This window comes from Pseudomonas sp. GB2N2 (genome assembly GCF_054897705.1).
The window spans coordinates 4,011,921-4,242,606 of record NZ_CM142701.1 but is presented as its reverse complement, the minus strand read 5'-3'; the positions used below and the strand labels follow the sequence as shown (position 1 = coordinate 4,242,606).

Sequence of the window (230,686 nt, the reverse complement as noted above, 5' to 3'; positions counted from 1 at the left end):
GTGCATTCAGTCGGTGCACAAAGCCCCAGAAGCATCGCGGGCAACGAGGATGACTGAAAGGCTAATTAACCCTCATCCGCTTCATCATCATCCCCACCATCCACCTTCATCCCCAATTCCTTGATCTTGCGCGTCAGGGTATTACGCCCCCAACCCAGCAACACCGCGGCATCACGACGACGGCCAGCCGTATGTTTCAAAGCCGTTTCGATCATGATCCGCTCAAACGCCGGCACCGCGCTGTCGAGCAGACTCGACTGGCCGCGAGCCAGCGCCTGATCAGCCCATTGACGCAACGCTTGCTCCCAGTTGGTCACCGGGGCCGAATCCTGCGGCAGGCTCAGCAATTCTGGCGGCAGATCGCTGACGTGCACTTCGCGACCTGAAGCCATCACCGTGATCCAGCGGCAGGTGTTCTCCAGCTGACGTACGTTACCGCCCCATGGCAGGTTCTTCAGGTATTCCTCGGTCTCGCTTTTCAGCAGCTTCGGCTCGACCGCCAGTTCTTGCGCGGCGCGGCTGAGGAAGTGCCTGGCGAGGGTCGGGATGTCTTCGCGACGGTCCGACAGGCGTGGAATATGGATGCGGATCACGTTGAGGCGGTGAAACAAGTCTTCACGGAATTTCCCGGCGTGCACCAGGGTTTCCAGATTCTGATGCGTCGCGGCGATGATTCGTACATCGACCTTCACCGGCACATGGCCGCCGACACGGTAGAACTCACCGTCCGCCAGAACGCGCAGCAAGCGGGTTTGAGTATCGGCCGGCATGTCGCCGATTTCATCAAGGAACAACGTGCCGCCGTCAGCCTGTTCGAAACGTCCACGACGCAGGTTGGCCGCGCCGGTGAACGCGCCTTTCTCATGGCCGAACAGCTCGGATTCCATCAAATCTTTTGGAATCGCCGCCATGTTCAGCGCAATGAACGGCGATGCCGCTCGCGGGCTGTGGCGGTGCAGTGCGTGGGCCACCAGTTCTTTACCGGTACCGGATTCGCCGTTGATCAGCACGGTGATGTTGGAGTGGCTCAAGCGTCCGATGGCGCGAAACACTTCCTGCATCGCCGGCGCTTCGCCGATGATTTCCGGGGTGCGGGTCAGCGCCACCGGGACTACCAGGCCTTGCTGTTCCTGAGCGTGCTGGTTGGCACGCTTGACCAGCGACACCGCCTCGTCGACATCGAACGGCTTGGGCAGGTACTCGAACGCGCCGCCCTGATAGGACGCGACAGCGCTGTCCAGATCGGAGTGCGCGGTCATGATAATGACTGGCAGCCGAGGGTGTTGCTCGCGAATCCGTGCCAGAAGGTCGAGGCCGCTGGCACCCGGCATGCGGATGTCAGAGATGATCACGTCGGGCTGCTGACGCGCGAGGCGGCTCATCACACCATCGGCGCTGTCGAAGCTTTGCGTGGTCATGCCTTCCTGCTGCAAGGCTTTTTCCAGGACCCAACGGATAGAACGGTCGTCATCGACGATCCACACGGTTTCACTACGGCTCATGTCGATGTGGCTCCTTGTTCCAGTGGCAGAAAGATCGAGAAGGTGGTGTGGCCTGGGTGGCTGTCACATTCGATCAGGCCCTGGTGCTGGCTGATGATGTTCTGGGTAATGGCCAGGCCGAGTCCGGTACCGTCCGGGCGGCCGCTGACCATTGGAAAGAAGATGGTTTCTTGCAGGTCCGCGGGAATCCCGGGGCCGTTGTCGATGATTTCGATTTTGGTCACCAGGCGATGGCGCACGTGGCCGATGGTGAACTGGCGCATGGCGCGGGTACGCAGGCTTATGCGGCCCAGGCGCAGCTCGTTCTGGCTGCTGATGGCCTGCATCGCGTTGCGCACAATATTCAGGACCGCTTGAATCATCTGCTCGCGGTCGATCAACACGTCGGGAATGCTGGGGTCGTAGTCGCGCACCAATGTAATGCAGCCCTGGCTCTCAGCCTCGACCAGGTGGCAAACGCGCTCGAGCACTTCGTGGACGTTGCACATCGCCAGCGACGGAAGTTTGTTGGACCCGAGCATGCGGTCCACCAGATTGCGCAGGCGGTCGGCCTCTTCAATGATGACGTTGGTGTAATCGCGCAGGCTTTCTTCCGGCAGCTCGCGGGCGAGCAACTGGGCGGCGCCGCGAATACCACCAAGAGGGTTCTTGATCTCGTGAGCGAGGCCGCGCACCAGCATCTTGCTGGTTTCCTGTTTCGACAGTTGCGCCTCTTCCTTGGTGATCCGTAACAAGCGATCACGGGGGTGGACTTCCAGCAGCAGCATCGTGGCGCCGTTGGCCAGGATCGGCGTCACCGCATAGTCGACGGTCAGTGTCTGGCCGGTGAGGGCGGTGAGCATCGCCTCACGTTTGGTGAACGGGTGCGCCTGCTCGACCGCCTGGCGCAGGGAATTCAGCGCTTCGGTGGATTCGGTGAACAGCTCGCTGATGAACTGCCCATGGCTGCGCTGACCGCTGATGGCCAGCAGCATCTCCGCCGCCGGGTTCATGTACTCGAGGCGCAAATCAGCGTCGAGCAGAATGGTGGCGGTGGTCAAGTTGTCGAGTAGCAATCGATGCAGTGCGTCGCTAATGGTCATCAGGACCTCTTTTGGAGCAGGGCGTGCGCGTGAATAACGCGCCAATACGAGGAAAATGCAAAAACCAAACCAAGGCTCCGAAAAGAAGCGCTAAAGGCCTGAAACGGGCGTTTGACGCGCGTTTGCGTGGCGTTCTGCCACCTTTCGCGGGTACTTTCGAACCAAAATGGGCTAAAGAGTGGGTACGGTGCAACCTGTCGCACCAATATAGTGCGCAAAGCTGAACAGCGTTAGAAGAAGCGCAGGAAGGGATTTTTCTCTTCTTCCGGTTTGTCCTTGAGTGGACATTCCGGTCGTTGGCCGTAGTCAGTCAGAGTGCAAGGTTTGACCTGGCGTTTTTGCGCGAGGGAAATGCGCAGCATGTGGAACGGTTGATTGGCCGTGCGTTCGACGATGCGGCTCTGCTCGTCGAGGATTTCAATGGACAGGTTGTGGCTGCCGCGATCGATGTTGCTCAAGGCAAATACCGGGCTCGGGCCAGGCTCAGCCGTTGGCTGCCCATCCAGCAACAAACGGTAGCGATGACCCCGTTGCAGGCCGGGTTCGCTGGTGATGCTGACGATCAGCTCGCCGGCACTGCTGCGGATCGTCGCGTCCGGCTCGGGCACCAGCACCCTGAGCATGTCATAACGGAACAGCGGTTTTGTTTCGGTTTTTTCCTCGGCAATCACTGGCGCTGCGCCGGTGGGATTGGCGGACATGCGATTGCTCGTCGCCAGCGGCACGCGCTTGGCTTTGACGGAGCCAGGTTGGTCGGTGAAGACCCGATTGCCCTGGGCGTCGACGTAAGTGAACACTTGCGCTGATGCGGGCGGGATGGTCAGGCAGGCGATCAACAACCACAGCCTCACGGCGTGTGCACCCGTTGGAGGGTGAAGGTCACTGTCGAACTCTGCTGGATCACGTTTTCCCCATCGATCACCTGGACCGCGAGGCTGTGGGTGCCGCGATCAACGTTGACCAGTTGCAGGATCGGAACATTGCTCGCTTGGCCGTACGGCTGGTCGTCCAGCAACAGCCTGAACAGATGCGCACCTTGCAGGCGCGGCTTGATCAACACGTTGACAGTAAAGGTGCCGTTGTTGGCGCGCAGCGCTTCGGTGGTGGGCAAGTTGGTCAGCTCCAGTACCTCGTAGGCGCTGCGCGGTTGGTCACGGCTGGAGGCTTCGGCCGGTGGAGTCGGAGGCGCCTGACGCTCGACGCTATTGAGCGGCGGCAACTCGACCGGCTGCGCCTTCACGCCATCGGGTGGCTGATTGCTGTAGGCGGTGTTGCCGGCGGCGTCGGTGTATTTGTAGATCTGCGCGGCGGCGGGCAGGGCGATCAGCAGCAGAATGAACAGAAAACCACGACCCATAAAATAGACCAGAAGCGAAAGCGTTGGGTTGCAGCATAGGTCAGGGCTGGGGATTGACCCAAGCGGTAAACATTTGGGCATGGATTACCGGGATATCCTTGGCGAAAAAAATCCCATGTGTGCGAGCAAGCCCGCTCCCACACGGGGCCGTTGGCGCCCGCTGAAATGCGCGCATAAAAAAAGCCTCCCGAAGGAGGCCTCTTTTTGTCACGCCGCTTGTGCAGGCGCTACCGGATCAGCAGCTGTAGTACAGCTCGTATTCCAGTGGGTGTACGAAGGTGCGGACCTTGATTTCTTCTTCGCTTTTCAGAGCGATGTAAGCGTCGATGAAGTCGTCGGAGAACACGCCGCCTTTGGTCAGGAACGCACGACCTTTGTCCAGCTCTTCCAAAGCTTCTTTCAGGCTGCCGCAAACTTGTGGAATCTCTTTCGCCTCTTCAGGCGGCAGGTCATACAGGTTTTTGTCAGCTGCATCGCCAGGGTGGGTCTTGTTCTGGATGCCGTCCAGGCCAGCCATTACCAAGGCAGCGAAGGCCAGGTACGGGTTGGCTGCCGGATCCGGGAAGCGTGCTTCGATACGGCGAGCGCGAGGGCTGGACACGTAAGGAATACGGATCGAGGCGGAACGGTTGCGAGCCGAGTAGGCCAGCATGACCGGAGCTTCGAAACCTGGGACCAGACGCTTGTAGGAGTTGGTCGACGGGTTGGTGAAGCCGTTCAGTGCCTTACCGTGCTTGATGATGCCGCCGATGAAGAACAGGGCGGTGTCGGACAGGCCGGCATAACCTTCACCAGCGAAGGTGTTCTTGCCATCTTTGGCGATGGACAGGTGGACGTGCATACCCGAACCGTTGTCGCCGTACAGAGGCTTAGGCATGAAGGTCGCGGTGCGGCCGTAAGCAACAGCAACGTTGTGTACGCAGTATTTCAGGGTCTGAACTTCGTCAGCCTTGGCTACCAGGGTGTTGAATTTGACGCCGATTTCGTTCTGACCGGCAGTCGCCACTTCGTGGTGGTGAACTTCGATGACCAGGCCCATTTCTTCCATGGCGTTGCACATGGAGGTACGGATTTCGTGGTCGTGGTCAAACGGTGGAACCGGGAAGTAGCCGCCTTTGATACCTGGACGGTGGCCATGGTTGCCGCCTTCGACGTCCTGGTCGGACATCCAGGAACCTTGCTCGGAGAAGATTTTGAACATCGAGCCGGAAATGTCGGACTTGAACTTCACTTGATCGAAGATGAAGAACTCAGGTTCCGGGCCTACGAATACGGTGTCACCGATACCGGTCGACTTCAGGTATTCCTCGGCACGCTTGGCGATCGCACGTGGGTCGCGGTCGTAGCCTTGCATGGTCGACGGCTCGATGACGTCGCACACAATGATCAGCGTTGGGTCTTCGGTGAACGGGTCGAGAACGGCGGTGCTGTCGTCTGGCAGCAGGATCATGTCGGACGCTTCGATGCCTTTCCAGCCTTCGATGGAGGAACCGTCGAACATTTTGCCTTCTTCAAAGAAAGCATCATCCAGTGCGTCGCGAGCCGGCATGGTCACGTGGTGCTGAGTGCCTTTGGTGTCCGTGAAGCGCAGATCAATCCACTTGACGTCATGATCTTTGATGAGTTGAACCGACTTCGACATAGTGTCCTCCGGGTGGCTTCGGGCTTGGGTAGTGGATGGCCCTTGGAATGTGGGTGATGCCGGCGCGAATACTCTGCCAAGGCAACCTGCCTCACAAGGGAGCAAATTGCATGCCAGTGCCCCAGCATGGATTTTCTGCGCCAAAATCACGCTTATGAGGGTGGAATGCGCATTAAGGAAGAAAAACCTGCCCTGCAATGTGGCGCAAAATTTCGCAAACGACCTGTTTTGGTGCGTTAAAAACCTTCTGCACATTAACTGGTTAAACCTTGAGCAATTTCCGCTATAATCCGCGCCCCCCTTTTTCGGCTGGCCCAGCGCGCGCTGTTTTCATGAAACTAATCGTAAAAGTCTTCCCCGAGATCACCATCAAGAGCCGCCCGGTACGGATGCGTTTCATCCGCCAGTTGGCCAAAAACATCCGCACCGTGCTCCGTGATCTGGACCCGGCGGTGGTGGTGAACGGTGTGTGGGACAATCTCGAGCTTGAAACCCGCGTCAGCGAGCCCAAAGTATTGAAGGACATGACCGAGCGCCTGAGCTGCATGCCGGGCATCGCGCATTTCCTGCAGGTCGACGAATACCCTCTGGGTGACTTCGACGATATTGTTGCCAGGTGCAAGCTGCACTTTGGCGATGCGCTGGCAGGGAAGATTTTTTCGGTGCGCTGCAAACGCGCCGGCAAGCATGAATTCACCTCGATGGACGTTGAGAAATACGTCGGCAGCCAACTGCGTCGTCAGTGCGGCGCCGCCGGCATTTCCTTGAAAGAGCCGGAAATCGAAGTTCGACTCGAAATTCGCGACAAACGGTTGTTCGTGATCCACAACCAGCACAACAGCATCGGCGGTTATCCGCTGGGTGCCCTGGAACAGACGCTCGTGCTGATGTCCGGCGGCTTCGACTCCACCGTTGCCGCGTACCAGATCATGCGCCGTGGCCTGATGAGCCACTTCTGCTTCTTCAATCTGGGCGGACGGGCCCATGAATTGGGGGTCATGGAGGTTGCGCACTTCATCTGGAAGAAGTACGGCAGCTCCCAACGCGTGTTATTTGTCAGTGTGCCTTTCGAGGAAGTACTGGGAGAAATTCTCGGGAAAGTCGATAACAGTCATATGGGCGTAGTTTTGAAGCGTATGATGTTGCGCGCTGCTTCCCGTATTGCCGATCGGCTGGAGATCGAAGCGCTGGTCACCGGTGAAGCGATTTCCCAGGTGTCGAGCCAGACGTTGCCGAACCTGTCTGTGATCGACTGCGTGACCGACAAGCTGGTCTTGCGTCCGCTGATTGCCAGTCACAAGCAGGACATCATCGATCTGGCCAACGAAATCGGCACTGCCGACTTCGCCAAGCACATGCCGGAGTACTGTGGGGTCATCTCGGTGAACCCCAAGACCCACGCCAAGCGTCCGCGCGTGGAGCATGAAGAGAAAGAATTCGACATGGCGGTCCTTGAGCGTGCGCTCGAGAACGCCAAACTGGTGCCGATCGATCGCGTGATCGACGAATTGGGCCAGGATTTGCAGATCGAAGAAGTCAGCGAAGCACTGGCGAGCCAGATCATCATCGACATCCGTCACCCGGATGCCGCTGAAGACGAGCCGCTGGAACTTGCTGGCATTGAGGTACAGACGATGCCGTTTTATGCACTGAACGCTCGTTTCAAGGAACTGGACCCTACTCGCCAGTACCTGCTGTATTGCGACAAAGGCGTGATGAGTCGCCTGCATGCCCACCATTTGCTCAGTGAGGGGCATGCCAATGTGCGCGTTTATCGACCGAGCTAAGAGCCCGGGGCTGTTTGCCTGTGGCCTGCGTCACCGGCCCCCCGACTCTGCCGTCAAGCTGTAACGGCAAGGCCTGACTCTACTGTTAATCGCTGCCAAGACTTGTCAGCACACCGAATCCTCTGATCGAGATACACAAGTGATCGAAAATCTACGCAACATCGCCATCATTGCTCACGTTGACCATGGTAAAACCACCCTGGTAGACAAACTCTTGCGTCAATCCGGCACCCTGGAGCGCAACGAGCTCAACGACGAGCGCGTGATGGACTCCAACGACCAGGAGAAAGAACGCGGTATTACCATTCTGGCGAAGAACACCGCCATCAACTGGAACGGCTACCACATCAACATCGTGGACACCCCGGGCCACGCCGACTTCGGCGGCGAAGTTGAACGCGTAATGTCGATGGTCGACTCCGTTCTGCTGCTGGTTGACGCTCAAGACGGCCCTATGCCGCAAACCCGTTTCGTGACCAAGAAGGCTTTCGAAGCCGGCCTGCGTCCAATCGTGGTCATCAACAAGGTCGACCGTCCAGGCGCACGTCCGGACTGGGTTCTGGACCAGATCTTCGACCTGTTCGATAACCTCGGTGCCACCGAAGAACAGCTGGACTTCAAAGTCGTCTACGCCTCGGCCCTGAACGGCATTGCCGGTCTGGAACACACCGACATGGCTGAAGACATGACCCCGCTGTACCAGTCGATCGTCGACAACGTACCAGCGCCGAAAGTCGACCGTGACGGCCCGTTCCAGATGCAAATCTCGGCACTGGACTACAACAGCTTCCTGGGCATCATCGGCGTTGGCCGTATCGCTCGTGGTCGCGTCAAGCCGAACACCCAGGTTGTGGCGATCGATGCCGACGGCAAGCGCCGTAACGGCCGTATCCTGAAGCTGATGGGTCACCACGGTCTGCACCGCATTGACGTTGAAGAAGCAGCTGCCGGCGACATCGTCTGCATCAGCGGCTTCGAGTCGCTGTTCATCTCCGACACGCTGTGCGACCCACAGAACGTTGAAGCGATGAAGCCGCTGACCGTTGATGAACCAACCGTTTCGATGACCTTCCAGGTTAACGACTCGCCGTTCTGCGGCCGTGAAGGCAAGTTCGTCACCAGCCGTAACATCAAAGAACGTCTGGACAAAGAACTGCTCTACAACGTTGCCCTGCGCGTTGAAGAAGGCGACACCGCCGACAAGTTCAAAGTCTCTGGCCGTGGTGAGCTGCACCTTTCGGTACTGATCGAAACCATGCGTCGCGAAGGCTTCGAAATGGGTGTTGGTCGTCCAGAAGTGATCATCCGCATGGTTGACGGCGTCAAGCACGAACCGTACGAAAACGTAACCATCGACCTGCCGGAAGAATCCCAAGGTTCGATCATGGAACAGATCGGTATCCGTAAGGGCGATCTGACCAACATGGTTCCGGATGGCAAGGGCCGTGTTCGTCTTGAATACAACATCCCTGCACGTGGCCTGATCGGTTTCCGTAACGAGTTCCTGACCCTGACTTCGGGTGCTGGCATCCTGACCTCGATCTTCGACCGTTACGACGTGATGAAGTCCGGCGACATGTCCGGCCGTCAGAACGGCGTGCTGGTTTCGGTTGCTACCGGTAAGGCGCTGACTTACTCGCTGGAAACCCTGCAAGCTCGCGGCAAACTGTTCCTCGGCCACGGTGAAGACGTGTACGAAGGTCAAATCGTTGGTATCAACAGCCGCGACAACGACCTGGGCGTCAACCCAACCAAAGGCAAGAAGCTCGACAACATGCGTGCTTCGGGTAAAGACGAAACCATCGCTCTGGTTCCGCCTATCCGTTTCACTCTGGAACAAGCGCTGGAGTTCGTTCAAGAAGACGAATTGTGCGAAGTCACTCCTAAGTCCATCCGTCTTCGCAAGAAGATCCTGGGCGAAAGCGAGCGTACCCGCGCTGCCAAGAAGTCCGGTAACTGAGTCATTTAGTTAGCTGACAAAAAAACGCCCCCGACCGCAAGGTCGGGGGCGTTTTTATTTGTCTGGGGATTGTGCGGTACTTGTGCCAGCGATGAGGCCCGATCAGACAGCGAGATTGCGGATCAGAACTTCTCGAGCGGACGACGACTGCTGCTCGTCTCGCGCGCCACTTCTTTCGGCTTGTAAGCGCAATACCCCGGACGCGGTCCGATTTTCGGGTGATTGCGGCAGGTATCCGGGCGCTTTTCATAAATAGTGCACAGACGGCTCTTACGATCCAGGTACAGGCAATCGTTGTTGCTCATGCGCTGGAGGGTGAAGATCTCGGTCTTCTGGCTGTAACGCTCGACGATCCCTTCCTTCTGCAACCGCTTGGCGATGTTCTTCGCCGGTTCGCCGCGCTCGAACTCGTCGACGATGCCAATGCGGATCAGGTCCTTGATCTTGACCTCGACCGGCAATGTGCAGCAGCTGGATATGCAAGAGCCGCACATCGGCGCAGAGTACTTGGCCCAGGTATCGAGGCGATCAATCTCGGCGGCAGCGATCAGGTTGGGTTTCATCATCGGTTGTTACCAGCGTGTGCATCAGGGCGCGCGATCATACCGGGACTGGTGGATTTTTGAACAACCTTTCGCCAGATTTTTCAAGGGGTGTCCAGTAACCGGTGAATTCCGGCACGGGCCCTGCATTGATTCAGCCATTCGACAAGGTAATGCCGACCTGACAAGTACTAACGGGAAAAACTGCCGAACCAGAGCCTCTACCGCCTGTCAGACCGTCTAGGCTCAGACCATTCAAAGCTCGCTCGAGGTCCTATCGATGACTCAAGAACCACTTGTTCGCGAAGCAGAGGTGGCCGCATTCCGCGACGCCGTCTTGACCAAGCTCACCTACGCGGTGGGCAAAGACCCGGATCACGCCTTCGACCATGACTGGTTCGAAGCCATTGCCTTGGCGGCGCGCGACCACATGGTCGAGCACTGGATGGACCACACCCGGCAGATCTACCGCAAAGGCCAGAAACGCGTTTATTACCTGTCCCTGGAATTTCTCATCGGCCGGCTGCTCTACGACAGCCTGAGCAACCTCGGCCTGCTGGACGTCGCGCGCGAGGCGCTTACCGAGCTCGGTGTCGACCTGGAACGCATTCGCCTGCTGGAGCCCGACGCGGCTCTGGGCAACGGCGGCCTTGGTCGTCTGGCGGCGTGTTTCATGGAAAGCATGTCGACCCTCGGCATCGCCGGCCACGGCTACGGCATTCGTTACGAACACGGCTTGTTCCGTCAGGCGATTGTCGACGGCTGGCAGCAGGAACAGACCGAACACTGGCTGGACTTCGGTAACCCGTGGGAATTCGAGCGGCCAGAGGTCGTTTACCCGATTGGCTTCGGCGGCAGCGTCGAGACCCTGACCGACGCGAACGGCAAGACCAAGCAAGTCTGGACCCCGGGCGAGACCGTGCGCGCCATTGCCTACGACACCCCGGTGGTCGGCTGGCGCGGGGCGAGCGTCAACACGCTGCGTCTATGGCGCGCCCGCGCGGTGGAAGATTTGCACTTGGAACGCTTCAACGCCGGCGACCACTTGGGCGCGGTCGCTGAAGTGGCCCGGGCGGAAAGTATCTCTCGCGTTCTTTACCCGGCCGACAGCACCGAAGCTGGCCAGGAACTGCGCCTGCGTCAGGAATACTTCTTTGTCGCCGCGTCGCTTCAGGATTTGCTGCGACGCCATCGCAACATGCACACCTCGGTGCTGACCCTGGGCGATCATGCGGCGATCCAGCTCAACGACACTCACCCGTCGATTGCCGTGGCCGAGCTGATGCGTCAGCTGGTCGACGTCTACGATGTGGCGTGGGACGCTGCGTGGCAGGTCACCGTCGACACGCTCTCTTACACCAACCACACGCTGTTGCCCGAAGCGCTGGAAACCTGGCCGGTCGGTTTGATGGAACGGATGCTGCCACGGCACATGCAGATCATTTACCTGATCAACGCCCAGCACATCGATTCGCTACGGGCTAAAGGCATTCATGACTTCGACGTGCTACGTGCGGTGTCGCTGATCGAGGAAGACAACGGACGCCGGGTTCGCATGGGTAACCTGGCGTTCCTCGGCTCCCACAGCGTCAACGGCGTGTCCGGGCTGCACACGCAGCTAATGCGCAAAACCGTGTTCTCCGAACTGCACAAGCTTTACCCGGATCGCATCAACAACAAGACCAACGGGATTACCTTCCGCCGCTGGCTCTATCAGGCCAACTCGGAATTGACCTCGATGCTGGTCGATGCCCTCGGCCCGGATTTGCTGGACAACGCTGAAGCGCGCCTGCAGGAACTGGAGCCGTTCGCCGAAAAGCCTGCGTTCCGCAAGGCCTTCGCCGAACAGCGTCTGCACAGCAAAAAGGCCCTGGCGTACATCATTCACGAGCGCCTCGGGGTGGCGGTCAACCCGGCGGCGATGTTCGACGTTCAGGTCAAGCGAATCCACGAGTACAAACGCCAGTTGCTCAACTTGCTGCACACCGTCGCGCTGTATCAGGCTATTCGCGCCGAGCCGGAAATCGACTGGGTGCCACGGGTGAAGATCTTCGCCGGCAAGGCCGCGGCCAGTTATCACCAGGCCAAGCTGATCATCAAACTCACCAACGACATCGCTCGGGTCGTGAACAACGACCCGACCGTGCGCGGCTTGCTCAAAGTGGTGTTCCTGCCCAACTACAACGTCAGCCTGGCGGAGAGCATTATCCCGGCGGCGGATTTGTCCGAGCAGATTTCCACAGCGGGCTTCGAAGCCTCGGGCACCAGCAACATGAAATTCGGTCTCAACGGTGCGCTGACCATCGGCACGCTCGACGGCGCCAACGTGGAAATGTGCGAACGCATCGGCGCCGAGCACATGTTCATTTTCGGCCTCAGCGCGCAGCAGGTTGAAGCGCGCAAGCAGAATCATGAATTCAATGCGACGCCGGACATTGCCGCGTCCCATCGGCTCAATGATGTGCTGCAAGCGATTCGCAGCGGGGTGTTCTCGCCGGACGATCCGTCCCGCTACGCCGGCCTGATCGATTCGTTGATCGACTACGACCGCTTCCTGGTCTGCGCCGATTTCGATTCCTACTGGGACGCGCAGATGCGCGTTGAAGCCCATTGGCACAACTCGAACGAGTGGTGGCGCTCGGCGGTATTGAACACGTCCCGCATGGGCTGGTTCTCCTCCGACCGGACCATTCGCGAGTACGCCACCGAGATTTGGAAGGCGTTGGAGTAACTTTTAGCAATAATTGCGAGCAAGGCCCGACGGTTGTTGGGCCTGATCGATATACTGAGCGCCAGTTTCTGTGAGCGCTGCGCGCTCAATCGCGGGCAGCGCAGACGACGCGGACAACGCAGGCAATAGGCCGCTTAGGGATATCGACCATGCAATGGATTTTCATGCTGATTGGGCTGGTGTTGGGCGGGATACTCGACGAGTCGTTCAGCGATGCGCTATTGGGCGCGTTGCTCGGGTTGGCCTTCGGCCAGGCCATTCGTATCGCCCGATTGGGATCGCAGGCTGACGAACAGCGCGTTCTGCTGGAGCAGGCGCAGGTAGCGCTGAACGCGGTCCAGCAACGCCTTGCGTTGCTGGAGGTGCCTGGCGTCAAGGCGTCGCCCACCCGCGATCCGGTTGACAGCCAAGCGGTTGCTGAGGAACCCGTCCCCGGCGAGCCCGCCCCTTCACCCGTTTTCACGCTCGAAGAAATCCCCGACGAGACCCCGCAAATGGTTTGGGAGCTTCCACCCGAACTCGAACCGATCACCGCGGCGGCCACGCAAACCAGTCGTGCGCTGCCGGACGATGCCTGGAAACCCGCACCGGTCGCCCGCGAACCGCAGCAACCTGAAATTCCCCGCGGCCCGAACGTCATCGAGCGTGCCATCAGCGGTGCGCGTAGCTGGCTGTTCGGCGGCAACACCGTGCTGCGAATCGGCGTGGTGTTGCTGTTCCTAGGCTTGGCATTTCTGCTGCGCTACGCCACCGAAGGCATGGTGGTGCCGGTTGAAATGCGTTATGCCGGGGTGGCAGCGGCTGCTCTAGGCCTGCTCGGTTTGGGCTGGTGGCTGCGTCATCGCAACAACAACTATGCGTTGATGCTGCAAGGCACCGGGATTGCCGTGCTGTACCTGACAGTCTTTGCGGCGATGCGTTTGCATCCGTTGCTCGATCCGACCGCCGCGCTCGGTTTGCTGGTGGCGGTGACGGTGTTCTCGGCGATTCTGGCCATCACCCAGGATTCCCTGGCGCTGGCGTGCGCGGCGGCACTGGGCGGTTTCGCCGCGCCGATTCTTACGTCCACTGGCGCCGGCAACCACATCGCGCTGTTCAGCTACTTCGCTTTGCTCAACGCCGGCATCCTTGCCATCGCCTGGTTCAAGGCCTGGCGCTTGCTCAACCTGATCGGTTTCGTCGGCACTTTCGGCATCGGTTTCGCCTGGGGCCTGCGCTCCTACACGCCGGAACTGTTGTGGAGCACCGAGCCGTTCCTGATTGTGTTTTTCCTCATGTACCTGGCCATCGGCCTGCTGTTCGCCCGGCGCAAGTTGCTGGAAATGAGCGACGCGCCCGAGGACGCCAGCCGCGAGGCCTTGCTGCGCTGGTCGGCGCGCAAAGGTGATTATGTCGACGGCACGATGCTGTTTGGCCCACCGCTGGTGGGCTTCGGTTTGCAATTCGCGCTGATTCAGCACCTGGCGTTTGCCGCCGCCTTCAGCGCCCTCGCGCTGGGCATGATCTACATGGGCCTGGCGCGACTGCTGATGGGTGGACGCGCGCTGTTGCTGGCGGAAACCTGCCTGGCGCTGGGCGTTATCTTCGCCAGCCTGGCAATTCCGCTGGGCCTGGATGCGCGTTGGACTGCGGCGGCCTGGGCCGTGGAAGGCGCGGGAATTTTCTGGCTCGGTTTGCGCCAGCAGCGGCCACTGGCCCGTGCTTTTGCGTTGCTGCTGCAACTGGGCTCGGCGCTGGCGTTTCTCAGCGAATTGCGCCTCGGTGAAAGCAGCCTGCTCGACGGCGCACCGCTGGGCGCGTTGATGCTCGGAGCGGCGTTGCTGTTCAGTTTCTATCAGTTGCGCACTGCGTTACCTGAGCAGGCGTCGGAGTGGGAGCGCAAAGGGTTGCCGGTGTTGGCGAGCCTGGGCCTGACCTTTCTCTATCTGTTGGCGCCGCTGTTCTTTTTCACCCACGGCACGGCGATCGCTTGGGCGCTCGCGGGTCTGGCGACGTTGTTCGTCGGCCTGCGCCTGCAATCGCGGACTTTCCTGTTCACCGCGTTTGCCGTGCAATTGCTCGGTGGAGCGTTGTTCCTGTTGCGACTGCAAGGTTCCAGCGGTGAGTCCGGCGCGGTGTTCGGTGCCGGCTGGAGCGGTTTGCTCAGTGCCTCGCTGATTGGTCTGGCATTGATCGCCGGCATGTTGCTGGCCGCGCGCGACGAGATGGTACGCAGCGACGTTCGGCTGCTGCGCGGTGTGTCGGTGGTGTTGCTGGCCGGTCTGGTGCTGATCAATCTGGCGGTGCTGTTCGTGCTGCCGTGGCAAACCGCGAGTGCGATGTGGGCGGCCAGTGGTTTGTTGATCATCTGGCTGAGCCTGTACTTGAAGCAGCGCGTGAGTTTTGTCTTCGGCCTGCTGTTGCAGGTGATTGGCGGTGCGGCATTCCTGTTTGCCGGGCCGGAGTTTCTCGGGCCGCTGGCCAGCGAAGGGCTCAAGCCGCTGGCGCACAGCGGTTTCTGGACGCCGTGGGTGTTGGGGCTGGCAGCGCTGGTCGGCGCCTGGCGCTTGCAGCTCGGCAACCACGCTTCAGCGTTCGATGTGTTGAGTTTGCAGCGCTTGTCCGAGGTGTTGCTGGTGTGGGGCGCCGGTTGGTGGGCGCTGGCGTGGGTCAGTGAAGTGCTGCGATTTGCGCCGGTGAATCTGCAGGCGACTTTGCTGCTGGCGGTCGCGGCGCTGAGCGTTGCGCTGTGGACCGTGCTGGCGTTGCGCCTGAAATGGCCGTCGCTGGGCCTTCTCTGCACGTTGCTGATTCCGGCGTCCGGCGTGGTGTTGCTCGCCGCTTGGCACTCTCGTTATCACCCGGCGGCGGATTTCGGCTGGCTCGCGTGGGCGGCGGTGTTCGTCGTGCATTTCATCTCGCTGCGGCGGCTGGCGCCGATGCTGCCAACTCGATCCTTGAGCACCGCTCACGTGCTCGGCTGCTGGCTGTTGATCGGTGTGCTGGCGCTGGAGCTGCGCTACGCTTTGTTGCTGCTTTCCGAGCAATACAACGCCTGGCGCTGGTTGGGTTGGGCGATTCTGCCAAGTCTGTATCTGGTGGCGATGGCGGCACCGCGCAGCGGGCCGTGGCCGGTGTCGGCGTACTCACGCGAATACCGGTTGTACGCAGCGGCACCGCTGGCGTTGCTGATGCTCGGCTGGTTCTGGCTGGCTAACATCGTCAGCGACGGTACTGCCGAACCGTTGCCATACGTGCCGCTGATCAATCCGCTGGAATTGGGCCTGCTGTTTGCGCTGTTCGGTGTCTACGTGTGGGCGCGCAGTGCGGTGACGCAACGGGCAATCCGCAAGGACCTCTTCGATCACGCCACGCAACTGATTGCCGGCGTTTCGCTGTTTGCGTTCTTCACCGCGCTGGTGAATCGCACGGCCCACCATTGGGGCCGCGTGCCGTTCGAGCTGGATGTGCTGCTCGCGTCGATGCAGGTGCAGGCCGGTCTGTCGATCGTCTGGACCTTGATGGCGCTGAGTCTGATGATCGGCGGCCATCTGCGTCATCGTCGCGAAGTCTGGCTGATCGGTGCGGCGCTGATCGGGGTGGTGGTCGCCAAACTGTTTTTTGTCGAATTGAGTAACCGTGGCGGGCTGGCGCGGATCGTCTCTTTTATCGGCGTGGGCGTGTTGCTGTTGGTGGTGGGCTATTTCGCCCCGTTACCGCCCAAACGCGCCGAAGCTGCGCGCCAAGGCGCAACGGACCCTGAAGGGCCGGCGCCGCAAACCGAAGGAGTGTCGTCTTGAGTCAGAAGCTGAACCTTGCCTGGTTGGGGGCGGTGGCCATAGGCATAACGCTGTCGGCCAGCGCGCAGGAAAAACCGGCGGATTTCGCCACGCAAGTGCCGTTGACCGTGAGCGGCGAAGGCCCGTGGTATCGCCTGGAGTTGCCCCTGGCGGTGCAATTGAATGCGCGGCAAACCGACCTGAGTGACGTGCGCGTGTTCAACGCGGCGGGTGAGGCTCAGGCCTACGCGCTGGCGCGGGAAACCGCGCAAACCAGCGAAAACCGCACGCTGACTGACGTGAAGTGGTTCCCGCTGTACACCTCGGCGGATTCCACCGAGCGCGCGCCGAGTGTGCGGGTGCAATCGAGCGCCAACGGCGCGCTGGTCGAAGTGCAGCCGTCCAGTCAGCTGGAGGCGGGCGAAGAAGTGCTGCGCGGCTGGTTGCTCGATGCCAGCGGCATCAAGGCGCCGTTGCAGCAGTTGGTCCTCGACTGGACCAGCGAGCGCGACGGCTTCCAGCGTTTCAGCATCGAAGCCAGCGACGACTTGCAGCATTGGCAGTCGTGGGGCGACGGCCAGGTGGCGCGCCTGACCTTCGCCGACGAGCGGGTCGAGCAACATGAAGTTGGCTTGCCGGGGCAATCGGCGCGCTATCTGCGCCTGTTGTGGAGCACGCCGCAATCGGCACCTACGCTGACCTTGGCACAACTGGAAAGCGCCAGTACCCGCAGCTTGCCGCTGCCATTGGTCTGGTCGCAGGCGCTGGCCGGCAACAGCGTGAAGGCAGGGGAATACACCTGGCAGTTGCCGATGGGGCTGAATGTCGAACGCTTGCAGGTCGAGCTCAGTCAGCCGAACAGCCTGGCCCCGGTGACCTTGTCCGGGCGTCGGGACAGCAGCCTGCCTTGGCAGCGGCTGAGCAGCGGTCTGCTCTATCGCCTGACCCAAAACGGCCAGGACGTGGTGCAAAACGAATTGCAGTTGCCGGGGCAAACCGTGCAGCAGTTGAAGCTGACGGTGGATGAGCGCGGCGGCGGACTGGGAGCGGAGGCACCGACTGTAAAATTTGCCGTACGCTCGACGCAACTGGTGTTCCTGGCACGCGGCGCCGGGCCTTATACGCTGGCGCTGGGCAGTGCGACGGTGAAGTCCGCGAACTTGCCGTTGTCGACGCTGATTCCGGATTACAGCGCGGCGAAGTGGGCGGCGCTGGGCAAGGCGACTGTAGCGAGCGGGGCGGTGGTGATACCGACTTCGCCCGTCACTTCGACGGTTGCGGCTGACACCCACTGGAAGAAGCTCGGGCTGTGGGCGGTGCTGTTACTGAGCGTGTTGTTCTTGGCGGCGATGGCGTTCAGCCTCTTGCGTAAACCTCCGGCCAGTTCCTGAGAAGGCGGTTTGTCAGCCGGTAAAAATGCCCATTGCGGACTACGCTAAACCCGGCGCATGAACTCTATTGGGCGTATCACGTCTGATAGGAGGAAATGCGCCCCGACTCGCGTTAAACTGCGCGGGTTTTCAGCCCCCCATTCCACCGGAGCCTTCCATGTCCCGCGTTACCCTGAGTCGCTATTTGATTGAGCAGACCCGTAGCAACAACACCCCTGCCGATCTGCGTTTCCTGATCGAAGTGGTGGCGCGCGCCTGTAAAGAAATCAGCCACGCTGTGTCCAAAGGCGCCTTGGGTGGTGTTCTGGGCAGCATGGGCACCGAAAACGTCCAAGGTGAAGTGCAGAAAAAACTCGACGTGATGTCCAACGACATCCTGCTCGAAGCCAACGAATGGGGCGGTCACCTGGCCGGCATGGCGTCCGAAGAAATGGACAATGCCTACCAGATTCCGGGCAAATACCCGAAAGGCGCGTACCTGCTGGTATTCGACCCGCTGGACGGTTCGTCGAACATCGACATCAACGCGCCGGTCGGTACGATCTTCTCCGTGCTGCGTTGCCCGAACGAATACCTGACCCAGAACGAGCCTTTGAACGAAAAGGCCTTCCTGCAGCCAGGCACTCAGCAGGTTGCCGCCGGTTACGCGATCTACGGTCCACAGACCATGCTGGTGTTGACCCTGGGCAATGGCGTCAAGGGCTTCACCCTCGACCGTGAAATGGGCAGCTTCGTCCTGACCCACGAAGACATCACCATTCCTGAAACCACCCAGGAATTCGCGGTCAACATGTCCAACTCGCGTCACTGGGAAGCGCCGGTACAACGCTACGTCAGCGAATTGCTGGCGGGCGAAGAAGGACCGTTGAAAAAGAACTACAACATGCGCTGGGTCGCGGCGATGGTTGCCGACGTGCACCGCATCCTGACCCGTGGCGGTCTGTTCATGTACCCACGCGACAGCCGCGAGCCGTCGAAGCCGGGCAAACTGCGCCTGATGTACGAAGCCAACCCGATGTCGTTCCTGGTTGAACAGGCTGGCGGCGCATCCACCGATGGCCATCAACGCATCCTCGACATTCAGCCTGAAGGCCTGCACCAGCGCGTAGCGGTGTTCCTCGGCTCGAAAGAAGAAGTCGCCCGCGCCACGGCTTACCACAAGGAATAAACAGGACGGCGCGCCTGGCAGCCCCTGTCTGAAAGGTGGTTCGGAGACTCCGAATCACCGAAAGTGGTGGCTCGCTGCTGGATCTTCATCGCGGCTGATGCCATCTTCGCGAGCAGGCTCGCTCCCACATTGGATGTGTGCACGACACAAATCTAATGTGGGAGCGAGCCTTCTCGCGAAGGGGCCCTCAAATACAGCTTAAATCCTGAAGCTACCGACCAACTGCTTAAGGCGCGATGCCTGCTGTTCAAGGTCCGAACACGCCCGCAACGTCGCCTGCAAGTTCTCCACCCCTTCCTGGTTCAGCGTGTTGATCTCGGTGATGTCGACGTTGATCGACTCCACCACAGCGGTCTGTTCTTCGGTCGCCGTTGCCACGGACTGGTTCATCCCGTCGATCTCGCCGATGCGCTGCGTCACGCTGCCCAACCGTTCGCCGGCCTGGTTGGCGATGCCGACGCTGCTTTCGCTCTGGCGCTGGCTGTCGGTCATGGTGCTCACGGCTTCACGGGCGCCGATTTGCAGTTCCTCGATCATCTTCTGCACTTGCTGCGCCGAATCCTGGGTGCGATGCGCCAGGTTGCGCACTTCATCGGCTACCACGGCAAAACCGCGACCGGCTTCACCGGCACGGGCCGCTTCGATGGCGGCGTTCAACGCCAACAGGTTGGTCTGCTGCGAGATGCTGGTGATCACTTCCAGAATCTGCCCGATGTTGACCGTGTTGCTATTGAGCGTTTCGATGTTGCCACACGAGTCACTGATCTTCGCCGACAGTTGCTGCATCGCCGCGATGGTTTTATCCACCACTTGCTGACCGTCTTCGGCCAAGGCGCGGGCGTCGCTCGAATGCTGCGAGGCGAGGGCGGCGTTCTGGGCGATTTCCTGGGCGGCGGCGCCGAGTTCGTTGATCGCGGCGGCGACGCTGCTGGTTCGCGAGGCTTGCTGGTCGGAGTTGAACATCGACGAGTTGGAGGCGGCAACCACGCGCAGGGCGACTTCGTTGACCTGGCCGGTGGCCGAGGACACTTCGCGGATCGAGGTATGAATACGTTCCACGAAGCGGTTGAACGAGGTGCCCAAGGCGCCGAATTCGTCATTGCCGTGAATGGTCAGGCGTTTGGTCAGGTCACCTTCGCCTTCGGCAATGTCATGCATCGCGCGGCCCATGGTCAGCAATGGCTGCATCAGGAAGCTGATCAGCATGCCCAGCAGCGCGATGATGATCACCACCGCGATAACCATGGCAATCATCGCCGAGGTGCGGAATTCGCTGAGCATCGAGAAGGCCGTTTCCTGATCGAGCACCAGCGCCACATACCAGTCCGCCGACGCCACGCCGTTGACGTGGGTGAAAGAGATGAACTGACGCTTGCCGTCAATCTCGACGTCTTTCATGCCCGGGCTGATTTGCGGTGCGCCGTTCGGGTAGGCTTCAGCGAGGTTCTTCAGCACCAGTTTGCTGTCCGGGTGAATCAGGATCTTGCCGTCGGCGCTGACGATGAAGGCATGGCCATGACCGCCGAAGTTCAGCGAGTTGATGATCGCGCTGACGCTGGACAGGTCGATGTCAGCACCGGCAACGCCGATCATCTGGCCCTGGCGCTGCACCGGCGTGGCGACGGTGATCACCAGTTTGCCGGAGGAGGCGGCGATGTAGGGTTCGGTGACGATGGTCTGTTGCGCGCTGTTGGCAGCCTTGTACCAGCCACGGGCGCGAGGGTCATAGTCGGCGGCGCGATTGCCGGCCGGGACCGAGAACATCACGCCGTCGGTGCCACCGAAGTAGCTCAGCTGGAAATTGCTGGTGTAGGCCGGCAGGTCGATGGCGCGCTTGAGACTGGCCTGTGCGCTGCCGTCCACGGCGATCTGCTGGGACAGCGATTGCAGCAGCTGGATGCGGCTTTCCAGCCAGGTCTGGATGTTGCTGGTGGTCAGGCTGCCGAGTTCCTGCATCGACGAGTCGGTACTGCTGCGCAGCGTCTGGCGCTGGCGGTAGTCGTTGAACAGGATGAAGCAGGCAAAGGCAACGGCCACCACGAGGGCAGCAGCCAACAGGATTTTATGGCTGAACTTCATGTTTCTGGTCATTAAATGCACTACCGCGGAGGGGGCTTGTGTAGGAGCGAGCTTGCTCGCGATGGATTTCAGCCTGAAGTCAGCAAGCACGCGTTATCGTTGACGCCCATCGTCGGAGCGCCGCCCGGAGCAAGCTCGCTCCTACAGTGTCGACTGAGCGGCGCCAAAGATTAGGCGGTTTTCGGCAAAACCGACGAAATGTTCAACAGCACGGGAAAGTCGCTGATTTTTTGGCAAAACGCAGACGAGCGGGCCAATAAATAGGCGTTCCGGCAGGGAACCAGATTGGGGTTTTCTCTTCTAAGCTTCAGCTTGGCAGTCATGCCAATCCCCTTCGCTCCAGGAGCTACTCCATGTCGCTGCGTTCCATCGCCCTGCTTTCGTTCTGCGTGTTGCTGGCCGCATGCGGCAAGATCAATCAGGAAAACTACTCCAAATTGTCGGCAGGCATGGCCAAGGCCGAGGTGGAAAATCTGCTCGGCAAGCCGACCGATTGCTCGGGCGCGCTTGGCATGTCCAGTTGCACCTGGGGCGACAAGAACAGCTTTATCAGCGTGCAGTACGCCGGTGACAAAGTGTTGATGTTTTCCGGCCAAGGCCTGAAATAAACCGGGGCGTTGCGCCCACGGGAGAAAAACAATGAAGCGGTTATTGATCCTCCTTTTTGCCGGCCTGGTATTGGCCGGCTGCGCCACTTCTGGCGTAGATCCGTTGGCGCCGAAAACCGTCAACAGCGTCAATCTGAAGAAGTACCAAGGGACCTGGTACGAGTTGGCGCGTTTGCCGATGTATTTCCAGCGCAATTGTGCGCAATCCGAAGCGCATTACACGCTCAAGCCTGACGGTACCGTGCTGGTGCTTAATCGCTGCCTGACCGCGGATTGGACATGGGAAGAGGCCAAGGGCACGGCTTATCCACAGGTGCCGGGCAAAACGGACAAGTTGTGGGTCGAGTTTGATACGTGGTTTTCCCGCCTGATACCGGGCGTGGCGAAGGGCGAGTATTGGGTGTTGTACGTCAGCGACGACTACAAGACCGCCATCGTCGGCGACCCGAGCCGCAAATATCTATGGCTGCTGTCGCGAACCCCGAGCGTCAACGGTGTGGTGCGTGAAGAGCTGCTGAGCAAGGCGCGTCAGCAAGGTTACGACACGACGCGACTGATCTGGCGTGCGACGGATACGCAGATGGCCAAGACCTCGAACTAACGAACGCCGCGTACAAAAATGTGGGAGCGAGCCTGCTCGCGAAAGGGCCATCAAATCCAACAATCATGTTGGCTGATAATCCGCTTTCGCGAGCAGGCTCCCTCCCACATTTCGTTTGTGTCAACCCAAGAGGTCGCGCAGCACCTGGGTGAACGCGCGGCTGCTTTCTTCTTCCCCAGCATGGTGCCCATCGCGCACAACCCACTGGCCATTGACCAGCACATCGCGCACCTGGCGATCGCCACCGGCGAACAACCAACGATTCAGAATCCCGTCGCCATTGGCCGTCGCCAGGTATGGATCGTTGCCGTCCAGCACCAGCCAATCTGCACGTTTGCCCACTTCCAGCGCACCAATGGGTTGCCCCAGCGCCTGCGCGCCGCCATCCAGCGCAGCGTCGTACAGCGTCCGCCCAACCATTGGCTGATCCGCACCGTACAAGCGGTTACGCCGCTGGTCACGCAAGCGCTGGCCATATTCGAGCCAGCGCAATTCTTCCACCACGCTCAACGACACATGGCTGTCGGAACCGATGCCCATGCGTCCACCCTGGGCGAGGAAATCCACCGCCGGGAAAATCCCGTCGCCGAGGTTGGCTTCGGTGGTCAGGCACAAACCGGCGATGGCGCGACTTTTCGCCATCAGCGTCACTTCTTCCGGGTTGGCGTGAGTCGCGTGGACCAGGCACCAGCGCTGATCGACTTGGGTGTTTTCGTACAGCCATTGCAGTGGACGGCGACCGCTCCAGCTCAGGCAGTCGTCGACTTCCTTCTGCTGTTCGGCAATGTGAATGTGCACCGGGCACTGCTTGTCGCTGGCCGCCAGCACTTCGCTGATCTGCTGCGGTGTTACCGCGCGCAACGAGTGAAAACACAGGCCCAGCGATTGCGCCGGTTGCTGCGCGAGGATCGGCTGCAGGCGTGACTGAAGTTTCAGGTAGTTTTCGGTGCTATTGATGAAACGGCGCTGACCGTCATTCGGCGTCTGGCCGCCGAAACCGGAATGGCTGTAAAGCACTGGCAGCAGCGTCAGCCCAATACCGGCGGAACTGGCTGCCTGGCTGATGCGCAGCGCCAGTTCGGCGGGATCTGCGTAAGGCTGGCCGTTAGTGTCGTGGTGTACGTAATGGAATTCCGCGACCGAGGTGTAGCCAGCCTTGAGCATTTCGATGTACAGCTGACGGGCGATCACGCCGAGCTGATCCGGGCTGATTTTTCCGACGAGGCGGTACATCAAATCGCGCCAGGTCCAGAAACTGTCGTCCGGATTCCCTGCCACCTCCGCCAGCCCGGCCATGGCTCGCTGGAAGGCGTGGGAGTGCAGATTCGGCATTCCCGGTAAAAGCGGACCGCTTAGCCGTTCGGCGCCATCTGCGTGGGAATCGGCCTGGATATGGGTCAAAACGCCGTCGGCGCTAACCTCAAGACGTACATTGTTGGCCCATCCACTAGGCAGCAGCGCGCGTTCGGCAAAGAAGGCGGACATGGTTCAGCACCCCATCGTGTGTTATTTGTATATACATATACAGACGTTTGCCTGCTCGGTAAACTCCGGCAAGCTAGCAACCCATACCAAACGAACAAGGATTTACCGTGCCGACTCCGCCCCCAGTGTCACCGTTGGCCGCACACATGGGCGACAGTCCGGCGCCCTTGTACGCCCGCGTCAAACAGATGATCACCCAGCAAATCGACAGTGGAAACTGGCCGCCGCACTACCGCGTTCCGTCGGAAAGCGAGTTGGTCAGCCAGCTCGGTTTCAGCCGCATGACCATCAACCGCGCACTGCGCGAGATGACCGCCGACGGCCTGTTGGTACGCATGCAGGGCGTCGGCACGTTTGTCGCCGAGCCGAAGAGCCAGTCCGCCTTGTTTGAAGTGCACAACATCGCTGACGAAATCGCCTCCCGTGGCCATCGCCATACGTGCAAGGTGATCACGCTTGAAGAGGAAGCCGCCGGGTCCGAGCGCGCGCTGGCGCTGGACATGCGTGAAGGCCAGAAAGTCTTTCACTCGCTGATCGTGCATTTCGAAAACGATATCCCGGTGCAAATCGAAGACCGTTTCGTCAACGCGCTGGTTGCTCCGGAATACCTCAAGCAGGATTTCACCCTGCAAACGCCTTACGCCTACTTGAACCAGGTGGCGCCGCTGACCGAAGGCGAGCACGTGGTTGAGGCAATTCTGGCCGAGGCTTCAGAATGCAAATTGCTGCAGATTGAAAAGGGCGAGCCGTGCCTGCTGATTCGTCGCCGCACCTGGTCCGGCCGTCAACCGGTGACCGCCGCACGTTTGATCCATCCCGGTTCCCGTCATCGTCTGGAAGGTCGGTTTCATAAATGAGCGACATCAAGGTTTTACGCGCAGTTGATTACCCACGCATGCCGTGGAAAAACGGCGGCGGCAGCACTGAAGAAATCACCCGCGACGCAGGCATCGGCCTCGACGGTTTCGGCTGGCGCCTGTCGATTGCCGATATTGGTGAGTCGGGCGGGTTCTCGACCTTCGCGGGTTACGAGCGGATCATCACCGTACTGCAAGGCGAAGGCATGACCTTGCGCGTTGATGGCCAAGACACGCGGGCGTTGTCACCGCTGGACCCGTTTGCCTTCAGCGGTGAAAGCCACGTGACCTGCACCTTGCTGGGCGGACCGATTCGCGATTTCAACCTGATTTATGCGCCGCAACGTTTCAGTGCGCGGTTGCAGTGGCTTTGCGGCGAGCAGCGGTTTTTCAGCGAGGCTGGGACAGTGTTGGTGTTCAGTCTGAGTGATGCGCTGGAAGTGAATGTAAATGACGTCGCACAGCAACTGGGTCGCCATGACTGCCTGCAACTGATCGGTAACACCGGCTTGCTGGACGTCTCCAGTAACGGCGCTTGCTGCGTGATCGAACTGACCGCACGCTGATCTTCTGTAGGAGCGGGCTTGCTCGCGAAAAACACCTAGGCGCCGCAGGGCATCTGGTTTTTACGCGTTATCGTTCACGACCATCGCGAGCAGGCTCGCTCCTGCAAGTTCCCCCTAAGCACGTTCCCGAAAGCGCACCACTTTGTTACCGAACGCCCCAGCGTGGCGCAAAACCCTTCTCAAGTAACAAGCGGGCTCACCCTCGCAAAATCCCCCAGAAAATTTTCATCCTCCGCAAACCCTTGATCTACAGCTTCTCCAGACCTTCCGACATTTTTCTTGAATACCCATCCCATAAGTTGGCCGCTTGATTGCATATGCTTGTATGTACAAGTAAAGACGTATGCGTATGAGTTGTTCCAGACTCCTCGCAGCGTCCACTGATTCGCTTGTGGCGCTTTGACGCGCACAGGCTGGCTTGCCCACTGCCAGGGTTGGTTTGAATTGATCGCTGAGGAGTCTTTTTCGTGACTGACAATAAGCCCACTAAATACCGTGACGTCGAAATTCGTGCCGCACGCGGCAACAAGCTGACCGCCAAGAGCTGGCTGACTGAAGCGCCGCTGCGCATGTTGATGAACAACCTCGACCCGGAAGTGGCCGAGAACCCTAAAGAACTGGTGGTTTACGGTGGCATCGGTCGTGCGGCGCGTAACTGGGAATGCTACGACAAGATCGTCGAGAGCCTGACCAACTTGAACGACGACGAGACCCTGCTGGTGCAATCCGGCAAGCCGGTCGGCGTGTTCAAGACCCACAGCAACGCCCCGCGCGTATTGATTGCCAACTCCAACCTGGTGCCGCACTGGGCGAGCTGGGAACACTTCAACGAACTGGACGCCAAAGGCCTGGCCATGTACGGCCAGATGACCGCCGGCAGCTGGATCTACATCGGCAGCCAGGGCATCGTTCAGGGCACCTACGAAACCTTCGTCGAAGCCGGTCGCCAACATTACAACGATAACTTGAAAGGTCGTTGGGTCCTGACCGCCGGCCTCGGCGGCATGGGCGGCGCTCAGCCTCTGGCCGCAACATTGGCCGGCGCTTGCTCGCTGAACATTGAATGCCAGCAGGTGAGTATTGATTTCCGCCTGAACAGCCGTTATGTCGACGAGCAGGCCACCGACCTCGACGACGCCTTGGCTCGCATCGACAAATACACCAAGGAAGGCAAGGCGATTTCCATCGCCCTGCTCGGCAACGCGGCTGAAATTCTGCCGGAACTGGTCAAGCGCGGTGTGCGCCCGGACATGGTCACCGACCAGACCAGCGCCCACGACCCGCTCAACGGCTATCTGCCGGCCGGCTGGACCTGGGAAGAGTATCGCGCTCGCGCCAAGACCGAGCCTGCTGCGGTGGTCAAAGCCGCCAAGCAATCGATGGCCGTGCACGTTCAAGCGATGCTCGACTTCCAGAAAATGGGCATCCCGACCTTCGACTACGGCAACAACATCCGTCAAATGGCCCAGGAAGAAGGCGTGGAAAACGCATTCGACTTCCCGGGCTTCGTCCCTGCTTACATCCGTCCGCTGTTCTGCCGTGGCATCGGTCCATTCCGTTGGGCTGCACTGTCGGGGAACGCCGAAGACATCTACAAAACCGACGCTAAAGTAAAAGAGCTGATCCCGGACGACGCGCACCTGCACAACTGGCTGGACATGGCGCGCGAGCGCATCAGCTTCCAGGGTCTGCCGGCACGTATCTGCTGGGTTGGCTTGGGCCTGCGCGCCAAGCTCGGCCTGGCATTCAACGAAATGGTGCGCAGCGGTGAATTGTCGGCGCCAATCGTCATCGGTCGCGACCACCTGGACTCCGGTTCGGTCGCCAGCCCGAACCGCGAAACCGAATCGATGCAGGACGGTTCCGATGCTGTGTCCGACTGGCCACTGCTCAATGCCCTGCTGAACACTGCGAGCGGCGCGACCTGGGTTTCCCTGCACCACGGCGGCGGCGTCGGCATGGGCTTCTCCCAGCATTCGGGCATGGTAATTGTCTGCGACGGTACTGACGAAGCGGCCGAGCGTATTGCTCGCGTTCTGCACAACGACCCGGCCACCGGTGTCATGCGTCACGCCGATGCGGGTTACCAGATCGCGATCGACTGCGCCAAGGAACAAGGCCTGAACCTGCCGATGATTACCGGCAAGTAATGCTTGCCCCTGTAGGAGCGAGCCTGCTCGCGATAGCGATGTATCAGCCAGCGAAGATGTTGAATTTGCCGGCCTCATCGCGAGCAGGCTCGCTCCTACAGGGATTGCGTAAACCCAGAATAACAATCCACAGAGGTTGAACCATGGCTGTTAACCCCGATCGTGCAGGCAGTAAACCGTTGATCGAGAAACGTTCGATCGACTACATCCCGGAAGCGGAAAGACACGGTCGTCTATTCAGTCAGTTCACCCTGTGGATGGGTGCCAACCTGCAAATCACCGCGATTGTCACCGGGGCCCTGGCCGTGGTGCTGGGCGGTGATGTGTTCTGGTCGTTGATCGGTCTGTTGATCGGCCAACTGCTCGGTGGCGGTGTCATGGCGCTGCACGCGGCGCAAGGGCCCAAGCTGGGCTTGCCGCAAATGATCTCCAGCCGCGTGCAGTTCGGCGTTTATGGGGCGGCCATCCCGATCGTGCTGGTGTGCTTGATGTACCTCGGCTTCACTGCCACGGGCACCGTGCTTTCCGGTCAGGCGTTGGGCCAGTTGTTTGGCGTCAGCGACAGCGTCGGTATCCTGATCTTCGCCAGTGTCATCGTGCTGGTCACGGTGCTCGGTTACCGGGTGATCCACTGGATTGGTCGGGTTGCCAGTGTCATTGGTGTGATTGCCTTCGTTTACCTGTTCGCTCGTCTGGTGAGTCAGACAGATGTTGGCGCACTCCTGCAAATCCGCCATTTCAGCTGGAGCAGCTTTTTGCTCGCAGTGTCGCTCGCGGCCTCCTGGCAGATCGCCTTCGGCCCTTACGTGGCTGACTATTCACGCTACCTGCCAAGCAAGACGTCTTCGGTGAAAACCTTTTTCGCCGCTGGCGCGGGTTCGGTCATTGGCGCGCAAGTGGCGATGATCCTCGGCGTGTTCGCCGCTGCCTCGTCCAACGGGCAATTTGCCGGTCACGAAGTGGCCTACATCGTCGGGTTGGGCGGCACCGGTGCCACCGCTGCGCTGCTGTACTTCAGCATCGCATTCGGCAAGGTCACCATCTCCACGCTGAACTCCTACGGCAGCTTCATGTGCATTGCGACCATCATCAGTGGTTTCCGTGGTGAGCTGAAAGTCACGCGCTTGCAGCGTCTGGTGTTCGTACTGGTCATCGTCGGTGCGGCGACCCTGATGGCGTTGCTCGGCCAGCACTCGTTCCTCGGTGCGTTCAAGTCCTTCATCCTGTTCCTGCTGGCGTTCTTCACGCCATGGAGCGCGATCAACCTGGTGGACTACTACTGCATCACCCGCGAGCGTTATGACGTACCCGCGCTGGCCGATCCGAAGGGTCGCTACGGTCGCTGGAACATGCTCGGTATCAGCATCTATGTGTTCGGCGTGCTGGTGCAGCTGCCGTTCATCTCCACCAAGTTCTATACCGGTCCGCTGGTAGCGGTTCTGGGTGATGTGGACATCTCCTGGATCATCGGTCTGGTACTGCCCGCCGCCTTGTATTACCTGTGTGCGAAAAAATGGCACGGCTCGGTACCCGATCATTTGATCCTGCCGGTCGAGCAGGACAACGTTGCATTACCTAATAAAACAAGCGGGGCCGGTCGCGCTGCGGTGCAGGCCTGATTGGACGTGGACAGGGCTGGATGCCTCTTGACTGCCGTAAGCCAATTCATGATTAGGAGCGTCACACAATGAAATCGAACAAGACCCTGCTGACCGCATTGCTTTCCATGGGCCTGCTGGCCAGTGCCGGCGCCACTCAGGCCGCCGGTTGGTGCGAGTCGGGCAAACCGGTGAAATTCGCCGGCCTGAACTGGGAAAGCGCGATGTTGCTGACCGACGTGCTGCAAGTCGTGTTGGAGAAAGGCTACGACTGCAAGACCGACAGCCTGCCCGGCAACTCCATCACCATGGAAAACGCCCTGAGCAGCAACGACATCCAGGTGTTTGCCGAAGAGTGGGTCGGCCGCAGCGAAGTCTGGAACAAGGCCGAGAAGGCCGGCAAAGTCGTCGGTGTCGGCGCTCCCGTTGTCGGTGCAGTTGAAGGCTGGTACGTGCCGCGCTACGTGATCGAAGGCGACGCCAAGCGCAAGCTGGAGCCCAAGGCGCCGGACCTGAAAAACATCGCCGACCTGGCCAAATACTCCTCGGTGTTCAAGGACAACGAAGAGCCGTCCAAGGGCCGTTTCTACAACTGCCCGGCCGGTTGGACCTGCGAACTCGACAACAGCGAGATGCTGAAAACCTACGGCCTGGAAAGCACTTACACCAACTTCCGCCCAGGCACCGGCCCAGCGCTGGATGCGGCGGTGCTGTCGAGCTACAAGCGTGGCGAACCGATCCTGTTCTACTACTGGTCGCCAACCCCGCTGATGGGCCAGGTCGACCTGGTCAAGCTTGAAGAGAAGCCAGGCGTAGACAAGCGCGTGACCATCAAGGTCGGCCTCTCGAAAGCTTTCCACGAGCAAGCACCGGAACTGGTGGCCGTGCTGGAAAAGGTCAACCTGCCGATCGACTTGCTGAACCAGAACCTGGGACGGATGACCAAAGAGCGGATCGAATCGCCAAAACTGGCGAAGATCTTCTTGAAGGAACATCCTGAAGTCTGGCACGCATGGGTGAGCGAAGACGCAGCCAAAAAGATCGACGCGGCCTTGTAGGTTGAGCCTCTCCGACTGTCGGCAACGGCAGTCGGAGGCGCAATCGCAACCCCTTGATTGAGAGTCTCTTATGTTTCCCGAAAGCTTTACCTTTTCTATCGCCGACTGGGTCAATGGTTGGGTCGATTCGCTGGTCACCAACTACGGCGACGTGTTCCGGCAGATCTCCGACACCCTGTTGTGGGCCATCGTCAATCTTGAAGGGCTGCTGCGTGCGGCGCCCTGGTGGCTGATGCTGGCGATCGTGGCAGGCGTGGCTTGGCACGCGACGCGCAAAGTCGTGACTACCGCCGTAATTGTCGGTTTGCTGTTCCTGGTGGGCGCGGTTGGCCTCTGGGACAAGCTGATGCAGACTCTCGCGCTGATGATGGTCGCGACGGTCATTTCGGTACTGATCGGCATCCCGTTGGGCATTCTTTCGGCGCGCAGCAATCGCCTGCGTTCGGTGTTGATGCCGTTGCTGGACATCATGCAGACCATGCCGAGTTTCGTGTACCTGATCCCGGTGCTGATGCTGTTCGGCCTCGGCAAGGTGCCGGCGATTTTCGCCACCGTGATCTACGCCGCGCCGCCGCTGATTCGCCTGACCGACCTGGGTATTCGCCAGGTGGACGGCGAAGTAATGGAAGCGATCAACGCTTTCGGTGCCAACCGCTGGCAACAGCTGTTTGGCGTGCAACTGCCGCTGGCCCTGCCGAGCATCATGGCCGGGATCAACCAGACCACCATGATGGCGCTGTCAATGGTGGTGATTGCCTCGATGATCGGTGCCCGTGGTCTCGGCGAAGATGTGTTGGTGGGGATTCAGACCCTCAACGTCGGACGTGGCCTGGAAGCCGGTCTGGCGATCGTGATTCTGGCAGTGGTCATCGACCGCATTACTCAGGCGTATGGTCGGCCACGGCATGAGGTGAGCAAATGAGCAACGAAGCCATCAGCAAGATCGAAGTCAAAAACGTCTTCAAGATTTTCGGCAACCGTTCCAAGGAAGCGCTGGGCATGATCAGCCAGGGCAAGACCAAGGATCAGGTACTGGCTGAAACCGGCTGCGTGGTCGGCGTGAACGACCTGTCGTTGAGCATCGGCACCGGCGAGATCTTCGTGATCATGGGCCTCTCGGGTTCCGGAAAATCGACGCTGGTTCGCCACTTCAATCGCCTGATCGACCCCACCAGCGGCGCGATCCTGGTGGACGGTGTGGACATCCTGCAATACGACATGGAAGCCCTGCGCGAATTTCGCCGGCACAAGATCAGCATGGTGTTCCAGAGCTTCGGCCTGCTGCCGCACAAGACCGTTGTGGATAACGTCGCCTACGGCCTGAAAGTGCGCGGCGAGAGTAAGCAGATGTGCTCCGAACGTGCGCTGCACTGGATCAACACCGTGGGCCTCAAGGGCTACGAAAACAAATACCCGCATCAGCTTTCCGGCGGCATGCGTCAACGTGTGGGCCTGGCCCGCGCATTGGCGGCGGACACCGACATCATCCTGATGGACGAAGCCTTCAGTGCCCTCGATCCGCTGATCCGCGCCGAGATGCAGGACCAGTTGCTGGAGCTGCAGAAGACCTTGCATAAAACCATCGTCTTCATCACCCACGACCTCGACGAGGCCGTGCGCATCGGCAACCGCATCGCGATCCTCAAGGATGGCCGGCTGATTCAGGTCGGCACGCCACGGGAAATCCTGCATTCGCCGGCGGATGAGTATGTCGACCGGTTCGTACAGCGGCGGGCGGCGGTGGTTTGAGAGATTTGCAGTGTCAGTGGCGGCCTAATCGCGAGCAAGCTCACTCCTACAGTTGGAATGCGCACCCCTGTAGGAGTGAGCCTGCTCGCGATAGCGCCGGTGAAGCTGCATCAATATTCAGGTTGTACGCACGAGGTCAATAATGTCCCAGGCTGAAAAAATCGTCATCGCCGACGCCCTGTTGCGTTGGCAGGATGTGGTCGCGGTAGCCCGTCACGGCGCGCAGCTCGAACTGTCGGCGCAGGCTTGGGCAGGCATCGAAAACGCCCAGGGGATCGTTCAGCGCATCGTCGCCAGCGGCGAGCGTGCCTACGGCGTCAACACCGGCCTGGGCGGGTTGTCCAACGTCTCGCTGCAAGACCAGCAACTCAGCCAACTCTCGCGCAACACCTTGCTCAGCCACGCCTGTGGCGTCGGCGTACCACTGGCCGACGAGCAGACCCGGGCAATCATGTGCGCGGCGATCCGCAACTACAGCCACGGCAAATCCGGCATTCATCGCCGAGTCGTCGAAGCCCTGCTGGCGTTGCTCAATCGCGGCATCACCCCACAAGTACCGTCCCAAGGCTCGGTCGGCTACCTGACCCACATGGCGCACATCGGCATCGCGCTCATGGGCGTCGGCAATGTCAGCTATCGCGGGCAGATCGTTTCTGCACAACAGGCCCTGGCCGAAGAAGGTTTGCAGCCGGTTCAACTCGGCGCCAAAGACGGCTTGTGCCTGGTCAACGGTACGCCCTGCATGACCGGCCTCAGCTGCCTGGCGATCGCCGATGCGACGCGCCTGTTGCAATGGGCCGACGTGATCGGCGCCATGAGCTTCGAGGCCCAGCGTGGCCAGATCGCAGCGTTCGACGCCGAGATCATCGCGCTCAAGCCGCACCCGGGCATGCAGCAGGTCGGCGTCAATCTGCGGGCCTTGCTCGATGGCAGTGAAGTGATTGCGTCGAGCAAGGGCATCCGCACTCAGGATGCGCTGAGCATCCGTTCGATTCCGCAGGTCCACGGCGCGGCGCGGGATCAGCTGGCGCACGCGACAAAACAGATCGAAACCGAACTCAACGGCTGCACCGACAACCCGTTGCTGCTGGGCACGCCGGACAATTTCCGCATCATGTCCCAGGCCAATCCGCACGGTCAGTCGGTGGCGATGGCCGCCGATTTGCTGGCCATCGCCATGGCGGAAATCGGCTCCATCGCCGAGCGTCGCCTCGACCGTTTGATCAACCCGCACGTCAGCGGTCTGCCAGCGTTTCTGGTAGCCAATCCGGGGGTGAATTCCGGGATGATGATCGTGCAGTATGTCGCCGCATCGTTGTGCGCAGAAAACCGTCAACTGGCACAACCGGCCGTGCTCGACAACTACGTGACGTCCGGCCTGCAGGAAGACCATTTGAGCCTGGGCACCAACGCCGCGCTGAAACTGCATCGCGCGCTGGAAAACTGTACGCAGATCCTCGCCATCGAGTATTTGCTGGCGGCCCAGGCGTTTGAGTTCCTCAAAGAACAACGCTTCGGCGCTGGCACCGATGCCGCGTGGCGTCTGCTGCGTGAACGTGTTCCGGCTTACGATCAGGATCGCTGGCTGGCGCCGGATATTGCTGCGGCTGCCAACGTATTGAAAGATCCGGTTTTGCTGCACAAGACGTTACCGAACCTGAACTGATTCCTACATCAAACCAGCGTGCCAAGGCGCCAGCCCCCCAACAGGCGGGAAGCGACGGACAACGGACATCTCCGGAGCGTCTGGTTAGTACTCTTCTTTATAAAAGAAGAAAAACTCACAAAAGGAGAATAAAAGTGACTGCGCTAAACCTGATTCCCGGCCAACTGAGCCTTGCCCAACTGCGTGATATCTATCAGCAGCCGGTCAAAATCACCCTCGACAACAGCGCTTCGGCGCAAATCGAAGCCAGCGTTGCCTGCGTGGAACAAATCCTCGCCGAAAACCGCACCGCCTATGGCATCAACACCGGTTTCGGCCTGCTGGCCTCGACCCGCATTGCCAGCGAAGACCTGGAAAACCTCCAGCGCTCGCTGGTTCTGTCCCACGCGGCCGGTGTCGGCGAGCCGATCAGCGACGCGCTGGTGCGCCTGGTCATGGTGCTCAAGGTCAACAGCCTGAGCCGGGGTTTCTCGGGTATACGACGCGTGGTGATCGACGCGCTGATCGCCCTGATCAACGCCGAGGTTTACCCGCACATTCCATTGAAAGGCTCGGTCGGTGCCTCCGGTGACCTGGCGCCGCTGGCCCACATGTCGCTGGTGCTGTTGGGCGAAGGCAAGGCGCGCTACAAGGGTGAATGGCTGCAGGCCACCGAAGCGCTGAAAGTCGCCGGCCTGACGCCGCTGACCCTGGCCGCAAAAGAAGGCCTGGCGCTGCTCAACGGCACGCAGGTGTCCACCGCTTACGCACTGCGCGGTCTGTTCGAAGGCGAGGATTTGTTTGCCGGTGCCCTGGCACTGGGTGCCTTGACCGTCGAAGCGGTGCTGGGCTCGCGCTCGCCGTTCGATGCGCGCATTCACGCTGCCCGTGGCCAGAAAGGCCAGATCGACGCAGCGTCCGCTTACCGTGATTTGCTCGGCGAGCGCAGTGAAGTTTCCGATTCGCACCAGAACTGCGAAAAGGTTCAGGACCCGTACTCGCTGCGCTGCCAGCCCCAAGTCATGGGCGCGTGCCTGACCCAGTTCCGTCAGGCCGCCGAAGTGCTCGTGGTCGAAGCCAACGCCGTGTCGGATAACCCGCTGGTATTTGCCGCTGAGGGCGACGTGATTTCCGGCGGCAACTTCCACGCCGAGCCGGTGGCCATGGCCGCCGACAATATGGCCCTGGCCATCGCTGAAATCGGTTCGCTGAGCGAACGCCGCATCTCGCTGATGATGGACAAGCACATGTCGCAACTGCCGCCGTTCCTGGTGGCCAATGGCGGCGTGAACTCCGGTTTCATGATTGCTCAGGTGACGGCTGCGGCGCTGGCCAGCGAGAACAAGGCGCTGTCCCATCCGCATTCGGTGGACAGCCTGCCGACCTCGGCAAACCAGGAAGACCACGTGTCGATGGCCCCGGCGGCGGGCAAGCGCCTGTGGGAAATGGCCGAAAACACTCGCGGTGTTCTGGCGGTGGAATGGTTGTCGGCGGCGCAGGGGCTGGATTTGCGCAATGGCCTGAAGACTTCGCCGAAGCTGGAAAAGGCACGCGCCATTCTGCGCAAAGAAGTGCCGTTTTATGAGAAGGACCGGTTCTTTGCGCCGGATATCAATGCGGCGACTGAATTGCTGGCGACGCGGTGCCTGAACGACCTGATCACGGCGAAGATTTTGCCTAGCCTGTAAGGGCGCCATCGCTGGCAAGCCAGCTCCCACAGGGATTTGCTGTGAAGACAAAACTTCAGGAAAACCCCAACTACTGTGGGAGCTGGCTTGCCAGCGATTCGATTTTGAACAAAACGAGGAACTCGGGATGAAAACGCACTGGCAACACTGCCACGTCGCAACCATGGCGCAAGGCGTCTACTCGATCATCGAGGATGCGGCCATTGTGACGTCCGGTGCGCACATTGAGTGGATTGGCCCCCGTGCTGAACTGCCGGCGGGCGAATACCCGGCCGTCAACGATTTGAACGGGGCCTGGGTCACGCCGGGCCTGATCGACTGCCACACCCACACGGTGTTCGGCGGTAACCGCAGCGGTGAATTCGAACAACGTCTGCAAGGCGTCAGCTACGCGGAAATCGCCGCGTCCGGTGGCGGCATCGCCAGCACCGTGCGCGCCACCCGCGCGGCCAGCGAAGATGAACTGTTCGCCAGCGCTGCCAAGCGTCTGAAAAGCCTGATGCGCGACGGCGTCACCAGCATTGAAATCAAGTCCGGCTACGGCCTCGACCTGGCCAACGAGCGCAAGATGCTGCGGGTCGCCCGCCGTCTCGGCGCCGAACTACCGGTCAGCGTGCGCAGCACCTGCCTGGCGGCCCACGCCTTGCCGCCGGAATACAAGGATCGTGCCGACGACTACATCGATCACATCTGCGCTGAAATGCTCCCGGCCCTGGCCGCCGAAGGGCTGGTGGATGCGGTGGATGCGTTCTGCGAGTACCTGGCGTTTTCGCCAGCCCAAGTCGAGCGGGTGTTTATCACCGCTCAGGAACTCGGCTTGCCGGTGAAGCTGCACGCCGAGCAATTGTCGTCGCTGCACGGTTCGAGTCTGGCGGCGCGTTATCACGCCTTGTCCGCCGATCATCTGGAATTCATGACCGAAGAAGACGCCATCGCCATGGCCGCGTCCGGCACCGTCGCCGTGTTGCTGCCCGGCGCGTTCTACTTCCTGCGTGAAACCCAATTGCCGCCGATGGACGCACTGCGCAAACACGGGGTGAAGATCGCCATCGCCAGCGATCTCAACCCAGGCACCTCGCCAGGATTGTCGCTGCGCTTGATGCTGAACATGGCCTGCACCTGTTTCCGCATGACCCCGGAAGAAGCCTTGGCCGGCGCGACGATTCATGCCGCCACCGCGTTAGGCATGGCCAGCACCCACGGTTCGCTGGAAGCCGGCAAGGTTGCGGATTTTGTGGCCTGGCAAATCGATCGTCCCGCCGACCTGTCTTACTGGCTGGGCGGAGTTCTGGAAAAACGCGTCGTGCGTCACGGCGTTGAAACCAGCGTTTAGGAGATGAGTTGTGGATAAGGTTCTGAACTTCAAACAAGGCCGCGTGCCGCTGCTGATCAGCATGCCCCACGCCGGCCTGCGCCTGACCCCGGCGGTCGAAGCCGGGTTGATCCCGGACGCGAAAAGCCTGCCGGATACCGACTGGCACATTCCAACACTTTACGAATTTGCCAACGAGCTGGGCGCCAGCACCTTGGCCGGCGAGTACTCGCGATTTGTCATCGACCTGAACCGGCCCTCCGACGACAAGCCTTTGTACGTCGGCGCCACCACCGGTTTGTACCCGGCCACGCTGTTTGACGGCATTCCGTTGTTCCGCGAGGGCATGGAACCGTCGGCGGCCGAGCGCGCAACCTATCTGGAAAAAATCTGGACGCCGTATCACACCACGTTGCAAAACGAGCTGGCGCGACTCAAGGCCGAGTTCGGCTACGCCCTGCTGTTCGACGCGCACTCGATTCGCTCGATCATTCCGCACCTGTTCGACGGCAAGCTGCCGGACTTCAACCTCGGCACCTTCAACGGTGCCAGTTGTGATCCGCAGTTGGCCACTCAACTGGAAGCGATCTGCGCGCGGCACGAAGATTACAGCCATGTGTTGAACGGTCGCTTCAAGGGCGGCCATATCACCCGGCACTACGGCAACCCGGCGCAAAATATCCATGCGGTGCAACTGGAGTTGGGCCAGTGCACGTACATGGAAGAGTTCGAGCCGTTCCGATACCGCCCGGACCTGGCCGCCCCTACTAAAGTGGTGCTCAAGGAATTGCTGCAGGGGCTGCTGGCCTGGGGCGAAAAACACTACAACCGCTAATTTGCGGCAAAATTCTGTAGGAGCGAGCCTGCTCGCGAAGAACCTGAGAGCGCCATGCCGTGTCAGTTTTCACGCGTTATCGTTGACGACCATCGCGAGCAGGCTCGCTCCCACAGGGATCGTGCTCTATGACGTAATTCGGGTTTATGATGCCGGACGGCAGAATAATAGAAGTCCCCTCAGGGATGACCTCGACCCCTTACGGAGCGCGCAATGCAGACTTTGTACCCGCAGATCAAACCCTACGCCCGGCACGATCTGGCAGTCGATGAAACCCACACGCTGTATGTCGACGAAAGCGGTTCACCGCAAGGTTTGCCGGTGGTGTTCATCCACGGTGGCCCCGGCGCCGGGTGTGATGCACAGAGTCGCTGTTTTTTTGATCCGAACCTGTACCGCATTGTTACCTTCGATCAACGCGGTTGCGGTCGCTCCATCCCTCACGCCAGCCTGGAAAACAACACCACCTGGGATCTGGTCGCCGACCTTGAGCGGATTCGCCAGTACCTGGGCATCGACAAATGGGTGTTGTTTGGCGGCTCCTGGGGCTCAACCCTTGCGCTGGCCTACGCGCAAACCCATCCGGAGCGTGTGCACGGCCTGATTGTGCGCGGGATTTTTCTCTGCCGTCCGCAAGAAATCGAGTGGTTCTACCAGGCCGGCGCCAGCCGTCTGTTCCCGGATTACTGGCAGGATTACGTCGCGCCGATTCCGATGGACGAGCGCGGTGACTTGCTCACGGCATTCCACAAACGCCTGACCGGCAACGATCAAATCGCCCAGATGCACGCGGCCAAGGCCTGGTCCACCTGGGAAGGGCGCACCGCGACGCTGCGTCCGAACCCGCTCGTGGTCGATCGCTTCTCCGAGCCCCAGCGCGCGTTGTCCATCGCCCGCATCGAATGCCATTACTTCACCAACAATGCCTTCCTGGAGCCGAACCAGCTGATCCGCGACATGGGCAAGATCGCTCACCTGCCCGGTGTGATCGTTCACGGTCGCTACGATGTGATCTGCCCGCTGGACAACGCCTGGGAATTGCACCAGAACTGGCCGAACAGTGAATTGCAGGTTATCCGCGACGCCGGGCATGCCGCCTCCGAACCGGGTATTACCGATGCGCTGGTGCGCGCCGCCGATCAGATGGCCCGGCGCTTGCTCGATTTGTCGCCTGCAGAAGCATGAAGGGCTTGTTGCAACGCGTGCGTGGCGCGCGAGTCGAAGTGGCGGGGGAGGTGGTGGGTGCCGTCGATCTGGGTTTGCTGGTACTGGTCGCGGTCGAGCCGGAGGATACTCGGGCCAGTGCCGACAAACTTCTGCATAAGCTGCTTAACTATCGTGTGTTCAGTGACGCCGAGGGCAAGATGAACCTGTCTTTGACGGATATCGGTGGCGGGTTGCTGCTGGTCTCTCAGTTCACGTTGGCCGCCGACACCAAAAGCGGGTTGCGCCCGGGTTTTTCAACGGCTGCCCCTCCGGCACTCGGCGAGGAGCTATTCGACTATCTATTAAGGAAAGCGAAACAGGTGCATGGCACTGTGGCATCAGGTAGATTCGGCGCCGATATGCAGGTGCACCTGGTCAATGATGGCCCGGTAACCTTCCTGTTACAGACCTGAAAGCGCTTGAAACAAGTTTTTAAGGGCTTTTTCACTGAAAACAGGGGTTTTTCGCGATAAATACTTTGTTACCCCTGATGCGTTGTAACGCGCCCTACTAGATAATCGCGCGCTACGGGGATCAGCGTTCGTTGGCCCATTTTGACTTAGGTAGAGACTTGTCCTGGACCTGTTGGGGAATCATTTAGCCCCATAGGAGTCGGAACAATGCTCGCCAACTTGGCAAGAATGGTTTGCAGGGTCGGTTTTTTCATGCCGTACACCCTGCAAATCCTTTAACTGGCCGTTGGTTTTTTGATCTGTTTTCGGCGAGGGTTGCTCGTGATTGTTAGTCCCTGTATTGCACCAAAATTGTCTGCCAAACGGTTACGAAGCGCTCTGGTAGCGGGCTCTGCTCTGCTCTGCCTGCTCAGCGCCGGTCAGCTTTGGGCATTCAGTCTGGATGACGTGTCGGCCAAGGCGAAAGAAATGGCCGGGCAGAAATACGAAGCCCCGCGCAGTAACCTGCCGAACGAATTCCGCGAAATGAAATTCGCGGATTATCAAAAAATTCGTTTCCTGACCGAAAAAGCCGAATGGGCCGATCAGAAAACCCCTTTCAAGCTGTCGTTCTATCACCAGGGCATGCATTTCGATACACCGGTGAAAATCAACGAAATCACAGCGAACACCGTCGAAGAGATCAAATACGACCCTAGTCGTTTCGATTTCGGCGATTTGAAGTTTGATCCCAAGGCCACCGAGCAACTGGGTTATGCCGGTTTCCGTGTGCTGTACCCGATCAACAAGGCCGACAAGCAGGACGAAATCATGACCATGCTCGGCGCGAGTTATTTCCGCGTTGTTGGCAAAGGTCACACCTATGGCTTGTCCGCTCGCGGCATGGCCATTGATACGGCGTTGCCGTCCGGTGAGGAATTTCCGCGGTTCACCGAGTTCTGGATTGAACAGCCGAAACCGGGTGACAAGCATCTGGTGATCTTCGCCCTGCTGGATTCGCCGCGCGCCACCGGTGCGTATCGCCTGACCCTGCGTCCTGGCAGCGACACCATTGTCGACGTCAAGGCCCAGATGTTCCTGCGTGACAAGGTCACCAAGCTTGGCGTTGCGCCGCTGACCAGCATGTTCCTGTTCGGCGCCAACCAGCCTTCCAAAGTGCTGAACTACCGTCGCGAACTGCATGACTCCAGCGGTCTGTCGATCCATGCCGGCAACGGCGAGTGGATCTGGCGCCCTCTGAACAACCCCAAACACCTGTCGGTGAGCAACTTCTCCGTCGAGAACCCGCGCGGGTTCGGTTTGCTGCAACGTGGCCGTGACTTCAGCCACTACGAAGACCTCGATGACCGCTACGACAAACGTCCAAGTGCCTGGATCGAGCCAAAAGGCGACTGGGGCAAAGGTTCTGTAGACCTGGTGGAAATTCCGACCGCCGACGAAACCAACGACAACATCGTTGCGTTCTGGAGCCCGGAAAAACTGCCGGAGCCTGGCCAGCCGCTGGACGTTGCTTATCGCCTGCACTGGACGATGGACGAAGCGGCCATCCATGCCCCGGACAGCGCGTGGGTCAAACAGACTTTGCGCTCCACGGGTGACGTCAAACAGTCCAACCTGATTCGTCAACCGGACGGCAGCGTTGCGTATCTGGTCGACTTCGAAGGCCCGTCTCTCGCGGCATTGCCGGAAGGTTCGGACATTCGCAGCCAGGTCAGCGTCGGCGACAACGCCGAACTGGTCGAAAACAGCGTGCGCTACAACCCTGACACCAACGGCTGGCGCCTGACCCTGCGGATGAAGATCAAGGATCCGGGCAAACCGACCGAGATGCGTGCGGCGCTGGTGCAGAACATTCTGCCCGCCGACCTGGCCAAATCTTCAGTGCCTGCCTCGACGTCTGCCGTGGCCAAGGCCGACAAGGTTGCCGCCCGTCAGCAAGAGAAAGCGGACAAGGAAGCAAAGCCAGCCGATGCCAAGCAGGCCGACGCCAAGCCTGCTGCGGATGCCAAGGACAAGGACAACAAAGACGCCAAGCAGCCTGCCGCTGCGAACGCGGCCCCAGCCACACCGGAATCGGCGGCGACTGAAGAAGTCCTGACCGAGACCTGGAGCTACCAGTTGCCTGCCGATGAGTAACTCTCAAGTACAGCCAGAGACTCTTGCCGAGTATCTGGCGCATCTGCCAATGACCGACGAGCAGCGCGCGGAACTCGCGGGCTGCCAGTCCTTCAGCGAGCTGCACCAGCGTCTGTCGTCCTCGACGTTCGACAACCCGGCCGACGCTGCGCAAGCCTCGGTAGGCCGTCGTCTGACCCTGAACACCGCTGAAGAGCTGGAAGAAGCGGAAATGCTGGTGCTCGACGCCAGCGGTCGGGTTTGCCTCAAGGCTACGCCGCCGATCCGTCGGACCAAAGTCGTGCCTGAACCATGGCGCACCAACATTCTGGTGCGTGGCTGGCGCCGCATGACCGGTCGGACCAATCCGCCGCAACCGCCGAAAGACGAAAACGTGTTGCCGGCGGCTCGCTGGCGCACCGTCGGTTCGATCCGCCGCTACATTCTGCTGGTATTGATGCTCGGTCAGACCATCGTTGCCGGCTGGTACATGAAAGGCATCATGCCGTACCAGGGCTGGTCGTTCGTCGACCTCAACGAAGTCCTGCATCAACCGATCCTGCAAACCGTCACGCAAGTGCTGCCGTATGCGCTGCAAACCAGCATCCTGATTCTGTTCGGGATTCTGTTCTGCTGGGTGTCCGCCGGGTTCTGGACCGCGCTGATGGGCTTCCTCGAGTTGCTCACTGGTCACGACAAATACCGCATTTCCGGTAAAAGTGCCGGCAACGAGCCGATTGCCAAAGACGCGCGCACCGCATTGGTGATGCCGATCTGCAACGAAGACGTGCCGCGGGTGTTCGCCGGCTTGCGCGCCACCTTCGAATCGGTCGCGGCCACGGGTGACCTGGATCGCTTCGACTTTTTCGTCCTCAGCGACAGCAACGATGCCGACATCTGCGTTGCCGAACAGCAGGCATGGCTGGACGTTTGCCGTGAGTCCGGTGGCTTCGGCAAGCTCTTCTATCGCCGCCGTCGCCGTCGGGTCAAACGCAAAAGCGGCAACCTCGACGACTTCTGCCGTCGTTGGGGCGGTGACTACAAGTACATGGTCGTGCTCGACGCCGACTCGGTGATGAGCGGTGAATGCCTGACCAGTCTGGTTCGCTTGATGGAAGCCACGCCGGACGCCGGGATCATCCAGACCGCGCCGCGTGCCTCGGGCATGGACACGCTGTATGCGCGCATGCAGCAGTTCGCGACCCGCGTGTACGGTCCGCTGTTTACCGCCGGCCTGCACTTCTGGCAGTTGGGCGAATCCCACTACTGGGGCCACAACGCGATCATTCGCATGAAACCGTTCATCGAGCACTGCGCACTGGCGCCGTTGCCCGGCAAAGGCGCATTCGCCGGGGCGATCCTGTCCCACGACTTCGTTGAAGCCGCGCTGATGCGCCGTGCGGGTTGGGGCGTGTGGATTGCCTACGACTTGCCGGGCAGCTACGAAGAACTGCCGCCGAACCTGCTGGACGAACTCAAGCGTGACCGTCGCTGGTGCCACGGCAACCTGATGAACTTCCGCCTGTTCCTGGTCAAGGGCATGCACCCGGTTCACCGCGCAGTGTTCCTGACCGGCGTGATGTCTTACCTGTCGGCGCCGTTGTGGTTCTTCTTCCTCGTGCTGTCCACGGCGCTGCTGGCGGTCAACACGCTGATGGAGCCGCAGTACTTCATGGAACCGCGTCAGCTTTATCCGCTGTGGCCACAATGGCACCCGGACAAAGCAGTCGCCCTGTTCTCGACCACGGTCGTGCTGTTGTTCCTGCCGAAGCTATTGAGCATCATCCTGATCTGGGCCAAGGGCGCGAAAGAGTTCGGCGGCAAGTTCAAGGTGACCCTGTCGATGCTGCTGGAGATGCTGTTCTCCATGCTGCTGGCGCCGGTGCGGATGATCTTCCACACCCGCTTCGTGCTCGCCGCATTCCTCGGCTGGGCCGCGACCTGGAACTCGCCGCAACGTGACGACGACTCCACGCCATGGAGTGAAGCGGTCAAGCGTCACGGTCCGCAAACCTTGCTCGGCTTTTTCTGGGCACTGCTGGTGATCTGGCTCAACCCGAGCTTTCTCTGGTGGCTGGTGCCGATCGTCGGTTCGTTGATGCTGTCGATTCCGGTGTCGGTGATCTCCAGCCGCGTGGGTCTGGGCCTGAAGTCCCGTGACGAGAGCCTGTTCCTGATTCCTGAGGAATACAATCCGCCCCAGGCGTTGCTGGCGACTGACCAGTACACCCACGAAAACCGCTACCACGCGCTGAAAGACGGCTTTGTCCGTTCAGTGGTCGATCCACAGCAGAACGCTCTGGCGTGCTCACTGGCGACGTCGCGTCACCGTGAAGCCGAGCCGATCGAATGGCTGCGGGTCGAGCGGGTTCGCCATGCGTTGAAAGTCGGGCCTGACGGCTTGAACAACAATGAGCGTGTGCAACTGCTGAGCGACCCGGTGGCATTGGCTCGCCTGCATGAGCAGATCTGGAGCGAAGGCCACCCCGAGTGGCTGCAAGCCTGGCGTAAATCGGTGCAAGCCGATCCGCATGCGCCGCTGCTGCCGCTTAAACCGCTGAGTGCACAGCCTCAGTTGGCCTGATAAAAAAAACCCGCGAAAGCGGGTTTTTTTTGCGCTGATTCTGCGCGAGGCGGCCTGATTGCCGACCTCGCGCTCTGGTAGTACGCCTTCCCCTGCAGGAGCCTGCTTGCTGGCGATGTCGTCCGTTCAGGTGATGAACATGTCAACTGACACACCGCCATCGCCAGCAAGCAGGTTCCTACAAGGATCGGCGTTGGTCCGGAAGATGAGCACGAGCAAACAAGCGAAGCGCGCCCGCTTGATACCCCGGTCAGCCCATCGCGGCGCAATGCCGGAGTGAGGGCGCCCAAGACCAGACCTACAAGCGAGCCTGCTGCGAAGGGTCACCTCGGTCTCAAACGAACCGAGGCATACGCATCACCTCAAACCTTGAAGCGCCCCACCAGCATCTGCAACTGATTCCCCAGCCGCGCCAGCTCAACGCTGGACGCCGCCGTTTCCTCACTGGCAGCCGAAGTCTGCTCCGACACGTCGCGCACGTTCAACACGCTGCGGTTGATCTCTTCGGCCACTGCCGTTTGCTGCTCGGCAGCGGCGGCGATCTGCTGGTTCATCGACTGGATGGCTGACACGGTGCGGGTGATGCTTTCCAGTGAGCCGCCGGCGCGACGGGTCAGTTCGACGCTGCTGTCGGTCAGTGTGCGGCTGTTGTCCATGATGGTCGCGACTTGCTGGGTGCCGGTTTGCAGGCCGACGATCAGCTCTTCGATTTCTTCGGTGGACTTCTGGGTGCGCTGGGCCAGGCTGCGGACTTCGTCGGCCACCACCGCAAAACCGCGCCCTGCTTCACCGGCACGGGCGGCTTCAATGGCGGCGTTGAGCGCCAGCAGGTTGGTTTGCTGGGCGACGGATTTGATCACGTCGAGCACGCTGCCAATCTTGTCGCTTTCGCGCTTGAGATGGGCCATGGCTGCGGTGGAGTTACCGACTTCGAGCGCCAGGCGTTCGATCTGGGCGATGGCTTCGGCGACCACTTTGTCACCTTCGCGCGCCTGTTGATCGGCAGCGACAGCGGCTTCGGAGGCCTCTTCGGCATTACGCGCGACTTCCTGCACGGTGGCGGTCATTTCGTTCATGGCAGTCGCTACCTGATCAGTCTCGATCTTCTGGCTGTTGACCCCTGCACTGGTTTGCCCGGTGACCGCCGACAATTCTTCGGCGGCGCTGGCGATTTGTCTGACGCCGTCGCTGATACCGCCGATCAATTCGCGCAATCCCAAGGTCATGCTCTGTATGGAACGCTGGAGCTGGCCAAGCTCGTCCTGGCGCTTGGACACGAGGTTGTGAGTCAGGTCGCCGGCGGCAATGCGCTCGGCCACTTTCAACGTCTGGCTCAAGGGAATGACAATCTGCCGGGTGATAGCCCACGCAGCGAAGAGGCCGAACACCATGGCCAAAGCGCTCGCCAGCAACAGCATGTTTTTGGCGTGTGCTGCGTCGTTGTCACGCACGACGGTCTGCGAGACGGTGAGTTTTTTACTGACGTCGCTCAGGATGTCGCCTTGGGTCGCCATGCGTGCCAGGGCGGCAGCAGTTGCCACCTGTGAGTCACGGAACTGGTTGACAGCGGCACGATAGGCTTTTAGCGATTCGCTGGCCTGCTGCAGATTGGCGGTGTGCTGTTGCGGCAATTTCGGTGGCAGGCTTTCAAGGTTGTTCAGGGCATTGGCGATGGCGTCGAGCGCCGGTTGTTCGGCATCGGTTTTGCCGCTGTAGGTGTAACCGCGCACTTGATAGCGGGCTTGCTGCAGCAATTTGCTGACCTCGACCACACTGTTTAAATCGGCAACGCTGTCGCCTTGCAGCAGCGCTTTCTCGACTTCAGTCACGCGCGCAACGGCGTTATCGGCGTTAGCACCGAGTTTGCTGCGGGCATCTTCGCGGTTGGCGCCGGCCTGGGTCATAGCGCTGAACGCTTGTCGGTACTCGCTGACGGCGGCCAGTTGCTGGTCGACCATCGCGGTGTCGGTAGGCTGTTCGATTAGCGAGCGCGCAGTTTTCAGCCCGGTATCGAGTTGGCCGAGCAGGTCGTTAACGGCGCCCGGGCCTTGTTCACCTCGGCGCATTTCGTAATCCAGGCGAGCGAGGCGCAGGTCTTTGGTCAGGTCATTGAGGCTGGCAATAAACCCGAGCTTGTCGCCGCGACTGACCACGTTGCTCAATCCGGACCAGCCGGTGAAGGTGATCAGCAACGTCAACAGCAGCACCAGCCCGAAGCCGACACCCAGTTTGCGATTGACGCTGACATTTCCCAGTTTCTCGGCTAGCCATTGGTACATGCTGCAACTCCCCAGGACCACAAGTTGGTTTTATGGGGACTTTATCGGCTGGCGGACGGGATTCTGTAGGGGTTTCCCTTATCGTTAGACGAATGGAAAACCCGTGGGAGCGCGGTGTATTTAGAAGAGGCGTGCGAGCAGGGCGGTGACAGCGGTTTCGACGCGCAGGATGCGTTCGCCCAGTTGCACCGGTTGCAGGCCGGCCTTGCCCAGCAAATCGATTTCGTAAGGAATCCAGCCACCCTCGGGGCCGATCGCCAGGGTGACCGGTTCGTCGAGGCCGCGCGGGCAGGGTGGATAGTTGCCAGGATGGCCGACCAGTCCGAGCGTGCCTTCAGTGATTGCGGGCAGTCGATCTTCGACGAATGGTTTGAAGCGCTTTTCGATGACAATGTCCGGCAACACGCTGTCGCGTGCCTGTTCGAGGCCAAGGATCAGTTGCGCGCGAATGGCGTCGGGTTCCAGAAACGGTGTTTGCCAGAAGCTCTTCTCGACGCGGTAGCTGTTCACCAGCACGATTCGCGGCACGCCCATGGCCGCCACGGTCTGAAACACCCGACGCAGCATTTTGGGGCGTGGCAGGGCCAATATCAGGGTCAGCGGCAGCTTGGTGGGTGGCAACCGGTCAAGAGTGACGCGCAGTTCGGCTTCATCGGCGTCCAGGCGCAGCACTTCGGCCGAACCCATCAGGCCGCCGATACGCCCGACACGCAGGCTGTCACCCACTTCACAGCGGTGGACTTCCTGCATGTGCGTCAGCCGGCGATCGCGCAGGATCACCCGGTCGGGCGCAATGAAGTCGGCCTCTTCGAGCAGCAGCAGGTTCACACTTGGGTCGCTGGCGGCTGGTCGTTGTGATCGTCGACCGGCTGGTCGTCCGGGTGATCGCCGCGTTTGCTGATCAACCCACCGAACAGGATGCCTATTTCAAACAGCAGCCACATCGGTACAGCCAGCAGCGTCTGCGAGAAGATGTCCGGCGGCGTCAGGATCATGCCGACCACAAAGCAGCCAATGACCACATACGGGCGGATTTTCTTCAGGTATTTGACGTCGACCACGCCGATCCACACCAGCAACACCACGGCCACCGGGATCTCGAACGCCACGCCGAAGGCGAAGAACAGCGTCATGACGAAATCGAGGTAGCTGGTGATGTCGGTCATCATTTCCACGCCGGCCGGGGTGGCGGCGGCGAAGAATTTGAAGATCAGCGGGAACACCAGGTAATAGGCGAACGCCATGCCGGTGTAGAACAGCAGGATGCTCGACATCAGCAACGGTACCGCGATGCGCTTCTCATGCTTGTACAGACCCGGCGCGATGAAGCCCCAGATCTGATGCAGGATCACCGGTATCGCGAGGAACAGCGAGACCATCATGGTCAGCTTCAGTGGCGTCAGGAATGGCGACGACACGTCCGTGGCAATCATCGTCGCGCCCGCCGGCAGATAGGCGCGCAGCGGCGTGGAGACGAAGGTATAGATCTGCTGGGTGAAAGCAAACAACCCGGCAAAAATGATGAAGATCGCCGCTACACAGCGCAGCAGGCGGGTACGCAACTCGGTGAGGTGCGAAACCAGCGGCATGTGCTGGTCGTTTTCTGGGAGATCGCTCATGGGGCTCGCGGCGGCAATGTGGGGTCATGAGGGGCCGGCACAACAGGCGCAGCCGCGGGCGTGGCGGGTTCAACTGGAGATGTTGCGATGACGGGCACGGACTCTGCGGACGCTATGGCCGGTGCAGGCTCGGCAGCAGCAGGAGCAAGAATCGTCTGCTCTGCCACCGGTTCAATCGGCTGAACCGGCGTAGCTTCCTGCTGAATCGGCGAGAAGATCTTCCGCGCCTCCTGTTCCAGCGACAGAATGTGCTCGTTGTGCAGTTGTCGACGAATCTCGTCGGCACCGATTTCACGTTCAACTTCCTGTTTGATCGCGTTGAAGCTGCGCTTCAGGCGACCGACCCACAGGCCGGCGGTACGCGCAGCACCCGGCAGACGCTCGGGGCCCAGCACCAGCAGGGCAACGAGGCCGACGAGCAACAGTTCAGAGAAGCTGATACCAAACATTAGTCAGTGCTCACACGTCTTTGCGGATTGGCTCTTCGACTTTTTGCGCCTGCACGTCGATGGTGTGCGGCTGGTTCACGGACTGCGTGGTGTGTGGCTGAACCGGTGGTACCGGTTGCGCCGGGGTCACAGTCGGGTCGGCCGGTTTTTCGTCGTCGTTCATGGCTTTCTTGAAGCCCTTGATCGATTCGCCGACGTCAGTGCCGAGGTTTTTCAGTTTCTTGGTGCCGAACACCAGAACGACCACTACCAGAATGACGATCCAGTGTTTCCAGTCAAAAATGCCCATGTTGCTGCTCCTCTCTAATATCTAATAGTTATTCAGGCGGACGGACGCGAGGCTTTCTCGGTGTGTCCGGACAGACCGAAACGACGGTCCAGTTCATCGAGTACAGCCTGAGGATGCTGCCCCAGTTGGGCAAGCATGACCATGCTGTGGAACCACAGATCGGCGGTCTCGTAGATCACATCGCTGCAGTCGCCGCTGATGGCGGCGTCCTTGGCGGCAATGATGGTTTCGACCGACTCTTCGCCGACTTTTTCCAGAATCTTGTTCAAGCCCTTGTGGTACAGGCTGGCGACATACGAGCTGTCGGCAGCGGCGCCTTTGCGCGCTTCAAGCACCTCGGCCAGACGGGTCAGGGTGTCACTCATGGGTATGTCCTGCGGAATGTCCTGCGGAATAGATGGTGTGCGGGTCTTTCAGAACCGGGTCGACGGTGGTCCAGTCGCCGTTCTCGTAAACGCGATAGAAGCAGCTCTGCCGGCCGGTATGGCAGGCAATGTCGCCGATCTGCTCGACCATCAGGATGATCACGTCGGCGTCACAGTCCAGGCGCATCTCGTGCAGGGTCTGCACGTGGCCGGACTCTTCGCCCTTGCGCCACAGCTTGCCACGGGAACGCGACCAGTAAATGGCGCGATTCTCGGCGGCGGTCAGTTCCAGTGCCTCGCGGTTCATCCAGGCCATCATCAGGACGCGCCCGGTCTTGTGATCCTGGGCAATCGCCGGCACCAGGCCATCTGCGTCCCACTTGATCTCGTCCAGCCAGTTGGTCATCTTCAGTTCCTGAAGTAGCTCCAAGCTTTAAGCTTCAAGCTGCAAGTAAAAAACAATCTGTGTCGTGCGAACGAAGCGCTTGAAGCTTGGAGCTTATCGCTTGCAGCTCAATCCGGCTATCGGCGAACGACCAGATACAAACCGACGGCCATCATGATTCCGGCCGGCCAGTAAGCCAGATCATTCAACGGCCCGCCAATAGCGAGCACCGCACCACCGGCCAAATGTGCCGTGCCAAGCAGGCGCAGGAACCATTCGTCCCGCCGGCGATGCCAGGGTGGTGGCGGGTCGTAGGCGTGGGGTTGGGACATGCGTTCGAGCAGGTCGCGCGCCATGTTGGCCAGGTGCGGCAGTTGTTCGAACTGGCTCTGCACGTTGCCGAGCAAGGCTTTGGGGCTGACGCGTTCACGCATCCAGCGCTCGAGGAACGGCTGCGCGGTGTTCCACAGATCGAGGTCCGGATAGAGCTGGCGGCCCAGGCCTTCGATGTTCAGCAGGGTTTTTTGCAGCAGTACCAACTGCGGCTGCACTTCCATGTTGAAGCGTCGTGCAGTCTGGAACAGGCGCATCAGCACCTGGCCGAAGGAAATATCTTTTAACGGTTTTTCGAAGATCGGTTCGCACACCGTACGGATCGCCGCTTCGAATTCGTTGAGTTTGGTTTCCGCCGGGACCCAGCCGGAGTCGATGTGCAGTTGCGCCACACGTCGGTAGTCACGCTTGAAGAACGCGAACAGGTTGCGCGCCAGGTAATCCTGGTCTTCAGGCGTCAGGCTGCCGACGATACCGCAGTCGATCGCAATGTACTGCGGGCTCCACGGGTTGACCGTGCTGACGAAGATATTGCCGGGGTGCATGTCGGCGTGGAAGAAACTGTCACGGAACACCTGGGTGAAGAAGATCTCCACGCCGCGTTCGGCGAGCATTTTCATGTCGGTGCGCTGATCGGCGAGGGTCGCCAGGTCGGTGACCTGAATCCCGTAGATACGCTCCATCACCAGCACTTTCGGCCGGCACCAGTCCCAATAGACTTGCGGTACGTACAGCAGCGGCGAACCTTCGAAGTTGCGTTTCAACTGGCTGGCGTTGGCCGCCTCGCGCAGCAGATCGAGTTCGTCGTAGATGGTTTTTTCGTAGTCCAGCACCACGTCCACCGGGTGCAGCAGGCGTGCGTCGGCCGAAAGTTTTTCAGCCGCGCGGGCGAGGATGAACAGCCACGCCAGATCCTGGGCGATGATCGGCTTCAGGCCCGGGCGGATCACTTTGACCACGACTTCTTCGCCAGTTTTCAGCTGCGCGGCATGCACCTGCGCCACCGAGGCAGAGGCCAGCGGTTCGACGTCGAAACGGCTGAACACTTCACTGATCTTTTTGCCGAGCTGTTCTTCAATCAGCTTGATCGACACCTGCGAATCGAACGGCGGCACGCGGTCCTGCAGCTTCATCAGTTCGTCGGCGATGTCTTCCGGCAGCAGGTCGCGGCGGGTGGACAGGATTTGCCCAAACTTGATGAAAATCGGCCCCAGGTCCTGCAACGCCAGGCGCAATCGCGCGCCACGACTGAGGTCCAGCGTCTTGCGCGGGAACCAGCGCCACGGCAAGGCGTAGCGCAGCGCTAGCAGAAACCACGGAAGCGGCAGGGCGAACAGCAGGTCATCGAGGCGGTAGCGAATCACAACGCGCTGGATGCGCAATAAACGGCGGACGGCAAGCAGCTTCATGCGTTATCGCTTGGGTCGAGGGATCGGGAAAGGCGCTCGAAACGCGCCTCGAGACGTTCCAGATCAAGTTTGATCCGGTCCAGTTCACTGAAACGGGCTTCCGCTTCGCGCTGGCCGACGAGGGCGCGCGATTCTTCGGCCAGGTATTCGCCCAGGTTCTGGCCCAGGCTGGCAAATCCTTGCTGATACCAGCGTGCGCGGCTACGCAGATGACCGCCGACCAGTTGCGTGGCCACCGGGCCGAGCCCGCGCGAGAGTTCGTACTCCCAATCCAGCTCGAGGTTCTGAAGGATCGCCACCAGCTCCAGCAACACGCCGCTGTCGCCGTCGAGTTCAACTTCAGGACCGTGCAGGACTGCGGTCTTGTCCTTGCTCAGCGCCAGTTTCAACAGGCTTGAGGCCGGTGCACGCAAGGTGCAGTCGGCGCCGGTTTCCCACTGGGAGGCGAGCATCAGGCCTTCGTCACTGGGCAGGATGAACACTTGCAGGGCCGGGTTGCGGCAATCGATAGCAATCACTCTGCCGCTCAAATGCGCCAGCCGTGGCAGCGCCGTGCTGTCGAGACGCAGCACCCGGTTCAAACCGAGTTCAACGCTGGCGAGCAGGCCGGCCAGCAACATCAGGGTTTGATGCCGCGGTGCAGGGCGACAATGCCGGCCGTCATGTTGTGGTAGGTCACGCGGTCGAAACCGGCCTCGACCATCATTGACTTCAGGGTTTCCTGGTTCGGGTGCATGCGGATCGATTCGGCCAGGTAGCGATAGCTTTCCGAGTCGTTGGTGATCAGCTTGCCCATCAGCGGCATGAAGGCGAACGAGTACGCGTCGTAGGCTTTGGACATCAGCGCGTTGGTTGGCTTGGAAAACTCCAGCACCAGCAAACGGCCGCCCGGCTTGAGCACGCGCAGCATCGAACGCAGGGCGTCTTCCTTATGAGTGACGTTACGCAGGCCGAAAGCGATGGTCACGCAGTCGAAATGGTTGTCCGGGAATGGTAGCTTTTCAGCATCGGCCTGAACGAATTCGACGTTGCCGGCGACACCCAGGTCCAGCAGGCGGTCACGACCGACCTTGAGCATGGATTCGTTAATGTCGGCCAACACCACCTGGCCGGTCCGGCCCACAAGGTGCGAGAATTTCTTGGTCAGGTCGCCGGTGCCGCCGGCAATGTCCAGCACACGGTTGCCGGTGCGAACGCCCGACAGCTCGATTGCGAACCGCTTCCACAGACGGTGCATGCCACCCGACAGGAGGTCGTTCATCAAGTCGTACTTGGCGGCTACCGAGTGGAAAACCTCAGCGACTTTTTCCGCTTTTTGGCTTTCCGGAACGTTTTTGAAACCGAAGTGAGTGGTGGGTTCGGCATCGCTGCCTTTGCGCTGATCATTCATATCGCTGTCACCAGAAGAGAATGCGGGACATTCTAATCCCGGTGGCCTGCTTTGTCTTGGCAAGGCTGAAGGTAAGATAGGCAATCACCGGGACTTTTTGCCGCAGTGGCGGTCAAGATGCTCCAGGAAAGTATTCATCAAACAGGAGTCATTCGATGGCCCGTATAAGTGTTGAACGTGCCCATGGACTGGGCAAGGAAGCGGCTCGCGAGAAGGCCGACAAGTTGGCGCAGAAGCTGTCCGATCAATATGGCCTGGAGCCGCAGTGGTCCGGCGACACCCTGAACCTCAAGCGATCCGGGGTAAAAGGCGCCGTGCACGTCGGCGATGATTCGATCCGGGTCGACGTCGAACTGGGCATGCTGATGTCGGCCATGAGCGGCACGATCAAATCGGAAATCGAAAAGGCGCTGGATAAAGCGTTGGCGTGATCCTGAACAGATTGCAGCCTCGGTTTCATGTCAGTTGTTAGGGTGCCGTTTCTAATTTTTCTCCCTACTTTGTGCATGCGCCCGACACTTTCGCGGGCAGTTCCTCAAACCTTCTGCGCGTGAGGTGCACCATGGCCAAAGTTATTTTGAAGAAAAAAATCGACGCTTCGACATCCACTCTGAGCGACGTTAAATCTTATGCCCGCAAGATCTGGCTGGCAGGCCTGGGTGCCTACGCCAAAGTTGGCCAAGAGGGTAGCGATTACTTCCAAGAGTTGATCGAAGCTGGTCAAACTGTTGAAAAGAAAGGCAAAAAAGTAGTTGCCGAGAAACTTGAAGCGGCTAATGCCGAGATCGATGACGCCAAGAGTGAAGTGAGCACGTTCAAAGGCAAGGTCGAAGTTCAACTCGACAAAGTCGAGAAGGCGTTTGACTCGCGTGTCGCAAGTGCCTTGAATCGTATCGGCATTCCGTCTAAACATGACGTGGAGACACTGTCTGCTAAGCTCGATGAGTTGACGGCATTGCTCGAACGCGTCGCGCGTAAATCTTAAGGAGAACGGGATGGCTGGTAAAAAGAACACCGAAAAAGAAGGCAGCTCGTGGATTGGGAAAGTCGAAGACTACTCCCGCAAAATCTGGCTGGCTGGTTTAGGCGTGTACTCGAAGATCGACACTGACGGCAGCAAGCTCTTCGATACATTGGTTAAAGACGGCGAGAAAGCCGAGAAGCTCACCAAGAGCGCTGTCGGCAAGAAAGTCGATGACGTCAAGGACTCCGCTTCCTCGGCCAAATCGCGCATCACTGGCGTGAAAGATCGTGCACTGGGCAAATGGGATGAGCTGGAAGGGGCTTTCGACAAGCGCTTGAACAGCGCCATTTCGCGCCTGGGTGTCCCGAGCCGTAACGAAGTGAAAGCGCTGCACAGCAAGGTCGATACCCTGACCAAGCAAATCGAACGACTCACCGGTGCCAAGGTTGCGCCTATTGCAGCCAAACCCGCGGCGAAAACCGCGGCGGCCAAACCTGCGGTTAAACCGGCTGCCAAGCCACTGGTCAAGGCAGCTGCCAAAGCCGTTGCCAAGCCAGCCGCTAAAGCCGTTGCCAAAACCACTGCCGCTAAACCGGCCGCCAAGGCAGCCGCCAAGGCAGCCGTCAACGCAGTCGCCAAACCGGTTGCCGCTAAAGCTAAAGCAGCAGCGAAACCTGCAGCTAAAACTGCGGCGGCCAAACCGGTAGCCAAGCCAGCGGCAAAACCTGCCGCCGCGAAAAAGCCTGCAGTGAAAAAACCGGCGGCGCCGAAAGCCGCTGCACCAAAACCAGCAGTGGCCGCCAAACCGGCAACCCCGGCGCCTTCGGTCAGCAGCTCGAACTCTGCTACCGCGCCGACACCTGCTGCAACCCCGACTGCCGTGCCAGCTCCATCGACGCCAACCAGTCAGTCCTGATTTCAGGGCTCAGGAAAACGCCCGGCCTGCAAAGGTCGGGCGTTTTTGTTTGACGGGTTTGATTTTAATGTTCTTCGAGATACTGCATCGCCAACTGCTCAGTTGCCACCTTGATCGGCGGCAGCAGGTGCGGTGCAGCCAGCATCATGATCTGGTACACCACCAACCTCACCTCACCTTCCCGATCCAGAATCCGCTGATAGTCCAGCGAGAACAGCAGCGTCATGGTGATCTGCTCCACCAACTGCCCCAGCGCCTGCGTGTCGCTGACCAACTGCCCCTGAGCCTTCAACCGCGCGAGCAATGACGCCAGTGTGCGCTTCAGCGCATTGAGCAGGTTGCGTATGCCTTTGGCCAGCTTCGGCAAGCGCCCGGCGAGGTTCGACAAGTCCTGGAACAGAAACCGGTAGTGCGCCAGACGCTCAACGATCAGGTGCAGGAACAGCCAATAATCTTCCGGCGCCAGTTCCACATCCGAAGGTGGGTCGAGCAGCGGCGCAAGCTCCGCCTGAAAACGCTCGAACAACCCGAGAATCAGCGGTTCCTTGCCGTGGAAGTGGTAGTAGAGGTTGCCCGGGCTAATCCCCATTTCGTTGGCAACTTCCATGGTGGAGACGTTCGGTTCGCCCTTCTGGTTGAACAACTGCAGGGCACATTCGAGGATCCGGTCGCGGGTTTTCATCCAGTCTTCTTAATGATCAGGTCATGCCACGGCCAATGGTGGCCGTGGTGTGTTGAGCGTCAGCGCACGCGCACGTAAGTACCGGGTGCCGCCTCCATCGGTGGATAATTCTGGTTGCCGAGGGCCATGTGGGTTTCCTTCTGCGCGCCCGAGCGTTCCTGAATCCAGCCCAGCCATTGCGTCCACCAACTGCCGTCGACCTGTTTGGCGTCGTAATACCAGGCCCGTGGATCGCTGCTCAATTTCGCGCTCTCGACGAAGTTGGCTTTCGGGTTGGAAGGCGGGTTGAGGATGCTCTGCACGTGGCCACTGTTGGACAGCACGAAACGGCGCTCGCCACCCAGCAGCAGGGTTGAGCGATACACCGCGTCCCACGGCGTGATGTGGTCGTTGATGCCGGCCACGCTGAAACTGTCGACCGTGACTTTCTGCAAGTCGATCGGCGTGCCGCACACTTCAAGACCGCCCGGATGACTCAGCGGGTTGTGCTTGAAGAAGTCCAGCAGGTCGCCATGCAGCGCCGCCGGCAGCCGCGTGTTGTCGTTGTTCCAGTAGAGAATGTCGAACGCCGGCGGTTCCTTGCCCAACAGGTAGTTGTTGACGAAGTAGCTCCAGATCAAATCGTTGGGACGCATCCAGGCAAAAATCTTGGACATGTCGCGGCCATCCAGTACGCCTTTCTGATACGACCGGCGCTTGGCCGCTTCCAGAGTCTGTTCGTCGGCAAACAGTGTCGCCGGGCTCTCCATCTGACTGTCGAGCAGGCTCACCAGGTAGGTCGCGCTGGAGACCCGGCGCAACTGGCGTTTGGCTTGCAAGTGGCCCTGCAGCGCGGCAATGGTCAGCCCGCCGGCGCAGGCGCCCATCAGGTTGACTTCGCGCGCGCCGGTGATCGCCCGGCACACGTTCATCGCTTCTTCTACGGCTTCGACGTAGGTCGACAGGCCCCATTCGCGATGACGCACATCCGGGTTGCGCCAGCTGATCATGAAGGTTTGCAGGCCGTTTTTCAGGGCGAACTGGACGAAGCTGTTGTTCGGGCTCAGGTCGAAAATGTAGTACTTGTTGATCTGTGGCGGTACCACCAGCAGGGGTTTGGAATACTGCTTTTCGCTCATTGGTTTGTACTGGATGAGCTCCAGCATGTCGTTGCGAAACACCACGGAGCCAGTGGTGGTGGCGACCGTCTTGCCCACTTCGAACGCCTGCTTGGTGACTTGCCGTGGCAGGCCGTCGTTGTGCAGGAAATCATCCACCAGATGACTCAGGCCGCGCACCAGGCTGTTCCCGCCGGAGTTGAAAATTTCCTTGATCGCCAGCGGGTTGAGCAGCGTGTTGGACGGCGCCACGGCGTCGTTGAGCAAGGCGAACGCGAAGTGCGCACGGGCTCGATCGTCCGGGTCCATGGCGCTTTCGTCGATCCAGCTTTTGACCTGCTTCTGCCAACTCAGGTACGCCTGCAGGCTGCGGCGATAAAACGGATTGAGGCTCCAGGCCGGGTCGGCAAAGCGACTGTCCTGCGGGTTGGTCGGGTGCAGGGTTTCGCCCAGCAGCACGCGCCCCAGTTGCCCACCCAGCTTCAACGCATGGCGGGCGCTGTGCACAGGGTTGCGCAAACCATGGGCGGCAACGCTGCGCAGGGTCGACATCAGATCCCGGCCACGCAGGCCGGTAATCGCGCTCTGTGCGTTGATGAACGCGGCGGGAGTGGGTAAAAAATCCCTCGCTGGCTTTTCGCGCATGAATCAACACTCCTTCGTCTTCAGGCCAAAAACAAAACACCGAACCAGATCACCATAGACGCTGTAACGGGTTGTTGCGCGGCGCGGCGTCCTGCCGAGCGACGATGCGTCGGTTAACCGCCCAGTGGCGACGGATGCGGATGCATCACCGCACGCTGCCGCTCTTCCTCGAGGAATTTCATGATGATCGGCGCCACCGCTTCGGCGCGGGTAATCAGGAACAGATGCCCGTCATCGATGATGTGCAGCTGAGCATTGGGAATCCGCCAGGCCAGCACGCGCATGTTGATCAGCGGGATCAGCGGGTCGTCATCGCCTGCCAGCACCAGCGTCGGCTGGTTGATCTTGTGCAGCCAGTGAATGCTGGTCCAGCCAAGGCCGGCGAACAGCTGCCAGTAGTAACCAAGCTTGCCCGCCGAACGGACTTTAGCCGCGTGGCTGGCGGCGAGGGTCGGATCGCGGCGGAACGAGCCGCCGTAGATCATTGGCGCAATGCGGATGACGTGCGACGGCTGGATATAGCGCCGAGGACTGGCCATCATCCACAGCACTTTCGGTTTGCCCGGCACCATCACGGCGCCTGCCGCCGTGGCGGCCAGCACCAGCTTTTTGCAACGCTCGGGATAGTCGTAGGCGAACTGCTGGGCCAGGGCGCCGCCCCAGGACACGCCGATCACGTTGACTTGCCCGTAGTCGAGATAATCGAGCATCCGCGCCGTGAGTTTGGCCAGGCCCGGAAAACGGTACGGCCGGTTCGGCGTCGACGAACCGCCGACACCGGGAACATCGAAGGCGATGACTTCAAGGTCCGGGTCCAATGCCGCGACGAACGGAAACACCAGCTCCAGGTTGGCGCCAATGCCGTTGAAAATCAGCAAGGGCGTCAAGTGAGGCTTGCCGGGGCGTACCGCCGTGCGGAGGGTCTGGCCATCCAGGTCGACGGTACGAAAAATGAACGGTTGCGGCATGTTTCAAACCCTGCGGGTTAGGGAGGAGCAGCTACAAGCCGCAAGCTGCAAGCGAAATGTGTTTCGCTTGCAGTTTGTTGCTTCCGGCTTGCCGCTATCTTTCATGTACATAAGTGCCCGGCGCTGCTTCGCCGGCGGTGTAGGTTTTGTTACCCAGGCTGGTTGGTGACTTCTTCAATTTGCCAGAGCGCTCGGCCTGCCACGCCTGCCAGTGCAGCCACCAGGAATCGGTGTGTTTGGTGGAATTTTCCTGCCAGTCCTCGGCCTTGACCGGCATGTCGCTGCTGGTCATGTAACGTGACTTCGGGTTGCCCGGCGGGTTCAGAATGCTTTGGATATGCCCGCTGCTGGACAGCACGAATTCAACCTTGCCGCCAAACAGCTGCGCCGACTTGTAGCAGGACTTCCACGGCGTGATGTGGTCGTTGGTGCCGGCCAGGGAAAAGATGTCGGCCGTGACCTGTTTCAGGTCGATCGCGGTACCGCACACTTCCAGTGCGTTCGGACGGATCAGCGGGTTGTTTTTAAACATCTCGATCAGGTCGCCGTGGAATGCCGCCGGCAACCGTGTGGTGTCGTTGTTCCAGAACAGGATGTCGAACACCGGCGGCTCGTTGCCCAGCAGATAGTTGTTGACCCAGTAGTTCCAGATCAGATCATTCGGGCGCATCCAGGCGAACACTTTCGCCATGTCGCGACCTTCCAGCACGCCGGCCTGATACGAATGACGCTTGGCGGCTTCGAGGGTTTGCTCGTCGACGAACAGCGCTACGTCGCTGTCCAGGGTGGTGTCAAGCACGCTCACCAGCAGGGTCAGGGCGTGGACCTTGTTCTCGCCGATCGCGGCGTAGTGGCCCAGCAGCGCGGTGCAGGTGATGCCGCCGGAACAGGCGCCGAGCATGTTCACGTCTTTGCTGCCGGTAATTGCGATGACCACGTCGACCGCTTCCTTCAGCGCCTCGATGTAGGTCGACAGACCCCACTCGCGCTGTTCCTTGGTCGGGTTGCGCCAGCTGACGATGAACGTCTGCACGTTATTGCGCAGGCAGAACCGCGCCAGGCTCTTGTCCGGGCTCAGGTCGAATACGTAGAACTTGTTGATCTGCGGCGGGACTACCAGCAATGGACGCTCGTGTACCTGCTCGGTGATGGGCCGGTACTGGATCAACTCCAGCACGTCGTTGCGGAACACCACCGCGCCTTCGGTCACGCCCAGGCTTTTGCCGACTTCGAACGCGCCCATGTTGACCTGGCTCGGCATGCCGCCGTTGTGCACCATGTCTTTCGCCAAGTGCGACAGGCCGTCGAGCAGGCTCTTGCCACCGGTTTCGAAGAAGCGCTTGACCGCCGCCGGGTTGGCCGCACTGTTGGTGGGGGCCATGGCCTCAGTCATGAGGTTGATCACGAAGTGCCCGCGCGCCACATCCTTGGGGGCGAGATTACTGTCGTCGATCCAGTCGTGGAGTTCCTTGCGCCACGCCAGGTAAGTTTGCAGATAACGTTTGTAGAGCGGGTTCTGGCTCCACGCCGGATCGGCGAAGCGACGGTCATCGCTGGTCGGTTGCAGTTCGGATTTGCCGAACAGCACATTCTTGAGTTCAAGACCGAAATGCGCGACATGCTTCGCGCTGTGAATCGGTTGCCTGATGGCCTGCCTGAGCACCATCCGAGCAGAAGCCAGTAGATCCTTTCCACGCAGCCCAACGACAGGATTCAGCCCCAAGGTGTTTTCCGAGGCTTGATACTTCAAGTCATCGTTATTCTTGTTACTCATCTACGACGCTCCATTGTCCTGAGACGAGTACCAGGGTCCAGCTGTGTCAGTACACAGCCAATGCCAGGTACTACTGCTCGGGTGACCGTTAATTCTGCATCGCTGCTTTTTAGTTCAGAGAGGCACTGCAGGGAACTTGCCAGCTCCATTGGTTACCCGAGTTTAATTTTTTTCGCAAGCAGGCCAATGACTGGCCTTACGGCCAAGCATTCAAACAGATGTAATTAGAAAATGCGCTCTAACGCGCAAGAGGCACGGTCTAGAGCATCAGCCTGACAACGGATTCGTTCGGATCACGGGTCTTGCCGGCGGCTTTGAGTTCGGCAAGATAATCGCTCCAGAGATCCTCCTGACGCACACCCAGCTGATACAAATAATCCCAAGTGAACAAGCCGCTGTCGTGGCCATCGTCGAAGGTCAATTTCAGTGCGTACTGACCGGCCGGTTCTACTTTGCTCAGGCCTACGCCGATCTTGCCAAATTGCAGGATAGGTTTGCCGTGCCCCTGGACCTCGGCGGAAGGAGAGTGCACGCGCAGGAACTCGGCGGGCAGGTGATGCTCCTCGCCGGACGCGTATTTCAGCGACAGGGTTTTCGAGGCTTTGTGCAGTTTGATGTCGGTGGGGATCATAGAAAAGGCCTTGGGCGGCAAGCTACAAGCTGCAAGCTTAACCCCATCAGCTTGCAGCTTGCAGCTTACAACTTGGCGCTCTACAGGATGTAGCGCGACAGGTCTTCGTTCTGCGCCAATTCACCCAGGTGGCCGTTGACGTATTCGGCATCTATCTGGATCACCTTGCCGTCGTGGGCGCTGGCCAAATCACCGGCACTGAACGACACCTCTTCCAGCAGACGCTCAAGCAAGGTGTGCAGGCGGCGGGCACCGATGTTCTCGGTTTTCTCGTTGACCTGCCAGGCGATCTCGGCGATGCGCTTGATCCCGTCCGGCAGGAACTCGATGCTCAAGCCTTCGGTTTTCAGCAGCGCGCAATACTGCTCGGTCAGCGATGCGTGCGGTTCACTGAGAATGCGTTCGAAGTCTTCCGGCGTCAGCGCCTTCAGTTCGACACGAATCGGCAGACGACCTTGCAGCTCCGGCACCAGATCGCTCGGCTTGCTCAAGTGGAACGCACCGGAGGCGATGAACAGAATGTGGTCGGTCTTGACCATGCCCAGTTTGGTGTTGACCGTGCAGCCTTCGATCAGCGGCAGCAAGTCGCGCTGTACGCCCTCACGGGACACGTCGACGCCACCGGAATTGCCGCGCTTGGCGACCTTGTCGATTTCGTCGATGAATACGATGCCGTGCTGCTCGACCGCTTCCAGGGCCTTGGCTTTCAATTCTTCATCGTTGACCAGGCGGCTCGCTTCTTCGTCGCGTACCAGCTTCAGCGCTTCCTTGACCTTAAGCTTGCGGCTCTTGCGTTTGCCCTTGCTCATGTTGGCGAACAGGCTCTGCAACTGGTTGGTCATTTCTTCCATGCCCGGCGGCGCGGAGATATCGACGCCCGCCACTTCGGCGATTTCGATTTCGATCTCCTTGTCATCCAGCTGACCTTCACGCAGACGCTTGCGGAACAGTTGGCGGGTGTTGGAATCGGACGCCGGGGCGTCGTCGTTGCTGAAACCCATGCGCGCCGGTGGCAGCAGCGCATCGAGGATGCGCTCTTCGGCAGCGTCTTCGGCGCGGTGGCGAACCTTGGTTATTTCCTGTTCGCGCAGCAATTTGATCGCGGCGTCGGCGAGGTCTCGGATGATCGATTCGACGTCACGGCCGACGTAGCCGACTTCGGTAAATTTGGTCGCTTCGACCTTGATGAACGGCGCGTTGGCCAGTTTGGCCAGGCGACGGGCGATCTCGGTTTTACCGACACCGGTCGGGCCGATCATCAGGATGTTCTTCGGCGTGACTTCAACGCGCAGCTCTTCCGGCAGCTGCATACGGCGCCAGCGGTTACGCAGCGCGATGGCGACGGCGCGCTTGGCATCGTCCTGGCCGATGATGTGGCGATTGAGTTCGTGGACGATTTCACGGGGAGTCATGGACATAGTAATTGGCGGTCCTCAAGCAAAAAGCGAGCCGTGGCGCAAAGGCCAGAACAGGCTTACTCGGCGAGGTCCTGCTCCTCAATGGTGAAGGTGTGGTTGGTGAATACGCAGATGTCGCCGGCGATGCCGAGCGCGGTTTCGACGATTTCGCGGGCCGACAGATCGGTCTTCTTCAGCAGCGCGCTGGCGGCAGCCTGGGCGTAACCGCCACCGGAGCCCATGGCGATCAAGCCTTCTTCAGGCTCCACCACGTCGCCGTTGCCGGTAATGATCAGGGAAGCGTCTTTGTTGGCGACCGCGAGCATGGCTTCGAGGCGGCTGAGGGAGCGGTCGGTGCGCCATTCTTTGGCGAGTTCGACGGCAGCGCGGACCAGGTGACCCTGGTGTTTTTCGAGCTGGCCTTCGAAGCGTTCGAACAGGGTGAAGGCGTCGGCAGTGGCTCCGGCAAAACCGGCGATGACCTGACCGTGGTACAGGCGGCGAACTTTCTTCGCGTTGCCTTTCATCACGGTATTGCCAAGCGAAACCTGGCCGTCACCGCCCATGACGACTTTGCCGTGGCGGCGAACTGAAACGATGGTGGTCAAGGGAGAGTCTCCACGCAGCGGGGCGAAAATGCCTCATGCCAACTCATATGGGGGTGGTGGGGCGTTTTTCAACTGCGGGACGGGAGAGGGGACGAGCGGTGCAAGGTGCGGAGAAGGCGGTGATGCTCATGACGTCATCGCGGGCTTGCCCGCGATGAACGATGACACGGTGACCCTGCTGCGAAATCAGCGGTTCTGGCGTTGTTGTAACAACAGGTTGCTGAAACCCGCGCCGGCCAGCTGTTTCTGCGCGGTCGTCAATTGTTCACGGTTGCTGAACGGCCCGACCAGCACCCGATACCAGGTCTCATCCTTCACCGTGCCGGACTCAACCGCCACTGCCTGACCAAGCAGAATGATCTGCGCCCGAACCTTGTCCGCATCCGCCTCTTTGCGGAATGAACCGGCCTGCAGGAAGAACTTGGTCACCGCAGCGGCCTTGGTCACCGGCGGTGGCGGCGGCGGGGTGATGCCGGCCAATGCGGCTTGAGCGCGGGCGGTGTCGATCTTCGCTGCTTCCGCTGGCGTCACCGGCGTGGTCGGCACAGCCGGCGTCGGCGGGGTTTTCTCCGGCACGGCGTCCGGCGGCACGATCACTTCCGATTCCGGCAACAGGGTGTAGAAGTCGTACTTCGGCTTCACCGGTTGCGTCGGGCTCGGCGGGGTCTTGTTGGCCTCGGCGATCTTGCTGGCTTTCTGCTGCTCGATCTTCTCGCGCTTGACGCTTTCGCTGCCCTTGCCCGGCTCCAGTTTCATCAGGAACACAATGAACGCCCCGACCGTCAGGCCGATGGCCATCCACAGCCAGCCCGGGATCGGTTGCTTCGCAGGAGCTTGGTAACGGCTGGCGCCACGCTTGGGTGCAGGTTTTTTCTTGGCAGCCAACTTACATACGCTCCAGAGTTTCCAGACCCAAGAGTTCCAGGCCTTGCTTGAGAGTGCGGCCGGTCAGCGCGGCGAGGCGCAGGCGGCTTTGCATTTGCGCCGGGGTTTCAGCGCTGAGAATCGGGCAGTTCTCGTAGAAACTGGAGAACAGGCCGGCGACATCGTACAGGTAGGTGCACAGAGTGTGCGGCGTCCCCTTGTCGGAAACGTTGTTCAATACTTCGGCGAACTGCGCGAGCTTCGCCGCCAGTTCAAGTTCGTGTGCGGCTTCAAGAACGATCTGGCCGTGGACTTCGCTGAAGTCCTTGCCCAATTTGCGGAACACACCGGCCACGCGAGTGTAGGCGTACAACAAGTAAGGCGCGGTGTTGCCTTCGAAATTCAGCATCAGGTCGAAGTTGAAGCTGTAGTCGCTGGTGCGATGCTTGGACAGGTCGGCGTATTTGACCGCGCCGATGCCCACCACCTTGGCGATGTTGCGCAGTTCGTCTTCGGCCAGTTCCGGGTTCTTGTCCTTGACCAGGGTGTAGGCGCGTTCCCGGGCTTCGGTCAGCAGGTCGATCAGCTTCACGGTGCCGCCATCACGGGTTTTGAACGGACGGCCATCGGAGCCGTTCATGGTGCCGAAGCCCATGTGTTCCATTTCCATCGGGTGCGTCACGAAGCCGGCCAGGCGTGCAACCTGGAACACTTGCTGGAAGTGCAGGGCCTGACGCTGGTCGACGAAGTAAAGCGCGCGATCAGCCTTCAGCACGCCACTGCGATAACGCACGGCCGCCAGGTCGGTGGTGGCGTAGAGGTAGCCGCCGTCTGCCTTGACGATGATTACCGGCAACGGGTCGCCGTCGGCGTTCTTGAATTCGTCGAGGAACACGCACTGCGCGCCGTTGCTTTCGACCAGCAGGCCAGCGGTCTTGAGGTCGTTGACCACGTTGATCAGGTCGTCGTTGTAGGCGCTTTCGCCCATCACGTCGGCCATGGTCAGCTTGACGTTCAGCAGTTCGTAGATTTTCTGGCAGTGCGACAGCGAGATGTCCTTGAACTTGGTCCACAGCGCCAGGCAGTCCGGGTCGCCGGCTTGTAACTTGACCACCAGGCCACGGGCGCGGTCAGCGAACTCTTCGGAGGCGTCGAAGCGCCCCTTGGCGGCGCGGTAGAAATTTTCCAGGTCCGACAGCTCGTCGCTGGTGATCGGGTTTTCCTGCAGGTACGCCATCAGCATGCCGAACTGGGTGCCCCAGTCGCCGACGTGGTTCTGACGGATCACTTCGTCGCCGAGGAACTCCAGCACGCGTGCCACGCCGTCGCCGATGATGGTCGAGCGCAAGTGGCCGACGTGCATTTCTTTGGCGAGGTTCGGTGCTGACAGATCGACCACGGTGCGTTGCGCCGGGCCGGCCTTGCGCACGCCGATGTGCTCATCGGCCAGTGCGGCGTCGAGGCGCGCGGCCAACGCTTCGGTGTTCTGGAAGAAGTTGAGGAAGCCAGGGCCAGCGATTTCGGTCTTGGTGACGTTTTCGTCGACCGGCAGCGCGGCGATGATTTTTTCCGCCAGATCGCGCGGCTTCATGCCGGCCGGCTTGGCCAGCATCATCGCGATGTTGCTGGCGAAATCGCCGTTTTTCTTGTCGCGGGAATTTTCCACCTGGATCGCCGGCGACAGGCCTTCAGGCAACACACCTTCGTTGACGAGTTGGGTGATGGCTTGTTGGATCAGCTGGCGAATGGTGTCTTTCATGGTCTTCTCTTTCGACCGCAAGCGCGGCGGCGCTTCGATGCGCTGGTGGAAAAACTGGGCATTATCCGTTGCGAAGACGAGCTTGCCAACTATAGCGGGCAGGTTGTGGATATATGGTGATTGTTCGGCCGCTATCGCTGGCAAGCCAGCTCCCACAAGTTTCATGGTGTGGCGCAGAAAATAGGTTCACCGCTCACCCTGTGGGAGCTGGCTTGCCAGCGATGGCGGCCTATTGATCAATACAAATCCACCGGATCAACATCCAGAGACCAACGCACCGCCCGCCCGCTCGGCATCTGCTCCAGCACGAGCAACCAACTCGCCAGCAGCCGGTGCAGCGGCGCGCGCGCTGTCGCCTGCAACAACAGCTGCGCCCGATAGCGCCCGGCCCGACGCTCCATCGGCGCCGGCACCGGCCCGAGCAATTCGATCCCGGTCAGGTGTTGCTCGGCCAGCAAGCGCTCGGCCTCGCTGCACGCTTCATCGAGAAAGCTTTCAGCCTGCCCCGGTTTGTGCGCTTCAGCCCGCAGCAGCGCCAAATGCGCAAACGGCGGCAAGCCGGCCGAACGTCGTTCGCTCAGCGCCTGTTCGGCAAAGGCGAAATAGCCTTGCTCGGTCAGTTGCACCAGCAGCGGGTGGTCCGCCAGATGCGTCTGGATAATCACTTTGCCCGGCTCCTCCGCCCGGCCCGCGCGTCCTGCAACCTGGACAATCAGCTGCGCCATGCGCTCGCTGGCGCGAAAGTCACCGGAAAACAGTCCACCGTCGGCATCGAGAATCGACACCAGGGTCACCCGTGGAAAGTGGTGGCCTTTGGCGAGCATTTGCGTGCCCACCAGAATGCACGGCTGGCCTTTCTGAATGGTCGCGAATAGCTGATTCATCGCGTCTTTGCGCGAGGTGCTGTCGCGATCGACCCGCAGCACCGGAAAGTCCGGGAACAGAATCGACAGACGTTCTTCCGCGCGTTCAGTGCCGGCACCGACGGGCCGCAAATCAACTTTGCCGCACTTCGGGCAGTGCCGCGGTACGCGTTCAACATAGCCGCAATGGTGGCAGCGCAATTCGCCGGAGCGCTGATGCACGGTCATCCGCGCATCACAGCGTTGGCATTCGGACATCCAGCCGCAGTCATGGCACAACAGCGTCGGCGCAAATCCTCGGCGATTGAGAAACACCAATACTTGCTGGCCGGCGGCCAGGGTCTGGCCGATGGCTTGTTGCATCGGCCCGGAAATGCCGCTGTCCAGCGGACGACTCTTCACATCCAGGCGCAGGAATCGCGGCTGTTTGGCACCACCGGCGCGCTCATTCAGGCGCAGGAGGCCGTAACGACCGGTGTAGGCGTTGTGCAGGCTTTCCAGCGAAGGTGTGGCGGAGCCGAGCACAATCGGGATGTTTTCCTGCCGTGCGCGCACCAGTGCCAGGTCGCGGGCGTGATAGCGCAGGCCTTCCTGCTGTTTATAGGAGCCGTCGTGCTCTTCATCGATGATGATCAGGCCGGGATTTTTCATCGGCGTGAACAGCGCCGAGCGAGTGCCGATAATGATGTCGGCCTCTCCATCGCGGGCGGCGAGCCAGGCTTCAAGGCGCTCGCGATCATTCACCGCCGAGTGGATCAGGGCGATGCGTGCATTGAAGCGCTGCTCGAAGCGCGCCAGGGTTTGCGGGCCGAGGTTGATCTCCGGGATCAGCACCAGTGCCTGCTTGCCGGCTTCGAGAGTTTCGCGGATCAGCTGCAAATAGACTTCAGTCTTGCCGCTACCCGTGACGCCGGCCAGTAAGAACGCGTGATAACTGTCGAACCCGGCGCGAATCGCTTCATACGCGGCACGCTGTTCGGGGTTGAGCGGCAACTCCGGTTGCGCCAGCCAATGTTCATGGCGCGCGCCGGGGGCGTGCTTGCGGATCTCGACGTGCACCAGGTCCTTGGCCAGCAGCAGGTCGAGGCTGTCCTTGCTCAGCATCAGTTTGCTCAACAGTTGATGAGCGACGCCGTGGGGATGCTGGGCCAGGGTCGCCAGTGCCTCACGCTGACGCGGGGCCCGGGCGATGCGCGGATCATCAAGCCTGGCGCCCGGCGCGGCGGACCAGAAACGTTCCTGGCGCGCTTCAGCCAGTTCGCCCTGGCGCAACAGCACCGGCAGCGCCCAGCTCAGGGTGTCGCCAAGGCTGTGCTGATAATACTGCGACGTCCACAGGCACAACTTGAACAGCGCGGGCGGCAAGGGGGGCGTGGCGTCGAGCAGGGCCAGGGCCGGTTTGAGTTTGTCTGCCGGGACCTCACTGGTGTGGGTAACCTCCACCAGAATCCCGATCATCTCCCGCCGGCCGAACGGTACCCGCAGGCGCATGCCCGGCTGCAATTGCTCGCGCAGGACCCCGGCCGGGGCGCGGTAATCGAACAGGCGGCGCAGCGGCGAGGGCAGGGCGAGGCGGAGAATGGCGTCAGGCACGCGATGTTTTTCTCGATGATGGAGCGGCGAAGAAGGCCGGGAGCCTAGCAGACGGTCGGTAGAAGGGACAGCTTGCGTGATTGGCAATGTCTGTTAGAATCCGCGGCCTAATTACGTGCGGTATTCAACAATAGTGTTGAGTGGCGGCACGCTAGCCTGAGGAATACATCATGAAAGCCGATATCCATCCAGCATACGAAACCATCGAAGTCACTTGCAGCTGCGGTAACAAGTTCGAAACTCGTTCGAACCTGTGCAAGCCACTGGGTACTGACGTATGCAACGAGTGCCACCCGTTCTACACCGGTAAGCAGAAAACTCTGGATACTGGCGGTCGTGTACAGCGCTTCGCAGACCGTTTCGGCGCTTTCGGCAAGAAAGCTCCTGCTGCTGCAGAGTAAGGCAGAAAAGCCCGATGGGCTTTTACTCGCTGTTAAAAAAGGCGTCCCTCGCGGGCGCCTTTTTTGTGTCCGCGATTTGGCTATCGGCAGCCCATGCCTTCTGCCCGGCGCCGAGTGGCCTGACGCAAATTGCCGTGCAGCGGGTGGTGGATGGCGACACTCTGCGTCTGAGCGATGGCCGCAGTGTGCGCATGATCGGCTTGAACACGCCGGAACTGGGCAAGCAGGGCCGCTCCGACGAGCCGTTCGCCGTGGCGGCGCGCAAACGACTTGAAGCCTTGATAGCCGCCAGCGACGGACGGGTCGGCGTACTTGCGGGTAAAGAGAGCAAGGATCGTTACGGTCGTACCCTTGCGCATCTTTATGGCGCCGGTGGTGCCAACCTCGAAGCGCAAATGCTCGCCGAAGGGCTCGGTTTTCAGGTGGCGGTCGCGCCGAATGTCGATCTGGTCGCCTGTCAACAAGCGGCCGAACGCAGTGCGCGGCAGGCCGGGCTCGGCGTGTGGCGCCAGTCGCCTGTGCTGAAAGCGGAGCAGATCAACACGTCCGGTTTTGCTGTGGTCGGTGGGCGCGTGAGCAAGGTCCAGCGCAATCGCGGCGGGGTTTGGATCGAGTTGCAGGATGCGCTTGTATTGCGCGTTGCACCCAATTTGCTGGGGCAATTCGACGTCGCGGCGCTGGAGCGCCTGAAGGGCAAGCAGATCGAGGCGCGAGGGTGGGTTGTTGACCGGTCACGCCGCGGTGGATTGACGTCAGGTCAAGCGCGCTGGCTCCTGCCATTGACTGATCCAGCGATGTTGCAAGCGGCGCCCTGAGAAAAAATTGTAGACATTTTTTCTTTCGATTGTGGACAGTCAATCCCTTGTGTACCGTGGCTCTTGGCCCAAAGTCGCAGGGCCGGGCGCCTGACAGGGGTGACTGGTCAGTCTTGTGGGGACTTTGCGAGGCGCGTATCCTCGCTGACCAGTCTGTCCAACAGTAAAAGCGGAATGCCCCCATGTCTGATTTGAAAACTGCCGCTCTCGAATACCACGCCCATCCTCGTCCAGGGAAGCTGAGTGTCGAGCTCACCAAGGCCACCGCTACCGCCCGCGACTTGTCGCTGGCCTACAGCCCCGGCGTAGCCGAACCAGTCCGCGAAATCGCCCGCGACCCTGAACTGGCCTACAAATACACCGGTAAAGGCAACCTGGTTGCAGTCATTTCCGATGGCACCGCGATTCTCGGCCTGGGTAACCTCGGCCCATTGGCTTCCAAGCCCGTCATGGAAGGTAAAGGCGTGTTGTTCAAGCGCTTCGCCGGCATCGACGTTTTCGACATCGAAGTCGATTCCGAGAGCCCGCAAGCCTTCATCGACACCGTCAAGCGCATCTCCATTACCTTCGGTGGCATCAACCTCGAAGACATCAAGGCACCTGAGTGCTTTGAGATCGAACGAGCCCTGATCGAGCAGTGCGACATTCCGGTGTTCCACGATGACCAGCACGGCACCGCGATTGTGACGGCGGCCGGCATGATCAACGCCCTGGAAATCGCGGGCAAAACCCTGGCTGACGCCAAGATTGTCTGCCTGGGCGCTGGTGCCGCCGCCATCTCCTGCATGAAGCTGTTGGTGAGCATGGGCGCCAACATCGAAAACATTTTCATGGTTGACCGTACCGGCGTGATCCACTCCGGCCGTGACGACCTGAACCAGTACAAGGCTGTCTTCGCTCACGCGACCGAGAAGCGCACCCTGGCTGACGCCCTGGCCGGTGCAGACGTGTTCGTTGGCCTGTCCGGTCCGAACCTGCTCAGCCCGGAAGGCCTGAAATCCATGGCGGCCAACCCGATCGTGTTCGCGTGCTCGAACCCGGACCCGGAAATCTCCCCGGAACTGGCACACGCCACCCGTGACGACGTGATCATGGCCACCGGCCGTTCGGACTACCCGAACCAGGTCAACAACGTGCTGGGCTTCCCGTTCATCTTCCGTGGTGCCCTGGACGTTCGCGCCAAGCGCATCAACGAAGAAATGAAAGTAGCCGCGGCCAACGCCCTGCGTGAACTGGCCAAACTGCCGGTTCCTCAGGAAGTGTGCGACGCCTACGGCGGCATCAAGCTGGAATTCGGACGTGAGTACATCATTCCGAAACCAATGGATGCACGCCTGATCACCCTGATCTCCGATGCCGTGGCCAAGGCTGCGATCGAGACCGGCGTGGCCACCCTGCCGTACCCGAAAAACTACCCGCTGAAAAGCGTGGATGATGTGTTCAACGGCTAAAAGCAGCGCCCATAAAAAACCCAGCCAAGTGCTGGGTTTTTTTATGGGCCAACGCGGCAAGCTTCAAGCTGCAAGTTAAAAGCAGAGGCACGCCAACAGCTTTCCCTTGTGGCTTGCAGCTTGACGCTTGCAGCTGCCTCTCTAGAACAAATCGATCGGCGCCGCTTCATCCGCTGGCAGCGGGCTGCCCGGTGCAGTGCCGTTGCCCAGTTCATTTACCGATGGTGGCGTGTCTTCGGCCTTGAACAGTTCGAAGTAGGCGCCAGGTGTGCCCGGCGTGGCGGCGCGGCCGCTGATCGGATCTACTCGCAGGCTGAGGATGCCTTCCGGCTCTGGCTGCGTATGTGGCGGCTTGTCCTTGAGCGCGGCACTCATGTAGTTCATCCAGATCGGCAGGGCGACGGTGCCGCCGAATTCGCGCTTGCCGAGGCTTTCCGGTTGGTCGAAACCGGTCCAGACGGTGGTCACGTAATCGGCGTTGTAGCCCGAGAACCAGGCGTCCTTGGATTCGTTGGTAGTGCCGGTTTTGCCCGCAATGTCGGGGCGACCCATGGCCAGGGCGCGGCGGCCGGTGCCCAGCTTGATCACGTCCTCGAGCATGCTGTTGAGAATGAATGTGGTTCGACCGTCGACAATGCGTTCGGCCACGGCCGGTGCCTGAGGTGTTGACTGACCCGCCGCCTCACCCGGCGTCGCGTTGACCGTGAAGGCTTCGGCGCTCGGCGCGGCAATCCCGTTCGTGGCGACATCACCTTTCGGCACGCTCGGGGGATTGGCGACAAACAGCGTGTCGCCATTACGGCTTTCGATCTTGTCGATGATGTATGGGCTGATCTTGAAGCCGCCGTTGGCGAACGTGCTCCAGCCGGTGGCGATTTCCATCGGCGTCAACGTCGCGGTGCCCAAGGCCAGCGACAGGTTGCGCGGCAGGTCCTGCTTGTTGAAACCGAACTTGCTGATGTAGTCGATGGTGCGATCGACGCCCAGCGCCTGTACCAGGCGGATCGATACCAGGTTACGCGACTTGTACAGACCCTCACGCAGACGGATCGGGCCGAGGAAGGTGTTGGTGTCGTTCTTCGGGCGCCAGACTTTGTCCAGGTATTCGTCGACGAACACGATCGGTGCGTCGTTCACCAGGCTGGCGGCGGTGTAACCGTTATCCAGCGCGGCGCTGTAAACAAACGGTTTGAAGCTCGAGCCCGGCTGACGTTTGGCCTGCAAGGCGCGGTTGTAGTTGCTTTGCTCGAAGGCGAAGCCGCCGACCAGCGAGCGAATTGCGCCATTCTGCGGATCAAGCGAGACCAGCGCGCCTTGTGCCTGCGGAATCTGGCTGAACTTCAGCGAGTTGTCTGGCTGGCGCTGCACCCGAATCAGGTCGCCAACCTGAGCCACATCCGCAGGCTGCTTCGGATTGGCGCCCATGCTGTTGGTATTCAGGAACGGTCGCGCCCATTTCATGCTGTCCCAGCCAACGTGTTCGTCGCCGGTACGGGTCATCAGTTGCAGGCCATTTTTGTCGACCTGGGTGACGATGGCCGGTTCAAGGCTGCTGATTGTGCGCTGCTTGGTCAGTTCGGTTGCCCAGGCTTCACGGGTCTTGCCCGGCAGGCGCGATTCAGGGCCGCGATAGCCATGGCGCTGATCGTAATTCATCAGGCCTTCGTGGACCGCCGTGTTGGCCATTTCCTGCAGGTTGCTCGGTACGGTGGTCGTGACGCGGAAACCTTCGGTGTAGGCATCGCTGCCGTAGCGGCCGACCATTTCGGCGCGGGCCATTTCTGCGATATACGGCGCGTTCACTTCCGGCGTCGGCACGTGATAGCTGGCGTTCAGCGGCTCGTTGATTGCAGCGGTGTAGGCGGGTTCGGTGATCTTGCCGAGCTTGTACATCCGCCCCAGAATCCAGTCGCGACGCTCTTTGCTGCGCGCCGGATTAGCCAGCGGGTTGAAGCGCGATGGTGCTTTCGGCAGGCCGGCGATCATCGCCATCTGCGCCAGGCTGACATCACGAATCGATTTACCGTAGTAAACCTGTGCCGCGGCTTCGATACCGTACGCGCGGTTACCCAGATAGATCTTGTTCACGTATAACTCAAGGATCTCGTCCTTGGTCAGTTGCCGTTCGATCTGCAGGGCCAGGAGAATCTCGGTGGTTTTGCGCGAGAAGCTGCGTTCGCTGGTCAGGAAGAAGTTCTTCGCCACCTGCATGGTGATGGTGCTGCCGCCGGACTGAATGTGACCGCTTTTGACCAATTGGGTAGCGGCACGCATCAGGCTGCTTGGATCGACGCCGTAATGGTTGGCGAAATTGTCGTCTTCAGCACTTAGTAACGCATTAATGAAATTGGGGGGAATGTCGGCGAAACGGATTGGCGTGCGGCGCATTTCGCCAAACTCTGCGATTAACTTGTTATCACTGCTATAAACGCGCAATGGAATCTGCAACTGAATGCTTCTCAGCGCCTCCACAGACGGCAATCCAGGGCTAAGGTAAAGATAGGCGCCACTCAGACTCAGGAGCAGTCCGCAGAAAACGGCGACGATGGACCAACCGAAAAATTTCAGCAGACGAATCAAGGCTTTGGGATATCCAGGGCAAAGAATGAATTAGGCATCAGGGCTCTGGGTAAAAGTGCAAAGACCTGCGCTTGCGTAAAAGCGGAAAAAAACGCTGGGCATTATAAGCATTTTTACGTCGGGGGGCGTCATTTGCGCTGCTGTCAAGACGGGTGGATTGAACGCAATGGTCATTACAGAGTCCGTAACTCACGGATAGTCATAGGGAATTGGTAGTGCTAGGACTCTTCAATAAAAAGGCCAATACGCTGTTGGGGATCGACATCAGCTCCACGTCGGTAAAGCTTCTGGAGCTGAGCCGTCAGGGCGACCGCTACCGGGTCGAAGCCTATGCGGTAGAGCCGCTGCCCGCCAGCGCGGTAGTCGAGAAAAACATCGCCGAACTCGAAGGCGTGGGTCAGGCACTCACGCGCGTGTTGCTCAAGGCCAGAACCAGTCTCAGGAACGTTGCCGTGGCCGTGGCCGGTTCGGCGGTGATCACCAAGACCATCGAAATGGACGCCGGCCTGTCCGACGACGAGATGGAAAACCAGCTGAAGATCGAGGCCGATCAATACATCCCTTATCCGCTGGACGAAGTCGCCATCGACTTCGAAGTCCAGGGTGTGTCGGCGCGCAACCCCGAGCGGGTCAATGTGCTGTTGGCCGCCTGCCGCAAGGAAAATGTCGAAGTCCGTGAGGCGGCGCTCGCACTGGCCGGCCTGACCGCTCGTGTGGTCGATGTCGAGGCCTACGCGCTGGAACGCTCCTTCGGTTTGCTGACCGGGCACCTGGCGACCGCTCGCGAGCAACTGACAGTCGCCATTGTCGACATCGGCGCGACCATGACCACCCTGAGCGTGCTGCACAACGGCAAGATCATCTACACCCGCGAACAACTGTTTGGCGGTCGCCAACTGACCGAAGAAATCCAGCGGCGTTATGGCCTGACCCTCGAACAGGCCGGGCTGGCGAAAAAGCAGGGCGGCTTGCCGGACGACTACGTCAGCGAGGTGCTGCAGCCGTTTCGCGATGCCCTGGTACAGCAAGTGTCGCGTTCTCTGCAGTTTTTCTTCGCCTCCGGCCAGTACAACACGGTGGATCATATTCTGCTGGCGGGTGGCACCGCTTCCGTTCCCGGGCTGGACCGCCTGATCGAGCAGCACCTCGGTACGCCGACGCAGGTAGCCAATCCGTTCTCGCACATGGCCCTGAGCAGCAAGGTCAATGCGGGGGCACTGGCCAGCGATGCACCGGCCCTCATGATTGCCTGCGGACTGGCCCTCAGGAGTTTCGACTGATGGCGCGGATCAATCTTTTACCCTGGCGCGAAGAGCTTCGAGACGCACGCCGCAAGCGTTTTTTGCTGACACTGGCCGGTGTTCTGGTGGGGTCGGTAGGGGCATTGCTGGTTGCGGATCAGGCCATCAGTAGCGCCATCGACGGTCAGGTCGCCCGAAACGATTACATCGGTCAACAGATTGCGGTGGTGGACGAGCGGATCAGGCAGATAAGCGACCTGAAAGCCCGCCGCCAGCAACTGGTCGAGCGCATGCGCATCATTCAGGACTTGCAAGGCAATCGTCCGATCAGTGGGCGAATCTTCGATCAGTTGGCGCGTACCTTGCCGGACGGGGTGTATTTCACCGAGGTGAAAATGGAAGGTAAGACCCTGTCCATTCGCGGGGCGGCGCAATCCAATAACCGCGTTTCGGACCTGATGCGTAATCTGGATGCCTCCGACTGGTTCGACGCGCCCACGTTGACAGAGGTAAAAGCAACCACTGCCGGCCAGCTGGATCAGGCCAACGTTTTTCAATTGACCGTACGTCAGACCCAGCCCGCCACTGTGGAGGCCGCCCAATGAGTCCGGCCGAATGGTTTGAAGGCCTGCGCAAGATCGACATCAATGATCTGGACACCAACAACATGGGCTCATGGCCGCCCGCCATCAAGGCGCTGGCCTGCGTGCTGCTGATGATTTTGGTGTTCGCGCTGGGCTACAGCTTTTCAATCAGTGATCTTGAGACTCAGCTGGATCTCAAACGCGAAGAGGAGGCAACGCTCAAGGAACAATTCGCGAGCAAGGTGCACATGGCGGCGAATCTGGAGTTGTACATCCAGCAAATGAAGGAAATGGAGAATTCCTTCGGTGTGCTGTTGCGGCAATTACCCAGCGACACCGAAGTGCCCGGTTTGCTGGAAGACATCACCCGAACCGGTCTGGGCAGTGGCCTGGAGTTCGAAGAGATCAAACTGCTGCCGGAGGTTACTCAGCAGTTTTACATCGAGCTGCCGATCCAGATCACCGTCACCGGCGCCTATCACGACCTCGCGACGTTCGTCAGCGGGGTGGCGGGGTTGCCGCGGATCGTCACCCTGCATGATTTCGATGTCGCGCCGGCCAACCCCGAGGGCGGCCCGAAATTGCGCATGAGCATCCTCGCCAAGACCTACCGCTACAACGACAAGGGGCTGCAAAAATGAGCCCGACTCGTTTATTTTCGATGGTCGCGGTGTCGATCGTCCTGGCCGGTTGTGGCGGCGGTAATGACTTCGGCGACCTGGACGCGTACATGAATGAAATGCGTCTGCGTGCACCGGGGAAGATTGAACCAACGCCGACGTTCCGGTCATACCCAACGTTCACTTACAACGCCGCTAACCTGCGAAGCCCGTTTTCCCGACCGCTCAGAGTTGATCTGGCAGGGCAGAAACACGGCTCGCGCAACGTCAAGCCTGATCCCCAACGGGTCAAGCAATACCTCGAAGGATTCAACATCGAGCAGTTTGAAATGGTCGGCACGATTTCCAATGCGGGTGGCTCCTTCGCGCTGTTGCGCGGAGCGGGCGGCGTGCATCGGTTGAAAGTCGGCGATTACCTGGGACGCAATGATGGCCGGATCGTCGCCATCAGCGGCTCGCAAGTCGATGTGGTCGAAATCGTTCCCGACGGCGAAGGCGCCTGGCTGGAACGGCCGCGGACCATCCCTTTGAAAGAGCACTCATAGTGGAACTCGAACAATGAACAGGATTTTCGCAACCTTCGGAATTTCGCTATGGATAGCGTTGTTGTCACCGATGGTACTGGCGGCCAACCTCAAAGCGCTGGATGTCGCCGCGCTGCCGGGCGACCGCGTCGAGTTGAAGCTGTCATTCGATGGAGCTCCTCCGGAGCCCCACGGCTATACGACGGAGCAACCTGCCCGGATTGCCCTGGATCTGCCCGGCGTTGTCAGCAAACTGGCAAGCAAGACACGCGAACTGGGTGGTGGCAATGCCCGCAGCGCTACCGTGGTGGAAGCCAAGGACCGCACGCGGCTGATCATCAACCTGACGCAATTGACTCCGTACACCGCGCGAGTCGAAGGCAACACGCTGTTCGTGGTGGTCGGGCGTGGGGCCAGTACCGCAGCGTCTGCGCCGGCAGCCAAGCCGTCCCGGGTCGCGACGGCAACTGCGGCGCCGGCCAAGGCCTATGCGCCGGTAAGCAAGGCGATCCGTGGTGTGGATTTCCAGCGCGGCACCCAGGGTGAAGGCAATGTAGTCATCGATCTGTCAGATCCGTCCATCGCCCCGGACATTCAGGAGCGCGATGGCAAGGTCGTCCTCGGCTTCGCCAGAACCCAACTGCCTGAGCCGTTGCGGGTACGACTGGACGTCAAGGACTTCGCCACGCCGGTGCAGTTCGTCAATGCCAGTGCCACCGGCGACCGGGCGACCATCAGCATTGAGCCCGTAGGTGCGTTTGATTATTCGACCTATCAGACAGACAACAAACTGACCGTCAGCATCCGGCCGATGACCGTCGATGACCTGCAGAAGCGCAACGCCGAGCGTTTTGCCTATACCGGTGAAAAGCTTTCGCTGAATTTTCAGGACATCGATGTGCGCTCGGTGCTGCAATTGATCGCCGACTTCACCAACCTCAATCTGGTGGCCAGTGACACGGTGCAGGGCGGCATCACCTTGCGTCTGCAAAACGTACCGTGGGATCAGGCGCTGGACCTGGTGCTGAAAACCAAAGGTCTGGACAAACGCAAGATCGGCAACGTGTTGCTGGTGGCGCCGGCCGATGAGATTGCCGCTCGCGAACGCCAGGAACTGGAGTCGCAGAAGCAAATCGCCGACCTCGCGCCGCTGCGTCGCGAGCTACTCCAGGTCAATTACGCCAAGGCGGCCGATATCGCCAAGCTGTTCACGTCGGTGACCAGTGCCGAGGCAAAAGCCGACGAGCGAGGTTCGATCACCGTTGATGACCGGACCAACAACATCATTGCCTATCAGACCCAGGATCGTCTCGACGAACTCCGCCGTATCGTTGCGCAACTGGATATCCCGGTGCGTCAGGTGATGATCGAGGCGCGGATCGTCGAAGCCAACGTCGATTACGACAAAAGCCTTGGCGTGCGCTGGGGTGGTTCGTTGCAGAACAAGGGCAACTGGAACACGTCCGGGGTCAGCAACGGTTCCAACGCGTCGTCGACGATTGGCACGCCCGGCAGCACCAGCACCAATTCGCCGTTCGTCGACATGGGCACTGCCGGCAACACCTCGGGGCTCGGCATCGCGTTCATTACCGACAACGTGCTGCTCGACCTTGAGCTGACCGCGATGGAGAAAACCGGTAACGGCGAAATCGTCTCGCAGCCCAAGGTGGTCACGTCCGACAAAGAGACCGCGAAAATCCTCAAGGGCACCGAGATTCCCTATCAGGAAGCCAGTTCCAGTGGCGCCACGTCGGTGTCGTTCAAGGAGGCTTCGCTGTCGCTGGAAGTGACCCCGCAGATCACCCCGGACAACCGGATCATCATGGAGGTCAAGGTCACCAAGGATGAGCCTGACTACCTGAACAAGGTGCAGGATGTACCGCCGATCAAGAAAAACGAGGTCAACGCCAAGGTCCTGGTCAATGACGGCGAGACCATCGTCATCGGTGGCGTTTTCTCAAATACTCAGAGCAAGGTTGTAGATAAGGTGCCATTTCTCGGTGATGTGCCGTATCTTGGCCGCCTTTTCCGGCGTGACGTGGTTTCGGAGAAAAAATCCGAGCTGCTGGTATTTCTCACTCCGCGTATCATGAACAACCAGGCGATTGCTGTGAGTCATTGATTCTGTGCGAAATTTGATTCTTGTTGGACCGATGGGGGCTGGAAAAAGCACCATCGGCCGGTTGCTGGCCAAAGAGCTGCGCCTGCCGTTCAAAGATTCCGATAAGGAAATTGAATTGCGCACCGGCGCCAATATCCCGTGGATTTTCGATAAGGAAGGCGAACCGGGCTTCCGTGACCGTGAGCAGGCGATGATTGCCGAGCTGTGCGGCTGCGATGGCGTGGTGCTGGCGACTGGCGGCGGTGCGGTAATGCGCGAAGCCAATCGTAAGGCACTGCGTGCCGGTGGTCGGGTGGTTTATCTGCATGCTTCCGTCGAGCAGCAGGTCGGCCGCACCGCCCGTGACCGCAATCGTCCGCTGTTGCGCACCGCCGATCCGGCCAAGACGCTTCGGGACCTGCTGGAGTTGCGCGATCCGCTTTATCGGGAAATCGCCGACCTGGTGGTGGAAACCGATGAGCGACCGCCGCGAATGGTGGTGCTCGACATCCTTGACCGCTTACAGCTGCTGCCTCCCCGTTAAAGCACAGCGCGAAATGCGCTATCCTCGGCGTCCTGTCATGACCGCTCAAGGTTGTGGCAGATGGCTACCGAGCGGCATCGCAATGATCGATGCCGTGGACACTCGATAACTCAAGGCAGGACGCCTGATTTCATCTTCACTGTGGGGACACATGCAGACACTCAAGGTCGATCTGGGCGAGCGCAGCTACCCGATTCATATTGGCGAAGGTTTGTTGGATCAGCCCGAGCTGCTGGCCCCGCATATTCGCGGACGGCAAGTGGCGATCATCACCAACGAAACCGTTGCGCCGCTCTATCTCGAACGTCTGACCCGCAGCCTCACGCCGTTCTCGGTGATTTCCGTGGTGCTGCCTGACGGCGAAGCCTTCAAGACCTGGGAAACCCTGCAACTGATTTTTGACGGACTGCTGACCGCACGGCATGACCGCCGCACCACCGTCATCGCCCTCGGCGGCGGTGTGGTTGGCGACATGGCCGGTTTTGCGGCGGCCTGTTATCAGCGCGGTGTCGATTTCATCCAGGTGCCGACCACGCTGCTGTCGCAAGTCGATTCGTCAGTCGGTGGCAAGACCGGAATCAATCATCCGCTGGGCAAGAATATGGTCGGCGCCTTCTATCAGCCGAACGTTGTGCTGATCGATACCGCCTCCCTCAATACATTGCCGGCCCGCGAGCTGTCCGCCGGGCTGGCGGAAGTCATCAAGTACGGGCTGATCTGCGACGAGCCGTTTCTCACCTGGCTTGAAGAAAACGTCGATCGCCTGCGCGCGCTGGACCAGGTCGCCCTGACGTACGCCATCGAGCGCTCCTGTGCCGCCAAGGCGGCGGTGGTCGGTGCCGACGAGAAGGAAACCGGAGTTCGTGCCACGTTGAACCTGGGACACACCTTCGGCCACGCCATTGAAACCCACATGGGCTATGGTGTGTGGCTACATGGCGAGGCGGTGGCTGCTGGCACCGTAATGGCACTGGAAATGTCCGCGCGTCTGGGCTGGATCAACGAACAGGAGCGAGATCGCGGTATCCGCCTGTTTCAGCGTGCCGGCCTGCCGGTCATCCCGCCTGAAGAGATGACGCAAGCCGATTTTCTCGAACACATGGCAATTGACAAGAAAGTGATCGACGGTCGTTTACGCCTGGTGCTGCTGCGCCACATGGGCGAAGCGGTGGTGACCGACGATTATCCGAAAGAGGTTCTACAGGCCACGCTGGGAGCGGATTACCGCGCCCTGGCTCAGCTTAAAGGTTAATAAGATCCCGATGACTAGTTTGCACGCCGACGAGGCTTTCCTCGGCCATTACCAGTTAAGTCATGACCCTTTCGCTCCACGGGTGCCTGGCTTCAAATTCTTCCCGGCCCAGCGCAAACCGGTGCTGGGACAACTGCATCACCTGGCTCGCTACAGCCAGTTGCTGCTGGTGGTTACCGGCCCGCAAGGCAGTGGCAAGACGCTGTTGCGTCAGGCGCTGGTGGCCAGTACCAACAAGCAATCGGTGCAGAGCGTGGTGGTTTCCGCCCGTGGTGCCGGTGATGCGGCTGGCGTGCTGCGTCAGGTGGCCCAGGCGTTGAACGTCTCCCAGCCAGAGATTGGCCCGATCCTGGCGCAAGTGGTCCAGCTGGCGCTCACCGGTCAGGAAGTCTATTTGCTGGTGGATGACGCCGAGCAGCTGGACGAATCTGCGCTGGAAGCTTTGATGGAACTCGCTGCCGGTGCGCCGGAAGGTCGACCGCATGTGTTCATGTTTGGCGAGTCGTCGCTGATCGCTCAGCTCGAGGCGTTGAGCCTTGAAGAAGAGCGCTTCCACGTCATCGAGCTGCAGCCTTACACCGAGGAAGAAACCCGCGAGTATCTGGAGCAGCGGCTCGAAGGCGCGGGTCGGGGTATCGAACTTTTCACCGCAGATCAGATCTCTGATATTCACGAAAGCTCCGATGGCTGGCCTGGCAACATCAACCAGGTGGCCCGCGATGCAATGATCGAAGCCATGATAGCCAGCCGCTCTGCGGTCAAGCGTCCAAGTATGGGGTTCAACATGCCGAAGAAACACGTATTGGCGATTTCCGCCGTCGTCGTGGTCGCGGTAGCCGCCGCCTGGCTGATGCCGGGTCGCAGCAAAGCACCGACCACTGGCGCACCCGCTAACGAACAGGCACAACTGCCGCTCGGCCAGGGCACACCGAAACCGAACAGTGGCGGCGCACCCGCCGTCGAGTTCGCCGGTAATTCGCAACCGATGCCATTGCCGCTGGTCGGTAATTCGCAGCCGGTCATGCGCGGTCCATTGGCTGAAGCAGCCGGTGGTATTTCCGAAGGCGACGACGGCGTGCCGGTCGAGGGCTCCAGCGATACACCGCCAACCGTGACCACGACTGCGCCGCCTGCGGGCGTTCCGGCCGGTCCTGCACCGACGCCTGGCGCCAAGCCGGCCCCCGCGCCGGCTCAGATTGCCACGGCCAAACCGGTTCCAACGGCGCCTGCCGTGAAGCCGGCCCCGGCACCTGCCGTTGCCCCTGGCAAACCAGCCGTTGTCGCTACCGCCAAGCCTGCCGAGAAACCCGTCGCACCGGCCGCAGGCGCCAAGGCTGCGGGCGGCACCTGGTACGCCGGTCAGCCTACCGGCAATTACGTGGTGCAAATCCTCGGCACCAGCTCTGAAGCGACCGCACAAAACTTCGTCAAGGAGCAGGGCGGCGAGTACCGTTATTTCAAGAAAGTCCTCAATGGCAAGCCGCTTTACGTCATCACCTACGGCAACTTCGCCAACCGCGATGCAGCCGTTACCGCCATCAAGGCCTTGCCAGCGAAGGTTCAGGCTGGTAAACCTTGGCCTCGCTCTGTCGCCAGCGTCCAACAGGAACTGGCAACAGCTCGCTGAAGATTCGGCGGCCTTACCCAGGCCGCCTCTCCCGGCACCTCAATATTTCTGCAAGCGCATGCCGCCTCTCAAGGCCGCGTGCCTTGTGGTGTCTGCGTCACAGTAGTCTTTGAGTCGTAGCGGTCAGAATTAAAAAAGTTTTGACTAGCACAGCAGATCGCTTTAAACCTTTCACAAATGCGACATAGATTTGCGACAGTTCGTCGTCAAATTTGTGAGCCTGTGTGTCGCTGTGTACAATGACCACCCTTTTGCCCCCGCTAAGCCGGCGCACGTTCGGCGCGGATCGCAAGTGGTTGAATTAAAAAGAAATTTGCCTCGATAAGAGGCAGCCTGGTGAGAAAGTGTCTATGAAAGCAGGTCTGTACCAACCAGATGAATTCAAGGATAACTGCGGTTTCGGCTTGATAGCCCATATGCAGGGCGAGCCCAGTCATACCCTTTTGCAAACGGCCATTGAGGCCCTGACCTGCATGACCCACCGCGGTGGGATCAACGCCGACGGCAAGACCGGTGACGGTTGCGGTCTGCTGATTCAAAAGCCTGATGTGTTCCTGCGAGCGATCGCCCAGGAAGCCTTCGGCGTCGAACTGCCCAAGCAATATGCGGTGGGCATGGTCTTCTTCAACCAGGACCCGGTCAAAGCCGAAGCCGCTCGCGAAAACATGAACCGCGAGATCCTCGCCGAAGGCCTGACCCTGGTCGGCTGGCGCAAAGTGCCCATCGACACCAGCGTCCTCGGCCGCCTGGCCCTCGAGCGCCTGCCGCAGATCGAACAGGTCTACATCGGCGGTGAAGGCCTGAGCGATCAGGACATGGCGATCAAGCTGTTCAGCGCCCGTCGTCGCTCGTCCGTGGCCAATGCCGCCGACGTCGATCACTACATCTGCAGCTTTTCCCACAAGACCATCATTTATAAAGGCCTGATGATGCCGGCGGATTTGACCGCCTTCTATCCAGACCTCAGTGACCAGCGCCTGCAAACCTCGATTTGCGTGTTCCACCAGCGCTTCTCCACCAACACCCTGCCGAAATGGCCGCTGGCCCAGCCATTCCGCTTCCTCGCCCACAACGGCGAGATCAACACCATCACCGGCAACCGCAACTGGGCCCAGGCCCGTCGCACCAAGTTCACCAACGATCTGATGGATCTGGAAGAGCTCGGTCCGCTGGTGAACCGTGTCGGCTCAGACTCCTCCAGCATGGACAACATGCTCGAGCTGATGGTCACCGGTGGCATTGATCTGTTCCGTGGCGTGCGGATGATCATTCCGCCTGCGTGGCAGAACGTCGAAACCATGGACCCGGATCTGCGCGCGTTCTACGAATACAACTCGATGCACATGGAACCGTGGGACGGCCCGGCGGGCGTGGTCATGACCGACGGTCGCTACGCGGTGTGCCTGCTCGACCGTAACGGTCTGCGCCCGGCGCGTTGGGTGACGACCAAAAACGGTTTCATCACCCTGGCGTCGGAAATCGGCGTCTGGAATTACCAGCCTGAAGACGTCATCGCCAAGGGCCGGGTTGGTCCGGGCCAGATCTTTGCCGTGGACACCGAAACCGGTCAGATCCTCGACACCGACGCCATCGACAACCGCTTGAAGTCTCGTCATCCGTACAAACAATGGCTGCGCAAAAACGCTTTGCGCATCCAGGCGACCATGGAAGACAACGACCACGGTTCGGCTTTTTACGACGTCGACCAGCTCAAGCAGTACATGAAGATGTATCAGGTCACGTTCGAAGAGCGCGACCAGGTGCTGCGTCCGCTCGGCGAGCAAGGTTATGAAGCCGTCGGCTCGATGGGCGACGATACGCCGATGGCCGTGCTGTCTCAGCGCGTGCGCACGCCGTACGACTATTTCCGCCAGCAGTTCGCGCAGGTCACCAACCCGCCGATCGACCCGCTGCGTGAAGCTATCGTCATGTCGCTGGAGATTTGCCTCGGTGCCGAGCGCAACATCTTCCAGGAGTCGCCGGAGCACGCCTCGCGCGTGATCCTCAGCTCGCCGGTCATTTCCCCGGCCAAGTGGCGCTCGCTGATGAACCTCGATCGTCCGGGCTTCGAACGCCAGGTCATCGACCTTAATTATGACGAAAGCGTCGGCCTCGAAGCGGCGGTGCGCAATGTCGCCGATCAGGCTGAAGAAGCCGTTCGCGCCGGTCGCACCCAGATCGTCCTGAGTGACCGTCACATCGCGCCGGGCAAGTTGCCGATCCACGCCTCTCTCGCCACCGGCGCGGTGCACCACCGCCTGACCGAAAAAGGCCTGCGTTGCGACTCCAACATCCTGGTTGAAACCGCTACCGCACGCGACCCGCATCACTTTGCGGTGCTGATCGGTTTCGGCGCCTCGGCGGTCTATCCGTTCCTGGCCTACGAGGTGCTCGGCGACCTGATCCGCACCGGTGAAGTCCTGGGCGACCTCTATGAGGTGTTCAAGAACTACCGCAAGGGCATCACCAAAGGCCTGCTGAAAATCCTTTCGAAGATGGGTATCTCGACCATCGCTTCGTACCGTGGTGCGCAGCTGTTCGAAGCCATCGGCCTGTCCGAAGAAGTCTGCGACCTGAGCTTCCGTGGCGTGCCAAGCCGGATCAAAGGTGCGCGTTTCGTTGACATCGAAGCCGAGCAGAAAGCCCTCGCCGCCGAAGCCTGGAGCCCGCGCAAGCCGATCCAGCAGGGCGGCCTGCTGAAGTTCGTCCACGGTGGCGAATATCACGCGTACAACCCGGACGTGGTCAACACCTTGCAAGCCGCTGTGCAGCAGGGCGACTACAGCAAGTTCAAGGAATACACGGCGCTGGTGGATAACCGTCCGGTGTCGATGATCCGCGACCTGTTCAAGGTCAAAACGCTGGCGACGCCGCTGGATATCAGCGAAATCGAACCGCTGGAATCGGTGCTCAAGCGCTTCGACTCCGCGGGCATCTCACTCGGCGCGCTGTCGCCGGAAGCTCACGAAGCCCTCGCCGAAGCCATGAACCGCCTCGGTGCGCGTTCCAACTCCGGCGAAGGTGGCGAAGACCCGGCGCGCTACGGCACGATCAAAAGCTCGAAAATCAAGCAAGTTGCGACCGGCCGTTTCGGGGTGACCCCGGAATACCTGGTCAACGCTGAAGTGCTGCAGATCAAGGTGGCCCAAGGCGCCAAGCCTGGCGAAGGCGGTCAGCTGCCAGGCGGCAAGGTCAACGGTCTGATCGCCAAGCTGCGTTACGCAGTGCCGGGCGTGACCCTGATTTCGCCGCCGCCGCACCACGACATCTATTCCATCGAAGACTTGTCACAGCTGATTTTCGACCTGAAACAAGTCAACCCGAAAGCGCTGGTCTCGGTGAAGCTGGTAGCTGAAGCGGGCGTTGGCACTATCGCTGCCGGTGTGGCCAAGGCCTATGCGGACTTGATCACCATCTCCGGCTACGACGGCGGCACCGGCGCATCGCCGCTGACCTCGATCAAATACGCGGGCGCGCCTTGGGAACTCGGCCTGGCCGAAACCCACCAGACCCTGCGCGGCAACGACCTGCGTGGCAAAGTCCGGGTGCAGACCGACGGCGGCCTGAAAACCGGCCTCGACGTGATCAAGGCAGCCATCCTCGGCGCTGAGAGCTTCGGCTTCGGTACTGCGCCAATGATCGCGCTGGGCTGCAAATACTTGCGCATCTGCCATCTGAACAACTGCGCCACCGGCGTTGCGACGCAGAACGAGAAGCTGCGCAAGGATCACTACATCGGCACCGTCGACATGGTGATCAACTTCTTCACCTACGTTGCCGAAGAAACCCGTGAGTGGCTGGCCAAGTTGGGCGTGCGCTCTCTCGAAGAGCTGATCGGTCGTACCGATCTGCTGGAAATCCTCGAAGGCCAGACCGCCAAGCAGAACCACCTCGACCTGACCCCGTTGCTCGGCAGCGACCACATCCCGGCAGACAAACCACAGTTCTGCCAGGTCGACCGCAACCCGCCGTTCGACAAAGGCCTGCTGGCCGAGAAAATGATCGACATGGCCACCTCGGCCATCAACGACATGAGCGGCGCCGATTTCGCTTTGGATATCTGTAACTGCGACCGTTCGATCGGCGCTCGGGTTTCCGGTGAAATCGCCCGCAAGCACGGCAACCAAGGCATGGCGAACGCGCCGATCACCTTCCGCTTCAAAGGGACGGCCGGTCAGAGCTTCGGTGTGTGGAACGCCGGTGGCCTGAACATGTACCTGGAAGGCGATGCCAACGACTACGTCGGCAAAGGCATGACCGGCGGCAAACTGGTCATCGTTCCGCCGAAAGGCAGCGCGTACAAGACTCAGGACAGTGCCATCATTGGCAATACCTGCCTGTACGGCGCCACCGGTGGCAAGCTGTTCGCCGCCGGCACCGCGGGTGAGCGTTTCGCGGTGCGTAACTCCGGTGCTCACACGGTTGTGGAAGGCACGGGCGATCACTGCTGCGAGTACATGACCGGTGGTTTCGTCTGCGTTCTGGGCAAGACCGGTTACAACTTCGGCTCAGGCATGACCGGCGGTTTCGCCTACGTGCTCGACCAGGACAACAGCTTCGTTGACCGGGTCAATCACGAACTGGTGGAAATCCAGCGGATCAGCGGTGAGGCGATGGAAGCCTATCGCAGCCACCTGCAACGCGTGCTGGACGAATACGTCGCGGAAACCGACAGCGAATGGGGCCGTAACCTCGCTGAAAACCTCGATGACTATTTGCGTCGTTTCTGGCTCGTCAAACCGAAGGCGGCGAGTTTGAAGTCGCTCCTCTCGAGTACGCGGGCAAGTCCGCAGTAAAGCAACCGCAAGCTTCGAGCGGCAAGCTTGAAGCCATGCGCGGTGGACCGGTTGAAAATGATTTTCTTGCAGCTTGAAGCTTGAAGCTTGAGGCTGCGGTAGGAGTTTTAAAGATGGCCGAACGTCTAAACAACGACTTCCAGTTCATCGAGGTCGGGCGCAAAGATCCGAAGAAGAAACTGTTGCGTCAACGCAAGAAAGAGTTCGTGGAGATCTACGAACCCTTCAAACCCCAGCACTCGGCCGATCAGGCCCACCGCTGCCTGGGTTGCGGTAACCCGTATTGCGAATGGAAGTGCCCGGTGCACAACTTCATTCCGAACTGGCTGAAACTGGTGGCCGAGGGCAACATCCTTCAGGCCGCCGAGCTGTCGCACCAGACGAACACCCTGCCGGAAGTCTGCGGCCGGGTGTGTCCGCAGGATCGACTGTGCGAGGGTGCCTGCACCCTGAACGATGGCTTCGGCGCGGTGACCATCGGTTCGGTTGAGAAGTACATCACCGACACCGCGTTTGCCATGGGCTGGCGTCCGGACATGTCCAAGGTCAAGCCGACTGGCAAACGCGTCGCGATCATTGGTGCCGGTCCGGCCGGCCTGGGCTGTGCCGACGTGCTGGTACGCGGCGGCGTGACCCCGGTGGTGTTCGACAAGAACCCGGAAATCGGCGGCTTGCTGACCTTCGGCATCCCCGAGTTCAAGCTCGAAAAGACTGTGTTGAGCAATCGCCGCGAAGTCTTCACCGGCATGGGCATCGAGTTCCGCTTGAACACCGAAGTGGGCAAGGACGTGACCATTGAACACCTGCTTGAGGAATATGATGCCGTGTTCATGGGCATGGGCACCTACACCTACATGAAGGGCGGCTTTGCTGGTGAGGACCTGCCGGGCGTGCATGACGCGCTTGACTTCCTGATCGCCAACGTCAACCGCAACCTGGGCTTTGAAAAGTCGCCGGAAGATTTCGTCGACATGAAAGGCAAGAAGGTCGTGGTGCTGGGCGGTGGTGATACGGCGATGGACTGCAACCGTACGTCGATTCGCCAGGGCGCCAAGTCGGTAACCTGCGCTTATCGTCGCGACGAAGCGAACATGCCGGGCTCGCGTAAAGAGGTGAAGAACGCCAAGGAAGAAGGCGTGAAATTCCTCTACAACCGCCAGCCGATTGCCATTGTCGGTGAAGACAAGGTCGAAGGTGTGAAGGTGGTCGAGACCCGTCTCGGCGAACCGGACGCCCGTGGCCGCCGCAGCCCTGAGCCGATTCCGGGCTCCGAAGAGATCATCCCGGCCGACGCCGTGGTCATCGCTTTCGGCTTCCGTCCAAGCCCGGCGCCGTGGTTCGAGCAGTTCAGCATCCAGACCGACAGCCAGGGCCGCGTCGTAGCCCCGGAACAAGGTCAGTACAAGCACCAGACCAGCAACCCGAAAATCTTCGCCGGTGGCGATATGGTTCGCGGTTCCGACCTGGTGGTGACGGCGATCTTCGAAGGGCGTAATGCCGCTGAAGGGATCCTGGATTACCTGGGCGTCTGACGACGCCAGCGGCAAGTTTCAAGCTACAAGCTGCAAGCTCAAAGCCACGGTGCTTGCGGCTTGCAGCTTGAAACTTGCCGCTGCATCTATGCGACAAATTGACCCGATAGACAAAAGGCACGGCTCTTGCCGTGCCTTTTGCGTCGCGCTCTGAGAAAATGCCCGCACTATTTTTCCGGATGCCGACATGACTGCCCTGAAGAACGACCGTTTCCTTCGCGCCCTGCTCAAGCAACCTGTAGACGTCACGCCTGTCTGGATGATGCGTCAGGCCGGTCGCTACCTGCCGGAATACCGCGCCAGCCGAGCCAAGGCGGGCGACTTCATGAGCCTGTGCATGAACCCGGCGTTCGCCTGCGAAGTCACGATGCAGCCGCTCGACCGTTATCCGCAACTGGACGCGGCGATCCTCTTCTCCGACATCCTCACCATTCCCGACGCCATGGGCCAGGGCCTGTATTTCGAGACCGGCGAGGGGCCGCGCTTCAAGAAAGTGGTCAGCACAATGGCCGACATCGAAGCCCTGCCGATTCCTGATCCGCACAAAGACCTCGGTTACGTGATGGACGCGGTCAGCACCATCCGCCGCGAACTGAACGGCCGTGTGCCGCTGATCGGCTTCTCCGGCAGCCCATGGACCCTGGCCACCTACATGGTCGAAGGCGGCTCGTCGAAAGACTTCCGCAAGACCAAGGCCATGCTCTACGACAACCCGCAAGCCATGCATTTGCTGCTGGACAAGCTCGCGCAGTCCGTCACCTCCTACCTCAACGGCCAGATCATGGCCGGTGCGCAAGCAGTGCAGATTTTCGATACGTGGGGCGGCAACCTCTCGGCAGCGGCGTACCAGGAATTTTCCCTGGCCTACATGCGCAAAATCGTCAGCGGTCTGATTCGCGAACACGAAGGTCGCAAGGTGCCGGTCATTCTGTTCACCAAGAACGGCGGGCTGTGGCTGGAAAGCATTGCCGACGCTGGCGCCGACGCGCTGGGCCTGGACTGGACCTGCGACATCGGCAACGCACGGGCTCGTGTCGGCGATAAGGTCGCGTTGCAAGGCAACATGGACCCGACTGTGCTGTACGCCAAACCGGAAGCCATTCGCACCGAAGTCGGGCGCATCCTCGCCAGCTACGGCAAGGGCAGCGGTCACGTATTCAACCTTGGTCATGGCATCACGCCGGATGTCGATCCGGAGCATGCGGGCGCGTTCATGCGCGCGGTGCACGAGTTGTCGGCGCAGTATCACGAGTAGTGTTTCTGACGATCCACTGAACCTGTCCGGGTTAACCGCCGGACAGGTTTTTTTATGTCTGTTGAACGCATGGCTACCGAATGCGTTTCTTCCTGTAAGAAAGCTTTCTCACATCGTCAGACAAGTGTTTTGAGAGACAAATCCCCAACCAAGTGGCGACTTGTCCTACATAGAAGTTGCCTCCATCCCGGTAACGTTTCAGACCCTCGTTCGGCACCCCAAACCGACCGGGATTACGAACAGCGGCGCCAGCCAGGCGCCTGAATTTTCGATAAGTAGTCTGGAACACAATCATGAAAAAAATCTTCCACAAGGGTGCTGCGTTCACCGCATGCTCCTCTTCGATGATCCTGTTATCGGCAATGTTGGCGGCTCAAACTGTTTCAGCCCATGGCTACCTCGAAGTGCCGCCCTCGCGCGCATTGCTCTGCCAGAAAGGTGTGAACATTAATTGTGGCGGCGCGCAGTACGAACCACAAAGCGTTGGCGAAACGTTCAAAGGTTTTCCAGCCGGCACGGGTGGCGCCCCGTTGCAAGGGCCAGTCGACGGCAAGATCCCAAGTGGCGGCCACGCGTTGTTTTCCGCGTTGGATGCTCAATCTGCCACTCGCTGGCATTTGAATGAGATCAAGGACCGCAACATTGATTTCCAGTGGCACTACACAGCTGTTCACCCCGCGACCAAACATGAGTACTTCATCACTCGCAATGGCTGGAATCCAAACGAGGCGCTGAAGCGCGCGTCCTTTGAAGGCACGCCGTTCTGCACCATCGATGGCGGTAACCAGAAGCCTGAATCGGGTGCCAAGCACAGTTGCACCCTCCCGGCAGACAAATCCGGCCAGCATGTGATTCTCGCCATCTGGACGGTTGGCGACACCGACGCGGCGTTTTACAACCCGACTGACGTGAACATTATTGCCGAAGCAGAGTTGCCCGGTGGCTGGTCTTCCGTTGGCAGTATCGCACCGTCGACTCAATTGCTGATCGGCGACAAGGTCAAGGCTCGCGCCTTCTCTGCTACCGGCGAGCAGTCGAATTTCAGCGTCGAAATTTCCATCGATAGCGTCGAGGACGGCTCGCCAAACAACTGGTCGTTCAAACTGGCAGAAAAAATCAACGGCGCCCAAACACTTATCCGCGCCGGTATCCGTGATGAGGATGGGAACATTAAGCCGGTGCGTGGCGCCAACACCCTCTACGCCCAGAAAGAAAGCGGAATCACCCGTTACGAAGTCCAGCTGGACATGAAGGAAGACACCGCTGCGCGGATGTCTGTCGCTTCTCAGCAAGCCGAATACGTTTTGGTCAAAGGCTTGGCCAAAGTCGATTTCAGCATGGTCTCCAATCGCAAAATGAACGTCGAAGCGACCCTGTTTGATGAGCACAACAAGCCCGTCGCTTCGACCAAGGCTCCAGTGGACAGCGGCACGACCAACCTGGTGATGGACGTTCGCAGCAACCCGGGCAAACACACCCTGACGCTGGTGGGCACCACCCTGGATGGCCGCACCACCCGCCAGGATACCCAACCGACCCACATGATCGGCGAAGGTGCCGGTGTCGAGCATGACTTCGTGTTCCCCGATGGCCTCAGCGAGTACACCGCCGGCACCAAAGTGCTGCAACCGAAGACCAACGAAGTCTTCGAATGCAAGCCGTTCCCGGAGTCCGGTTACTGCAAGCAGTACGCCCCGACCGCCAACGGTTTTGAGCCCGGTGTCGGTGCGCACTGGCACATGGCGTGGGACAAGCTCTAAGCCCGTCGCGTAACACTTCAGGCGATCCGGGACTGGGTCGCCTGAAGGTTCATTCCTTTGTCGGAAAACGTGCGCAAAAATGACGGTGGTTATGATGTCCAGGCGACTTTTACCGTTCGGCCTGCTGGTTGTATCCGTGGGTTACGCCGCGTTTTTGGCGTGGCAAGAATGGGGCTATCGCGAAAGCCTTGTCTCACCGTTGTCATTCGCCACGGCACTGCGGGCACCATCGCCCCACGCTCCTGTCGATAGCACGGCGATTACAACAGTGCTGGGCCTGTCGCCCGAAACGCCGTTGCTGGCTAGCGCCGAGCCGATGACCTTGCAGGCCAGTTTTGTCCTCGGTACAGGGTTGTCCAAAGCCCTGCTGGCAGACGCGCAAGGTGCGCGGATTTATCAGGTGGGCGATCCGTTACCGGGCGGCAGCGTGCTTCGCCGCGTCGAGGCGAACCAGGCGGTGCTGTGGAACAGGGGACGTGAAGAGGTGTTGGCGCTGCAAACGTCTACTGCGAGTTTCCTGCGCCGTTTCGATGGGCAGGCCGAGGCCCAGCCACCGGCCATTTCCACACGTTATCTACGCCCGCACTCCGGGCCGTCTGAGTGATCACTTCCATGAATAGCTTCATCGGCACGCAGCCTCTGCGCACCTTTCTTTTCCTGGCCGTTCTAACGACGGCGCTTGTTCCCCAGACGCTGCACGGCGAGGAAGAAAAATGGCAACTGGCGATGAACAATGCCGAGCTGCGCGACATCGTCGAAGAAATCTCCGGCATCCTCGGAACCACCGTGGTGCTCGACCCCAGAGTGTCCGGGCGCATCACCGTCATGTCTCGTCAGGCCCTCGACCGCGAGGGCGTTCGCCGGCTGTTTTATTCGGTGCTCGACGCCCACAACTTCACGGTCATCGACGAGGGTGACCGTATCCTCATCACACCGGTCACCGAAGCGAAAACCCGTGCCGGGCAGGACTCGGCAAAAACCGCGACGGCGTCGCAATTCGTCACCCAGGTCATCGAGCTGAACACCAGCAGCGCCGCGGATATTGCCGGACTGGTGCGGCCGCTGGTGTCGGCCAATGGTTATGTCGGTCCGTCGGTGTCGGCCAATGCGCTGGTCATCACCGACACAGCCGCCAACGTAGGGCGTATTGCCAAGGTCGTGCGTCAGCTGGATTCGGGGCAGAACAACCTGCATGCCGTGGTGCAACTCAAGCATGCCCAGGCCGCTGATGTGGCCACGATCATTGAATCTTCACTGGGCAAACGCAACGCCGATACAGCGATTCAGGTACTGCCCGACACCCGGACCAACCGCCTGATTGTCATCGGCCCGCCAGCGGTGCGCCAGCGCCTGCTCGACTTGGCCCGTGGCCTCGACACACCCGCCACTGCCTCTCTAGACAACGCTCGGGTCATTCGCTTGCGCCACAGCAATGCCAAGCAATTGGCCGAAGTTCTGGAGGCGATGGGGCAGGGGCGGAAACAGGCATCCCCCGTTAACGGCGTGAAGGACAATTCATCCGGCGCCCCGTTCACGATCAAGGCTGATGAAAGCCAGAACGCGCTGGTGCTGATCGCCGAGCCGGCGCAAATCCGCACGATTGAAAACATCGTGCGCCAGTTGGATCAACCCCGGGCTCAGGTGCTGATTCATGCCGCCATCGTCGAAATTTCCGGGGACATCGCCCAGGCCGTGGGCGTCCAGTGGAGTTTCAGCGGCGGCGACGCGAAGGGCTTTATCAACTTCCCGGGCACCGATATTCCAATTATTGGCGGGCTCAATTTTGACGAGAATAAATCGGCCCCGGAAGGCGCGCTCCTGCAGTTGGGCGGTGACCGTTTCGGCGCGCTGATTTCGGCGCTGGCCAGCAACACCCACAGCAATCTGCTGTCCACGCCCAGCCTGTTGACCCTGGACAATCAGGAGGCGGAAATCATCGTCGGGCAAAACGTGCCGTTCAAGACGGGCTCCTACGCGACCAACAGCAACGGTGCCGACAACCCGTTCACCACCGTCGAGCGCAAGGATGTCGGCATCAGCCTGAAAATCAAACCGTACATCAACGAAGGCTCGACCTTGCGCCTCGAGGTGGAGCAAGAAGTCTCGGACATTGCGCCGTCGGTGTCCGGCATCGATTCTTCCGACCTGATCACTAACAAACGCGCGCTCAAAAGCACCATCCTGGCCGACGATGGCGAGATCATCGTCATCGGTGGGTTGATCCGCGACAGCGTGCGCACCCAGCAAAGCGGCGTGCCGCTGCTGCGCGACATTCCTTACCTGGGCGCACTGTTTCGCTGGACCCGGGACACACAAACCAAAAGCAACCTGATGGTGTTTTTGCGGCCCACTATTGTACGCAGCAAGGAAGACCTCGCCGACGTCAGCCAGCAGCGCTACAACGCGCTGCGACAGTTGAGCCAGCCGGGTGCGCACGGCAACAATTCGTTGCTGCTGCCGGCAGAAGCACGTCAGTTGTTCGAACCGGCCATGGACGCACCGGTGTTCGATTTGCGCAAGCAGATGCCGGTTACGCCATGAGTGAAAAAATCGAGCGGCTGCCTTTCGGTTTTGCCCGGCGTTTCGGCGTTTTGCTGGAGGGCGAGGGCGCAGATTTGCGCCTTGTGCTGCGAGCCGATACGCCATTGAGCGCCCTGTCGGAAGCGCGCCGGGTCTGCGGCCGGAACCTGCCGTTGCGCAGTGTCGATGCCGATGAATTCGCTGTGCGTCTGGCGGCGGCTTACCGTGAGGGTCAGAGTGCGGCGGAGCAGGTTGCCCAAGGGCTGGACGATGAACTCGATCTGCTCAGCCTGGTCGATCAAGTCCCGCAAACCTCTGACCTGCTGGACCAGCAGGGCGATGCGCCAATCATCCGCCTGATCAACGCCCTGCTCAGCGAAGCCGTGCGCGCGCAGGCGTCGGACGTGCACCTTGAGACGTTCGAGCATTCGCTGTCGGTGCGCATGCGGGTCGATGGGCAATTGTGCGAAATGCTCAAGCCTCGGCGCGAATTGGCGACGTTGCTGGTGTCGCGGATCAAGGTCATGGCGCGGCTGGATATCGCAGAAAAACGTATTCCTCAGGACGGTCGAATGGCCCTTCGACTGGCCGGCCACGAAGTCGATGTGCGGGTCTCGACGCTGCCGTCGGCGCACGGTGAAAGGGTGGTGCTGCGCCTGCTCGATAAGCAGGCCGGGCGCCTCGAATTGCCGCGGCTGGGCATGCCGGCCGAGACCCTGGCCGCCTTGCAACTGTTGCTGGCAAAACCCCACGGCATTCTGCTGGTGACCGGTCCCACCGGTTCCGGAAAGACCACCAGTCTGTACGCCGCATTGAGCACCCTGAACGACCAGACCCGCAACATTCTTACGGTCGAAGACCCCATCGAATATCACCTGCCCGGTGTCGGCCAGATGCCGGTCAATCCAAAAGTGGACATGACGTTTGCCCGAGGCTTGCGGGCGATTCTGCGTCAGGACCCGGACGTGGTGATGGTCGGGGAAATCCGTGATCGCGAGACGGCGGAAATCGCCGTTCAGGCCTCGTTGACCGGGCACCTGGTGCTCTCGACGTTGCACACCAACAGCGCGGTGGGCGCGGTGACCCGGCTGGTGGACATGGGTGTGGATGCCTACCTGCTGGCGTCGTCACTGGTGGGCATTCTGGCGCAGCGTCTGTTGCGCACGTTGTGCCCGCACTGCAAGGCGTCGTATCGCGCCGACGCGGCCACCTGTCAGCGGCTCGGGCTCGATGCGGCGTCGCCTCCACAGCTGTTCAGAGCGCAGGGGTGTGATCAGTGCCAGCACGGTTATCGCGGACGAATCGGCATCTATGAGCTGATCAGCGTGACCGCGCCCGTGTCGGCGTTGATTCATCAAGGCGCCGGTGAGCAGGCGTTGATCGCGCAAGCGCGCAAAGGCTCCCGCAGCTTGTTTCAGGATGGTCGGCAACGGGTGCTCGACGGCATGACCAGCCTCGACGAGTTACTGCGCGTGATCCAGGAGGACTAGCGAATGCCGACGTTCGATTACCTGGCGGACGATGCGCAGGGCCAACGCTGCAAGGGCCGGCTTGAAGCCGACAGCCCGCGTCATGCGCGGCAACTGATGCGCGAGCGAGGTCTGTGGCCGCTCGAATTGCACGAGGTGAGCGCCAGCGGTGCCACGGGCACACAACCCCGCAGCGGTCGCTTGAGCGCGGCTGAACTGGCGCTGTTGACGTTGCAGTTGTCCACGCTGGTTCAGGCCGGTCTGCCGCTGGAAGAAGCGCTGGAAGCGGTGAGCAAACAGAGTGCCAAGCGCAAGGTCGCGGGGCTCTTGTCAGCCGTCCGCAGCCGGGTGATGGAAGGGCATGCACTGTCGACCGCGTTGGGGCTGTTCCCCAAAGCGTTCCCCGAACTGTTCCGCGCCACCGTTGCCGCCGGCGAACGTTCCGGGCACCTGGGCCAGGTGCTGGAGCAATTGGCCGCCTACACCCAGACGCGCCAGGCATCGCGGCAGAAAATCCAGATGGCGCTGGTGTACCCGTTGATTTTGATGCTGGCCAGCGTGGCGATCGTTGGTTTCCTGCTCGGCTACGTGGTCCCGGACGTGGTGAAAATTTTCATCGACAGTGACCAGCCGTTGCCTTGGCTCACGCAGGCGCTGATCGCCCTCAGCGAAGGTCTGCGCAGTCACTTCCTGTGGTTGACGGGCGTGCTGGCGACGGTGATCGGTCTGTTCCGCTGGAGCCTGCGTCAGCCACTCTGGCGCCTGCGCTGGCATCGGCTGGCACTGAATCTCCCTGTAGCGGGTGAGGTGTTGCGGGCGATGGAAGCTGCACGGTTTGCCAGCACTCTGGCGATCCTCGGCAAAAGTGCCGTGCCATTGGTGGATGCACTGGAAATCGCCGCCGCCGTCATCGGCAACCTGACCATTCGTGGGCGCATGGTCGATGTCGCGCGTTCTGTCCGCGAAGGCGGAACGTTGACCCGGGGCCTGGAACTCAGCGGCGATATCCCGCCGATGATGCTGCACATGATCGCCAGCGGTGAGCGCGCGGGTGAACTCGACCGCATGCTGGTACGGGCCGCCGAGCAACAGGAAAACAGCCTGGCGGCGCGGATCGCCCTGGTCGTCAGTCTTTTCGAACCGGCCATGCTGGTGCTGATGGGCGGCGTCGTGCTGCTGATCGTCATGGCCATTCTCCTTCCGATTCTCAGCCTCAACCAATTGGTGAATTGACCCATGCACTCTCCTCGCAGCAGCCCTCGTCGCGTCCAGCGTGGTTTTACCCTGATCGAAATCATGGTGGTGGTCGTGATCATCGGCGTGCTGGGGGCCATCGTGGTGCCGCAGTTCATGAGCCGTCCCGACCAGGCCAAAGTCACCGCCGCCAAAATCGATATTCAGGCCATCGCCACCGCCCTCGAAATGTACCGCCTCGACAATTTCCACTACCCCTCGACGCAGCAGGGTCTGGAAGCGTTGAGTAAACGCCCTTCGGGTGTGCCAACAGCGCGGAACTGGAACGTTCAGGGTTATTTGAAAAACCTGCCGGTCGACCCCTGGGGTTCTCCGTATCAATTCCTCAATCCCGGTGTGCAGTCGATCGATGGCAGCTACGACTTGTATTCCCTGGGGTCCGATGGCGTGACCGCCGGCGAAGGGCATGCGGCCGACATCGGGAACTGGGGTGGCTGATTTATGGGTCAACGTTGCCGGGGATTTACCTTGCTCGAACTGATGATCGTGATTGTGTTGGTCGGCGTGCTCCTGGGCATGGTGAGCTTCGCCGTCGGGCCGAATCCGGCACGTCAGGCCCGGCAGGATGCACAAGGGATGGCTGGCTTGATTCAGCAACTGCGTGAACGAGCGGTGCTGGATGGTGAGGAATTCGGCCTGCGCCTGAGTGACGGCGGTTATCGCGCGCTGCGGCTCGCGGCTCACCGCTGGGAGCCGGTATCGGTGCTGTACACATGGCCGGTCAACGTGCAACTGCACCTTGAGCAGGATGGGTATCCGCTGATCCTCGGAAGTGATGAAGGACCACCACAGGTGCTGATGCTCAGCAACGATGAAATCAGCGCCTTCACACTGACGTTTTCGACGCCGGAGAGGACGTTGCTGAGCCTGTCGAGCGACGGTTTCGGCGAGGTGGTGATCGATGGCTGACAGCCTGCCCGCAACGCGCATGCGCGGCTTCACGCTGCTGGAAATCATGGTGGCCCTGGCGGTCTTCTCGACGCTGGCGGCGGCCGTGCTGTCGGCGAGCCAATACGTGATCAGGCAGACCGGCACGGTAGAGGAAAGACTGTTTGCCGCCTGGTTGGCGGATAACTATTTGAATGAACTGCGCCTTCAACCCGGGATAACCCTCGGCCAGCAGCAACGCGTGGTGCACATGGATCGCCGCGACTGGCTGCTGCGCCAGCACATCAGCGCGGCGACCGACCCGCGATTGCTCAAGGTCGAGATTGACGTCAGCCTGTCCGGTCGCGACCACGCCCTTCATCGCGCCAGTGGCTGGATACCCGATCGTCATGAATAGGCAAACCGGTTTCACCTTGCTGGAACTGGTGATCGCCATGGCGATTTTTGCTGTGCTCGGTCTGGCCAGTTGGGGCTTGTTCGATGGCGTGGTTCGCGTGCAGCAGGGCACGGCAGCCCACGAGCGTGAATTTCGAAGTGTGCAACGGGCGGTGGCGGTTATCGAGCGGGATCTGCTGCAAGTGATCCCCCAAACCGTCTCGCTCGAACAGACGGTATTGCAGTTGCAACGCAGCCACTGGCGCAATCCTCTGGACCAGCCTCGCAGCGAGCGCCAGACGCTCACCTACCGACTCGACAGCGGTGTGCTGTGGCGTGAAAGCCAAGGTGAAGGCACGCCGATCATGCAACGGCAGAAGCTGCTTGAGGGTGTGCGGGATTTCAGTTGGCGCGTGTTTGATCGTCAGTCCGGCTGGCGCAACGAGTGGCCGGCCGGGCGAGACGGGCATGCTCCGCTGGCCGTGGAACTGCAAGTGTCGGTGGGCCGTTTCGAGACGATCCGGCGGGTGCTGCTGTTGCCGGGCGCATTGCCATGAACGGGCGTCAACGGGGCATTGCCTTGATCAGCGTGTTGCTGGTCATGAGCCTCGCATTGCTGATCACCAGCGGCATGCTGCGCAGTCATCGCCTGTCACTGCAAAGCAGCGCGCAAGCGGTGCAGCACGTGCACTTGCGGCAACTCGCGGTGGCCGGGGAAACCTGGGCACTGGTGCAGTTGCAGCAAGCCGCGTGGGCTGGACAGAAAACCGTCGACCTGACCCAGGACTGGGCGCGTCTGACGCCCGACGCAGACATCGAAGGTGCGCAGTTGCGCGTCGATATCGAGGACCTTGCCGGTCGGTTCAATCTCAATTCATTGCTGACTCAGGGGCAGATCGATCAGGTCACCCTCGACCGTTGGGAGCGTTTGCTCAACTTGCTTGAACTGCCGTCGCAGCCGCTGGATCAGGTGGGCGCGTTGCAGGAGTTGAGTCAATTGCGCCTGTTGCCGGGCGTTGACGGTGAGCTGTTGCAGCAACTGGAACCCTGGGTCGCGGTGCTTCCTGCAGACGCTGTGCTGAACATCAACACGGCACCGGCGCAGGTGTTGAGGATGCTCGATGGCATAGATGCGACGACGGCTGAAGCATTGGTCCGTCAGCGTTCGACGACTGCATGGCCGAGCGTTCAAGCCTTTACTCGAGACCCGCTGCTCGCCGGCGCGGGCCTGAGCAGCCATGGGTTGGGAACCGGCAGCCGCTGGTTCCGGATTACGGTGCAGGTCATCCAGGGGCAGAGCCGTTTGCGCCTGGCCACGGATGTCGAGCGCGACCCTAAGACGCACCAGTTCACCCTCCTGCAACGACGTCTTCTTCCATCGACCCCCTATGAGATGCCGCGATGAACACCTGGCTTTACCTGACCGCCGAAGGACTGGTCGCCCCGTCACCCGACTGGCCTTGCTGCCGGTGGACCTCGACCGGTCAGCGCCAGTTCCTGCCCCTGCATCAAGCCGCGCGAGTGCTGAGCGGGCAAGCCGTCGATCTGCTGCTGCCCATGGAATTGTGCAGTTGGGTGCGCAGCGATCCGTGGCCTTCCAGGCGCAAGCCCAGCGCGCAAGCCATCGGGTTTGCCGTGGAAGATCAACTGAGCGACGTGCTGGAGAAGCTGCACCTGAGCATTGGCGATCGTGACGGAGAAGGACGTTATCCGGTGATGGTGATCGACCGCGATCAATTTGCTGAAGTCCTTGTAGTGCTGGCCAAGGCGGGTATTGCGGTGCGTTCGGTGTTTGTCGATGCGGATATCGCGTCCGGGCCTGAGCCAACGGTTACCCGCTGGTTTGGCCGATGGCTGCTGGGTGGCGCGATACCTGCCCGCGTGGCGATGGCGGATGAGGCGTTGACGTCGCTCAGATCCGCCTTGCCGCACGACAGTCGCTGGATCGACGAGCGAGAAGATGCAGCTTACGTCGATCAACGCCTGACGCTGCGGCCGTTGCACGCGATCAACCTGATGCAGGGCCAATTCGCCCTGCGCAGCAAACGTCTGCCGTGGCGTCTTGTTGGATTGGCGTTAATGATGATGCTCCTGCTGACCTGGGGCGCGAGCGCGACACGAATCCATTTTCTCGAGAGTGAAACCCGCCGGCTCTACAGCCAGAACGAGCAGCGATTCAAAGCGCTGTACCCTGACCAGACCCGCATCGTGGACTTGGCGACGCAGCTCAAGGCCCTGCAAAGCCAGACCGCTGAGCCGGAAAAGACCCGCCTCTCCGGTTTGGTGAGTCTGATTGAGCAGGTCATCGGCGCGAGCCATGTTGACGTCCGACGCATCGAATTCCGTTTGGGCGACGGCTGGAAAATCCAGCTGACTGCCAACAGCTTTGCCGAGCTTGAGCAACTGCGTGAGCGCGGGCGGCAGCAAGGCGTGCAGGTCAGGCTCGATAATGCGAGCAAAGAGCGCAACCGCGTCCAGGCGACATTGGCGGTGGAGGACAACACATGATTGCGGTCTGGCAACGCTTGTCCCGTCGTGAGCAGCGACTGTTAATGGGCGTGAGTGTATTTTTGCTGATCGTCGCGGGCTTCAGCCTGATCTGGCAGCCGACCCGTCAGCGCCTCGAAGCCGTTGAGCACCGGCATCAGCAGCAACTGAGCCTGGCTGCGCAGCTGCAACGGGCGCAACCGCGGAGGACCGTTGCCGTGGCCGCTGACCAACCCTTGTCGCTGCGCATCAGCGAAAGCGCCGCAGCGGCAGGGCTTGAGCTACATCAGATGGAGGCGGACAACGACCAGTTGCGCCTGACCCTCAGTGGCGATGCGAAGACGCTGTTGCAATGGCTGGACGCTGCCGAGCGTGATGGCGGGACGGTGCAATCACTGGCGCTGGAAAAACGTGATGCGGTGCTTGAGGTGCGGGTGGTACTGAGGTAACCGCGCTCACTGTAGGCGCGAGCTGGCTCCGGGCGGCGTTCCGACGAAAAACGTCCAGACAACGCGCTCATTCAGGCAGCTCGCGTCATCGTTGACGTCCATCGCGAGCGAGCTCGCTCCTACAGGGTTGGTGTTAAACCGACGCAGCCCCAGCCAACACCGGCAACTTCGCCAGTTTTAGCGCAACGACCAACGCCACCACCAGCAACGCGCCGATAAACAGCCCGATCCCGTTCCAGCCACCGAGATGCCAGAACACTCCGCCCGCCGTGCCGGCAATGCTCGACCCGGCGTAGTAGCTGAACAGGTACAGCGACGAGGCCTGCCCCTTGGCTTTGAGGGCGCGGCGGCCGATCCAGCTGCTCGCCACCGAATGTGCGCCGAAGAAGCCGAAGGTGAAGATCAGCATGCCGATGATCACCACCGGCAGCGGTGTGAACATCGTCAGGGCGAGACCGGCCAGCATCAGCACGATGGTGGCCCAGAGCACGCGGCGGCGGCCCAGTTTGTCCGCCAGCGCACCGATTTTCGCCGAGCTGTAGATGCCCGACAGGTACACCACCGACAGCAGTCCGACGAAGGTTTGGTCGAGGTTGTAAGGCCCGGCCAACAGGCGATAGCCGATGTAGTTGAACAGGGTGACGAACGCGCCCATCAGCACAAAGGCTTCGAGGAACAGCAGCGGCAAACCGGCGTCGTGAAAGTGCAGCGTGAAGCCGTTCAGCAGGCTGCGCGGGTGCAGTGAGCGAGCGCGGAAGTTGCGTGATTCGGGGAGGATTTTCCAGAATACAGCCGCCGCGATCACCGCCAGTCCGCCGATCACCAGCATCGCCGTATGCCAGCTGACGTAGTCGATCAACACGCCGGTGATCAAGCGTCCGCTCATCCCGCCCATGGCGTTGCCGCCAATGTACAGACCCATCGCCAGGCCAATGTGTTGCGGGTGAATCTCTTCGCTCAGGTACGTCATCGCAACCGCCGCCAGGCCACTCAACGACAACCCGATCAGCGCGCGCATCAGCAACACGCCGTGCCAGCTCGGCATCATCGAACCGGCGATGGTGCACAGGGCCGCAGCAAACAGCGCCGCGACCATCACCGGCTTACGCCCGACCCGGTCGGAGATCGGCCCCGTGATCAGCAGGCCGATGGCGAGCATGCCGGTGGCCACCGAGAGAATCAGACTGCTCTGCGCCGCATTGATGGAATATTCGTGAGACAACATCGGCATCATCGGTTGCACGCAATACAGCAGCGCGAAGGTCGCAAAGCCGCCGGCGAACAAGGCCAGCACCGTGCGCATGAACATCGGCGTGCCTTTTTCGATGTAGATTTCCTTCAACTCGGCGACGGCATTATCCAACGCGGCGGGCGGAACTTCATGGGCGAGTGGGGCAACAGCAGTTTTCACTTCGGACCTCGGGGGGAGCGCAGCCGGTCAGGCAATGAAAAAAGCATATAGCTGCCTAATGATTCAATCCAATATATTGTTCGACCTGTTTAAGAGGTTTAACGACCTAATGGGGTTTTCATGGAATTGCGTCATCTGCGCTACTTCATCGCCGTCGCCGAAGAACTGCACTTCGGCCGCGCCGCACAGGTGCTGGGCATCTCGCAACCGCCGCTGAGCCAGCAGATTCAGGCGCTGGAACAGGAGGTCGGCGCGCGGCTTTTCGAGCGGACCAATCGTCGGGTCGAGCTGAGCGAAGCCGGTCGGCTGTTCCTGCAAGAGGCGCGATTGGTGCTGGCGCAAGTCGATAAGGCGGCGGATGTGGCTCGACGGGCGCAGTTGGGTGAGCTGGGTGAACTGAAGATCGGTTTCACCTCGTCGGCACCGTTCAACTCGACCATTCCTCAGGCGATTTTTTCGTTTCGGCAACGATTCCCGGCGGTGCATTTGACCCTGCGGGAAATGAGCAGCACCCAGGTGGCTGACGCGTTGGTGGACGAATCGATCGAAGTCGGGATCATGCGGCCATTGGGGTTGCCGGATTCGCTGAGCGTGGTCGAGTTGATGCGCGAGTCGCTGGTGGCCGTGCTCAGTTCCAAGCATCCCTTGGTGGTCGACAGTGAAGACGGATTGTTTCTGTCAGCCCTGGCCCTCGAACCCTTTGTATTTTTCCCACGCAGCTACGGCAGCGGGTTGTACGCGCAATTGCTCAGCCTGGCGCGGGATGCCGGCTTCAGCCCGAATTTTGCGCAGGAGGCGGGCGAGGCGATGACCATCATCGGATTGGTGGCGGCGGGGTTGGGAGTGTCCGTGTTGCCGGCGTCTTATCAGCGGATGCGGATTGATGGCGTGGTGTATCGACCGCTGCTGGACTCGGAAGCGGTGTCGGCGGTGTGGCTGGTGCAGCGAAAGGACCAGAAATCGCCGATGGCCAAGGCGTTTGTGGAGCTGCTGACGCGTAAGGTCGAACCCCTCAAATCATGACCGACACAAACCTGTAGGAGCCGGCTTGCCGGCGATGGCGGCTTAACAGTCAACATCAATGTTGCCTGACACTCCGCGATCGTCGGAACGCCGCCCGCAGCAAGCCGGCTCCTACAGATTTTGCGCGCTCACGGCACCCGCACCAAATCCCCGCGCAACGCGACCCGCGCTACAAACACCCCGGACCGGCACTCATAGGTGTTCAGGTCTTTGCGCACATGCTGATCGTAGTAACTCACGATGTTGGTCACCGCATTCGCACCGACCCGTTTGGCCTCCTCCTGCAGCTCGATCAACGTCGATTGCACGGCCCACTCACAGGCGTCGAAATCACTCTTGTTTGACGCATTGGTAGGCCAGTCGCTGACCACATTCGCACGCAACACTTGCAGGTGCTCCGTCGGTCCGTTGCCGACCAGGTAAAACTTCACGCTGCCATCGAGCCGCCCGGAGCGGAGCGCATTGGACAGCACCGTCTCGAACGGCATGTACATCAGATTGGTCGCCTGGCTGGCACCGGGCAGCAGGCCGAACAGCAACGCGGCGATCAGGGCTTTCACTTGCATGGTCATCTCCTTGACGTGAAAGAGAACCGCGAGGTGTTGGATTGATCAGCGTTTTCGGTTCGAACAGGCTGTGTGTGCGCGGCCTGATCCGGAAAGTGTAGATGGCGTTCACAGATCACGAACCCCAACGCGAACCCTGTAGGAGCCGGCTTGCTTGCGATTGCGGTGGATCAGTCAACATTGATGTCGCCTGACACTCTGCTATCGCCAGCAAGCCGGCTCCTACAGGGTTTGCATTCTTCCAATAGGTCTTGTGGGACGTTTCCTAAGACGCCTTCCGGGAGGCTACAACACCTTGCGGCAGCGCCTACGACTACGCCAGAATCCGCCGGCTTGTGCGCTTTTGGGGCCGTCGGTAACTTGGTTCGTATCACTGATTCCCAGTGATCGGGTTTAGTAGCTCGTGGTTTTGTGAAGCGTATTGGCGTTCCATTTGGTCAGGTCCTTCGATACCTGCACTTTATGGCAGCAGTGCGCAGGGCGCCTTCGGGCGCGCCGGCTTCGCGCTTCCCCGGTCTACTAACCTGCGCACCGCTGCCACCCTTTTGATTAGTAGCAACTCGGTGGCCGCACTTTGTAGGAAGCCGAAAAATGACTAAAGCAAAAAACTCACCGGGCATTGATCCGGACTCAGCCCACGAACCGAGCGAAATGTTCCTCATCGCCCCCGGCATCGACAACCACACCCTGCTGGAATACGCCTGTGAATCCCTGGCGTCTGCCAACGTCATGGCCAGTGACTTTGCGAGATATTTGAAGGGATCGCAAAGCAACACGCTGTTAGGCATTCAACAGTCGATCATGCTGGGAGAACTGGCAGTAAACCGCGTGCTGGATAACCTCGATCCGCCCTGACCTACAAGATGCCCGCGTCCCCGAACGGGGTTTGGAGACTCCGAGGATCCTGGGCAACCAGCTATCGCAGAGCCAGGCAGGTACAGGGTGATGACAAGCCGACCTGCATGTAAAAAGGGCGCCGAAAGGCGCCCTTTGTCGTTTTTGATGCGTAGCTATAAACGTTGAACACTTAAAGGGCCGACTCGCTAACGGACGAAACAGCGTTTCAATTCATTCCCGCTCCCACACCTCTTCATTTTCATCGAAGGGTACCCACGGTCTGGCAATGGAAAGGGTGATGAGATAGCGTTCTTCGGTCGGATTCCTGGAATCCTTGAAACGGCCTAATAGCAGCATTACCTGGTACTTATCGCCCGCCTGCCAAAAGGATCGTCCGTGCCGGATCCCTTTCCGAAGCCAGGCCCGCCATTCGGGTGTATCAGCGATGGTGGGGTCGTTTCGCACGCCCATTGCCATCCAGCCTTTTTCTCTCCACTGGTCCTGTAAATCGAGAACGACCTTGAGGGCGTTGTCGAGCAGCAACGGTTCTATTTGGGGGGACATGCGGATGTCTTCGATGACATTGTCGTCAAATCCGACAGTGAAAAAGCGAGCCGGAGGCGTGATGAACCCGTACTGCGGGTCAATCAATCGCAATCGTGCATCTACCGCTGGAATACCGAGCCATAGGTGACCAGGGAGTAACGGGCTAAAAGAGGCTGAAGAACGGCTAAGCATGTCTTCATATGTTCCGCCTATTTCCAGGGCAATTTCCGGTTCTCCCCAGAAAGGCTGCTTCAGTTGATGGATGGCAGCCAGTATCAGCAAAGCCATAAGCAGCCAGCCTGCGCCTAGGTGCCAGTTGCGCAGGTTCATGCTTCGCCACCCGAGGCGATTTCTCGAATCGACTGCTCTACTGCAGCTCGGTTTCCGTGGTTGAGCATGCCATCAAAACTGTCCGCAGCCCGGAGAACAAAAGGCATGCGTTGATTGATGTCCGACAGGTCCGCCAGTGGATTGCTGCTGAAACCAATGGTGCGTCCGTCCTCAACAGGTTGGCATTGGCTCGTGAGGGTCAACTCGATCGCCTGGGCCACGCCAGATGGAAAACCGGTCACGTAGGCCGCGTGGTTTGCACGTAGCAAAACCACCATTTGCGGGTCCTCGTAAATGGCGGGCTGCAGAATGTTGCGTTGCTCATGCCTCGCTAGATATACAACGCTCCTCGCAATGTCCCCGGCTTCAATTGCCTCGAAAGCAAATTGGATTTCCTGCTGAAATTGACCGAAAACGAGCGTTTCCTGACCTACCGGCCAAAGCACTGGAAACTTCGGATGCCCATGGATTCCCTCTCGCGCTCTCAGGCACTTCTTCAACTCGTTCAGCCCCCGCTTCGCATAAAACTCATGCAGCGGAAAAATGTCCAGGAACAGCGTGGTGTTCCCTAGCGCCATCATGTCGTGAACATGTCGGAATTGCTGTTGCACCAGCGACAAGTCCTCCCCCGCCGAACGAAAATCCACTGAAGGCACCGGATTCCGATCATCGGCTTCCTTGTAGTCACGCAGCTCATCTGCCTGCCCGGACATCTTGTCCGGGGTCAATAAACCATGTTCTCGGCGGCTGTCGCGCATTCGCTCTCGCGTTTCACGCTCCTTGCGAATGAGTTCAGTGCTGTCCGCCGCATGCAGCAATCCGCAACCAACTTGCTTGGAAGCAAACGCCGCGAGCCCGGCCCACTGAAATCGAGGATCATGCAACCACAGCCGGGCGTAAGCAGCGTTGATCACCCGGTTGCGCTCCACCGGGTCGGCGATCAGCACACCGCCAGGGGCAACGATTTCTTCGGCTTCGCGCTGGTAGGTACGCCAAAGGCAAGCGCACGTGAGGATGGGAACCTCGGTCACCATGCTGAGGGCGCCGTAAAGCCGCACCTCTTTGCATTCACATTCAGCGATGGGCGTGGTGTTGTGGTTCAAGCGTTGTTCATCGCTGGGGTGTTCTTTGAAGCACTGGCTCATGGCTGCGGGGCTGCTCTATCAAGAAGCCCCAAACCCTAACAGCCATAAATCCCGCCCAGATCACGTGGACGAAAAATCAGAAGTCACTGGCAGACGAGATGCGCAAGGCGCGAGGAAATTGCGATGCAGAGAGTAAGAAAAATCCTCAAACGCCTCGTTCGTCGTCGAAAACCCATGTCGCTTACTGTTTGCTACGACCAGCGCTTGAAAATCAACGAAGTATTCACCCCGCCAAACGCAAAGTTATTGTTCATCACATACTGATTCTTCATCTGCCGAAACTCGCCGCGCAGGTAGTCCAGTTTGCCGCAGTGCGGGTCAACCTCATCGAGGTTGAAGGTGTGCGCGTACAGGTCGCGGTTCATCATTTCGACGCTGAACCACGACTCCAGCGCACCGCACGCGCCGAGGGTGTGGCCGAGAAAGCTTTTCTGCGAGCTGATCGGCATGTGCTCGCCGAACAGGCTGCTGGTGGCCAGGGTTTCAGCGATGTCGCCTTGCTCGGTCGCGGTGCCGTGACCGTTCACATAGCCGATGTCCGACGGTTGCAGTCCAGCGTCTTCCAGGGCCAGTTCCATGGCGCGGCGCATGGTGAGTTGTTCCGGGCGCGTGGTGTGTTGGCCGTCGGCGTTGCTGCCGAAACCGACGAGTTCGGCGTGGATATGTGCGCCGCGTGCCAAGGCGTGTTCGAGTTCTTCGAGCACCAGCATGCCGCCGCCTTCGCCGATCACCAGGCCATCGCGGCCGCTGTCGTAAGGGCGTGGCGAGGTCTGCGGGGCATCGTTTTTCAGGCTGGTGGCGTACAGCGCGTCGAAGACCATCGCTTCGGTGGGACACAACTCTTCGGCGCCGCCGGCGAGCATCAGCGGCAGGCGGCCGAACTTGATCGATTCGTAGGCATAGCCGATGCCCTGGCTGCCGCTGGTGCAGGCGCTGGAGGTGGGGATCAGGCGGCCGGTGAGGCCGAAGAAGATGCTAATGTTCGCCGCCGTGGTGTGCGGCATCATGCGCACGTAGGAGTTGGCGTTCAGGCCCTCGGCCACCGAGTTGAGGAGCATGTTGCCGAACGCCTTGATTTCGTCGGTGCTGCCGGTGGACGAGCCACAGGCAACGCCCATGCGCCCATCCTTGATCGACGGGTCACCGAGCAAACCGGCATCGGCCAGCGCTTGTTCCGCCGCGCCGACCGCCAGGCGCGAGACCCGGCCCATGCTGCGCAGTTGCTTGCGGGTCCAGTGGCTCGGCACTTTGAAATCGTCAATCGGCCCTGCCAGACGCGTGTTGAGTTCGGTGAAACGATCCCACTCGTCCATGCGCCGGATACCGCTGCGGTTGGCCGCGAAGTGGCCCGCGATGGTTGCCCAATCGCTGCCCAGTGAGGTGATGCCGGCCATGCCGGTGACGACGACGCGCTTCATCAGCACAGGCCTCCGTTGACGGCCAGAACCTGGCGGGTGATGTACGACGCTTCCGCCGACATCAGGAAATTCACCGCGCCGGCCACCTCTTCCGGGGTGCCCATGCGTTGTGCGGGGATCATTTTCATCAGTTCTTCCACCGGCACGTTTTCGTCGAGCATGGCTGTGTCGATCAGGCCGGGTGCGACACAGTTGACGGTGATTTTGCGCTTGCCCAATTCGATCGCCAATGCTTTCGCCGCTCCGATCAGGCCGGCCTTGGACGCGCTGTAGTTGACCTGCCCACGATTGCCGATCAATCCGGAAACCGAGGTGATGCAGACGATTCGCCCGGCGGCGCGCCGCCGGATCATCGGCATCATCACCGGGTGCAACACGTTGTAGAAACCGTCGAGGTTGGTGCGCATCACGACATCCCAATCATCCTCGCTCAGCGCCGGAAAAGCACCGTCACGCGTCAGGCCGGCGTTGAGCACCACGCCGTAATAGGCGCCGTGGGCTTCGACGTCGGCTTCGAGAATGGCTTTGCAGTTGGCGCGGTCGGACACGTCGAATTGCAGAACGCGCGCGTTGCGGCCCAAGGCTTCGACTTCGATTTTTACGGCCTCAGCGTCCGCAAGACCGCTGCGGCAATGCAACACGATGTCGTGCCCGGCCTGCGCAAGACGCACCGCAATAGCGCGGCCGATGCCACGGCTGGAACCGGTGACCAGTATGGATTCAGTCATGACTGGGCTCCTGGGGTTTCATTGAGGTATTGAGCGGCGTGAGGCGGGCGGAACACGTTCAGACGAGCGGTGGCGTGAATGCCGGGGGCGTTGATGTGGCATTCGAACACGCCCATGCCATTGTCGTCTTCCAGCGAGCGCAGTCCGTGGATGGTCAGCTCGGTGCCGGCGGGAAAATGGTCGACATTGCATTCGAATTTGCGGGTGCCGAGCAGGAAGCCCAGCTCTACTGCGTTACCCCGTCGACGCGCATGACAACCGGCGTAGGCGGCCACGCTCTGCGCCATCAGTTCGACGCCGACCCACGCCGGCAGGCTGCCGTCGGGCCGGTTGAACAGGCCATCGGGCTTGACGGTGAGGCGGGTGTGGATCTGCTCGTCATCGAACGCCAACACCTGATCGATGAGGATCATGTCGCCAGCGTGCGGCAGCAGTTCGGCGAGCGGCCAGTCAATCATGGTGCGTCTCCGATAATCAGGCTGACGTTGTTGCCACCGAAAGCAAAGGAATTGCTCATGAGATAGCGAGGTGCAATGGACGCCAGGCGATGGGCCGGGGTCACCCAATCCAAGGCTGGCAGGTCAGGGTCGGGTTGGCCGTCCCAGACATGTGGCGGCAGCGCCTGTGCGCGATTGTCGGCGCTCAGGCTCAACCAGCAGAACGCCGCTTCCAGCGCGCCCGCTGCGCCGAGGGTATGGCCGGTCAGCGGTTTGCTCGAAGAGCACGGCACACCGGCCGGGAACAGTGCCGTCACCGCCAGGCTTTCCATCGCGTCATTGTGTTGAGTGGCGGTGCCGTGCAGGTTCAGGTAAGCGATCTGTTCGGCTTGCAGGTTTGCGCGGATCAAGGCCTTGCGCATCGCTTGCAAGGCGCCACGGCCGGTCGGTTCCGGCGCGGAAATATGATGGGCATCGGAGCTGGCGCCGCTGCCGATCAGGGCAATCGACTGTTGCTCGCCGGCCCGTTTGGTCATCAGGAACAGCACCGCCGCTTCACCAATGTTGATGCCGTTGCGGTTGACCGAGAACGGGTTGCAGCGTTGTTCGGACACCGCTTCCAGCGCCGAAAACCCATTTAGGGTCAGCTTGCACAAACTGTCGACGCCGCCGCACAGCACTGCGTCGCACAAGCCCAGGTCCAACAGGCGCTGGGCACTCATCAGCGCCCGGGCACTGGAGGTGCACGCCGTGGAAATCACATAGGCCGGCCCGCTCAATTGCAGCCAGTCGGCAAGGAAATTCGCCGGTGCGCCGAGTTCCTGTTGCTGATAATCGTAATCGGCCGGGAACTGCTGTTCGCGGATGTAATGCGCCAACCCGCGACTGGCTTCGTCTATGCCGGACGTGCTGGTGCCGAGGATCACACCGATGCGGTCACGGCCATAGGTCTGGATCGCTTGATCGATGTCATCACGGATTTGCAGCGCCGCTTCCAGCAGCAGTTGATTGTTGCGGCTGCCCTGGTTCGCCAGTTCCGGCGGGATCGGGGCCAGTTCTCCACGCACCGCCGCCACCGGCAACGAGCGCTCCGAGACCCAGCCCGATTCGTTGCGCATGCCAGAGCAGTCACCGGCAAACAGGTGGCGCGCGACTTCCTGTTTGCCGCGGCCCAGGGCGCAGATCACCCCGAGGGCGTTGAGGTAGGCGGTCATGGCGTTTCACCGCTCAGGGGCGTGACTAGATACGTCGGACCTTTGGGCAGCTTCAATTCAAAGTTCAGCAGTTGTGAGTAATGGACGTCCCAGTGTTCTGACAGGGATCGTTGCGCGCCATGCTGCCAGGCGTCGGGGTAGTTGCCGCGCAATTCATCTTTGGGTGTCAGCGCAAACAGCAGCGCGGCGAACAGCTCTCGGGCTTCGGGATTGGGTGGCAGCAAGCCGTCCGCTTGCCACTGGCCGTCGAGCAGTTTCTGACGCGCCTGGGGAATGCCCAGCAAATCCATCATCGACCAGCGAATGCCCGGACCTTCACGGGCAATCACCAGCACCCAGTCCTGACGCTGGCCATCCAGCAGACGCTGGATATGCAATTGCTGCGGCAACGGCAGGCTCGGGGTTTGCTCGGGCAGCGGTGCATGGCTGGCGCAGGCACTTAGCAGCAACGCACACCCTGTAGGAGCGAGCCTGCTCGCGATGGACTTCAACGATAACGCGTACTGTCTGAATGCACGCGTTGGCCGGGCGATTTTCGCGAGCAGGCTCGCTCCTGCAGTGAACATCACACGGCACCTTCCAGGGGTTTGCGCGCCACCACATTGACCAACGTTTCTTCGCGCTGGCCGAAGGGTTTCGGCTTGCGCAAACCCATGCGTTCAAGCAGCCCAAAATCCTTGGCGCGACTCCACCACAAGTACGGATACGACACATTGTGCGGGCCGAATTCGAAACCCTGGCGACGAATCATTTCCAGGTACCCGGCCGCGCTCTTTTGCACGTGCATCGGATGGCGGAACAGCCAGCGGATCACCCAGGTATCGATGTAAGCCTCGGTGGATTCAGCGAACAGCAGATAACCGCCGGGCTTGAGCACGCGGTAGAACTCGGCGAGCGCCTGGTCCTGTTCCACCAGATGATGGAAGGTCTGGTGACAGAACAGCAGATCGACGCTGGCGTCCGGCACCGTGAGCGTGGCGCAGTCGCTGCCGATCAGCTCGACGTCCATGCCCTGACGGACGGCTTCTTCGCCGCTCAGGTCGAGGCTGTGCGGGTCGGCGTCCACACCGATCAGACGCTGTGGTGCAAAAGTCTGGCGCAGGTACTGGAACGACTTGCCCTGGCCGCAGCCAGCATCCAGCAACACCGGATGCTCCGGCAACGCTTCGCTGAACAAGCTACGCAGATCATTGATCGCCACGCGCAACACATGGTGCTGCCAGGTGTGGCTGCGCAGGAACCAGAAACCGAAGCGGGTTTCTTCGACATAGTTGTCGCTCATGTAGCTCATGTGGCATCCCTTGCACAGAGTTCCGAGAGCATCCGCAGTCGGCGTTTCGGTTCGGCCACAAAAGGGTTGCGCTCATCCCAGGCGTATCCGGCAAGGATCGAGCTGATCATGCGGCGGATGTCCGGTGAGCTGTCCGGGTGGAAAATCACGTCCTGGAACGTCCCGGCGTACCAGCCTTCGACGTAGCAGCGGAAGGTGTCGACGCCGCGCTTGAGCGGTGCAGCAAACTGGCTTTGCCAGTCGACGCTTTCACCTTGCAGTTGGCGGTGCAGAACCGCAGCGGCCATGCTCGCCGAACGCATGGCGATGGTCACGCCGGAGGAGAACACCGGGTCGAGGAATTCCGCCGCGTTGCCCAGCAACGCAAAACCCGGACCGTGCAAAGTTTTGACGTTGGCCGAGTAGCCGCCGATGGTGCGCGCCTGCGTATCCCACACCGCATTGTTCAACACGCCGGACAGGCTAGGCGTCTCGGCAATAAAACCGCCCAGGCAATCGTCCAGATTCTCGGTGCGGCCGGCAAAATGTTCTGCGGCCGCGACCACGCCCACCGAGCAGCGGCCGTTGCTGAACGGGATGGTCCAGAACCACACATCGCGTTGAGTCGGGTGGGTGGTGACGAGGATTTTCGTGCGGTCGAAGGTCGGGTGATCGATGTGGTCTTCGACGTGGGTGAACACCGCCTGACGCACCGGGAAATTCGACGGTGCCTCAAGGTCGAGCAAGCGCGGGAGGACGCGGCCGTAACCGCTGGCATCGAGCATGAAATCTGCCTCGATGCGATATTCGCTACCGTCCTCGCGCTGGACGCCGAGCAGCGGTGTTGCCCGTTCGATGTCGACGCTGACGATCGTTTCACCGTAGCGGATTTCCACGCCTTGCAACGAGGCTTGATCGGCCAGCAGTTTGTCGAAATCGGCACGCTGGACTTGAAAGGTCGTCGGCTTGCCGTTGCTGAACGTGTCACCAAAATCGAAGGCGCTGTAGTGCTCGCCCCAGGCGAATGCCGCGCCGGTTTTCAACTGGAAACCTGCTGCGTTCACCGCGTCGAGCATGCCGGCTTCTTCGACGAAATCCAGGCAGTGCGACAACAGGCTTTCGCCGATGGAAAAACGTGGGAAATGCTGGCGTTCGATCACCAGAACATCATGACCCTTGCGCTTGAGCAACGCGGCGGCGATGGCGCCCGACGGGCCGGCGCCGATGATCACGACCTGGCGACGTTCCATTTCAACGGTTGGCATGGGGGCTCCTTGCCGGGACGGCAGCTTCCAGGGGGATTCGGTGCATGCCGGCCAATGCCGGCAGCAATGTTGCGATCAAACCCATCAGCATCAGCGCAAAGTACAGCGGCGGACTGATGAGTTGTTGTTGCAGCAGCAGGTTGAGAAAGACGATCTCGCTCAAGCCGCGAATATTCAGCAGCACACTTTCGCGCCAGCGGCTGGCGCCTTGAAACGACGCGCCGGCCCAGCCCAGCCCCAGCCAGTTACCGAGCAATTTGCTCGCAATCGGCAGCAGCAACAGCGCGGCCAGTTGCGCCCAGCTCAGGCTGTCCATGGCGCTGTGGACGTTGATCTGGACGATGCCGAAGGTAAGGATCAGCGGGATCGCGACCCAGCTCTGCAAGCGATTCATCCAGCGCGCCGGCACGGGCAGCACCAACGGGATCTTCAGCGCGGCCATGCAGAGCAGGAAACCGATGCCGACAATCAGCGCATTGAGTTTGTAATGCTCGGCGATAACCAACAGCGCGAAGAAAACGCCGCTGTACAGGCGTGGCTGCCGCAAACCGAGCACCCGCAGCAGCATGGGCACGCCCGCGCAGGCCAAGGGCAGCAGCAGAGTGCTCAGATGCAGGCTGCCCTGGGCGATGGCAAACAGTGTCCAGCAAGTCAGGTCGATCAGAATGGCGGTCTGCACCAGGCGCCGGGTGGCGGCGGCCGGGTAACCGATGTGCCGCAGGTACAAATACAACACGGGGATCGCGGTGATGGCGAACAGCAGACCGACTGCCAGTGAGCTGATCCACGGCTGCGGAGGCAGCAGCCAGATCGCCGTGGCCAGGCCGCAGGCGAACGGCACGCAGAAACTCGGCACGGCGATTTTCAGGCTCTGGCGATCGAGTCGCAGGTCGATCACGTCGCTGAGAATATAGCCGAGCAACAGCGCGAAACTCAGGCTGTAGAGGTTCTTCAGCCAGATCGGCGCCACCAGCGTCGCGCCGCTTAGTTGCCATTGCGGCTCGATCCAGAAATACATCAGCAACGGCAGTCCAATCGTCGCCAGCAGCAACTGGCTGACAATCGGGATCAGGCCGAAGTGGCGCCCGACACGCGTGGCCACGGCGAACAGCGCCAGGGCCATCGCCCAAAACAACAGGACCATCATGCTGCCGACTCCGCGACGGTAGCCGCCTGCGTCTGCCGTGCCGCCCATGGCGCAAGCATGAAGCTGAATGCCAGGCCCAGGCTCACGGACAGGCCGAAGTTGCTCACCGCCGGCGTGCTCGACACCGCCAGCAAACCGAACGACAGCCATGTGGTCAGCGCCGCCAGCAAGGTACCCAGCAGGCTGACAGCGGCGCCGCCAACCTGTTCGCGCATGAGGATTGCGTAGTCGACGCTGATGGCCGTCACCAGCAGCAGGCCGAACAGGCTGAACAAGGTCAGCGGTTGCCCGAGCCAGCCAAGGCTGGCGAGGCTGCACAGCGCCGCCAGCAACGGCAGGGCAACGATGCGCAACGCGCCGCCGAGGCCGAACGGCAGGATCAGCACCAGTACGATCAACACGCAGGAAGCCAGTTTCAGTTCCGCCGCGCTGATCTGGGTTTTGGCGAACACGTTATTCAGCTCACCCAAACGATCCACCAGTTCCACCCCAGGCAAATCCAGCGCCTGCACCCGTAGCAGTTCCGGGTTATTCAGGCCTTGCAGGCTGACCAACGCCGCCACGCCGTCCTCGGTCGGTCCGAGCCACAATGCGCGATAGGGTTCGGCCAGCGGCCCGTTCAGCGCGCTGTCGATGTCTTCGACGGGCAAGGCCTGCAACGTCGCCAGCTCGGTTTTCAGCGCCGCGACCGGCACACCGACATCGAGCAACGGCTGCCAGAACGCCGGCAACTTGTTCAGGGCGTCGCGCACTTTTCGTTGCTCGCTCGGCGGGCTGACCAGTTGATTGAGTGACAGATAGCCCTGGAGTTTGTCCAGGTTGATCAACTGATCCAGCCGCTCGCTCAACGCGGTCTGGCGCTCGAGCAGATCTTGCTGATTGGCCGCTCGTATCAGGAAGAACTGGCTGGTCGGCTGATAGCCAGTGATCCGCGCAATGGTCTTCGCTTCGTCAGTCAATTGCTGCGGCATGCCGACCCATTGGCGAATGTCGTTTTTGCTTTCAAGTTGCAACAGACCGCCGACACAGTAGGCGATCAGCAAGGCCAGGAGCACCGGAGTTTTCGCGAGCCTGAGCAGTGCTTCACGGCGCTCCAGCAAAAACTCGGAGACCTGCAGCGGCCACTGCGCCGGACGTAAATCTGCGCCTTTGAGCAGCGCGGGCAACAGGCACACCGCGGATAGGTAAGCGCCGAGCAACCCGGCGGCGGAGAACACAGCGATCTGGGTCAGGGCCGGGAACGGTGTCCACGCCAGTGCGAGGTAACCGATGCAACTGGTGATCAGGCTCAGCGTCAGGCCCGGCAGAGTCAGGCGCAGCGCCGGCCAGCTGTGCCAGGGTCTCAGGCTCCAGCTCTTGGAAAGATAATGCAGCGGGTAATCAACCGCGACGCCGATCAGGCTGGAGCCGAGCACCAGGGTCATCACATGCATATGGCCGAAAAGCGCCACACAGGCCACTGCACCGAACAGCATGCCCACCAGCACCGGAACGAACGCCAGCAGCACGCGCCAGCGGCGGAATGCCAGCAACAACAGCAGTAAAATGCCGACGGTGGCGCCGCCGCCGACCCAGGTCATTTCCCGGGTGGCCTGCTGTTGACCGTTGGCGGCGTAGAGCAGGCCACTGGCGGCCAGCAGTTGCACATCGTTTTGTGCGGCTTCTTCGCGGCTGTGCTTGAGCAGCGCCGCCACTTGCAGCGGCAGGTTCATGTCGAAGGCGTTGCCGGTGGTCCGGGCCCGCAGCAATACCCAGCTCTTGCCGTCGGCTTCGGCCACCAGCGCACCGCTGCCGATGTCCAGTTGCACCGCACCGTGTTGCGGCTGGCTGTTCTGGATACGCCCGGTCAGGCCCATCCAGTCATCCTGGCTCGGCACCAGACTGAAACCGGTGAACGGGTCGAACAGCACTTGCACGCGCTGCTGGATGAACGCGTCCGGATGCTCGATCAATTGTTGGCGATCCGTCGCCGAAAGCATCGCCAGCCGGCCTTGCAGCAACTGCGTGCGCAGTGCCGGCAAGTCGGCGTGCAGGTTCCACTGGACCTTTTCGAACAAACCGCTGGCCTGCCACTGTTCGCCCAACTGCTGCGCCATGGTGACGGCTTGCTGGCGATCCTTGTGGCCGACCAGCACCAGCATTTCGCGGTTCAGCGGTTCTTGCATGCGCTGTTCGGCGCGCAGTTCCAACGCGTCCGGCGCGGTGCCTGGCACCAGCTCCATGAGGTTGGCCGAGAACGGTGCGCCGTCGCGCCATTGCCATCCGGCAAGCGCAAGCACCGCCAGCAGCAGGATCAGAAACAGGCGCGGAAGCGTGCGTTCACTCGGCAAAGTCATGTTGCTCCGTGTCGCTCAAGGGTTGGTTGCTGGTGCTGTCCTGCATGCGCAACAGCGTGCTGTCGCCCTGGGTTTCCAGCAGCTCGATGCTGTGCACCAGTTCACCGCCGGCGATGTTGATCTGGTTGAACACTTGCTTGAGCAGCAGCGAGCGCGGGATCAGGGTCAATGTCCACTTCTGCGGATCGCCGCTCAGCGACAGTTCGAAATCCCGCTGCAGCCCACTGCTGTCGCCTTGCAGCACCGCGAGGAACAACCGGTTCTGCTCGGCGCCGGCACTCTTGCCCGGGAGCATTTGCCAGCCGCTGGCGTCACGTCGGGCAATGCCTTTGGCGGTGATGCGGTAATCCTGTTGCAGCGGCGTTTTCAACAACCACAGCAAACCGTGATTTTTCGCGAGCACAAAAGTGCCTTTGCTGGTCAGCGGCTGGGGCAGGGCGCGCAGGTGCTTTTCCTGGATGAAATGGCCGTGGATGACCTCGGGCCTGGCCAGTTGATCGCTGAGCTGTTGCAGATCGAAGGCCTGCGCCAGGCCCGGAAAGCCCAGCAACACGCACAACACTGTAGGAGCGAGCTTGCTCGCGATGGACGTCAACGATAACGCGTACTGCCTGAATGAGCGCGGTGCCCGCACGTTTTTCGCGAGCAAGCTCGCTCCTACAGGGTAGCGGGGGTGGCAGACAATCATGGCAGGGCCCTTTCGACAGCGTCGGTGAAGATTTTCGGTGAGGCGAGCTGCATTTCGCGGCTGCTCATGTTGACCGCCACTTGCACCGAAACGGCACGGGTCAAGCGTTCACCGGTCTGCAGGTCGCTGATCAGGTAATTGATCTTCAAACGATTCTCCCACTCCACCAGATTGGCCCGCACATTCAGCGTCTGTCCGAACACGGCGCCGCGCACATAGCGCAATTGCAGGTCGATCACCGGCCAGGCGTAACCCGACTCGACCATCGCGCTGTAGTTGTGGCCGATTTTATCCAGCAACGCGCAGCGGGCGACTTCCAGGTATTTGACGTAATGGCCGTGCCAGACGACGTGCATGGTGTCGACGTCAAAGAACGGCACGAGGATTTCCGTATCGGTGTGAAGCACGCCCTTGCTACGCATGCAGCCTCCAGTGTTGCTCGGCAATCCGTTTCAGGCACAGGCGCAATTCACCTTCCAGCGCACGGTCTTCGATGACTGGCGCAAAGTCTTTGGCCAGTTCTTCGTGCATGGCTGCCAGCGCGGGTGGCAATGGCCGGGCGTCTTCTGCTTTGCTGCGCAGCCACACGCCCTGATTGGCGGCAAGCAGGGTGGCGGCGGCGACCTGTTCGGTCAGCTCCAGCACGCGGATCGCGTCGCGGGCGGCGATAGTGCCCATGCTCACTTTGTCCTGGTTGTGGCATTCGGTGGAACGCGAGAACACGCTGGCCGGCATGGTGTTTTTCAGCGCTTCGGCGGTCCAGGCGCTGGTGCCGATCTGCACCGCTTTGAAACCGTGATTGAGCATCGCGCGATCCGTCGTGGCGCCGGACAGGTTACTCGGCAGGCCATGGTTGTAACGCTCGTCCACCAGCAACGCGAGTTGCCGGTCCAGCAGGTCGGCGACGTTGGCGACCAGGTTTTTCAGGCTGTCCATGGCGAAGGCGATGTGCCCGCCATAGAAGTGCCCGCCGTGCAGCACACGCTCGGCTTCGGCGTCGATGATCGGGTTGTCGTTGGCGCTGTTGAGCTCGATCTCGATGAACGAGCGCAGCCAGTTCAGGCTGTCGGCCAACACGCCGAGCACGTGCGGCGCGCAACGCAGGGAATAGCGATCCTGAAGGCGATGCAGCGGCGCGGTCGGCGCGTCGATCGCCAGGTCCTTGCGCAGCCACGCGGCGACTTGCATTTGCCCCGGGTGCGGCTTGGCGGCGAACAGGCGCTCGTCGAAGTGCTCCGGATTGCCTTGCAGCGCCACGACGTTCAGCGCGGTGATGCGCGTGGCCAATTGCAGCAGGTAATCGGCACGGGCGAAGGCCAGGCACGCCAGGCCAGTCATTACGGCGGTGCCGTTCATCAGCGCCAGCGCTTCCTTGGGGCGCAACACCAGCGGCTGCCAATCAAGTTCGCGGTGCACATCGGCGGCCTGACGGCGTTCACCACGGAACATCACTTCGCGCTCGCCGGACAGGGTCGCGGCCACATACGAAAGCGGCGTCAGATCACCACTGGCACCGACGGAGCCTTCTTCGGGAATCAGCGGCAGGATGTCGTGTTCGAGGAACGCCTGCAGGCGCGCCAGCAGCTCGAAGCGAACGCCCGACACGCCGTGGCACAGCGACTGCAAACGCGCCGCGAGTACCGCGCGGGTGGCCTGTGCGTCGAGCAGTTTGCCCAGGCCGCAGCCGTGGAACGTGTAGAGATGACGAGGCAGCGCTTCGACGTGATGCAGCGGCACCGCGACCACGCAGGAATCGCCGTAACCGGTGGTCACGCCGTAAATCACGCCTTCCTTGTCCAGTAGCGAATCGAGGAACCGCGCACCCTTGGCGATGCGCTCGCGGTAAGCAGGATCGGCCTGCAACTGCGTCGGCACCTGACAGTTGGCCAGGGCCAGCACGTCTTCAATGCGCAAAGGGAGTTCGCCGAAGGTTACCGGCTCAAGCGTTGGCGTCGTCATCGGTCTTCCAGAAAGGGTAAAAGTTAAACCATTGTTGAGGCGCTTCGAGGCAATAGTGACCCAGCCGCTCGGCGTAGCGGGTCGTCCACTGATGAATGACCTGTTCGCGGTCGCTGCGTTTCCAGGTGATCGCCTCGGCGAACGGCTCAAGCGTCAGCCGGTAATCGCCGTCGGGTTTCTTCAGGCACAGCAACAGGTTGACCGGGCATTTCAGCAAGCCGGCCAGCAACCACGGCCCTTGCGGGAATTTCGCCGGATGGCCAAGGAAATCCACGGTCACGCTGCGTCCGCCATGCAGCGGCACGCGATCACCGGCTATCGCCAGCCATTCGCCGCGCTCCAGGCGTTCATGCAGTTGCAGCATGATCAGCGGGTCGAGCTCGCTGACTTGGATCAGCCGCAAATTGGTCGCGCCGGCTTCACCGAGCAAACGGTTGAACTGCTCGGCATGCTTGGTGTGCACCAGCACGTTCATCGTGACCTTCTCACCGATCTCCGCCAGCGCCCGGCACACTTCGAGGTTGCCCAGGTGCGCGCCCACCAGCAGTTGCCCGCGGCTGCCGCGCAACTGATTACGCAGCAGTGCCGGGTCGACGATCTCGATCTGCTCGATGCGCAGCTTGCCGTTCCACACGTCGAGTTTGTCGAGCATCGAATCGGCGAAGGCCATGAACTGACCGAACACTCGCCAATGGGTCGGACACAGTTCAACGCGACCGCTGAAGTCAGCGAGGCGTTGCTGGTATTGCCAGGCGCTGTGGCGGGCACTGCGGCCGAACAGGAAAAAGTACAGAACGATGCCGTACAGGAGCGGGCTGAGCAGGCGTCGGCCAAGCACTTTGGCGCCGAACGCGGTGAGCTTCATCAGCCAGAAACTGCCGCGTTCCTGGCGGTCGGCCCAGTGTTTTTTATCGACGTCGCTGCTCATGCTCGCCACCGCCGCCAGAGAATCACCGGCGCCCGCAGCAACATGCCGAAGAACAGCCGGGTGTGCATGCTCGAAATCAGTACATTGTCGTGGAACATGCGGAAATGCGAGACGCCGTCCAGCGGGTAATGCACCTTGGTCGGCAGCCATTGCATCGGCTGATTGCGCCAGGCCAGGCGCACCAGAATGTCCGAGTCAAAGTCCATGCGCTTGCCGATCTTCGCCGAGTCGATCAGCGCCAGGGTCGGCGGCAATGGATAGACGCGAAAGCCGCACATCGAGTCGCGAATCTGCAGCGACAACGTGTTGATCCAGACCATCACGTGCGTCAGGTAGCGCGCGTACAGGCGACCTTTCGGCACGCTGGCGTCGTATTGCGGATAACCGCAAATCACCGCGCGCGGATGGCTGCGCGAGTGTTCGATGAAGATTGTGACGTCTTGCAGGTCGTGCTGGCCGTCGGCGTCAACCTGCAAGGCATGGCTGAAACCCAGGCGCGACGCTTCGCGCAGGCCGGTCATCACCGCGGCGCCCTTGCCCTGGTTGGCGGCAAGGCGGATCAGGTAAACCATCTCGTGCCGGGCCAATTGATCGAGCACGGTCGCGCAGGACTGATCGCTGGCATCGTCCACCAGAATGCACGGCAGGCCGCTGGCGATCAGCGCGTCGACCACGGTAGTGATGGCGGTTTCGTGGTTGTAGACGGGGACTATGGCGCAGGGGTTATGCATGCGTCGCCTCCAGCAAAATCCGCCCACTGGAACAGGTGGCCGTCTCGTTGCGATAGGCGAAATACAATTTGCTGCGCACCGGATCGAAGCGCAGGTGCAACTGGATTTCATCACCCGGGCGCACCAGTTGCTGGAATTTCAGTACTTCCATCCCGGCGAATTTTTCTGGCAGGTTCATCAGTTGCTGGCCGAGGTTCAGCGCCCACTCCACTTGCACCACGCCGGGCAATACCGGCGCCTGTGGGAAATGGCCGCTGAAATAGGCGAGGTCGGGAGGCACTGCCAGTTGCAGGCTCCACTCGCCCTCGGTTTCGACTTGCTCAAGGACTTGCGGCGCTTTCGGGCGCGGCGCCAGCAACAAGGCTTCGACGTCGGCCTGAGGCAGTTTGCCCTGAGTGTTCAGCGGCAGTTGGCGAAGCAGACGCCAGCGTCGTGGCAACGCCAAGGCTTCGCAGTGCTGGCTCAAGTGTTGGCGCAATTCTTCGGTGAGGGTGCGTCGGCCCTGATTGCGCAGGGCATGCAAACCCGATTCGCTGAGCACCAGCAACGCGCCCAGCGAGGCACGATTTTCCTGAACCACGCCGAGGCGCGCTTCGGCGACCCAGTCGTGGACCACCAAGGCCTGTTCCAGCATCGGCAATGAGATACGCTTTTCTTCCAGTTTGACGATACGGTCCAGCCGTCCGAGCAATTCGAAACGGCCATCGGCAGCGATTCGCGCGGCATCCGCCGTGTGTTCGATATGCCCCGGCGGCAGATAGGGTGACGCGACAAGCAACGCGCCATCGTTGTCCTGACTCAATTTAACGTCTGCAAACGGCTGCCAGAAATCATCGCCCTGACGCCAGGCAATGCCACCGGTTTCCGAACTGCCGAGAATTTCCGTTGGCCATTGCTTCAAGCGTTGCTGAAGGCTTTGCGCCGCCTCGGCCGGTAACGCACCGCCTGAGGAAAACACCCGGCGAACCGCGCTCAGCGCCGGCCAGTCAAGGTTATCGCCCATGCGCTTGAGTAGCGCCGGGCTGGCGACCCAAGCGAAGGTCGAGTATTCGCGGCTGGCGCGTTGCAGGTCTTCCGGAAAAGCCAGTTGCTTGCGCACAAACGGGCGCCCGGCGCACAGCGGCCACAACACCCGGAACAGCAGGCCATAAATGTGCTGGGTGGCGACGCTGCCGATCACGCAGGCCGCACCCAGATCCGCGCCCCACAACTGCTCCAGCGCCTCGACCTCATTGGCCAGTTGGCGCAGGGTCTTGTCGATACGCTTGGGTTCCCCACTGGAGCCCGACGTGCACAGGCTCAACGTACAGCGATCCAGATCCAGTGCGGCGGCGTCCAGTGGCGCGTGGCGATAGTCGCTGAGGTGCGCATCATCGGCCTGATCCGTCAGCCACAAATCCACTCCCCCCGACCAGCGCTGGCGTGTCTGCGCTTGCAGATCGGCCGGCAGCAGCACGCTGACCCCGGCACGCCACGATCCCAGCAGCGCAATCGCCAGGTCAGCGGCGTCTTCAAGGTGCACGGCGATGCGCCGCACCCCCTGGGCTTGCAGGCCGGCGGCCAGGCTCAGGGCCTGTTCGCACACCTGTGCATGATTCAGCGCCGGCTCGGCCGTCACGGCGCGTTCCGGGGGCGCCTTGAGCAATAACTGCTCAAGTTTTATCCAATTCATGGGTGGCCTCGTACCCGTTGTCGTATGAGCCATTCAATGGCAAACATCAGGCCGATCAATCCATAGGAGATCAGGCCGGTGTACAACATCCACCAACTCAGCGGCGCCCAGAGGGTCAGGGCGGCGGCGCACAAACCGTTGCAGAGAAAAAACACGCACCAGGCAATCGTCACATGGCGCGTATAGCGAATCGCTTTGGCCGGCAAACGCGGCTCGCGCAGTCGGGCCAGGCGCTCGATCATCGGCGGGCCGTATTTCAGGCTCAACCCGAACAGCATCAGCATGAAACCGCTGATCAGCACGGGGTACCAGCGCAGCATCGCCGGGCTGTCGAACAGGGCCAGCAACAGGCAAAACACGATGGCGACCGCTGCCATCCACAGGCTTCCCGGACGGCGCACACCGGACAACGCCCGTGCCAGCCACAGGCTGCCCAGCAGCAGGCCAAACTGCCACGGGGCAAAATGCTCCATGCCGAAATACACCGCAAAGGGGTACAGCAGGCCTGCCAGCAGCAGGCCGAGGCCGATCAGTCGGCTCATGCGGCCGGTTGAACCAGACGGTAGACCGCCTCGACCACGTCGCTGACGGTGCGCACCGTCTTGAATTCTTCGGCGGCGATTTTCTTGCCGGTCTGGCGCTTGATGTGATCAATCAGGTCGACCGCGTCGATGCTGTCGATTTCCAGATCCTGGTACAGGTTGGAGTCGAGGCTCACGCGCTCGGGGTCCAGCTCGAAGAGTTCGACCAAGGCATCGCGCAGGGTGTTGAAAATGTCATCACGAGTTTGCATGGTCCGGTCTCAAGCTGCCTGTTTTGCAGTGACGAACGCCGCAAGGCTCGCCACGTTGCTGAAGTGATTACGGGTGTCCTTGGCGTCGGCGTCGATCTTGATGCCGTACTTTTTCTGGATCGCCAGGCCGAGCTCCAGAGCGTCGACGGAATCCAGGCCCAGGCCTTCGCCGAACAGCGTCTGGTCGTCGCCGATGTCCTGGACGCTGATGTCTTCAAGGCCCAGGGCATCGATGATCAGTTGTTTGATTTCACGGTGTAGATCGCTCATCTTCGGCGAGCTCCTTAAAAAAGTAGTGATGCAGGTAATCATTGAGCTTGCGCGAAGCCTGAGGCGCCGGGCCTTGTGCGGCGTAGGCCTGTGGGTCTATATCGGCCCCGACGTGAAAACTGAAGTGCACGCGACGTTTAGGGATGCGATACCAGGGTTCAGCCTTGGTCAAGGTGGTCGGGCTGACCTTGATGACCACCGGGGTGAGGATTTTCGCACCGCGCAGCGCGATCGACGCCGCACCTCGATGGAAGGCCGGCGCCTCGCCAGGCTGGGTGCGGGTGCCCTCGGGAAAAATGATCAGGGTCTGGCCGCTTTTCAGCGCGTCTGCTGCGGCGTCGAGCATGTCCATGCTGCCGTCATTGCTGATGTAGTCGGTGCGGCGTAGCGGGCCTCGGGTGAAGGGGTTCTCCCAGAGGCTGCTTTTGACCACGCAGTTGGAGTGGCGCACCAGGCCGATCAGGAACACCACGTCGATCAGCGACGGGTGATTGGCGATGATCATCTGCCCGGGTCGCCCAAGCTTTTCTGCGCCCTGAATGTCATAGGTCAGGACGCCGGTACGAGCCATGAACCTGACGAAAAACCAGAAACAGCGACTGACGGTTTGCCGCGCCCGCAACCGGTGCGTCTGTGGATTGCCGGGCAGGCAGCTCAGCACCGGGAAAACCACCAGGCGCAGGCACAGCCCGCCCAGCCCGAAGAGGGTGAAGCTTGCAGCAGTGGCCAGCAAACGCCAGTAATAAGCGTCGCGGCTTTTTCCCGTTACAGGTTGCGTTGCCAGGTCCATACACGATTTTTCCAGGCATGTTGGCAGGTAGTCTGCTGGCCGAGCAGGGTACGCAAGAGATTCAAGGCATGGGGCCAGTGGGCGTTGGACAACGCATCCGAAGTGCTGTTCAAGGACAGTTGCCAGTCATTGCCCGGCGTGAGCAGCAGACCCACCGCGTAAGGAAAAGGCACATCGTCGATCCAGGCGGAGTAGGCTTTGGGCGGTTGTTCTTCGGTGACCACCAGCAACACCGCTGGCGCGCCTTCGGCTATCAGCGCCGCGGCCTCTAGCATACCGTGTTCAAGACCATCGCCGGCCGCGGCCAGCGCCGTCATTTCGCTGGTTTCACCGCGCATGATCGACCACAGGCCGATCACCGCGTTGTGCACGGACAGGCTGAACTGGGTCGGCGACAACGGCTGATCATTCGCCAGGTCGCTGAGAATATCGAAGGTGCGCGGGGTTTCGCCGTGACGGGAAATAAAGACCAGCGGTAGATCATGGCGACCGTCGGCCAGTGGCCAGCCGACACTGAACGCCATCCTCGCCAGACGGCTGAGCCGACGCCGCTGCATGGCCGGCAGAAACGAGACGTCGGGGGCGGCATCGCTGTTCTGCAGCGCGACCGGTTGTCGGCTCCAGGCTCGCCAATCGTCCACGCTTTCGAGCCCAGGGGCCCATGCGCGCCATTGGGCGATGTTGAAGTTGATCACAGGCATTCATCCCGCCCCTGCGGGCTTTCTTGACGCGGCGAGTCGAAAAAACAACGGTTCACCTGATGTGACACCGAGCGCCGAGTGGCGCGCATTATCCCGGTGCGGCGAGCGCGTAGCAAATGCTGGTTACATTTTGCTCAACGAATTGTACTGATTGGTTCGTGGGCGGCTGTCGTTTGGCCATTATCCACATTGAGGAATGCGCGTCTGTCAGCTCCGGACGTATTTTTTGGATGAGACAGCAGCGAATTCAGTGAGTGTTTGCGTCTGACTATGTAGTCCCTGTCCCGATGAGGTAGCGAAGCGACGCCGTGGACTACTACACTCGGTCATTCTTTGATACACGGAGGTGTTGACATGCGGCGCGTGGTGTTCAATCAAAAAGGTGGCGTAGGCAAATCCAGCATTGCCTGCAATCTGGCGGCGGTCAGTGCCAGCGAGGGTTATCGCACCCTGTTGGTGGATCTCGACGCTCAGGCCAATTCCACTCAATACCTGACCGGGCTCACCGGTAATGAGATTCCGATGGGTATTGCCGATTTCTTCAAGCAAACGCTGTCGTCGGGGCCGTTCTCGAAGAAAAACCAGGTCGATATTTACGAAACCCCATTCGATAACCTCCATGTCATCACCGCCACCGCCGAGCTGGCCGATTTGCAGCCCAAGCTTGAGGCGAAACACAAGATCAACAAGCTGCGCAAGTTGCTCGAGGAGCTGGAAGGCGATTACGACCGGATCTACCTCGATACGCCGCCAGCGCTGAATTTTTATGCGGTATCGGCGTTGATCGCGGCTGATCGTGTACTTATTCCCTTCGACTGCGACAGTTTTTCGCGTCAGGCGCTATATGGCTTGCTGGCGGAAATCGAAGAATTGAAGGAAGACCACAATGAAGGGCTGGAAGTGGAAGGCATCGTCGTCAACCAGTTTCAGGCCCGTGCCAGCCTGCCCCAGCAGATACTCGACGAATTGATCGCCGAGGGCTTGCCGGTGTTGCCGGTGTACCTGGGCACTTCGGTGCGCATGCGCGAATCTCACCAGGCCAACACCCCGCTGATCCACCTCGATCCGCGGCACAAACTGACTCAGCAATTTGTCGAGCTGCATAATCTGCTGGAAAATCGCTGATAGCACACCGAACTCTTTTAGGAGTGAGCCTGCTCGCGAAAGCGGTGTATCAGTCGACTCAACGTTGGCCCACACACAGCCTTCGCGAGCAGGCTCACTCCTACATTTGATCCGCGGTGGGTTTAAATCCCCTGGCTACGCAACCAGCTCAGCAACTGCGGCAACGGAAACGCACCGCTCTGGCGCGCCACTTCCCGGCCGTTCTTGAACAGAATCAGACTGGGAATCGAGCGAATCCCCAGCTGCGCCGACAACTGCTGATTCGCCTCACTGTCCAGCTTGGCCAACCGACACTTGCCCGCCAATTGCCCCGCCGCCTGCTCGAACACCGGTGCAAACGACTTGCACGGCCCACACCACTCCGCCCACACGTCCACCAGCAACGGCAGATCGCCCTTGATCTGACTGGTGTAATCACCTTGTTTCAATTCGAAAGGCTTGCTCAGCAAGACCTCGGCCTTGCAGCGCCCGCATTTCGGGTGGTCGGCGAGGCGCTCGGCGGGGATGCGGTTGAGGCCATTGCAGTGGGGGCAGGGGATGAGGAGTGGTTCGGTCATGAAGAACTCTCGATTAGGCAGTTGATGAAACCGATCTGGAGTCGAAGGTCGCGGTATTCAAGGAAAAATTTTGTAGCGCATTGCCTTCTTCATTTGCGGACGTTGCCCACAGGTATCGCAGTCACAGACAAACATCACCCGATGCCGATGCCGATGCCGATGCCGAAGCCTAGCGGCGCTGCCATCCTCGGCTATTTGATGCGTGAGCACCGTTTGACCCAGAGCGATCTTCCGGGTGTTGGCACGCAATCGGTAGTTTCGGAAATCCTGAGCGGCAAGCGCCAGCTAAACCTGCGACAGGTCCGCTGGTTGGCCGAACGCTTTGGAGTGTCGGTCGAATCCTTTATCTGACTTCAGGAAGAACAACTGATCTCCAGATGCTTGCCCCACTCCGGCGGCCGCTCGGCGTAGCTCTCCATCCCCGGCTGCTCCTCGAACGGCTTGCTCAGCACCGCATGCAACCGGCGAACCTCGGAATAGTCCCCGCTTTCCGCGGCATCAATGGCTTTCTGCGCCAGGTAGTTACGCAGGATGTACAGCGGGTTGACCGCGTGCATCCGTTGGCGGCGTTGTTCCTGATCCGCCACGCCCTCGCGATCCATCCGGGCGACATAGCGTGCAGCCCAATCATCAAAACCCTTGATATCGACGAAGTCATCGCGCAATCGGGCGACAGCCAGTTCCGCTGATTGATCGCCGAGGCGGCGGAAGAACAGGGTGTAGTCGACGCCGCTGTTCTGCATCAGTTGCAGCAGTTGCTCGAGCAGTTTCTGGTCGTCGTCTTCAGCGGTGGTGAAGCCGAGGCGGCGGCGCATCAGGTCCAGGTAGTGAGCCTGATACAGCGGCAGGTACAGGCCGAGGGTTTCGCGCAGGGCTTCGACGCTGATGAACGGCGTAAGGGCCTGGGCCAGGGCGCTGAGGTTCCACTGGCCGATTGGCACCTGGTTGCTGAAGGAGTAGCGGCCCTGATCATCGGAATGGTTGCAGATGAAGTTGGCGTCGAAGTCATCAAGGAAGGCGAACGGGCCAAAATCGAAGGTGATGCCAAGGATCGACATGTTGTCGGTGTTCATCACCCCATGGCAGAAACCATACGCCTGCCATTTGGCGATCAGCTCGGCGTTGCGCTCGACGATTTCGCGAAACATCGCCAGATAGGGTTCAGGCTGTTCGAGGCATTCGGGGAAGTGCATCGCCAGTACATGCTGGCCGAGTTCTTTCTGCTTCTCGGGGCGTTTGGTGTAGTAGAAATATTCGAAGTGGCCGAAGCGCACATGGCTCGGGGACAGGCGCAGGACCATGGCCGCGCGTTCCTGTTTCTCGCGCCACACCGGTGTGTCGGAACCGATCACGCACAGCGCGCGGGTGGTCGGGATGTTCAGGGCATGCAGGGCTTCGGAAGCGAGAAACTCACGGATCGATGAACGCAGCACGGCACGGCCATCGCCCATGCGCGAAAAAGGCGTCTGGCCGGCGCCCTTAAGGTGCAAATCCCAGTGCTCGCCGGCCTCGTTGTAGACCTCGCCCAGCAACAAGCCGCGGCCGTCACCCAGTTGCGGGTTGTACGAGCCGAACTGATGCCCGGAATAGACCATCGCCCGCGGCACCGCGGCGGCCCAGAGCTTGTGGCCGCTGAACAGTTCGGCGAATTCCGGGGTTTCGGCGACGGCCGGATCAAGGTCGAGCAGGGCCATGGCGGTGGGGCTTGCGACCACGAGGCGCGGATTGTCGATGGGCTCGGGCAGCACGTGGGTGGAGAACGTGTCGCCCAGGCGATCGAAGCGATTGTCGAAGGTCAGTTCGTCGAGGGCTTTCACCGGCCATCTCCAGCAGAATGTCCGAGCATTCTGCTGGGAACAGGGCGGTTAGTCGAGTTTGGCGGGCGGCGGCTCTTGCGCAGGCTGGCCATCCACCGGCGGCACGATGGTTTTGGTTTCGGACTCGATCGGCACGATCTTGTATTCCTCGCCGTGCAGGTTCTTGAGGTAGACCTCCATCTGCCGGAACGAAATATTGATCTGCTGCTTCTTGAACTCACGGTTGATGAAGCGGTTGACCTCGTCGAGCACCGGGTTGCGGTCACCGAGGTCGCGCACGTGCATGCGCAGTTCGTGATCGAGGGTGCTTTCGCCGAAATTAAGAAAGTACACGTGGGGTTCCGGGTCCTTCAGCACCCGCGGGTTATCCCGGGCCGCTTTCAACAGCAGCTCTTTCACCAGGTCCAGGTCGGAACCGTAATCGACGCCGAGTTTGAGCGTTACCCGAGTAATGGTGTCGGTCAGCGACCAGTTGATCAGTTGCCCGGTGATGAACGTTTTGTTCGGGACAATGATGTCCTTGCGGTCGAAGTCGGTGATGGTCGTCGCGCGGATGCGGATTTTGCTCACCGTACCCGACAGGTTGCCGATGGTGATGGTGTCACCGATCCGTACCGGGCGTTCGAACAGGATCATGATCCCGGAGATGAAGTTCGCGAAGATCTCCTGCATGCCGAAACCGAGCCCGACCGAGAGCGCCGCCACCAGCCATTGCAACTTGTCCCAGCTCACGCCGAGGGTCGACAGGGTCGAGACGAAACCGACGCCGGCGATCACGTACGACAGCAGCGTGGTCGTGGCGTAGGCGCTGCCCTGTGCCAGGTTCAGCTTCGACAACACCAACACTTCCAGCAGCCCTGGCAGGTTGCGTGCGAGGGCGAAGGTAATGCCGATGATGATCAGCGCACCGAGCATGTCGCCAATGCTGATCGGCACCATGCTCATGTTGGCGCCGGTGCCGCTGGTGTATTCGTAGAGGGTGATGTTGTCCAGGTACGAGAACACCGAGATCAGGTCTGACCAGACCCAGTACAGCGCGGCCATGAACCCGCCGAGCAGCGCCAGGCGAATCAGGCGCAGGGACTGCTCGTTGACCTTTTCGATGTCCAGGGTCGGCTCTTCGATCACCGCTTCGCCTTCGCCGGCCTCTTTGGCGGCCTGACGTTTGGCCAGCGCGCGTTGATAGGCCAGGCGCCGTGCGGCAACGCTGAGGCCACGGACGAAGGTGGCTTCGATCACCAGCCAGAACATCAGCAGGTAAAGCGTGTTGATCAGCCGGTCGCTGAGTTTCAGCGCGGTGTAGTAGTAGCCGAAGCAGACGGCCACGAACAACGCCACGGGCAGCACGGTGAACATGATCCCGACGGCTTTGCGGAACAGTGACGCGTTTTCATGCGCCGGACTGCTGATCAGCAGACGGCTCAGCAGCCAGGCCATTAGCGCGTAGCAGGTCAGCACGACCGGCATGCCCAACACGTCATCGGCCAGCGCCGCCGGTTGCAGCTCCGCGACCGCCACGACGGCCACTAGCGCCATGACCACCAGTCCGAGTCGACGGACCCAGCCCTGGAGGAATTCAACCTGGGGTTTTTCCCAACGGAAATGCAGTTCGGCCACGCCGCCCGGCGCGAGAATCCGGTAGGCGGTGTAGAACACCAGCCACGCCTGGCCCATTTGCATTAGCGCCGAGCCCATATTGGCGTTCTGCCCGCGAGCGTCAATTTGCAGGGCCAGCCCGCACAGCGCCAGGCCCAGCGCTACCGGCATTGCCAGCAGGATATTGATCAGAATCGCCTGCGGCGTGTGCAATTGACTGTCACGCTTGAAGTGGCCGATGTCCTGGTGAACCTTGTTCAGCCGGGCATACAGGCTTTTGCGCCGCCACAGCAGGGCGCCGATCAGCAGCACCAGTGGCAGGAACAGCAGCGGCCGCTGGGTCAGGCCGTCGACCAGTTCGCTCACGCTCGACTTCAGCGGCAGGGTCGCGACCTGACGTTGCAGACGCTCTGGCACACCGCGCATCCATTCAGGATCGAGCGGCTTGTTGCTCGGAATCCAGAACATCTGCTCATCGAGGGTCGCCCGCAGGCTTTGCGCAGTGCTGAGCAGTTGTTTCTGATTGAGTTGCAGCGTGATCGATTCGTTGAGCACCGCGCTAAGTTCGCGGTTCAGCCGCTCCAGCAGGTCGGCGCGGGTCGTGGCCAGTTCCAGCAGGCTCTTGCGCAGTTGCGGGGTGACTTGCTCGGGCGGCTGGGTCGACAGCAGGGTGTCGACATAGCTCGCCGGGTTGCTGAGCAATTCCCGTTGCTGGCTGACTTCAAACTGATACAGGCGAATATCGGCGATCTGGTCCGCCAGGTCACGGTCGAGCTTGAGACGCGGCAGGGCTTGTTTCTGTTTGTAGAGAATCTTCGACAGCAGCAGGCTGCCCTTGAGCACGTTGATCTGCTCGTCCAGCGCTGAGTCGCTTTGAGTGACGTTGTCCAGCTGCTGCTTGGTTTGCAAATTCTGTTGGGTGACGACGTTCAAACGGTCAGTGCTTTTAAGCAGGTAGTCGGACAGCTTCAGGTTGGCCGCGCTTTCGGTGGCCAGCAAGGTGCTGCTGCCGGACTTCTGCGCCTCGATGGATTGCTGCGTTACCGTCTCCTGGGACTGGGCCAGGCGTTTCTGATTGATCAGGGTTTGCAGCTCCTGGATTTCCCGGTCCAGGCGGTCGGTTTTTTCGGTCAGCACATCGTGCTGACTGTTACCGAGGTCTTGCAATTGGTTGTTGCTGGCCAGTTCCTGGCGGCGCAGCGGGATCAAGGCGTTCAGTGCCGCCAGCTCGGCGTTGAGCAAGTCGCGCTGTTCGCCACTCAAAGTCTTGCCGTTGTCTTTGCCGGCCTTGAGGATGTTATTGATCTGCTGGATGCGCGTCTGGCTGCTGGAGATTTCGGCCTGGGCGCGCTCGGGTCGGGTTTGTGCGGTAATGACCAGGCTGTTCGCGTCAGCCAAGGCTTTTTGCAGATCGCTTTGCTGGGTCGAACGGTCGGTCAGCAGTTGTTCCAGCTGTTGAATCGACTCTTTGCTGTAGCGCTGCGCCACTGGCGTGACGCTGGTGGCCTTGAGGCGAGCCAGTTCGCGCTGGTTTTCTATGTTTTGCTTCGGCGCAGTGGCGAGTTGCTGCTTGAGGTCGGTCAGCTTCTGCTCGTAGTCACGCTTGTTGTCGAGCTGGGTCAGCGTGTTTTGCAGGACGGTCTGCAAGGCTTTCTGGTCGGCCTCCGGCAGTTTGCGCTCGGCGATCTTGTCGAGGTTGGCCTGTACGGCTTCGCTGGACGGTGGTTCGGCCGCTTGCAGCGTACCGACAGAAAGGCTCAAGCCCAGCAGGGCCATGATGAAAAAGGTGCGCAGGGTTGACATAGAGACCGATCGAAAACGAAACGAAGAATGGAGTTTAGAGGAATAGTCCCGGACCCGGGCTACTTCCTTCGGGGAATCTGACGCCTACTTTGCCGATCTTGTTCCCCTCCATGACCGCGACCGTCCAGATGGTGTTGTTCCACTCGACCTGGTCACCGACGACAGGTGCGCCGCCGACTTTGTGGGCAATGAAACGGGCCAGCGTCATGTCCGGATCGATGCCTTCGACCTTCAAGCCGTACAAGGCAGCAACCGCAGCCAGCTGGGCGTCTCCTTCGAGAACGAAGTCGCCGAAGAAACGCAGATCCAGACCCCGTTGCGGCGCCTGGCTGAACAGTTTTCCGAGGGCCGGAAGGTTGTGTTCGTGGCCAATTACACACAGCAAATCATCGACTTCGAGCACCGTACTACCCGACGGATGGAGCAATTGCTGACCGCGAAACAGTGCGGCGATGCGCGTGCCGTCGGGCATTTTCAGTTCGCGAAGGGGCGAACCGATGCACCATTTTTCGGCGCCAAGGCGATAAACGAACAGCTCCCACTCGCTGGTGACGTGGACTTCCAGTGCTGCGCGGGAGATCGGCGCCGGCTCGGGCGGGACGGTCACCTTCAACAGCTTCGCCACCCACGGCAGGCTCGTGCCCTGCACCAGCAGCGAGACCAGCACGATAAAGAACGCGAGGTTGAAGTACAGCTGCGCGTTGGGCAGCCCGGCCATCAGCGGGAACACCGCCAGAATGATCGGCACCGCACCGCGCAGGCCGACCCAGGAAATAAAGGCTTTTTCGCGGCCATGGAAGGCCTTGAACGGCAGCAGGCCGACCATCACCGACAGCGGCCGTGCAAACAGAATCATCCACAGCGCCAGGCCCAGCGCGGGCAGGGCGATCGGCAGCAAGTCATGCGGCGTGACCAGCAGGCCCAGCACCAGGAACATGCCGATCTGCGCCAGCCACGCCATGCCGTCGAGCATGTGCAGGATGCCATGGCGGCTGCGCACGGGGCGGTTGCCGATCACCAGGCCGCACAAGTAAACCGCGAGGAAACCGCTGCCGTGCAGGGCGTTGGTCAAAGCGAACACCACCAGCCCGCCGGCAATCATCAGGATCGGATAGAGGCCGGTGGCCAGATTGATCCGGTTGACCAGTTGCAGCAGCAGCCAACCGCCGCCGAGTCCGATCACGCCGCCGATGCCGAATTCACGCACCAGATGCCCGAGCAGGCTCCAGTGCAGGCCGGTTTGGCCACTGGCGAGCATGTCGATCAGCGTCACGGTGAGGAACACCGCCATCGGGTCGTTGCTGCCGGATTCGATTTCGAGGCTGGCGGTGACCCGCTCGTTCAGGCCCTTGCCGCCGAGCAGCGAGAACACCGCCGCGGCGTCCGTCGAGCCGACGATGGCGCCAATCAACAGGCCTTGAATCAGGTTCAGATTAAACAGCCACGCCGCCGCCATGCCAGTCAGCCCGGTGGTGATCAGCACGCCGACCGTGGCCAGCGACAGCGCCGGCCACAATGCCACGCGGAAACTCGAGACCCGTGTGCGCAAACCGCCGTCGAGCAGAATCACTGCCAACGCGAGGTTGCCGACCAGATAAGCCGTAGGGTAGTTATCGAAAATAATGCCGCCGCCGTCGACGCCGGCCGCCATGCCCACGGCCAGGATAATCACCAGAATCGGGATGCCGAGGCGCGACGACAGTGAGCTCACCAGAATGCTTGCACCTACCAGCAACGCGCCGATCAAGAACAGGCTGTTGATGGTTGTCGCATTCAAAGGCAGTACTCCAGGAAGCGGAAAGGCGGGCACAAACTGACCATGCAGTCTGCGTGCCAGCGATTCTAACCTGTTGAAATGTGATGCTGTCAAAAAGCTTTTGCCGATCAAAAGCCCGATGCGCAAGATGCCTCGACGCAACCCCCTGTGGGAGCTGGCTTGCCAGCGATGAGGCCCTCAAATATTGCGCCGATCTTGAGGCCGCCATCGCCGGCAAGCCGGCTCCCACAAGTTGGGGCGCCTATGAATCAGAGGCTGAACCGGCTGACCATCGTGTTCAGGTCCACCGCCAATCGTGACAGTTCATTGCTCGCCGCGCTCGTCTGGCTGGCGCCGGTCGCCGATTGCACCGACAGATCGCGGATGTTCACCAGGTTGCGGTCCACTTCGCGTGCCACCTGGGCCTGCTCTTCCGCCGCGCTGGCGATCACCAGGTTGCGTTCGTTGATCTCGACGATGGCGCTGTTGATCGTGTCCAGCGACAGGCCGGCACCGCGTGCGATGTTCAGGGTCGACTCGGCGCGCTCGGTGCTGTTACGCATCGAGTCCACGGCGTGTTCGGTGCCGGACTGGATGCTGCCGATCATGCGTTCGATTTCGCTGGTGGATTGCTGAGTGCGATGCGCCAAGGCGCGCACCTCATCCGCCACCACTGCAAAACCACGCCCGGCTTCCCCGGCGCGAGCGGCTTCGATCGCGGCGTTCAAGGCCAGCAAGTTGGTCTGGTCCGCCAGGCCGCGGATCACATCCAGCACCTTGCCGATGTCGCGAGACTCGTTCGCCAGATCGCCGATCAGCGTGGCCGTGCTTTGCACATCGGTGCTCATGCGTTCGATCGCACTGACGGTTTCCTGCACCAGGTCACGGCCATCACCGGCCGAGGTGGTGGCATTTTTCGAGGCTTGCGAGGTGCTGACTGCGTTGCGCGCGACTTCTTCCACGGCGCTGGTCATTTCGTTGACGGCGGTGGCGGCCTGTTCGATTTCGTTGTTCTGCTGGGTCAGGCCGCGGGCACTTTCGTCGGTGACACTGTTGAGTTCTTCCGCGGCGGAGGCCAGTTGGGTGGCCGAGCCGGAAATCCGCTGCAGCGTGTCGCGCAGCTTGTCCTGCATCTTCGCCATCGCCGCCAGCAAGCGACCGGCTTCGTCTTCGCCATCCACAGTGATCGGGCGCGTCAGGTTACCTTCGGCAATCGCTTCGGCGGCGTTCAAGGCGTTGGCGATCGGCTGGGTGATGCTGTTGGTCAGCAGCCAGGCGAACAGCAAGGTCAGCCCCGTCGCGATCACCAGCAACGTAACCACCAGATTGAACGCCGAGGAATATTGATCGGCGGCTTGCTGATTGGTGTCGAGGGTCTGCTGAGTGTTGATCTCCAGCAAGCGACCGAGCACCGCGTTGACCGCTTCGGAGTTGGTCAGCAAATCGGTATTGAGCAGCGTGCGCAATTCATCCACCTGATTGTTGCGCGACAGGCTTTTCATCCGGTCTTCGATCTGACGGTACTGCCCGAGCAACTGCACGTATTGATCGTAGGCGGCGCGTTCTTGCGGGCCGCTGATCAGTTTTTCGTAGGTCGCCTGGGCGGCGCGAATCTGTTGGTTGCGCGTTTCCAGCAGGTCCACGGTTTTTTGCTGAACGTCCGGCTCGCGGTTCACCAGCAAGCGATACGACAAGACCCGCAGGCGCAGGGTCAGCTGAGTGAACTCATCGAGACTCTTGATGCTCGGCACGCTCATGGAGGCGATGTTTTCGCCCGCCCCGCGAATCTTGCTCATCTGGTTCAAGGCAAACACACCCAGAACCAGCATCAGCCCGCCAATAAGAGCGAAACCGAGGAACGCCCGCGGCGCGATATTCATATTACGAAGAGACATGGTGTTTACCGAAAAGAGCGCATCCGTGCGGCGCTGAGACTGACGTATGCGTGACTTATCGGTCATGCGATTAAAGTCTTGAGGCGCTGCGCGTATTTGTCGCAGTCGGTGTTCGGCGACGAAGTGCAGGAACCAGATCCGCCAATCACAGTCTTTAAAACTCGCGAGAAAGGTCGTCCGCCAGGAAAATCAGGGCTTTGCGCCCCAATAACCCTGGCATCCGTGGTGACTTTTCTTTATCGTACGCGCCCTTTGAAAATGCTTGGAAAATCAAAATGTTGGAAGCATCCCTAAGCCAATTGGAACAGCTGGTCAGCGATCTGGTGCAACAGAACCAGAACCTGCTCGGCACTAACCAGACCCTGAGCGCAGAACTGGCCCAGGCCAAGGATGAAAACGAAAGCCTGCAACTGAACCTGATGGAACAGGAAGAGAAACAAGGCGCGACCGCCGCGCGTATTCAAGCCCTGGTTGAACGTGTCAGCGCCGGCCCGGTTAGCGCATGAGCGTCGGCGCCGCAGGGGTAAAAGTCGTCTCGATCCTGGGGGAGGACTATTCGATCAAGGCGCCGGCCGGGGAAGAGCAAACCCTGCTGGACGCCGCCACTATGTTGAAAGTCGCTTTGGCTGAAACCAAAAGGAAGTACCCGACACTGATTGGTGACCGCCTGTTGGTGCTGGCGGCGATGAATCTGTGCTCGCAACAGATCGACATGAAAAAGCAGCACAAGCTCGAACTCGACCGTTACCAAGAGCAAGTCAGCGCCACGGTTGAAGTGATCTCCAAGACGATCAATCAGGCCTGATCGGCTTTGCGCACAACCAAAGAATAAATTGTCGTTTGCGTTGTATACAATCGGCACGGCTGTTGCAGTGTTTCAGCCTCTTATTCTTTGGGGGTGCTCCATGCAGTTCTGGCGACGCAGTATTCAATGGCAGTTGATCCTCAGCATGGGGACCGCCCTGCTGGTCAGTATCCTGATCGTGGTTGGCATTTATACCCTCGTGGTCAACCGTCTCGCCCAGAGCTACCTGGTCGAACAAGCGCTGCCGTCGAGCATCGAAGCGATGCGCAACGACATCGAGCGCATCCTCGTGCAGCCTCTCACCGCCGCCAAGGACATCGCCAGCAACAGCATGGTGCGCGACTGGTTGGCCGGGGGTGAAAACAGTGCCCAGACCGACGCTTTCGTGCAATACCTGGAAGGCATTCGCGCTGAGCACAAAGCCTTTACCTCGCTGATTGTCGGCACCGCTTCAAACCACTACTTCACGGAAAAAGGCCTGGACCGCACCCTCAGCCGTGCCAACCCCAAAGACGCCTGGTTCTATGCATTTATCGACAGCAACCAGCCGCGCACCCTCAATATCGACAATGACACCGCGACCGGAGAATTGGCGCTGTTCATCGACCTCAAGGTCGAGCAGGCCGGCAAAATCGTGGGCGTTGCCGGGCTTGGCTTGAGCATGAAAGAGCTGTCGGAGCTCATCCACAACTTCAACTTCGGTGCGCGCGGCAGGGTCTATCTCGTGCGTTCCGACGGTTTGATCCAAGTTCATCCCGAGGCGCAATTTAGCGGTAAACGTACGTTGGCCGAGCAAATCGGCGCGCCGGCAGCGCAGGCCGTGATGGGTCAAAAAACCGCCACCAGCAGCAGCTTTGTCCGCGAGGGTGAAGACTACCTGGCCTTGAGTCTGCCGCTGCGGGATCTGGGCTGGACCCTGGTGGCCGAAGTGCCACAGTCGCAGATCTACGCCGAAGCCCGCCGCGCCATGTGGATGAGCAGCGGCATTGGTCTGACGGTGGCGCTGGTGTGCCTGGTGCTGGTGGTGTTGCTGGCGCGCGGATTGGTGCGGCCGATTCGTCAGGTAACAGCGGCGCTGGTAGCCATTGGTAGCGGCGGGGGAGATTTGACCCATCGGTTAGATTCCAGCCGCGCCGATGAACTGGGGGATCTGGCGCGCGGTTTCAATCGGTTCCTCGATAGCCAGCGAGAAATGATTGGCGAAGTGCTGACCACCAGTGAGCGTTTGCGCACCGCCGTCAGCCAAGTGGCGAAGGTCGTCGACAACACCGCCGAGCGGTCCGGTCGGCAGCAGGAAATGACCGACATGGTCGCCACCGCCGTGCACGAGATGGGCCTGACCGTACAGGAAATCGCGCAGAACGCGGGCAACGCGGCGGTCGCTTCACAGAATGCTCGCGATGAAGCGATGCAGGCGCGGGAAGTGGTGGGCGGGTCGATCCGGAACATCGAAAGCATGTCCGACGAAATCGGCCTGGCCGCCAGCGCGGTTGGCGAGCTGGCCCATCAGGTCGCGTCGATCGATCAGGTGCTGGCGGTGATTCGCGGGATTTCCGAACAGACCAACCTGTTGGCGTTGAACGCGGCCATTGAAGCGGCACGGGCCGGCGACATGGGCCGGGGCTTTGCGGTAGTGGCCGATGAAGTGCGCACGTTAGCTCGACGTACCCAAGCGTCCACCGATGAAATTCAGCAGATGATCGGCAGTCTCAAGCAGGGCGCGGAAAATGCGGTGTCGTCGATGCACACGGGGCAAGCGGCGACGGGCACCGGGGTCGAGTCGAGCCAGCGTACCGGGGCGTCGTTGACGGCGATTACCGGGCAGGTCGAGCGCATCAGCGACATGAACCATCAAGTGGCGACGGCCACGGAAGAGCAGTCGGCGGTGACGGAAGAGATCAACCGCAACGTGCAAGGGATTTCCGATCTGGCCCGGGCGACGGCGGGGGAAGTCAGGGCATGTCGCGAGGATTGCCAGACTTTGCAGCGGTTGGCGGATGACCTGGCGCGGCAGATGGGTGGGTTCAGGTTGAGTTGATGCGTTGTCTGTGCTGATGCCATCGCTGGCAAGCCAACTCCCACAGGGTTTTGTGTTGAATACAAAATTGTGAATCAACCCTGTACCTGTGGGAGCTGGCTTGCCAGCGATTGGATGTCAGCAGCAATGCAAAATTGTGATCAGAACCACTCATCCTGCATGCCCAGGCAAACATCATCCCGTGCCTCAAGAATCGCCAGCTCATGGTGGCAGCCCGGCACTTCCCAGGTCAGGAAATACCGCGCCGCCTGCAGCTTGCCTTTGTAGAAGCTCGCATCCGCCGCATTCCCCTTGGCCAGCCCTTCCTCGGCACGAATCGCCTGCTCCAGCCAGCGCCAGCCAATCACCGTATGGCCGAATACTTTCAGGTACAGCGCCGAGTTCGCCAGGCTGCTGTTGACCTTGCCTTGCGCCAGATCCGTCAGCAAACCGAGGGTCACGGTTTGCAGGCGCGCCACCAGTTTCTCCAGTGGTTCACGCAGCGGTGTCAGCGACTCATAGGCCTGGGCGCGCTCGGCCGTGTTGGCGATCAGGCGGATCAATTGCTTGAGCCCCGCACCACCGTTCTGCGCCAGTTTGCGTCCGAGCAAATCCAGCGACTGAATGCCGTGGGTGCCTTCGTGAATCGGGTTCAAACGGTTGTCGCGGTAATACTGCTCCACAGGATATTCACGGGTATAACCGTGGCCACCGAGAATCTGGATCGCCAGTTCGTTGGCCTTCAGGCAAAACTCCGATGGCCAGGATTTGACGATCGGCGTCAGCAAATCCAACAGCTCATGGGCCTGTTTGCGCTCGGCTTCAGTTTCAAGTGTGGTGGTGTCGTCGAACAGCCGTGCCGCATACAACCCCAGGTCGAACGAACCTTCGACGTAGGCTTTTTGCGTCAGCAGCATGCGCCTGACGTCAGCGTGTTGAATGATCGCTACCGGCGCCGTGCTCGGGTCCTTGCTGTCCGGCACCCGACCTTGCGGACGTTCGCGGGCGTACTCCAGTGAATACAGGTAACCGGCGTAACCGAGCATTACCGCGCCCATGCCGACGCCGATCCGCGCCTCGTTCATCATCTGGAACATATAGCTCAAGCCCTGATGCGGCTTGCCCACCAGATAACCGACGCACTCGCCGTTGTCGCCGAAGTTCAGCGCCGTGGAGGTGGTGCCGCGCCAGCCCATCTTGTGGAACAACCCGGCCAGCAACACGTCGTTCCGTTTGCCCAGGCTTCCGTCATCGTTGACCAGAAACTTGGGCACGATAAACAGCGAAATGCCCTTCACCCCGGCCGGCGCGTCCGGCAACTTGGCCAACACCATGTGCACGATGTTTTCCGACAACGAATGATCGCCGCCGGAAATGAAGATCTTGTTGCCCTTGAGTCGATAGGTGCCGTCAGACGCAGGCTCTGCGCGTGTGCGAATATCCGACAGCGACGAACCGGCGTGCGGCTCGGTGAGGGCCATGGTGCCGAAGAAACGGCCATCGATCATCGGTTGCAGGAAGCGCTGCTTCTGCTCCTCGGTGCCAAAGCTCTCGATCAGGTTCGCCGCGCCCATGGTCAGGAACGGGTACGACGTCGATGCCGCGTTGGCTGACTGGAAATGCGCGAAGCAGGCCTGGGACAAGAGTGTAGGAAGCTGCATGCCGCCGGCGTCGAAACTGCGCGCGGCATTGAGGAAACCGGCTTCGAGGAATGCGTCCACGGCGGGTTTCACTTCGGGAATCAGAATCGCCTGACCGTTCTCGTAGCGCGGCTCGTTCTCGTCGCCCTTGCGGTTATGCGGGGCAAAGAACTTCTCGGCAATGCTGCGGGCGGTGCCGAGGGCGGCATCGAAGGTCTCGCGATTGTGCTCGGCGAAACGCTCGCGCTGGGTCAGGCCTTCAGCGTCGAGGACTTCATACAGCTCGAAAGCCAGATTGCGGGAACTGAGCAACGTCTCGGACATGGCGGCCTACCTTTTTTGGAATGGGCCGAGTCTAGGCGTGGGAATGGAGGCTGAACAGGATGATTGATGGGAGTGATAGAGGGGCAGTTGCGAGGTGCGAGCTGCAAGCTGAAAGCTTCAAGCTGCAAGTAAAAGCAGTCAGAGGCGCTCCCGACGTGCTGTTACTTGCAGCTCGTAGCTTGCGGCTGCTGTTACCCGATCGTCATCAAGCTCGCATTACCACCCGCCGCAGCGGTGTTAACGCTCAACGCCCGCTCAATCACCAGGCGCTCCAGCGCAACATGGGTCTCGCCCTGGGACAAACCATGAACCCCGACAATCGCCCCGGCACGCTTGGCCACTTGCTGGCATACCGCGCGCAGCTGATCGGAATGGCCGTGATGCAGGACCGCATCGAACAGCGCTTCGTCCTTGTTCCAGTCGGGAACCAGCTTGATCCGCGTCTGAATGTCCTTCGGCAAGCGTGCGAACAAGGCCTTGCTCAGGTCAGCCTCCGGCCACACCGCCGAACCACCAACGGCCAGCACCGCTGCGAGTTGCGTCAGCAGGTCACCTTCGACTTCCGCCAGGCACAGCACGTGTTCACGCGGCAGGATCGCATAGCTGTTGCGCTCGCCGGTCGGGCCGGCGAGTACACGGGTAATTCCGCTTTGCGATTGCGCGGCGAACTGCACGCACAGGGCGCTCAGGTCGTTGAGCTTGTTGCTGTCAGCCCAGGCTTGCAGGGCGTTCAGCGGTTTGCTCATGGCGTCACGCAGGCGAACATCCGGTGCAGTGACAGCGTCGCCGCGAGCGAAGGATTGTTCAATTGCATCGGTAGGACGCGTCGACAAGAGACGGTACAGGTACAACGGACCACCGGCTTTTGGGCCAGTGCCTGACAAGCCTTCGCCACCGAACGGTTGCACGCCAACCACCGCGCCGACAATGTTGCGGTTCACGTAGACGTTACCGGCGTGGACGTTGTCGATCACCTTGGCGATGGTCTCGTCGATGCGCGTATGCACGCCGAGCGTCAGGCCATAACCGGAAGCGTTGATCTGGCCGATCAACTGGTCGATGTCTTTGCGTTTGTAGCGAACCACGTGCAGCACCGGGCCGAAGATCTCCCGTTGCAGTTCGTCGAAGCTTTCCAGTTCGATCAGCGTTGGCATCACGAAGGTGCCGCGTTTGACTTCATCGGCGTCGGCGATAGCCACCTGGTACACGGTACGACCTTTGTCGCGCATGGCCTGGATGTGCTTCTCGATGCCGGCCTTGGCTTCAGCGTCGATCACCGGGCCGATGTCCACGGACAGACGCTCCGGATTGCCGAGGCGGCATTCAGCCATGGCACCCTTGAGCATTTCGATGACACGGTCAGCGGAATCTTCCTGCAAGCACAGCACACGCAGCGCCGAGCAACGTTGACCGGCGCTGTCGAAAGCCGATGACACCACGTCGATCACCACCTGTTCGGTGAGTGCCGAGGAGTCAACGATCATCGCGTTCTGGCCGCCGGTTTCGGCGATCAGCGGAATCGGACGGCCCTGTGCATCCAGACGACCGGCGACGCTGCGTTGCAGCAAACGAGCGACTTCGGTGGAGCCGGTAAACATCACGCCTTTGACCCGATCGTCACCGACCAGGCGGGCACCAACGGTTTCGCCACGGCCCGGCAGCAGTTGCAGCACGCCTTCCGGAATCCCGGCTTCGAGCAGCAAGCGCACGGCCTGAGCGGCTACCAGCGGGGTCTGTTCCGCAGGTTTGGCCAGCACCGGGTTACCGGCCGCCAAAGCAGCGGCGACTTGGCCACTGAAAATCGCCAGCGGGAAGTTCCATGGGCTGATGCACACCACCGGACCCAGCGGGCGGTGGGCGTCGTTGGTGAAATCGTTGCGCGCCTGCACGGCGTAATAACGCAGGAAGTCCACGGCCTCGCGCACTTCGGCGATGGCGTTGGCGAAGGTCTTGCCGGCTTCGCGAGCCAGCAGGCCCATCAGCGGCTGGATCTCGCCTTCCATCAAATCGGCGGCACGTTCCAGGATTGCCGCGCGTTCGGCCGGCGGGGTGGCCTGCCAGATCGGTGCAGCATTCAGCGCGCACTGGATTGCATTGTCGACGTCTTCGACCGTCGCTTCCTGCACATGGCCTACTACGTCACGCAAATCGGACGGGTTCAGAACAGGCGCAGGGGTTTCAGTGCTGGAGGCGCAACCGAGCATCGGCACGGCTTTCCAGCTGTTATGCGCGGTGGCCAGCAGCGCGCAGGACAGCGACGCCAAACGATGTTCGTTGGCCATGTCGATGCCGCTGGAGTTGGCTCGCTCGGCACCATACAGATCACGCGGCAGCGGGATGCGCGGGTGCGGCAGGCCGAAGCCGCCTTCCACGGTAGCCATTTGCTCGATGCTGGCCACTGGGTCGGCGACCAGCGCCTGGATCGAGATTGACTGATCGGCGATCTGGTTGACGAACGAGGTGTTCGCGCCGTTTTCCAGCAGGCGACGCACGAGGTACGCCAGCAGTGTTTCGTGGGTGCCAACCGGTGCGTACACGCGGCACGGACGGTTCAGCTTGCCTTCGGACACTTTGCCTACAACCTGTTCGTACAGCGGTTCACCCATGCCGTGCAGGCACTGGAACTCGTACTGACCGGGGTAATAGTTCTGACCGGCAATGTGATAAATGGCCGACAGGGTGTGGGCGTTGTGTGTGGCGAACTGCGGGTAGATGACTTCCGGTACCGACAGCAATTTGCGTGCGCAAGCGATGTAGGAAACGTCGGTGTACACCTTACGGGTGTAGACCGGATAGCCTTCCAGACCGTCGACCTGGGCGCGCTTGATTTCGCTGTCCCAGTACGCGCCTTTCACCAGACGGATCATCAGGCGATGACGGCTGCGGCGAGCCAGGTCGATGACATAGTCGATCACGTACGGGCAACGTTTCTGATACGCCTGGATGACGAAACCGATGCCGTTCCAGCCGGTCAGTTGTGGCTCGAAACACAGGCGCTCAAGCAGATCCAGCGACAACTCGAGGCGGTCGGCTTCTTCGGCGTCGATGTTCAGGCCGATGTCATATTGCTTGGCCAGCAAGGTCAGCGACAGCAGGCGCGGGTACAACTCGTCCATCACACGCTCGTACTGCGCACGGCTGTAACGCGGGTGCAGGGCCGACAGCTTGATGGAGATGCCCGGGCCTTCATAAATCCCACGACCGTGTGACGCTTTGCCGATCGAGTGGATGGCTTGTTCGTACGACGCGAGGTACTTCTGCGCATCGTGCTCGGTGAGTGCGGCTTCACCCAGCATGTCGTAGGAATAGCGGAACCCCTTGGCTTCGAACTTGCTCGCGTTGGCCAGGGCTTCGGCGATGGTTTCGCCAGTGACGAACTGCTCGCCCATCAGGCGCATGGCCATGTCCACGCCCTTGCGGATCATCGGCTCGCCGCTTTTGCCGATGATGCGGCTCAAGGACGACGTCAGGCCGGTTTCGTTATGGGTGGCGACCAGTTTGCCGGTCAGCAGCAGGCCCCAAGTCGCAGCATTGACGAACAGCGAAGGGCTGTTGCCCAAGTGCGGCTGCCAGTTGCCGGTGCTGATCTTGTCGCGGATCAGTGCGTCGCGAGTGCCCTTGTCCGGGATGCGCAGCAGCGCTTCGGCGAGGCACATCAGCGCCACGCCTTCCTGGGACGACAGGGAAAATTCCTGCAACAGGCCTTGAACAATTCCGGCACGGCCGCCGGCACTTTTCTGATTACGCAGTTTCTCGGCAATCGAAGATGCAAGCTTGTTGGTCGCTTCGGCCATCGCCGCCGGCAGACGCGCCTGCTCCATCAGCATCGGCACCACTTCCGGCTCGGGGCGACGGTAAGCAGCGGTGATCGAGGCGCGCAGCACCGATTGCGGCAGGATGCTTTCGGCGAATTCGAGGAAGCATTGATGCGTGTGGTCGACGTGGGTTTCGCCACTGTCATCGGCTTCTTTGGCGGTCAGCCCGCTGAGCTCGGTCAGGGTTGCACCACCCTCGAGTTTTTCCAGGTAATTGAAAATTGCCTGTTTGATCAGCCAGTGCGGCGTGCGATCAATCGAAGTCGCGGCAGCCTTGAGGCGCTCGCGGGTTGGGTCGTCAAGTTTGACCCCAAGGGTGGTGGTAGCCATATTTTTATCCTCATGTTTGCCACGACCGCGTGGCATCAGCTGGCCGCAAGATTAGCTGCGCGCACAGCGAGGTGCAACCGGGTGCAACCCTTTTTTGTCGGAATATTACGCTGCTCGTCAGGAATTAATTTCCGGTACGCACGAACCGCTCTACGAACCGCTCTAGCTTGGTGCTTTTGCTTCTAGTAAACCGTCGTGACTGCGCTAAAAGGGAGCAAAAAAGCACGTTCCCAACGTAAACAACGCTAGGTGCAACTAATTCTCAAAAAATGGGTTGCACCTTATTTGCGTTGTTGAATAGGATTCGCGCCCAAGGTGCAACCGGCTCGATATTCGGGTGCACCGGCTGATGGCTTTCCTGGGGAAACATCAGTCTCAAATGCGCGGAACCCGAAATCGTCTGATCGAACGTTGTCGTTTGTCGGCGTTTTCACATTCTGCCGCTACATAAAAACAAAGCCAGGGCATCACTTAAATGAGCGTAAGCAATCCAACCTTGATCACGTTTGTGATCTACATCGCCGCCATGGTGCTGATCGGCTTCATGGCCTATCGCTCCACCAACAACCTTTCTGATTACATTCTGGGCGGTCGCAGCCTGGGCAGCGTCGTGACCGCATTGTCCGCCGGCGCCTCCGACATGAGCGGCTGGTTGTTGATGGGCCTGCCGGGCGCCATTTACATGTCCGGCCTGTCCGAAAGCTGGATCGCCATCGGCCTGATCGTCGGTGCTTACCTGAACTGGCTGTTCGTCGCCGGCCGTCTGCGTGTGCAGACCGAGCACAACGGCGATGCACTGACCCTGCCGGATTATTTCTCCAGCCGATTTGAAGACAAAAGCGGCCTGCTGCGGATCATTTCGGCGGTGGTGATCCTGGTGTTCTTCACCATTTACTGCGCCTCCGGCATCGTCGCCGGTGCCCGTCTGTTCGAAAGCACCTTCGGCATGTCCTACGAGACAGCGCTGTGGGCCGGTGCTGCGGCGACGATTGCCTACACCTTCGTCGGCGGTTTCCTGGCAGTGAGCTGGACTGACACCGTACAAGCCACGTTGATGATCTTTGCCCTTTTGCTGACGCCGATCATCGTGCTGCTGGCCACCGGCGGCGTCGACACCACGTTCCTGGCCATCGAAGCGCAAGACGCCAGCAACTTCGACATGCTGAAAAACACCACCTTCATCGGCGTGATTTCGTTGATGGGTTGGGGCCTTGGCTACTTCGGCCAGCCGCACATCCTCGCGCGTTTCATGGCGGCGGATTCGGTCAAGTCGATTGCCAACGCTCGCCGTATCTCCATGACCTGGATGATCCTCTGCCTGGGCGGCACCGTCGCTGTAGGTTTCTTCGGCATCGCCTATTTCTCGGCGAATCCTGAACTGGCGGCGCCGGTGACCGAAAACCACGAGCGTGTGTTCATCGAACTGGCGAAAATCCTCTTCAACCCTTGGATCGCCGGTGTACTGCTGTCGGCCATCCTCGCGGCGGTAATGAGCACCCTGAGCTGCCAGTTGCTGGTGTGTTCGAGTGCCCTGACCGAAGACTTCTACAAGACCTTTCTGCGCAAAACCGCTTCCCAGGTTGAGCTGGTCTGGGTCGGTCGTGCCATGGTGTTGCTGGTTGCCTTGATCGCCATCGCGTTGGCCGCCAACCCGGAAAACCGCGTACTGGGTCTGGTCAGCTACGCCTGGGCAGGTTTCGGTGCAGCGTTCGGCCCGGTGGTCCTGATCTCCGTGATCTGGAAAGACATGACCCGCAACGGCGCACTGGCCGGGATCCTGGTCGGCGCGATCACCGTGATCGTGTGGAAACACTTCGAGCTGCTGGGCCTGTACGAAATTATCCCGGGCTTCATCTTCGCCAGCCTGGCGATCTACATCGTCAGCAAACTGGGCGCGCCGAGTCACGGCATGCTGCACCGCTTTGCGGCTGCCGAGGCCGATTTCCGTTTGAACAAGTGATCTGGATGAGCTGAGGCTCTGACCTTTCGCTGAACATGAAAACGGTCCGTTTCCTTTGGAGGCGGGCCGTTTTTTTATGCCCGCTTAGAGGGCATCTGCACGGAATGTCTGTAGCCAAACATCCCGATTCCTGAAGGAAAAATCTCTAAAAAAAAACGATAAACCTGAGTTTCCTGTACTCCCGTCAACACCCCGTGTCCCTCATGCAGAATCGCCCGCCTTCGTTCTGCAGAGACACATCGGATGTTCGCTCTCGCCAACCCACCGCGCTTCACGCTGACCGTCGACGGCCACCCAAATGAACTCAAGGTGTTTGAGTTCAACGGCGAGGAAGCCATCAGCCAGCCTTACCGTTTTCACCTGGAACTGGTCAGCGAGCGACCGGACATCGAGCTCGAAAGCCTTCTGCACCGTCAGGCATTTCTGAGTTTCGACGCAGAAGGTTCCGGCATTCACGGTCAGATCTTTCGCGTGGGCCAAGGCGACTCAGGGGAGCGTCTGACTCGCTACCAGATCAGCCTCGTTCCCCGCCTGACCTACCTCGATCAGCGGATCAATCAGCGAATCTTTCAGCACAAAAATGTGCCGGCGATCATTGCGCAAACCCTTCAGGATCACGGTATCCAGCGTGATGCCTTCGAGTTTCAATTGGGCACTGTGTACCCCGAGCGCGAGTACTGCGTGCAATACGCCGAAAGCGATCTGGCGTTCATCCAGCGGCTCTGTGCCGAACTCGGCATTCACTACCACTTCCAACACAGTCCCGACGGGCATCTGTTGGTGTTTGGCGATGACCAGACGGTGTTTCCCCGATTGACGGCACCCACGCCCTATCTCCCTGAAAACGGAATGGGGGGAAGTGCACCAACGATCAAGCGCTTCAACGTACGCCTGGAAACACGTACGACGGCAGTCACACTTAGAGACTACGACTTCCACAAACCTCGTCTGCAACTTGAAAGCACCGTCGACAGCCAGCAGTTGCCGGCGCTGGAGCATTATCACTTTCCTGGCCACTTCACGGGTCGTGAGCATGGCAAGGATCTCGCTCAACGAGCGCTTGAACGGCATAACGCGGATTACCGCCAGGGTGAAGGTGGGAGCGATGAATCGGCCTTGGTCAGTGGGCATTTCCTACACCTCGCCGAGCATCCGCGTCAGGCATGGAATGACCTGTGGCTGATCACCGCCATTGAACACCATGGCCGTCAGCCGCAAGTGCTGGAAGAGTCTGCCAGCAGTGCAGGCACGGATGACTTTCAGGGCTATCGCAATACCTTTCTGGTGACGCCGTGGGACGTTTCGTTTCGTCCGCCTTCGATCGTGAAACCGTCTTCTTCCGGCTATCAAGCCGCGTTAGTCACGGGGCCGCCTGACAGCGAAATTCATTGCGACGAGTACGGCCGGGTCAAGGTTCAGCTCGCTTGGGACCGTGATGGAAAGCGCAATGAGCATTCCAGTTGCTGGCTGCGCGTCGCCACCGGTTGGGCGCATAACGGCTATGGCGTGGGCCTGATTCCCCGGGTCGGCATGGAAGTGCTGGTGGGGTTTATCGATGGCGATGTGGACAAGCCGCTGGTCATGGGCTGCCTGCCCAATGGGGCCAACGCGACGCCGTTGAATCTGCCTGCCGACAACACCCGCAGTGTTTTCCGCAGCCAGAGTAGTCCGGGCGGCGGTGGATACAACGAATTGCGCATCGAGGACCGTAAAGGCGCCGAGGAAATTTACCTGCGGGCGCAGCGAAATTGGACTCAACATGTGCTGAACGACATGCACGTTCAGGTCGACAGCCAGCGCAGTGCGGTCATTGCCGCAAACGACAACCTTCATGTTCACGGCGACAGGCACATCCGCGTCAATAGCCAGACCTTCAAGGCCAGCGGCCAATTGCATGTGGGTGCCGGCCAGCAAGTCGTCATTGACGGCGGGGCCAGCGCGACGATCCAGGCCGGTGGGCACTGGATCAACATCAGCCCCGCAGGGATCTTCAGCAGCGTGCCGATCCAGCTGGGTGGTGCGCCGATGCCGGCGATGGGTGCGCCGAGCGTATCGCGAAAACTCGCAGCACTTAGCGTCGCACAGATTCTGACCCTCAAAAGCGATGCGCCATTCTGCGAAGAATGCGAGCGCTGCAAGGAGGGTATCTGTGCAGCCTGATTGCCTGTCGCCTCGCGAATGGCTGGAACGCCAACCGCTGAATCCTTCCGAGCAGTTGTTCGCGATTTTCAGCAATGCCAGTTTTGCTGCGCCATTTAAAGCCTGGCGAAGCTCAACTCCTTTGCACGCGCCGAGCCCGATCTGGGCGGACACCGTTTACGCCGCGTGGGAACCGGTCATGCCCTATGTCGGAATCGTCGCTTCGGGCGGTGAGTTTCTGGATTGGGTTGCGACGACCTCGTCTCCGGACTGGGGTTGGCTGGTGGTTTCTTCATTGACTCAAGACCAGTTGATCGAACATTTGCGCAGCCTCACGCAAGTGCTTCTGCCGAATGGCCACCCAGTGTTTTTTCGGTTTTGGGACGGGCGTTATTTGCTGCCGATTCTTCAGTCTAGCGAGGTCGATGCCGCTCAACTTCTGCCTGGCGTCGAACGGTGCCTGATTAATGGACAGCCTCTGGAAATCAGTGGTGCTGCGCTGAAAACCTCCAGGGTTTTTCCTTGGTGGGAAGTCCCCATGGCGCTGCTGGATCAACTGGCCGAACAATCGGATGCCACTCGGGTGGACAACTTGCTCAAGTGGCTGAGCGAGGATCGTCCTGATCTTTTCGAAGCGTTTTCTGAACCTGTTTTGCGAAACAAGGTAGCGATTTTTCTTAAGACGCCGGACCTGCCTCCCGCACCGAAATCAGCGTTGTTGAATTACTTGATAGCGGAGCTGGACTGATGGATCAGATCGTACGGGTTGAGCAGGAGCTGGATGGGTTCAAGGACACGCTGGTCTTGTATCGAGAGCAACTTCGGGGGTTTTTGAGTCGCACTGCGGACAAGGTCAGCCAAGCAACAGATATACCCTCACTCGTGGGCATGGAGCGGCAGGTCAAACTGGGGGATACCACCACCGCCGTGGGCATTGGCGATGATGACTTTATCTCCAGTGTGGCGCAGTGCCCGAAGAGCGGGATTCTGGAGATCGAGAGCAAGTTCGAATCGGTTTATGACATTCCGCTGGGGAACATTCAGGTTGATGTAATTGCTGAGGAGGACGGCGAAAAAAAGACGATCTTGCTTGATACATTCGGCAAGGGAGTATTTGAGGGCGCTGCCGGGAAGTTCTACCGCGTACATGTCCAGAGTGAAGTAACACCCGATCAGATTAATGAGCTTTTTTCTTCTTACGACGGCCTGACCCAACAGTTGGAAGACTGGCTGCGCAATGAATGGCAAAGGTTCAAACCGCAGTGGTCGCAGCAATCAGCATCCGCTTCGCTGGCCGCAGTGGGTAACGGAATGCTCGCGGGGAGTTGGGCGGCTATTCAGGCTGTTTGGGACGGCATCGGTGAACTCACCGACATTTTGAAAGACCCCATGGCCTTTCCCGAGAAGCTGGGTGAAAGCGCCGGCGAACTTGCCAGACTCGCAAAGAGTGCTCCCGACCTGATGGAAAAAGCCATGTTGCTGGCCAGCGACGAGGCTGCACTGTGTTTGCTCATGCGCACCGCAACATTGTGGCTGGAAATGTTGCCGCCAACGCTGCTGGCGGGCTCATCGGCCGAGGCCATTTCCAAAGTTGTCGTCGGATTGGTCATCGACCTGTTGATCGGTCTGGTGCTCAGTGTGGTCGGGGTTGGCGTTGCCTGGTTGGGAATGCGTCTGGCCAAATACAGCGCGCAGATTTATCAAGCCGCAATGGCATTCGTGAAGTCGATGGTCACGATCATCAACAACTTCATGGATTATGTAAGCCGCTACAAAAAAGTTGCCGCCCGCGGCATTGCTGCAGGTGTGAAAAAAGGAAAAGTGCAGCTGGGTTGGAATGCCAAACGCAACACCACCCTCCATCAAAACGAACACCGCGACGACGCCCCAGACCAAGCAAAAACCCCCCGCGGCGGCAGCGCCGACTCCGCCGACAACACCGCCACCGATAAATGCCCGGTATCAATGGTCACCGGCGAAGAACTGCTGACCCTCACCGACGGTTCGCTGGACGGGGTTTTATCCTACGACTTCACTCGGCTCTATCGCACCAGCGCCGTCGAAATCGACTGTGGCCTCGGTTTTGGCTGGAGCCACAGCCTCGCGCATCGCCTCGAAATCGACGGCGACTCGGTCATCTGGATCGACCACGAAAACCGCCGCATTGCTTTTCCATTACCCAATGTAGAACGCCCGGCTATCCACAACAGCCTCTCGCGCGCGGCGATTTTTCTGGGTGACCAGCCGGAAGAACTGATCCTCGCCCAGGCGGGCGATGACACGCGTTTTTATCACTTTATCAACGGTCGATTAACCGCGATCAGCGACGGTTACGACAACCGTTTGCGCATCACCCACGACCGTCAGGACCGCATCAAACGCCTCGACAACGGCGCCGGGCGCGCCTTGCTCTTGCGCTATGACCGCCGCCACTTGGTCGCCGTCGATTATCAGGTTTTCGTCCCTGCGGACACGCTGGACGAGGCGTGGGTCACCGAGCAAACACTGGTCACTTACCGCTACGACGAACGCGCTCGACTGATTGCCGCCAGCAACGCCGCCGACGAAAGCGAGCGCTACGACTACGACGATCAACACGTGATCCTCCAGCGGCAACTGGCCGGTGGGGCGAGTTTCTTCTGGGCGTGGGAAAGGTCCGGCAAGGCTGCACGATGCATCCGACATTGGGCGTCGTTTGCGCAGATGGAGGCGCGCTACGTCTGGGATGACGCGGGCAGCGTCACCGTCCACAACCTCGACGGCAGCGAGGAGGTTTACCAGCACGATGACCGCGCGCGCCTGGTGCGCAAGGTCGGGCTGGACGGCGGCGAGGAACTCAAGGCCTACGACGATAAAGGCCGGCTGATTGCCGAACAGGACCCGCTCGGCGCCGTCACCGAATACCACTACGACGAAGTCGGACGCCTGGTCGCGCTGATTCCGCCGGAAGACGAACCGACGTCCTACGAATACCGCAATGGTTTCCTGCACGCGCGCTATCGCGGCAAAGCGATCTGGAAATATCAGCGCAATGCGCAGGGCGATGTCACCGAGGCGACCGATCCTGACGGCCATGTCACCCACTATCACCACGACCACCAAGGTCGGTTGCTGTCGATCCGTTACCCGGATAACAGCCGGCATGTTTTCGTCTGGAATGCCTTGGGGCAGTTGCTCGAAGAGACGTTGCCGGACGGTGGTCAACGGCGGTTTTCCTACGATGCTTTGGGCCGGCAGATTACCCGTCAGGACGAACACGGAGCAGTCACCCGTTATGCATGGGACGCGGTTGGACGACTGATTCAGACGACACTTCCTACGGGTGCCAACCGCGCTTTCAGCTACAACGCCTACGGCAAAATCACCGCCGAACGCGATGAACTGGGCCACGTCACTCGCTACGAGTACGTCGATGACTTGCACCTGGTCAGCCGACGCCTGAATGCCGACGGCACCCAGCTCAAGTACCGCTACGACAACGCACAGCTGTTACTCACAGAAATCGAAAACGAATCCGGCGAAAAATATCGGCTGGACTACACGCCAGGCGGATTGATCCGACAGGAGACCGGATTCGATGGCCAACGTACGGCGTACGCCTACGACCTCAACGGCCATCTGCTGGAAAAAACCGAGATCGGGGCTGACGGCTCGCAACTCGTTACGAATTACCAGCGTGATAGCGCCGGCCGCCTGCTGCTCAAAACCCTGCCCGACGGCACCAAGGTCGAATACCGCTACGACAGCCTCGGCCGGCTGATCAGCGTCGACGACGGCTGTGACCACCCGCTGGAATTCGAGTACGACCACCAGGACCGCCTGATCACCGAACACCAGGGTTGGGGCACCTTGCGCTACGGCTATGACGCCTGCGGCCAGCTCAACCGTCTGCGCCTGCCTGATGGCAGCAAACTCGATTACCGCCACAAAAAGGGCGGCGCACTGAGCGCCATCGACCTCAACGGCGCACCGCTGACCACCCACCAATTTACTTTCGGCCGCGAACAACAGCGCCAACAAGGCCAACTCACCAGCCACTACCACTACGACGAACAAGGCCGGTTGCAAGCCCACGCGATCAATCAACACACCCGACCGCTGTACCTGCGCCACTACACCTACGCGGTCAACGGCAACCTCGCCGCCATCGCCGACAGCCGCCACGGCCAGCGCAGCTATTACTACGACCCACTCAGCCGCCTGACCCGCGTCCGCCACACCCGCGATAACCCGGCGGAAACCTACGCCCACGACCCCGCCGGCAACCTGTTGATGCAAGACCGCCCCGGCGCCGCGGCCGTCAAAGGCAATCGCCTGCTCATACAAGGCGACCGCCACTACGACTATGACGCCTTCGGCAACCTCATCCGCGAACGCCGCGGCACCGCGCAAAAACTCGTCACCGAATACGCCTACGACTGCCAGCACCGATTGATCGGCGTCACCACCCCGGACGGCCGCTGCGCCAGCTACCGCTACGACGCCTTCGGCCGCCGCATCGCCAAAACCGTCGACGGCCACACCACCGAATTCTTCTGGCAGGGCGACCACCTCGTCGCCGAAAGCAGCCGCGAGCACTACCGCAGCTACGTCTACGAACCCGGCACCTTCCGCCCGCTGGCCATGCTCGACGGCAAAGGCCCGCGCAAGGCCTGCCCGTTTTATTACCAGCTCGATCACCTGGGAACGCCGCAGGAACTGACGGACTACAGCGGCGAAATCGTCTGGTCAGCGAAGTACAACGCCTACGGAAAAGTCACGCATCTGGAGCACGGCGGGGGAGAGCAACTCGACCAGCCGCTACGATTCCAAGGCCAATACTTCGACACCGAGAGCGGCCTGCACTACAACCGGCATCGGTACTATGATCCGAATGTTGGCCGCTACCTGACGCCGGACCCGGTGAAACTGGCGGGCGGGCTGAATCAGTACCGGTACGCGTTGAACCCGACGGGGTGGGTTGATCCGTTGGGGTTGTCATGCAATCCATGTCCAGGCGATTTGGACGCTGATGGACCGTATAGTGAAATTGTTCCTGGTGGGGGGTTAGGTGCGCATGAGGCGCGCGGTGGGCATCTCATTGCGAAACATATTGATAGGACCGAAACACAATTGCGGGACAGGCTCAGGGCTGAGCCGCATATACCCATTGCTTCGACGTTCCCCAGCAGGACCGCTGCAGAGGCCACTGTCTCAGGTGTTATGAGTACAAATGAGACGATGATTGAGGAATTTATGAAAGGTAATGCGCGGAAACTCGTTATCACACAGCCAATGTCAGCTCCGGTAGGTGTTGGAGTTGTGCGGAGCAGTGGAAGGCTGGAGCCATTAGCTGTTGTAAAATTAGTACTTCAGAAAGAGAGAAGTTTGCCGTCTGGCTACATAATATTAACGGGGTATGCAAGTGATCGATAATATGTATTCGCAGCTTTTTCAATTTTTTGGTGCCTACTTTAACGAGGACTGGATGTGCGAGGCCGAATCGGCTGACGATATTGTCAAGTTTTTCAAGGCCGATTCCACATTAGAGACAGTTTCAGACGTCCAGCAGGGAATTACAACATTGTTAGAAATGCGGATGGCTGAGCCAGAATTAAGGGAGTTCCTGCTCAAAAACATGAGTTGCTGTTACTGTTATTGGCACGAATGGGCTTCGGGTGAGGCATGGCTCAATCATGTTTTAAATATTATTAATGAATAGAATAACGCCAATTCTTGCTCAAATTATTAACTATAAATATAGTGGAGGTGCGAGTTTGCGGGCTGTAAGACTTTTCCAGTGCTTGACTTTCATCGGGATATATTAAAGTCAAGCAGGAGGCCGCCAGAATTGAAAATGGGCCCGTCCCCTTTATAAAAAATATGTCTGTCCCCTTTTTACAAAACCGTCATTCACGGATTTTGACTAATGAATAGTCCTTACTCACTGTGGAGTATACGTGGTCTGCTTTTCGTATTTGATATTGAAAATACGCGTGATTTGGATAGGGAGGAAATTATTGTTTCGAAGAATGTGAATGATGAGATCGAGCTTGCCGAGCTTTTTGATGCGTTGTTACAGCCGGAATTTTTTATATATAGTGAGAAAGAACGGAAATTGTTGATTGAAACCTTGTCTTGTTTTTTAGAGAAAGGTGAAAGTTTTGATGAGATTTTTTTAAAAATGGATACGTTTTTTGATGATGTGGTTGAAGATCAGAGGCAGTTTATGACAGATCTTCTTAATTGTTTGCAGCGGTATCAGAGTCAAGGAAGTGGCAGCCAATAATTTCTACGAAATAGCAGGTTGGGGCGAGCAATGGGCGTACCCTTTTGCCACGATAAGGAAGATGTGGCGCCGCCATTTACTGGTTTCCCTGCGGAGAAAAAATGATGTTGCTTGATCCATTTTTAAATGAAGAGTTTGAACCGGACTTAATGTGGTTTGTTGGAGTTTTTGGTGTCTATGATCGCGAAGAGACTCTCGGCGCAAAGCTTGAAATTTATGATCCAAATGATATTGACGATAGAGCTGAGTTGATCAAAAAATACTGCTTGAATTTAGACTATTTATCTTATCGTCACAAATTTGTTTTGGTGGAGTCTTTGGCTGTGAAGCTCAATGACGAAAAATATAATTTTCAGGGTTTATTTGATATTGATGAGGATGAAGCTGCAAGCTGGCCTCGTGGGGAGTGGTACGAATTGGCGAATCCTCGGGGATTTCTTCAACATGTGTACATACTGGCGCAAGAGTATTGGAAAGAGGATCTCTACAAAGCCAGCCTCGAAGATCAGGCAGCTTGGTGAGCCTCGTTGTTTATGTGGTTGGTAGATTTCATGACCGCTTCGCGCTCAATTCGTGGGCAAGCCTCGCTTCTACAGGGTTGGGGCGCTCTCATTTTTTCGCGGCATGCCTCGGTCCTTGTAGGAACGAGCCTTGCCCGCAAAGGCGGTCTTACAGGCTGCGAAATTTCTGGGCAAGGTCGTCGGAAGTTTCCTTCAAGTTGTGGCGGCTTCCATGAACTGGTGCGAAACGCGCTCCGTCGATAGTCTCTGGTGGTCACTGAAAATTCAGTGGTGGGGTGTAGGAACCCTTTAAGACCAGAGAGGACGCTTAGGCGTCGACACCTGAATTGCGGCCGTCAACGTGCGTCCGTAAGATCAGTTGCGGCGGCTGTGCGTGGGCACGCTTCGGTGTGGTCGAGTTCTCTGGTCTCGATATTCCTACCCCGCGCATAGCTGCCACCCAAGCCTGTAGGAAGGCCGATGGTAGCTTCCCTTCTTACCAGAGGTTTAAAAATGACAAATCTTCACCCCGATCCACCCTACGAAAAACCAGCCCCTCCACCCAAAAGCCGTTTCATGGCACTGACCAGCAACTGCGACGACATGCCCACCCTGTTCGTCGATACCCTCGCACCGCTCGACGTTTTGTACGACGCGGCCAGTTATCGAATCCGCACTGTCACCCAAGTCATGGAAAACCTGTCGATGCGTGGCTCGATCGAATGTCAGTCGTTCATCCTCAGCGATTTTGCGTTGCTCTGCGCCATTCCGTTGCGGGATGGGTGTGATGTGCTGGATGTGTTGGGGCGGCGGTTGAAAGCGCAGCGTTCGGAGTAGTGGCGGCGATCGTTCCCACGCGCAGTGGGAACGATCATCGTGTGAATCGGCCGCTCGGCTGTGAAGCCCTGACGTTCGCCGCTGTACAAGGTAAACTTCCCGGCCTTCGCAGGAGCAATCATGAATTATCGTCACGCCTTCCACGCCGGCAATCACGCCGATGTGTTCAAACACCTGACTTTGACCCGCCTCATCGCCCTGATGTCGCGCAAGGAGCAGCCGTTTGCCTATCTCGACACGCACGCCGGTATGGGTCTGTATGACCTGCAAGGCGATCAGGCGAGCCGTACCGGTGAGTACCTGGAAGGGATTGCGCGGTTGTGGGATCAGCCGGATCTGCCGGAGCTGACCGCCGATTACATGAAGGTGTTGCGGGACATGAACCCGGATGGGCAGTTGCGCTATTACCCGGGGTCGCCGGAGCTGGCGCGGCGTCTGACGCGGCCGCAGGATCGGTTGATGCTAAACGAGAAACACCCGGAAGACGGGGTGCTGCTCAAGGACAACATGGCGGGTGATCGTCGGGTGAAGGTGCACTTGGGCGAAGGCTGGCATGTGCCGCGCGCGATGTTGCCGGTGCAGGAGAAGCGCGCGGTGATGTTGATCGATCCGCCGTTCGAGCAGCTCGATGAGATGCAGCGCTGTGCGGCGTCGTTGAAAGAGGCGATTGGCCGGATGCGCCAAACCGTGGCGGCGATCTGGTACCCGGTGAAGGACCAGCGCATGCTGCGTCGTTTTTATCAAGACCTGGCCGGCACGGGCGCGCCGAAGTTGCTGCGGGTGGAGTTGCTGGTGCATCCGCTGGACACGCCGAACACTTTGAATGGCTCCGGGCTGGCGATTGCGAATCCGCCGTGGGGGCTGGAAGAGGAATTGCGCGAGTTGCTGCCGTGGTTGTCGAAGAAGTTGGGACAGACCCAAGGTGGGTGGCAGATGGATTGGTTGATTGCTGAGAGTTGACCCGTGATCGTTCCCACGCGGAGCGTGGGAACGATCAGAGTCGGGGGTTCAGATCGGGCAGGTCACGCCGGTGCCGCCAATCCCGCAATAGCCTTCAGGGTTCTTCGCCAGGTACTGCTGGTGATACGCCTCGGCGAAGTAGACCGTCGGCGCTTCGTCGATTTCGGTGGTGATGGTGCCTTTGCCTGCCTTGGTCAACTCAGCCTGGAACACTTGCGCGCTGTGCTTGGCCGCTTCCAGCTGGGTCGGGTTGGTGGCGTAGATCACCGAGCGATATTGCGTGCCGATGTCATTGCCCTGGCGCATGCCTTGAGTCGGGTTGTGCAGTTCCCAGAACATCTTCAGCAGCGCTTCGTAGCTGACTTTCGCCGGCTCGTAGACCACCAGCACGACTTCGCTGTGGCCGGTCAGGCCCGAGCAGACTTCTTCATAGGTTGGGTTTGGCGTGAAGCCGCCGGCGTAACCCACCACCGTGCTGACCACGCCTTCGCGCTGCCAGAATTTGCGTTCCGCGCCCCAGAAGCAGCCGAGGCCGAAGATGGCGAAATCCACGTCGGTGACGAACGGGCCCAGCAGCGGGGCGTCGTGGACGAAGTGTTTTTCCGGAAGGTTCATTGGCGTTTCACGGCCGGGCAGAGCTTGTTCTTTAGTCGGGAGCACGTTTTTGTTCACCAGAATTTCCGAGCGCAGAACCATCATCAGTCCTCTCAGTCAGGTTGAAATGTCAGACACGCAGTTTGCCCGAGTGCAACGCCGCTGTCAGGCGATTGGGCCGCGCGGGTAGCGCTTGAGCTTTTCGATCAGCTCGGAGCCCGGGATCGGCCGGTCGAACAGGTAGCCCTGGCCGACGTCGCAGCGATGGCGGCGCAGGAAAGCCAACTGCTCGGCCGTCTCGATGCCTTCAGCCACGACCTTGAGTTTCAGGTTGTGGGCCATGGCGATCACCGCCGAGGTGATTTCCATGTCGTCCTGGTTGTCCGGGATTTCGTGGATAAAGCTTCGATCAATCTTAATGATGTCGATCGGGAATTTTTTCAAGTAGCTGAGCGACGAGTAACCGGTGCCGAAGTCATCCATGGCCAGGGTCAGGCCCAGGCGCTTGAGCTGGTCGAGCTGCAAGTGCGTGTCTTCGGTGGCTTCCAGCAGCAAGCCTTCGGTCAACTCCAGCTCCAGCAAATTCGCCGGCAGCGCTTCTTCCTTGAGGATGTTGGCAATCGACGACACCAGGTCCGGGTCGGAGAACTGTTTGGGTGACAGGTTGATCGCCACTTGGAGATTGCCGAGGCCGGCAGCCGTCAGGTCTTTGCTCATGCGACAGGCCTGACGGGCGATCCACTTACCGATCGGAATGATCAGCCCGGTTTCTTCAGCGACGCTGATGAACTGGTCCGGGCGGATCATGCCTTTTTCCGGATGGTTCCAGCGCAGCAGCGCTTCCATGCCCAGCAGGCGACCGCTGCGCAGGCAGAGCTTGGGCTGGTAGAACACGTCCAGTTCGTTTTGGGTCAGCGCGCGGCGCAGGTTGTTTTCGACAAACAGTTTGTAACTGGCCTCGGCGTTCAGCGCCTCGGTGAACACCTGGACCTGATGTTTGCCATTGGCCTTGGCCTTGTGCAGCGCAAGCCCGGCGTTGCGCATCAGGGTTTGCGGGTCGCGGCCATGCAACGGCGCGCACGCCAGGCCCACTGAGCCCGTGACGCTGATCAGCTGGTTGTCGACGAACATCGGTTTGTCGAGGGTCGCCAACAGTTGATTGGCGACTTGCTGGCCCGTTGCGAGGTCGGTGTCGTCCAGCAACACGGCGAATTCGTTACTGGCGAAACGCGCCAGGCTGCCACTCGGGATCAGGCTGTTGCGCAAGCGGCGGGCGAGGCTGATCAGCAGCTTGTCGCCGGTCTGGTGGCCGAGGCTGTCGTTGATCCGCTTGAAGTTGTCGATGTCCACCAGCAGCAGGCTGATCGGCGTGTCGCTGTCACGGGCGAAGCGCTCGTCGAGGTTGCGAATGAATGCCGGCCGGTTGCCGAGGTTGGTCAGGTTGTCGGTGTAGGCCAGGCGCTCGATGCGTTGCTGGGCGAGTTTGGTCTGGGTGATGTCTTCGTAGATGCCGATGTAATGCGTCAGCTCACGGTTGTCGCCATAGACTTTGGAGATCGACAACTGACCCCAGTAGGGTTCGAGGTTTTTCCGACGGCTTTTGAATTCGCCCTGCCAGCTGTTGCTTTTGGCCAGCGCCGAGGGCGCGTCGAACAGCAGCTCGCTGAGGTTTTCCAGGGCCGGCAATTCCGACAGCCGCTGGCCGTGGACTTCTTCGGTGCTGTACTGGGTGATTGCGGTGAAGCTCGGATTGACGTACTCGACCACGCCGTCGCAGTTGACCAGCAGAAAGGCGTTGGCACTTTGCTCGACCGCACGCTGGAACAGGTGCAGGGCGCTGGTGGCGGTGCGGCGGTTGTGGTTGTTGATGACTTGGGCGAACTGGTCGGCGAGCTCGCCGGCGAAGGCGATTTCGTCGGACTGCCAGGCGCGGGTGGCACCGGTCTGCTCGAGGCAGAGCACGCCGACCACCTGGCCATCGACGCGAATGCTGGCGTCGAGCATCGCGTTAACATCGCGCGGGCGTAGGCTTTCGGCCATTTCCCGGGTGCGTGGGTCATGAATCGCGTTGTGCGCATCGATTGCGCGGCTGCCGTGCAGGGCGTCCATGTAATCGGGAAAACCCCCGATGTCGATCGGTTCCGGCAGCTCATAGGCCTGGTTGGCGCGGTGGTACGCCGAAATCGGCACCAGCATCGAACCTTCGAGATTCCACAGGCTGGCGCAATCGATTTGGTAGATGTCACAGGCACTGCGGGTGATCAGTTCGGCGGCTTCTTGCAGGGAGTTGCCGGTGCTGTAGCGCTGGCGGGTCAGCAGCAGGATCAGGTCTTGCTGGGCGCGCACGCGATCCAGGTGCAGAAGCTGCTCCTGCTGGGCGCGCTGATTGAGTTCAAGGGCGATCTGCAGGCGCGAGTTCTGGGTTTCCAGGTCCAGCGCCGGCAACAGCGGTGTGTCCTTGAACATGCCGTCGACCACCAGCAGATAGCCGCGCAGCAAGTGTCGATTGTGTTGTTTGTAGGCTTCGCCCAATTCCAGCAGGTTCAAGGTGCCAGCGGCGGTGTGCAGGGTGTAGCGGATCAGGTAGTGCGGACTGTCGGCGAGTTGTTGCTGGACGGCGTCATGCAGTTGATAGCGCGCTTCGGGCTCCATCAGGCTGGCGTAGGGCGAGCCGACCAGCGCACACAGCTCCACCGCCGGCAGACCAAACTGTCGCTCGCAATTGGGGTCGAGAAATAGCAGAGCCCAGCTAGGTTCATTCAGCCGTTCGAAACGCAGCATGCCAAGCCGCGAGGGCACAGGCAACTGCGTCACTACCTCGGCCACCATACGGCTGGCGGCATCGGGTTGGCTTTTCATTGAGGGAAACTCGCTTCGAATGTGCTGATCGCGCCGGGCTCTCGCCCTCTTTACTGTTGCCTGCGGCAAGGTTGCATCATTGCGACACCGACTGACAAGAGACATGAAGGCCAAGTGCTATAAGAATATGTCGGCCGGCTTTAACTTTTCTTCAGTAATGGCTGAAAACTAACGTATTTGAGTGGAAAAAGCGCTGCCGGTGTTCCCAGCGAGCAGGCTCTTACAGGGTATTAGGCTAATTTTCGATCTCCGGGATGACGCTGAACCTGTAGGAGCCTGCTTGCTGGCGATTTTTCCGGCATCAACGCAACGCTATATGGATCGAATGCAACAGCTTGCCATCCCGATCGTGATAACCCACGCGGATCTGCGCTGCGTCAACCACCAGATGGGCAAAGTTATCCTGGCTGATTACCTTGCTGGTGAGCTCATGCCGATAGTCCCCCGCCGCTGTTTGGGCCAGCGGTTGATCGAGGATGAAGGTAGAAGCCTTGGCGTAGGGCAGCATTTTGCTGTTGCACAGCGGCGAGGAGACGAGGGTATGAACCTCGAAGTCCGGATCGTCGCTGTGAGTCAGCCGGCTGGTCAGCGAACCATGCACATCGCCGGACACGAAGATGACGTTTTTGATGCGGTGTGTGCGAATGGTCTCCAGCAAGCGCAGGCGTTGTTCCGGAAAGGCTTGCCAGGCGTCATCGCCCAGGCGTTTGCGGTCGGGGTAGAACATTACGCTGGTGACCACGAACTTGACCCGTGCCGGGCTGTGGATCAACCAGTTGCACAAGGCTTGTTCCTGTTCCTCGTCAAGAATGCGCCGATCGCTGGCCGACAGATTGCGCCGGGTCCGGCTGTCGGTGACAAACCATTCAACGTCGCCATTGGTGAATTGATACCAATAGCGTTCCAAGTATCGATTGATGTTTCCGTTTTCAAAGCGCTCATGAGCCGGGCTGTGACTGGCTTGATACAACTCGTAGGCAGCCATTGCATTGTTATATAAGTGTTCGTCGTTTTTGCTTTTGTTAGCGGGCCAGTTATCTTCGATTTCATGATCGTCGAGCATCATGTAAGTCGGCACACTGGACATCAACTTTCCAATATGCGGCTGGGAAAAAGCCGTGCGGTACTTGCTGAGTATTTCCTGATAATCCCGATCAGGCGCGATGATATTCAAATCATCGATATACACCTGGTCGCCTGTCATCAACATTGCGCTGACAGGCGGTTGAGAATTCTGTATCAGCGAGGTGATCGATGCAAAGATCCGGTCGCCCAGATTCGGCGCCGACGGCAACCCGGCGGTCATCCGCAGATAACGGCATGAACCGACGATGTAGGCCCGCGGTGCCGCGTTTTCGCCGGGCTGCGTCCTGAAGCGATATATGTCCCGTGGCCATTGCAGCGGTAACTCCTCGACCGTCTCCACGGTGTGAGCCGGGCTCATGGGGCTGAACCAGCCTGCCTGGTATTCATACTCGCTACCGGCAGCGAGGTCGTCCAGAACGATCACGTCACCCATGTCGCGAGCCAGCGACAGCTGCGCAAAATAACCTTTGGACCAACGCTCCTCGCTGTGGCGCCGGTAACGAATACCGGCAAATACAAGTGCGTTTTTTTGTGAGTTGCCACGTAAGAAAATTCGCGCGTGGTTAGTTGTAGTGTGGCCGAGAATAGGGCCGACAGTTGGCTTTAGCATGATCGAATCCTTTCGAAGTTATGGGAGTGTCATGAATAGATGTGGCCGCAGTTATTTAAGGGCGCTGAAACTAAGCTTAGTTATTGAGCACGAAAAAATATCGAGCGGAAATGGATTCGACTTGTGGGCGATGTCTGCCACAAATGTAGGAAGCCGGTTTTCACCAGGCAAAAAAAAGCCCCGCCAAATTGGCGGGGTTGAGGTACGAGCGTGGCGCTCGGAAAACGTGGAACCCAGCGAGCCCTCCGGTGAAGGAGGGCCAGCCGGTGTTACAGCAGGATGGTGCGGATGTCCGCCAGCAGGCTGCTCAGACGTTGGGTGAAGCGTGCAGCAGCGGCGCCGTTGATCACACGGTGATCGTAGGACAGCGACAGCGGCAGCATCAGCTTCGGCTGGAAGGCTTTGCCATCCCAGACTGGCTGGATGGTTGCTTTGGAAACACCGAGGATCGCCACTTCCGGCGCGTTGACGATCGGCGTGAAGCCGGTGCCGCCAATGTGGCCGAGGCTGGAAATGGTGAAGCAGGCGCCTTGCATGTCGTCAGCAGTAAGCTTTTTGTCGCGGGCCTTGGCAGCCAGCGCAGCGGCTTCGGCTGCCAGTTGCAGCAGGCTTTTCTGGTCGACGTTCTTGATGACCGGTACCAGCAGGCCTTCAGGGGTGTCGACCGCGAAGCCGATGTTCACGTACTTTTTGCGGATGATCGCCTTGCCGCTTGGAGCCAGCGAACTGTTGAAGTCCGGCAGTTCCTTGAGCAGGTGCGCGCAGGACTTCAGCAGCAGCGGCAGGATCGTCAGCTTGACGCCGGCCTTCTCTGCGACAGCTTTCTGCGCGATACGGAACGCTTCCAGCTCGGTGATATCAGCCGAATCGAACTGAGTCACGTGCGGAATGTTCAGCCAGCTGCGGTGCAGGCTCGACGCGCCGATTTGCATCAGGCGAGTCATCGGCACTTCTTCGGTTTCGCCGAAGCGGCTGAAGTCCACGACCGGAATCGGTGGAATGCCCGCGCCACCGGTTGCACCACCAGCAGCGGCCGGTGCTTCCTTGGCCTTCTGCATCATGGCTTTGACGTAAACCTGCACGTCTTCTTTCAGCACACGACCGTGCGGGCCGCTGGAGCTGACTGCGCTCAGCTCTACGCCGAACTCACGGGCCAGTTGGCGAACCGCAGGACCGGCGTGAACCTTGGCGCCCGACTTGGCCGGAGCCGCAGCCGGTGCTGGTGCAGCAGGAGCAGCGGCCGCTGGCGCAGGCGCGCTCGGTGTTGCAGCAACTGATGCCGATGCCGATGCCGCAGCAGGAGCCGCAGCCGGTGCAGCGCCTTTGACTTTCAGCTTCAGGATCAGGTCGCCGGTACCGACTTCGTCATCCAGTTTGACGGAAACGCTTTCCACCACGCCAGCGGCAGGCGATGGAATTTCCATGCTCGCCTTGTCGGATTCCAGGGTGATCAGCGATTGGTCGGCTTCGACGGTGTCGCCCGCCTTGACCAGCACTTCGATGATCTTGGCCTTGTCCGACGAACCGATGTCCGGGACATGAATGTCCTGAACGCTGTCGGCCACCGGTGCAGCCGGAGCGGCAGGTGCCGGAGCAGCGGCGGCCGGCGCAGCAGCCTGAGCTGGCGCGGCAGCAGCAGGGGCCGCAGCACCTGCAACTTCCAGTTCCAGAATCAGGTCGCCAGTGCCGACTTCGTCGTTGAGCTTCACGCTGATGCTCTTGACCACGCCAGCGGCAGGCGATGGAATTTCCATGCTCGCCTTGTCGGATTCCAGGGTGATCAGCGACTGATCAGCTTCGACGGTGTCGCCGACCTTGACCTGAATCTCGATGATCTGCGCCTTGCCGGCCGAACCGATGTCCGGCACGTGCACTTGCTGGGCCGAAGCGGCAGCGGGTGCGGCAGCAGGAGCGGCCGGCGCTGGAGCAGCGGCCGGTTTCTCTGCGGCTTTGGCCGCCGGTGCAGCGGCAGGCGCGGGGGCCGCAGCAGCGGCACCTTCGACTTCCAGTTCGAGCAGTTCGTCGCCTTCTTTCAGGCGATCGCCCAGCTTCACTTTGATGCTTTTGACGATGCCGGCCTTGGGCGCAGGAATTTCCATGCTCGCCTTGTCCGACTCAAGCGTCAGGATGCTCTGGTCGGCTTCGACTCGGTCGCCGACCTTCACAAACAGTTCAATTACTTCACCTTCACCGCTGCCGATGTCAGGTACGCGAATGAGTTCGCTCACAAAGTCTCTCCTCAGCAGTCCAGTGGGTTGCGTTTTTCCGGGTCGATGCCGAACTTGGCGATGGCTTCAGCCACAACCTTAGGTTCGATGTCGCCACGGTCAGCCAGTGCTTCCAGGGCTGCCAACACCACGAAATGACGGTCAACTTCGAAGAAATGACGCAGCTTCTTGCGGCTGTCACTGCGGCCAAAACCGTCGGTGCCCAGGACTTTGAATTCCTTGGACGGGACCCACTGACGAATTTGCTCAGCGAACAGTTTCATGTAGTCGGTAGAGGCGATGACCGGACCTTTACGACCGTTCAGGCACTCTTCGACGTAACTCAGCTTAGGCTTCTGGCCCGGGTGCAGACGGTTGGTGCGCTCGACGGCCAGGCCATCGCGACGCAGTTCGTTGAAGCTGGTGACGCTCCAGACATCCGCGCCAACGTTGAACTGTTCACGCAGAATCTTCGCCGCTTCACGGACTTCACGCAGGATGGTGCCGGAGCCCATCAGTTGAACGTGGTGCGCCGCTTCGCGGGTGTCTTCTTCGAGCAGGTACATGCCCTTGATGATGCCTTCCTCGACACCGGCCGGCATGGCTGGCTGCTGATAGGACTCGTTCATCACGGTGATGTAGTAGAAAACGTCCTGCTGCTCTTCGGTCATCTTCTTCATGCCGTCCTGAATGATCACCGCCAGCTCGTAGCCGTAGGTTGGATCAAAGGTGCGGCAGTTCGGGATGGTGCCAGCCAGGATGTGGCTGTGACCGTCTTCGTGTTGCAGGCCTTCGCCGTTCAGCGTGGTCCGGCCGGCGGTGCCGCCGATCAGGAAGCCACGGGTACGGCTGTCGCCGGCAGCCCAGGCGAGGTCGCCGATACGCTGGAAGCCGAACATCGAGTAGAAGATGTAGAACGGCAGCATTGGCTGGTTGTGGCTGGAGTACGAAGTACCGGCAGCGATGAAGGAGCTCATGGCGCCCGCTTCGTTGATGCCTTCCTCGAGGATCTGGCCCTTCTTGTCTTCCTTGTAGAACATCACCTGGTCTTTATCGACTGGCTCGTAGAGCTGGCCGACGGACGAGTAGATGCCCAATTGACGGAACATGCCTTCCATACCAAAAGTACGGGCTTCGTCCGGGATGATCGGGACGATGCGCGAACCGATTTCCTTGTCCTTGACCAGTTGCGCGAGGATCCGCACGAAGGCCATGGTGGTGGAAATCTCGCGGTCGCCCGAGCCGTCCAGGATAGCCTTGAGGGTATCGAGTGGTGGCGTCGGGATGTCGAAGCTCTTGGCGCGGCGTTGAGGCACGAAACCGCCCAGTGCAGTGCGGCGCTCGCTCAGGTAGCGGGCTTCGGCGCTGTTTGGCTCCGGTTTGAAGAACGGCAGGTTTTCCAGCTCTTCGTCGCGAACTGGAATGTCGAAACGATCGCGGAACAGCTTCAGGCTTTCAACATCGACTTTCTTGGTGTTGTGCGCCGTGTTTTTCGCTTCGCCGGCACCGGTGCCATAACCCTTGATGGTCTTGGCCAGGATAACGGTCGGTTGTTCTTTGTGGTTGACCGCTTCGTGGTACGCCGCGTAGACCTTGTACGGGTCGTGGCCGCCACGGTTGAGTTTCCAGATCTCGTCGTCGGACAGATCGGCAACCATCGCCTTGAGTTCTGGCGAGTTGAAGAAGTGTTCACGGACGAACGCGCCGTCTTTGGCTTTGTAGTTCTGGTACTCGCCGTCGATGACTTCGTCCATGCGACGTTGCAGGATGCCGTCGACGTCCTTGGCCAGCAGTGGGTCCCAGAAACGGCCCCAGATGACTTTGGTCACGTTCCACTGAGCACCACGGAACACGCCTTCGAGTTCCTGGATGATCTTGCCGTTGCCGCGAACCGGGCCGTCGAGGCGCTGCAGGTTGCAGTTGATGACGAAGATCAGGTTGTCGAGCTTCTCGCGGCCAGCCAGAGAGATTGCGCCCAGGGATTCAGGCTCGTCGCACTCGCCGTCGCCCAGGAAGCACCAGACTTTCTGCTTGCCTTGCGCAATGAAGCCACGGGCTTCCAGGTACTTCATGAAGCGTGCCTGGTAGATCGCCTGGATCGGGCCCAGACCCATCGAAACAGTCGGGAACTGCCAGAAGTCAGGCATCAGCCAAGGGTGCGGGTAGGACGACAGGCCCTGACCGTCCACTTCCTGGCGGAAGTTGTTCATCTGGTCTTCGGTGATGCGACCTTCCATGAACGCACGGGCGTAAACGCCTGGCGAGGTGTGGCCCTGGAAGTAGATCAGGTCGCCGCCGTGTTCGTCGGTCGGGGCCTGGAAGAAATAGTTGAAGCCGATATCGTACAAGGTGGCGCTGGAGGCGAAGCTGGAGATGTGACCGCCCAGGTCAGAATCTTTCAGGTTCGTACGCATCACCATGGCCATCGCGTTCCAGCGAACCAGCGAGCGAATGCGGCGTTCCATGAACAGGTCGCCAGGCATGCGTGCTTCGTGGGTTACGGGAATGGTGTTGCGATAGGGCGTGGTGATGGCGTAAGGCAACTGCGAACCGCTGCGGGTTGCGAGTTCGCCCATACGGGTCATCAAATAGTGAGCGCGGTCTTCGCCTTCTTTATCGAGAACCGATTCCAGGGCGTCCAGCCATTCCTGGGTTTCGACGGGATCGAGGTCTTGCATGGCTTGCTCCAGGGCGGAAAGGCTTCCAGAATCGGTTGCCTGAGTTTGCGACTGGCCTTGTGGGCAGACGGTATAAATTCTTGGATTGCCGAGAGGTAGGTGTCGGCGGCGTGTAGTTTTACTACAAATCTTCGGGCATTTCAGCTATCCGAATGTATATACGAGTAGTAAAACTACAGATGAGCGGCTTGTGGCCTCCGGCTGCGTTGTGAGAATAATCGTTAAGGTTGGTCTTTTGCCAACCGAAAAAGGTGAAAGCTTGATGCTGTCTGCCAAAAATAAAGAAATTTCAGCTATTTCTAACCTTTGTTCGACAGTCGATCAGGTAGTGGGATTTGAAAATTCACTACATGCCGCCTTCCATACGCCGATCAAGGATAGACCATGAGCCTTCCTTCGCTTGCCGAACTGCCCGGCATTCTCCTGCCGTTTGTCACCCGCGCCGAGCAGTCGTTCCGTACCGCCGTCGAGGCACTCGATGACGATCATGGGCTGTCGGCCTGGACGCCGGAACGCTGGGCGCAATTCGCCCGCGTCACCGCTGCCAGCGACTTCGTGATTGAACAGAGTGTCCGTGACCCTTTGATGTTGCTCGTGCTGGAGCAGTCCGGCGAACTGGATCGCAGCTTTGCCCCTGGCGAGTTGTGTGCGCACATTGCTGCGGCGGCGAACGCGGCGCAAACCGAAGACGAACTCGGTCGCGTCCTGCGGCGCCAACGCACCCTTCACCAGGTGCGAATTATCTGGCGCGACCTGAATCGTCAGGCAGATCTGGTCGAGACCTGCCGCGACCTCTCGGACATGGCCGATGCCAGCATCGATCAGGCCTATCAGTGGTTGTACTCGCGGCATTGCCAGCAATTCGGCGTGCCCACCGGGCGGCGCAGCGGCGAGCCGCAGCAGATGGTCATCCTCGGCATGGGCAAGCTCGGCGCGGTCGAGTTGAACCTGTCGTCGGACATCGACCTGATCTTCGCTTACCCCGAGGGCGGCGAAACCATTGGCGTGAAGCGCTCGCTGGATAATCAGGAATTCTTTATCCGGCTCGGCCAGCGCTTGATCAAGGCGCTGGACCCGATGACCGTCGACGGCTTCGTGTTCCGTGTCGACATGCGCCTGCGTCCTTACGGTTCGGCGGGCGCGCTGGTGCTGAGCTTCAACGCGCTGGAACAGTATTACCAGGATCAGGGCCGCGACTGGGAACGCTACGCGATGATCAAGTCGCGGGTGGTGGCCGGCGATCAAGTGGCGGGCGCGCAATTGCAGGAAATGCTGCGGCCGTTCGTTTACCGGCGTTACCTGGACTTCTCCGCCATCGAAGCGCTGCGCACCATGAAGCAGCTGATCCAGCAGGAAGTGCGGCGCAAGGGCATGGCCGACAACATCAAGCTGGGCTCCGGTGGTATCCGCGAAGTTGAGTTTATCGCCCAGGCGTTCCAGTTGATCCACGGAGGCCGCGACCTGAGCCTGCAGCAACGTCCGTTATTAAAAGTCCTGAGCACCTTGGAAGGTCAGGGTTACTTGCCGCCGGCGGTGATCAGCGAACTGCGCGAAGGCTACGAATTCCTGCGTTATACCGAGCACGCGATCCAGGCGATTGCCGACCGTCAGACCCAGATGCTGCCGGACGGTGCGCAGGATCAGGCGCGCATTGCCTTCATGCTGGGCTTCGCCGATTGGGAGGCGTTTCACACGCAGCTGATGTATTGGCGCGGTCGTGTGGCTTGGCACTTTGGCCAGGTGATCGCCGATCCCGACGAAGAGGAAGGCACCGAACGTGAAGTGGTGGTCGGCGGTGAGTGGCTGCCACTCTGGGAAGAGGCGCAGGACGAAGAAGCCGCTTGCCGGCAGTTGCAGGAGGGCGGTTTCAGCGATGCGACCAAGGCCATGAAAGCCTTGACCGGCCTGCGTGGCAGCCCGCAACTTCGCGCGATGCAGCGCTTGGGTCGCGAGCGACTGGATGCCTTTATTCCACGGTTGCTGGCCCAGGCAGTCGAACACGCCAATCCTGATCTGGTGCTGGAGCGGGTGCTGCCGCTGGTGGAAGCGGTGGCGCGGCGATCCGCGTATCTGGTGCTGCTGACCGAAAATCCCGGCGCGTTGCGACGCTTGCTGACTTTGTGCGCCGCAAGCCCGTGGATCGCCGAACAGATCACCCGTTTTCCGCTGCTGCTCGACGAATTGCTCAACGAAGGCCGTCTGTTCAAGCCGCCGTTGGCGCCAGAGTTGGCCGCCGAGTTGCGCGAGCGCCTGACGCGAATTCCCGAGGACGACCTCGAACAACAAATGGAAGCCCTGCGCCATTTCAAACTGGCGCACCGCTTGCGTGTCGCCGCTTCGGAAATCGCCGGCAGCCTGCCGTTGATGAAAGTCAGCGATTACCTGACCTGGCTGGCCGAAGCGATTCTCGAACAAGTGCTGGCTCTGGCCTGGCGCCAGACCGTGGCCAAATACGGCACGCCGCAGCGCACGGACGGTACGTTGTGCGATCCGGGTTTCATCATTGTCGGTTACGGGAAAGTCGGCGGGCTGGAACTGGGGCATGGTTCGGACCTGGACCTGGTGTTCATTCACGACGGCGATCCGCAGGCTGAAACGGACGGGCCCAAACCGATCGACGGCGCGCAATTCTTCACCCGGTTGGGGCAGCGGATCATTCACTTGCTCACGGCCCAGACCAACTCCGGCCAATTGTATGAAGTGGACATGCGCCTGCGACCGTCCGGTGCGTCGGGTTTGCTGGTGAGTTCGTTGGGGGCGTTTTCCCGCTATCAGGAAAATGAGGCCTGGACCTGGGAACATCAGGCGCTGGTGCGCGCGCGGGTGCTGGTCGGCAGCCGGGATGTCGGCCATGCGTTCGAGAAGGTTCGCGCAGCGATATTGGGCAAGGCTCGGGATTTGTCGACCTTGCGCCAGGAAGTCAGTGAGATGCGCGCCAAGATGCGCGATAACCTCGGCAGCAAGAGCACTGCGGCCGGCACCGGGGCAAATGCCTTCGAGGCCACGGCGCCGTTCGATCTCAAGCAGGACGCCGGAGGTATCGTCGATATTGAATTTATGGTGCAATACGCGGCCTTGGCGTGGTCCGAAGCACACCCGCCGTTGCTGCGCTGGACCGATAACATCCGCATTCTGGAGGCGCTGGAACACGAAGGGCTGATGCCCGCCGAAGATGCCAGCCTGTTGCGCGAGGCCTACAAAGCCTACCGCTCCGCCGCCCACCGGCAGGCCTTGCAGAAGGACGCCGGGGTGATACCGGGCGATCAGTTCGTGGACGAACGACGGCAGGTATTGCGTATCTGGCGTGAACTGGGGCTAAGCTGAAACAGGACAATTTGAAACATTCAATGCCCCTGTGGGAGCGGGCTTGCCCGCGATAGCGGAGTATCAGTCACCATCAATGTTGGATGTGACGGCTCATCGCGGGTAAGTCCGCTCCCACAATAGATCTGCAGTGTTTTGTAGAATTCTCGAGGCGGGGAGGCGTATGCCTCCCCGGTTCGTTTTTGGAAACCACATGAAAATTCTGATCGTTGGGCCCAGTTGGGTCGGTGACATGGTGATGGCGCAGACACTCTTTCAGTGTCTCAAGCAACGCCACCCGCACTGCGAAATCGACGTGCTGGCCCCCGAGTGGAGCCGGCCAATTCTTGAGCGCATGCCCGAAGTGCGTCAGGCCTTGAGCTTTCCGCTCGGCCACGGCGCGCTGGAACTGGCGACGCGTCGGCGCATCGGTAAATCCCTGGCCGGCCAGTACGACCAGGCGATCCTGTTGCCCAATTCCCTGAAGTCGGCGTTGGTGCCGTTCTTCGCCGGCATTCCGAAACGCACCGGCTGGCGTGGTGAATTCCGCTACGGTCTGCTCAATGACGTCCGTACGCTGGACAAGGAACGTTACCCGCTGATGATCGAGCGCTTCATGGCCCTGGCTTACGAGCCCGGCCTCGAACTGCCCAAGCCCTATCCGCGCCCGACCTTGCAGATCGATCCGGTCACCCGCGAAGCGGCACTGGCCAAATTCGGCCTGGCCCTCGACCGTCCTGTGTTGGCGCTGTGCCCCGGTGCCGAGTTCGGCGAGTCCAAGCGCTGGCCGTCCGAGCATTACGCCAAGGTCGCCGAAGCGAAGATTCGCGAAGGCTGGCAAGTCTGGCTGTTCGGGTCGAAAAATGATCACGCGGTCGGCGAAGACATCCGCGCGCGGCTGATTCCGGGCCTGCGTGAAGAGTCGGTGAACCTCAGCGGCGGCACGTCCCTCGCCGAGGCCATCGACCTGCTGTCCTGCGCCGATTCCGTGGTGTCCAACGACTCCGGCCTGATGCACGTTGCCGCGGCGCTGAACCGCCCGTTGGTGGCGGTGTACGGCTCGACGTCGCCGGGCTTCACCCCGCCGTTGGCCGAGCACGTCGAGATCGTGCGCCTGGGCATCGAATGCAGCCCGTGCTTTGATCGCACGTGCCGTTTCGGTCATTACAACTGCCTGCGCCAGCTCATGCCGCAAGCGGTGAACGAAGCCTTGCAGCGGTTGCAGGGCACTGTGGTCGAGGTCCAATAGTTTGCGGGTTCTGCTGATCAAGACTTCTTCGCTGGGCGACGTGATTCACGCGTTGCCGGCGCTGACCGACGCGGCCCGGGCGATTCCCGGCATCACATTCGACTGGGTGGTGGAAGAAGGTTTCGCCGAAATCCCGACCTGGCACCCGGCCGTGGGCAAGGTCATTCCGGTGGCGATCCGCCGCTGGCGCAAGAACATCTGGCAGACGCTCGCGAGCGGCGAGTGGAAACGCTTCAAGCAAAGCGTTCGTGCCGCGAAATACGACTTGGTGATCGACGCGCAGGGCCTGCTGAAAAGCGCGTTGCTGACCCGATACGTCAAGGCGCCGGTGGCGGGCCTCGATAAAGGTTCGGCGCGGGAACCGATGGCCGCGCGGTTTTATGATCGACGTCTGGCGGTTGCCCGTGGCCAGCACGCGGTGGAGCGCGTGCGTCAGTTGTTCGCTATTGCCTTGGGTTACGACCTGCCCAAGGGCCTGGGTGATTACGGCCTGAACGTCGAGCGCCTGGTGGAACTGCCGCGCAAGAATCCGTACGTGCTGTTCCTGCACGGCACCACCTGGGACACCAAACACTGGCCCGAAGCCTACTGGCGCGAGCTGGCCGAGCGCGTCGGTTATCTGGGTGTCGGCGTGAAGCTGGCCTGGGGCAATCCGGCCGAAAAAGCTCGGGCCGAACGCATCGCCAGGGACATGCGCCACGTTGAAGTGCTGCCGAAACTGAACCTGGCGGGCGTCGGCAAAGTCCTGGCCGGTGCGCAAGCGTGCGTGGCGGTGGACACCGGCCTCGGCCACCTTGCCGCCGCACTCGACGTGCCGACGCTGTCGTTGTTCGGGCCGACCAACCCGGGCCTGACCGGCGCGTACGGCAAGGCGCAGATTCACATCGCCAGCGATTTTCCCTGCGCACCGTGCCTGCAAAAGAAATGCACGTATCAACCGACGGCCGATGATGCCCGCCGGTTTGACCTGAAACGCGAGTGGCCGCTGTGCTTCACGCGTTTGAATCCCGAGCGTGTCGCGACCCGACTGAGCACGTTGTTACTGGCTGAGGAGCTGCGCTGATGCAATTGGCATTCGTCCTGTACAAATACTTTCCATTTGGCGGCTTGCAGCGTGATTTCATGCGCATCGCCCTGGAATGCCAACAGCGCGGCCATCAGATTCGCGTCTACACGCTGATCTGGGAAGGTGACATCCCGCCGGGTTTCGAAGTGCTGGTGGCGCCGGTCAAGGCGTTCTTCAATCATCGGCGCAACGAAAAGCTCAGCGAGTGGATGGAAGCCGATCTGGCCAAGCGCCCGGTGGACCGTCTGATCGGCTTCAACAAGATGCCCGGCCTCGACGTGTATTACGCCGCCGACGGCTGCTTTGAAGACAAGGCGCAAAACCTGCGCAACTCGCTGTACCGTCGCTGGGGCCGCTACCGGCACTTCGCCGAATATGAGCGCGCGGTGTTTGCCAAGGACGCCAAGACCGAAGTGCTGATGATTTCCGAAGTACAGCAGCCACTGTTCATCAAGCATTACGACACACCGCTGGAACGCTTTCACTTGCTGCCGCCGGGCATCTCTCAGGATCGCCGCGCGCCGGCCAATGCCGCCGAAATCCGCGCCGATTTCCGTCGTGAATTCAACCTGAAGGACGATGATCTGCTGTTGGTGCAAATCGGCTCCGGGTTCAAGACCAAAGGCGTGGACCGCAGCCTTAAGGCGCTGGCCGCATTGCCCGCTGATCTGAAGAAACGCACCCGACTGTTTGTAATTGGCCAGGACGACCCCAAATTGTTCCAGATGCAGAGCGCCACGTTGGGGCTCGGCGACAACGTGACGTTCCTCAAGGGTCGCAGCGATATCCCGCGTTTCCTGCTCGGGGCCGATCTGCTGATCCACCCGGCGTACAACGAAAACACTGGTACCGTGTTGCTCGAAGCGTTGGTGGCCGGGCTGCCGGTGCTGGTGAGCGCGGTCTGCGGTTATGCCCATTACATCGCCGAGGCCGACGCGGGTCTGGTGCTGGACGAACCCTTCGATCAGGCGCAACTGACGCATTACCTGGCCGGCATGTTGAACGACGCAAATGCACGGGCGGCCTGGAGCCGCAACGGTCTGGCCTTCGCTGAGACGGCCGACCTCTACAGCATGCCGCAACACGCGGCCGATGTGATTCTGGCGGAGCACGCTTAATGAAGTTGATGCTGGCTGAACCGTTCAAAAGCCTGTGGGCCGGACGCGATGCGTTCACCGAAGTCGAAGGCTTGCAGGGCGAGGTTTACCGCGAACTGGAAGCGCGCCGCACGTTGCGCACTGAAGTGAGCGGCAAGGGTTTTTTCGTGAAGATTCACCGTGGCATTGGCTGGGGCGAGATTTTTAAAAACCTGCTCACCGCCAAGCTGCCGGTACTCGGTGCCGGTCAGGAGTGGAAAGCCATTCAGCGCCTGAACGAAGTCGGCGTGCCGACCATGACCGCCGTCGCTTACGGCGAGAAAGGCAGCAACCCTGCGGATCAGCATTCGTTCATCGTCACGGAAGAACTGGCGCCCACGGTCAGCCTCGAAGACTTCAGCATCGACTGGATCAAGAACCCGCCCGAGCCAAAGCTCAAGCACGCGCTGATCGCCGAAGTCGCGCGCATGACCGGCATGATGCACCGCGCCGGAGTCAATCACCGCGACTGCTACCTCTGCCACTTCCTGCTGCACACCGACAAACCGGTGACCGCCGAAGACTTCAAGCTCTCGGTGATCGACCTGCACCGCGCCCAGACCCGCCCGGCGATCAACCAGCGCTGGCGCAACAAGGATCTGGCGGCGCTGTACTTTTCGGCCCTGGACATCGGCCTGACCCGACGCGACAAGTTGCGTTTCCTCAAGGGTTATTTCCAGCGGCCCCTGCGCCAGATCCTCGGCGAAAAGGCTGGCTTGCTCAACTGGCTCGAAGGCAAGGCCAACAAGCTTTACGACCGCAAACAGCGATACGGGGATGCGCTCTGATGTCGGGCTGGAGACTGGAACCTGCTTACAGCGGTCTGGCTGAAGATTTCGGCAGTCTTGAGGCGGTGTTTGCCCTCAAGGGTGAGCAGTTGACCTGTGACCCGTTGTCCGAGGTCGTGCGCGTCCAGCGCAATGGCGTCAACTATTACGTCAAGCGCTACGTAGGCGCGGGCAAGGGCTTGCGCCGCTACCTTGGCAAGCCGCGCGTGAAAATGGAATGGCAAAACCTCAAGCGTTTTACCAAATGGGGTATTCCCACGGCCGAAGTGGTGGCCTGGGGCCTGGAGCGGCGCGGTGCGACCTATGCTCGCGGGGCGATGATCACCCTCGAACTGCCGCATACCGAAGACTTGAATGCCTTGGCTGAGCGGCATGACCCGAAACTGAAGGACCGCGCCTGGGTCGATCACATCAGTCGACAATTGGCCGATTACACCCGGACCATGCATGACAATCGTTTCACCCATAACGATTTGAAGTGGCGCAACCTGCTGGTCGATGATGAAGCGCGGCTGTTCCTGATCGATTGCCCCAATGGCGATTTCTGGAGCGGTTTCTGGCTCAAGTACCGCATCACCAAGGATCTGGCGTGCCTGGACAAGGTCGCCAAGTATCACTTGTCGGCCACCCAGCGCCTGCGCTTTTACCTGCAATACCGCCAACGGACGCGGCTCAATGCCGCCGATAAAAAGCGCATCCGGCACGTGGTGCGATTTTTCGAGGGACGCGAATGACTGATTTTCTGGCCGCTGAAGACCGTGCGCTACTCGAACGCCACGGCCTCGGCACCTTCGATGCACTGTGGGCCAAACAGCTTGAGGCGGTGGATGAACCCAACACCGCGCGCGGTGGCTGGAGCAGCGTGTTTCGGCTGGATCTTGAAGGTCATGGCTTTTACCTCAAACGCCAAAGCAACTATCAGATGCGCACCTTGCATGCGCCCTTTGGCGAGCCCAGTTTTTCCCGGGAATTTCGCAACATCAGCCGATATGAAAAACTCGGCATTCCCGCACTGAAAGCGGCGTTCTATGGTGAGCGCAAAGTCGACGGCGAAGTCCGGGCGATTTTGCTCACGCGGGCGCTGGACGGTTGGGATGACCTTGATTCGCTGCTGCAGCGCTGGCCGGAGCTGAGCCCTGCGCAGCACTCGGCCATTTTGCAGGCCTGCGGACAGCTGGCCCGACGTCTGCACAGCGCGCGTCAGGTTCACGGCTGCTTTTACCCCAAACACATTTTTCTCCAGGCCACTGGCGACGGTTACACGGCGCAGTTGATCGACCTGGAAAAAACCCGGCCACTGCTGTTCGGTCAGCGTGACCGGGTCAAGGATCTGGAGCCGCTGACGCGGCGGGCGCCGCAATGGACTGATGGGCAGCTGCGTGAGTTGTTGGCCGCCTATCTGGATCAACCGCAAGACAGTTCGCTGATCGACAGCTGGCTGACGCGATTGACCGCGCGACGCAGTTACAAGAGGCCGGTCTGATGCAGTTGTCCGAACTTAAAAATGCCGGTCGCCATCCACAACTGCCACTGAGCATTCCTCTGGCCGATGCCGCCGGGCCTGCCGAGTTGCAGCTGCTGAGTCTGTTGCGGGTATTGCCGGGGCAGCGCTACGTCGGCGCCGGGGTCTGGCGTGGCCGCCCGGTGCTGGCCAAATTGTTGGTGGGCAGCAAGGCCGCGCGGCATTTTCAGCGTGAACTGAACGGCGTGCGCTTGCTCGCCGCCCAAGGGCTGACCACGCCGCAGCTGTTGGCTGATGGCCTGAAGGATGGCGAGGGTGGCTGGCTGCTGTTCGATTTTATCGAGGGCGCCGAAAGCCTGGGTGATATCTGGAAGCAGGTCGAGCATTTGCCGGTGCTTTCGGATGGGCAGGGGGCCGTACTGGCCGAGGCGTTGGGCGCTATTGGCCAGATGCACCGCAAGGGTCTGTGGCAGGAAGATTTGCACCTCGACAACTTGTTGCGTCAGCGCGGTCGCCTGTATTTGATTGATGGCGCCGGGATCTGTAGCGAAACCCCGGGTCAGCCATTGTCGCGGCAGAAGGTTCTGGAAAACCTCGGGGTGTTTTTTGCTCAGTTGCCCAAGTCGGTGGAGCCGTTCACCGAAGAATTGCTGGTGTATTACCTGCTGAGCAACGGCGAACACGCCTTGCCGATGGAGGCGTTGCAGCAGCAGATCGACAAGGTTCGCAGTTGGCGCCTCAAGGACTTCCTGATCAAGGTCGGCCGTGAATGCACGTTGTTCAGCGTAAAGCGCGGGGCGTTTGGTTTGCGGGCAATTCGTCGCGAGGAAGAAGCGGCGATGCTGCCGGTATTGGAGCAGGCGGATGCACTGCTTGATCAAGGTCATTTGTACAAGACTGGCGGCGCGGCAAGCGTCGGAAAAGTCTCTTTGGCCGGTCGGACGTTGGTGATCAAGCGCTACAACATCAAAGGGTTTGCCCACTGGCTCAAACGCTTCTGGCGCCCGAGCCGCGCCTGGCATTCCTGGCGCGAGGGTAATCGACTGGCGTTCCTGGGTATCGCCACGCCGACACCGCTGGCGGTCCTGGAAAAGCGCTTCTTCTGGTTGCGCGGTCGGGCTTATCTGGTGACCGAGCACTTGCCGGGGCCGGACATCATTGAGCGGTTCACGCCTTACGTTGAGAACGGTGATGCGCCTGAAAACGAGCTGGTCGCGCTGGATCATCTGTTTGCACAGTTGATCGGCGAGCGGATCAGTCACGGCGATTTCAAGGGCCACAACCTGTTCTGGCAAGAAGATCGCTGGGCGCTGATCGATCTGGACGCGATGCGTCAGCATGGTTCGCTCGGCAGCTTCGCCCCGGCGTATGCGCGGGATCGGGCGCGGTTTATGCGTAACTGGCCTGAGAGTTCTGCGCTTTATCAAGTCATTGATCAGCGTCTGCCCAGAGATATTTCCAGCGCTGCCTGAATGGCTATCGCTGGCTTGCCAGCGATGGTGTCAGATCAGACACCTCATTTTAGAGGACAGGTTCTTATGAAATGTCCTACATGATCCCCAGACCCCATGAACTGGGCGCTGAATAGTCACGATGCTAATTTGCCTGACGGTTCCCGGAGGGCAGATCTTGACGATAAAAACAGCGGCAATGCTCGGCGCATGCTCACTGGCATTATCCGGTTGCGGGACGGTAGCAACCGTCCTGCAGAATGATGAAGACGCCGCTCGTGGTCTCAGGCAGCAAAAAACCTACTGCCAGTCCATTCCTCGCCTCTACAGCGGCCTGGCCTATGATTTCTGTGTATTGAACGCGCCGCCGGACCCCACCGGAGTTCTCCTGCCGCTGGTGCTGCTGGATCTGGGGCTGTCTGGTGTGCTGGACAGCGTTTTCCTGCCGTACACGATTTACCGGCAGGGGAGCGATGGCAATCTTCGGATCTACTGGCGGCCCAGTAGTGGATGAAGCCAGGCGGGCGTCGCTCGTCGTCATCGCGCAGATAACCGTAGGGTCATTCCTTCCATGTTTACGCTATAATCCCGCCCTTTAGCTGTCTCTCGCCCATGGCGAGAGCACATTCATTTTGAGGCGCCTGGCGCCTGTATGCAGACTTGAGAGGCTAGACCCCTGTGGCATTGACGATTCTTGGCCTGTCCGGCGCCCTTAGCCATGATCCTTCCGCAGCCCTGTACATCGACGGCAAGCTGGTCGCGGCGGCTGAGGAAGAGCGCTTCGTACGCGATAAACATGCAAAGAACCGCATGCCTTACGAATCGGCGAAGTTCTGCCTCGAACAGGCTGGCATCAAGCCTTCCGACGTTGACGTGGTGGCGATTCCGTTCGCACCGATCAGCCTGTTCGGCAAGGCGCGCTGGCACTATGCCAAGCGTTACTGGTACGCCCCGGACCGCGCCCTCGACGCGATCCTGATGGGCAACCGCCGCTACAAGCGCTATCGCAACAAGATTGTCTGGTGCCTCGAGCAACTGGGCTTCGATCCGAAGAAAATCAAGATCGAACCGGTCGAACACCACTTGGCCCACGCCTCCAGCGCCTATCACTGCTCCGGTTTCAAAGAGAAAACCGCGATCCTCGGAATCGACGGCAAGGGCGAGTACGCCACGACCTTCTTTGGGTATGGCGAAAACGGCAAGATCCACAAGATCAAGGAGTTCTTCGATCCTGACTCTCTCGGCGGACTGTACGGTGCAATCACCGAGTTTCTCGGTTTCGAGATGCTCGACGGCGAGTTCAAGGTCATGGGCATGGCGCCGTACGGCGACGCGACCAAGTACGATTTCTCGCGCCTGGCCTCTTTCGAAAACGGCGAGCTGGTGATCAACACCGACTACGCTAACGTCATTGGCCTGCGTCGCTATAAAGAGAAGGGCAAGGGATTCTACTTCTCACCGAAGCTGATCGAGTGGCTGGGTCCGAAGCGCGAAGGCGATATCGCCGACGAGCCGTACATCCACTACGCCGCAAGCATGCAGGCGCTGTTCGAGAAAATCTCGCTGCAGATGATCGACCACTACCTGGGCGACGTGCTCAAGGAAACCGGCAAGCTGGCATTCGCCGGCGGCTGTGCATTGAACGTCAAGCTGAACCAGAAAATCATTGCTCGCGACGACGTTAAAGAACTGTTCGTACAGCCTGCGTCCGGCGATGCCGGTACCGCGGTCGGCGCGGCGGCTTATGTGTCTCACGCCCGTGGCGTGCCGGTCGAGAAGATGGAACACGTCTACCTCGGCCCGTCGTACACCAACGAAGACGTGCTCGCCGCGTGCGCCCGTCACCCGAGCAAACCGGTGTGGCGCAAGCTTGAAAACATGCCGGAAAACATCGCCAAGATCATGGTTGATGGCAATCCGGTGGCCTGGTTCCAGGGGCGCATGGAGTTTGGTCCGCGTGCCTTGGGCGGTCGTTCGATCATCGGTTGCCCGAGTGCGACCGGCGTGGCTGATCGCATCAACCACCAGATCAAGTTCCGCGAGCGCTGGAGGCCTTTCTGCCCGTCGATGCTCGACACCGTCGCGCCACAGATGATCAAGATCGATCACCCCGCGCCGTTCATGACCTTCACCTTCGAAGTGGCTGAAGAGTGGAAAACCCGCGTGCCGGAAGTTGTCCACGAAGATGGCACTTCCCGCGCCCAGGTGCTCAAGCGCGAATACAACCCGCGCTACTACGACATGATGAAGGCGCTGGAAGTGCTGACCGGTAACGGTGTGTCGCTGAACACCTCGCTGAACCGCCGTGGCGAACCCATGATCTGCTCGCCGACGGATGCCCTGAACATGTTCTTCGGTTCCGACCTACAGTATTTGATCATGGAAGACATCCTTGTGGTCAAAGAGGGCGCGGACGCATATGACACGCTCGGCTGAACGCCATGTGCTGCAGTTCTGCCACGGCTATGACGGTCCGTTTCTGGACTGTGCCCGGCAGTACGCCAGCTTGTTCGCGGGGACCGGATATCGCGTGACCACGGTGTTTCTGACCGGGGTGGCCGATGCCGAAATCGCCGCGGGCTGCGCCTCCGACGAAGTGTTGTTCATGGAATACAGCTCCAAGGCCATTCGTGGCCTCAAGCTGGGCGCCATCGGCGATCTGCGCAAGATCGCCGCTTCGCGCAACTTCAGCTTCTGCATCGCTCACCGCTTCAAGCCGGTCTACATTGCCCTGCTGGGCACTTCGTTGCCGGTGATTGGTGTGCATCACGCGTTTGGCGATTACCTGCGTGGCACGCGCAAAGGCTTTGCGAGTTTTTTTCGCAAGCGTTTGAGCCTGCTGGGTGTCTCAGACGCCGTGCGTGACGACATGCGCCGTTGTTTGCCGACATGGCCGGCAGCGCGCATTCAGACACTTTACAACCGCATTGATGTGCAGACCGTGCAAGACAGTCAGGTGTCGATGCGCGAAGCTCGCGACACCCTGGGGCTGTCGATGGATGCGTGGGTTGTCGGCAACGTTGGCCGACTCCATCCGGACAAGGATCAGGCGACGTTGCTGAGGGGCTTTGCCACGGCCCTGCCGCAATTGCCGGTTAATAGCCAGCTCGTGATTCTGGGTGTCGGTCGTCTGGAGCACGAGCTCAAGGCCATGGCACGTGAGCTGGGGGTTGGCGACCGCGTGCTGTTCCTAGGTCAGGTGCCACAGGCCCGCCGGTATTTCCGTGCCTTCGATGTGTTCGCCTTGAGCTCGGACCATGAGCCGTTCGGCATGGTCCTGCTGGAAGCCATGGTCGCCGGCGTGCCATTGCTCGCAACCGCCTGCGGTGGTGCGAAGGAAGTGGTCGAGGGCGTAGGCATTCTGTTCCCGCTGGGCGATGCTGAACATTTGGCGCAAGGGCTGCAACATCTCGCCGCAATGGATGATCAGCAGCGCCGACAGTGTGCCGAGCTGATGCTGGACCGCTTGCAAGAGCGCTTCTGTGACCGTGCCGTGCGCGAGGCGTTCTGGCGTTTGCCGCAGGTCACCGAACTGGCGTCGAGGGGCTGATGCTCAACCGATTTCAAGGCTGGCGCGAGCGTGGCTGGTCGACGGTCGATGCCTCGATCTATGAGCAAGCCTGGCAACAATACGGCGGCAGTGTCGCTACTCATCCCCACGTCGTTGAACGCCTGGCGCAATTGGCCGGTATCCCGGTGCGCTATCTGGCCTGGGCGCCGGATGGCGAAGTTCTTGGCGCTATCCCGACGTGGGGCCGAGATCTTGCCTTATCCAAGGAGGTGCTCAAGCGACACGGTAAAAAGGGCTTGTTCGACCTCGGCAACGCCGAGCTCATTCTGCCCGCCGCGCCAGACACGCAAGCACCACTGCGCCATCGTGCGCGGTATCTTTCCGAGCTCAACGAAGGCCGCTTTAGCGGTATCCGATTGCAGGCGGAACAACTGGCCATGGCCCGCACACCCGAAGAGCTGTCGAAGAAATTTCGCTACAACCAGCGCCGTGAGTTGCGGTTGCTCGAGGAAGCGGGTGGCGTGGTGCGGCCCGTCAGTGATTTTACCAGTGGCGAACTGGCGACGATCTACTGCGACTTGTTCCAGCGCCGCTGGGGATTTCCGGCGACCGGTGCCGAGCGCATGGCCGAAGTGATCGAGTTGCTGCGTGATTGGCTGATCGGCTCGGTGATTTTCCTCAATGACGCGGCCATTGCGATTCAGCTGGTGTATCGCGTCGAAGCGCCGCAGTGGATCAGCGTCGAATACATCAATGGCGGCGTCGATCCACAGACCCGCGAATTCAGCCCCGGCAGCGTCCTGAGCTTTCTCAATACCCAACGTGCCTGGGAGGATGCGCGCGCACTGGACAAGCCACTGCGGTTCTCTTTCGGGCGTGCCGACCGTGAGTACAAGGAGCGCTGGTGCAACCCTGTGCCGGTCTTTACCGTATGAGCCGAGCCTGCCCATGAGTCGTAAACAACAACTGCTAAAGCGCCACCGGCGCAACAAACGCATCGGTCTGGTCATCGCTCTGTTGCTGCTGATTGCCATCGGCGTGCTGGTGGCGTGGTGGCTGCCGCTGGTGCTGGCGACACTGGGCTGGATCGCGCATGAGGCGTGGTTCGCCGACCATCTGTTTTATTCGCCCAAGGACGATTACGCGTACAGTTTTCCGCCATACGCGGCGCAGCCCAAGGTCCACCTGAACGGTGAGCGCCTGTGCCTGGATGAGGGCGTCATGCTGGTAGACGACGCGACGCTGGTGCTGGCCTTACGGATCAAAAGCACGTGGCTGGGGCGATTTATCGATCCGGCCATCGAGTTGTCGGGTGGCGAACATCCCGATCGTCAAACCTTCGAGCGCGGCGCCAGCGGTCTGCGCTATCTGAACCTCACGGGTCAGGCACACGTGCTGTCGCAGGGAGCATTGCGTTTGCGCGGACGTTTTTGTCGAGTGCTCGGCGAACCCGTGCTCTGGGCGTTCGAGCAACCGGATTACCGTCGTCAGCGGGTAATGGTGATTGCGCCTCACGCCGATGACGCGGAATTGGCGGCCTTCGGGTTGTACAGTCAGGCCGACGAAGCCTGGATCGTGACCCTAACCGCCGGCGAAATCGAGGCCGGGCACTATCAGCAGATGGGGCTGGACGAGGTCGAGGCGGCGCGCCTGAAGGGGCGACTGCGCGCCTGGGACAGCATCGCCGTGCCGCGCTGGGCCGGGGTGCCTGAAGCCCATTGCGTGCAGTTGGGCTATTTTTGCCTGCAACTGGCGCAGATGCAGTCGGCGCCGGCCCGGCCCGTCGGATCGCGCGAAGCCGAGATGGATGACATCCGAGTGTTCCGTCAGTTGAACCCTGTTGCGTTGCCGGGCGACGTCGACGGGGCGCCAACGTGGAACAACCTGCTGGCCGATCTGCACGCGTTGCTGTTGAGAGCCCAGCCTGAGGTCATCGTGTTGCCGCACCCCAGTCTCGATCCCCACCCCGATCACGTTTGCACGCATGCGGCGATAGTCGAAGTCTTGAAGGTGCTGGGGTGGAATACGACATTGTTGGGTTACGCCAATCACCTGCATGACAATGACCGCTGGCCCATGGGGGACACGGGAGCAGGTACGGCGCTTCCGCCGACATTTGATCCCCAGCAGCCGCTTCATCCCTACTGTCTGATGCTTTCTGCCGGGCAGCAGCGGGACAAGGCCATGGCGTTGGGGATGATGCACGATCTGCAGCCAGGGGCGCCGTTCAAACGCCGTGTACGCCGGGTGTTGCAGCGACTGTTGGCAGGGCGTCGCGGTTCGCTCTACGGCGAAAACGATTTTTTTCGCAAGGCTGTTCGTCGCCATGAACTGTTCTGGCGTTTGTAAGGTGGTTCGGGCCTGAAGCACGGCTGCCCGCGGGCGGGAATGATTTCAGGTGTTGTTCGGTTTGCCTCTTGCGGCAAGGAAAACGATGAAAGTTTTATTTCTGGTGCAGAAAGAACAGCGGGCGATTCTGGACCGTTTGTACGACGCGGTCGCGGCTCATTGTGAGTGTGACCTGCGATGGCTGGACAGCAATGAACAGCGCAATCTGCGCAGCTATTTCCGCCGTGAAGTCGATGTGTCACGGTACGACCGGATCGTGTTTTTCCTGCGTTTCAAGCAGGAAATCCGCCAGGCGGCTTTCATTCGCACGATTCCCAACCTGGTAATTCTCGAACACGATGCTTACCAGAACTACATCCCTTGCAAGTACACCGGCAAGTTCAGCGCACACTACCGTCGCCTGCCTTGGGCCCGAGTGATCAGTTCCGGTTTCGTCGTCACACAACGCCTGGGTGAAGAAGGGTTTGATGCGGTATTCGTGCCCAAGGGCTACGACCAGACGCAGTTGCTGGATCAGGGGCGCGAGCGGGACATCGAGCTGGCATTTGTCGGCAGTACCAACAGTGTCGCCTACAGCGGTCGAAAGGCCCTGCTCGATGAGCTGGGGCGCGTGGAACCTCTTGTAGTGACGCGCACCAAATCAGGAGACGAATATCGCGACACGCTCAACCGCATCCGCTTTTTCGTCAGTGCCGACGTCGGCATGGGCGAGTTCATGATCAAGAATTTCGAAGCCATGGCCTGCGGTTGCGTGCTGTTTGCCTATGACCAGGGGGCGGAGGAAAACCAGGCGCTGGAATTGAAGGACATGCACAACGTCGTGTTTTATCAGAGCATTGCGCAGCTTCAGCAGAAATTGAACCGGTTGCGCAGCGATCCGGCGTTGGCGCAGAGTATCGCGCGCAACGGTCGCGATCTGGCGGTCAGCCAGTTCAGTTTCGCGCGCATCGGTGAGCGTATTGTCGAGGAGCTTAAGCCCGCATTGCGTATCCGCGCACCCTTGAGTCTGCTTGAAACTATTCGTCTGAAACTGGGCGTTTGACATCCACTGCCCAGCCATTGATATTGCTGCGGCCATTACTGCAATCGAGAATCCGGTGCAATTTTCCAACGAAAGCCAAATCACCTTGGTAGTCACGAGCTGCGGACGACTGGATCTGCTCAAGGCGACCCTGGCCAGCTTTGATCAATTCAATACAGCGCCCATTCGTGAAGTGTTCATCACTGAAGATTCGGGCGCCGAAGGCGTGCACGAGATCATTCCTGCTCATTGGAAGGGGCACTGCACGGTGTTCGTCAATCGGCCGAAACTCGGTCAGCTGGCTTCCATCGATTTGTCCTACGAGCACGTCACCACGCCGTATATCTTCCATTGCGAGGATGACTGGGAATTCTATCGCCCGGCATTTATCGAAGACTCGATGACCGTTCTCGAGTCCCGCCCGGAAATTCTGCAAGTCTGGCTGCGTAGCTATAATCATGATCTGCGCGTTCATAGCCCTTACATTCGCCTCGGGGAGCGCGAGGTCGTCGGTGGCGTCGCCTGCTATCCATTGATCTCCGACAAGCCGGAGTGGCAGGGTTTTTCACTGAATCCAGGTCTGCGCCGAATGAAGGAATACCGGTTGTGCGCGCCCTTCAGCAGTTTCAGCGGTGAAAAGGCGCTGTCCCAGAAATATGCCGCGCTCAATCTGGTGGCCGTGACGCTGGAGGCGGATGCGGTGATGCATACGGGCTTCGGGCTTCATGTGCAAACTGCGGTGGAGCGCGAGCGCAAGGCGCGACGCAGTCGGCGCGAACAGATCAAATTTCTGTTGTTTTTACTACTGGGAGTCTGCATTGGCTGGTTCATCAACTAAATGCAGCGCGGTGCTTTTGATCAAATCCGTCACCAGGCGTTACAACCTATGAGCATTCTCAATGTCATGTGGGCTAGCGGTGCTCCGTTCGCTTCAACTCATAAAGTGCATCAGCAGATATTGTCTCAGGTACCGCCCACCGTCCCGGTCAGTACCTGGGTGCTTCAGGGGCGTGCATCCGAGTGCGGGGTGAACGTCGGTGAGGTGCGGGAGTGGGGGTTGTCTTCCGCCCGATTGAAAGGGCGACATTTCTGGCGACTGGCCAGACCCTGGATGCAAGCCGCGTTTCGACGTGCCCTCGAAAAGAATGGTGCGCGTGTGCTGTTGCTCGACGGCATGGGCGTCGCGCGCAGGTTCTTGCCACTGCTTCAGGCGTTACCGCATATTCGGGCTGTGGTTGTTTTTCATGGCTCGACGCGGCTTCATCCTGTTGATCGAGCGCTCTTTCAACAGCTTCCAGCCGCCCAGCTTACCTTGGTCGCAGTATCGGAAACCCTCGCGGCTTCGGTCAGCGAAAATCTACAGTTGCCGGTCATCGCGCTGCGCAGCGCTTTTGATCCTGCGGTCTTCCGTTCCGCGCTGCTACCCCGCACTGAGGCGCGGGGGCGGCTGGGCTTGCCCGCGGACAATGCTCAGGTCCTTGGAGCCGTTGGAAGGCTGGTGCCGGGCAAAGGCTTTGGTTGTCTGGTCGATGCCTTCGCGGGAGCGTTACGTGAACGGCCGGATTTGCATTTGGTGATCATTGGAGAAGGGCCCGGCCGTGCCGAGCTTGAGTCGCGAATCCTGGAGCTGGGCCTACAGGGTAAAGTCTTGTTACCAGGTCATCTGAGCGACGCAGCCCAGCTCTATCGTGCGTTCGATTGGGTCGCCATGCCTTCGCTGAACGAAGGTTTGGGGCTGATCATGCAAGAGGCCGTGATGGCGGGAGTGCCGGTACTGGCCAGCGATATAGACGTGTTTCGCGAACAGCTGGCGGAATCCGGTTGGTACGCCACGGTCGAGGATGTCAGCGCCTGGCAGGACGTTATTGTGCGAGCGTATGACGTGTCTGCCGAATCGATTGCTGTGGATCAGTATCGGGCGCTTGCCCCGGATGAGGCATGGCTCACGTTTGCCCAGACTGCGCGGGCGCTTCTCTCATGATGCCAGTACCGACTGTTCGAGGGCTTGCATCGGAAAGGCCTCGTTCAGGTTCTCGCGCGAAATATACCGGGCGAAGTGCTGCAGGTTGCGTTTGATCAGACGTCGAGGTAAAGGGCCGCGCATGAAGCGCATGTCCGCTACATCGATCAGGCCCATGCGGTGGTCGGGCGTGATCACGATGTTCCCCAGGTGCAGTGACCGGAAGTAGATCCCCGATTGATGAAGACTGCGTATGAGCCCCGCCAGGTCCGGCAGAGCCTGCGCCCAGGTGAAATTCTCTTTGCTGGCAATCTGGCTGAGAGTTTCACCGGGTAGGGGCTGATACAGCACTGCTGTCATCCCGGGCGCTTCCAGTTGGTAGTACTTCAGGACCTGCAAGGTGGGTACGCCAAGTTTCTGTAGTTTGACGGCGTTGTCGATGAAGCGTTTCGAGTAGGGGCGAAACAACGCGGATGAAAATATACGCTTGCGACGAAACACTTTGAGAATATTCCCATCGCGCAACAGGTAGACTTTCGCCCCGTAGCTGTCGGCTTCCAGTACTCTCGCACCGTCAATTATCTGAATCAAAGCGGCCTGCGGCAGCCGGGAACATTGCATCGTATAAAGCCTTGTTGGAAGAACGGGGCACGGTGGCAGGCAATGATGCCGAAAAAACTCGGCTTTAACCATGCCGGGTTACGTTGCCGAATCCTCTCAGGAGCAATTAGATGCACGAAACACGTTGGACGCAAGCATGGATGTCGGTAGGTCTGTTGTGGTTTCTGTTGGCCATCGCCCTGGCCCCGACTAACAAGGTCTATCAGCAAGGGTTGGTCGTATTCGTCTGGTTGCCTGCGTTGATTTTTGCCTGGCCTGCTCGCGCTCGGCTCCTGGAACTGTTCCATGAACAACGCTGGATTTACCTGCCGCTGCTGGGGCTGCTGATCTGGTCACTGATCAGTTTTTCCTGGACGAGTGCTCTCGACCCGAGTCGCGAAGCCAAGCGCTTGCTTTACATCGTGGTGTTCCTGCTGTTTTTCCCCGTTTTTGCCAATGGTCGCCCCGAGCGTCTGATTCGCCTCATGCAATGGGGTGGGCTTGGGTTGGCTTTGACCGCTTTGATCGCCATCGTCAAGTTCTATGGGGTTGAGGGCAACGGCTTGATTGCGCGTGTGCAGGGGCTGGGTGAATTGTCCCACCCAATCCTCGGCGGTTATGTCATCGGTCTCGCCGCGATTTGGCTTGCCCTCTGGGCACCTACCGCTGGCCGGGTGCGGATTCTTTGGGTGATCGCGCTGGGTATCCTTGGTGTATTTGTATTGCTTAGCCAGAGTCGTGGCGCTGTGCTGGCATTGTTTCTCACGATACTTGCGATGCCGATCTGGTGTCGCGACAGGCAAAGTCGTGTGGTTGCAGCACTTGCATTTCTGGTGGCAGTACTGGCTTTTTACTTTTTCGAGTCGGTGTTCGTCGCGCGCGGTACATCTTATCGCCCGGAAATAATGATGGTCAGCCTGCAAATGATCGCAGAGCATCCATGGGGGGGGCTGGGAGTGGGCGGCGACTATAAGGTTTTCGCTTCAGGCCAGTATTTTGACCACACCCACAACCTGTTCACTCATGTAGCCCTCGAGTTGGGTATACCCGGGCTGCTGCTGTGGTGCGCGACCTGGTTTGCAGTGCTGTGCGAAGCCTGGAAGCGGCGGGAAACGCTTTATGCCAGGGGGATCATCGGTATCTGGCTATTCTCCACCCTGGCCATGCAATTCGATGCGGCGAGCCTGAACGGCACACCGCGAGCCGAGTGGTTCATCAGTTGGTTGCCTATTGGCCTGGCCAGCGTCTTGGCATGCGCTCGGGCCAACCCTGACGCCTGTGATAAAATTTCCCGTTCTACCTAACCAGTGAGCTCTACGATGAGTGATGCGCCGCCTAAAGCGGGACAGGATTCCAGCCTGAAAATCTATCTTCGGCTGTTGGGGTATGTAAAACCCTATCTGGGCCTTTTCCTGCTGAGTATCGTCGGCTTCGTGATTTTTGCTTCGACCCAGCCCATGCTGGCCGGCATCCTGAAGTACTTCGTCGACGGCCTGAGCAATCCCGAATCAGTGCTCTTCCCCAACGTGCCCTATTTGAGGGACTTGAAGCTGCTGATGGCCGTGCCCTTGCTGATCATTCTGATCGCGGCATGGCAAGGTCTGGGATCCTTTCTGGGCAACTACTATCTGGCGAAGGTTTCGCTGGGATTGGTGCACGACCTGCGCGTGGAGTTGTTCAACAAGCTGCTAGTGCTGCCTAATCGTTATTTCGATACCCACAACTCGGGCCATTTGATCTCTCGCATCACGTTCAACGTCACCATGGTTACCGGTGCGGCTACCGACGCCATCAAAGTCGTCATCCGCGAAGGCCTGACAGTGGTTTTTCTGTTAGCCTACCTACTGTGGATGAACTGGAAACTGACCATCGTGATGCTCGCAATCCTGCCGGTGATTGCATTCATGGTGGGTAACACCAGCAAGAAATTCCGCAAACAGAGTAAAAAGATTCAGGTGGCGATGGGCGATGTTACCCACGTGGCTTCCGAGACCATACAGGGCTATCGCGTGGTGCGCAGCTTCGGCGGCGAGACCTATGAAGAGCAGCGTTTTGCCGCCGCCAGCCAGGGCAACACCGACAAGCAACTGCGCATGACCAAAACCGGTGCCGTGTATACGCCGATGCTGCAGCTGGTCATCTATACCGCCATGGCGGCGTTGATGTTCCTCGTGCTGTCCCTGCGCGGTGACGCCACTGCCGGCGATCTGGTGGCTTACATCACCGCAGCGGGCCTGCTGCCCAAGCCGATCCGGCAGCTGTCGGAAGTCAGCTCGACCATCCAGAAGGGCGTCGCCGGTGCCGAAAGCATCTTCGAGCAACTGGACGTCGAGCCTGAAATCGATAGCGGGACGGTTGAACGCGACCGCGTCAACGGCCATCTGCAAGTGCGCAACCTCAGTTTCACGTACCCGGGTACCGAGCGTGAAGTGCTCAAAGACATCAGTTTTACCGCTGCACCGGGGCAGATGATCGCGTTGGTCGGTCGTTCGGGGAGTGGCAAGTCGACTCTCGCCAGTCTGATTCCGCGTTTCTATCATCACGACATCGGCGAAATTCTGCTCGATGACGTCGAAATCGAAGACTATCGCCTGCGTAATCTGCGACGGCACGTTGCCCAAGTCACGCAGCACGTCACCCTGTTCAATGACACGATCGCCAACAACATCGCTTATGGCGACCTGGCCGGCGCACCCCGCGCAGATATCGAGAAAGCCGCCACCGATGCCTACGCGATGGACTTCATTTCGCAGATGCCGGACGGCCTGGATACCGAGGTAGGAGAAAACGGCGTGTTGCTGTCGGGCGGGCAGCGTCAGCGTCTGGCGATTGCCCGGGCATTGTTGAAGAACGCGCCGTTGCTGATTCTCGACGAGGCGACATCGGCGCTCGATACCGAGTCCGAGCGTCACATCCAAGCGGCATTGGACCAAGTCATGAAAGGTCGCACCACCTTGGTTATCGCACACCGCTTGTCGACTATCGAAAAGGCTGACCTGATTCTGGTGATGGACCAAGGGCAGATCGTCGAGCGAGGCACCCACGCACAGCTGCTGGCGCAAAAAGGCTACTACTCGCGTCTGCATGCGATGGGGCTGGACGCGCCGGCGCAGGACATCGCCTGACGCCCGCCGGCAGGGCGGCCTTCGCTTGCCCTGCCGCGATCAAGACCCGGCACAACTGCAGCGGTCGATCCGGTAGCAGTCGCCGCACAAGGCGGCGGTAACCCTGTGCTAATATCCCGCCCCTGTTCATTTTGTATGTGGGTTGCTCCATGAAGTTGTCCATGCCGCGATTCGATCAAGCCCCTGTATTGGTGGTCGGCGATGTCATGCTCGACCGCTACTGGCATGGCGGTACATCCCGGATTTCCCCTGAGGCCCCGGTACCTGTCGTCAAGGTCGAGCAGATCGAGGACCGCCCGGGCGGGGCCGCTAACGTGGCCTTGAACATTGCCGCGCTGGGCGCTCCCGCCTCCCTGGTAGGCGTGACGGGTGACGATGAAGCCGCCGACAGCCTGGCCAATAGCCTCGCCGGTGCCGGGGTGCGCGCATTGTTCCAGCGAATTGCGCACCAGCCGACTATCGTCAAGCTGCGGGTCATGAGTCGTCACCAGCAATTGCTGCGCATCGATTTCGAAGAACCGTTTGCCACCGATGCCCTGGCGTTGAGCGAGCAAGTGGATGGGCTGCTGGAAGGTATCAAGGTGCTGGTGCTGTCCGATTACGGCAAGGGCGCGCTGAAAAACCATCAGGTATTGATCCAGGCGGCGCGGGCCCGTGGTATTCCGGTGCTGGCCGACCCCAAGGGCAAGGACTTCTCGATTTATCGAGGTGCGAGCCTGATCACACCGAATCTCAGTGAGTTCGAAACCATCGTTGGCGGTTGCGCCGATGAGCACGAACTTGTGAGCAAGGGTGCGACCCTGATGCAGGACCTGGACCTCGGCGCTTTGCTGGTGACCCGTGGCGAACATGGCATGACCTTGTTGCGTCCGGATCATCCCGCCCTGCACTTGCCTGCCCGCGCGCGCGAAGTGTTCGACGTTACCGGTGCCGGCGATACGGTGATTTCCACCCTGGCAGCGGCCATCGCCGCGGGTGAGGAATTACCCCACGCCGTGGCATTGGCCAACCTGGCCGCCGGCATTGTTGTCGGCAAGCTGGGTACGGCGGCCATCAGCGCGCCGGAACTTCGCCGGGCGATTCAGCGTGAGGAAGGTTCGGAGCGTGGCGTGCTGGGCCTGGAGCAATTGTTGCTGGCGGTAGATGACGCCCGCGCACATAAAGAAACAATCGTCTTCACCAACGGCTGTTTCGACATCTTGCATGCCGGTCACGTGACGTATCTCGAGCAGGCGCGAGCCCAAGGTGATCGCTTGATCGTCGCGGTCAACGACGATGCATCGGTGAGCCGCCTGAAAGGACCGGGTCGCCCGATCAACAGCGTCGACCGTCGCATGGCCGTCCTGGCCGGGCTGGGTGCAGTCGACTGGGTCATCAGCTTTCCTGAGGGTACGCCCGAAAACCTGCTGAGCGAGGTAAAGCCGGACGTGCTGGTAAAGGGCGGGGATTACGGGATCGACCAAGTGGTCGGTGCAGACATTGTCGCCGCGTACGGCGGGACTGTGAAAGTCTTGGGGCTGGTGGCAAACAGCTCCACGACCGCAATCGTCGAGAAAATCCGCAAGTCCGAGTGACACGCTACTTATAGGAGCCGGCTTGTTGGGGTCCAGTTTTTTTGGACCACTCCGTAGGAGTTTTAGACCGCCTGCTGCTCAAAGAGCGCAGGCGGCAGGTTATTCGATGCGGTGTGGCAACGGCGATGGTTGTAGTGCGACACAAAGTCGATCACATCCTTTTCCGCCTCAAAGTGACGTTGGTAACCATTTTCTGGCATCCAGTCGTGCTTCAGCGTTCTGAAGTAACGCTCTACTACCGCGTTGTCCCAACAGTTGCCACGACGACTCACGCTGTGGACGATTCGGCTTTCGGCCAGACACGCTGAAAACCTCTCAGCGGTGTACTGGCAGCCCTGATCTGAATGAAATAACAGCTCAGGCATTGGGCTGCGCAGCGCTACCGCCAATTTCAGCGCTTTGATCGACAAGTCTGTGTCAGCAGTTCTTGAACAGGCCCACCCCACAATTCGGCGGGAAAATAAATCCATCACTACGGCCAGATATAACCAGCTATCCCTCACTTTGATGTAGGTGATATCGCCTGCCCAGAGCGTGTCTGGCTGGACCGGATTAAAGCGACGATCAAGTATGTTCGGCGCCGTGATACTTGGTTTGGTGGCGCGACGATAGTGAGCGTAACGTGGCCGGCGCCTAGCTAAATCAAGGGTCTTGATCAAGGAGCGCATTCGGTGGCGTCCGATAAAAATGCCTTCCGCTCTCAACTCCTTGGATAAGCCGCGGGCCCCTAAAGCTTCGCGATGCTCTATATGCAGCGCACGAATCTTCATCTCCAAGCCACTCTCGATAACACGAGGCGGCTTGGGTTTACGTTTCGCGTAATAGCTACTGCGGGCCAAGCCTAAGACCAGACACATGCGTCTAATCGACACTTCCCCTCTAGCGCCGTCAATCACTTGGTTCGACTGAACAGAACCTTCAGATGAGAGGGCAATTGCTTTTTTAATACTTGGTTCTCGGCTTCGACCAGCGCCAATTTTGCCTGTAGCGACTCGATCAGTTCCTGGTCCTGTGGCCGAGAGGGTTGTGAAATCCCCGCATGCTCCCGACGCCAGAGCAGAACCCATCGGCGTAGAGCTGTAGGTCCAACTCCCGTTAGCTTGCAGGCTTCAGGTATGGAGCAATTCATCTCCACAACCAAGCGAATGGCCTCCGCTTTTTCCCCGATATTTAGAATGCGATATCCCATGATGCTTCCTTAGATCGATGCTCCTACATCATGGTCCAAAAACATTGAGCCACAACAGCTTGCCGCGGGCGGCTCCTACAGATTCATGTTGGCCGTGAAGATCTTATGAACTGGCCTTCTTGCGCGGCACGATTTTCTTCAGTAACTGCTTCGCCTTCCCACGCAATCGGGCCAGACCGGAGTCTTTCCCGACAGGGCAAAGCCCTTGCTCGCGTACCCAATCCTTCCAGCGAATCCGCTCATCGCGCACCAGCCAACCTTCCTGCCGGGCAAAACTTTCGGCCAAGTACACTCCTCGTGTACTCGCCGGGTACAGTTGATCTTTTTTCAGGGTATATAACTCGGCCAATGGCTGGCCATCGTGCAGAGGCATCAGGTACAAATCCGGTCGCTTGCGATCCAGCCGGGCCACCAGTTGGTCGCCTTCCAGCCGCTCGTCGACATGAAACAGGCTCAGGGACTTGGCTTCCTTGGGCACTTCCAGACGCAGGTCATAGATCAATTGCAGCGATGCGGTCGGCAGGTGCACATAGGCCTGGGGACGCTCGATCAGCTGCATCCTGGCGCAGCGCACCGGCCGCGCCGAACCTGAAAACGGAGTCAGGCGAAAGGGTAAGGCCTCGCGATAGTGCAGCGCGGACGAGTAGGGGGCTGGCAGCCAGGTGTCGTTGAAGCGTCCGCCGAGCCAGCCTTCCGGGGTCTCCAGCAGGCACTCTTCGGCAATTTCCTGGATCGCGGTGTGTAGTGGCAGATTCAATTCATGGGCCGGCACGTAACCGGAGATCAACTTGAGCACCACATCGCCCCGATCTTGCCTACGCTGGCGTACCAACACCCAATAGTCGCGATTCTGCCAATGCAGCGTCAGACGCACCGATACCCCGAGGTTGGCCAGCTCCAGCGCAAATCGCTCGCTGTCAGCCACGGTCACCGGGCGGCGACGTTGCAGGGTCTGGGAAAAGTTGAGCGGCATCCCGACACTCTGATAATTCAGGCCTTCGGGAGTCGCTTCGACGTACAACGGAAGGGTCTTGAAGTTGCTCGGATTCTTTCTGATGAGCGTACGCGGCATGTCGGCTCCTGCTTAAGGCCGCGTGGGCGGCATCAGTTTCTACGTAGGACCTGAGCAACAGTCGCGACGTTATGGGCGAGGTGCAGCGGATTGATGGTGCCGACAATAGCACTGGCCACGCCGGGATGTTCAAACAACAACTCGAAGCTGGCGCGCACCGGATCAACGCCCGGGCTCAGGCAGACGTGACCGCTGGCGAGGGCTTTTTTGACCAGGATGGCTTTGCCGTGAGCAGCAGCATAGTCAATGACCGGCTTCTCGTGCTGCTCGTTCAGATTGTAGGTGACCATGGCGCAATCGCCTTGCTCCAAAGCCTTCAACCCGCCTTCGACGGTTTTACCGGAGAAACCGAAGCCGCGAATCTTGCCTTCGTCCTTGAGTGTCGCAAGGGTCGCGTAAACGTCGCTGTCGTTGAGAATCGCCAGATCGTTGCCGTCTGAGTGCACCAGCACCAGGTCGATAAAATCCGTTTCCAGACGTTGCAGGCTGCGTTCCACTGAGCGGCGGGTATGCACCGCGCTGAAATCGTGGCTCGACTGACCGTCGGCAAATTCTTCGCCAACCTTGCTGACGATCACCCACTCCTGGCGCTGCCCGCGCAGTAGCGGTCCGAGGCGTTCTTCGCTGCGACCGTAGGCCGGGGCGGTGTCGATCAGGTTGATGCCGAGGTCGCGCGCCTGTTTGAGCAGCATGCGCGCTTCGTCATCGTCGGGAATCCGGAAACCGTTGGGGTATTTCACGCCTTGGTCACGGCCGAGCTTGACGGTGCCCAGGCCCAGCGGCGAAACCATCAGGCCGGTGCTGCCTAACGGGCGATGCAGCGTGTGAAGTGTGGGCAGACTCATGGCAGCAGTTGCTCCCAGGCCGGGATGCCCATCGGCGGTTTCGGCAATTCGGGCAGCGGCGCCGGGTGGCTTGGCTGGATGCCGTCACGCGACAGGGCGTTGATCACGCGATCGGCGAAGTCCGGGGCCAGGGCCAATTTGGTTGGCCAGCCGACCAGCAGGCGTCCCTCTTCGGCGAGAAAGGCGTTGTCCGGACGCGTCAGGCCCGATTGCAGCGGCTCGGCGCGGTCCACGCGCAAGGTGGCCCATTGCACAGTGCTGAGGTCGATCCAGGGCAGCAACTGGCCGAGTTCTTTTTGCGCGGTGGCGATTTGCTCGGCAGGCGCGCGGTTCACACCTTCGGCTTCGGCGATATCACCCCCCAAATACCAGACCCACTGGCCATCGGCGGCCGGGTGGGTGGTGACGGTGATGCGCGGTTTGGTGCCACCGCCCAGGCAATGGGCGTACAGCGGTTTGAGGCTCGGGCCTTTGGCGATGATCATGTGCAGAGGTCGGCGTTGCATGGCTGGCTGGCTCAAACCCAACGTTTCGAGCAGCGCCGCCGTGCCGACACCGGCACTGAGAACGATACGCTGGGCACGGATCTCGCGCCCGTCGACCTTCAGTCCCACCAGCACGCCACCGTCGAGCAACGGTTCGATCTGCTGACCGGCGAGCAAGCCATCACCGGCCAGATCGGCCAGGCGCTGAACCAGGCTTGGCACATCGACCACCAGTTCCGCCAGGCGATAGACCTTGCCCTTGAAGCGCTTGTCTTGCAGGGCCGGCGGCAATTGGTCGCCTTTGACTTGATCGACGCGGCCACGCACGGCTTTGCTGGCGAAGAAACTGGTGAGGTTGCCGGCGATCGTGCCGGGGGACCAGAGGTAGTGGGCCTCAGACAGCAGACGCACGCCGCAAAGGTCCAGCTCGCCGTCGCCGGCCAGTGCTTCACGCCAGCGGCGCGGCATGTCGGCGATGGCTTCCGAGGCGCCGGTCAGAGCGCCGTGCAACGCATATTTGGCGCCACCGTGAATGATGCCCTGGGACTTGAGGCTCTGCCCACCGCCGAGGGTGGCGCTTTCCACCAGCACCGTCGAAAAGCCTTGGCGACGCAGGCGCGCATTCAGCCAGAGGCCGGCAACACCAGCGCCGACGATCAGCACGTCGGTGGAAATAACGGTTGGCATTCGGCGACCTCAGTGTTCAAGACGAGGGCGCAGTATACAGACTCGAAGAACAGTGGATTAAGTCAGGGGTGTACGCAAAACCTGTGGAAGCGAGCCTGCTCGCGATAGCGGTGTGTCAGTCGACACAAATGTTGCCTGATACTTCGCTATCGCGAGCAGGCTCACCCCCACAATGGGATTGGGTTTCAGGTCCTAATGGCCGGCGGTTTTGGAGAAGAGCTGAATGACCACGACACCCAACACAATCAGACCCATCCCCAGCATCGCCGGCACATCCAGCTTCTGCCCGTAGATAAACAGCGCCGCCACGCTGACCATCACGATGCCCATGCCGGCCCATACCGCGTAGGCCACGCCAACCGGCACGCTGCGCACCACCAGTGTGAGCATCCAGAAAGCAATGCCGTAGCCGACGATCACCAGAATCAGCGGCAGCGGCGTGCTGAACCCTTTGACGGCTTTCATCGAAACCGTTGCGATCACTTCGGCGCAGATGGCGATGGCCAGGTAGTAGTAAGCGGTCATGGGTGCATCCTCGTGTGAAGTGTTGCTCTCTGAGTTCGGCATTTTAGAGGTTATCTAGATGCGGTAAAGTCATTACCTATCTGTTCTGGAGATGGGTTGATCATGGACATGCAATGGAATCTGGAGCAGCTGCGGCTGTTTGTCAGCGTAGCGGAGCAGCGCTCGTTTTCCGCTGTGGCGCGGGACCGGCGCAAGGCGCAGTCGGCGGTCAGCAGCTCGATCGCGTTGCTGGAAGAAGATCTGGGCGTGACCCTGTTCGACCGCAGCAGTGGCCGTCAGCCAAAACTCACCGCGGCCGGCAACGCCCTGCTGGATGAGGCGCGTGAGGTTCTGCGTCAATGCGAGCGCCTGAATGGCCGGGCGCTGGCGATGATGCGCGGGCAAGAGGCGCGCCTGCGCGTGGCTCAGGATGAGGCGATGCCATATCAGCCGATCATTGAAAGCTTCGAGGCGCTGGCGGAAAAATTTCCCAGCCTTGAAGTGCAACTGACCAGCGCCGCCCAGGGCGATGTCGCGCGCAAACTGGTAGAGCGCCGGGCCGATCTCGGCCTGTTGTTTTATCACGACCAGATTCCCGAGGCGCTTGAGCGACAGGTGCTGGGCAGCGTCGAAATGGTCACGGTGTGCGGCGTCGGCCATCCACTGGCGAAGCAGGCTCAGGTTGATTGCCAGCAACTGGCGCAGCATCGGCAGTTGCTGATGTCGACCCAGTCCAGTGTTTATCCCGGTAGCGAGCCAGCCAGCCCACAGGTGTGGCGGGCGGACAGTTTCTATGTGATGGCCGAATGGCTGGTGCGCGGTCTTGGTTGGGCCTGGCTGCCGCGGCACGTCGTGCAATACCCGGCGTATCAGAATCTGATGGTCGAACTGGTCAGCGAATGGACCCCGCCGGCACTGGTGGTGGAGTTGGTCTGGCGCCGCGACGAGCCCCTTGGCCCGGCGGCCCGTTGGCTGGCGGAACGTTTTGCCGTGCACTTGCAGGCGATCGGCGAGAAAAGCCGATAAACTCCGCCGCCATGAATAGAACTCTGTACACCGCGCTGTTTTACCTGGGGCTGCCACTGGTAGCGATTCGGCTGTGGCTGCGCTCGCGCAAGGCGCCGGCATATGCCCAGCGCATCGGCGAACGTTTCTCCCTTGGGCTGCCGGTGATGAAACCGGGTGGCATTTGGGTGCACGCGGTGTCCGTTGGCGAAAGCATCGCCGCCGCGCCGATGATTCGTGCGTTGCTGCAACGTTATCCGGCGCTGCCGATCACCGTCACCTGCATGACCCCGACCGGCTCCGAACGCATCCAGATGTTGTTCGCCAATGAGCCGCGCATCCAGCACTGTTATTTGCCGTACGACTTGCCGTGCGCCGCCGCGCGATTCCTCGATCGGGTCCGGCCGACACTGGCGGTGATCATGGAGACCGAACTCTGGCCCAATCATATTCATCAGTGCGCCAAGCGCGGGGTTCCCGTGGCGCTGGCCAATGCGCGGCTGTCCGAGCGCTCGGCCAAGGGCTATGGACGCTTCAGCAAACTGACCCAGCCAATGCTCGCAGAGATGAGCCTGTTCGCGGTGCAGACTGAAGCCGAAGCCCAGCGCTTCCGTGATCTGGGTGCACGTGCGGCGACCGTCGAAGTGACGGGCTCGATCAAGTTCGACCTGACCATCGACCCACAACTGCTCCAGCGCGCCACCGAGCTGCGCCGGCAATGGCAGGCGCAAGAGCGTCCGGTGTGGATCGCTGCCAGTACTCACGACGGCGAAGACGAAGTGGTGCTGGCGGCCCATCGGCAGTTGCTGGCCGGTCATCCGGATGCGTTGCTGATTCTGGTGCCGCGGCATCCGGAGCGTTTCAACTCGGTGTTCGAACTGTGCAAGCAACAGGGCTTCGCCACGGTCCGGCGTTCCACCGGTGAGCTGGTCAGCGCTGACACGTCGGTGTTGCTGGGCGACACCATGGGCGAGTTGCTGTTTTTGTATGCCGTGGCCGATAGCGCATTTGTCGGCGGCAGCCTGGTGCCAAACGGCGGGCATAATTTGCTGGAACCTGCTGCGCTGGCGAAGCCGGTGCTCAGTGGTCCGCACCTGTTCAACTTTCTGGACATCGCCGCGCAGTTGCGCGCCGCCGGTGCGTTGCAGGAAGTGGACGATGCCGAAAGCCTGGCACTGGCGGTGCAGCGGTTGTTCGAATTGCCGCGCGATGCACAGCGGATGGCAGAGGCGGGGTTGATGGTGATGCGCCGCAATCAGGGCGCGTTGCAGCGGTTGCTGGACGGGTTGGATCGGTTGATTGATCGCTGATTTTTGCAGGAGCCCGGCTTGCTGGCGATGGCGTCATCGAAATCGCCATCGCCGGCAAGCCGGGCTCCTGCAGGATTTGCCTCACGGCCGGGCTTTGAGCTGTTCCGCCGCAGCCTTCGCCAGGTCTGGCGGCAGGAAATCCTTGTCCGGATTGTAATCGGCCTTGAGGTAGCGCTTGAGGTCCTGCAAGTCCCCCGGGTTCAACGTGCCGGCAGCCTGTTTCAGGCGCAGGTTGTCGAGGATGTAGTCGTAGCGGGTGTTGTTGTAATTGCGCACCGAGGTGTACAGCTGACGCTGGGCATCCAGCACGTCGACGATGTTGCGCGTGCCCACCTGGTAACCGATTTCGGTCGCTTCCACCGCGCTCTGGTTGGAGATGATCGACTGCTTGCGCGCTTGCACTTGCTCCACGTCGGTGTTCACCGCGCGGTGCAGGTTGCGGGTGTTTTCCACCACTTGCCGACGCAGGCCTTCACGCTGTTGTTCGGTTTGATCCAGGCGCGAATAGGACTCGCGAACCTGCGAACTGGTCAGCCCGCCGCTGTAGATCGGGATGTTCAATTGCAAGGCCAGCGTCGTTTGCTCGACGGGCCCCCCATACGCCTGGCCAAAGGCGCTCGGGTTACTGAAACCAAAGGCGTCGTTGTCACCTTTCTCATACTTGGCCACCGCATCTACCGTCGGCGCGTGCCCGGCCTTGCGCTGCTTGAGGGTTTCTTCGGCAGCGCTGACCGCGTAGTTGCTGGCCAGCAGATTCAGGTTCTGGCGGGCGGCGGTGTCAACCCAGGCCTTGGCGTCGTTCGGCGCCGGCGGCAGGATCGGCAGCGTGTGGACGATGCCCTGAATTGAGTTGTACTGGCGGTTGGTCAGGGTGATCAGCGCTTCGAACGCATCGTCCACCTGACGCTGCGCAACGATGCGGTTCGCCCGTGCGGTGTCGTAACTGGCTTGGGATTGCAGCACGTCGGTCTTGTCCGACAGGCCGACGTCGAAGCGCTCGTTGGACTGGTCGAGCTGGCGCTTGAACGCGGCTTCTTCAGCTTTGGTGGAGGCCAGGTTGTCCTGGCTGCGCAGCACGTTGAAATAGTCTTCAGCGGTTTGCAGAATCAGGTTCTGCTCGGTGGCCGAGAGTTGCAGCGCTGCCTGTTCGTTGACGTCCTTGGCCGCCTGATACTGGAACCAGCGATCGGCACGGAACAGTGGTTGGGCCAACGTCGCTTGCCAGGAATTGGCGCTGCGGTTGGCGATCGCTGCCGGTTGGTCGAGGTCGGTGCGCACGTTGGCCACCTGGGCACCACCTGAAATATTCGGCAGCAGGCCGGCGCGGGCCTGGGGCACGACTTCTTTCTGCGCGCCATATTGGGCGCGGGCGGCGGCCAGGTCGGAGTTGTTGTCCACCGCTTCCTGATAGACGCTGACCAGGTCGGTGTTGGTCGATAAGGGCGCTTCTGCTGCCCACGCCATTCCATTGGACGCACAAGACACGGCAAGGGCCAGTGAGAGTTTGCGCAGCATGAGGCCATCCCTAAAAATTACGCTGATAATTTGAGCGCCAAAGGTACGGCGCAGACCTGCCAGCGTCAATGCGCGGCATGGCCGTTGCGAGTGTAGTTGGGCACACGTTCGGCAACAATCGTCTAATTGCGCCATTCATCATGGTGTTTACCGCGGTGTTGGCGTTCTGGGTCGGTTGTGTCTAGACTGGCCGGGTTCTTGTCGGGGTGCCTTGCTATGAGGCTGAGATCGAATAATTTCGGATCCCGTTGAACCTGATCAGGTTAGCGCCTGCGTAGGGAACAAGATTTCTCGTCACCCGGCGAGTCCTCTTGTGCTTCGTCCGGGATGTTGTTCGACAATCGACAGTCGACAGCCCTCGAGCACTGAGCACAGCACCAACAGCGTGGTCATGGCTGATTGGTCGCGTCCATTCGTTACAGGTTCGCTCCGACAAAATTCCACTGCCTGGATGCTGTCTGGAGAGCCCGTGATGACGATAAAACCAAAAAATACGACCAACCTGAGTGATTCGGCCCAAGTCGATCAACAATCGGTTCAGCCGTTTACCCGCTCGCAAAAGATCTATGTCCAGGGCTCTCGTCCGGACATCCTCGTGCCGATGCGCGAAATCAGCCTCGACGTCACCCCGACCGACTTCGGCGGCGAAATCAACGCGCCGGTCGTGGTCTACGACACCTCGGGCCCTTACACCGACCCCAACGTCATCATCGACGTGCGCAAAGGCCTGGCCGATATCCGTTCGCCGTGGATCGAATCCCGTGGCGACACTGAGCGCTTGCCCGGCCTGAGCTCGAACTTCGGCCAGGAACGCCTGGCTGATGCCGAACTGACCAAGCTGCGTTTCGCCCACGTCAACAATCCGCGCCGCGCCAAGGCCGGGGCCAACGTCAGCCAGATGCATTACGCCCGCCAAGGCATCATTACCGCAGAGATGGAATACGTCGCCATCCGCGAAAACATGAAGCTCGAAGTGGCCCGCGCCTCGGGTTTGCTGGACCAGCAACATGCCGGCCACAGCTTCGGCGCCAGCGTGCCGAAAATCATCACCCCGGAATTCGTGCGTGACGAGATCGCCCGCGGTCGCGCGATCATTCCGGCGAACATCAACCACACCGAACTGGAACCGATGATCATCGGCCGTAACTTCCTGGTGAAGATCAACGGCAACATCGGCAACAGCGCCTTGGGTTCGTCCATCGAAGAAGAAGTGGCGAAACTCACCTGGGGCATTCGCTGGGGTTCGGACACGGTCATGGACCTGTCCACCGGCAAGCACATCCATGAAACCCGCGAGTGGATCATCCGCAACTCGCCGGTGCCGATCGGTACCGTGCCGATCTACCAGGCCCTGGAAAAAGTCGGCGGCGCCGCCGAAGACCTGACCTGGGAGCTGTTCCGCGACACGCTCATCGAACAGGCCGAGCAGGGCGTCGACTACTTCACCATTCATGCCGGCGTGTTGCTGCGCTACGTGCCGCTGACCGCCAAGCGCGTGACCGGCATCGTTTCCCGAGGCGGTTCGATCATGGCCAAGTGGTGCCTGGCGCACCACAAAGAGAACTTCCTCTACACCCATTTCGAAGACATCTGCGAAATCATGAAGGCCTACGACGTCAGCTTCTCGCTGGGCGACGGCCTGCGTCCGGGCTCGATTGCCGACGCCAACGACGCCGCGCAATTCGGCGAGCTGGAAACCCTCGGCGAGCTGACCAAAATTGCCTGGAAACACGACGTGCAATGCATGATCGAAGGTCCGGGCCACGTGCCGATGCAGTTGATCAAAGAGAACATGGACAAGCAGCTCGACTGCTGCGACGAGGCGCCGTTCTACACCCTCGGCCCGCTGACCACCGACATCGCGCCGGGCTACGACCACATCACTTCCGGTATCGGTGCGGCGATGATCGGCTGGTTCGGCTGCGCGATGCTCTGCTACGTGACGCCAAAGGAGCACTTGGGCCTGCCGAACAAGGATGACGTGAAGACCGGGATCATCACTTACAAGATCGCCGCGCACGCCGCCGATCTGGCGAAGGGACATCCGGGGGCTCAGATTCGCGACAATGCCTTGAGCAAGGCGCGTTTCGAGTTCCGTTGGGAAGACCAGTTCAACCTCGGTCTCGATCCGGACACTGCGCGTTCGTATCACGATGAAACCCTGCCGAAGGACTCTGCCAAGGTCGCGCATTTCTGTTCGATGTGCGGGCCGAAATTCTGCTCGATGAAAATCACTCAGGAGGTCCGCGAGTATGCGGCCAACCAGCGCATCGAGACCGTTGATGCAGAAGTCGCCCAGGGATTGGCGGACCAGGCGCAGCGGTTCAAGCAGGAAGGCAGTCAGCTGTATAAGAAAGTTTAAGCGGCAAGCTACAAGCGGCAAGCTGCAAGTTAGAAGCACGCGTAACGTCTGCTTTTTCTTGCAGCTTGCAGCGTGCAGCTTGTAACCCATGTTTCCCCTGAGATATCTGACTTGAATACCTATTCCCCTGACACAGCCATACCCGCCGATAGGCGCGTGTTCGGCGGCCGTGATCTGTTTTCCCTGTGGTTTTCCCTCGGCATCGGCCTGATGGTATTGCAGACCGGCGCATTGCTCGCGCCGGGTCTGGGCCTGTCCGGCTCGTTGCTGGCGATCTTCCTCGGCACCCTGGTCGGCGTTCTGCTGCTGGCCGCCGTCGGCGTGATCGGCAGCGACACCGGCCTTTCGTCGATGGCCGCGCTCAAACTCAGCCTCGGCAAACACGGCGCGAGCCTTCCGGCGGTGCTGAACCTGCTGCAACTGATCGGTTGGGGCTCGTTCGAAATCATCGTCATGCGTGACGCCGCCAGCCTGCTCGGCGCCCGTGCGTCCAGCGACGGCAGCCTGTTCAGCAGTCCGCTGCTGTGGACATTGGTCTTCGGCGCTCTGGCGACCTTGCTCGCCGTCAGCGGTCCGTTGACCTTCGTGCGACAAATCTTGCGCAAGTGGGGCATCTGGCTGCTGCTCGCCGCGTGCATCTGGCTGACCTGGAACCTGTTCGCCAAAGCCGATCTGGCCGTATTGTGGGCGCAGGCTGGCGACGGTTCGATGCCATTCGCCGTGGGTTTCGACATTGCCATCGCCATGCCGCTGTCGTGGCTGCCGCTGATTGCCGACTACTCGCGTTTCGGAAAGCGGGCGAAAAACGTGTTCGGCGGTACCGCGCTGGGCTTCTTTATCGGCAATTTCTGGCTAATGAGCCTGGGCGTGGCTTACACCCTGGCGTTCGCGCCGAGTGGTGAAGTGAACGCCCTGCTGCTGGCGCTGGCCGGTGCCGGCCTGGGGATTCCACTGTTGCTGATTCTGCTGGATGAGTCGGAAAACGCTTTCGCCGACATTCACTCGGCGGCGGTGTCCAGCGGGATTCTGTTGCGCTTGAAAGTCGAACACCTGGCGCTGGCCATCGGCGTGGTCTGCACCTTGATCGCCTTGCTGGCGCCCTTGGCTCAGTACCAGAACTTCCTGCTGTTGATCGGCTCGGTATTTGCGCCGCTGTTCGGCGTGGTGCTGGTGGATCACTTCATCCTGCGCAAACGCAGTGCCCACGTCGCACAAGTCGCATTGCGCTGGCCGACGCTGCTCGCCTGGTTGGGCGGGGTGAGCACCTATCATTTGCTGGCCAATCTGTACCCGGACATCGGCGCAACCCTGCCGTCGTTGATTCTGGCAGGGCTGCTGCAGCTGGTGCTCGGTCGGGCCTTCAGTTACGGCCGGGAAACAGCTCGGGCTTGAGAATGCCGTTCAGGCGCGGGTAAGGGATCTTCAGTTCGACGTGGCCCAGCGCGTAAGGCGCGATGGTGCTCACGTCGTACTTGAGGATCACGGCGCCGTAGGTCAGCGCCACGTTCTGGGTTTTCTGGAACGGCCAGCTCTTCACAAACTCCGCTTCCTGATCGAGCTTGGTGCTGATCAGCCAGCTGTTGTGCGCGACCTGCGCGGCTTTCCAGAACGCCTCTTCCTGCCCCGGTATGACCATGTCGGACAAGGTCAGCACTTTATGCTGCTGGCGCGAATAGTTGATAAAGCTGCGGCCCGGCGTGCCATGCGCGGCGCCGGTGTCCAGGTAGCTGGAAAACTCGACGATCACCAAGCCGTCATGCTGCTCACGTACCTTAGCCTGCAAGTAACTGCTGTTGCGCGGGCCGGCGGTGCGCAAAAACTCATCGCGATAGGCGGCCAGCGTCGGTGCCGCCGGGGCGTCCGACGAGGTGCGGGTCATTTGCAGCAGGCGTTTTTCGACTATGCCGTCCAGTTGCGGCTCGGCGGGGAAGCGCAATGTGTCGATGTTCACCAGCGGGCAATCCGGTGTTGAGCAGCCCGGTTTTAGCGTTTCCGTGGCGTCGCGGGTGGTTTCCAGCGGCGCCCGGTAGTTGGGTTGGAACAGACTTTGGCAAGCGCCCAGAGTCAGGGCAATAGCGGCCACGGAGGCCATTTTAAAAAGCGACATGGGCGTCCTTGATAAAACAGGGAAAGGCGAAAAGTTACCGCTTCGACTCTCAACAAAGCAGTCAGTTCGCCACTAAGCTAATTAGAGTTGGTTTCGCCCTCACCGTCTATCCCGATGACGGGAAAGGGGCTGCATCAAATGTCTCGGGCGCGTTAGGATGGCGCGAAGTCGAGGCAGGAGCCTCGGTGAAGATACGAGGATTGTCATGACTGATTTTGCCAACGCCATTCCGACCGCCGTCGATATCGTCCGGCGCGAAAAGTGCTACGAGGGCTTTTACAAGCTCGACCGTGTGCACCTGCGCCACGAATTGTTCGCCGGGGGCATGAGCCGCGAAATCAGTCGTGAAGTGTTTGTTCGCCACGATGCCGTGTGTGTGCTGCCCTACGATCCGCAGCGCGACGAAGTGGTGCTGATCGAGCAGTTTCGCGTCGGCGCCATGGGCAAGACTGCCAACCCGTGGCTGATCGAACTGGTCGCCGGTCTGATCGACAAGGATGAAGTGCCGGAAGAAGTTGCTCACCGCGAAGCGCAGGAGGAAGCTGGGTTGGTATTCGGGGCACTATGGCCGATGACCCACTATTTTCCATCGCCGGGCGGCAGCAATGAATTGGTGCATTTGTACCTGGGGCGTTGCGAGACAATCGGGGTCGGCGGCCTGCATGGGCTGGAGGAAGAAGCAGAAGATATCCGCGTCAGGGTCTGGGCATTCGAAGATGCCCTGCAAGCCGTGCGCGACGGGCGAATTGCCAACGCGGCCAGCATCATTGCCTTGCAATGGCTGGCATTGAACCGCGTTGAAGTGAGGGGGTTATGGTCGTAAACAAACTGCGCGATCGCTATCGGGTTGACCTGGCGGGGCTGCAAGCCTCCTGCGAGGCCAACTATGCGCGCCTGATGCGACTGCTGCCGGACATGCGCAACGAGCCGGCGGCGCGGCGCATTGCCGTGACCCATGGCGAGCAGATGCTCGGCGTGCTGGCCCTCGAAGTGCTGCAGGTCTGTCCCTACACCACGACCCTGCAAGTGCGCCAGGAACACAGCCTGCCCTGGCTGCCGGTGCCGCAGCTTGAAGTTCAGGTGTACCACGACGCGTGCATGGCCGAAGTGGTCAGTGCCGAACATGCACGACGCTTTCGCGGCATCTACCCTTACCCGAACGCCGCGATGCATCAGCCGGACGAAAAGGCCCAGCTGAACATGTTTCTGGGGGAGTGGTTGAGTCATTGCCTGGCGCTGGGGCACGAATACGAAGTCGTCAGGTAAGCGAGATGTGAACTGCGTCAGGTTCACGCGTTTCCCCTTTTGATCATCCCCCAGCATAATCGCGGCATTCATCTATCCCGTGATTCACTTGGGAGAACGCCTTGCCGAGCGTATCCACATTGACCACCGCCGATCCGGCGATGCTGGTGCAACTCTCCGACAGTCACCTGTTTGCCGAACCGGACGGGACGCTGCTGGGCATGAAAACGCGCGACAGCCTGCAAAGGGTCATCGAGCTGGTCAGGTTGCAACAGCCACAGATCGACCTGATTGTTGCCAGCGGTGATATTTCCCAGGACGGAACGCTGGAGTCTTATCAACAGTTTCGCGACCTGACCCGGCAGCTGGATGCGCCAGCGCGGTGGATTCCCGGCAATCACGATGAACCGCAAATCATGGCCGAGGCTGCCATTCAGAGCGCGTTGCTGGAACCCGTCGTGGATCTCGGTAACTGGCGTGTCACGTTGCTCGACTCGGCAGTTCCCGGTTCGGTGCCGGGATTTTTGCAGGATGAGCAATTGCAGCTGCTGGCGCGCGCGTTGAGCGAAGCGCCGGAGCGGCATCATCTGGTGTGCTTCCACCATCATCCGGTGTCGATCGGGTGCGCATGGATGGAGCCGATCGGCCTGCGCAATCCGGAGGGGCTGTTTGCCGTGCTGGACCGTTTTCCGCAGGTGCGTGCTGTTTTGTGGGGGCATGTCCATCAGGAAATTGATCAGGAACGCAATGGTGTGCGTTTGATTGCCTCGCCTTCGACCTGCATCCAGTTCGAGCCGGGTAGCGAAGATTTCAAGGTCGGGGAGCAGGCGCCGGGGTATCGGTGGTTGCGGTTGTTGCCGGATGGACAAATCGAAACCGGTGTGGAACGTGTGACCGGGTTCGACTTCCAGGTCGACTACGGCTCCAACGGCTACTGACACACCGAGTCGCGAAGGCGTCTGCACAGCCCACCCGAACTCCACGGATCTCGCTGATTCCCTGTAAACTCCGCCTTCTTTACCCGACGCACAGGGAGTTCAAATGTCCGGTTCGATCCTTTATATCCACGGTTTCAACAGCGCGCCTTCTTCGAAAAAAGCCACGCAGTTGGTGCAGGTAATGGACCGCCTCGGTTTGAGCGATCACCTGCGTGTCCCCGCCTTGCATCACCACCCGCGCGAGGCCATCGGTCAGCTGGAGCAGGCGATTTCCGAGCTTGGGCGGCCACTGCTGGTCGGCAGCTCCCTCGGCGGCTACTATGCGACTCACTTGGCCGAGCGCCATAGCCTCAAGGCCCTGTTGATCAATCCCGCCGTCAGTCCACACCGGATGTTCGACGGACACCTGGGGACACAGAAAAACCTGTACACCGATGAAGCCTGGGAATTGACCCACGACCACGTAACGGCCCTGGCCGAGCTGGAAGTGCCGGCGCCCCAGGATTCGCAGCGGTATCAGGTGTGGTTGCAGACCGGCGATGAAACGCTGGATTATCGCCTGGCCCAGCAGTATTACCGGGCCTGTGCCTTGCGCATCCAGGCCGGTGGCGACCATAGTTTTCAGGGTTTTGCCGGGCAGTTGCCGGCAATGCTCAGTTTTGCCGGCATCGGCTCAGATTTGTACAAAGCGGTTGATTTCACTGCACTGTGAGTCACCGCTTCTTTTTCATAGAACACTCTTTTTACAGGCGGACGACGAGACCCCATGGCCACTCCCAGCGCTAGCTCTTATAACGCAGACGCCATCGAAGTCCTCTCGGGCCTCGACCCAGTGCGCAAACGTCCCGGCATGTACACCGACACCAGTCGGCCGAACCACCTTGCCCAGGAAGTCATCGACAACAGCGTCGACGAAGCCTTGGCCGGGCACGCGACGTCGGTGCAGGTCATCCTGCACGCCGATCACTCCCTGGAAGTCAGCGATGACGGGCGTGGCATGCCGGTGGACATTCACCCGGAAGAGGGCGTGTCCGGGGTTGAGCTGATCCTCACCAAGCTTCATGCGGGTGGCAAGTTTTCCAACAAGAACTACCAGTTCTCCGGCGGTCTGCACGGGGTGGGTATTTCCGTGGTCAACGCCCTGTCGACTGAAGTCCGGGTGCGCGTCAAGCGCGACGGCAGCGAATACCAGATGACCTTCGCCGACGGTTACAAGAAAACCGAACTGGAAGTGATCGGCACCGTCGGCAAGCGCAACACCGGCACCAGCGTGTTCTTCGCGCCGGACCCGAAGTACTTCGATTCACCGAAATTCTCCATCAGCCGTCTCAAGCATGTGCTCAAGGCCAAGGCCGTGCTGTGCCCGGGCTTGCTGGTCAGTTTTGAAGACAAAGCCACCGGTGAAAAAATCGAATGGCATTACGAAGACGGCCTGCGCTCTTACCTGGTGGATGCGGTCACCGAGTTCGAACGCCTGCCGGACGAGCCGTTCTGCGGCAGTTTCGCCGGTAACAAGGAAGCGATCGACTGGGCGCTGCTGTGGTTGCCGGAAGGCGGCGACAGCGTGCAGGAAAGCTACGTCAACCTGATCCCGACGGCCCAGGGCGGTACACACGTCAACGGTCTACGCCAGGGCTTGCTCGACGCCATGCGTGAGTTCTGCGAGTTCCGCAGCCTGTTGCCGCGTGGCGTGAAGCTGGCGCCGGAAGACGTCTGGGAACGCATCGCTTTCGTCCTGTCGATGAAAATGCAAGAGCCGCAATTCTCCGGCCAGACCAAAGAACGCCTGTCGTCCCGTGAAGCAGCGGCCTTCGTTTCCGGCGTGGTCAAGGACGCGTTCAGCCTGTGGCTCAACGCCCACCCGGAAACCGGCATGCTGTTGGCGGAACTGGCGATCAACAACGCCGGCCGTCGCCTGAAGGCCAGCAAGAAGGTCGAGCGCAAACGCATTACGGCCGGTCCGGCGCTGCCGGGCAAACTCGCCGACTGCGCCGGGCAGGACCCGATGCGCTCCGAACTGTTCCTGGTGGAAGGTGATTCCGCCGGCGGTTCCGCCAAACAAGCGCGGGACAAGGAGTTTCAAGCGATCCTGCCGTTGCGCGGCAAGATCCTCAACACCTGGGAAGTCGACGGCAGCGAAGTGCTGGCCAGCCAAGAAGTGCACAACATTGCGGTGGCCATCGGTGTCGATCCGGGTTCGGCGGACATCGCCCAGCTGCGCTACGGCAAAATCTGCATCCTCGCCGACGCCGACTCCGACGGTCTGCACATCGCCACCTTGCTCTGCGCCTTGTTCGTCCAGCATTTCCGCCCGCTTGTGGATGCCGGTCACGTCTACGTCGCGATGCCGCCGCTGTACCGTATCGACCTCGGCAAGGAGATCTACTACGCCCTCGACGAGGCTGAACGCGACGGCATTCTCGACCGTTTGGTCGCCGAGAAGAAACGGGGCAAGCCGCAGGTCACCCGATTCAAAGGCCTGGGTGAAATGAACCCGCCGCAGCTGCGCGAAACCACCATGGACCCGAACACCCGGCGCCTGGTGCAACTGACGCTGGAAGATTACGAAGCGACCTCGGAAATGATGGACATGCTGCTGGCGAAGAAACGCGCCGGTGATCGCAAATCCTGGCTTGAATCCAAAGGCAACCTGGCCGAGGTTCTTGGCTGATGCGGGTTGGCTTTGCCCTGGCGTGTGCGTTACTCCTGACTTCCATTTCGGCGCTTGCCGAACCGGCACCGGAGTTGCGCCTGTTGTCCGAGCATCCGGTGGAGGGCATGCGCGGCGGTAACCTGTCGGGGCTGGCCCAGTGTGGCAAGGATCTGTGGACGGTGTCCGATCGCGACGATGATCAGATCTACCGCCTCGATACTCGCGAGACCGTCTGGCAGGCAAAAACCGTGCACATCGACGTGCCACCCGTGCCCGACAGCGGCTTGCCCTGGGGCCTGCGTTCGCGGACCTGGGCCGCTTCGTTAGTGCGTGGCGGCGAGCTGGATTTTGAAGGCATCAGCTGTGACAGCGCCGGCAATCGCTACATTGTCAGCGAGGCCCATGCGGGAGTGCTGCAAGTGCCGCTGATGGGCCCGGCATCGTGGCTGAAGATATCGCCGATGCTGGTCCGCGAAGCCCGCGCCAGCGGCATGTTGCTGCATTTCAACGCGCTGTTTGAAGGGTTGGCGATCAATCCGGCGGGCGATCAATTGTGGTTGGCCGCCGAGCGCGAGCGCCGTGGTCTGCTGTTGATCAAGCGCAAGCAAACAGTCTGGGATTGCGACGGCGGCTGCGTGCTGTTGAGCGAAGCCGGGCTGGAAATGCAGCCCGCGCAGTTTGACAGGGCTAGAGCGGTCTCGCGGGACTTCGCCGACTTGTCATTGTTCAACGGCAAGCTGTTTACCCTGGAGCGCAACGCGTTCCAGATTTGCCGCCGCAATGCGGCGACGGCAAAGGTTGAGCGTTGCTGGTCGTTCGCCAGCGAGGCGTTGCAGCCCGGCCGTCAATATTCACAGGCTTATGGTCTGGCGGAGGCGTTGGTCGTGGATGCTGATGGCGTCTGGGTCGGCATCGACAACAACGATCGTGCCCGAGACGATGGCGAGATCCGTCCAATCGTCTGGCGCTTCGCTGCGCCTGAAGGCGGCTGGAGCGCCAAGCCATGACTCCACAAACACCTGGAAAACGCGCCGGGCGGGTGTTTATGGTCTTGGCCTGGTGCGCCGGATTGTTTCTGGCCACGCGTTTTTTCGGCCAGTGGGAAGAGCGGCAGCAGAACCCTAACGTTGTGGTCACCTCGGCGCAGGGCGAAGGTTTCGTCGAGGTCAAACTGGCCAGCAACGCACAGGGGCACTTCGTCGCCAGCGGCCAGATCAACGGCCAGCCGGTGGATTTCATGCTGGACACCGGGGCGACCGATGTCGCGATCCCGGCGGACATGGCCGAACGGCTGAAACTTGAACAAGGCTTCGGTGTGACCCTGAGCACCGCAAACGGTCGCACCGAGGGTTATCGAACCCTGGTCGGCCGCCTGCAACTGGGCGACATTGTGCTGCGTGACGTGCGCGCCATCGTTGTGCCAGGCCTGGATGGCAAGCAAGTGCTGCTCGGAATGAGCGCGCTGAACAAACTTGAATTTACCCAGCGCGGTGGCACCATGCTGCTGCGCCAGACAACGAACCGATGAGGCCCGCATGAGCGACTCCCTTGATCTCAGCCTGGACGGTGTAGAACGCCGGTCACTGGCTGACTTCACCGAAAATGCCTACCTCAACTATTCCATGTACGTGATCATGGACCGTGCCTTGCCGCATATCGGCGACGGCCTGAAACCGGTACAGCGGCGCATCATTTATGCGATGAGCGAGTTGGGGCTGGACGCCGATTCCAAGCACAAGAAATCGGCGCGTACCGTCGGTGACGTGCTCGGCAAGTTCCACCCGCACGGCGATTCGGCGTGCTACGAAGCCATGGTCCTGATGGCCCAGCCATTCAGCTACCGCTACACGCTGGTCGACGGCCAGGGTAACTGGGGTGCGCCGGATGATCCCAAGTCCTTCGCCGCCATGCGTTACACCGAAGCGCGGCTCTCACGCTACTCGGAAGTGCTGCTCAGCGAATTGGGGCAGGGCACTGCCGACTGGGGCCCGAACTTCGACGGCACTCTGGACGAGCCGCTGGTGTTGCCGGCACGTTTGCCGAACATCTTGCTCAATGGCACCACCGGCATCGCCGTGGGCATGGCGACCGATGTGCCGCCGCACAACCTGCGGGAAGTCGCGACCGCCTGCGTGCGCTTGCTTGATGAGCCAAAAGCTACGGTCGAACAGCTCTGCGAACATATTCAGGGCCCGGATTACCCGACCGAAGCGGAAATCATCACGCCTCGCGCCGACCTGCTGAAAATGTACGAAACCGGCAAGGGCTCGGTGCGCATGCGTGCCGTGTACCACATTGAGGACGGTGACATCATCGTCACCGCTTTGCCGCATCAGGTGTCTGGCGCCAAGGTGCTGGAACAGATCGCGGCAATGATGCAGGCCAAACCGTCCAAAGCCCCGCAAATCGCCGACCTGCGCGACGAGTCCGACCACGAAAACCCGTGCCGGATCGTGATCATTCCGGGGGCGCGGAAAAACTTCGACCATGACGCGCTGATGCAGCACCTGTTTGCCAGCACCGAACTGGAGTCGAGCTACCGCGTCAACATCAACATCATCGGCCTGGACGGCAAGCCGCAGCTGAAAAACCTGCGGGCGCTGCTGGTTGAATGGCTGGAGTTCCGCGTACAGACCGTGCGTCGTCGTCTGCAATTCCGCCTCGACAAGGTCGAGCGTCGCCTGCACCTGTTGGACGGTTTGCTGATTGCTTACCTCAACCTGGATGAAGTGATTCACATCATCCGCACCGAGGAACATCCGAAAGCGGCACTGATTGCGCGTTTTGCCCTGAGTGAAATCCAGGCTGACTACATTCTCGACACCCGCCTGCGTCAATTGGCGCGACTGGAAGAAATGAAGCTGCGTGCCGAGCAGGATGAACTGCTCAAGGAGCAAGCCAAGCTGCAAGCCCTGCTGGGCAGCGAAACCAAGCTGAAAAAGCTGGTGCGCACCGAGCTGATCAAGGACGCCGAAACCTACGGCGACGACCGTCGTTCGCCGATTGTCGAGCGCACCGAAGCCAAGGCCCTGACCGAGCACGATCTGCTGCCGAACGAGAAAGTCAGCGTAGTGCTGTCGGAAAAAGGCTGGGTTCGTTCGGCCAAGGGCCACGAAATCGACGCCACCGGGCTTTCCTACAAGGCCGGGGATGGCTTCAAGGCTCTGGCAGCCGGGCGCTCCAACCAGTTTGCTGTGTTCATTGACTCCACCGGGCGCAGTTATTCGGTGGCCTCGCACACCTTGCCATCGGCCCGTGGCCAGGGGGAACCTTTGACCGGGCGCCTGACGCCGCCGCCGGGTGCGACCTTTGAATGCGTGCTGATGCCGGAAGACGATTCGCTGTACGTGATCGCCTCCGATGCCGGTTATGGTTTTGTGGTCAAGGGCGAAGACTTCCAGGCCAAGAACAAGGCAGGCAAGGCGCTGTTGAGCCTGCCGAACAATTCGAAGGTGATTCTGCCGCGTCCGGTGGCCGATCGTGAGAGCAACTGGCTGGCCTCGGTGACCACCGAAGGTCGCCTGCTGATCTTCAAAATCAGCGATCTGCCACAATTAGGTAAGGGCAAGGGCAACAAGATCATCGGGATTTCCGGTGAGCGTGTGGCCAGCCGCGAAGAATATGTCACAGACATCGCCGTACTGCCGGAGGGCGCCACCTTGGTGCTACAGGCCGGAAAACGTACCTTGTCACTGAAAGCGGACGACCTCGAACACTACAAAGGTGAACGTGGACGTCGTGGTAACAAATTGCCACGTGGCTTTCAGAGGGTGGATGCGCTGCTCGTCGAAAACCTCAATTAAGCGTCCTAGAGCGCCTGATCTGCGATTTAACGCGTAGATCGGCGCTTTGCCGCTGGAGTCGGAACGCATATTCACGGATGATATGGCCTTTCAAGCGCCGGCGTGGCCGAGCGTTCTTCATATTTATTGAGTATTTTCACTGTGGTTAGCCTTGTGGCAACCACCTGGATGGGACGATGACTGCTCTGCGCCTTCCTTTTATTTTGATGCTCGCTGGCGTTCTTGGCCTGGCGGGTTGCAGCACGCACCAACCGGTGTCGCTGTATCAGCTGGACAGCGGAAGTCCGGCACAACCTGCGCAAAGCGCGGGCATGGCGGTTTTGCTGGGCCCGGTTACGGTTGCCGATTACCTGCAACGTGAAACCCTGCTGCAGCGTCAGCCGGATGGCAGCCTTCAGGCTTCGACCGATGGCCGTTGGGCCGGCAGCCTTTCTTCCGACATTGATCAGCTGCTGCTGCGTCAGGTCGCGGGTCATCTGGACAGCCAGCGCGTGGTGCTGGCACCGGCAACCCTGGGCTTCGCGCCAGACGTTCAAGTATTGCTGACCATCACGCGTCTGGACTCGGGTGAGTCGCAACCGGCGATCCTCGACGCGCAATGGCGCTTGATTGACCGTCGCGGTCAGGTTCGCGATAACCGCATTGTGCACCTGCAAGAGCAACACGCGGGTGGCACGGCTGCTCAGGTTCAGGCCCAGGGTGTGTTGTTGCAGCGACTGGCCGAGCAGTTGTCGGTAGCGCTCAAACCGCTGGCCAACCAGCCGCCGATTGCAGAAGCACCCAAGAAACAAGCGGCCAAGCCTGTGGCTCCGGCGGCAGAGCAAGAGAAACAGCCGAAAATCCCGATGGCGTCGCCGATTCGGACCGATATGGAAGTGTTCAGGTTCTAAGCCTGGATTGATCCAAAGCAAAGCCCGCAGAGATGCGGGCTTTGTTGTTTTTGCGGGTTGGGATTGTTGGTGATGCTTAGGGCCCCATCGCTGGCAAGCCAGCTCCCACAGTGTTCATGGTGGCCATAGAAGGGGGTACGACCGAGAACCTTGTGGGAGCTGGCTTGCCAGCGATGGGGCCAAGACAGGCAACAAAAAAGCCCGCAGACAATCACTCGTCTGCGGGCTTCTTCACATCAGGGCTTAGGCCCGGCGCTCATGCATCCGCGCCAACTGCCGCTCCAGCATCGACGGATAAGGCTCCATCAACCGCTCCACACAGCACGCACCCTCTGGGCTGGCAATCGGGCGAATCCGCGCACGTTGGCGAATCAGTGCGTCGTCACTGATCTTGCGCTCCACCAGCAGCAAGTTGCGGCTGTGTTGCGACAGGGCCAGGGCGTCCTGGGCGGTTTCGGTCAGCAGCAGGTCGATCTGGCTCAGGCCGAACAACTCGTCGCCCAGCGTCAAGCCCAACTGCAATTGCAAGGTGATGCCGCTGTCCGCGACTTCGATCTGCAACTGATGGCCCAGCGCCCGCAGCAACTCGCCGCAGCAAATGGCGTTGGTCAGGTAATCGTCGCCGCTGTCTTCGGTGTGGAACACCATCAGCGTGCTGCCATCGTTCAGGCTGTGCAGTTCGCCTTCATAGAGCGAGGCGGCCTGGTCGAGGCAATCGCGATAGCGCTTGAGCAGTTCTTCCAGGCGTGCGCGGGGCAGACGACGCAGTTGGTCCTGAGCACCCAGTTGCACGGCCAACACCGCGCTGTGTTGTGGCACGTTCGAGATCTGCGGCTTGACGACAGGCTTCGGCGCGCTGGCGGCCGACTCATCACGCAAATCGGCAAAGGCATCATCGTCATCATCATCATCATCATCATCTTCCACGGTGCTGACAATGTGCCGTGGCGCAGGCTTTAGGGCCGCAACAGGCTTGGACTCGTCGAAACTCGGGTCGCGCAGGTTGCGCACTTCGAAGGACGGCTCGTCGGCGTCTTCGTAATCGCTGTCGTCGAATTCGGGTGCCGGCACGGGCTCAGGTTCGGCCGGTTCCGGCGCGAAGTTGGCGTGCAGCTGGCGCGCCAAATCGCCAATCTCGTCCTGACGCCCGGTCGCCGGGGTGTATTCGTCGATATTGCGCAGCCACACCCGCAGTTGCATCAACGGTGTGGAGAGATTTCGACCCAGACGCAGGCTCAATGCCAGAGACAGGGCCAATAGGATCGCACTCAAAATGCCCATGCTTTGCAGGCTGATGGTCATCGGCTGCTGGAACTGGTCCATGTCCAGGCTGATGCGCAGTTGCCCGGCCGTCACGTCCTGGAAGGTGATCTTGCTCTCGTACATGCCCTCGGCTTCGCCTAGCAGGCTGTGCTTGGGGCGCTGACCGGCTTCGGCGAGGATGCGGTTATCCACGCTATAGATGGCGGCGTGAGCCACCAACTTGTTCTTGGTCAGGTTGTTGAGCAGCACGTTGAGGCTGAGGATGTCATTGGACACCAACAGCTCCGTGGCGGACGTGGCGGTCTGCGTGGTCAGGCTTTCGCCCAGCGCATCCGCCTGCTCGTGCATGGCCTGCTTGAACTGCAAACCCATCACACAGGCGTAGATCACCAGGGCCAGAGCGACCAGGATCACGTTATGGCTGGCGATGCGCAATGCAATCGGTACACGGCGGTGGCGCAGTGCACGGAAGATCAGCAGAAAGAAGTTATCGGTTTTTACTGGCGTGGGCCGGTTCACTTGAGCTCGGCTCTTTTGTCCGTGAAGTTGACGCGCAGTATAGCGACAGGCCCTAGACCGGCAAAGCGCTGACGGTGCCCGATGGTCACTGAAAGTGGGTAGAATGCGGTTTTTTTCCACTTGCGGGGGTGCGCCTTGCGCGAAATCGTCCTGATAAACATCACGGGAGTCGACCGTCCGGGTCTGACTGCAGCCATAACAGGCGTTCTGGCCCAGGGTGGTGTGAACATTCTCGACATCGGTCAGGCGGTGATCCACGACACTTTGTCGTTTGGCATCCTGGTTGAAATTCCGGATACCGAGCAAGGCAAGTCGGTGCTCAAGGACATCCTGTTCACGGCGTACAAGCTCGATCAGCAGGTGCGGTTCACGCCGGTGTCCGAAGAGGATTACCAGCAATGGGTCGGCAATCAGGGCAAAAAGCGCCACATCGTGACGCTGCTGACCCGCAAAGTGACTGCCGGGCAATTGCAGGCTGTGAGTTCGATCACCGCCAAATATGGCTTGAACATCGACCATATCGATCGCTTGTCCGGGCGCATGCCGCTGGACACCCCGGCTGACCAGGGCAAAGGCTGCATCGAATTTTCGGTGCGCGGCGAAGCGGCTGATCCACAAGCGCTGCGGGCCGAATTCCTCAGTGTTGCCCAGGAACTGAACGTCGACATCGCCTTCCAGGAAGATTCGCTGTTTCGCCGCAACCGTCGCCTTGCGGTGTTCGACATGGACTCGACCCTGATCGAAGCCGAAGTCATCGACGAGTTGGCCAAGGCTGCGGGGGTGGGCGACCGCGTTTCAGAAATTACCGAGCGGGCGATGGCCGGCGAGCTGGACTTCCGCGCCAGCTTCAAGGAACGCCTGGCGTTGCTCAAAGGGCTGGACGTCAGTGTGCTGGATTCGATCGGCGCCTCGCTGCGATTGACCGAAGGCGCGGAAACCCTGTTCGCCGAGCTCAAGCGCCTGGGTTACAAGACGGCGATCCTGTCGGGCGGCTTCACCTACTTCGCCAAGCAATTGCAGGTAAAACTGGGCATCGATTACGTGTTCGCCAACGAACTGGAAGTGGTGGATGGCAAGGTCACCGGCGTGGCGATCGAGCCAATCGTCGATGCGCAGCGCAAGGCGGACCTGCTGAAGGAACTGGCGCACAAGGAAGGCTTGCGTCTGGAGCAGACCATCGCGGTGGGCGACGGCGCCAACGATTTGCCGATGCTGGCGATTGCCGGGTTGGGCGTGGCGTTCCGCGCCAAACCGTTGGTCAAGCAATCAGCGAAGCAGGCGATTTCCACCCTTGGGCTGGATGGCGTGCTGTACCTGCTAGGCTTTCGGGATCGTGACGGGCAGCTCTGAAATTTCGGCTGCCTGATCGGGCCCATCGCGAGCAGGCTCACTCCCACACTTGACCAAGTTCTTTCGGGAGGATTGCGTCAAGTGTGGGAGTGAGCCTGCTCGCGATGGGTGCGATACGGTGCTACTGATTCACCCTCAAAGCGTCTGCCACAACGAGTCAAAATCCTCCTCGCTATTGACCACGCCGCTCCCCCCGGCGCTTTCGCTCTTGGCGGCTTCCAGCGACCGATAAGCAAATTGATTGAAGCTGTTGGTGCTCGCCACCCGCCGATCCAGTCCGGCCCGGCGCTCCTCGCCGTTGGTATTGATCAACACCTTGTTGCCTTCCTGAAACGGCAAGCGCGGGGCAAGCAGGGTAGCCGGCAAATCAATCGCGCTGATGGCCGGCAGTAACAAGCCCCGCAAATAGTGACTGTGATCGTCACGGGTGCGCACCAGTTGCAGGCCGCAAGGCTCGGCATAGGGCGCGACTTGCTCGATGCCCATTTGCGTACCGCCACCGCGAACCTGGCGAATCCAGCGCACCACTGCGATGCTCCAGCCCGCTCCCGCCGAATCCTCGATGCCGACCATTTCGCCGGCCTGCAACTCGGTCGGCACTGCGCCTGGCCAGGCCAGGCAATAACCGCCCGGGCTGTGATTGATCACCGGCAGGGCGTAGGTCGGAAAATGACGATTGCGGTCGGCGGCTTCGTGACTGTCATCATTCTGCAGTTGCGGGTACTCGATTTCTTCATAGGGCAGCAAGGCGTCGGGGCTGCCATTTGGGGCTGCGTCGAAGGCGTGGCTCCACTGGTCTTTCTCCCGGGTGGCAGGCAAGGTCGCGGTAAATTGCGCGCGGCCGGCACCGGAGTCTTTGAGGATTTCATTGAACGGGCGTTGACCGCCCAGAAAGAAGTGCAACGCGCTCATACCAACGCACAGGGTCAAAGTGCCTTGGCTGGCAGTGCGCTGGAAACTGCGCTCGACCGCCTGGCCCCACGCGGCACTCAGGTGTTGCAGCGTATCCAGGCTCAGCCCTGCCGGCACGGGCAGCGGGTTAGCACTGTCGGCTTTTTGCAAGTGCGCGTCGATGGCGGCCACCAGCGGTTGTGGATCGAGCCCCAGCAAACTTGCCTGTTGCTCAGTGCGGAATTTCGAGCGGTAACGCGGCGCGGCGTCGAGTTCCTGCGCGACGGCAAACAGTCCATCGGCCGGCGCTTGCGGTTGCAGCTTGATCAGTTTGCTCCACGGTTCCAGCACTTCGGCGAGTCGTGCGATCTGGTTCTGGCGCAATTGATTGCAACGGGCGGCGCCCAGCAGCAGTGCGGCCACGTAAGTCTGTTCGATGCTCAGCGTTTGCGTCTGACTGGCCAGCTCATCGCGCAGGCCCAAATGCTGGAGCCGATGGATACAGGCGATCCGATACAGCTGATGCAGTTCCAGCCACACACCTTCCGGCACCGGGCAATACAGTTCGGTGGCGCGAATCAGCGGTCCGTTGAGGCAATGCATCGCCCGTTGCAACGCCTGGGCGAGCAGCGGCGCACGGTCCTTACTGAAGCGCGGCGCGATGCGCATGACGATCTGTTTATAGCCAATCGCCAAGTGGCTTTGCAGCGCCTGGCAGAGGTTGGCGATCTTGCGCGAGCGCTCGTCGAGGACGATCGACTGGTGCAGGAAATGCCGTTCCAGGTGTTTGCAGACGAAATACACCTCGGGCCGCAGCAGTTCGAGCAGTTGGATGCGATTGTCGCTGGGCGTCAGCAACTGGTTCAGTTCGCTCAAGCCCTGATAGAGCTGGCGCGCGGTTTCGCCGATGTTCGCTTTGGGCAGGTCGGCGATCCAGCGCTTGAGGTCGCGCGGGGTGGCTTCGCAGAACGACAGGCGTAACTGTGTCGGGATCGGAGCGCGGAGCAGAAGGTGGGGACTGGTCTCATTCATGCCGTGAACAAACTCCAACCGGGAAATGGGCAGTGAATGGCCTGACTTTAGCAGTTATGCCCCAGAGAAGGGCATTGCAATTAACATGCTTTTCGTAGGATCGAAGCTTGCTCGCGAAAAACTCGAGAATGACGCGGGGTGTCAGGCTTCCCGCGTTATCGTTGACGACTATCGCGAGCACGCTCGCTACAGGTGATCGGCGGATCAGGCTTTTGGCAGGCCCAGACCCTGGCCCATCTGCACTGGCGAACCGGCCGCCAGCTCTTCAGCCCACTTGACCTGATCCGGCCCGAACAGCACGACAGCCGTCGAACCCAGTTTGAAGCGACCCAGTTCCGCGCCTTTTTCCAGATGGATTGGCGCACGGGCGGCTTCGTCGTAACGGAAGGTTTTCAGCTCGCGCTTCGGCGGTGTCACCAAACCGGCCCACACGGTTTCGATCGACGCCACGATCATCGCGCCCACCAGCACCACGGCCATCGGCCCGCGCTCGGTGTCGAAAATGCACGCCACACGCTCGTTGCGGGCGAACAGTTCAGGAACGTTTTCAGCCGTGGTCTGGTTAACCGAGAAGATCCGGCCAGGGATATAGACCATCTCGCGCAGGGTGCCGGCCAGCGGCATGTGCACACGGTGGTAGTCCTTCGGCGACAGGTAAATAGTGGCGAAATCACCGCCCATGAATGGCGCTGCATTGGCCGCGTCACCGCCGAGCAGTTCCAGCACGCTGAAACTGTGGCCCTTGGCCTGGAATACACGACCGTGCTCGATCGGGCCGAGCTGGCTGACGGCACCGTCGGCCGGGCTGAGGATGGCGCCCGGGGTTTCGTCCAGCGGACGGGCGCCGTCCTTCAAGGCACGGGTGAAAAATGCGTTGAAGTGCTCGTAGGCGGTCAGGTCTTCGACCAGGGCCTGGGACATGTCCACCTGATATCGCTTGGCGAACCAGGCAGTGAACGCATTCTTGAACCAGCGCACGCGGCATTCGGCGATGCAGCCCGCCAGTCGCGAGAGCAAATGGTGAGGCAACAGGTATTGGCTGAGGATAAACAGACGCTTATTCATTAACTGTCCTTAAAAACCTTAAATCTCTACAGGCGTATCGGGATGGTTGCCCCATTCGCCCCAGGAACCGGCGTAGCCTTTGACCCGCGGATAACCGAGGGACTTGGCCACCAGATAGGTGAAGCCAGATCGATGGTGAGTCTGGCAGTGGGTAATCACTTCCTTGTCTTTGCTGATCCCGAGTTGTTCGAGGATCTGCGGCATGTCCGTGCGGATGCGCAGGTTGCGCGCTTGATCCATGCCCGCAGTCCATTCGAAATTGACCGCGCCGGGAATGTGCCCGGCCTTGGCTGCCAGGACTTTCTCGCCGGAGTACTCCAGCGGTCCGCGCGCGTCCCAGATCGCCAGGTCGGCAGCGCCGAGACGACTTTGCAAGTACTCGCGGGTGGCGGTAGGCTCGTCGTGCAGCGTCAACGCAACCGGGCCGCCGCCTACGGGCGGGATCTGGATCGACATGGGCGAGCCTTCTGCCAGCCAGGACGTCAGACCTCCGTCGATATAGTGATATTTGCGGTGGCCGATGACATCCAGCAGCCAGATAAAACGACCGGCCCAACCGCCGCCCTCATCGTCGTACACGACGTAGACCGCATCGGCGTTGTGCCCCAGCTCGCCGAACAACGTTTCGAGTGCCCCGTGCGCCGGTATCAGGCCCGGCGCCGGCGGTTGGCCGAGTTGCGTGCGCTTCGGGTCGACAAAACGCGCACCGGGAATATGCCCTTCGGCATAGCGGGCGCTGCTGGTCAGGTCCACCAGAATCAGATCGCGGGCGTCGAGGCGAGGAAGCAAGTCGCTCGGTTCAATCACCAGCGGCAAGCCAGAGAAGTCAGACATGTGAGGTCTCCAGAGCACAAAGGGGGGATTGTAGAAGGGATTAGAGGGGGATTGTAACGGTTCATTGGCTGCGTTGGCTAAAGCTGTGCAGCGCTTTCTCGATGCACTGCGCGGTTTTGCCGAAGGCTTGCACAGTGATTTCAGAAAACGGCCCGCCGCCCTGATCCGCCACCACGATCATGATCACGCGGCCGTTGTTGACCAGCGAGCGCAACAGCAGGTGTTCGCCGCCGAACTGTGAACGCAGGCTGACCGGCAGCAGCGCCGAAAACTGTGCATTGTTGGCCGGTGACAGGCGCACCTGCGCCTGTTGCGACAGCAGGCGTTGCAACACCTTGCTCTGGCTCACCACGATATTCAGGCCCGCGGCCTCTTTAGGCAGCCCGGCAACCTGGTGCACTCGAAGATTGGCATGCGTGCGGTCGGCCATCAGGATCATCACCCGGCGCATGCCGCACGCGACCAGCGCGTCACGGGCGGCGGTGGTCAAGTGCATGGCATTGGTGAAACGGCTCGGTTCTACCAACAGTTCGGCACATTGACTGCGCCATTTCGTCAGATCGTCAGCCGTTGGCGCGGCGGCCGGCAGCAATCCCGCATGAACACGGTTCGCACCCCACGGCCAGAGCAGCGAAACGGCAGGGTGCCAGAGGTCTGGCCGGGCATGCTGGCGCGCGCTGTTGGCGGCCTGTTGGTGCAATTGCTGCTGCACTTCGTCCATCGGCATCTGCAGGTAAAGGCTGGTCAGGTACTGCCAGCGTTCACTGTGCGGACTGTCCCAAGCTTGCTGCGCCGACAGCGCCAGGCCGTTGGCCAGCAATACCGTATTGGCCGGTTGATTGAGCCAGCGGCGCAAGGTCGGATCGTCATCAAGGCGGTTCTGCTGGCGCAACGGGTGATCGCTGTCACGGGCGATGCGCAGCACTTTCACCAGCTCGCGTTGCTCATTGAGCAGCAGCTTGTAACCCTGCTGCACCCAGATCGGCAGGTGCCAGATCTCCACCAGCGCGTAAGCGATCTCCAGCAGGCGCACGCCAAACAATTGTTTTTCGACCTTGCGTGCCGACTCTCCTTTATGCATGACCCGCAGTTCCCATTCTTCGAGCAACTGCGGATGGATCAGCGCCATGGGCCACAGCGGCGAAAGAAACAGCAGGCTGCCCCAATGGATGTCTTGCCACAGTCGCGCAAGACGTGCGGCGAAAAAACCGTTGGCCTGTTGGGTCGCGTGCTGGCTGATCAACTGCAGTTGGCGCAAGCCGACCGGGATTTGCGCTTCCGGCTCGGCGGGCAATCGGGCGAGCAGCTCTTCGGTGCGCTTCAAACCGAGGCGATTGATCGCCACCTCTAGGTTTTCCGCCGGCGCCGTCATGCTGCCGTGGGTGTGTCGGTTGGCTTCACGAATAACGCCGAGGGCCAGGGCGGGGCTGTCCTGCATCAAGTCGGCGATGTCGCGCAACGAGCTGCGGTTATCGCGGATCGCCTTGCATACAAGGTCATGACTGTCTTGCGGGACGGGTAGGTGCACGCCATCGAGAAGCTTGACCCAGCCGGCGAGTGTGGTCGGTTTTGGCGTGGGGACGTTCGTTACGTTAGCCATGGTTGGACGCGATCATCGTCTGCATTACCTGTGCCGTAGGGGGCCAAATTGGCTTTTCGCTTGAACTGGCTATAGTCTGGCGCAGTTTTGCCGATAAGTAGAAGAAGAGATTTTTTAACTTCCGAATATGACCTTGAACCCGACTCAGTAAGTGCTCCCCTACCTATGGCTAAAATAATCGGCATCATCGTCGTATTCGCGAGCGTGCTCGGCGGATACGTGCTCTCCCACGGCAAAATTGCCGCCCTGATCCAACCCTTCGAGGTGATGATCATCGGGGGTGCGGCCCTCGGTGCATTCCTGCAGGCAAACCCCGGGCACATGTTCGTGCACGTGCTCAAGAAATCCCTGGGCATGTTCAGTTCACGCTTCAACCACACCTTTTACCTGGAAGTGCTGGGGCTGATTTACGAGATCCTCAACAAGTCCCGCCGCGAAGGCATGATGGCCATCGAAGGCGACATCGAAGACGCCGCCGCGAGCCCCATCTTCGCCAAGTACCCGGCAGTCCTGAAAGACGACCGCATGACGGCGTATATCTGTGACTACCTGCGCATCATGTCCTCCGGCAACATGGCGCCCCATGAGCTGGAAGGCCTGTTCGACATGGAGCTGACCAGCCTCAAGGAAGACCTGGATCACCCTTCCCACGCGGTGAACGGCATTGCTGACGCCATGCCCGGGTTCGGTATCGTCGCGGCGGTATTGGGTATCGTGGTGACCATGGCCTCGCTGGGTGAAAGCGATCAGAAAATGATCGGTCTGCACGTCGGTGCGGCACTGGTCGGTACCTTCTTCGGTATTCTGGCCGCCTACGGTTTCTTTGGCCCCCTGGCGCATGCGCTGGGTCACGATGCCAAGGAAGAACTGAACGTCTACGAAGCCATCAAGGCTTCGCTCGTCGCTTCGGCTTCCGGCATGCCGCCCTCGCTGGCAGTGGAATTCGGCCGCAAGGTTCTGTACCCGGCGCACCGTCCTAGCTTCGCTGAGCTGGAACAAGCGGTTCGCGGACGTTAAGTCATGGAAAATAACCAGCCGATAATCATCAAGCGCGTCAAGAAATACGCGGGCGGGCATCACGGTGGTTCCTGGAAAATCGCCTTCGCCGACTTCGCGACGGCGATGATGGCGTTCTTCCTGGTGCTGTGGCTGCTGTCCACCGCCACCCCGGAACAGAAGATCGCCATCGCCGGGTACTTCAAGGACCCGGTCGGTTTTTCCGAAAGCGGCACGCCGTACATCATCGATCTGGGCGGCACGCCGACCCTGGCGCCGGAGAACACCCTCAACCCCGAGGTGAAATCCCAGCCGCAGCCGGACAAAGTGACCGTCGACACCGAGCAGGTCGAAGGCATGGCCGAGCAGGTCGAGAAAGAACGCCTCGAACTGTTGCTGCAAGAGTTGCAGAACAAGGTCGAAGAAAACCCGCAACTGCAGAAATTCAAGGACCAGATCCTGTTCGAGATCACGCCGAACGGCTTGCGCATCCAGATCATGGACGCGGAAAACCGGCCGATGTTCGACTCGGGCAGTGCGCGTCTGAAACCGTATTTCGAAGACATCCTGCTGGCCATGGCCGACACCATCAAAGCGGTGCCGAACAAGATCAGCATCAGCGGTCACACCGATGCCAAGCCGTACACCGGCACCGGCGATTTCGGTAACTGGGAGCTGTCGGCCAACCGCGCCAACGCCGCCCGCCGTGCGCTCGTTGCCGGTAGCTATCCGGATTCGCAGGTTGCTCGCGTTGTTGGTTACGCGTCGTCAGCGTTGTTCGATCGCAAGAACCCGTTCAACCCGGTCAACCGTCGTATCGACATCGTTGTACTGACCAAGAAGGCACAGACCGCCATCGAAGGTTCGCAAGGCGCCGAACCGGCACCGGGCGATCCGGCCGCCACACCGGGCCACGGCGCTCCGGGCGAAGTGCACGCCACTCCGGCCGATCCGAATGCGTTGCCACCGCAACAGCAACCGGTCCCGGCGCACGAGCTTCGCGAACGGTTGAACCTGTTCGAGGACCCGGCGCCGAAACCGGGCGAACCACCGAAGCAGTGATGCAAGAAAAAGCCGACAGCGATGTCGGCTTTTTCATGGCTTATGTCGTGACCCTGATGTGGGAGCGAGCCTGCTCGCGATGGACGTCAACGATAATGCGTGCTGTCTGGATAAACGCATTGCCTGGACGTTTTTCGCGAGCAGGCTCGCTCCTGCAGGGGTTTGGTATATGCCTGCTGGCTGGTCAAAACCCGCGACGAATCCGCGTTTTCAACTTGTCATGAAACATATCCGCATCGCGCTTGTACACACCGCGAATCGCCTCGCTGAACGACTCCAGCCCCGCTGATCGACTGGACAAGGTCTCTTCCCGATAGGCATCGATAAAGAAATTGATGTCCGCATCGCCGCTCAGTTTCGGCCATTTATCGAGGTACAGCGGCAGGGCGTTCTGGCCGATCTGAAAAGAACAGATCCGCCGATTGCAGATGGTTGCCTCGCCGATTTCAAACGGCACCCACCACGACTGTGCCGTTTCCTGCGAGACCACCGCCAGCAAATGCGTGCAGTCGGTGATGTTGCGGGTGATGACGGCGGTAATGTCGTCGGTTTGCTGGGATTCGGTGTCCAGCACGTCGAGGTACGTCTTGATGTTGGCTCGCACCAGGCGATCGTTGATGACCATCGCCTGCACGCGGTCGGTGTGGCGGTAGCTGATAAAGACTGGCATCAGAAATGTCCCTTGATCGCGAGTTCGCGGTAATAGGCGCCGAGCGCGGTGAGGCGGCAGCCGGTGGAGTGCATGGCGGCGAAGTACATGTGCTCGGCGTCGACCGGCTCGATAAGGCTGTGGCGATTGCACTTTTGTAGTTGGCCGAAAATTTCTCCATTGTTCGGGTCGAACGCGGCGGCGGTCGGTTCGTAGCTCGGGTCGAGTCGATACACGTGACTGGGCTCCGGAAACCAGTCCTTGAGTTTGCGCAGGGTGTCTTCGGCGATCAGCGGCATGACTTCACGCAGGGGCACAAACTGCGACACGTTGGTCTTGAACACCGGCCGCTGTTCCCACGCGCCGAGGGCATTGTCGACGAACGAATACACGCTGCCGGGCGTGACTTTGCCCAACACATTGGCGGCTCCGCCGTGCAGCGCTTGCAGCAACAGGTCGGTAAAAACCCCGTGCCCCCGGCCTTCCATCGCCACTTGATCCTTTTTGCAGGCGGTGAGGATGGTCAGTCCCTCGCTGACAATGCTGCTACCTCCGCGTAACCCGCGCATGGCCCCTGCGGCTCCGGCCTGGCAGCAGTCGAGAATGATGATTTTGTTCTTGATATGACGGGCGTCTTCCGCCCATTTCAGAACGTCGCTGATGCGAATGCCTTCAACACCCTGGCCGAAGTCCTGAGGGATCAACAGGCCTTCATCGATGCTGGAATCAAACTGGCCATGGCCGGCAAAGTAAAGCAGCGCCACGTCGCAATCCCCCGAGAACAGGCTCTGGATCTGCTGTTTCAACAGCACGTGCGTGAGGTTTTCCTCCGCCGACGTCAGCACTTTGCTGGCGAAGTTGGGGCGGCCGCTGGCGTGGCGCTCGAGCACGGACGCCATCGCCATCGCATCGTTATTGCAGCCGCTCAGGGGTGAAACGTGGGTGTAATGATTGATCCCGATAAACAGTCCCTTGCGCATGGTTACACCGCCGTGTGCAATCGAATGGCGTTGACGATGCTGTTGGTGTTCCACGCGCACTCGGCGTGGGCAGCGTTGCGCACTACCGTAGAAATCCGCTCGGCGCCAAAGGGCTTGATCGCGATGATCACCTTGCCCATGCGCTTGGCGATCTCGATTTCCTTGTTGATCCACTTGCTGTACGTCGAATACATGCCGGCCATGATCAGTACCGCGGAACAAGGGCGGATCTTGTTTTCAATGGCTTCTTCGAGCTGCTTGTCGGTGCGGGCGTCGACGATCGGGTTTTGGGTCGGTACCGAAAAATTCTTGAACGCAAAGTCGGGTTGCGCGTTAAGCAGACGCACAAGACTGTCGTGGGCGTGGGGGTAATTCCACGAGTGGCTGATGAACAAATGAAAGGTTTGCATGGCTGTCCCTCGGTCACGCAGGAGTGCGCTGAGGGCTTGAATGTAGGCACTTGCAGGGACGTCACAAGGCTTGGGCCTAGAAAGAGAATGTCCCTACAAAGGGACGTGCGAACGCCTTACAGAATTGTCTGACGTTTAATTTATGAGGGGATTTGTAGGACGCAACCGATGACCCGCCGCCCCTTCCGTGTCGGGGCGGCAGGCGCATCTGTTTAGTAGCTGCTTTCCGGCAAACTGGCGATGATCGAGCGGTAGCTGTTCATCCGTTGTTGCTGCACGCGGCCTTCTTCCAGGGCAATGAGCAATGCGCAACCCGGTTCGCGGTCGTGCTTGCAGTCGCGGAAGCGGCAGGTGCCGATCAAGTCGTTGAACTCGATGAAACCGGCTTCGACGTCGGCACGGCTGACGTGGCCCAGGCCGAATTCGCGGATACCCGGGGAGTCGATCAGCTCACCGCCGCCGGGGAAGTGGAAAAGCCGCGCGGTCGTCGTGGTGTGAGTGCCCTGGCCGGACAGCTCGGACAACGGGCCGACGCGGGTTTCGACTTCCGGCAACAGGCTGTTGACCAGCGAAGACTTGCCGACGCCGGACTGACCGACGAACACGCTGATCCGTCCGTCCAGTTGTTCCTGCAACTGCTCCATGCCGTTGCCGTGATGCGCCGACACTTCCAGCACCGGATAGCCAAGCGTGCGATACACCGCGAGCAAGGCATTCAGCGCCGGAGCATTCTGCTCGTCGATCAGGTCGAATTTGTTCAGCAGCAACAGCGGCCGGATCCCGGCGTGTTCCGCCGCGACCAGATAACGGTCGATCAGGTTGGCGTGTGGCTCGGGCAGTGGCGCGAACACGATAACGATCATGTCGACGTTGGCGGCGACGGGCTTGAGCTGGCCACGGCTGTCCGGGCGGCAGAGTTCGGTTTTACGCGGCAGTTGCGCCACGATGACCCCGATACCCTGGTTGCCGGCACGCCAGACCACCTGGTCGCCGGTGACCAGCGCCGGCAGGTTGGCGCGCAAGTGGCAGCGGAATACCTGGCCAGCCAAATCGCCATCAAGGGCTTCGACTTCGACCTGTACACCGAAGTGCGCGATCACCAGGCCGGTCTGTTCCGGACCCAGGTCACCACCTTCAAGTGCCTCGACAGCGGAGGACTCGCGTTTGGCGGCGCGGGCAGCGCGCTCGCCCTGAATTTTTTCGATGCGCCAGTTTTGACGTCGATTGAGTTGGCGTTTGGCCATGGGTGTTCCGTATGAAGAATGCAGCGATTAGGTAAAACGGCGGCGAGTTTAGCACGCCCCGGCACCGCCCTAGGCTAAACTGCGCAGCATTGCCTAGGAGCCGACACATGCAAAACCCACAGAATCTGATCTGGATCGACCTGGAAATGACCGGTCTGGACCCTGATACCGACGTCATTATCGAGATGGCCACCATCGTCACCGACAGCGACCTGAATACCTTGGCCGAAGGGCCGGTAATCGCGATCCACCACAGCGATGAAATTCTCGCCGGCATGGACGAGTGGAACACCCGTCAACACGGCGGCTCGGGCCTGACCCAGCGTGTTCGCGACAGCCGCATCAGCATGGCTGAAGCGGAAGCCGAGACCATTGCCTTCCTGGAGAAATGGGTGCCAAAGGGCAAATCGCCGATCTGTGGCAACAGCATCTGCCAGGACCGTCGCTTCCTTTATACGCACATGAAATCCCTGGAAAGCTATTTCCATTACCGCAACCTCGACGTCTCGACCCTGAAAGAACTGGCCGCGCGCTGGGCGCCGGATGTGCGCGACAGCTTCAAAAAGGGCAGCACCCACCTGGCGCTGGACGACATCCGCGAATCGATCGCCGAGCTGCAGCATTACCGCAAGCATTTCATCAAGTTCTGACTCTGCGGTGTCCGCGAAGGGGGCGCGCTGGTTTATCTGCGTGAACGCCCTCTTTTGGTGCCTCCCCGAAGTAGCTAGACTGCGCGCCTTCCTGCAAGGACCGCCACCATGTTGCTGATGCTCTACCTGATCGCCATTACCGCCGAAGCCATGACGGGCGCGCTGTCTGCCGGTCGCCGGGGCATGGACTGGTTCGGCGTGGTGCTGATTGCCTGCATCACGGCGTTGGGTGGTGGCTCGGTGCGCGACGTGTTGCTTGGCCATTACCCGCTGACGTGGGTCAAACACCCCGAATACCTGGTGCTGACCTCGATCGCGGCGATGTTCACGGTGTTTGCCGCGCGCTGGATGCGCCACCTGCGCTCACTGTTTCTGGTGCTCGACGCCGTGGGCTTGGTGGCGTTCACCCTGATCGGCTGCATGACCGCGCTGGAAATGGGTCATGGCATGCTGGTGGCGTCGGTCAGCGGCGTGATCACGGGTGTCTTCGGCGGCATCCTGCGCGACATCTTCTGCAACGACATTCCACTGATCTTCCGCCGTGAACTGTACGCCAGTGTGTCGTTCGCGGCGGCGTGGTGTTACATGCTGTGCCTCTATCTGAACATGCCCGGAGAGCAGGCAATCCTGATCACACTGTTTGGCGGTTTTCTGCTGCGGTTGCTGGCAATTCGATTTCACTGGGAAATGCCAAAATTCGTCTACAACGACGAGGCCTGACGCGGTCCCAGCTGCCGAAGGCTGCGTTCGAGGCCGAAGGACTCGCTTGCACGTTTAACGACTGCTGCGCAGCCGAACGCAGCCTTCGGCAGCTGCTACAGGAGGCCGTGTTGTTTCAGGGCCCACTCAACGTGTTCCCGCACCAACTCTGACGGATATTCCCGTCGAGCCTTGAGCGCTTCCAGCACTGGAATGCTCGACGGCGCATTACCCAGACCCACCGCCAGATTGCGCAACCACCTCTCGTAACCCGCTCGCCGCAGCGGTGAACCTTCAGTGCTGCTGAGGAATTTATCCTCGTCCCACATAAACAACTCCGCCAACCCGGCGTTGTCCAGATTGTGCCTTGGCTTGAAATCACTTTCGCCGGACGGGCGGGCGAAGCGGTTCCACGGGCAGACGATCTGGCAATCATCGCAGCCGAACACTCGATTGCCGATCAAGGGCCGCAAGTCTTCGGGGATGGCGTTTTTCAGTTCGATGGTCAAGTAGGAAATGCAGCGCCGAGCGTCCAGTACATACGGGCCGACAAACGCGTTGGTCGGGCAGATGTCGAGGCAAGCGGTGCAGCTGCCGCAATGTTCGGTGGAGTGAGGCGGATCAACCGGCAACGGCAGGTCGACAAACAGTTCGCTGAGAAAGAAATAACTGCCGGCCTTGCGATTCAAGACCAGGGTGTTCTTGCCGATCCAGCCAAGACCGGCCTGTTCAGCGATGGCTTTTTCCAGCACCGGCGCGCTGTCGACGAAGGCGCGAAAACCAAAAGGGCCGATCTCGGCCTGGATTTTATCGGCCAGTTGCTGCACGCGTTTACGGATCAATTTGTGGTAATCGCGGCCCAAGGCATAACGCGAGACGTAGGCTTTTTCCGGTTGGGCCAGGCGTTTGGCCATTTCGGTGTCGCCCGGCAGGTAGTCCATGCGCAGGGAAACTACGCGCAAAGTGCCCGGCACCAACTCTTCGGGGTGCGAGCGCTTGCTGCCATGGGCGCCCATGTAGTCCATTTCGCCGTGGTAGCCGGCCGCCAGCCAGCGTTCCAGGTGCTGCTCATGCTCGGCCAGGTCCAGGCCGCTGATGCCGACTTGCTGAAAGCCCAGCTCGCGACCCCATTCCTTGATGGATTGGGCGAGGGCGGGCAGGTCTGTGGTAATAGGCGGCATGAGGCGAGAGAAACCGGAGCTGAGATGCGTATAATTCTGCCAGACATCGGAGCCCGACGACGCATGCCGCACACTAAAGATGATTTACCCGACGCGCTGTACAGCGCCGCGCAGGTGCGAGCCCTCGATGCGAACCTGATCGCGTCCGGCACGCCTGGCTTTGCATTGATGCAGCGGGCGGCGCGGGCGACCTGGCGTGCGCTGGTTCGGCAGTGGCCGACGGCGAACGAATTGACGGTGGTTGCCGGTCACGGCAACAACGCGGGGGACGGCTATCTGGTGGCGGTGCTGGCCCGGCGGGCCGGCTGGCATGTACGCGTGCTGGCGGCGGGGGATCCGCAGCGTTTGCAGGGCGATGCCGGATTAGCACACGCCGAGGCCCTTTGCGAAGGGGTCGCCATTCAAGCCTGGAGCGCGCAATCGGATTTGCGCGGTGTCGTGCTGGACGCCCTGCTCGGCACGGGGCTGACCGGGGAGGTGCGAGAGCCTTACGCCAGCGTCATTGCGGCGATCAATGCCAGTGGATTGCCGTTAGCTGCGGTGGATATTCCCTCCGGGCTCTGTGCCGACACAGGGTGTGTGCTTGGCGTGGCCGTTCGGGCGGACCTGACCGTGACCTTCATTGGGTTGAAGTTGGGTCTGTTCACGGGCGCAGCGGCGGATGTCATTGGCGAGTTAATATTTAATGATTTGCAAGCTGCCCCTGAGTCGTTTGACGGGGTCGCCATCAGTGCCCGTCGCTTGGACCCTGGCAATTTGCCGCGTCTGGTGGCGCGTACTCCGACTGCTCATAAAGGCCAATTCGGCCACGTGTTACTGATCGGTGGTGATCGCGGTTTTGGCGGCGCGATTCTGTTGAGTGCGCAAAGTGCCCTGCGCAGTGGCGCCGGCATGGTGTCAGTGGCCACTCGCGGCGAACACGTGCCGGCGGCGCTGGCGCGAATCCCTGAAGCGATGGTGCTGGGCACGTCGTCCGCCAATCAGTTGATGGGATTACTGCAAAAGGTTTCCGTGCTGGTGGTCGGCCCCGGCTTGGGGCAGGCTCCGTGGGGGCGCAGTCTGTTGTCGGCGGCGGCCAACGCGCCGTTGCCGCAAGTCTGGGATGCGGATGCTTTAAATATGCTGGCCGAAGAACGTGTGATTTTGCCCAAGGACTGCGTGATCACCCCGCATCCAGGCGAGGCCGCGCGGTTGTTGGGACTATCGACGGCCGACGTTCAGGCTGATCGCCCGGCAGCGGCTCACGCGTTGAGCAAAAAATATACAGCTGTAGTGATTCTGAAAGGAGCCGGCAGTCTCATTGCCAGCCCCGACGGGCGTCTGGCGGTGTGCCATCAAGGCCATCCGGCCATGGCAACCGCAGGATTGGGCGACGTTCTCGCCGGTCTGGTCGGCGCATT

At 60.2% G+C, this 230,686-nt stretch carries 189 protein-coding genes, 6 pseudogenes and 1 riboswitch (1 of these 196 running past the window's edge); of the genes and pseudogenes, 107 read left to right on the top strand and 88 right to left on the bottom strand.

Annotated elements, in window-relative coordinates; all coding sequences use genetic code 11:
- Positions 1-65: 65 nt before the first annotated feature.
- The 5 genes from ntrC to glnA form a co-directional block, all read right to left on the bottom strand.
- Complete coding sequence (ntrC, locus tag ACYZT4_RS19500) at positions 66-1,502, bottom strand: nitrogen regulation protein NR(I) (RefSeq protein WP_461982387.1); 1,437 nt, start codon at positions 1,500-1,502, stop codon at positions 66-68.
- Entirely contained in the window at positions 1,499-2,584 is a 1,086-nt protein-coding gene (gene glnL / locus ACYZT4_RS19495) for a nitrogen regulation protein NR(II) (protein WP_461982385.1), read from the bottom strand. Before glnL ends, ntrC begins: the two co-directional genes overlap by 4 nt.
- 230 nt (positions 2,585-2,814) lie before the next feature.
- Complete coding sequence (locus ACYZT4_RS19490; RefSeq protein ID WP_461982383.1) at positions 2,815-3,435, bottom strand: DUF4124 domain-containing protein; 621 nt, start codon at positions 3,433-3,435, stop codon at positions 2,815-2,817.
- The gene (locus ACYZT4_RS19485) at positions 3,432-3,941 is read right to left on the bottom strand and encodes a DUF4124 domain-containing protein (protein ID WP_461982381.1); all 510 of its coding nucleotides are present in this window, start codon (positions 3,939-3,941) and stop codon (positions 3,432-3,434) included. Before ACYZT4_RS19485 ends, ACYZT4_RS19490 begins: the two co-directional genes overlap by 4 nt.
- A gap of 235 nt (positions 3,942-4,176) precedes the next feature.
- On the bottom strand, positions 4,177-5,583 hold the full coding sequence (glnA, locus tag ACYZT4_RS19480) for a type I glutamate--ammonia ligase (protein WP_461982379.1): 1,407 nt from the start codon (positions 5,581-5,583) through the stop codon (positions 4,177-4,179).
- 332 nt (positions 5,584-5,915) lie between these two features.
- Between glnA and thiI the strand changes: the two genes are divergently transcribed.
- Both thiI and typA read left to right on the top strand, forming a co-directional pair.
- Complete coding sequence (gene thiI / locus ACYZT4_RS19475) at positions 5,916-7,370, top strand: tRNA uracil 4-sulfurtransferase ThiI (RefSeq protein WP_461982377.1); 1,455 nt, start codon at positions 5,916-5,918, stop codon at positions 7,368-7,370.
- A 139-nt stretch (positions 7,371-7,509) separates the two neighbouring features.
- Complete coding sequence (gene typA, locus ACYZT4_RS19470) at positions 7,510-9,330, top strand: translational GTPase TypA (RefSeq protein ID WP_461982375.1); 1,821 nt, start codon at positions 7,510-7,512, stop codon at positions 9,328-9,330.
- A 122-nt stretch (positions 9,331-9,452) separates the two neighbouring features.
- Here the strand turns inward: typA and ACYZT4_RS19465 are convergent, their stop codons facing one another.
- Positions 9,453-9,893 carry a YkgJ family cysteine cluster protein gene (locus ACYZT4_RS19465; RefSeq protein ID WP_085988407.1) on the bottom strand — a complete coding sequence of 147 codons (441 nt, stop codon included), beginning with the start codon at positions 9,891-9,893 and terminating at the stop codon, positions 9,453-9,455.
- A 259-nt stretch (positions 9,894-10,152) separates the two neighbouring features.
- On the opposite strand from ACYZT4_RS19465, the gene ACYZT4_RS19460 reads away from it, so the two are divergent.
- The 4 genes from ACYZT4_RS19460 (at position 10,153) to ACYZT4_RS19445 (ending at position 18,920) form a co-directional block, all read left to right on the top strand.
- Positions 10,153-12,603: a glycogen/starch/alpha-glucan phosphorylase gene (locus ACYZT4_RS19460; protein WP_461982374.1), complete on the top strand. Its 2,451-nt coding sequence runs from the start codon at positions 10,153-10,155 to the stop codon at positions 12,601-12,603.
- Between the two features lie 149 nt (positions 12,604-12,752).
- Positions 12,753-16,382: a DUF2339 domain-containing protein gene (locus tag ACYZT4_RS19455; RefSeq protein ID WP_461982372.1), complete on the top strand. Its 3,630-nt coding sequence runs from the start codon at positions 12,753-12,755 to the stop codon at positions 16,380-16,382.
- Entirely contained in the window at positions 16,379-17,752 is a 1,374-nt protein-coding gene (locus ACYZT4_RS19450) for a DUF3999 domain-containing protein (RefSeq protein ID WP_461982370.1), read from the top strand. Before ACYZT4_RS19455 ends, ACYZT4_RS19450 begins: the two co-directional genes overlap by 4 nt.
- Positions 17,753-17,909: 157 nt before the next feature.
- Complete coding sequence (locus ACYZT4_RS19445) at positions 17,910-18,920, top strand: class 1 fructose-bisphosphatase (protein ID WP_461982368.1); 1,011 nt, start codon at positions 17,910-17,912, stop codon at positions 18,918-18,920.
- A gap of 198 nt (positions 18,921-19,118) precedes the next feature.
- On the opposite strand, the gene ACYZT4_RS19440 is transcribed toward ACYZT4_RS19445, so the two are convergent.
- From ACYZT4_RS19440 to ACYZT4_RS19430, 3 genes and pseudogenes are all read right to left on the bottom strand, one after another.
- The gene (locus ACYZT4_RS19440) at positions 19,119-19,883 is read right to left on the bottom strand and encodes a methyl-accepting chemotaxis protein (RefSeq protein ID WP_461988743.1); all 765 of its coding nucleotides are present in this window, start codon (positions 19,881-19,883) and stop codon (positions 19,119-19,121) included.
- 141 nt (positions 19,884-20,024) lie between these two features.
- A pseudogene (locus ACYZT4_RS19435) lies at positions 20,025-20,876 on the bottom strand (cache domain-containing protein); the annotation flags it as partial.
- A 293-nt stretch (positions 20,877-21,169) separates the two neighbouring features.
- Positions 21,170-21,322: a hypothetical protein gene (locus ACYZT4_RS19430; RefSeq protein ID WP_461982366.1), complete on the bottom strand. Its 153-nt coding sequence runs from the start codon at positions 21,320-21,322 to the stop codon at positions 21,170-21,172.
- Positions 21,323-21,352: 30 nt separating this feature from the next.
- Here ACYZT4_RS19430 and ACYZT4_RS19425 point away from each other — a divergent pair, with 30 nt between their 5' ends.
- Positions 21,353-21,607, top strand: a complete 255-nt coding sequence (locus ACYZT4_RS19425) for a hypothetical protein (protein WP_461982365.1) — start codon at positions 21,353-21,355, stop codon at positions 21,605-21,607.
- A gap of 31 nt (positions 21,608-21,638) precedes the next feature.
- The gene (locus tag ACYZT4_RS19420) at positions 21,639-22,208 is read left to right on the top strand and encodes a lipocalin family protein (RefSeq protein WP_461982363.1); all 570 of its coding nucleotides are present in this window, start codon (positions 21,639-21,641) and stop codon (positions 22,206-22,208) included.
- Between the two features lie 120 nt (positions 22,209-22,328).
- Here the strand turns inward: ACYZT4_RS19420 and ACYZT4_RS19415 are convergent, their stop codons facing one another.
- Positions 22,329-23,693: a formimidoylglutamate deiminase gene (locus tag ACYZT4_RS19415; protein ID WP_461982361.1), complete on the bottom strand. Its 1,365-nt coding sequence runs from the start codon at positions 23,691-23,693 to the stop codon at positions 22,329-22,331.
- A 146-nt stretch (positions 23,694-23,839) separates the two neighbouring features.
- Between ACYZT4_RS19415 and hutC the strand changes: the two genes are divergently transcribed.
- The 15 genes from hutC (at position 23,840) to mdoH (ending at position 43,469) form a co-directional block, all read left to right on the top strand.
- Positions 23,840-24,550, top strand: a complete 711-nt coding sequence (hutC, locus tag ACYZT4_RS19410; RefSeq protein WP_172825957.1) for a histidine utilization repressor — start codon at positions 23,840-23,842, stop codon at positions 24,548-24,550.
- A complete protein-coding gene (locus tag ACYZT4_RS19405) occupies positions 24,547-25,116 on the top strand; it encodes a HutD/Ves family protein (RefSeq protein WP_461982359.1) in 570 nt (189 codons plus the stop codon). Before hutC ends, ACYZT4_RS19405 begins: the two co-directional genes overlap by 4 nt.
- Before the next feature lie 467 nt (positions 25,117-25,583).
- Positions 25,584-27,266 carry a urocanate hydratase gene (gene hutU, locus ACYZT4_RS19400; RefSeq protein ID WP_461982357.1) on the top strand — a complete coding sequence of 561 codons (1,683 nt, stop codon included), beginning with the start codon at positions 25,584-25,586 and terminating at the stop codon, positions 27,264-27,266.
- A gap of 143 nt (positions 27,267-27,409) precedes the next feature.
- On the top strand, positions 27,410-28,885 hold the full coding sequence (locus tag ACYZT4_RS19395) for a purine-cytosine permease family protein (protein WP_461982355.1): 1,476 nt from the start codon (positions 27,410-27,412) through the stop codon (positions 28,883-28,885).
- Between the two features lie 68 nt (positions 28,886-28,953).
- Entirely contained in the window at positions 28,954-29,922 is a 969-nt protein-coding gene (locus tag ACYZT4_RS19390; RefSeq protein ID WP_461982353.1) for an ABC transporter substrate-binding protein, read from the top strand.
- Between the two features lie 70 nt (positions 29,923-29,992).
- Positions 29,993-30,844: an ABC transporter permease gene (locus ACYZT4_RS19385; RefSeq protein WP_045061975.1), complete on the top strand. Its 852-nt coding sequence runs from the start codon at positions 29,993-29,995 to the stop codon at positions 30,842-30,844.
- A complete protein-coding gene (locus ACYZT4_RS19380) occupies positions 30,841-31,671 on the top strand; it encodes a quaternary amine ABC transporter ATP-binding protein (RefSeq protein ID WP_461982351.1) in 831 nt (276 codons plus the stop codon). Before ACYZT4_RS19385 ends, ACYZT4_RS19380 begins: the two co-directional genes overlap by 4 nt.
- Positions 31,672-31,813: 142 nt before the next feature.
- Positions 31,814-33,337, top strand: a complete 1,524-nt coding sequence (hutH, locus tag ACYZT4_RS19375; RefSeq protein ID WP_461982349.1) for a histidine ammonia-lyase — start codon at positions 31,814-31,816, stop codon at positions 33,335-33,337.
- 134 nt (positions 33,338-33,471) lie between these two features.
- Positions 33,472-35,004: a histidine ammonia-lyase gene (gene hutH, locus ACYZT4_RS19370; protein ID WP_461982347.1), complete on the top strand. Its 1,533-nt coding sequence runs from the start codon at positions 33,472-33,474 to the stop codon at positions 35,002-35,004.
- A 127-nt stretch (positions 35,005-35,131) separates the two neighbouring features.
- Positions 35,132-36,337 carry an imidazolonepropionase gene (hutI, locus tag ACYZT4_RS19365; RefSeq protein WP_461982345.1) on the top strand — a complete coding sequence of 402 codons (1,206 nt, stop codon included), beginning with the start codon at positions 35,132-35,134 and terminating at the stop codon, positions 36,335-36,337.
- Between the two features lie 10 nt (positions 36,338-36,347).
- Positions 36,348-37,151 (top strand): N-formylglutamate deformylase, encoded by an 804-nt coding sequence (gene hutG, locus ACYZT4_RS19360; protein ID WP_461982343.1) that lies wholly within the window; start codon positions 36,348-36,350, stop codon positions 37,149-37,151.
- Positions 37,152-37,364: 213 nt separating this feature from the next.
- Positions 37,365-38,336, top strand: a complete 972-nt coding sequence (gene pip, locus ACYZT4_RS19355; protein WP_461982341.1) for a prolyl aminopeptidase — start codon at positions 37,365-37,367, stop codon at positions 38,334-38,336.
- Positions 38,333-38,770, top strand: coding sequence for a D-aminoacyl-tRNA deacylase (gene dtd, locus ACYZT4_RS19350; RefSeq protein WP_461982340.1), 438 nt, complete (start codon positions 38,333-38,335; stop codon positions 38,768-38,770). Before pip ends, dtd begins: the two co-directional genes overlap by 4 nt.
- Positions 38,771-39,091: 321 nt before the next feature.
- Complete coding sequence (locus ACYZT4_RS19345; RefSeq protein WP_461982338.1) at positions 39,092-40,906, top strand: glucan biosynthesis protein G; 1,815 nt, start codon at positions 39,092-39,094, stop codon at positions 40,904-40,906.
- Positions 40,899-43,469: a glucans biosynthesis glucosyltransferase MdoH gene (gene mdoH / locus ACYZT4_RS19340; protein WP_461982336.1), complete on the top strand. Its 2,571-nt coding sequence runs from the start codon at positions 40,899-40,901 to the stop codon at positions 43,467-43,469. The genes ACYZT4_RS19345 and mdoH overlap by 8 nt, the downstream gene beginning before the upstream one ends.
- Positions 43,470-43,831: 362 nt before the next feature.
- On the opposite strand, the gene ACYZT4_RS19335 is transcribed toward mdoH, so the two are convergent.
- From ACYZT4_RS19335 to ubiE, 11 genes and pseudogenes are all read right to left on the bottom strand, one after another.
- Positions 43,832-44,536 (bottom strand): methyl-accepting chemotaxis protein, encoded by a 705-nt coding sequence (locus tag ACYZT4_RS19335; protein WP_461988740.1) that lies wholly within the window; start codon positions 44,534-44,536, stop codon positions 43,832-43,834.
- A 201-nt stretch (positions 44,537-44,737) separates the two neighbouring features.
- Positions 44,738-45,748: pseudogene (locus tag ACYZT4_RS19330) on the bottom strand (methyl-accepting chemotaxis protein); the annotation flags it as partial.
- A gap of 120 nt (positions 45,749-45,868) precedes the next feature.
- On the bottom strand, positions 45,869-46,576 hold the full coding sequence (locus ACYZT4_RS19325) for a 16S rRNA (uracil(1498)-N(3))-methyltransferase (RefSeq protein WP_461982334.1): 708 nt from the start codon (positions 46,574-46,576) through the stop codon (positions 45,869-45,871).
- Positions 46,573-47,367 (bottom strand): twin-arginine translocase subunit TatC, encoded by a 795-nt coding sequence (gene tatC / locus ACYZT4_RS19320; protein ID WP_461982332.1) that lies wholly within the window; start codon positions 47,365-47,367, stop codon positions 46,573-46,575. Before tatC ends, ACYZT4_RS19325 begins: the two co-directional genes overlap by 4 nt.
- On the bottom strand, positions 47,364-47,816 hold the full coding sequence (tatB, locus tag ACYZT4_RS19315; RefSeq protein ID WP_461982330.1) for a Sec-independent protein translocase protein TatB: 453 nt from the start codon (positions 47,814-47,816) through the stop codon (positions 47,364-47,366). The genes tatC and tatB overlap by 4 nt, the downstream gene beginning before the upstream one ends.
- Before the next feature lie 10 nt (positions 47,817-47,826).
- Positions 47,827-48,105, bottom strand: coding sequence for a twin-arginine translocase TatA/TatE family subunit (locus ACYZT4_RS19310; RefSeq protein ID WP_461982328.1), 279 nt, complete (start codon positions 48,103-48,105; stop codon positions 47,827-47,829).
- A gap of 32 nt (positions 48,106-48,137) precedes the next feature.
- A complete protein-coding gene (locus ACYZT4_RS19305; RefSeq protein ID WP_461982326.1) occupies positions 48,138-48,470 on the bottom strand; it encodes a phosphoribosyl-ATP diphosphatase in 333 nt (110 codons plus the stop codon).
- The gene (gene hisI, locus ACYZT4_RS19300) at positions 48,463-48,876 is read right to left on the bottom strand and encodes a phosphoribosyl-AMP cyclohydrolase (RefSeq protein WP_461982324.1); all 414 of its coding nucleotides are present in this window, start codon (positions 48,874-48,876) and stop codon (positions 48,463-48,465) included. Before hisI ends, ACYZT4_RS19305 begins: the two co-directional genes overlap by 8 nt.
- A gap of 116 nt (positions 48,877-48,992) precedes the next feature.
- A complete protein-coding gene (gene ubiB / locus ACYZT4_RS19295; RefSeq protein ID WP_461982322.1) occupies positions 48,993-50,597 on the bottom strand; it encodes a ubiquinone biosynthesis regulatory protein kinase UbiB in 1,605 nt (534 codons plus the stop codon).
- On the bottom strand, positions 50,594-51,217 hold the full coding sequence (locus tag ACYZT4_RS19290) for a ubiquinone biosynthesis accessory factor UbiJ (RefSeq protein ID WP_461982320.1): 624 nt from the start codon (positions 51,215-51,217) through the stop codon (positions 50,594-50,596). Before ACYZT4_RS19290 ends, ubiB begins: the two co-directional genes overlap by 4 nt.
- A complete protein-coding gene (ubiE, locus tag ACYZT4_RS19285; protein ID WP_461982318.1) occupies positions 51,217-51,987 on the bottom strand; it encodes a bifunctional demethylmenaquinone methyltransferase/2-methoxy-6-polyprenyl-1,4-benzoquinol methylase UbiE in 771 nt (256 codons plus the stop codon). Before ubiE ends, ACYZT4_RS19290 begins: the two co-directional genes overlap by 1 nt.
- Positions 51,988-52,142: 155 nt before the next feature.
- Between ubiE and ACYZT4_RS19280 the strand changes: the two genes are divergently transcribed.
- The 3 genes from ACYZT4_RS19280 (at position 52,143) to ACYZT4_RS19270 (ending at position 53,867) form a co-directional block, all read left to right on the top strand.
- Positions 52,143-52,418: a polyhydroxyalkanoic acid system family protein gene (locus tag ACYZT4_RS19280; protein ID WP_461982317.1), complete on the top strand. Its 276-nt coding sequence runs from the start codon at positions 52,143-52,145 to the stop codon at positions 52,416-52,418.
- 131 nt (positions 52,419-52,549) lie between these two features.
- Positions 52,550-52,972, top strand: coding sequence for a phasin family protein (locus ACYZT4_RS19275; RefSeq protein WP_461982315.1), 423 nt, complete (start codon positions 52,550-52,552; stop codon positions 52,970-52,972).
- 10 nt (positions 52,973-52,982) lie between these two features.
- Complete coding sequence (locus ACYZT4_RS19270; RefSeq protein WP_461982313.1) at positions 52,983-53,867, top strand: phasin family protein; 885 nt, start codon at positions 52,983-52,985, stop codon at positions 53,865-53,867.
- A gap of 64 nt (positions 53,868-53,931) precedes the next feature.
- Here ACYZT4_RS19270 and ACYZT4_RS19265 read toward each other — a convergent pair whose 3' ends face one another.
- From ACYZT4_RS19265 to ACYZT4_RS19220, 10 genes are all read right to left on the bottom strand, one after another.
- Complete coding sequence (locus ACYZT4_RS19265; protein ID WP_461982311.1) at positions 53,932-54,549, bottom strand: TetR/AcrR family transcriptional regulator; 618 nt, start codon at positions 54,547-54,549, stop codon at positions 53,932-53,934.
- Between the two features lie 59 nt (positions 54,550-54,608).
- The gene (phaC, locus tag ACYZT4_RS19260) at positions 54,609-56,291 is read right to left on the bottom strand and encodes a class II poly(R)-hydroxyalkanoic acid synthase (protein WP_461982309.1); all 1,683 of its coding nucleotides are present in this window, start codon (positions 56,289-56,291) and stop codon (positions 54,609-54,611) included.
- A gap of 113 nt (positions 56,292-56,404) precedes the next feature.
- Positions 56,405-57,259, bottom strand: coding sequence for a poly(3-hydroxyalkanoate) depolymerase (phaZ, locus tag ACYZT4_RS19255; RefSeq protein WP_461982307.1), 855 nt, complete (start codon positions 57,257-57,259; stop codon positions 56,405-56,407).
- Positions 57,260-57,353: 94 nt separating this feature from the next.
- Positions 57,354-59,033: a class II poly(R)-hydroxyalkanoic acid synthase gene (gene phaC, locus ACYZT4_RS19250; protein WP_461982305.1), complete on the bottom strand. Its 1,680-nt coding sequence runs from the start codon at positions 59,031-59,033 to the stop codon at positions 57,354-57,356.
- A gap of 259 nt (positions 59,034-59,292) precedes the next feature.
- Positions 59,293-59,664: a gamma-butyrobetaine hydroxylase family protein gene (locus ACYZT4_RS19245; RefSeq protein WP_461982303.1), complete on the bottom strand. Its 372-nt coding sequence runs from the start codon at positions 59,662-59,664 to the stop codon at positions 59,293-59,295.
- 80 nt (positions 59,665-59,744) lie between these two features.
- On the bottom strand, positions 59,745-61,082 hold the full coding sequence (gene hslU / locus ACYZT4_RS19240; RefSeq protein WP_461982301.1) for an ATP-dependent protease ATPase subunit HslU: 1,338 nt from the start codon (positions 61,080-61,082) through the stop codon (positions 59,745-59,747).
- Between the two features lie 56 nt (positions 61,083-61,138).
- Positions 61,139-61,669 (bottom strand): ATP-dependent protease subunit HslV, encoded by a 531-nt coding sequence (gene hslV, locus ACYZT4_RS19235; RefSeq protein WP_007899242.1) that lies wholly within the window; start codon positions 61,667-61,669, stop codon positions 61,139-61,141.
- 186 nt (positions 61,670-61,855) lie between these two features.
- Positions 61,856-62,554 (bottom strand): SPOR domain-containing protein, encoded by a 699-nt coding sequence (locus ACYZT4_RS19230; RefSeq protein ID WP_461982299.1) that lies wholly within the window; start codon positions 62,552-62,554, stop codon positions 61,856-61,858.
- 1 nt (position 62,555) lies between these two features.
- A complete protein-coding gene (gene argS / locus ACYZT4_RS19225; protein ID WP_461982297.1) occupies positions 62,556-64,292 on the bottom strand; it encodes an arginine--tRNA ligase in 1,737 nt (578 codons plus the stop codon).
- Positions 64,293-64,528: 236 nt separating this feature from the next.
- Entirely contained in the window at positions 64,529-66,748 is a 2,220-nt protein-coding gene (locus tag ACYZT4_RS19220) for a primosomal protein N' (RefSeq protein WP_461982295.1), read from the bottom strand.
- A 170-nt stretch (positions 66,749-66,918) separates the two neighbouring features.
- Here ACYZT4_RS19220 and rpmE point away from each other — a divergent pair, with 170 nt between their 5' ends.
- From rpmE to ACYZT4_RS19205, 3 genes are all read left to right on the top strand, one after another.
- On the top strand, positions 66,919-67,149 hold the full coding sequence (rpmE, locus tag ACYZT4_RS19215) for a 50S ribosomal protein L31 (protein ID WP_008080648.1): 231 nt from the start codon (positions 66,919-66,921) through the stop codon (positions 67,147-67,149).
- Positions 67,150-67,163: 14 nt separating this feature from the next.
- Complete coding sequence (locus ACYZT4_RS19210; RefSeq protein WP_461982293.1) at positions 67,164-67,964, top strand: thermonuclease family protein; 801 nt, start codon at positions 67,164-67,166, stop codon at positions 67,962-67,964.
- Positions 67,965-68,146: 182 nt separating this feature from the next.
- Positions 68,147-69,415 (top strand): malic enzyme-like NAD(P)-binding protein, encoded by a 1,269-nt coding sequence (locus tag ACYZT4_RS19205; protein WP_461982291.1) that lies wholly within the window; start codon positions 68,147-68,149, stop codon positions 69,413-69,415.
- Positions 69,416-69,556: 141 nt separating this feature from the next.
- Here the strand turns inward: ACYZT4_RS19205 and ACYZT4_RS19200 are convergent, their stop codons facing one another.
- Positions 69,557-71,992 (bottom strand): penicillin-binding protein 1A, encoded by a 2,436-nt coding sequence (locus ACYZT4_RS19200; protein ID WP_461988739.1) that lies wholly within the window; start codon positions 71,990-71,992, stop codon positions 69,557-69,559.
- A 218-nt stretch (positions 71,993-72,210) separates the two neighbouring features.
- Between ACYZT4_RS19200 and ACYZT4_RS19195 the strand changes: the two genes are divergently transcribed.
- From ACYZT4_RS19195 to gspM, 23 genes are all read left to right on the top strand, one after another.
- On the top strand, positions 72,211-73,275 hold the full coding sequence (locus tag ACYZT4_RS19195; RefSeq protein ID WP_461982289.1) for a pilus assembly protein PilM: 1,065 nt from the start codon (positions 72,211-72,213) through the stop codon (positions 73,273-73,275).
- Positions 73,275-73,841, top strand: coding sequence for a PilN domain-containing protein (locus tag ACYZT4_RS19190; RefSeq protein ID WP_461982287.1), 567 nt, complete (start codon positions 73,275-73,277; stop codon positions 73,839-73,841). The genes ACYZT4_RS19195 and ACYZT4_RS19190 overlap by 1 nt, the downstream gene beginning before the upstream one ends.
- Positions 73,838-74,461 carry a type 4a pilus biogenesis protein PilO gene (pilO, locus tag ACYZT4_RS19185; protein ID WP_461982285.1) on the top strand — a complete coding sequence of 208 codons (624 nt, stop codon included), beginning with the start codon at positions 73,838-73,840 and terminating at the stop codon, positions 74,459-74,461. Before ACYZT4_RS19190 ends, pilO begins: the two co-directional genes overlap by 4 nt.
- On the top strand, positions 74,458-74,985 hold the full coding sequence (locus ACYZT4_RS19180) for a pilus assembly protein PilP (protein ID WP_461982283.1): 528 nt from the start codon (positions 74,458-74,460) through the stop codon (positions 74,983-74,985). Before pilO ends, ACYZT4_RS19180 begins: the two co-directional genes overlap by 4 nt.
- Before the next feature lie 13 nt (positions 74,986-74,998).
- Positions 74,999-77,086, top strand: a complete 2,088-nt coding sequence (gene pilQ / locus ACYZT4_RS19175; RefSeq protein ID WP_461982281.1) for a type IV pilus secretin PilQ — start codon at positions 74,999-75,001, stop codon at positions 77,084-77,086.
- Positions 77,087-77,090: 4 nt separating this feature from the next.
- Positions 77,091-77,609: a shikimate kinase AroK gene (gene aroK, locus ACYZT4_RS19170; protein WP_461982279.1), complete on the top strand. Its 519-nt coding sequence runs from the start codon at positions 77,091-77,093 to the stop codon at positions 77,607-77,609.
- Positions 77,610-77,760: 151 nt separating this feature from the next.
- The gene (gene aroB / locus ACYZT4_RS19165; protein WP_461982277.1) at positions 77,761-78,861 is read left to right on the top strand and encodes a 3-dehydroquinate synthase; all 1,101 of its coding nucleotides are present in this window, start codon (positions 77,761-77,763) and stop codon (positions 78,859-78,861) included.
- 10 nt (positions 78,862-78,871) lie between these two features.
- Positions 78,872-80,488, top strand: coding sequence for an AAA family ATPase (locus tag ACYZT4_RS19160; RefSeq protein ID WP_461982275.1), 1,617 nt, complete (start codon positions 78,872-78,874; stop codon positions 80,486-80,488).
- Between the two features lie 350 nt (positions 80,489-80,838).
- A complete protein-coding gene (gene gltB, locus ACYZT4_RS19155) occupies positions 80,839-85,284 on the top strand; it encodes a glutamate synthase large subunit (protein ID WP_461982273.1) in 4,446 nt (1,481 codons plus the stop codon).
- Positions 85,285-85,397: 113 nt separating this feature from the next.
- Positions 85,398-86,816 (top strand): FAD-dependent oxidoreductase, encoded by a 1,419-nt coding sequence (locus ACYZT4_RS19150; protein WP_461982271.1) that lies wholly within the window; start codon positions 85,398-85,400, stop codon positions 86,814-86,816.
- Between the two features lie 187 nt (positions 86,817-87,003).
- The gene (hemE, locus tag ACYZT4_RS19145; RefSeq protein ID WP_461982269.1) at positions 87,004-88,071 is read left to right on the top strand and encodes a uroporphyrinogen decarboxylase; all 1,068 of its coding nucleotides are present in this window, start codon (positions 87,004-87,006) and stop codon (positions 88,069-88,071) included.
- Positions 88,072-88,364: 293 nt separating this feature from the next.
- Entirely contained in the window at positions 88,365-89,831 is a 1,467-nt protein-coding gene (gbpA, locus tag ACYZT4_RS19140; protein ID WP_461982267.1) for an N-acetylglucosamine-binding protein GbpA, read from the top strand.
- A 79-nt stretch (positions 89,832-89,910) separates the two neighbouring features.
- On the top strand, positions 89,911-90,435 hold the full coding sequence (locus ACYZT4_RS19135; RefSeq protein ID WP_461982265.1) for a hypothetical protein: 525 nt from the start codon (positions 89,911-89,913) through the stop codon (positions 90,433-90,435).
- A gap of 8 nt (positions 90,436-90,443) precedes the next feature.
- On the top strand, positions 90,444-92,372 hold the full coding sequence (gspD, locus tag ACYZT4_RS19130; RefSeq protein WP_461982263.1) for a type II secretion system secretin GspD: 1,929 nt from the start codon (positions 90,444-90,446) through the stop codon (positions 92,370-92,372).
- Complete coding sequence (gspE, locus tag ACYZT4_RS19125) at positions 92,369-93,841, top strand: type II secretion system ATPase GspE (protein WP_461982261.1); 1,473 nt, start codon at positions 92,369-92,371, stop codon at positions 93,839-93,841. Before gspD ends, gspE begins: the two co-directional genes overlap by 4 nt.
- A 3-nt stretch (positions 93,842-93,844) precedes the next feature.
- Positions 93,845-95,053, top strand: a complete 1,209-nt coding sequence (gene gspF / locus ACYZT4_RS19120) for a type II secretion system inner membrane protein GspF (RefSeq protein ID WP_461982259.1) — start codon at positions 93,845-93,847, stop codon at positions 95,051-95,053.
- Positions 95,054-95,056: 3 nt separating this feature from the next.
- Positions 95,057-95,512 carry a type II secretion system major pseudopilin GspG gene (gene gspG / locus ACYZT4_RS19115; protein WP_461982257.1) on the top strand — a complete coding sequence of 152 codons (456 nt, stop codon included), beginning with the start codon at positions 95,057-95,059 and terminating at the stop codon, positions 95,510-95,512.
- A gap of 3 nt (positions 95,513-95,515) precedes the next feature.
- Positions 95,516-95,983, top strand: coding sequence for a type II secretion system minor pseudopilin GspH (gspH, locus tag ACYZT4_RS19110; RefSeq protein ID WP_461982255.1), 468 nt, complete (start codon positions 95,516-95,518; stop codon positions 95,981-95,983).
- A complete protein-coding gene (gspI, locus tag ACYZT4_RS19105) occupies positions 95,976-96,359 on the top strand; it encodes a type II secretion system minor pseudopilin GspI (protein WP_461982253.1) in 384 nt (127 codons plus the stop codon). The genes gspH and gspI overlap by 8 nt, the downstream gene beginning before the upstream one ends.
- Positions 96,352-96,894 (top strand): type II secretion system protein GspJ, encoded by a 543-nt coding sequence (locus ACYZT4_RS19100; protein ID WP_461982251.1) that lies wholly within the window; start codon positions 96,352-96,354, stop codon positions 96,892-96,894. The genes gspI and ACYZT4_RS19100 overlap by 8 nt, the downstream gene beginning before the upstream one ends.
- On the top strand, positions 96,891-97,742 hold the full coding sequence (locus ACYZT4_RS19095) for a type II secretion system protein GspK (protein WP_461982249.1): 852 nt from the start codon (positions 96,891-96,893) through the stop codon (positions 97,740-97,742). The genes ACYZT4_RS19100 and ACYZT4_RS19095 overlap by 4 nt, the downstream gene beginning before the upstream one ends.
- The gene (gspL, locus tag ACYZT4_RS19090) at positions 97,739-98,845 is read left to right on the top strand and encodes a type II secretion system protein GspL (RefSeq protein WP_461982247.1); all 1,107 of its coding nucleotides are present in this window, start codon (positions 97,739-97,741) and stop codon (positions 98,843-98,845) included. The genes ACYZT4_RS19095 and gspL overlap by 4 nt, the downstream gene beginning before the upstream one ends.
- The gene (gene gspM, locus ACYZT4_RS19085) at positions 98,842-99,273 is read left to right on the top strand and encodes a type II secretion system protein GspM (RefSeq protein ID WP_461982245.1); all 432 of its coding nucleotides are present in this window, start codon (positions 98,842-98,844) and stop codon (positions 99,271-99,273) included. The genes gspL and gspM overlap by 4 nt, the downstream gene beginning before the upstream one ends.
- Positions 99,274-99,406: 133 nt before the next feature.
- On the opposite strand, the gene ACYZT4_RS19080 is transcribed toward gspM, so the two are convergent.
- On the bottom strand, positions 99,407-100,636 hold the full coding sequence (locus ACYZT4_RS19080; RefSeq protein ID WP_461988736.1) for an MFS transporter: 1,230 nt from the start codon (positions 100,634-100,636) through the stop codon (positions 99,407-99,409).
- Between the two features lie 168 nt (positions 100,637-100,804).
- Between ACYZT4_RS19080 and ACYZT4_RS19075 the strand changes: the two genes are divergently transcribed.
- Positions 100,805-101,707 (top strand): LysR family transcriptional regulator, encoded by a 903-nt coding sequence (locus ACYZT4_RS19075; RefSeq protein ID WP_461982244.1) that lies wholly within the window; start codon positions 100,805-100,807, stop codon positions 101,705-101,707.
- Positions 101,708-101,835: 128 nt separating this feature from the next.
- Here the strand turns inward: ACYZT4_RS19075 and ACYZT4_RS19070 are convergent, their stop codons facing one another.
- The gene (locus ACYZT4_RS19070) at positions 101,836-102,273 is read right to left on the bottom strand and encodes an excinuclease (RefSeq protein ID WP_461982242.1); all 438 of its coding nucleotides are present in this window, start codon (positions 102,271-102,273) and stop codon (positions 101,836-101,838) included.
- A gap of 591 nt (positions 102,274-102,864) precedes the next feature.
- Here ACYZT4_RS19070 and ACYZT4_RS19065 point away from each other — a divergent pair.
- A complete protein-coding gene (locus ACYZT4_RS19065) occupies positions 102,865-103,128 on the top strand; it encodes a DUF6124 family protein (RefSeq protein ID WP_461982240.1) in 264 nt (87 codons plus the stop codon).
- A 213-nt stretch (positions 103,129-103,341) separates the two neighbouring features.
- Here ACYZT4_RS19065 and ACYZT4_RS19060 read toward each other — a convergent pair whose 3' ends face one another.
- From ACYZT4_RS19060 to ACYZT4_RS18955, 22 genes are all read right to left on the bottom strand, one after another.
- Positions 103,342-103,986 carry a hypothetical protein gene (locus tag ACYZT4_RS19060; protein ID WP_461982238.1) on the bottom strand — a complete coding sequence of 215 codons (645 nt, stop codon included), beginning with the start codon at positions 103,984-103,986 and terminating at the stop codon, positions 103,342-103,344.
- Positions 103,983-105,131: a DUF2515 family protein gene (locus ACYZT4_RS19055; RefSeq protein ID WP_461982236.1), complete on the bottom strand. Its 1,149-nt coding sequence runs from the start codon at positions 105,129-105,131 to the stop codon at positions 103,983-103,985. The genes ACYZT4_RS19060 and ACYZT4_RS19055 overlap by 4 nt, the downstream gene beginning before the upstream one ends.
- A 191-nt stretch (positions 105,132-105,322) precedes the next feature.
- Positions 105,323-106,549, bottom strand: coding sequence for a beta-ketoacyl-ACP synthase (locus tag ACYZT4_RS19050; RefSeq protein ID WP_461982234.1), 1,227 nt, complete (start codon positions 106,547-106,549; stop codon positions 105,323-105,325).
- On the bottom strand, positions 106,549-107,277 hold the full coding sequence (gene fabG, locus ACYZT4_RS19045) for a 3-oxoacyl-ACP reductase FabG (RefSeq protein WP_461982232.1): 729 nt from the start codon (positions 107,275-107,277) through the stop codon (positions 106,549-106,551). The genes ACYZT4_RS19050 and fabG overlap by 1 nt, the downstream gene beginning before the upstream one ends.
- The gene (locus ACYZT4_RS19040) at positions 107,274-107,735 is read right to left on the bottom strand and encodes a hotdog family protein (RefSeq protein ID WP_461982230.1); all 462 of its coding nucleotides are present in this window, start codon (positions 107,733-107,735) and stop codon (positions 107,274-107,276) included. The genes fabG and ACYZT4_RS19040 overlap by 4 nt, the downstream gene beginning before the upstream one ends.
- Positions 107,732-108,928, bottom strand: coding sequence for a beta-ketoacyl-[acyl-carrier-protein] synthase family protein (locus tag ACYZT4_RS19035; RefSeq protein ID WP_461982228.1), 1,197 nt, complete (start codon positions 108,926-108,928; stop codon positions 107,732-107,734). Before ACYZT4_RS19035 ends, ACYZT4_RS19040 begins: the two co-directional genes overlap by 4 nt.
- Positions 108,925-109,494, bottom strand: a complete 570-nt coding sequence (locus ACYZT4_RS19030) for a hypothetical protein (RefSeq protein ID WP_461982226.1) — start codon at positions 109,492-109,494, stop codon at positions 108,925-108,927. The genes ACYZT4_RS19035 and ACYZT4_RS19030 overlap by 4 nt, the downstream gene beginning before the upstream one ends.
- Complete coding sequence (locus ACYZT4_RS19025) at positions 109,494-110,219, bottom strand: class I SAM-dependent methyltransferase (RefSeq protein ID WP_461982224.1); 726 nt, start codon at positions 110,217-110,219, stop codon at positions 109,494-109,496. Before ACYZT4_RS19025 ends, ACYZT4_RS19030 begins: the two co-directional genes overlap by 1 nt.
- Positions 110,216-111,463 (bottom strand): NAD(P)/FAD-dependent oxidoreductase, encoded by a 1,248-nt coding sequence (locus tag ACYZT4_RS19020; protein WP_461982222.1) that lies wholly within the window; start codon positions 111,461-111,463, stop codon positions 110,216-110,218. Before ACYZT4_RS19020 ends, ACYZT4_RS19025 begins: the two co-directional genes overlap by 4 nt.
- A complete protein-coding gene (locus tag ACYZT4_RS19015; protein WP_461982220.1) occupies positions 111,450-112,610 on the bottom strand; it encodes a cation:proton antiporter in 1,161 nt (386 codons plus the stop codon). The genes ACYZT4_RS19020 and ACYZT4_RS19015 overlap by 14 nt, the downstream gene beginning before the upstream one ends.
- Complete coding sequence (locus tag ACYZT4_RS19010; protein WP_461982218.1) at positions 112,607-114,946, bottom strand: MMPL family transporter; 2,340 nt, start codon at positions 114,944-114,946, stop codon at positions 112,607-112,609. The genes ACYZT4_RS19015 and ACYZT4_RS19010 overlap by 4 nt, the downstream gene beginning before the upstream one ends.
- Entirely contained in the window at positions 114,930-115,634 is a 705-nt protein-coding gene (locus ACYZT4_RS19005) for an outer membrane lipoprotein carrier protein LolA (RefSeq protein WP_461982216.1), read from the bottom strand. The genes ACYZT4_RS19010 and ACYZT4_RS19005 overlap by 17 nt, the downstream gene beginning before the upstream one ends.
- Positions 115,631-116,056, bottom strand: a complete 426-nt coding sequence (locus tag ACYZT4_RS19000) for an acyl-CoA thioesterase (RefSeq protein ID WP_461982214.1) — start codon at positions 116,054-116,056, stop codon at positions 115,631-115,633. The genes ACYZT4_RS19005 and ACYZT4_RS19000 overlap by 4 nt, the downstream gene beginning before the upstream one ends.
- Positions 116,049-117,593, bottom strand: coding sequence for an HAL/PAL/TAL family ammonia-lyase (locus ACYZT4_RS18995; protein WP_461982212.1), 1,545 nt, complete (start codon positions 117,591-117,593; stop codon positions 116,049-116,051). Before ACYZT4_RS18995 ends, ACYZT4_RS19000 begins: the two co-directional genes overlap by 8 nt.
- Positions 117,574-118,521, bottom strand: a complete 948-nt coding sequence (locus ACYZT4_RS18990) for an LpxL/LpxP family acyltransferase (protein ID WP_461982210.1) — start codon at positions 118,519-118,521, stop codon at positions 117,574-117,576. The genes ACYZT4_RS18995 and ACYZT4_RS18990 overlap by 20 nt, the downstream gene beginning before the upstream one ends.
- Entirely contained in the window at positions 118,518-119,252 is a 735-nt protein-coding gene (locus ACYZT4_RS18985) for a glycosyltransferase family 2 protein (RefSeq protein ID WP_461982208.1), read from the bottom strand. Before ACYZT4_RS18985 ends, ACYZT4_RS18990 begins: the two co-directional genes overlap by 4 nt.
- A complete protein-coding gene (locus tag ACYZT4_RS18980) occupies positions 119,245-120,924 on the bottom strand; it encodes an AMP-binding protein (RefSeq protein ID WP_461982206.1) in 1,680 nt (559 codons plus the stop codon). Before ACYZT4_RS18980 ends, ACYZT4_RS18985 begins: the two co-directional genes overlap by 8 nt.
- Positions 120,921-121,466, bottom strand: coding sequence for a COG4648 family protein (locus tag ACYZT4_RS18975; RefSeq protein WP_461982204.1), 546 nt, complete (start codon positions 121,464-121,466; stop codon positions 120,921-120,923). The genes ACYZT4_RS18980 and ACYZT4_RS18975 overlap by 4 nt, the downstream gene beginning before the upstream one ends.
- Positions 121,463-121,717 carry an acyl carrier protein gene (locus ACYZT4_RS18970; RefSeq protein ID WP_084320988.1) on the bottom strand — a complete coding sequence of 85 codons (255 nt, stop codon included), beginning with the start codon at positions 121,715-121,717 and terminating at the stop codon, positions 121,463-121,465. The genes ACYZT4_RS18975 and ACYZT4_RS18970 overlap by 4 nt, the downstream gene beginning before the upstream one ends.
- Positions 121,718-121,726: 9 nt before the next feature.
- Positions 121,727-121,987, bottom strand: a complete 261-nt coding sequence (locus ACYZT4_RS18965; protein WP_461982201.1) for a phosphopantetheine-binding protein — start codon at positions 121,985-121,987, stop codon at positions 121,727-121,729.
- Entirely contained in the window at positions 121,968-122,777 is an 810-nt protein-coding gene (locus ACYZT4_RS18960; RefSeq protein WP_461982199.1) for a lysophospholipid acyltransferase family protein, read from the bottom strand. Before ACYZT4_RS18960 ends, ACYZT4_RS18965 begins: the two co-directional genes overlap by 20 nt.
- On the bottom strand, positions 122,753-123,478 hold the full coding sequence (locus ACYZT4_RS18955) for a beta-ketoacyl synthase chain length factor (RefSeq protein WP_461982197.1): 726 nt from the start codon (positions 123,476-123,478) through the stop codon (positions 122,753-122,755). The genes ACYZT4_RS18960 and ACYZT4_RS18955 overlap by 25 nt, the downstream gene beginning before the upstream one ends.
- A 354-nt stretch (positions 123,479-123,832) precedes the next feature.
- Between ACYZT4_RS18955 and ACYZT4_RS18950 the strand changes: the two genes are divergently transcribed.
- Positions 123,833-124,603: a ParA family protein gene (locus tag ACYZT4_RS18950; protein ID WP_461982195.1), complete on the top strand. Its 771-nt coding sequence runs from the start codon at positions 123,833-123,835 to the stop codon at positions 124,601-124,603.
- Positions 124,604-124,725: 122 nt separating this feature from the next.
- Here the strand turns inward: ACYZT4_RS18950 and trxC are convergent, their stop codons facing one another.
- Positions 124,726-125,160, bottom strand: coding sequence for a thioredoxin TrxC (gene trxC / locus ACYZT4_RS18945; protein ID WP_461982193.1), 435 nt, complete (start codon positions 125,158-125,160; stop codon positions 124,726-124,728).
- Positions 125,161-125,316: 156 nt separating this feature from the next.
- Here trxC and ACYZT4_RS18940 point away from each other — a divergent pair.
- Positions 125,317-125,511: pseudogene (locus tag ACYZT4_RS18940) on the top strand (helix-turn-helix domain-containing protein); the annotation flags it as partial.
- A 2-nt stretch (positions 125,512-125,513) separates the two neighbouring features.
- Here ACYZT4_RS18940 and selO read toward each other — a convergent pair.
- From selO to ACYZT4_RS18915, 5 genes and pseudogenes are all read right to left on the bottom strand, one after another.
- Entirely contained in the window at positions 125,514-126,977 is a 1,464-nt protein-coding gene (selO, locus tag ACYZT4_RS18935) for a protein adenylyltransferase SelO (RefSeq protein ID WP_461982191.1), read from the bottom strand.
- Positions 126,978-127,025: 48 nt separating this feature from the next.
- Positions 127,026-130,376 (bottom strand): mechanosensitive channel MscK, encoded by a 3,351-nt coding sequence (gene mscK, locus ACYZT4_RS18930; RefSeq protein ID WP_461982189.1) that lies wholly within the window; start codon positions 130,374-130,376, stop codon positions 127,026-127,028.
- 34 nt (positions 130,377-130,410) lie between these two features.
- Positions 130,411-132,153 (bottom strand): potassium/proton antiporter, encoded by a 1,743-nt coding sequence (locus tag ACYZT4_RS18925; RefSeq protein ID WP_461982187.1) that lies wholly within the window; start codon positions 132,151-132,153, stop codon positions 130,411-130,413.
- 248 nt (positions 132,154-132,401) lie between these two features.
- Positions 132,402-132,998: pseudogene (locus ACYZT4_RS18920) on the bottom strand (methyl-accepting chemotaxis protein); the annotation flags it as partial.
- Positions 132,999-133,304: 306 nt separating this feature from the next.
- Positions 133,305-133,961 (bottom strand): annotated as a pseudogene (locus ACYZT4_RS18915) (MCP four helix bundle domain-containing protein); the annotation flags it as partial.
- Positions 133,962-134,302: 341 nt separating this feature from the next.
- On the opposite strand from ACYZT4_RS18915, the gene ACYZT4_RS18910 reads away from it, so the two are divergent.
- From ACYZT4_RS18910 to ACYZT4_RS18895, 4 genes and pseudogenes are all read left to right on the top strand, one after another.
- Positions 134,303-134,533, top strand: coding sequence for a hypothetical protein (locus ACYZT4_RS18910; protein ID WP_461982185.1), 231 nt, complete (start codon positions 134,303-134,305; stop codon positions 134,531-134,533).
- Positions 134,530-134,832: a cell division protein ZapA gene (locus ACYZT4_RS18905; RefSeq protein WP_461982183.1), complete on the top strand. Its 303-nt coding sequence runs from the start codon at positions 134,530-134,532 to the stop codon at positions 134,830-134,832. The genes ACYZT4_RS18910 and ACYZT4_RS18905 overlap by 4 nt, the downstream gene beginning before the upstream one ends.
- A 100-nt stretch (positions 134,833-134,932) precedes the next feature.
- Positions 134,933-135,958: pseudogene (locus ACYZT4_RS18900) on the top strand (cache domain-containing protein); the annotation flags it as partial.
- 66 nt (positions 135,959-136,024) lie between these two features.
- Positions 136,025-136,870, top strand: a complete 846-nt coding sequence (locus ACYZT4_RS18895; RefSeq protein ID WP_461988734.1) for a methyl-accepting chemotaxis protein — start codon at positions 136,025-136,027, stop codon at positions 136,868-136,870.
- 140 nt (positions 136,871-137,010) lie between these two features.
- Here the strand turns inward: ACYZT4_RS18895 and ACYZT4_RS18890 are convergent, their stop codons facing one another.
- Positions 137,011-138,813 carry an acyl-CoA dehydrogenase gene (locus ACYZT4_RS18890; protein ID WP_461982181.1) on the bottom strand — a complete coding sequence of 601 codons (1,803 nt, stop codon included), beginning with the start codon at positions 138,811-138,813 and terminating at the stop codon, positions 137,011-137,013.
- 191 nt (positions 138,814-139,004) lie between these two features.
- Entirely contained in the window at positions 139,005-142,958 is a 3,954-nt protein-coding gene (gene putA / locus ACYZT4_RS18885; RefSeq protein WP_461982180.1) for a trifunctional transcriptional regulator/proline dehydrogenase/L-glutamate gamma-semialdehyde dehydrogenase, read from the bottom strand.
- Between the two features lie 475 nt (positions 142,959-143,433).
- Between putA and putP the strand changes: the two genes are divergently transcribed.
- The 9 genes from putP to ACYZT4_RS18840 all read left to right on the top strand — a co-directional run bounded on the left by putP (position 143,434) and on the right by ACYZT4_RS18840 (position 155,622).
- Positions 143,434-144,918 (top strand): sodium/proline symporter PutP, encoded by a 1,485-nt coding sequence (gene putP / locus ACYZT4_RS18880; protein WP_461982178.1) that lies wholly within the window; start codon positions 143,434-143,436, stop codon positions 144,916-144,918.
- A 243-nt stretch (positions 144,919-145,161) separates the two neighbouring features.
- Positions 145,162-147,078, top strand: coding sequence for a type VI secretion system Vgr family protein (locus ACYZT4_RS18875; protein ID WP_461982176.1), 1,917 nt, complete (start codon positions 145,162-145,164; stop codon positions 147,076-147,078).
- Positions 147,068-147,805: a DUF4123 domain-containing protein gene (locus ACYZT4_RS18870; RefSeq protein WP_461982174.1), complete on the top strand. Its 738-nt coding sequence runs from the start codon at positions 147,068-147,070 to the stop codon at positions 147,803-147,805. Before ACYZT4_RS18875 ends, ACYZT4_RS18870 begins: the two co-directional genes overlap by 11 nt.
- Complete coding sequence (locus ACYZT4_RS18865) at positions 147,805-152,472, top strand: RHS repeat-associated core domain-containing protein (RefSeq protein WP_461982172.1); 4,668 nt, start codon at positions 147,805-147,807, stop codon at positions 152,470-152,472. The genes ACYZT4_RS18870 and ACYZT4_RS18865 overlap by 1 nt, the downstream gene beginning before the upstream one ends.
- Positions 152,462-152,758, top strand: a complete 297-nt coding sequence (locus tag ACYZT4_RS18860; RefSeq protein WP_461982170.1) for a contact-dependent growth inhibition system immunity protein — start codon at positions 152,462-152,464, stop codon at positions 152,756-152,758. The genes ACYZT4_RS18865 and ACYZT4_RS18860 overlap by 11 nt, the downstream gene beginning before the upstream one ends.
- Before the next feature lie 207 nt (positions 152,759-152,965).
- Positions 152,966-153,325, top strand: coding sequence for a hypothetical protein (locus tag ACYZT4_RS18855; RefSeq protein WP_461982168.1), 360 nt, complete (start codon positions 152,966-152,968; stop codon positions 153,323-153,325).
- Positions 153,326-153,426: 101 nt separating this feature from the next.
- Positions 153,427-153,846, top strand: coding sequence for a hypothetical protein (locus tag ACYZT4_RS18850; protein WP_461982166.1), 420 nt, complete (start codon positions 153,427-153,429; stop codon positions 153,844-153,846).
- Between the two features lie 492 nt (positions 153,847-154,338).
- Positions 154,339-154,662: a hypothetical protein gene (locus ACYZT4_RS18845; protein WP_461982164.1), complete on the top strand. Its 324-nt coding sequence runs from the start codon at positions 154,339-154,341 to the stop codon at positions 154,660-154,662.
- A 120-nt stretch (positions 154,663-154,782) separates the two neighbouring features.
- Complete coding sequence (locus tag ACYZT4_RS18840; RefSeq protein ID WP_461982162.1) at positions 154,783-155,622, top strand: 23S rRNA (adenine(2030)-N(6))-methyltransferase RlmJ; 840 nt, start codon at positions 154,783-154,785, stop codon at positions 155,620-155,622.
- Between the two features lie 48 nt (positions 155,623-155,670).
- Here the strand turns inward: ACYZT4_RS18840 and msrA are convergent, their stop codons facing one another.
- From msrA to aceE, 5 genes are all read right to left on the bottom strand, one after another.
- Complete coding sequence (gene msrA / locus ACYZT4_RS18835) at positions 155,671-156,318, bottom strand: peptide-methionine (S)-S-oxide reductase MsrA (RefSeq protein WP_461988733.1); 648 nt, start codon at positions 156,316-156,318, stop codon at positions 155,671-155,673.
- 63 nt (positions 156,319-156,381) lie between these two features.
- Complete coding sequence (locus ACYZT4_RS18830) at positions 156,382-159,075, bottom strand: putative bifunctional diguanylate cyclase/phosphodiesterase (protein ID WP_461982160.1); 2,694 nt, start codon at positions 159,073-159,075, stop codon at positions 156,382-156,384.
- A 301-nt stretch (positions 159,076-159,376) separates the two neighbouring features.
- Positions 159,377-160,771 (bottom strand): alkaline phosphatase D family protein, encoded by a 1,395-nt coding sequence (locus ACYZT4_RS18825; RefSeq protein ID WP_461982158.1) that lies wholly within the window; start codon positions 160,769-160,771, stop codon positions 159,377-159,379.
- 269 nt (positions 160,772-161,040) lie between these two features.
- Complete coding sequence (gene aceF, locus ACYZT4_RS18820) at positions 161,041-162,999, bottom strand: dihydrolipoyllysine-residue acetyltransferase (RefSeq protein WP_461982156.1); 1,959 nt, start codon at positions 162,997-162,999, stop codon at positions 161,041-161,043.
- An 11-nt stretch (positions 163,000-163,010) separates the two neighbouring features.
- Positions 163,011-165,656 (bottom strand): pyruvate dehydrogenase (acetyl-transferring), homodimeric type, encoded by a 2,646-nt coding sequence (aceE, locus tag ACYZT4_RS18815; RefSeq protein WP_461982154.1) that lies wholly within the window; start codon positions 165,654-165,656, stop codon positions 163,011-163,013.
- 384 nt (positions 165,657-166,040) lie between these two features.
- Between aceE and glnE the strand changes: the two genes are divergently transcribed.
- The 16 genes from glnE (at position 166,041) to ACYZT4_RS18735 (ending at position 184,973) form a co-directional block, all read left to right on the top strand.
- A complete protein-coding gene (gene glnE, locus ACYZT4_RS18810; protein ID WP_461982152.1) occupies positions 166,041-168,980 on the top strand; it encodes a bifunctional [glutamate--ammonia ligase]-adenylyl-L-tyrosine phosphorylase/[glutamate--ammonia-ligase] adenylyltransferase in 2,940 nt (979 codons plus the stop codon).
- A 193-nt stretch (positions 168,981-169,173) separates the two neighbouring features.
- The gene (gene waaF / locus ACYZT4_RS18805) at positions 169,174-170,208 is read left to right on the top strand and encodes a lipopolysaccharide heptosyltransferase II (RefSeq protein ID WP_461982150.1); all 1,035 of its coding nucleotides are present in this window, start codon (positions 169,174-169,176) and stop codon (positions 170,206-170,208) included.
- A 1-nt stretch (position 170,209) separates the two neighbouring features.
- The gene (gene waaC, locus ACYZT4_RS18800) at positions 170,210-171,271 is read left to right on the top strand and encodes a lipopolysaccharide heptosyltransferase I (protein ID WP_461982148.1); all 1,062 of its coding nucleotides are present in this window, start codon (positions 170,210-170,212) and stop codon (positions 171,269-171,271) included.
- The gene (locus tag ACYZT4_RS18795; RefSeq protein WP_461982146.1) at positions 171,271-172,392 is read left to right on the top strand and encodes a glycosyltransferase family 4 protein; all 1,122 of its coding nucleotides are present in this window, start codon (positions 171,271-171,273) and stop codon (positions 172,390-172,392) included. Before waaC ends, ACYZT4_RS18795 begins: the two co-directional genes overlap by 1 nt.
- Positions 172,392-173,198 carry a lipopolysaccharide core heptose(I) kinase RfaP gene (rfaP, locus tag ACYZT4_RS18790; protein WP_461982144.1) on the top strand — a complete coding sequence of 269 codons (807 nt, stop codon included), beginning with the start codon at positions 172,392-172,394 and terminating at the stop codon, positions 173,196-173,198. The genes ACYZT4_RS18795 and rfaP overlap by 1 nt, the downstream gene beginning before the upstream one ends.
- Positions 173,198-173,932 carry a lipopolysaccharide kinase InaA family protein gene (locus tag ACYZT4_RS18785; RefSeq protein ID WP_461982142.1) on the top strand — a complete coding sequence of 245 codons (735 nt, stop codon included), beginning with the start codon at positions 173,198-173,200 and terminating at the stop codon, positions 173,930-173,932. The genes rfaP and ACYZT4_RS18785 overlap by 1 nt, the downstream gene beginning before the upstream one ends.
- The gene (locus ACYZT4_RS18780) at positions 173,929-174,681 is read left to right on the top strand and encodes a lipopolysaccharide kinase InaA family protein (protein WP_461982140.1); all 753 of its coding nucleotides are present in this window, start codon (positions 173,929-173,931) and stop codon (positions 174,679-174,681) included. The genes ACYZT4_RS18785 and ACYZT4_RS18780 overlap by 4 nt, the downstream gene beginning before the upstream one ends.
- Positions 174,681-176,132 carry a lipopolysaccharide kinase InaA family protein gene (locus ACYZT4_RS18775; RefSeq protein ID WP_461982138.1) on the top strand — a complete coding sequence of 484 codons (1,452 nt, stop codon included), beginning with the start codon at positions 174,681-174,683 and terminating at the stop codon, positions 176,130-176,132. The genes ACYZT4_RS18780 and ACYZT4_RS18775 overlap by 1 nt, the downstream gene beginning before the upstream one ends.
- Positions 176,133-176,289: 157 nt before the next feature.
- Entirely contained in the window at positions 176,290-176,625 is a 336-nt protein-coding gene (locus ACYZT4_RS18770; RefSeq protein ID WP_461982136.1) for a YceK/YidQ family lipoprotein, read from the top strand.
- A gap of 164 nt (positions 176,626-176,789) precedes the next feature.
- Positions 176,790-178,547, top strand: a complete 1,758-nt coding sequence (locus ACYZT4_RS18765) for a carbamoyltransferase family protein (protein ID WP_461982134.1) — start codon at positions 176,790-176,792, stop codon at positions 178,545-178,547.
- Complete coding sequence (locus ACYZT4_RS18760; RefSeq protein WP_461982132.1) at positions 178,531-179,661, top strand: glycosyltransferase; 1,131 nt, start codon at positions 178,531-178,533, stop codon at positions 179,659-179,661. Before ACYZT4_RS18765 ends, ACYZT4_RS18760 begins: the two co-directional genes overlap by 17 nt.
- Positions 179,661-180,557: an antimicrobial resistance protein Mig-14 gene (locus ACYZT4_RS18755; RefSeq protein ID WP_461982130.1), complete on the top strand. Its 897-nt coding sequence runs from the start codon at positions 179,661-179,663 to the stop codon at positions 180,555-180,557. The genes ACYZT4_RS18760 and ACYZT4_RS18755 overlap by 1 nt, the downstream gene beginning before the upstream one ends.
- 13 nt (positions 180,558-180,570) lie before the next feature.
- On the top strand, positions 180,571-181,971 hold the full coding sequence (locus ACYZT4_RS18750; protein WP_461982128.1) for a PIG-L deacetylase family protein: 1,401 nt from the start codon (positions 180,571-180,573) through the stop codon (positions 181,969-181,971).
- Positions 181,972-182,056: 85 nt separating this feature from the next.
- Positions 182,057-183,013, top strand: coding sequence for a glycosyltransferase family protein (locus tag ACYZT4_RS18745; RefSeq protein ID WP_461982126.1), 957 nt, complete (start codon positions 182,057-182,059; stop codon positions 183,011-183,013).
- A gap of 55 nt (positions 183,014-183,068) precedes the next feature.
- A complete protein-coding gene (locus tag ACYZT4_RS18740) occupies positions 183,069-183,830 on the top strand; it encodes a glycosyltransferase family 2 protein (RefSeq protein ID WP_461982124.1) in 762 nt (253 codons plus the stop codon).
- Positions 183,831-183,878: 48 nt separating this feature from the next.
- Positions 183,879-184,973 carry a glycosyltransferase gene (locus ACYZT4_RS18735; protein WP_461982122.1) on the top strand — a complete coding sequence of 365 codons (1,095 nt, stop codon included), beginning with the start codon at positions 183,879-183,881 and terminating at the stop codon, positions 184,971-184,973.
- Here the strand turns inward: ACYZT4_RS18735 and ACYZT4_RS18730 are convergent.
- A complete protein-coding gene (locus ACYZT4_RS18730) occupies positions 184,968-185,573 on the bottom strand; it encodes a BUD32 family EKC/KEOPS complex subunit (protein WP_461982120.1) in 606 nt (201 codons plus the stop codon). The two genes, ACYZT4_RS18735 and ACYZT4_RS18730, sit on opposite strands and share 6 nt — an antisense overlap.
- Before the next feature lie 110 nt (positions 185,574-185,683).
- On the opposite strand from ACYZT4_RS18730, the gene ACYZT4_RS18725 reads away from it, so the two are divergent.
- The 3 genes from ACYZT4_RS18725 to hldE all read left to right on the top strand — a co-directional run bounded on the left by ACYZT4_RS18725 (position 185,684) and on the right by hldE (position 190,251).
- Positions 185,684-186,856 carry an O-antigen ligase family protein gene (locus tag ACYZT4_RS18725; RefSeq protein WP_461982118.1) on the top strand — a complete coding sequence of 391 codons (1,173 nt, stop codon included), beginning with the start codon at positions 185,684-185,686 and terminating at the stop codon, positions 186,854-186,856.
- A gap of 15 nt (positions 186,857-186,871) precedes the next feature.
- The gene (msbA, locus tag ACYZT4_RS18720) at positions 186,872-188,677 is read left to right on the top strand and encodes a lipid A export permease/ATP-binding protein MsbA (RefSeq protein ID WP_461982116.1); all 1,806 of its coding nucleotides are present in this window, start codon (positions 186,872-186,874) and stop codon (positions 188,675-188,677) included.
- A gap of 149 nt (positions 188,678-188,826) precedes the next feature.
- A complete protein-coding gene (hldE, locus tag ACYZT4_RS18715; protein ID WP_461982114.1) occupies positions 188,827-190,251 on the top strand; it encodes a bifunctional D-glycero-beta-D-manno-heptose-7-phosphate kinase/D-glycero-beta-D-manno-heptose 1-phosphate adenylyltransferase HldE in 1,425 nt (474 codons plus the stop codon).
- Between the two features lie 62 nt (positions 190,252-190,313).
- On the opposite strand, the gene ACYZT4_RS18710 is transcribed toward hldE, so the two are convergent.
- From ACYZT4_RS18710 to ACYZT4_RS18685, 6 genes are all read right to left on the bottom strand, one after another.
- Positions 190,314-191,108: an IS3 family transposase gene (locus tag ACYZT4_RS18710; RefSeq protein ID WP_461982112.1), complete on the bottom strand. Its 795-nt coding sequence runs from the start codon at positions 191,106-191,108 to the stop codon at positions 190,314-190,316.
- Between the two features lie 35 nt (positions 191,109-191,143).
- Entirely contained in the window at positions 191,144-191,440 is a 297-nt protein-coding gene (locus ACYZT4_RS18705) for a transposase (RefSeq protein ID WP_461982111.1), read from the bottom strand.
- Positions 191,441-191,543: 103 nt separating this feature from the next.
- Positions 191,544-192,512, bottom strand: coding sequence for a metal ABC transporter ATPase (locus ACYZT4_RS18700; protein ID WP_461982109.1), 969 nt, complete (start codon positions 192,510-192,512; stop codon positions 191,544-191,546).
- A 32-nt stretch (positions 192,513-192,544) separates the two neighbouring features.
- Positions 192,545-193,357 carry an aldo/keto reductase gene (locus tag ACYZT4_RS18695; protein ID WP_461982107.1) on the bottom strand — a complete coding sequence of 271 codons (813 nt, stop codon included), beginning with the start codon at positions 193,355-193,357 and terminating at the stop codon, positions 192,545-192,547.
- Positions 193,354-194,529: an NAD(P)/FAD-dependent oxidoreductase gene (locus ACYZT4_RS18690; protein ID WP_461982105.1), complete on the bottom strand. Its 1,176-nt coding sequence runs from the start codon at positions 194,527-194,529 to the stop codon at positions 193,354-193,356. The genes ACYZT4_RS18695 and ACYZT4_RS18690 overlap by 4 nt, the downstream gene beginning before the upstream one ends.
- 192 nt (positions 194,530-194,721) lie before the next feature.
- The gene (locus ACYZT4_RS18685) at positions 194,722-195,054 is read right to left on the bottom strand and encodes a DMT family transporter (protein ID WP_123402464.1); all 333 of its coding nucleotides are present in this window, start codon (positions 195,052-195,054) and stop codon (positions 194,722-194,724) included.
- 102 nt (positions 195,055-195,156) lie between these two features.
- On the opposite strand from ACYZT4_RS18685, the gene ACYZT4_RS18680 reads away from it, so the two are divergent.
- Positions 195,157-196,059, top strand: a complete 903-nt coding sequence (locus tag ACYZT4_RS18680) for a LysR family transcriptional regulator (protein ID WP_461982103.1) — start codon at positions 195,157-195,159, stop codon at positions 196,057-196,059.
- A gap of 11 nt (positions 196,060-196,070) precedes the next feature.
- The gene (gene waaA, locus ACYZT4_RS18675; protein ID WP_461982101.1) at positions 196,071-197,348 is read left to right on the top strand and encodes a lipid IV(A) 3-deoxy-D-manno-octulosonic acid transferase; all 1,278 of its coding nucleotides are present in this window, start codon (positions 196,071-196,073) and stop codon (positions 197,346-197,348) included.
- Positions 197,349-197,429: 81 nt separating this feature from the next.
- Here waaA and ACYZT4_RS18670 read toward each other — a convergent pair whose 3' ends face one another.
- A complete protein-coding gene (locus ACYZT4_RS18670; RefSeq protein WP_461982099.1) occupies positions 197,430-198,863 on the bottom strand; it encodes a TolC family outer membrane protein in 1,434 nt (477 codons plus the stop codon).
- A gap of 192 nt (positions 198,864-199,055) precedes the next feature.
- A riboswitch (TPP riboswitch) is annotated at positions 199,056-199,161 on the top strand.
- A gap of 174 nt (positions 199,162-199,335) precedes the next feature.
- Between ACYZT4_RS18670 and thiC the strand changes: the two genes are divergently transcribed.
- Positions 199,336-201,225: a phosphomethylpyrimidine synthase ThiC gene (gene thiC / locus ACYZT4_RS18665; RefSeq protein WP_461982097.1), complete on the top strand. Its 1,890-nt coding sequence runs from the start codon at positions 199,336-199,338 to the stop codon at positions 201,223-201,225.
- 111 nt (positions 201,226-201,336) lie between these two features.
- On the top strand, positions 201,337-202,617 hold the full coding sequence (gene cytX, locus ACYZT4_RS18660) for a putative hydroxymethylpyrimidine transporter CytX (protein WP_461982095.1): 1,281 nt from the start codon (positions 201,337-201,339) through the stop codon (positions 202,615-202,617).
- Here the strand turns inward: cytX and ACYZT4_RS18655 are convergent.
- Complete coding sequence (locus tag ACYZT4_RS18655; RefSeq protein ID WP_461982093.1) at positions 202,586-203,332, bottom strand: RsiV family protein; 747 nt, start codon at positions 203,330-203,332, stop codon at positions 202,586-202,588. The genes cytX and ACYZT4_RS18655 overlap by 32 nt on opposite strands.
- A gap of 205 nt (positions 203,333-203,537) precedes the next feature.
- On the opposite strand from ACYZT4_RS18655, the gene ACYZT4_RS18650 reads away from it, so the two are divergent.
- The 9 genes from ACYZT4_RS18650 to ACYZT4_RS18610 all read left to right on the top strand — a co-directional run bounded on the left by ACYZT4_RS18650 (position 203,538) and on the right by ACYZT4_RS18610 (position 212,861).
- Positions 203,538-204,155 carry an NUDIX domain-containing protein gene (locus ACYZT4_RS18650; RefSeq protein WP_461982091.1) on the top strand — a complete coding sequence of 206 codons (618 nt, stop codon included), beginning with the start codon at positions 203,538-203,540 and terminating at the stop codon, positions 204,153-204,155.
- Positions 204,146-204,598 (top strand): DUF1249 domain-containing protein, encoded by a 453-nt coding sequence (locus ACYZT4_RS18645; RefSeq protein ID WP_150712249.1) that lies wholly within the window; start codon positions 204,146-204,148, stop codon positions 204,596-204,598. The genes ACYZT4_RS18650 and ACYZT4_RS18645 overlap by 10 nt, the downstream gene beginning before the upstream one ends.
- 101 nt (positions 204,599-204,699) lie before the next feature.
- Entirely contained in the window at positions 204,700-205,515 is an 816-nt protein-coding gene (cpdA, locus tag ACYZT4_RS18640) for a 3',5'-cyclic-AMP phosphodiesterase (RefSeq protein ID WP_461982089.1), read from the top strand.
- Between the two features lie 103 nt (positions 205,516-205,618).
- A complete protein-coding gene (locus ACYZT4_RS18635) occupies positions 205,619-206,227 on the top strand; it encodes a YqiA/YcfP family alpha/beta fold hydrolase (protein WP_461982087.1) in 609 nt (202 codons plus the stop codon).
- A 54-nt stretch (positions 206,228-206,281) separates the two neighbouring features.
- Positions 206,282-208,186, top strand: a complete 1,905-nt coding sequence (parE, locus tag ACYZT4_RS18630; RefSeq protein ID WP_461982085.1) for a DNA topoisomerase IV subunit B — start codon at positions 206,282-206,284, stop codon at positions 208,184-208,186.
- Complete coding sequence (locus ACYZT4_RS18625; protein ID WP_461982083.1) at positions 208,186-209,175, top strand: esterase-like activity of phytase family protein; 990 nt, start codon at positions 208,186-208,188, stop codon at positions 209,173-209,175. Before parE ends, ACYZT4_RS18625 begins: the two co-directional genes overlap by 1 nt.
- Positions 209,172-209,696 carry a retropepsin-like aspartic protease family protein gene (locus ACYZT4_RS18620; protein ID WP_461982081.1) on the top strand — a complete coding sequence of 175 codons (525 nt, stop codon included), beginning with the start codon at positions 209,172-209,174 and terminating at the stop codon, positions 209,694-209,696. The genes ACYZT4_RS18625 and ACYZT4_RS18620 overlap by 4 nt, the downstream gene beginning before the upstream one ends.
- 7 nt (positions 209,697-209,703) lie before the next feature.
- Positions 209,704-211,971, top strand: coding sequence for a DNA topoisomerase IV subunit A (parC, locus tag ACYZT4_RS18615; RefSeq protein WP_461982079.1), 2,268 nt, complete (start codon positions 209,704-209,706; stop codon positions 211,969-211,971).
- A 176-nt stretch (positions 211,972-212,147) separates the two neighbouring features.
- Positions 212,148-212,861 carry a PqiC family protein gene (locus ACYZT4_RS18610; protein ID WP_461982077.1) on the top strand — a complete coding sequence of 238 codons (714 nt, stop codon included), beginning with the start codon at positions 212,148-212,150 and terminating at the stop codon, positions 212,859-212,861.
- A 243-nt stretch (positions 212,862-213,104) separates the two neighbouring features.
- Here ACYZT4_RS18610 and ACYZT4_RS18605 read toward each other — a convergent pair whose 3' ends face one another.
- Complete coding sequence (locus ACYZT4_RS18605; RefSeq protein WP_461982075.1) at positions 213,105-214,643, bottom strand: AhpA/YtjB family protein; 1,539 nt, start codon at positions 214,641-214,643, stop codon at positions 213,105-213,107.
- A 135-nt stretch (positions 214,644-214,778) separates the two neighbouring features.
- Between ACYZT4_RS18605 and serB the strand changes: the two genes are divergently transcribed.
- Positions 214,779-215,993 (top strand): phosphoserine phosphatase SerB, encoded by a 1,215-nt coding sequence (gene serB / locus ACYZT4_RS18600; RefSeq protein WP_461982073.1) that lies wholly within the window; start codon positions 214,779-214,781, stop codon positions 215,991-215,993.
- A 135-nt stretch (positions 215,994-216,128) separates the two neighbouring features.
- Here the strand turns inward: serB and ACYZT4_RS18595 are convergent, their stop codons facing one another.
- The 4 genes from ACYZT4_RS18595 to ACYZT4_RS18580 all read right to left on the bottom strand — a co-directional run bounded on the left by ACYZT4_RS18595 (position 216,129) and on the right by ACYZT4_RS18580 (position 221,415).
- On the bottom strand, positions 216,129-217,916 hold the full coding sequence (locus ACYZT4_RS18595) for a molecular chaperone (RefSeq protein ID WP_461982071.1): 1,788 nt from the start codon (positions 217,914-217,916) through the stop codon (positions 216,129-216,131).
- Between the two features lie 204 nt (positions 217,917-218,120).
- Positions 218,121-218,981, bottom strand: a complete 861-nt coding sequence (gene asd / locus ACYZT4_RS18590) for an archaetidylserine decarboxylase (protein WP_077045404.1) — start codon at positions 218,979-218,981, stop codon at positions 218,121-218,123.
- A gap of 18 nt (positions 218,982-218,999) precedes the next feature.
- Positions 219,000-219,815 (bottom strand): rhodanese-like domain-containing protein, encoded by an 816-nt coding sequence (locus tag ACYZT4_RS18585; protein WP_461982068.1) that lies wholly within the window; start codon positions 219,813-219,815, stop codon positions 219,000-219,002.
- 61 nt (positions 219,816-219,876) lie between these two features.
- Positions 219,877-221,415 (bottom strand): HDOD domain-containing protein, encoded by a 1,539-nt coding sequence (locus ACYZT4_RS18580; RefSeq protein WP_461982066.1) that lies wholly within the window; start codon positions 221,413-221,415, stop codon positions 219,877-219,879.
- A gap of 165 nt (positions 221,416-221,580) precedes the next feature.
- Here ACYZT4_RS18580 and motA point away from each other — a divergent pair, with 165 nt between their 5' ends.
- Both motA and motB read left to right on the top strand, forming a co-directional pair.
- The gene (gene motA / locus ACYZT4_RS18575) at positions 221,581-222,432 is read left to right on the top strand and encodes a flagellar motor stator protein MotA (protein ID WP_461982064.1); all 852 of its coding nucleotides are present in this window, start codon (positions 221,581-221,583) and stop codon (positions 222,430-222,432) included.
- A gap of 3 nt (positions 222,433-222,435) precedes the next feature.
- Positions 222,436-223,473 (top strand): flagellar motor protein MotB, encoded by a 1,038-nt coding sequence (gene motB / locus ACYZT4_RS18570; RefSeq protein ID WP_461982062.1) that lies wholly within the window; start codon positions 222,436-222,438, stop codon positions 223,471-223,473.
- Positions 223,474-223,657: 184 nt separating this feature from the next.
- On the opposite strand, the gene ACYZT4_RS18565 is transcribed toward motB, so the two are convergent.
- The 4 genes from ACYZT4_RS18565 to rsgA all read right to left on the bottom strand — a co-directional run bounded on the left by ACYZT4_RS18565 (position 223,658) and on the right by rsgA (position 226,756).
- Entirely contained in the window at positions 223,658-224,143 is a 486-nt protein-coding gene (locus ACYZT4_RS18565) for a toll/interleukin-1 receptor domain-containing protein (RefSeq protein WP_461982060.1), read from the bottom strand.
- A complete protein-coding gene (locus tag ACYZT4_RS18560) occupies positions 224,143-225,102 on the bottom strand; it encodes a caspase family protein (RefSeq protein ID WP_461982058.1) in 960 nt (319 codons plus the stop codon). Before ACYZT4_RS18560 ends, ACYZT4_RS18565 begins: the two co-directional genes overlap by 1 nt.
- Before the next feature lie 2 nt (positions 225,103-225,104).
- Positions 225,105-225,512, bottom strand: a complete 408-nt coding sequence (locus ACYZT4_RS18555) for a TIR domain-containing protein (protein ID WP_461982056.1) — start codon at positions 225,510-225,512, stop codon at positions 225,105-225,107.
- 212 nt (positions 225,513-225,724) lie between these two features.
- Complete coding sequence (gene rsgA / locus ACYZT4_RS18550) at positions 225,725-226,756, bottom strand: small ribosomal subunit biogenesis GTPase RsgA (protein WP_461982054.1); 1,032 nt, start codon at positions 226,754-226,756, stop codon at positions 225,725-225,727.
- Positions 226,757-226,863: 107 nt separating this feature from the next.
- On the opposite strand from rsgA, the gene orn reads away from it, so the two are divergent.
- Both orn and ACYZT4_RS18540 read left to right on the top strand, forming a co-directional pair.
- A complete protein-coding gene (gene orn / locus ACYZT4_RS18545) occupies positions 226,864-227,406 on the top strand; it encodes an oligoribonuclease (RefSeq protein WP_461982052.1) in 543 nt (180 codons plus the stop codon).
- Positions 227,407-227,514: 108 nt separating this feature from the next.
- Positions 227,515-228,126 (top strand): trimeric intracellular cation channel family protein, encoded by a 612-nt coding sequence (locus ACYZT4_RS18540; RefSeq protein ID WP_392884967.1) that lies wholly within the window; start codon positions 227,515-227,517, stop codon positions 228,124-228,126.
- Between the two features lie 95 nt (positions 228,127-228,221).
- On the opposite strand, the gene queG is transcribed toward ACYZT4_RS18540, so the two are convergent.
- Entirely contained in the window at positions 228,222-229,286 is a 1,065-nt protein-coding gene (gene queG, locus ACYZT4_RS18535) for a tRNA epoxyqueuosine(34) reductase QueG (protein ID WP_461982049.1), read from the bottom strand.
- A gap of 63 nt (positions 229,287-229,349) precedes the next feature.
- Here queG and ACYZT4_RS18530 point away from each other — a divergent pair, with 63 nt between their 5' ends.
- Positions 229,350-230,686 carry the 5' portion of an NAD(P)H-hydrate dehydratase gene (locus tag ACYZT4_RS18530; RefSeq protein WP_461988731.1) on the top strand. The gene runs 163 nt beyond the window's last position, so only the first 1,337 of its 1,500 coding nucleotides appear in the window; its start codon is at positions 229,350-229,352; its stop codon lies off the right edge, out of view.

Excerpts from the sequence above, each read along its gene's own strand:
- ntrC (WP_461982387.1), bottom strand. The coding sequence starts at position 1,502 with ATGAGCCGTAGTGAAACCGTGTGGATCGTCGATGACGACCGTTCTATC.
- glnL (WP_461982385.1), bottom strand. The coding sequence starts at position 2,584 with ATGACCATTAGCGACGCACTGCATCGATTGCTACTCGACAACTTGACC.
- ACYZT4_RS19485 (WP_461982381.1), bottom strand. The coding sequence starts at position 3,941 with ATGGGTCGTGGTTTTCTGTTCATTCTGCTGCTGATCGCCCTGCCCGCC.
- glnA (WP_461982379.1), bottom strand. The coding sequence starts at position 5,583 with ATGTCGAAGTCGGTTCAACTCATCAAAGATCATGACGTCAAGTGGATT.
- thiI (WP_461982377.1), top strand. The coding sequence starts at position 5,916 with ATGAAACTAATCGTAAAAGTCTTCCCCGAGATCACCATCAAGAGCCGC.
- ACYZT4_RS19465 (WP_085988407.1), bottom strand. The coding sequence starts at position 9,893 with ATGAAACCCAACCTGATCGCTGCCGCCGAGATTGATCGCCTCGATACC.
- ACYZT4_RS19460 (WP_461982374.1), top strand. The coding sequence starts at position 10,153 with ATGACTCAAGAACCACTTGTTCGCGAAGCAGAGGTGGCCGCATTCCGC.
- ACYZT4_RS19455 (WP_461982372.1), top strand. The coding sequence starts at position 12,753 with ATGCAATGGATTTTCATGCTGATTGGGCTGGTGTTGGGCGGGATACTC.
- ACYZT4_RS19445 (WP_461982368.1), top strand. The coding sequence starts at position 17,910 with ATGTCCCGCGTTACCCTGAGTCGCTATTTGATTGAGCAGACCCGTAGC.
- ACYZT4_RS19440 (WP_461988743.1), bottom strand. The coding sequence starts at position 19,883 with ATGTTCAACTCCGACCAGCAAGCCTCGCGAACCAGCAGCGTCGCCGCC.
- ACYZT4_RS19430 (WP_461982366.1), bottom strand. The coding sequence starts at position 21,322 with ATGACTGCCAAGCTGAAGCTTAGAAGAGAAAACCCCAATCTGGTTCCC.
- ACYZT4_RS19425 (WP_461982365.1), top strand. The coding sequence starts at position 21,353 with ATGTCGCTGCGTTCCATCGCCCTGCTTTCGTTCTGCGTGTTGCTGGCC.
- ACYZT4_RS19420 (WP_461982363.1), top strand. The coding sequence starts at position 21,639 with ATGAAGCGGTTATTGATCCTCCTTTTTGCCGGCCTGGTATTGGCCGGC.
- ACYZT4_RS19415 (WP_461982361.1), bottom strand. The coding sequence starts at position 23,693 with ATGTCCGCCTTCTTTGCCGAACGCGCGCTGCTGCCTAGTGGATGGGCC.
- hutC (WP_172825957.1), top strand. The coding sequence starts at position 23,840 with ATGGGCGACAGTCCGGCGCCCTTGTACGCCCGCGTCAAACAGATGATC.
- ACYZT4_RS19405 (WP_461982359.1), top strand. The coding sequence starts at position 24,547 with ATGAGCGACATCAAGGTTTTACGCGCAGTTGATTACCCACGCATGCCG.
- ACYZT4_RS19395 (WP_461982355.1), top strand. The coding sequence starts at position 27,410 with ATGGCTGTTAACCCCGATCGTGCAGGCAGTAAACCGTTGATCGAGAAA.
- ACYZT4_RS19390 (WP_461982353.1), top strand. The coding sequence starts at position 28,954 with ATGAAATCGAACAAGACCCTGCTGACCGCATTGCTTTCCATGGGCCTG.
- ACYZT4_RS19385 (WP_045061975.1), top strand. The coding sequence starts at position 29,993 with ATGTTTCCCGAAAGCTTTACCTTTTCTATCGCCGACTGGGTCAATGGT.
- ACYZT4_RS19380 (WP_461982351.1), top strand. The coding sequence starts at position 30,841 with ATGAGCAACGAAGCCATCAGCAAGATCGAAGTCAAAAACGTCTTCAAG.
- hutH (WP_461982349.1), top strand. The coding sequence starts at position 31,814 with ATGTCCCAGGCTGAAAAAATCGTCATCGCCGACGCCCTGTTGCGTTGG.
- hutI (WP_461982345.1), top strand. The coding sequence starts at position 35,132 with ATGAAAACGCACTGGCAACACTGCCACGTCGCAACCATGGCGCAAGGC.
- pip (WP_461982341.1), top strand. The coding sequence starts at position 37,365 with ATGCAGACTTTGTACCCGCAGATCAAACCCTACGCCCGGCACGATCTG.
- dtd (WP_461982340.1), top strand. The coding sequence starts at position 38,333 with ATGAAGGGCTTGTTGCAACGCGTGCGTGGCGCGCGAGTCGAAGTGGCG.
- mdoH (WP_461982336.1), top strand. The coding sequence starts at position 40,899 with ATGAGTAACTCTCAAGTACAGCCAGAGACTCTTGCCGAGTATCTGGCG.
- ACYZT4_RS19335 (WP_461988740.1), bottom strand. The coding sequence starts at position 44,536 with ATGACCGCCACCGTGCAGGAAGTCGCGCGTAATGCCGAAGAGGCCTCC.
- tatC (WP_461982332.1), bottom strand. The coding sequence starts at position 47,367 with ATGAGCGATCTCCCAGAAAACGACCAGCACATGCCGCTGGTTTCGCAC.
- tatB (WP_461982330.1), bottom strand. The coding sequence starts at position 47,816 with ATGTTTGGTATCAGCTTCTCTGAACTGTTGCTCGTCGGCCTCGTTGCC.
- ACYZT4_RS19310 (WP_461982328.1), bottom strand. The coding sequence starts at position 48,105 with ATGGGCATTTTTGACTGGAAACACTGGATCGTCATTCTGGTAGTGGTC.
- ACYZT4_RS19305 (WP_461982326.1), bottom strand. The coding sequence starts at position 48,470 with ATGAGTGACACCCTGACCCGTCTGGCCGAGGTGCTTGAAGCGCGCAAA.
- hisI (WP_461982324.1), bottom strand. The coding sequence starts at position 48,876 with ATGACCAACTGGCTGGACGAGATCAAGTGGGACGCAGATGGCCTGGTG.
- ubiB (WP_461982322.1), bottom strand. The coding sequence starts at position 50,597 with ATGAAGCTGCTTGCCGTCCGCCGTTTATTGCGCATCCAGCGCGTTGTG.
- ACYZT4_RS19290 (WP_461982320.1), bottom strand. The coding sequence starts at position 51,217 with ATGTTGCTGGCCGGCCTGCTCGCCAGCGTTGAACTCGGTTTGAACCGG.
- ubiE (WP_461982318.1), bottom strand. The coding sequence starts at position 51,987 with ATGAATGATCAGCGCAAAGGCAGCGATGCCGAACCCACCACTCACTTC.
- ACYZT4_RS19280 (WP_461982317.1), top strand. The coding sequence starts at position 52,143 with ATGGCCCGTATAAGTGTTGAACGTGCCCATGGACTGGGCAAGGAAGCG.
- ACYZT4_RS19275 (WP_461982315.1), top strand. The coding sequence starts at position 52,550 with ATGGCCAAAGTTATTTTGAAGAAAAAAATCGACGCTTCGACATCCACT.
- ACYZT4_RS19270 (WP_461982313.1), top strand. The coding sequence starts at position 52,983 with ATGGCTGGTAAAAAGAACACCGAAAAAGAAGGCAGCTCGTGGATTGGG.
- ACYZT4_RS19265 (WP_461982311.1), bottom strand. The coding sequence starts at position 54,549 with ATGAAAACCCGCGACCGGATCCTCGAATGTGCCCTGCAGTTGTTCAAC.
- phaC (WP_461982309.1), bottom strand. The coding sequence starts at position 56,291 with ATGCGCGAAAAGCCAGCGAGGGATTTTTTACCCACTCCCGCCGCGTTC.
- phaZ (WP_461982307.1), bottom strand. The coding sequence starts at position 57,259 with ATGCCGCAACCGTTCATTTTTCGTACCGTCGACCTGGATGGCCAGACC.
- phaC (WP_461982305.1), bottom strand. The coding sequence starts at position 59,033 with ATGAGTAACAAGAATAACGATGACTTGAAGTATCAAGCCTCGGAAAAC.
- ACYZT4_RS19245 (WP_461982303.1), bottom strand. The coding sequence starts at position 59,664 with ATGATCCCCACCGACATCAAACTGCACAAAGCCTCGAAAACCCTGTCG.
- hslU (WP_461982301.1), bottom strand. The coding sequence starts at position 61,082 with ATGTCCATGACTCCCCGTGAAATCGTCCACGAACTCAATCGCCACATC.
- argS (WP_461982297.1), bottom strand. The coding sequence starts at position 64,292 with ATGAAAGACACCATTCGCCAGCTGATCCAACAAGCCATCACCCAACTC.
- rpmE (WP_008080648.1), top strand. The coding sequence starts at position 66,919 with ATGAAAGCCGATATCCATCCAGCATACGAAACCATCGAAGTCACTTGC.
- ACYZT4_RS19210 (WP_461982293.1), top strand. The coding sequence starts at position 67,164 with ATGGGCTTTTACTCGCTGTTAAAAAAGGCGTCCCTCGCGGGCGCCTTT.
- ACYZT4_RS19205 (WP_461982291.1), top strand. The coding sequence starts at position 68,147 with ATGTCTGATTTGAAAACTGCCGCTCTCGAATACCACGCCCATCCTCGT.
- ACYZT4_RS19190 (WP_461982287.1), top strand. The coding sequence starts at position 73,275 with ATGGCGCGGATCAATCTTTTACCCTGGCGCGAAGAGCTTCGAGACGCA.
- pilO (WP_461982285.1), top strand. The coding sequence starts at position 73,838 with ATGAGTCCGGCCGAATGGTTTGAAGGCCTGCGCAAGATCGACATCAAT.
- ACYZT4_RS19180 (WP_461982283.1), top strand. The coding sequence starts at position 74,458 with ATGAGCCCGACTCGTTTATTTTCGATGGTCGCGGTGTCGATCGTCCTG.
- pilQ (WP_461982281.1), top strand. The coding sequence starts at position 74,999 with ATGAACAGGATTTTCGCAACCTTCGGAATTTCGCTATGGATAGCGTTG.
- aroB (WP_461982277.1), top strand. The coding sequence starts at position 77,761 with ATGCAGACACTCAAGGTCGATCTGGGCGAGCGCAGCTACCCGATTCAT.
- ACYZT4_RS19160 (WP_461982275.1), top strand. The coding sequence starts at position 78,872 with ATGACTAGTTTGCACGCCGACGAGGCTTTCCTCGGCCATTACCAGTTA.
- gltB (WP_461982273.1), top strand. The coding sequence starts at position 80,839 with ATGAAAGCAGGTCTGTACCAACCAGATGAATTCAAGGATAACTGCGGT.
- ACYZT4_RS19150 (WP_461982271.1), top strand. The coding sequence starts at position 85,398 with ATGGCCGAACGTCTAAACAACGACTTCCAGTTCATCGAGGTCGGGCGC.
- hemE (WP_461982269.1), top strand. The coding sequence starts at position 87,004 with ATGACTGCCCTGAAGAACGACCGTTTCCTTCGCGCCCTGCTCAAGCAA.
- gbpA (WP_461982267.1), top strand. The coding sequence starts at position 88,365 with ATGAAAAAAATCTTCCACAAGGGTGCTGCGTTCACCGCATGCTCCTCT.
- ACYZT4_RS19135 (WP_461982265.1), top strand. The coding sequence starts at position 89,911 with ATGACGGTGGTTATGATGTCCAGGCGACTTTTACCGTTCGGCCTGCTG.
- gspD (WP_461982263.1), top strand. The coding sequence starts at position 90,444 with ATGAATAGCTTCATCGGCACGCAGCCTCTGCGCACCTTTCTTTTCCTG.
- gspE (WP_461982261.1), top strand. The coding sequence starts at position 92,369 with ATGAGTGAAAAAATCGAGCGGCTGCCTTTCGGTTTTGCCCGGCGTTTC.
- gspF (WP_461982259.1), top strand. The coding sequence starts at position 93,845 with ATGCCGACGTTCGATTACCTGGCGGACGATGCGCAGGGCCAACGCTGC.
- gspG (WP_461982257.1), top strand. The coding sequence starts at position 95,057 with ATGCACTCTCCTCGCAGCAGCCCTCGTCGCGTCCAGCGTGGTTTTACC.
- gspH (WP_461982255.1), top strand. The coding sequence starts at position 95,516 with ATGGGTCAACGTTGCCGGGGATTTACCTTGCTCGAACTGATGATCGTG.
- gspI (WP_461982253.1), top strand. The coding sequence starts at position 95,976 with ATGGCTGACAGCCTGCCCGCAACGCGCATGCGCGGCTTCACGCTGCTG.
- ACYZT4_RS19100 (WP_461982251.1), top strand. The coding sequence starts at position 96,352 with ATGAATAGGCAAACCGGTTTCACCTTGCTGGAACTGGTGATCGCCATG.
- ACYZT4_RS19095 (WP_461982249.1), top strand. The coding sequence starts at position 96,891 with ATGAACGGGCGTCAACGGGGCATTGCCTTGATCAGCGTGTTGCTGGTC.
- gspL (WP_461982247.1), top strand. The coding sequence starts at position 97,739 with ATGAACACCTGGCTTTACCTGACCGCCGAAGGACTGGTCGCCCCGTCA.
- gspM (WP_461982245.1), top strand. The coding sequence starts at position 98,842 with ATGATTGCGGTCTGGCAACGCTTGTCCCGTCGTGAGCAGCGACTGTTA.
- ACYZT4_RS19075 (WP_461982244.1), top strand. The coding sequence starts at position 100,805 with ATGGAATTGCGTCATCTGCGCTACTTCATCGCCGTCGCCGAAGAACTG.
- ACYZT4_RS19070 (WP_461982242.1), bottom strand. The coding sequence starts at position 102,273 with ATGCAAGTGAAAGCCCTGATCGCCGCGTTGCTGTTCGGCCTGCTGCCC.
- ACYZT4_RS19065 (WP_461982240.1), top strand. The coding sequence starts at position 102,865 with ATGACTAAAGCAAAAAACTCACCGGGCATTGATCCGGACTCAGCCCAC.
- ACYZT4_RS19060 (WP_461982238.1), bottom strand. The coding sequence starts at position 103,986 with ATGAACCTGCGCAACTGGCACCTAGGCGCAGGCTGGCTGCTTATGGCT.
- ACYZT4_RS19055 (WP_461982236.1), bottom strand. The coding sequence starts at position 105,131 with ATGAGCCAGTGCTTCAAAGAACACCCCAGCGATGAACAACGCTTGAAC.
- ACYZT4_RS19050 (WP_461982234.1), bottom strand. The coding sequence starts at position 106,549 with ATGAAGCGCGTCGTCGTCACCGGCATGGCCGGCATCACCTCACTGGGC.
- fabG (WP_461982232.1), bottom strand. The coding sequence starts at position 107,277 with ATGACTGAATCCATACTGGTCACCGGTTCCAGCCGTGGCATCGGCCGC.
- ACYZT4_RS19040 (WP_461982230.1), bottom strand. The coding sequence starts at position 107,735 with ATGATTGACTGGCCGCTCGCCGAACTGCTGCCGCACGCTGGCGACATG.
- ACYZT4_RS19035 (WP_461982228.1), bottom strand. The coding sequence starts at position 108,928 with ATGACCGCCTACCTCAACGCCCTCGGGGTGATCTGCGCCCTGGGCCGC.
- ACYZT4_RS19030 (WP_461982226.1), bottom strand. The coding sequence starts at position 109,494 with ATGTTCACTGCAGGAGCGAGCCTGCTCGCGAAAATCGCCCGGCCAACG.
- ACYZT4_RS19025 (WP_461982224.1), bottom strand. The coding sequence starts at position 110,219 with ATGAGCTACATGAGCGACAACTATGTCGAAGAAACCCGCTTCGGTTTC.
- ACYZT4_RS19020 (WP_461982222.1), bottom strand. The coding sequence starts at position 111,463 with ATGCCAACCGTTGAAATGGAACGTCGCCAGGTCGTGATCATCGGCGCC.
- ACYZT4_RS19015 (WP_461982220.1), bottom strand. The coding sequence starts at position 112,610 with ATGATGGTCCTGTTGTTTTGGGCGATGGCCCTGGCGCTGTTCGCCGTG.
- ACYZT4_RS19010 (WP_461982218.1), bottom strand. The coding sequence starts at position 114,946 with ATGACTTTGCCGAGTGAACGCACGCTTCCGCGCCTGTTTCTGATCCTG.
- ACYZT4_RS19005 (WP_461982216.1), bottom strand. The coding sequence starts at position 115,634 with ATGATTGTCTGCCACCCCCGCTACCCTGTAGGAGCGAGCTTGCTCGCG.
- ACYZT4_RS19000 (WP_461982214.1), bottom strand. The coding sequence starts at position 116,056 with ATGCGTAGCAAGGGCGTGCTTCACACCGATACGGAAATCCTCGTGCCG.
- ACYZT4_RS18995 (WP_461982212.1), bottom strand. The coding sequence starts at position 117,593 with ATGACGACGCCAACGCTTGAGCCGGTAACCTTCGGCGAACTCCCTTTG.
- ACYZT4_RS18990 (WP_461982210.1), bottom strand. The coding sequence starts at position 118,521 with ATGAGCAGCGACGTCGATAAAAAACACTGGGCCGACCGCCAGGAACGC.
- ACYZT4_RS18985 (WP_461982208.1), bottom strand. The coding sequence starts at position 119,252 with ATGCATAACCCCTGCGCCATAGTCCCCGTCTACAACCACGAAACCGCC.
- ACYZT4_RS18980 (WP_461982206.1), bottom strand. The coding sequence starts at position 120,924 with ATGAATTGGATAAAACTTGAGCAGTTATTGCTCAAGGCGCCCCCGGAA.
- ACYZT4_RS18975 (WP_461982204.1), bottom strand. The coding sequence starts at position 121,466 with ATGAGCCGACTGATCGGCCTCGGCCTGCTGCTGGCAGGCCTGCTGTAC.
- ACYZT4_RS18970 (WP_084320988.1), bottom strand. The coding sequence starts at position 121,717 with ATGCAAACTCGTGATGACATTTTCAACACCCTGCGCGATGCCTTGGTC.
- ACYZT4_RS18965 (WP_461982201.1), bottom strand. The coding sequence starts at position 121,987 with ATGAGCGATCTACACCGTGAAATCAAACAACTGATCATCGATGCCCTG.
- ACYZT4_RS18960 (WP_461982199.1), bottom strand. The coding sequence starts at position 122,777 with ATGGACCTGGCAACGCAACCTGTAACGGGAAAAAGCCGCGACGCTTAT.
- ACYZT4_RS18955 (WP_461982197.1), bottom strand. The coding sequence starts at position 123,478 with ATGCCTGTGATCAACTTCAACATCGCCCAATGGCGCGCATGGGCCCCT.
- ACYZT4_RS18950 (WP_461982195.1), top strand. The coding sequence starts at position 123,833 with ATGCGGCGCGTGGTGTTCAATCAAAAAGGTGGCGTAGGCAAATCCAGC.
- trxC (WP_461982193.1), bottom strand. The coding sequence starts at position 125,160 with ATGACCGAACCACTCCTCATCCCCTGCCCCCACTGCAATGGCCTCAAC.
- mscK (WP_461982189.1), bottom strand. The coding sequence starts at position 130,376 with ATGTCAACCCTGCGCACCTTTTTCATCATGGCCCTGCTGGGCTTGAGC.
- ACYZT4_RS18910 (WP_461982185.1), top strand. The coding sequence starts at position 134,303 with ATGTTGGAAGCATCCCTAAGCCAATTGGAACAGCTGGTCAGCGATCTG.
- ACYZT4_RS18905 (WP_461982183.1), top strand. The coding sequence starts at position 134,530 with ATGAGCGTCGGCGCCGCAGGGGTAAAAGTCGTCTCGATCCTGGGGGAG.
- ACYZT4_RS18895 (WP_461988734.1), top strand. The coding sequence starts at position 136,025 with ATGATTGGCGAAGTGCTGACCACCAGTGAGCGTTTGCGCACCGCCGTC.
- ACYZT4_RS18890 (WP_461982181.1), bottom strand. The coding sequence starts at position 138,813 with ATGTCCGAGACGTTGCTCAGTTCCCGCAATCTGGCTTTCGAGCTGTAT.
- putA (WP_461982180.1), bottom strand. The coding sequence starts at position 142,958 with ATGGCTACCACCACCCTTGGGGTCAAACTTGACGACCCAACCCGCGAG.
- putP (WP_461982178.1), top strand. The coding sequence starts at position 143,434 with ATGAGCGTAAGCAATCCAACCTTGATCACGTTTGTGATCTACATCGCC.
- ACYZT4_RS18875 (WP_461982176.1), top strand. The coding sequence starts at position 145,162 with ATGTTCGCTCTCGCCAACCCACCGCGCTTCACGCTGACCGTCGACGGC.
- ACYZT4_RS18865 (WP_461982172.1), top strand. The coding sequence starts at position 147,805 with ATGGATCAGATCGTACGGGTTGAGCAGGAGCTGGATGGGTTCAAGGAC.
- ACYZT4_RS18855 (WP_461982168.1), top strand. The coding sequence starts at position 152,966 with ATGAATAGTCCTTACTCACTGTGGAGTATACGTGGTCTGCTTTTCGTA.
- ACYZT4_RS18850 (WP_461982166.1), top strand. The coding sequence starts at position 153,427 with ATGATGTTGCTTGATCCATTTTTAAATGAAGAGTTTGAACCGGACTTA.
- ACYZT4_RS18845 (WP_461982164.1), top strand. The coding sequence starts at position 154,339 with ATGACAAATCTTCACCCCGATCCACCCTACGAAAAACCAGCCCCTCCA.
- ACYZT4_RS18840 (WP_461982162.1), top strand. The coding sequence starts at position 154,783 with ATGAATTATCGTCACGCCTTCCACGCCGGCAATCACGCCGATGTGTTC.
- msrA (WP_461988733.1), bottom strand. The coding sequence starts at position 156,318 with ATGGTTCTGCGCTCGGAAATTCTGGTGAACAAAAACGTGCTCCCGACT.
- ACYZT4_RS18830 (WP_461982160.1), bottom strand. The coding sequence starts at position 159,075 with ATGAAAAGCCAACCCGATGCCGCCAGCCGTATGGTGGCCGAGGTAGTG.
- ACYZT4_RS18825 (WP_461982158.1), bottom strand. The coding sequence starts at position 160,771 with ATGCTAAAGCCAACTGTCGGCCCTATTCTCGGCCACACTACAACTAAC.
- aceE (WP_461982154.1), bottom strand. The coding sequence starts at position 165,656 with ATGCAAGACCTCGATCCCGTCGAAACCCAGGAATGGCTGGACGCCCTG.
- glnE (WP_461982152.1), top strand. The coding sequence starts at position 166,041 with ATGAGCCTTCCTTCGCTTGCCGAACTGCCCGGCATTCTCCTGCCGTTT.
- waaF (WP_461982150.1), top strand. The coding sequence starts at position 169,174 with ATGAAAATTCTGATCGTTGGGCCCAGTTGGGTCGGTGACATGGTGATG.
- ACYZT4_RS18795 (WP_461982146.1), top strand. The coding sequence starts at position 171,271 with ATGCAATTGGCATTCGTCCTGTACAAATACTTTCCATTTGGCGGCTTG.
- rfaP (WP_461982144.1), top strand. The coding sequence starts at position 172,392 with ATGAAGTTGATGCTGGCTGAACCGTTCAAAAGCCTGTGGGCCGGACGC.
- ACYZT4_RS18785 (WP_461982142.1), top strand. The coding sequence starts at position 173,198 with ATGTCGGGCTGGAGACTGGAACCTGCTTACAGCGGTCTGGCTGAAGAT.
- ACYZT4_RS18780 (WP_461982140.1), top strand. The coding sequence starts at position 173,929 with ATGACTGATTTTCTGGCCGCTGAAGACCGTGCGCTACTCGAACGCCAC.
- ACYZT4_RS18775 (WP_461982138.1), top strand. The coding sequence starts at position 174,681 with ATGCAGTTGTCCGAACTTAAAAATGCCGGTCGCCATCCACAACTGCCA.
- ACYZT4_RS18760 (WP_461982132.1), top strand. The coding sequence starts at position 178,531 with ATGACACGCTCGGCTGAACGCCATGTGCTGCAGTTCTGCCACGGCTAT.
- ACYZT4_RS18755 (WP_461982130.1), top strand. The coding sequence starts at position 179,661 with ATGCTCAACCGATTTCAAGGCTGGCGCGAGCGTGGCTGGTCGACGGTC.
- ACYZT4_RS18750 (WP_461982128.1), top strand. The coding sequence starts at position 180,571 with ATGAGTCGTAAACAACAACTGCTAAAGCGCCACCGGCGCAACAAACGC.
- ACYZT4_RS18745 (WP_461982126.1), top strand. The coding sequence starts at position 182,057 with ATGAAAGTTTTATTTCTGGTGCAGAAAGAACAGCGGGCGATTCTGGAC.
- ACYZT4_RS18735 (WP_461982122.1), top strand. The coding sequence starts at position 183,879 with ATGAGCATTCTCAATGTCATGTGGGCTAGCGGTGCTCCGTTCGCTTCA.
- ACYZT4_RS18730 (WP_461982120.1), bottom strand. The coding sequence starts at position 185,573 with ATGCAATGTTCCCGGCTGCCGCAGGCCGCTTTGATTCAGATAATTGAC.
- ACYZT4_RS18725 (WP_461982118.1), top strand. The coding sequence starts at position 185,684 with ATGCACGAAACACGTTGGACGCAAGCATGGATGTCGGTAGGTCTGTTG.
- msbA (WP_461982116.1), top strand. The coding sequence starts at position 186,872 with ATGAGTGATGCGCCGCCTAAAGCGGGACAGGATTCCAGCCTGAAAATC.
- hldE (WP_461982114.1), top strand. The coding sequence starts at position 188,827 with ATGAAGTTGTCCATGCCGCGATTCGATCAAGCCCCTGTATTGGTGGTC.
- ACYZT4_RS18710 (WP_461982112.1), bottom strand. The coding sequence starts at position 191,108 with ATGTGTCTGGTCTTAGGCTTGGCCCGCAGTAGCTATTACGCGAAACGT.
- ACYZT4_RS18705 (WP_461982111.1), bottom strand. The coding sequence starts at position 191,440 with ATGGGATATCGCATTCTAAATATCGGGGAAAAAGCGGAGGCCATTCGC.
- ACYZT4_RS18700 (WP_461982109.1), bottom strand. The coding sequence starts at position 192,512 with ATGCCGCGTACGCTCATCAGAAAGAATCCGAGCAACTTCAAGACCCTT.
- ACYZT4_RS18695 (WP_461982107.1), bottom strand. The coding sequence starts at position 193,357 with ATGAGTCTGCCCACACTTCACACGCTGCATCGCCCGTTAGGCAGCACC.
- ACYZT4_RS18690 (WP_461982105.1), bottom strand. The coding sequence starts at position 194,529 with ATGCCAACCGTTATTTCCACCGACGTGCTGATCGTCGGCGCTGGTGTT.
- ACYZT4_RS18685 (WP_123402464.1), bottom strand. The coding sequence starts at position 195,054 with ATGACCGCTTACTACTACCTGGCCATCGCCATCTGCGCCGAAGTGATC.
- ACYZT4_RS18680 (WP_461982103.1), top strand. The coding sequence starts at position 195,157 with ATGGACATGCAATGGAATCTGGAGCAGCTGCGGCTGTTTGTCAGCGTA.
- waaA (WP_461982101.1), top strand. The coding sequence starts at position 196,071 with ATGAATAGAACTCTGTACACCGCGCTGTTTTACCTGGGGCTGCCACTG.
- ACYZT4_RS18670 (WP_461982099.1), bottom strand. The coding sequence starts at position 198,863 with ATGCTGCGCAAACTCTCACTGGCCCTTGCCGTGTCTTGTGCGTCCAAT.
- thiC (WP_461982097.1), top strand. The coding sequence starts at position 199,336 with ATGACGATAAAACCAAAAAATACGACCAACCTGAGTGATTCGGCCCAA.
- ACYZT4_RS18655 (WP_461982093.1), bottom strand. The coding sequence starts at position 203,332 with ATGTCGCTTTTTAAAATGGCCTCCGTGGCCGCTATTGCCCTGACTCTG.
- ACYZT4_RS18650 (WP_461982091.1), top strand. The coding sequence starts at position 203,538 with ATGACTGATTTTGCCAACGCCATTCCGACCGCCGTCGATATCGTCCGG.
- ACYZT4_RS18645 (WP_150712249.1), top strand. The coding sequence starts at position 204,146 with ATGGTCGTAAACAAACTGCGCGATCGCTATCGGGTTGACCTGGCGGGG.
- ACYZT4_RS18635 (WP_461982087.1), top strand. The coding sequence starts at position 205,619 with ATGTCCGGTTCGATCCTTTATATCCACGGTTTCAACAGCGCGCCTTCT.
- parE (WP_461982085.1), top strand. The coding sequence starts at position 206,282 with ATGGCCACTCCCAGCGCTAGCTCTTATAACGCAGACGCCATCGAAGTC.
- ACYZT4_RS18625 (WP_461982083.1), top strand. The coding sequence starts at position 208,186 with ATGCGGGTTGGCTTTGCCCTGGCGTGTGCGTTACTCCTGACTTCCATT.
- ACYZT4_RS18620 (WP_461982081.1), top strand. The coding sequence starts at position 209,172 with ATGACTCCACAAACACCTGGAAAACGCGCCGGGCGGGTGTTTATGGTC.
- parC (WP_461982079.1), top strand. The coding sequence starts at position 209,704 with ATGAGCGACTCCCTTGATCTCAGCCTGGACGGTGTAGAACGCCGGTCA.
- ACYZT4_RS18610 (WP_461982077.1), top strand. The coding sequence starts at position 212,148 with ATGACTGCTCTGCGCCTTCCTTTTATTTTGATGCTCGCTGGCGTTCTT.
- ACYZT4_RS18595 (WP_461982071.1), bottom strand. The coding sequence starts at position 217,916 with ATGAATGAGACCAGTCCCCACCTTCTGCTCCGCGCTCCGATCCCGACA.
- asd (WP_077045404.1), bottom strand. The coding sequence starts at position 218,981 with ATGAATAAGCGTCTGTTTATCCTCAGCCAATACCTGTTGCCTCACCAT.
- ACYZT4_RS18585 (WP_461982068.1), bottom strand. The coding sequence starts at position 219,815 with ATGTCTGACTTCTCTGGCTTGCCGCTGGTGATTGAACCGAGCGACTTG.
- ACYZT4_RS18580 (WP_461982066.1), bottom strand. The coding sequence starts at position 221,415 with ATGGCTAACGTAACGAACGTCCCCACGCCAAAACCGACCACACTCGCC.
- motA (WP_461982064.1), top strand. The coding sequence starts at position 221,581 with ATGGCTAAAATAATCGGCATCATCGTCGTATTCGCGAGCGTGCTCGGC.
- motB (WP_461982062.1), top strand. The coding sequence starts at position 222,436 with ATGGAAAATAACCAGCCGATAATCATCAAGCGCGTCAAGAAATACGCG.
- ACYZT4_RS18565 (WP_461982060.1), bottom strand. The coding sequence starts at position 224,143 with ATGCCAGTCTTTATCAGCTACCGCCACACCGACCGCGTGCAGGCGATG.
- ACYZT4_RS18560 (WP_461982058.1), bottom strand. The coding sequence starts at position 225,102 with ATGCGCAAGGGACTGTTTATCGGGATCAATCATTACACCCACGTTTCA.
- ACYZT4_RS18555 (WP_461982056.1), bottom strand. The coding sequence starts at position 225,512 with ATGCAAACCTTTCATTTGTTCATCAGCCACTCGTGGAATTACCCCCAC.
- rsgA (WP_461982054.1), bottom strand. The coding sequence starts at position 226,756 with ATGGCCAAACGCCAACTCAATCGACGTCAAAACTGGCGCATCGAAAAA.
- orn (WP_461982052.1), top strand. The coding sequence starts at position 226,864 with ATGCAAAACCCACAGAATCTGATCTGGATCGACCTGGAAATGACCGGT.
- ACYZT4_RS18540 (WP_392884967.1), top strand. The coding sequence starts at position 227,515 with ATGTTGCTGATGCTCTACCTGATCGCCATTACCGCCGAAGCCATGACG.
- queG (WP_461982049.1), bottom strand. The coding sequence starts at position 229,286 with ATGCCGCCTATTACCACAGACCTGCCCGCCCTCGCCCAATCCATCAAG.